Genomic DNA, 230,686 nt, shown 5'->3' on the forward strand with positions numbered 1-230,686 from the left:
GCGATTTTACGTGCCGAAGGGGATAAACAGTCACAGATCCTGAAAGCCGAAGGTGAACGTCAATCAGCCTTCTTGCAAGCCGAAGCCCGCGAACGTGCGGCTGAAGCGGAAGCGCGCGCGACTCAACTGGTTTCTGACGCTATCGCCAACGGTAATATTCAGGCAGTGAACTACTTTGTGGCGCAAAAATACACCGACGCCCTGCAAAACATCGGCTCAGCCAGCAACAGTAAAGTGATCATGATGCCGCTGGATGCCAGCAACTTGATCGGCTCAATTGGCGGCATCGCCGAACTACTGAAAGATAACAAAGGCCAATAATATGCTGGCGCTGATTGCAGCAAATTCACACTGGTTCTGGCTATCACTCGGTGGGTTGTTGCTAGCGGCTGAGATGCTCGGCGCTAGCGGCTATTTGCTGTGGAGTGGCGTCGCCGCGTTAGTCGTGGGCGCTATCGTCTGGCTGTTACCGCAGATCGGTTGGGAGTGGCAGGCGGTAATTTTTGCCGTACTGACTATTCTGGTGGCTTATCTGTGGTGGTATTGGTTACGTCAGCGCCCAGCAGCCACTAGCGGTGTAGAAGTGTTGAATCAGCGTAACCGCCAGCTAATCGGCACTCGCGCCACGTTAACCGAACCGATGCATAACGGTATGGGCCGCATCAACATTGGCGACAGCAGTTGGCGCGCGCAGGCCAACGAGGATCTCCCCGTCGGCACTGAGGTCGAAGTGGTTGCAGTGGAAGGCGTAACGTTAGTGATCCGCGCGATTCCTCGTTAATGCTTAGGGCAACATCCGGCTAAATCATTGATGATCGGGCACTCGGCCCCTTCATCACCGGGGCACTGCTCCGCCAACGTCATCAGGCGTTGGCGCATTTCACCCAGTTCAGTTATATGCTTTTCAATCTCCGACACCTTTTGCAAGGTACGCGCTTTCACATCGGCACTATGACGCGCGGGGTCGTTAAATAGCCCCACCAACTCTTTGCACTCATCAAGGTTAAAGCCAACCTGCCGCGCCTGTCGCAAAAAGGTCAGTTCCTCAATGTGCTTCTGGCTGTAGCTACGGTAACCGTTATCGGTACGGATCGGTGCCGTGACCAAACCTTTCTCTTCATAAAAGCGGATCGCTTTACTGGTTAAACCGGTTTTTTTGGCAACATCACTAATATTCATTTTTCCCCCTTGACCTTAACCTTGCTGGAAGGTTTAACCTTATTCTCAATGAAAAGAGTCACGGCGGTCAAGCCTTGAACAGTTCCCTTTTTCCCGAGGAGAAAACCATGTCACACACTACCGTATTAGAGTTGCAGGGGCTTTCCTGTGGGCATTGCGTCGGCAATACCCGCAAGGCTCTAGAAGCCGTTCCCGGCGTGACGTCGACCGAAGTCAGCGTCGATTCTGCCACTGTTTATGGTGATGCGCAGCCGCAAGCGCTGATAACTGCCGTGGAGAATGCCGGTTATCACGCTAAATTGGGCGAGGTTAACAGCCACCCAAAAACTGAGCCGTTGACTGATGCAACATCTTCGTTGCCGGAAACTCAGACAGCGGTACAGGTTTCCCCTCCGGCAACAAATAATAATGACGACAGCGTGCAGCTTTTGCTCAGCGGTATGAGCTGCGCCAGTTGCGTTAGTAAAGTACAAAACGCGCTGCAAGGCGTACCCGGCGTCGAACAGGCGCGAGTAAACCTGGCAGAACGCAGCGCATTAATTACCGGCTCCGCCGATTCCGCCCTGTTAATCGCCGCAGTAGAAAAAGTGGGTTACGGCGCGGAGATGATTCAGGACGAAACCGAACGCCGCGAACGTCAGCAGCAAACGGCGAAAGCTAATATGAAGCGCTTTAGCTGGCAAGCGGCACTAGGGCTGGCGTTAGGTGTCCCGCTGATGGCCTGGGGCGTATTCGGTGGCAGCATGTCATTGACGCCGGAAACTCAGCGTCCGTGGTTGATCGTCGGCATGATTACCTTGGCAATCATGGTGTTTGCCGGTGGGCATTTCTATCGCAACGCTTGGCGCGCCTTGATGAACGGCAGCGCGACAATGGATACCTTGGTGGCGCTAGGTACTGGCGCGGCGTGGCTGTATTCCATCAGCGTTAATATTTGGCCCGATTTTTTCCCGATGGAGGCACGACACCTGTATTACGAGGCCAGCGCGATGATTATCGGTTTAATTAACCTCGGCCATGCGCTAGAACAACGAGCACGGCAACGTTCCTCACAGGCATTAGAACGCCTGTTGGATCTCACTCCGCCAACCGCTCGCTTGGTGACAGACGACGGTGAAAGAAATATTCCGTTGGCTGAAGTCCAACTGGGTATGACACTGCGCCTCACCACTGGCGACCGCATCCCGGTCGATGGTGAAATCATTCAAGGGGAAGTCTGGCTCGACGAAGCCATGCTGACTGGCGAAGCGGTGCCACAGCAAAAAAGTATCGGTGATACGGTTCACGCCGGGACGGTGGTCGAAGACGGTAGCGTGCTGTTCCGCGCCGCCGCTATTGGTAGCCAAACCACGTTAGCGCGCATCATCAAACTGGTGCGTCAGGCGCAAAGCAGTAAACCAGAAATTGGTAAAATGGCTGACCGTATTTCGTCAGTATTTGTACCGGTGGTCGTCGTGATTGCGTTGTTCAGTGCCGCAATCTGGTACTTCTTCGGGCCACAACCGCAGTTGGTCTACACCTTGGTGATCGCTACCACCGTGTTGATCATCGCCTGTCCTTGTGCGTTAGGGCTGGCAACACCGATGTCGATTATTTCCGGCGTCGGGCGTGCCGCTGAGTTTGGCGTATTGGTTCGCGATGCCGATGCATTGCAGCAGGCCAGTACCTTGGACACGCTGGTATTCGACAAAACCGGTACTTTGACCGAAGGCCAACCACGGGTGGTGGAGATCGTCACCTTTAACCAGACCAGCGAACAGCAGGCATTGAGTTGGGCCGCCGCGCTGGAACAAGGTGCCAACCATCCACTAGCACGTGCGATTGTCAGCCATGCCGAAGGGCAAACTCTGCCGCAGGTGGAACAATTCCGCACCCTGCGTGGTGCTGGCGTCAGCGGTGAAATCGAAGGCGTAAAACTGCTGTTGGGTAACGCCAAACTGTTGCAAGAAAACCAAATCGATACCTCCGGGCTGGAAACTCAAATGCAACAACAGGCTGAACGCGGCATTACGCCGGTATTATTGGCCGCCGACGGTAAACCTGCTGCTTTGATCGCCATCCGAGATCCACTGCGCAGCGATAGCGTGGCCGCTTTGCAACGTTTGCATCAGCAAGGCTATCAGTTGGTGATGTTGACTGGCGATAACCCGGTCACGGCTAATGCTATCGCTAAAGAAGCCGGTATCGACAAAGTGATTGCTGGCGTGTTGCCAGACGGCAAAGCAGAAGCGATCAAGCAACTGCAAGCCCAAGGGCACCGCGTGGCGATGGTGGGTGATGGTATCAACGATGCCCCGGCCTTAGCTCAAGCGGATGTGGGTATCGCGATGGGCAGCGGTAGTGATATTGCTATCGAAACTGCTGCTATCACATTAATGCGCCACAGCCTGAACGGCGTTGCCGATGCGCTGGCCTTGTCTAAAGCAACGTTGAGTAATATGAAGCAAAACCTGTTAGGGGCATTTATTTACAACGCCTTGGGCATCCCGATCGCCGCCGGTGTATTGTATCCGCTAACCGGTACGCTACTCAGCCCAGTAGTGGCTGGGGCGGCAATGGCACTGTCTTCCATTACCGTGGTCAGCAACGCTAACCGTCTGTTACGCTTCAAACCTAAACAATAACCGCAAGGGCCGATTCTTCGGCCCTTTTCCTTTGCTATTAAATGATTAGCGTTTAGCATGAGGGGTCACCAATAGGAGCCACTCATGGGTCAACTGTTACGCCGCATCGCTGTTTTCCTTGGCATTATTTCCCCCATTGCTCACGCCTACCCGGCGTTTGATGTCACGTTACCGGGAGATCGCCAGCTCCATCTGGTAGGCAGCATTCATATGGGCACCGCTAACATGTCACCACTACCCAGTAAACTGATCGCACGTTTGCAGCAGGCCGACGCTTTGATTGTCGAGGCCGATATTACGGGTTCCTCTTCCCCCTTCGATCACAGCGATGACTCACCCGATTTAGAGCAACGCCTCTGTGCCGAAGAATATCAACGTTTACAAACGCTATGTCATGAGCTTGGCACCGATCCTGCCGATTTCTCTACCCTACCCGGTTGGCAAGTGGCGTTGATGATGCAAGCACGTCAGGCACAGCGCTTAGGATTACGCGCAGAGTACGGGGTCGATTATCAATTATTACAATCCGCCAAAAGTCAGCATAAACCGGTGATCGAGCTGGAAGGCGCTGAAGAGCAGTTAACTATGTTGAAGCAGTTGCCGGAAGGAGGGATGTCATTATTGCGCGATACATTGACGCATTGGCACACCAATGCACGCCTACTGCAAACGATGATGAGTTGGTGGCTCGATACTCAACCTAGCAGCACCTTGGAACCACTCCCGCCAACCTTTAGCACTGAGCTGTACGATGTCTTGATGCATCAGCGCAACCGTAGTTGGTTAGAGAAGTTACAACAGTTACCTCCAGGGAACTACGTCGTCGCAGTCGGTGCATTGCATCTGTACGGCGAGGGTAACCTGCCCGAGATGCTGCAAGCACGATAAAAAAATGGCCAATATCGCTATTGGCCAGTCAAAGAGGAATTTCTTATATTTTAGTTATACGCATTGTAACCGTGTTAACGGTTACAATTGAATAGGGTAGCAACCCAGCGAACAACTTGGCAACCTGCTTTACGTATTCCTATTCTGCTTGCCATCTTTAGCGCACCTTTGTTACCACAATATGACACTTTCCGACGAGGAACATTCTGGGAACCACATTATGACGCCCGCAGTCGTTTTACTTGAAAAACAAAAAGTTAGCTTTACCCTGCACCCTTATCACCACGACAGTGATGAGACTAACTTCGGCGACGAAGCGGTCAAGAAGCTAGGGTTAAATGCCGATCAGGTCTACAAAACCTTGCTGGTTGCTTTAAATGGCGATGCTAAACATCTGGCTGTTGCCGTCACTCCGGTCGCTACTCAACTTGATTTGAAAAAAGTCGCTAAAGCTTTGGGCGCCAAAAAAGCCGAAATGGCCGATCCACAATTGGCACAACGCATCACTGGTTATCTGGTCGGTGGCATCAGCCCTTTAGGGCAGAAAAAACGCCTGCCTACGGTCATTGACAGCCCAGCGCAGCAGTTCACGACAATTTTTGTTTCGGGTGGTAAACGTGGGTTAGATATCGAACTCGCGGCCAACGATTTATGCCGTTTGCTGTCGGGGACTTTTGCCGATATTGCTAAACATGATTAATTTTTATTTAAGGATGCCATGATGCTGAAAGTGATCGCTCAAGATTTTATGCGGTTAGATTGCCTCGATATTGTCATGCCTCTGTATCGAGAACTGGTTGAAAAAACCAAGCAGGAAGAACTGTGCATTGCCTATGATTTGTATGTCGATCAAAAAGATCCGGGGCATTTTACCTTTATTGAAGAATGGCCAGATCAGGCGGCGTTAGACGCTCATTGCCAAAGTGAACATTTTAGAAGGCTGGTACCACAGATTAACCAGTATCAACGACAAGACTGCATGGTGTTGCTTATGGAGCCGTTTGAAAAAACAGCCTCTTGAGTTATCTCGGCGGTTTTTATTTTATTAGCAAATAGAAACCGCATTTTGGTGTAGATATTATATCTTATGATAGCATCAATTTTTCATGCAATAAATTCCATCATCAATAACACCCCATCTCCTGTGACAATGCGCCTTTCTGTGATTTAACCACATTGGCAATATCTGCTGGTAATGTCGGCCAGATGGTGAGATGTGGATGAGTTCTTTTTTCAATACTTTCTATCGTGACTTGATAATCACAAATATTAGCGGATTTAGGCGTCTCCTGATCCATCAAGAAAGCAGCATACTGTTGTTTAGCTGGATTCTCACCAATAAATATTATTTTCCAGTAGCCACTTGGAATCTGCACGGTGGGTGCATTAGGTAATACCGCCACATTACGTTCAAATAAGGGGCCGGTCACTACATAAATCGTCGATATCTCTGGACGATTTGCCAAATCCCGTTCTTTGTCCTCCAACCTGGCCCATGCACCTTGGTTCAACGCAGCTTTTTGCGGTGTAATATTGGAAAGATAGTTTAATGCAGACCAATCTGACGCCGCGCCAAGGCTTGCCAGCGGAGCCTGATGACCACGATCTACGGCTAATGCTGCACTGGCGCTAGAATATGCAGCAGGAGTCAACGTATCAGAGTCAGGTAATTCAGGATCCTGCTTCCAGTTTCTCTGACGACCACTCGCTTGACTGTCTTTGGTTATTCTATACGCAACCCAATTAGCAAACTTGGTAGTACTGTTATTATTTAATGTATAAACATCTCGAATCACTATTTGCGAACTTCCACCGGCAGGACAACCCATACCACAGTTATCATCGGTAATATTAACGCCTGTTTTTATTGGCGGTGTTTGCTCTACTGGCTGACGAGATGAGTCAATAATAGAACAGGCACTTAACAATAATATAGGAATAAGCTTGATGAAATTAAGCTTCATACTTCTCTCATTTTTAGCCATAGTACATCCTAAATCACTCGAGTATATATGGCTGGGACGACTCATCGTAGTCAAAAAAACACACAACCTAAATGATGATGAAAATATCATCTGTTAATAATTTGGTAGCAGTCAGCGGTTTTTCTGGTCACAGGTTTAGAAAAACCGCCGCGATATTACGTTATTTATAAACAATCTCACCTTTCGGCTCATAGGCCGCCGCATCTAGCGGTGAGTGTTTTTCGATGTACTGTTTTAGCACTTCGGCATCAACAAAACCGGTATTAACGTAGCTCGGTAAGGTATCGATCTTCGGATAGCCATCACCGCCTAAGGCGTTGAAGCTCAGCGTGGCGATACGATAAGTTTTATCTTCCTGTAACGGCTGACCTTTGATCTTCACATCGCTGACACCCTTACCATCCACCACCAAGCTTACGTTGCTAAACTGCGCGTAAGCACCGGAATCTGGTTTCATATTGGCCACTACCGCCAGATATTTTTCGACTTCGCTGCCTTTCATATCGGCATACACCAGCGTGTTACCAAACGGCTGTACTTTCAGCACGTTTTTATAGGTGATATCACCCGCTTCAATTGAATCACGTACTCCGCCACCGCTCATGACCGCAAAGTCCGCACCCGCACGTTCCATCTGAGCGGCCAGTAACACGCGCGCCAGATTGGTTTGTACGAAGCGAACTTTGCTGCGATCACCCTCTAATTTGCCGTTAACGCTACCAACCTTCACTTCTAGCTGCGCTTTGCCTTTATCTTGGAATGGCGTCAACAATTTCATCATGCCCGGATCTTCTGAGATCTGCTGGGTATAGTAGACACGCTCGCTGGTACCGTCTGCCTTCTCAACCTTCTTCTTCAGGTTGACCGGGATCAGTTGGTAATGCACTAATTTCAGTTCGCCATTGCGGAAGGTGAAATCAGCACGACCGACATATTTCCCCCACTCATGCGCCTGGACTATCCAAGTCCCATTCTGACGATCTGGCGCGCAAGGCGTACCCGGCACGTAATCCACCTGTTTGTGGTTTTCGCTCGCCATACATACCGGATCTTGCGAGTGACCACCCACAATCATGTCCAGATAGCCTGCAGGTAGGCTACGTGCCATTTCTACATCACCCGGCGCGTTTGAGCCGTGCTCACCATTGTCATAATGCCCCATATGGGTTGCGGCAATAATGACGTCGGGTTTTTCTTCTTTACGCAGTTGTTCTACAACTTGTTTGGCTTCTTGCGCCGGTACGCGAAATTCAATATCGGTGAAGAACTCTGGATTGCCGATTTTGGCGGTATCATCGGTCGTCAGGCCAATAACTGCGATCTTGACGCCTTGCTTATCAAACAGCGCATAGGGTTTGAACAGACGCTGTTGGGTGCTTTTCTGATAGATATTGGCGGAAAGCAGCGGGAAAGTGGCCCACTTTTCCTGCTGACGCAGCACGGTAAGCGGGTTGTCGAATTCGTGATTGCCGATCGCCATGGCGTCGTAACCAATCAGGTTCATACCGCGAAAATCAGGCTCCGCATCCTGTAGGTCAGATTCTGGTACGCCGGTATTAATGTCACCCCCAGAGAGCAATAACACGCTGCCACCTTTCGCCGCTACTTCCTGACGAATACTGTCCACCAGCGTTTTTTGCGCGCCCAAACCGTACTCACCGTAATCATTTTGCCAGAAGTGGCCGTGGTGATCGTTAGTGTGCAGGATGGTGATGTCGTAGGTTTTATCCTTTTCCCAAGCGTTGGCTAGCCCTGATGCAAAAGTCAGGGAAACGGCCAATGCACATGCGGTGGCCTTTAGCGAAAAACTCATGGCAGCTCTCCGTGTGATAAATATTGACGAGAGCAAGATTGTAGCGCGGAATTACTACAAGAGATTTCAAATTTTTGCAATTTGGATCACAGTTGAGTTAAGGACACTGAAACTGAGTTCAGCGCCCTTGCTGAAGGAGATTAAAATTGCAGGGTTAAACTCAACTGCGCAGCATTACCTTCAGGCCGATTGGCAACATCGAATTCATTAACCCAGCGTAACGATGTTGAAATTCTTGATTTACCAATGACTTTCTCATAAGTCACTACTGGCCCGATGCCAAGCGAACGGCCTCGATAGCCATCGAGTTTGTCCGCCAATTCGCCTTTGTCATCACTGAGTTGTTGGATCCAGCCAGCATTTAACCCAACCCCCCAATCATTATGAAAACGTTTCAACGCTAAGCCGTCAAAACGCACCAATGTTCCGTTGGTATAATTAGTATCAGGATTACGAGTATAAAATTCCAGACCAGTAACACCAGTAAACTCAATATTATAAGCAGGCCAAATAGTGGTGTAAGTTACGCTAGGAATAAATGTCCAGGTATTTTGCCCGGCGTTAGCCAAGCGATCTTTATCGTAACTGCCCGTAGGAGCAAATACCTGCATACTGAACAGCATGTGTGAGACTTCACTAAAATGGTAATCCGCCATCAAGGGAACAAACATTATGTCAGCGAACTGAGTGGAGGTGTCCTGATCAACGATAGAGTGCGTTTTACCTTGTAGCGATGCTTTCACATCCGTGTATTGCACGGGAATACTCACACTAGAACCAAATGTCCAACGATTATCATTCCCCCAGACATACAGTGAGCTCAATAAGTTGTACGAAATGTGGTAATCCAGCCCAGAGCGAAGTTGCCCAGCAACAGGAACCGATTTCGAACGGCTAATATTACCTTCGTAATAAATACTGGAGAACGACACGATAGGACCCGTTTGGGTAGGCAAAATACCGGCCAAAGGCAAAACCTGCATCCCGGTAATAGGTCGCCCGACACCGCCTTCAGTGGCATGAGCGGTAGTGACCGTCCCTATAGCCAAGAGTGCGAGAGCAACGCGGGAGAAACGACTTGCAGCAAAAAGTTGCTGCATGATAAAAGGGTTATTCTTCACTGAATCAATCCTTAATTCCATTAAGTTTCTAGGTCGAGTCTCATTATACCTAAGAAAGCAGAGTGGCAAGCTCCCGGCTTCCCTTTCGGAATATTCTTTTAATGAGTGCATCGACGAACCAAGTAACAAGCGTAGCCAACACAGATGCAGCTTGAAATATGACTAGTATAGTCAAAATCAAACAATCTGATTAATATATCGGTTCTTCACCTGAAACTTACCGGGCTAATAATAACATGACTAATCGAAGTGAAGCCGCCATGCCACCTGCAAAGGGCAGCGCGGTTAAAGGTACTGCTTTCTCTATCCTCGGTGCCATCAGCGTTTCTCACCTGCTTAATGACATGATTCAATCGCTGATTCTGGCGATTTATCCCATGCTACAAGCCGATTTCAATCTGAGTTTTGTGCAGATCGGGTTGATTACTCTGACTTATCAATTGACGGCATCGCTGCTGCAACCGTTGATCGGCGCTTATACCGACAAACACCCGCAACCCTACTCGCTGCCAATCGGCATGGGCTTTACCCTGTGCGGTCTGTTGCTATTGTCGGTCGCGAATACTTTCCCGATGGTTTTAGTGGCAGCAGCCTTGGTCGGTACTGGTTCTTCGGTGTTCCACCCAGAATCCTCCCGCGTGGCACGCATGGCCTCTGGCGGACGCCATGGGTTGGCGCAATCGCTGTTCCAGGTCGGTGGTAACTTTGGTAGCTCGCTGGGCCCTTTGTTGGCCGCTTTACTGATCGCCCCTTATGGCAAGGGCAACGTCGCTTGGTTCTCTTTGGCGGCTCTGCTGGCAATCGTAGTGTTGTTGCAAGTCAGTAAATGGTATCAACATCAGCACCGTGCCACACAAGGTAAGCCAAAAGCCGTTTCGACGGTCACACCGCTGCCGAAACGCACCGTTTACTTCTCTTTGGGGATCTTGCTAATACTGATTTTCTCCAAATACTTCTATCTCACCAGCATCAGCAGCTATTACACCTTTTATTTGATACATAAGTTCGGTCTTTCGGTACAAAATGCGCAGTTCCATCTGTTCGCCTTCTTGTTCGCCGTTGCCGCCGGTACCATTATTGGTGGACCTCTTGGGGATAAGTTCGGGCGAAAATATGTTATTTGGGGCTCCATCCTCGGTGCTGCGCCGTTTACCTTACTTTTACCTTACGCCTCGCTAGAATGGACGGGTATTCTGACGGTGATCATTGGTTTGATCCTCGCCTCTGCTTTCTCTGCCATTTTGGTTTATGCGCAAGAGTTGATTCCGGGGAAAGTCGGTATGGTTTCGGGCTTATTCTTCGGTTTTGCTTTTGGTATGGGTGGTTTAGGCGCGGCAATACTCGGTTATGTGGCTGATTTAACCAGTATTGAGTTGGTCTACCAAATCTGTGCTTTCCTGCCATTAATTGGCATTGTGACCGCATTCCTACCGAATATGGAACAAAACCGCCACTAAGCGCGTCAAAACCCGGTTGACAACCTTTTATCAACCGGGTTATTTTCTATATAAATCAACAAGATTTAGTTTAACTCCTGATAAATCCCACTCTTTATCTATTTTCCACAGCATAGACTACTTTTTCACACAACCATGCCACTTAGCCAAGCAAGACGCTGATAAATGCAATAAACTTAAGAGAATTCCCCGCTGTGGCGCACAACAAGAAGGAGTCTGGATGCACCATTCAACACCGCTGATCACCACTATTGTCGGAGGGCTAGTCCTCGCCTTCCTCCTTGGCATGCTGGCCAATCGCCTGCGCATTTCCCCATTAGTGGGATACCTTGCCGCAGGGGTTCTCGCCGGCCCGTTTACTCCCGGTTTTGTCGCCGATACCTCATTGGCACCGGAACTGGCGGAAATCGGTGTGATTTTGTTGATGTTCGGTGTTGGTCTCCACTTCTCACTTAAAGATCTGCTCGCCGTCAAAGCCATTGCTATTCCCGGTGCCATCGTGCAAATCGCCTTCGCTACCCTGTTGGGGATGGGTCTGTCGCACCTGATGGGTTGGGATTGGGTTACCGGTATGGTGTTCGGTCTGTGCCTCTCTACCGCCAGTACCGTGGTGCTATTACGCGCCTTAGAAGAACGGCAACTGATTGATAGCCAACGTGGGCAGATCGCCATCGGTTGGCTGATTGTCGAAGACTTGGCGATGGTGTTAACGCTAGTACTGTTACCGGCCTTCGCCAATATGCTTGGCAGCGGGCACACCAGCAGCAGTCAACTGCTCGGTGAGTTGGCACTCACCATCGGTAAAGTCATCGCCTTTATTGCGTTGATGGTGGTGGTTGGACGTCGCGCCGTGCCGTGGCTGTTGGCAAAAACTGCCAGCACCGGTTCACGTGAACTGTTCACATTGGCGGTTTTAGCGTTGGCGCTGGGTATCGCCTATGGTGCGGTCAAGCTATTCGACGTTTCCTTTGCTTTAGGCGCGTTCTTCGCCGGTATGGTGCTGAATGAGTCAGAATTGAGCCATCGTGCTGCTCACGACACTCTGCCCTTACGCGATGCCTTTGCGGTGCTGTTCTTCGTTTCCGTCGGCATGTTGTTTGATCCGATGGTTGTGCTGCATGAGCCACTGGCGGTATTAGCCACCTTAGCGATTATCGTGTTTGGTAAATCGGTGATCGCTTTCTTGTTGGTGAAGATGTTTGGTCACTCAAAGCGTACTGCGTTGACCATTTCCGTCAGTTTGGCGCAGATTGGTGAGTTTGCCTTTATCCTCGCGGGCTTAGCTATCACCCTCGGCATGATGACCGGGCCGGGTCGTAATCTGGTATTAGCCGGGGCGATTTTGTCGATTATGCTCAACCCATTGCTGTTTAGTCTGCTGGAACGCTATCTGGCCAAGACTGAAACCATCGAAGAACAGAGTCTGGAAGAAGCGGTAGAAGAAGAGAAGCAGATCCCGGTCGATATGTGTAACCATGCGTTGGTGGTCGGCTATGGGCGTGTAGGCAGCCTGCTGGGCGGTAAATTGGCCGAAGCGGGCGTGCCGTTGGTGGTGATCGAAAGTTCTCGCACACGGGTAGAGGCTCTTCGTGAACAAGGTATCCGCACCGTGCTCGGTAACGCCGCCAATCCAGAAGTGATGGAACTCGCTCGCCTCGATTGCGCGCGCTGGCTGTTAGTCACCATTCCTAACGGCTACGAAGCCGGTGAGATAGTCGCTTTCGCCCGCAGTAAACGACCGAATATCGAGATTATTGCCCGCGCACATTATGACGATGAAGTGACTTATATTACCGAGCGCGGAGCCAATCAGGTGGTGATGGGGGAACGTGAGATTGCCAATACCATGCTGACTAGTTTGCGTTTAGAGACACTGAGCGAAGAAGAAAAAGCCGGTGGTTGCCCGATTTAAGTCCAATCAAAACAAAAATGGCGCTCAATTCGAATTGAGCGCCATTTTTTTATCTTTCCCAGTACGACTCTTCCAAACTGTCTTCCCGCTCCGGTAGGCCGCGAGTTAAGCGAGGTGAATGCTGATTCAGCACCTGATAGCTCACGCGGTTAGCGTATTTGCACACCTGCGCCAATGAGGAATAAGTCAGGTAGCTGCGCACGTGTTTGCTGGAATTCGGCACGTTGTTACGGTGGAAACCGTTAGCCGCAATGTCATGCAACATAGCGGACAGCGCGCCATCACCGGCTCCGTTGGTGTTCATGATTTTCTCTGGCCCGCCCATATAAGGCGCGATATGCGAGTAAACACGGAACGGGTTTTCGCAGCTGTTACGGCGCATCGCACGACTGAATTCATAACGGTTGAATTCGGCGATATGCCCCGGCAGCAGCGGATGTTGGGTTTCGCGCTTGTTGGCTTCTTCGGTGTAACCCGCCATATACAAACCACTTGGCCCGGCGGTGCATAGTACTAAATCCACCCACTCCAGCGCCATATCGGAAGCCATCAGCGGGTCACTTATACCCGTCAGTTCCAGCGCTTCGTCTTCATTCATTGCCAGAATCGACACGTTCTCTTTTAGGAAATCACGCCACCACTGCGGGTTGTCGGCAATCACGTATTTCGTACCTAGCGTCAGTACCACCGGCACGTCATGCTTTTTAGCATATTCAATCGCCTTCATGGTGGCGGCTGGCATCGGCTCGCCCGGTTTACAACGCACCAGATAAGAAGTGAGTACTAACGCCGATGCGCCAGCGATCACTTCTTCCGGGATGCTTTCTGGACGCAGTTGATTCATCTGACCTGGGCTGATAGCAAAGGTACGCTCACCACTTTCGCTAATCAGCGTAAAGCAGCGACCAATGGCGCCATCAACGGCTTGCAGATAGTTGAGATCGGTACGGCTAGAGGTGTTACACAGATAGCGGTAGGCATAGCTACCGATTTTGATATTGCTGCACATCACACCGAGCAGGATAGAACGGTCATCCGCCAACACAGAATAGTTGTGCATGGTATTGCCGATGGTACCACCCGCAAATTGGTGAGTGATCAGATTTTTGTCGGTGAGTTCCTGATACAGCGCCTCGGCGACGTCGTCTTCAATCACCAGAGAGTGCCCCAAACTCAGGCCGTAACGCTGGACAAACGTGTCATCCACTTTTGCTTCAATATCTACCAGCGTCTGATCGATACCGACCACATAAGAAGTGCTGATTTCGCTCTCTGGCTGTGCCTGCTGCAATAAGGGATCGCGGGCGTTCACCGGAAAATAGTGTTTGGATTTACGTTTACCAGGAAATTTCATGTTATTGGCGGAAGTGACAGTTAACAGGCGAAGAATGTTACCACATTCTCGCCTGTTCCGCTTCACCAGCTCTGCGCGACCAGTTGTTGCATCATGTCAATATGCTCAGCGTCGTCATTAAGTGCAGAGATATACTCAAATTTCTCGCCGCCCGCTTTGAGGAAAATTTCACGGTTCTGTTCTTTAATTTCTTCCAGCGTTTCCAAACAATCTGCCGAGAAACCGGGGCAAGCCACCTGAATATGTTTCACGCCCTGCGCTGGCAGATTTTTAAGCGTTTCATCGGTATAAGGCGTCAACCAGGGTTCACGGCCAAAGCGCGATTGATAGGTCAGCATGATACGTTCAGGAGCCAGCGGTAATACGGCACTCAGAGCACGGGTGGTATCTTCGCAGCGTTGAGGATAATCATCCCCCAAACGGGCGTAACGTTTCGGGATGCCGTGATACGACAACAGCAATCGATCCGGCTTGCCGTGTTCGGCAAACGCGCGCTCAATGCTGGTTTGCAGCGCTGAAATATAAGCCGGATGCTCGGCATAGTCGCGAATAAAATGCAGCGATGGCAAGCGGCGATACCCTTTGAGGGTACGCGCTACGGCATCCCACACAGCAGCACTGGTCGAACAGGAATACTGTGGATACAACGGCAACACTACCAAATTGGTGACGCCCTGCGCCAGCAAGTTGTCGATCGCTTGCGCTAATGGCGGAGTACCGTAAGTCATCCCTAGCTCTACCGGGATATTCGGCATCCGCTGCGCTAAAGCACGTTGCTGACGACGGCTGTAAACCAACAGCGGCGAGCCTTCGTCCATCCATACCGCCTGATACAGCTTCGCCACTCGCGGCGAACGGATCGGCAGGATCGCACCATTAAGCAACGGCCACCATAGCAATGGAGAAGTATCTACTACGCGGTCATCACTGAGGAATTCTTTCAGATAGCGTTTTACCGCCGATGAGGTCGGGGCGTCTGGTGTACCTAAGTTCACCAGCAACACCCCGTATTTTTCTTGCGTCATCTCGTCGGTTCCTTGCCGTTACAACGATTAATGCCGGTTATTGTAACGGAAAAGTCCTGAGCAGAAACCGATATAAGCGATAGCTTATTCCTGTGCCATCTTCCAGACAGCGGCAACATTACGTGCGGTAACTTCCAGATTACGCGCCGCACCGGCTAACGCTTCATCCAACGGTACGATGCGATCCAGTACCGAGAACGCGGCGTCAATACCGTGCTGATGCACCACTTGATAATCCGCAGACAGACAACCCGCAATACCAATCACCGGCAGTTGATGGCGCTTGGCAACCCGCGCCACGCCGATCGGCGTTTTGCCGTGGATACTTTGGCTATCAAGACGCCCTTCGCCGGTAATGACTAAATCAGCATCACGCAGCGCGTCTTCCAGTTTCAAGCTTTCGATGACGATCTCGATCCCCGGTCGCAGTTGAGCATTGAGCATACCGAGCAGTGCCGCGCCCATTCCCCCCGCAGCCCCTGCCCCCGGAGCATGGAGCACATCTTTTCCGGTCACTTGCGCTAGCAGTGTACCGTAATGCAGTAAAGCGGCATCCAATTGCTGCACCATCTCAGGCGTTGCGCCTTTTTGTGGACCAAATACCGCAGAAGCGCCCTTCTCACCGCAAAGTGGGTTATCAACGTCGCAAGCGGCAGTGAAACTCACCTGCTGCAAACGCGAGTCTAGGGTTGAAAGGTCGATCCAGGAAAGTTGCGCCAATGCCGCGCCGCCCGGTGACAACGGCTGCTGTTGCTTATCTAATAACTTAGCACCCAACGCCTGCATCATGCCTGCGCCACCGTCGTTAGTCGCGCTACCGCCGATGCCAAGGATAATGGCCTTCACGCCATGCTCTAACGCCGCCAAGATCAGCTCACCGGTGCCGTAAGTGGTAGTGATGCGTGGGTCTCGCTGCCCGATCGGCGCTAAATGCAGCCCTGATGCGGCAGCCATTTCGATCACCGCCGTTTCGCCATCCCCCAACAGGCCGTAAAACGCCTGTACCGGTTGCCCTAATGGGCCTGTGACTTCAACTTTGACGATCTTGCCTTGGGTCGCGGCCACCATGGAATCCACCGTGCCTTCACCACCGTCTGCCATTGGCAGTTTGACGTACTCCACATCGGGGAAAATCTGCGAGAAACCACGTTCGATGGCCTCCGCCACGCCCAATGCACTGAGGCTTTCTTTAAACGAATCTGGCGCAATAACGACTTTCTTGAGTGTTTTCATGATGATTTCTTAACCTGCCAGATTGAATACGCCGAACATCAGCGCGGATACTGCCGCAATGGTGAAACCGACTAAGGTTTCGTAAGGCAACAACTTCAAACGCTCATGCACCGCCATGTTGACGCTGCCGCCAGTCGCATGGAAGAAGCTGCCATGTGGCAGGTGATCCAGCACAGTCGCACCGGCGTGAATCATCGCCGCACCGGCCAAGCCACTCACGCCCAACTCCAGCAAGGTGCTGCTGAATACGCCAGAAGCCACTGCCGTACCCGCGGTGGTGGATGCGGTCGCCATCGACATCAAAGCACCAGACATGGGAGCCAGCAGCCAAGCCGGCATCCCGGTATGAGTCAGACCGTTGATCAGCACATCTTTCAGTTCAGAGTTAGCAATAATCCCCGCCAACGTACCGGTACCGAGTAACATAATTGCCACCGGTGCCATACGGCTCAGGCCAGAGACCATGAATTTGTTGCACTCACGAATGCGCCCCATCAGTAACGCACCGACCAAACCACCCACCGGCAAGGCGATCAACGGATCGACGGCGATACCCGCAATGGGACGGAGTGAAAGCAGCAGAATCGCCACCAATGGCGCACTGATCGCCGCGGCGAAGCCCGGACGGGAGCCGCTCGCTTGTACGGTCAGCTCATCGGCGGTCACCATGCTACCTTTATTGCTCAGGCGTTTAGCCAACAGATAAGCCACCACCAGACCACACAGGCCGGGGACGATACCCGCCATCATGACGGAGGTGAGTGGGACATGGAAATTATCGGCTGCGGCAATGGTGTTCGGGTTCGGCGACATCACGTTACCCGCTTTACCGCCGCCAATCATTGCCAACAAAATCGCAGTGCGCGAAATCCCGGCTTTCTGAGCGATAGATAAAGCGATTGGCGCGACGGTGATGACGGCAACGTCGATAAATACCCCAACTGCGGTCAGGATCAACGTGGCTACCGCTAACGCCAACAGTGCGCGGGTTTCACCCACTTTACGCACGATGGTTTCAGCGATGCTGTGTGCGGCACCGGATTCAATCAGAACCCCGGCCAATACACCCGCCGCCAGAATTCGCATTACCGCATTGGTAATGCCCTGTGCGCCGGTAATCATTAACGTGACGGTTTGCACTAAATCGGCACCGCCCACTAACCCACCAGCCAATGCACCGGCAATCATGCCGTAAGCGGGTGGAACCTTGCGTAAAATTAGGACGATAGCAACAACCAGTGCTACCAGAGCGCCCAGTGTGGATACAGTTATCATTATTGTTTTCCCTGTTGTTGGTGTGTGGAAAACATATCCTTGTGGATAAAAAAGCGCCTGAGAGGAAAGCACAAAAATATCAGCGCTGGCAGACGGGAAAATTGTGGGTAGTGACAAATCAGTCGTTGAGCAACATACCGATATACAGTTGCAAAGTATCGTTTAACTGATTGATTTTAAAACCAGTAATACTCTCTACTCGCTGTAGCCGATAACGTAGGGTATTAACATGAATATGAAGCTCAGAGGCGGTCTGCGTTTGATCACAGTTCCGATAAAAATATTGCCGTAGGGTATGGCGCAACACGCCTTTATCATCGTTTTCGCTTAAAAGCTGCCACGGTCGGGAAAGCTCTTGTGTACGCCAACCTTCGCCGAGATCGCATAACAATGAAGGTAATGGGTAATCTTTATAGAACAACGTTTTATGGCGTAATTTAAGCCGCTTCGCCATTGATTGAGTGGCGCGTGCGGTCAGACTGGAGTGATAAACCCCACCTTCACCATCGAAAAAACTACCGATAATCAGACGGATATTAAAACGTTGCTGAAGTTGGCTCTGGAGCTGCTGCGCCTGTTTTCGCTCTTGCTTCAGGTTCCATTCCCCTTGCACCAAACAAGCTGGGCGTAACAGCACCATCTCGTTCAAGCCCGTCATGGCGATCAGAGCCTCGCGCTGGGTGCCTTCCAACTCAGCCAATAGCTCACGCAGCAGATGGGGTTGCTGTTCGTGCAATTCCACAATCCAAACAATACGCGGTTGCTGTAGATCCAACCCTAAATAGGCTGCCATCGGCTCTAACGAACCGGACTCGTGCTGTGGTTGCAGCAGTTGATTGGCAAGCTCTTCGCGGTAACGCTTTTCCCACTGATGCTGTTCCAACAGCGCGGCCTGCTCCACCATCAATTCAGCCGCCATTTTCACCAATTCGGCATAGGCGCGAACTTCAGCGGGATCGCCTGAGATCCCAATCACACCAACACGTTGATTGCGAAAACTGAACGGCAGGTTGATTCCCGGACGAACACCTTTCAAATGAGCGGCAGTGGCTACATCAATTTCCACCACGCGGTTTTCCGCTAGAGCCAATACCGCCCCTTCGTGGCGTTGAAACAAGCGCTCAGGATTACCCGAAGCAATAATCACACCGTTGTTGTCCATCACGTTAACTGAGTGATGAATAATACCCATCGCGCGCTGCACAATCTGACGCGCGGTGGCTTCTGCCAGAAGATTTGTCTGCCTGATCATCGGCGTTATCCCAGTGGTCGTGAATGGCGGCAGTTATACGCGATTCCCATCAGAACATTAAATGTTGGAGGCGTAACACGCTAAAGAGATCACAAATTTAATCAGGTCGATGCGGTTTAATCCCCCCCTTCAGAAAAGAGATAACGTATTGGGTAACTTCAGAAATTTTCTGGCATTTTTGACAAGCTCAATAAATAACCATCGTGCATCTCAATATATCCACCTTTGCGTAACTCAGACAGTACACGAAGGATAGAACTCCGTGACAAGGAGGTATTTTCGAGCAAATATTGCAGCACTGTATTACGTGATTTATACCCCTCACTCATATGACTTTCAAAATAAAGAAGAGAATCCCGAATAATATGATAAACCCGATGGTGAGACAGTAATGCCACGCGTCTTGCCAATAATTGCATACGATGACTCAACAACACGTTGACATCCGAAAACAAATTATTACTGAGTACCGTTTGGGAAAACTGCGCTCCATCAACACGATGGTATTGGCTACGCGTCAATGCCTTGACGCTACCGACAAACGGTGCTTGGAATGCATTGGAAATGCCAATAACATTGGGTGCATCAACAATAAAGGCGTTATTCGCCCCTAGTTTATCAGTGCAACACTTCACTTTTCCGCTTAACAAAAATATAACCCCCATACTTTGTTCAACGGCAATAACCTGATTCTCTCGCAGTCGTTCAAGATGATTACAGGGAAAAGCAGCATGTAGACGACGTACCGCCATAATCTCTTTATTTATCAACAAAAACAAATTCTCAATATCGTTAATCACAGTCTAATTTTATCTTATTTTTATTTGTCGTCACAAGATGACTTTTGTTAAGGCAATGACAAAATATCCCCAGCGAGAAATTTTACGAGTAAAATTAAAACATAAAAACACAAACAGAAATATACAGTAAAAATATCTTAATACAGTGTCATTTTGCACTCGTGTTTTGATGACAAAATCTAACATCCCTCATAGGCTTGCAAAAAATACACTGTGCCACTTCCATCTATCGTTTCAAACAAATAAAGGTTATTCTATGAAGTTAAATAAAATCGCCGCTGTTATCTCCTCACTTTTAGCACTGAATTGTGGAATGACCTACGCCGCAACTGATCCTTATACCTATGCATGGTCTGCAGCTGGGGATAATATTTCAGGATCCGGACGCACCATCTCAGGTTCTGGTAACGCAGGTACTGCTGGATTTGTTGTTTTTGAGTCAGGGAAATTAACCATTAGCAACTCATCCTTTAATCAAACCGCCGATGGTAATAACTATAATATTGATCTATCGAATACCGATACTTTGATAGGCAACCAAACCGTCGATATCACGACTTCAACGTTTAACTCTGCTTCCAATAGCTTTAACATAGGGGGATTCGGTAAGTTAGGCACCCCTAGTACTTTTAACCTAACTGATTCACAAGTCAGTGCAGTAGGTTCAGTATTTACTTCCGGTGATACTGCCTTAACAGCAGCTAATGCCAATATCAATGTCACAGACTCTACTCTCTCCGGTACGGCAATACTCGATAACCAATCTGGTATTATGAATCTTAATGCGCAATCTTCCGTACTGAGTGGCGATATCATCAGTCAAGGTACCGAACAAGAGACTGCAACATCTAGCCTGAGCTTGAATAATAGCAGTCAATGGAGCGGCAATGCGCAAACTAACACCTACGGGAATACAGCGATCAGTTTAGCCAGTGATTCTAGCTGGAATGTCACTGGGGATTCCGTCGTCAATACGCTGAACGTCAACGACAGTAGTGTGGATCTGAGTGGTGGTAGTATTGCCAGTGATACCTTGACGGGAACCAATGGCACACTGATTTCCAGCTATAACAGCACCACGGGTAGTTACAATAAACTCACCGCCGGTTCCGCCAGCGGCAGCTTTACCGTGGGTATCCACTCTTCCGGTACTGACACTGGTTTGAATGGTAGCGACATTGTTAACGTCACCGATAACAGCGCCACCTTCACTGGGCTGACTTCCGACAACGGTGCTTGGAAATACGATGCCGTCACACAAAATAACAGCGATGGCAGCACCAGCGTGGTGATGCAAAAAACCAGTCAGCTCTCAACAGGGGCGAACGCCGCATTAAGCGCAGCGTCTGCGGGGGTCAATGTATGGAATCTCGAGTCGGATACCTTAAACCAGCGTCTGAACGCTTCACGCCGTAATCCTGATGATCAAGGTGGGGTTTGGGCGTCCTACTTCGGAGGGGAGAACCATACTACAACCGACGCCAATGCGAGCTATCAACAAAACACTAACGGTGTGATGGTCGGGACTGACAGCCTATTCAATGCCAATAATGGCCATTGGTTGGTCGGTGCGGCGATGTCACAAGGGCGATCTGATTTGTCGATGACGGGTGCCAGCGGCGATCTCGACAGCACAGGTGCACAGGTTTATCTCTCCCGTCGCTACAATAACGGTGTCTTCGTCGATACCACGGCAAAATTCGAACACTTCTCTAATTCACAGAATGTGACGTCATCAGATGGTGATCGCTCCGATAGTAGTTACAGCAACAATGGTTATGGGGTGAGCCTTAAAGGTGGCTATACCTATGATGGCGGCAGTTACTTTATTGAGCCATATATCAAAGGCTCAGCGATGACATTAACTGGGGTAGATTACACCACCAGTAATGGTATGCAGGTAAATAACAATGATTATAACTCCCTTCAATTAGAAGCTGGTTCTGACTTTGGTACTAGCTACAACTTTAGTCATGGAGCGATGGTCAAACCCTATCTACATTTAGCAGTAGTGAACGAACTCAGTAATGGAAACAGCGTCAATATTAACGGCGAACAATTCAGCGACAGCATTGATGGTTCGGCGATACAAACCGGTGCCGGAGCCCAAGTGCAATTAAGCGGCGCACTGGGAGCCTACGCCAACATTAATTACACCCAAGGCCACGCTGTGGATAACCCATGGCAGACTAACGTCGGTATTTCTTATTCCTGGTAATCTCCAACCGCCCCTAATGATCATTGGGGGTGATATTTTAAAATAGAGGATATCTATGCAATTAGCGCAAATATTATTCTTAACGACTCTGCTGGTTATTTTTCCCGGGTTAACGTTTATTTCGTTAACCCTCTCGCTGATTAATAAAACAACACAGCGAAAATAAAAAGTGCCCCTCAGCTCATCCTCATCGTGCATCTCACACCCCTATTTCTGACGTTTCCCCATCATAATTAACTCACTGCCACTCCAAATTTTGGGTATGCCAGTTCTGAAGTAAACAGACCTCCAGTACTTTATTCGTTGCAAAAAAACGCCGAGCATCTGGCTCTAATGCCGTTCACTTAAGCCTCACGTGACTTATAGCTGAACGGATATTTAGGTGGAATATAAAGCACTGAACGAGAATATCGTCGGTGCTTTCTTTTTTCCGGAAGAATAAACGCTTTTACATTTTCCCTCATTCCTTTCAGATGATTAGGGATATTCCCTGCGGCACCTTTACCACTCACCCGAGCCTGTGACACCAGAATGTTTAACGCAGCGACAAAGCTTATTCGTGTCGGTATGACCCCGCCTTCCCCGGCAATATCTACCATTTCTTTTCTCAGCAGATTGTAGGAGATCAGTATCCCCCATAATTCTTGCTTTACGCCCTCTGGAAAGCGGCTCCTCAGGGTGACTTCCCCTTTCAGTTGTCGCCGTTTCAGTTCGCCATAACCCAGTTCAATTTCCCAGCGCTCCCAATAAATACGCAATAAATCTTCTACCGGATAGGCCGCAGGATCGGTCATGGACGTGAGAAATCCGGTGATCTTTCCTTTACCGCCGCCGCTGACATAGCTCACCATTCTTGCCCGCCAGACAGCCGGTAGATGCGGAGCCGCCTTACGTGCCTGTGGAGAAACCGGCATCTCAATTAGCATGTCGTAATCGCTGTATCGTTCGATGACCTGATAGCGAAGCTTGCTTTTTACGGGCGTCAGCCAGTGAGTACAGCGTCCCGCCTGTTGCCATTCGATGAAAAAAGCGGCGCTGAAATAGCACCGGTCAAACAGTGTCAGAGTATGGTCTGGAGCAGAAGAAATCAGACGATGAGCCAGCGTTAACTCGCCTTCGGCTACGCCTCCGAACGCGGCATCCAGCAACATATGAGAGTGGGTTGCCATCAGTGCGACCATACGTACTTGAGGGAATGTGCCCGCGGAGGGGTCAATAAAACCAAAAGCCGCTGCGTTATCCGGTGAGTCCGGTGTGCGAAAAAGCGTCCCATCAACACTCAACACACGGAGTCCATGGAAAGTAGCCGGTCCGAGAGCAGCAGGCTGCCATGCTTCATTGCAGGCATGAAAAAGATAGCGAAGCGGTGCTTCCCCCAGTCGTTGGCGTGCAGCGGTTAACACACTGGGTGCGAGGCTTTGGTAGGTGTCATCGGGTTGAAGAACGATATCCAGATGGTGACAGACGTCCTTGATGGATAAGTCTCGCAACAACCCCATCATAAGGATGAGCCATACGGCCTGTTCAGCAGGCAGGCGACGTCTGCGAATACTGGCTTTCTGGCAGGCGGTCAGCGCTTGGTGTATCCAAGCGGGGTCAAGCGAGCGTGAAAAAGCATCCAGCTCAGAAGAAAAAGCATCGACGACAAAATCCATATCATGTTCAGACATAAAAAATCCGGGAGCAGAGGGCTGATCCCGGATTGTCTCTTACTGGTAGGATCGTTCAAGTACTCTTAAACGATCGGCATTAGAGCATCTGGCTCGGCGTTCATTAGATACTGCGTTAAAAACTCGATTAGCCGAGAATGGTTGCCAGTTCAGCGCTCACTTCGGCCACTTTACGGGTACCGTCGATCTTACTATATTTAGTATTACCCGCTGCAGCTTCTTTGCTGTAGTAAGCGATCAACGGTGCAGTCAGTTGATGGTACTCCACCAAGCGCTTACGCACGGTTTCTTCTTGATCGTCTTTACGTGTGGTCAGTTCTTCACCGGTCACATCGTCTTTACCTTCAACCTTCGGCGGATTGAATTTGATGTGATACACACGACCAGATGGCGCATGTACGCGACGACCCACGATACGATCGACGATCAATTCGTCTGGTACGGCGAATTCCAGTACGTTGTCAACTTTGATACCAGCTTCTTTCATCGCATCAGCTTGTGGGATGGTGCGTGGGAAACCGTCTAACAGGAAGCCGTTACGGCAATCTTCCTGAGTGATGCGTTCTTTGACCAGTGCAATAACCAGCTCATCGGTTACCAGCTTACCGGCGTCCATGATTTCTTTCGCCTGCTTGCCCAACTCACTGCCGGCCTTCACGGCTGCGCGCAACATATCACCAGTGGAAATTTGCGGAATACCGTATTTCTCCATGATGAATTGAGCCTGAGTCCCCTTACCAGCGCCCGGAGCGCCCAGCAGAATGATACGCATTGCGTAAATCCCCTTGCTATGTAGTTTTTATAAAATTGCGAAAACGCTCAACCATACCATTTCAGAGGGGGGTGGCTCAAGGTTCCAGAGGAAAACGATTGCGGGAAAACGAAAAGAAATGAGGGGTAAAAATGTGTAATTGGGTAGCGAAAAGAAGAGAAAACGCCTCTAACCTGTCAGTTAAAGGCGTTTTATTTGAGATTATGCGGACAACAACTTATTCATTCTGCGGATAAACAAGTTTGGATCTTCCAGCGTGCCGCGTTCCGCCAGCAGCGCCTGATCCAGCAACAAATCGATCCATTCAGCGAATTGTTCGTTATCACCCACGTCAGATGCGCGTTTAACCAGTGCATGCTCCGGGTTCAGCTCGAAAATGTACTTCACTTCCGGTGCTTGTTGGCCCGCCGCCGCAAACAGTTTTGCCATCTGGGTGCTCATTTCATCGGCATCGGTAGTGACGATCGCTGGCGTATCGGTCAGACGATGCGTCAGGCGCACATCTTTCACTCGCTCACCCAACAGCGTTTTCACGCGATCGATAAACGGCTCAAGCTGCTTCTCGGCTTCTTTCTGCTCTTCGGTTTCGTCTGCCAATTTGTCCAGCGCTTCGTCCGCTTTGCTGACAGATTGGAACGGCTTACCGTCGAACTCGGTCAGGTAGCTCATCATCCACTCGTCGATACGCTCGGACAACAACAGCACCTCAATGCCTTTCTTGCGGAACAGTTCCAGATGCGGGCTGCTCTTCGCCGCGGCATAGCTGTCGGCGGTGATGTAATAGATCTTCTCCTGCCCTTCGCTCATGCGGCTGACGTAATCTTCCAGCGAAACGGTCTGTGCAGAACTGTCGCCATGGGTAGAAGCGAAGCGCAACAGTTTGGCAATCGCTTCTTTATTAGTGCCATCTTCCGCAGGGCCTTCTTTCAGCACCAGACCGAATTGCTGCCAGAATTTCTGATAGCCTTCCGCATCGTCTTTTGCCAGTTTATCCAGCATCTGCAATACGCGTTTGGTCAGCGCACCACGCAGGTTCTGAGTGACACGGCTGTCTTGCAAGATCTCACGCGAAACGTTGAGCGGTAGATCGTTGGAATCTATCAGGCCACGCACAAAGCGCAGGTAGTTCGGCATGAACTGCTCGGCGTCGTCCATGATGAATACGCGCTGCACGTACAGTTTCAGGCCGTGTTTGTGATCGCGGTTCCACATATCCCAAGGTGCCTGCGCCGGGATATACAGCAGACTGGTGTATTCCTGCTTACCTTCCACACGGTTGTGGCTCCAGCTCAGCGGATCGGTAAAGTCGTGGGCGATGTGCTTATAAAACTCTTTGTATTCTTCGTCGGTAACATCAGCTTTGCCACGAGTCCACAGCGCTTGGGCTTTGTTGATCTTTTCCCACGTCGTCGCGCCGTCTTCTTCCTCGCTTTTGCTTTCAATTTCAACCGGAAGCGCGATGTGATCGGAATATTTACCAATCACCGAGCGCAGACGCCAAGCGTCCAGATACTCATCTTCGCCTTCGCGCAGATGCAGGGTAATTTCGGTACCACGATCTTCTTTGCTGATGTCGGCAATCGTGTAATCGCCTTCACCGACAGACTCCCAGAACACGCCAGCGTCAGCCGGTGCGCCAGCAGCACGGGTACGCACGGTCACTTTGTCTGCCACGATAAAAGCAGAATAGAAACCTACGCCAAATTGACCGATCAGTTGGCTATCTTTCGCCTGATCGGAACCGATGGATTCCAAGAATGCTTTGGTGCCCGATTTAGCAATAGTACCTAGGTTTTCAATCACTTCATCACGGCTCATACCGATGCCGTTATCAGAAATGGTCAGCGTGCGTTTGTCTTTATCGAATGCCAGACGCACACGCAGTTCACCATCACCTTCATACAGTTCTGGCGTAGACAGCGCACGAAAACGCAGCTTGTCGGCAGCATCCGAGGCGTTGGAGATCAGTTCGCGCAGGAAAATTTCTTTATTGGAATACAGGGAATGAATCATCAAATGCAGCAATTGCTTCACTTCAGACTGGAAGCCGCGGGTTTCTTGACCTTTCATACTCACTCATTACCTCAAAAAAGTTGTGACAATGAGGATCAAGTGGGGATAAGAGCGGGACTTTTCAAGCGACTGGCGAGGGATTTTTTATCTGATGGTAAAGAAAACGGGGTGTAGGTAACCCCGCTGACTTAGAATTTAATCACGTGACGCCCGGCTAATGAGTGCGACAGCGTAGTGCCATCGACCATTTCCAACTCGCCGCCCACCGGTACACCGTGGGCAATTCGGCTGGCAACCACGCCATACTGACCGCACATTTCAGCGATATAGTTAGCGGTGGCTTCACCTTCAACCGTCGGGTTGGTCGCCAAGATCACTTCACTGATCTTTTCCTGCTCCAACCGCTGTTCCAGACGATCGAGGCCAATATCACCCGGCCCAATACCATCCAGCGGCGACAGATGCCCCATCAACACAAAGTAGCGTCCGGCGAACTGCCCGGTCTGCTCAATGGCATGGATATCTGCCGGACTCTCCACCACGCAGATCTGGCCGTTTTGCTGACGGCGCGGATTGGTGCAAATGGTGCAAGTGTCCTGTTCGGTAAAGGTACGGCAATCGGCACAATGGCCGATCTCCGACATCGCACGCGTCAAAGCTTGCGCCAGACGCATTCCACCGCTGCGATCACGCTGCAGCAGGTGGAAGGCCATACGCTGCGCTGACTTCGGGCCAACGCCCGGCAGGCAGCGCAACGACTCCATTAATGTTTCAAGGAGTGGGCTGGTTTGCATCAGAACGGCATCTTGAAGCCAGGTGGTAACTGCATTCCGTTGGAAACAGAAGCCATTTTCTCTTTCTGGGTTTCTTCGATGCGACGCGCGGCGTCATTGAACGCAGCAGCGATCAGATCTTCCAGCATTTCTTTATCATCTTCCATCAGACTTGGATCGATTTCCACACGGCGACAGTTGTGCGCACCGTTGATGGTTACTTTCACCAGACCTGCACCCGATTCGCCGGTTACTTCTAATTTGGCGACTTCTTCCTGCATCTGCTGCATTTTTTCTTGCATTTGCTGGGCTTGCTTCATCAGGTTGCCCAGACCGCCTTTACCAAACATAGTCGTCTCTCGTCGCAATGGCTGCGCACTGTGCGCAGCGGTTAAATGGGGCGAATACTCTCTTCATCCAAATCCGCATCGAAGAAACGACGCAGCGTCTGAATGTTGGTATCCGCAACGATGGACTGACGCGCCTGCGCCAGTTTTTCTTCATAGATGGCTTGTCGCCATTCCAGCGGCGTTCGCTCCGCTGGATTATCATCTTCCACCACGCTGAGTTCAACCGGGCTGCCATGCAGTTCGCTAAGCGCGTCTGCCAAGGTTTTTTGCGCCGATGGCGAATTCAGGTGACGCTGCGAAGAACGCAGGTGGAGACAAATCTTTCCTGGTTCCAACTGCTCTTTAACCGCATTGAGTGCCAGTTGTTGAACCAACTTCGGGATCTTCAAACGGTCGATTTCTGCTGCCCAAGGATCACGTTCGATCGATTCAACCACCAGTTTAGCTGACAATTCCGGCGTTTTTTCATGCTCAAGCGCGGTACGCAAAGCTTTTGGCGTTGCCAGTGGTTCTGGTGCTTCTTCAGGTTCGGTTAGCGCACGCCAACGATAGGCTTCTGGCTTGGCAGGTTTCTCTGCGACCACTTTTTCCGCCTGGCGCTGGCTGCGCTCAGTCACGGAAGCCAACCGCTCCAGTGCTGAGTTTGCCGGCTTCGCTCTTACTGAGGTCGCCGGCTCACTCTTTTTTGGGGTGGATGCTCCCTGCTTAAGCAATTGACTGCGCGCTTTAAGTAACTGCGCGGTCGCATCCGGTAAATTTGTCGCTTGCTGATTTTGCGGCGCAGCCGGTTGCCCTAATGGCGGCGGAGCGTCCTGAAACTGAGGAGCTTGCGGTTGTGCTACCTGTGCCGGAGCAACGGGCGCTACCGGTTCAGGGATTGTCGCTTTGGGATGGAACGCCAAAGCACGCAGCAAGGTCATTTCAACGCCCATGCGGCGATCCGGAGCGTAAGCCAGTTCTTTACGACCAATCAACAAGGTTTGGTAATAGAGCTGCACGTCAGCTGGCGGTAAAGTTCGCGCCAGTTCACGCAGGCGTTGCTCAACGGCGGCATAGTGATTGTCCAACATCGTCGGCAGTAGTTGCACCATCGCGATGCGATGCAGCAATGCCAATGTTTCTACCAGCAGGTTTTCCCAATCCACGCCGCGTGACGCCGCTTGCGCGACCTGTGCCATGACTTTTTCACCATCGGCACTGACCAGCGCTTCAAGGATGGCGAGCGGTTGTTCGTCGTCCAAGGTGCCTAGCATTTGGCTAACAGTGGCGGCGGTGACTTGCCCTTGTCCCATCGCTATCGCTTGGTCGGTCAGGCTCAGCGCATCACGCATACTGCCATCAGCGGCACGCGCTAATAGTTGTAACGCTCGGGTATCGCTGGTGATTTGCTCGGCCTGCAACACCGTTTCCAATTGCGTGCGGATCTGTTCAACGTCCAGCGCTTTCAGATGGAATTGCAGACAGCGCGACAGGATAGTTACCGGCAGTTTTTGCGGATCGGTGGTCGCCAGCAAGAATTTAACGTGTGAAGGCGGCTCTTCCAGCGTTTTCAACAGCGCATTGAAGCTGTGGCGCGAGAGCATGTGCACTTCATCGATCAGGTAAACTTTAAAACGACCACGCGCCGGAGCGTATTGCACATTATCTAATAGATCACGGGTGTCTTCGACTTTGGTACGGGACGCGGCATCGATTTCGATCAGATCGACAAAGCGCCCTTGCTCGATCTCGCGGCAATTATCGCATTTACCACAAGGCGTCGCGGTGATCCCGGTTTCGCAGTTCAGCCCTTTGGCCAGCAAACGAGCAATGGTGGTTTTGCCTACGCCGCGCGTGCCGGAGAACAAATAGGCGTGATGGATCCGCCCCAGCGAGAGGCCGTTAGCCAGCGCGGTCAGGACGTGTTCTTGTCCGACAACATCTGCAAACGTTTGAGGGCGCCACTTACGGGCAAGAACCTGATAGCTCATTGATACCGGAGAAGTCGAGGAATCTGGAGGGGTATGCTAACACAGCCCCGCTATTCTCTGCGAGGCTGATGTCATTATGTGGTACTGACGATATATATCAATGACCTGCGAAATCGACCAAACTATAGCATTCGATGCCGAGTTTGTTCAGACGCGCCTCACCGCCAAGATCCGGCAGATTGATGATAAAGGTGGCGTCTTTTACTTCACCACCCAAGCGGCGGATCAGCTTGGTGGTCGCTTCGATAGTACCGCCGGTCGCCAGCAAATCGTCCACCATCAGCACTTTGTCGCCTGCAACAATAGCATCGCTATGGATTTCCAGTGTGTCGGTGCCGTATTCCAGCTCATAGCTTTCATTCAACGTCGCGCGCGGCAATTTACCGGGTTTACGCACTGGTACAAAGCCAACGCCCAGCGCCAATGCCACTGGCGCACCAAACAGGAAACCACGCGCTTCGGTACCAACCACTTTGGTGAAACCCGCTTCGCGGTAGCGCTCGACCAGCAATTCAATGCTGGCAGCATAGGCCAATGGATTCTCCATCAGGCTGGTCACGTCGCGGAACAGGATGCCCGGTTTTGGGTAATCCGGAATGGTTTTGATACTGTCTTTAATAAACTGAAGCTGCTGCGCAGTAGCGGTCATAATTTATTGCCTGATAAAACTGCTTGATACCATGAAACGCAAGTACCTGACTCCCCAAAAGGCTTAAGCTTGGGAGGAAATTAGAGTCAGCAGGAACCTACGCACGAAAACGCTCAAATTTATGCAAACTGACCAATAAAAGCAACTATCACGGCACAATCAACGCCGTTTTTGTTGCGGCAGGTCAATAACCGGTAAACGCAACATGAAGGTCAGTAAAATCGCCAGCATCACTAACAGTAGCACACGTACCCACCAGATTTTTACTAACCAAAGGGATACCGCGAACGTCGTTATAATCACCAAGACGGCTTTCCACTTCGCTCCCGGTGGTAACGCACGATGCTGTTGCCAATGACGTAGATAGGAGCCAAACCAAGAACGGTATAACAACCAGTGATGAAAACGCGGTGAAGAGCGGGCAAAGCACCAAGCTGCCAGTAGCAAAAACGGTGTCGTTGGCAATATGGGCAGTACTACGCCCAATGTTGCCAGCACGACGGCCAACCAGCCCAGAACAATCAATAACCAACGCGTCATGCCATTCCTTTCACTTCGTGATTTGCGTCGTTACTGTACCATTCTCTACAAAATAAAAAACCGGCGCAGAGCGCCGGAAAGAGTGTTCACATAGGTAAAATACAATGATGAAGGACGAACTAATGAATCTTTAGAAATAAACGCGTAGACCCAAACCCACCAAGTTGTCATCAATTTTGGCGTCAATATCAGATTTACTTTCTACATAGGCATATTCTGCCCAAGCGACAAAGTTACGCGTAAATGGATAATCAGTGCCAACAACGTATTTCTGTTCTTTCCAGTTAAGCGCATCAGCATTACCATCTTTCAAGTAATAGCCACCATAGATGTTGCCGTGCCCCCAATTCCATTTGGTACCAAAACCGAACAGATTTGCTTTTGGCGTCCCCTCCACTTTGGCATAGTTGCCCACAGACCCCAGATTGGCATCTTTTAACGTCAACTGACCAAAGTCGACAGCGAAGGACAGATCTGGCCCCGGAATAACGTATTCAATACCTACACCCCAAATATCTTCCTGAGCAGCATTAATTTTATCGGTAGTTCCGGCGTAATATTGTGTCGTACCCGTGTTCGCACCGTTACCTTCTGCATGACCGTAACCCGCAGAGAGGTTCAAACCGAAACCGGTGTCATAGAAAGTGGCTAGCGTATAAGCATTATCGATTTGGTTAACACCAGTGCCATTTTGCAAGGTATAAGTACCACCAGCGCTGAAACCATTAAAGTCAGCGGACATCACGCGGATGGTATTAGAAACACGGCCAATGAAGTTGTTTTTCCCTTCATCTGAGTTGCCAGTTGAACGGCCAATATATTTACTTCCAAAATCTAATACGCCGCCGTATTCATAGGTATAGTCAGAACGAGCCACATCATCGAATGGGGAAAGTACGCGGCCGAAAGAAATATCGCCAGCATCGTTCCATTTGATTCCCGCATAACCCAAACGGTTGTCCAGTTTGAACTTATCTTCCGCGGCCTGGGTGTCATTGCCATATTCAAGATAACCAAACCCACTGAAATCATTAGCAAAACTATGGGAGATAGCAAAACCAAAGCGAGAGCCTTGATCTTTTAATACCGTGTCATGCGTACCATCTTTACGATTACCATTTTCTAACATAATACGAATAGAGCCGGTAAAATCGAATTTAGTCCCCTCTTTATCGTAAAGATTAACCGCATTTGCTGAACCCGCAGCCAATAATACCGGCACGGCTATTGCTAGAATTTTTTTATTCATATTGTGTTCCACTGTTTTCAGTTAATTTTCCGGAAGACATTCCTTTCCCGGTTTTGGATGTGCACCCCGTCAAAGCAAGGTCGCTACTCCTTTATAGCCGTCGCCAAACTGACATAATTGAAATAATCAGTCAAATTTAGAAATTAATTGAAACAAAAATGATAAAATACTTATTTATCATTCGATTAAGATAAAAACATCACCACGATGAATTATTAATCACAATAAAAATTAAATATATATACGTACACTGGTGGATTAAAAAACTCATTACTGCATGAAAAACATGAATAAAACAGCGATAGCAGGAATTACAATGACAAATACTCATATTAATCTTAAAAAACGATAATGGGATCTCTATTCCAATTTAAAATACTGCATAAAAACATGTTAATAAAATAGAGATATGAATAACTAAGATATAAATATAGCCGTCTTAATATTTATCCTTTTGATACTTGTTTCGAACCTGATTCGCGGGCAAGCTTAGGGTTATTCGTTTTTGCAGGGATCACCGTGAGTACTCAACGTTTATTACACATTTTACAACAGCAGATCGCCGCCCTAGCTAGCGAGATCAGTCCAAACGGCGATACCCCAATCTCGCAGGCTCGCTTTGACGCTGTACTTTTTTCCAACCACGGCACACGCCTGCGTGACTACTTAGCAGAAGTACAAAAAAACTTCGCTCAATTACAAGGAGCTGTTACCGATAGCCGCACTGAACAAGTGGCTTTTCTGGCAGAAAAGTTAGTAACGCAAATCACAGCCTTACAACGCGAAATGGCAACACAGGCATTACGCCGTAAAAATCAGCCTAAAGCCGTGCTGGAAACGGATTTGTATCATAAGCTGGCAGAACATCAGGATTATGAACGCCGCTTAATCTCCATGATTCAAGACAGAGAGAGTTTGCTAGGCCGTCAGACAACACTGGCAGCACAACAAAAATTGCAGCAAGAACTCGCCGCGCTGGAAGGACGACTGGTGCGTTGCCGTCAGGCCCTCGCCCGAATTGAGAAGAGTATTGAACGAAAAGAAAACGGTTTTTGAATTGTTATCACATTATTTGAATGTTTATTCCCTTCCGACAACCTTGTTCACTATACTGAGCCAACGCATTAACTGATTAATCACAAACCGTTGGATTTATGTCCTTAGAAAATGCCTCTGCAGAACTGCAACTAGCAGTAGATCTGATTTACTTGCTGGAATGTAACGAGATTGATCCAGCGACGGCTCTGGCAGCGCTGGATATTGTCAAACGCGACTATCAGGAAAAATTGCAAAACAAAGGTGTCACTTCTCCTTACCCTCCGAGCAATTAGGCCGGATAATTCAAATCGATGGTGTTCCTTCACCGAGCTTAGGATCTATCGTCCGTTTGATTTCTTGCACCTCAGTTCCCTGTGGATTATGCAGGTAAACTTCCAACTGATTGAAAGCAATATTGATATCGTTTTCACGGCATAAGCGTTCGATCGAACGGTTTAGCTCATCAACGGTATAGCTGCGATCGCGCAATTCACGTACATAGAGACGTAATTCGTGATCCAATGTGCTGGCACCAAAATTGAGGAAGAACACCTGAGGTTCCGGATCGGCCATTACACGTGGGTTATCATGCGCCGCTTTCAACAGTACTTGCTTCACTTTGTCCAGATCGGAACCGTAAGCCACCCCGACTTTAATTAGCACGCGAGTAATGGTGTCAGACAGCGACCAGTTGATCAGCCTCTCAGTCACAAAAGCTTTATTTGGGATGATCACTTCTTTACGGTCAAAATCGGTGATCGTCGTCGCACGAATGCGGATCCTACTCACTGAGCCTGAGAAGTTACCAATAGTAATCGTATCGCCAATACGAACCGGTCGTTCGAACAGGATGATCAAACCAGAAACAAAGTTGGCGAAGATTTCCTGCAAACCAAACCCCAACCCGACAGAAAGTGCAGCCACCAGCCATTGCAACTTATCCCAAGAAACGCCCAATGAGCCAAGTGCCGTCACCGTCCCCACCGCAGTGATCAAGTAGGTAAGAACAGTAGTGATCGCATAGGAAGTTCCTTGCCGCAGTTGTAACTTAGACAGCACTAACACTTCCAGTAAACCCGGTAGGTTGCGCGTCAACACATAAGCAATGATCACCGTCAGCACCGCGACCAAAATATTGCCCAACGTGACCGCCTGGGGTACCGCGCTACCCGCTACTGTACTGCTGTAATGCCACAGGGAAACGCTATCCAGATAAGAGATCACCGTGACTAAGTCTGACCAAATAGCATAAAACGCAGTAGCAAAGATCAAAAACAACACCATAGTCGTCAAACGCAACGATTGTTGGTTGATTTGGTCGAGCGCTAACGGCGGTTCTTCTATCGGCTCACTGCCCTCCGCTCCTTCTTTAACTAAACTCTGACGACGGGCGACCGCACGGCGATAGGCCAATCGACGCGCGGCAACGCTCAAACCGCGCAACGCTGTTAGATAAACAATATTCCACAGGAAGAACAAATACAGGCTGTCGATCCAACGTCCAGCCAGTCGCAACGTGGTATAGAAATAGCCGGCAAACATCAACCCCAATAGAATCAACGGCGTCGCAGCAATAACGGTGACAACCACCAAACGAACCGCATGAGAACCTTTCTCGCGCCAGCTATCTCGGCAAATAGGGAATACCAGCACCGTCAATAGCGCCAAAGTCAGAATCACGACCACTTGACCGACCACATCTTCGACCAATCGCAACGGCGCTTTCTCGCCGAGTACCGACCAAAAAATCAAAGGTATTAATGCTAGCCCCAAACGCATGGTTTGGCGGCGATAGTGGGCAGCTTGCAATTCCGAGGCGGCAAAATGCCGTTCAGCGATCCCTCCCGGAGCCAGCAGGCGGAAGTTGAAATTAAACACTAGCCAGAAAAGAGCCAATTGCTGCGACAGCGACCATAGAAAATCACTAACGCCAACGTCTGCCCGATAGCACCAATACCCAACCACTAATAACAAGACCGATCCAGGCAAGACTTTCAGCAAAGTTAACAACAACGCTTTTGGCGTATGCAACTGGGTATCTCGGCGTAATTGACCGACATCACTGCCCAATTGTTGCAAATAGCGGTCAATTTGACGATAACGCCAGCGCAGCACCCCAAGCAAAATTAATATTGGCAACAGCACAACGATGGCGTGCCAGCCGCCCACCGCCAACTTGCTGACGTCAAGCTTGGTGTGCAACACGCTAATCTGATCTTTGATCGCCCCCGGCAAGGTTGCGAACCAATTCAGATCGATAGGTTTATTACTGTTGACCCAGAAAATTTGCTGGGTCAAGGTATCCTGCACCGAACTGTAAACGCTGGTCAGTTGTTGCTGATTGATTTGCAAATTAATGGCTAACGACAACTGATTACTGAGCTGCTTGTTCAGTTGATCGAGCAATTCACGTCGCATATCGACGATTTCACCCAACGCATCAACCACGTCATCATTCGCCTTTTCTTTGCCATCAGCCAACAGTGTGTCGACATACTCATCACCTTTAAACAGATCGTCGCGCTGCTGATTGATCTCAAACTGCTCCAAACGCAAGTCAGCAATTTTCGTTCCCACATCCGCAACTAACGTGCCTTGTGGCAGATTTTGTTGTTGTTGATACAGAATACGTGACAATACCAACGTCCCTTTTAGCACTTGGATCTGTTCTTTCAGGTTACGCTCCGATTGCAGGCCGCGATCAAGCCAGTTTTTCACCTGAATGTTCTGTTGGAATAGCGTGTTGCTGTCTTGCGTGGCCGCAATCAGCCGCTGGCTAATTTTTCGGTTGATATTCAGTTCCTTACTCACCAATGGGTTGTTCTGAATATCGCTACGATCTTCCGGGTTTTGCGCCTCTTTGGCGGTATTTTCCGACAGCGTTAGCCGTTTACTGTTGACCACTTCTTGCAACGCTTGCACCGTATGATCCAGTTGATCAATACGCCCACTGGTATAATCACGCTGTTTCTGCAATAAATCCTGCAAAGTGGTGTTGGCTTCCAACCCTTTACGTTGCAAATCGATCTGCGCATTCAACAACGCTTGCTCGGTGTTTAGCATCACCTGCTGGCTGCTACGCAGCGATTCTTGCCCTGGTGATTGATTGTTAAGTTGATTGCGGATCTCTTGCAGCCGTTGTGAAGTGGTATACATGCTGCTCTGCACCCTTTCAGGCTGGGTTTGCAGAGAAATTAACTGGCTGTTGTCGGCTGAAAGACTTTCCTGCGCGTTTTGTAGATCATCTAGAGTTTGATACAGACGATTTTCTAATTGGCGCAGCGAAAGTAATTGCAGGCTGGCGCGCAACGTCGTTTCATTGGCCGGATCCTGTAACGCCTCTAATTCCTGTGTCACTTGTCGTAATTTGCCCGGTGCCTGCTGTACCTGTTGCCTCAACTGCGCGGATTCTTGCTTAGTGCGTTCGATCGCATCCAACAGCTCAACCGTGCGAGTCAAATCTTGCTGTGAGAGCTTTTCTATCGGCGTCTGATTTTTTTGTTTGTTCAGCAGATCAAGTTGGCTTTGGATATCGCTACGCGCTGGAAGATCACCATTCAGCGCCGCATGAGCCGTGGATAACCAGCAGCCAATAAACAATAGCAGTAGAAAAGTGCGGAAAAAATTCACACTGGAACGGATTGAAAAGGCTTGAGAAAAGAACTTCGGTGACCTGCGAATCATAGCTCAACTTCGGCTCAACAGTGGAGTTCAAAGATTAGCACGTTCGCAGTCAGGCTATAAATAAGAAAAACGTTGCTGATAATGAACAAACTCGATCAGAAAGTCAGTACTTTATCCGCTTCTAACGTCCATTGCGCCAACTCAACCAGCGTACCAATCTCTACGCCATCAGCCAATGGCAAGCGGCTAACACCACGAGCATCGGCACAAGTTTTACACAATTTCACCGGCACCTGTTGCGCCGTCAGAATTTCCAGCATCTGTTGTAAATGGTAGCCTTCTTGTGGTTGCTGCCCGGCAATCCCCGCCACTACCGCGTCAGACATCAGGAATAACTTTAAATTGAGTGCACTATCTTGTTCTTTCAGCGCAATCGCTAGGCGTAATGCATTGAATAACGATTCTTGACCATAGGCCGCGCCATTAGCGACCATAACGATTGATGACGACATAATTCCTTCCTTCTATTTATAGGGGCGTTCTGACGTTAAGCGTAAGGTCGGGCAAAGCTGTACCATTTCAAGATAGGCATCCACCAATCCTGCAGCCTCCGCTTTCAAATCGAAACTATTGGGCATGAGCAACCAGTTTTCCATCAAGCCGGTCACATAAGCACGAAGAATAATTGCGGCACGCCGAGTGTGCAGATCTGCGGGTAATTGACCGAGATGAATGGCGTCGCATAACACCGATTCAATGCGTTCGTAGCTGGCAAGATAAAGGATTTTGCGCGCGTCATGTAACGGAAGCATTTCGCCGACAAATTCACACTTATGGAATACAATCTCCATCAACGCACGGCGACGTTCGTCATCAACCGTAGCTGTCAGAATATAAATCAGAATCTCGCGTAAAATCCGCAGTGGATTATCGGGATACTTTGTTTGATACTCTACTTCGAAATCACCAACTTTTGACTCTGATAACTGCCAAACTTCATTAAACAGGTCTACCTTGTTCTTAAAGTGCCAGTAAATTGCACCGCGAGTCACCCCGGCCGCTGTAGCAATATCTGTCAGTGACGTTGCAGCTACGCCATGTTCAGAGAACACTCGCACGGCAGCGTCTAAGATGTGCCGTCGTGTTTCTAGCGCTTGCTGTTTGGTTTTTCGTGCCATGACGTTGTTTTTTAGGGGGAGTGTGATTTACATACATTTGCGAATGTATGTACCATAGCACGCACATATAATTTACGCAGCAATGGGTTTTAAAGCTTGTGATCCATTGATCATTTTGAAATCGGACACTTGAGGTTTTTCTATGAACAAAAACAGAGGGTTAACGCCTCTGGCGGCAGTTCTGATGCTTTCAGGCAGCTTAGTGCTAACAGGATGTAATGAGAAAGAAGCCCAACAGGGTGCACATCCGGCCCCTGAAGTGGGCGTCGTAACATTGAAGGCCGAACCTCTCAATGTTACTACCGATCTTCCAGGGCGTACCGCTGCGTACCGGATTGCCGAAGTTCGTCCACAGGTGGGCGGGATCATCCTGAAGCGTAATTTCGTCGAAGGTGGTGACATCAAAGCAGGTGTTTCACTGTATCAAATCGATCCAGCTACTTATCAGGCTTCTTATGATAGTGCGAAAGGTGATTTGGCCAAAGCACAGGCAGCAGCAGAAATCGCTCGCCTGACGGTAAATCGCTATAAACCACTGGTGGGTACCAACTACATCAGTAAACAAGAATACGATACTGCGAACTCTACCTTGTCACAGGCTAACGCCTCCGTGGTTGCCGCAAAAGCAGCGGTAGAAGCTGCTCGTATCAATTTGGCTTATACCAAAGTGACTTCACCTATTACCGGGCGTATCGGTAAATCTTCTGTGACCGAAGGGGCTCTGGTGACTAGTGGGCAAGCGACTGCACTGGCCACCGTACAACAGCTTGATCCCATGTATGTCGACGTTACCCAATCCAGCAACGATTTCCTGCGTTTAAAAAATGAACTGGCTAACGGTTCTTTGAAGCAGGAAAACGGCAAAGCTAAAGTGAAGCTGATGCTGGAAAACGGCCAAGAATACACACAGGAAGGGACTTTAGAGTTCTCTGATGTCACCGTGGATGAAACCACCGGTTCTATCACCATCCGTGCCGTGTTCCCGAACCCGAATGACGTCCTGCTGCCAGGTATGTTTGTTCGAGCTCGCTTGGACGAAGGTATCCGTGACAATGCTCTGCTGGTGCCACAACAAGGCGTAACGCGTAACCCACGGGGTGAAGCCACTGCATTAGTGGTTGATGCTCAGAATAAAGTGGAAATGCGTACCTTGAAGGCCGATCAGGCTATTGGTGACAAATGGTTGGTTACCGATGGGTTGAAAGCTGGCGATCGCGTGATCGTTACCGGGCTGATGAAAGTTCGTCCTGGAGCCGAAGTAAAAGCACAAGAAGTTGACACTCAGGCGCAAAAACAGCCGCAGTCTGAAGCGCAGAAGTCATAAAAAGGAGCCGGTAATACATGGCTAAGTTCTTTATAGATCGCCCCATTTTTGCCTGGGTAATCGCCATCATCGTGATGTTGGCGGGGGTACTTGCGATTCTGAAACTGCCAGTGGCGCAGTATCCGACCATCGCACCACCCGCGGTAAGTATTACCGCTAACTACCCTGGCGCAGATGCCAAAACGGTGCAGGATACCGTGACACAGGTTATCGAACAGAATATGAACGGTATCGATGGCCTGATGTACATGTCCTCCACCAGTGATTCCTCTGGGAGTGTCACCATTACCCTGACGTTTGAATCCGGTACCGATCCTGACATCGCACAGGTTCAAGTACAGAACAAACTGTCATTGGCAACCCCGTTGCTGCCGCAAGAAGTACAGCAGCAAGGTTTGAGCGTAGAAAAATCCAGTAGTAGCTTCCTGTTAGTGGCCGGTTTCGTTTCTGACGATCCGAACATGACTCAGGATGATATTTCTGACTACGTGGCTTCCAACATCAAAGATCCGATCAGCCGTTCTTCTGGCGTCGGTGAGATCACCTTATTCGGTTCCCAGTATGCAATGCGTGTTTGGCTGGATCCTAACAAACTGAATAATTACTCACTGACTACCTCGGACGTCACTGCGGCCATCAATGAGCAAAATAGTCAGGTTGCTGCCGGGCAATTGGGTGGAATGCCTCCCGTTCCAGGTCAACAGCTTAACGCTTCTATCATTGCGCAGACACGTCTGACATCCCCGGAAGAGTTCGGCAAAATTCTGTTGAAAGTGAATAGCGATGGTTCACAGGTTCGCCTGAAAGACGTTGCGCGCATTGAGCGTGGGGCAGAAAGCTATGCCCAGACAGCTCGGTTTAACAATAAACCGGCTTCAGGTCTGGGTATCAAACTGGCAACCGGTGCCAACGCTTTAAACACGGCTGAAGGTGTTAAAGCCGAATTGGCAAAACTGGAACCTTTCTTCCCACAAGGAATGAAAATAGTTTACCCGTACGACACCACTCCATTCGTGAAGATTTCGATCCACGAAGTGGTGAAAACGCTGCTCGAAGCAATCGTGTTGGTATTCTTGGTAATGTACCTGTTCCTGCAAAACCTCCGTGCAACGCTGATCCCAACGATCGCGGTGCCGGTGGTACTGCTAGGGACGTTCGCCATACTGGCGGCGTTTGGCTTCTCGATAAACACCCTTACGATGTTCGGGATGGTGCTCGCGATAGGCCTGTTGGTGGATGATGCCATCGTGGTGGTGGAAAACGTCGAGCGTGTGATGTCCGAAGAGGGCTTGCCGCCGAAAGAAGCCACCCGAAAATCAATGGATCAAATCCAAGGCGCGTTGGTCGGTATCGCCATGGTGTTGTCGGCCGTATTTATCCCGATGGCATTCTTCGGTGGCTCGACCGGTGCGATTTACCGTCAGTTCTCGATCACTATCGTTTCTGCGATGGCGCTGTCGGTACTGGTCGCCTTGATCCTGACTCCAGCACTTTGTGCCACCATTCTGAAACCTGTTCCGAAAGGTGACCACGGGGCGAAAACTGGCTTCTTCGGCTGGTTTAACCGGATGTTCGAAAAGAGCACCGACCACTACACCAACAGTGTTGCTAACATCCTGCGCAGTACTGGCCGTTATCTGGTTATTTATCTGCTGATCGTCGTTGGCATGGGCGTGCTGTTCCTGCGCCTGCCTTCTTCATTCCTACCAGATGAAGATCAGGGCATCCTGTTGACCATGGTGCAATTGCCTGCCGGTGCTACCGAGGCAAGGACCGCTAAAGTGCTGGAAGGCATTACTGACTACTACCTCACCAAAGAAGAGAAGAACGTGGTGTCGGTATTTACCGTTGCGGGCTTCGGCTTTAACGGTAACGGCCAGAACAACGGTCTATCATTCGTCAGCCTGAAAGACTGGAGTCAACGCCCAGGCGAGGAAAACAAGGTTGAAGCGATTGCCGGTCGTGCAATGGCTGAGTTCTCCAAGATCAAAGAAGGTCTGGTATTCCCGTTCAACCTGCCAGCGATTATCGAATTGGGTACCGCGACCGGTTTCGACTTTGAATTGATCGACCAAGGCGGTTTGGGCCACGAAAAACTGACCGAAGCGCGTAACCAGTTGTTGGGTATGGTAGCAAAACATCCAGATACACTGGTCGGTGTGCGTCCTAACGGTTTGGAAGATACACCGCAATTCAAACTGATCGTCGATCAGGAGAAAGCTCGCGCATTAGGTGTTAGTCTCTCCACCATCAATGACACGTTGAAAACTGCGCTGGGTGGGACTTACGTTAACGACTTCATCGACCGTGGTCGTGTGAAAAAAGTCTACGTACAGTCCGATGCACCGTTCCGTATGTTGCCAGGTGATATCGACAAGTGGTACGTCCGTGGTGATAGTGGGCAAATGGTACCGTTCTCCGCCTTCTCTTCAGCGAAGTGGGAATATGGTTCACCGCGTCTAGAACGTTATAACGGCTTACCATCAATGGAAATTCTGGGTCAATCCGCTCCGGGTAAGAGTACCGGTGAGGCGATGAACCTGATGGAAGAACTGGCTTCTAAACTGCCTACAGGTATCGGTTACGACTGGACCGGGATGTCTTATCAGGAACGCTTGTCTGGTAACCAGGCGCCGTCACTGTATGCCATTTCGATTCTGGTAGTATTCCTGTGTTTGGCTGCACTGTATGAAAGCTGGTCGATTCCGTTCTCGGTTATGTTGGTTCTGCCGTTGGGTGTTATCGGTGCGTTGTTGGCTGCCACCCTACGCGGTATGAACAACGACGTGTACTTCCAGGTAGGCTTGCTGACAACCATTGGGCTATCGGCGAAGAATGCGATATTAATCGTAGAATTCGCCAAAGATCTGATGGAAAAAGAAGGCAAAGGCCTGATCGAAGCCACGTTGGAAGCAGTACGTATGCGTCTGCGCCCAATCTTGATGACCTCACTGGCGTTCATCCTCGGGGTTATGCCGCTGGTTATCAGTAGCGGTGCAGGCTCTGGTGCACAGAACGCAGTAGGTACTGGCGTTATGGGCGGGATGATTACCGCCACCGTGCTGGCCATTTTCTTCGTACCGGTGTTCTTTGTGGTGGTTCGCCGCCGCTTCGCCAAGAAGTCTGAAGACGTCGAACACAGCCATCCGGTTGAGCACCATCACTAAGCTCTAACCCGTTAAATATCAAGGCCACAGCAATGTGGCCTTTTTTTTGTCTGTTAATCAGACAATGATAACAACTCTCATTTAACTCCTGTGAAATACATTTAGTGGTTGATCCTTGCTCTCAAGTGGAACATAATAATTGTTATGTTATAACATAATATTCGAGGTCATTATGAGAGCAGGCATCCATCCAGACTATCGTACCGTGGTATTCCACGATTTAAGCGCCGACACCTATTTCAAAGTAGGGTCGACCATCAAAACCGATCGCACCATCGAGTTAGACGGGGCAAATTGGCCGTATGTCACTATCGATGTTTCTTCTGCATCACACCCGTATTACACCGGTAAGCAGAAAGAGTTCTCGAAAGAAGGCAGTACCGCGCGCTTCCAACAGCGTTTTGGCCGCTTTATTGGCAGTCGCAGTAAGTAAAAGGAAATCACCATGCAGGTTTTGAGTTCATTGCGTTCGGCGAAAAAACGCCATCCAGATTGCAAAGTAGTGCGTCGTAATGGTCGCATCTATGTGATTTGCAAGAGTAACCCACGCTTCAAAGCGGTACAGGGACGTAAGAAAAAACGTTAATCCAAATAGTGCTATCAGTAGACAAAGCCCCGTTGCTGCTCAACGGGGCTTTTTTTTTGTGGAGAAGTGCCATGAAACCCTGTGGTGAACTACTTCATGCTATTGAGCATAACCTCAACATTATGCTTAAACGCTTCTATGTAAGTCGGAGCCGGGCCATCGGCTTTCGATAGTGCCTCAGGATACAGTTCCCCACCGGCTTTCGCGTTGGTTGCAGCGGCAATCTGTTTGACCAAACGCGGATCGGTTTGGTTCTCGATGAAATAAGCATGTACCTGTTCTTGCTTGATCTGTTTGATCAAGTTAGCCACATCACTAGCGCTAGCTTCCGATTCAGTAGAAAAACCAACCGGTGCCAAAAAAGTCACCGCATATTGTTGGCCGAAATAGCCAAAAGCATCGTGACTGGTGAGCACTTTACGTTTTTGCACAGGAATAGCCGTAAACTCAGCCTTGGCCCAACTATCCAGCTTTTGTAACTGCTGAATATAATCCGAACCACGCTGGCGGAAGTAATTAGCATCTTCGGGATCCGCGGCAATCAAGGCATTCATCACGTTGGTCGCATACTGAATGCCATTTTGCATACTGTTCCAAGCATGAGGATCAGTGATTTTTTTACCCTCTTCCTCCATCTGACGCGTATTAATACCGTTAGAAGCAACGATCAACGGCCCACGATAGCCTGACGCCGTCACCAAACGATCGATCCATCCTTCCAGCCCTAATCCACTGACAAACACCACGTCAGCTTGCGAGAGCATCTTGCTGTCCAGTGGTGAGGGTTCGAAGCTGTGCGGATCGCCATCGGCTCCGACCAAGGTGTTGACGTTAACGTGTTCCCCGCCCACTTGTTTAACGATGTCGCCAAGAATAGAAAAACTGGCGACGGCATCGACGGTTTTTGCCATTGCCAATGGACTAGACAGCAGAGCAGCTACTGCTAGCGATAGAGGTACAAATTTCATGACTCATTTTCTCCTTACTGACTTCTCAACATCGCGCAGAGCTGTAAATACCACCACGCGTTCCAAACAAAATCGAAATGAAAAACACAACACTGGCGCTAAGTACAATCGCAGGCCCTGCTGGTAACGACGCATAATACGACCATTCCAAACCAATCAGGCTAGAGAGAATGCCTATCCCCATCGCCACGGCTAGCATCTGCGGCAAATTACGCGCCCAAAAGCGGGCACTGGCGGCAGGTAACATCATTAATCCCACCGACATCAAGGTGCCGAGGATCTGAAAACCGGCCACCAGATTGATTACGACCAAGGCTAAAAACAGCCCATGGACTAACGCCAACCAGCGCGGGGCGCTAACCCGTAGAAAAGTGGTATCGAAAGATTCAATCACTAATGCGCGATACAACACAGCCAACGCTAAGAGCGAGAAACTGGCAATGGTTCCAACCATCAATATCGCAGGACTATCCACCGCCAAAATCGAGCCGAACAGAACGTGCAGCAGATCAACGCTAGAACCCCGTAGCGAAACCAGCGTCACGCCCAATGCCAATGAGCCAAGATAAAAACCGGCAAAACTGGCATCCTCTTTCAGTAGCGTATGTCGGCTGACCAAGCCGGAAAGCATCGCCACCGCCAAGCCAGCGATAAATCCCCCCAAGCCCATCGCGACCAACGACATACCGGAAATCAAATAACCGATCGCCGCTCCAGGTAACACCGCATGGGACAAGGCATCACCGACCAAACTCATACGGCGTAATAACAAAAACACGCCTAACGGAGCTGCGCTCAGCGATAGCGCGAGGCAAGCCACCAATGCGCGGCGCATAAATCCAAACGAAACAAAAGGATCCAGAAAAAGATGTATCAACGTCATTACGCCACCGCTAGAGGGTTAACGGTATTAATCACAGGAAGATGTCGTAAAACTTGTTGCGCCTCTCCCCAATAACAAGAATCTGGCGTCAACAATAATGCCTGAGGGAAATGACTCGCCACCAACGACATATCATGCAGAACTGCTACCACCGTTCGTCCTTGTTGGTGTAGCTGTGCGATCACCTGTAGCAGAAGCTGGGTGGTTGCGCTGTCGATGCCAGTAAAGGGTTCGTCGAGCAAAATCAGCGGGGCTTGTTGCACCAACAAACGGGCAAACAAAACGCGCTGTAGTTGCCCTCCCGATAGCTCACCAATTAATGTGTTCGCTTTATGCTGCATTCCCACCGTATCCAGCGCGGCTGCCACCTGCCGTACCAAGTTGCGATTCAGGCCACCAAACATGCCGCTTCGTTGCCAACTCCCCATAGCCGTTAAATCGCTTACTACAATGGGAAATTGACGATCCAACTCTGCCTGCTGGGGTAGATAGGCCAAACGAGGACGTTTTCCTGAGCTAAAAATCAGATTTCCCGCTAGCAGCGGCTGCAATCCTGCCAGTGTTTTTAGCAACGTCGATTTACCAGCACCATTCATGCCAATCACTGCAGTCAGTGAACCTAGAGCAATCTGGCCATTTAACGATGGGCACAATGGAGTATTACCATAACCAATGGCGGCTTGCTGTAAAGTCATCATGGCAATGCGATCGCCCAGAGAATGGCCAGCCAGAGCAAGCTCAACAAGAGAGCAGCCATACCACAACGGAGCATTGCAGAGGCAGTAAACAATGAGTTCAGCGGTGACATAGTGCCTCCGTCCGATCAAAAGAGCTGTTCATGACAACAACCAATAAGATTAATGTAATAATATAACATCACACTTCGAGTTTAAGCTCAAGCCAGTTAATGCAACCGAGCGTAACAAGCACACATGTTGATAAGATCATTTTGTATCGTTGAACAACTGTTGTACTGACGGGATGATATACTGAGGAAAAATGAGGGTATAAATTTATGGCTTGAGTTCATTTACGCTAAAAACATTTAGTAAACGAAAAATGTACCGACGGCGTGTTAAAAAAGGGTATGATAACCCGTAATGATCGGGCTCGAGTCGGGGTTGTTATGCTTGTCACTCTCGCTAGCCATCAAAAATCAAGTTCACTTTCTATTATGCAATTAAAGAAAGTGATTAGTGAGCAAATGGCTGAGTTAGTTCCCACGCTCACTAGCGGTTTAAGTTTTTATTCAGAGAGTGCGCGTTACACTGAGGGTTCATTAGAAATACTTGAGATTGCTGATTTAGGTAATGCTAAGTATTCAATGAGTTATCGCTATCAGTGGTCGATTTTCAATGCCTGTTTGAATATCAATGCCGATGAGTTTATCACTGACAAGGTACCTTTCACGGTATGCCAAGAAGGCTTGGTATTTGATATAGTCGATAACACTCGGCCATCAACAGCAGATGAATTGTAAGTTTACGTAATAATGGCAGGCCAGATACGGGAAAATAGCTTATATTCATTATACGGAAAGCTTATTTAGCCATTGCTAAACCACCTCCGTGTATGATGTCATTAGTCTACTCACATTGTGTTATCAACACCGAATTAAGATTGACGGAGGGGATGATATGGATGAGTATTCACCGAAGCGGCACGATATTGCACAACTCAAATTCTTGTGTGAAAATTTGTATGATGAAGGCATAGCAACCTTGGGTGACAGCCACCATGGTTGGGTGAACGATCCCACCTCTGCCGTAAATCTTCAGCTTAATGAGTTGATTGAACATATTGCTTCGTTTGTGATGAGTTATAAAATTAAATATTCTGACGAAAGTGATTTGTCAGAATTAGTTGAAGAATATCTCGACGATACCTATACCTTGTTTAGCAGTTACGGTATTAACGATACTGATTTACGACGTTGGCAAAAAACTAAGACTCGATTATTCAGAATGTTCTCAGGTGAGGACATCTATACGACAATGAAAACTTAAGGGATAATTATCCCTGCATCATTCTAAAGTTTATAAAATTAAAGGTTATCATGACAAAAATTGACTATCTGATGCGTTTGCGTAAATGCACGACTCTCGAAACTCTCGAACGCGTTATTGAAAAAAACAAGTATGAGCTTTCAGATGATGAGTTGGAGTTATTTTACTCCGCTGCCGACCACCGTTTGGCCGAACTCACCATGAATAAGCTATACGACAAAATTCCGGTTGCCGTCTGGAAATATGTAAGATAATCAAAGCACCAACTTGCATTGAGCCGATGCTCTATCGGCCTCAATGGCCATTGATGTAGGCATTTATCTTATAAAAATGACACCCACACCCCGCCATATTTTCATGGTGTGGTTTTTCTTTGGTTCAAAAAAAATTTTCTTACATTAATTAATAGCGAAAGAAATAAAAGCACTGCACTTCAAGTATTCTTTATTAACTGTGCATTTTAAGAGCAAGAATAAAATGCCTCAAAGTACAGCGTGCAAAACTCCCTGAACAACAACGTTCGTTCAGAGTTTAAGCAACATTTCATATTGCATGGTGGGATCTTGCTGGTAGCCGCAGTTCAGATACAGCGACGCAGCTTGTTCAGGGACTGCGCATGTGGCCACTAGCCCAACAAAATGCTCGTGCAGCAATGTTAAAATCTTTTTCGCCTTGCCTTGACCACGCGCTTCGGGTTCAATATACAACATACGTAATTTAGACTCCGTTGCGTGTGGGATCACCATCGCGTAAGCCACATCATCAAGTCTATAAGCTTTGCCGGGCAATTTATAAAGCGTTTCAGGAGCACTCAGCCACGGCATTCGCAAACTGCTATCCATCATCATTTTCTTCGCCATCAGCAGCGGGTCAATTTCTACCAGTTCACCGGCAGAATGGAACGTTCGCATCCCCGTAGCATGGAACCCAAGCAACGTTTGCTGGCGCACAAAGCCCATGCGTTCATAAAGCGCGATACCGCTATCGTTGCCAACAATCACTTCCAACCATATTTGTCGGTCACCGCGCTCGCGTGCCGCGTCGATAAGTTGCTGCATAAACTGTTTACCGTAGCCCTGCCCACGCAGTTCTGGCCGGATAGCAAAAGCGCCCAAACGGCTGGTTTGTCCGCGACGGGTAATCACCGCAAGTGCCTTCGGTTCACCGTCTTGCGTCCAGACTAGGCTTTCATTGAGGCTAATATCCTCCGCACTAAATCGCGTAGCGAAGGTTTCACCATCGATGGTGAACGGCACTAGGTAACCCTCAAAACAGTGAGAGAGGATCTGGGCAAGCTGGTGACTACTCCAGTTTGCCGCCGCTTTAGTGATAACCGGACTGTGCATCATGCACCTCATCAAATTAAAAGATTGACCTTCAAAGAGATAAACATAGCGCGGAATAAGAAAGCCATGATTGTTTTTTCGAGCACAGCTCCAACATGACTACACGACTTAGGGCACGATTTACGTGCACGATTTATGGCACGACATCGGGTTCAGTTAGGGGCTTTTTACTATGATCGCTGATGCGAAACCACGGCAGACACAGTTGAATAAGCGGGCCGATAGCCAGTGCGTAAAGCACAGTGCCAACACCCAACGTACCACCCATCATCCAGCCAGCAAAAAGCACCGTCAGTTCAATCGCCGTTCGCACGCTCCTTACCGACCACCCCGTGCGGGCATTAATCCCGGTCATCAAACCATCTCTCGGGCCAGAGCCAAATCCGGCACCGATGTACATACCAGTGGCCATCGCATTCACGACCACGGCAGCGAGCAGCAAAGCGCTACGGGCAGTCAGCGATTCCAGCGGTGGCATTATCGCCAGTGCAGCATCCGCCGCCATCCCCAGCACGATAACATTGCTGACAGTGCCCAGACCTGGCCTCTGGCGCAAAGGTATCCACAGCAGCAACACCAGCGCACCAACTAGGATCATCACCATGCCAATATTGAGGGAGAAGATCTTCGCTACGCCAAGGTGAAAGACATTCCACGGATCGGCGCCCAAGTCTGCGCGCACAAACATTGCCGTAGAAACACCGTACAGCAACAACCCGATATAAAGCTGTAGTAATCGACGCACCATCATTTTCTTCACCTCACTCCATCTTCATGGCTATACTTTCGAGTAAAGCGGACTGAAAGTTAAGGTCCAGTTATAACTAAGTGGACTGATATGAACCCACGCAGAACCGGCCCAACCTCCCTGATCAAACTCCTGGGAAATTGGCATCAACCAACGCCCCGCACGCCGGTTTATCGTCAACTGGCTGATGGATTACGTTTGCTGATCCTTGATGGCAGGCTACCGCTAGACAGCCGCCTGCCCGGTGAACGTGAACTGGCCACAGCACTTGGCGTCAGCAGAACCACTGTGGTGGCAGCGCTTTCGCAATTGCGTGATGAGGGATATTTACTCAGTCGTCAAGGTTCAGGCTCTAAAACTATCCTCCCTGAAGGGGGGATTTCCGTTTCACCTTTACCAGGCGCAGCATCGATACTGGATCTTTCTATCGCCGCACTACCTGCAGGCCCGGAAATTCATCAAGCTTATTCAAACGCATTATTGGCATTACCCGAACATCTTGGCTCTAGTGGTTACAATCAACAGGGCCTACCCGAACTGCGCGAGGTTATTGCTCGCGGCTATGCCGCTCGAGGCTTGCCAACTACCGTAGACCAAATAATGGTGGTCAATGGTGCGGTAAGTGGCTTTGGCCTGATTTTGCGGCTGTTGACGGGCCCCGGTGACCGAGTCATTATCGACCATCCGACCTATCCGATGGCGCTGGATGCGATTAAAGGCGCATCCTGCCGCCCGGTTTCTGTGAGCCTGCCGCAGCAAGGATGGGACACGGATGGATTGGCTGCCACCATCGCCCAAACCTCTCCTCGACTGGCCTATTTAATTCCAGATTTTCACAATCCCACCGGGCGATGTATGGATGCCGCCACGCGGGCGACGGTAGCAGAGATTGCCGCACGGTCTCGTACAACGATGGTGGTGGATGAAACTATGGTTGATTTATGGTTCGATGCGCCGCCTCCACCGCCTCTCGCCGCGTTTGACGCAACGGATACGGTTATTACTTTGGGCTCTGCGGGGAAAAATTTTTGGGGTGGCTTACGCATCGGCTGGATCCGCGCATCAGCAAGAACCATCGCCTCTCTGATCCAAGTACGTCATTCTCTTGATTTAGGCTCGCCTATTCTTGAGCAACTGGCAACGATGTCACTGTTTAACGCGGCCGAGAATTTCTTACCTGAACGTCGAGAAATGTTGCGCCAAAATCGACGATTCTGCACCGATGTAGTAAACGAATTATTCCCAGATTGGCGGATAACGAGTGAACCACAAGGTGGGCTATCAATGTGGATTGAGCTACCCAAACCGCTGGCGACAATATTTGCCGCTCACTCTGAATCGATTGGGATACGCATAGGCGCAGGACCACGTTTTGGCACCGAAGGGGCTTTCGAAAGGTATTTAAGAATGCCGTTTACGCTTGAACCTACGCAATTGCGTAAAGCGCTTGAGCGACTGCAACCGGGTTGGCAATATTTGGCACAAACTCGGGTCTACGGCTCGCGGGGAATATTGGTCTAAGGTGATTTTTTGGGAAGGTAGAATTGGGTGGGGACCCTGCCAGCTACATCCCGGCACACACGTCACTCGCTGCGGCTGCTTCCTTCCGGATCTGACCGAGTTCACAAGTTAGTGTTGCGGGAGAACCAACAGGGCCCCCATTGATGTGCTTCTGTACTGCGAAGCGGTGGGCATTATCAGCGATGGGGGTTCAAATAGCAAGCCAGCCGGGGTTAACCGCTGTTTTCTTACCCACCCGGCCTGTGGCACACTCTTCCCTCTGACATAACTTCGCCCGGAAAACCGCTATGCAACCTGAAGATGCCAATTTTCGCCAACGTGTATTTCATGTAATAGCCGCTATCCCCTATGGCAAAGTGACTACCTACGGCGAAGTGGCTCGCCTGGCAGGCTCACCGCGGGCGGCACGTCAGGTTGGCGGCATCTTAAAGAAATTACCGGAAGGCAGTACGCTTCCTTGGCAGCGCGTAGTTAACCGCCACGGTCAGATATCGCTACAAGGTGAAGATTTTCAACGACAAAGACAGGCACTGCTGGCAGAAGGGATCATATTTGGTGCGCAAAGCACGATTGATTTAGCCGTTTACGGTTGGCGCTGGTAGAGAATAAACAGCCTTTGAACTCTAGGCACAAAGGCTGTGGAATATCATTGAGGTGCAGTTTGAATTGGAACGTTTTGTACCGGAACCAGCAACAGATCGGCATGTGTGCCGTTACGGTTGATCACTTCCTGAATGGTGTCAGTGATAAAGATAAGCTGGCCATTCACCGTAATCGCCGCGCTCAGGATAATACGCGCATTAGGCTGAATCTCTGCCGGATTATAGGGCAGAGTGAAACTGAACGGAGCTTGTTGACCTTCAGTGCGTACAGCGCTTTGTGCCAGCACTTTCGACGGCGCATCTGCCAATGAAGCATCAGAAAGCGTTACCGTCAGTACCGCATCGGGTGGCAGCGCGATGCGTTGACGTATATTCACCGAACCGGTCACCGTTGGGCCTTGGATCGGCATCTGAGCCGTTGCCGCCACTGGAGCAGCCGTTGCCGCCGAGGCAGGGACATCAGCACTCTTTTGGGTACAGCCAGCCAAAACAATCGCCAATGTGGCTGCTCCCCCTACGATTTTCCAGAGTTTCATGGGATCGGTCTCCTTATTATGATCAACATGTTGGTGGCTTTCACCACCCTTCCCATTAAACCTAGCATAAAACACCAAGCCAGCCCATAAGACTCATCCTTAACCACTTTGCGTTCTAACTCAAAAGCTAAATCGTCCGTCCCCGAATAGAATGTATTAATATCTCGTGGTGAGATTCAAAATAAGATAAATGAAGGGTTAACTTTATGAGCCAGGCACTGCAAAACCTTATCGATCTGCTCGATCTGGAAAAAATTGAAGAGGGGTTGTTCCGCGGTCAGAGTGAAGATTTGGGGCTACGGCAGGTCTTCGGTGGGCAAGTGGTCGGGCAGGCGCTGTACGCTGCCAAACAGACCGCGCCTATCGAACGTAGCGTGCACTCTTTCCACAGCTATTTCCTGCGTCCTGGCGATAGCAGCAAACCGATTATTTATGACGTAGAAAACCTGCGCGATGGTAACAGTTTCAGCGCTCGCCGTGTCAGTGCCATCCAAAATGGCAAACCAATCTTCTATATGACTGCGTCGTTCCAGAATCCAGAGCCGGGTTTCGAGCACCAAAACACCATGCCGGATGTGCCACCGCCAGAAGGTTTACCGTCTGAATCCGAGATTGCGCAGAAAGTGGCGCATATGCTGCCAGAGAAAGTCCGTGAGAAGTTTATCGGCCAAAAACCGATCGAAATGCGCCCGATTAAATTCCACAACCCGTTGAAAGGTGAAGTAGAAGAGCCAAGTCGCTACGTCTGGTTCCGCGCTAACGGTACTATGCCGAACGACCCACATATTCATCAATATCTGCTGGGTTACGCTTCAGACTTCAACTTCTTACCTACGGCGTTGCAGCCGCACGGCGTAGGCTTCTTGGAGCCGGGAATGCAGGTCGCTACCATTGATCACTCGATGTGGTTCCATCGCCCATTCCGCATGGACGACTGGTTGCTGTACGTGGTGGAAAGCACCTCAGCCTCCGGCGCTCGTGGTTTTGTTCGCGGTCAGTTCTATACCCGTGACGGCGTACTGGTCGCCAGCACGGTGCAAGAAGGCGTAATTCGCCAGCGAGAAGTGTAAAAACCAAAAGGGCGATGTCACCATCGCCCTCTCTACTTCAAGTATGAAGAGTATATTATTGGTTGTAAGCATTCTCGCCGTGACTATTCACATCCAGCCCTTCACGCTCTTGCTCTTCTGGCACACGCAGCCCGACGATCGCCCCCGCCACTTTAAAGGCGATGAACGCTGCCACACTGGACCAAACTAAAGTAATTACCACGCTCATCAACTGCACCCACACCTGATGCCCCATAGTGACGCCTTCCGCATAACCCGTGCCGCCCAGAGAAGAAGCCGTAAATACGCCAGTCAGTAAGCAACCCACGATGCCGCACACACCGTGCACACCAAATACGTCGCAAGTATCGTCTACTTTCAACCATTTCTTCAGCGTCACCACGCCCCATAACCCGGCGATACCGCCTACCAAGCCGATGATCAGCGCCCCGCCAACACCTACCGTACCTGCGGCAGGCGTAACGGCAACCAAACCAGCGATACAACCGGAGCAGGCACCTAGTAGTGAAGGTTTGCCACGGACAATCCATTCAGCAAAGGTCCAAGAAAGAATCGCACCAGCGGTCGCAATTACGGTATTCAAGAATGCCAAGGCGGCAATTCCGTTAGCGGCGCTGGCAGAACCGGCGTTAAAGCCGAACCAACCGATATACAGGATAGAGGCGCCGGTAAATACCATCGGCAAGTTGTGAGGTTTAAACGCTTCTTTCCCGAAACCGGCACGTTTGCCCAACAAATACGCCCCCACCAAACCCGCGCTGGCGGCGTTGATATGCACCACGGTACCGCCGGCGAAATCCAACGCGCCATCCTTCGCCAGTAAACCACCGCCCCACACCATATGGGCAATCGGCAAGTAAGAAATGGTGAACCAGATGGCCGCAAAAATCACCACCGCAGAGAAACGGATACGTTCGGCAAAACTACCGACGACCAATGCAACGGTGATGGTGGCAAACGAACACTGGAACGCGACGTGGATCATTTGGCTAAAAGTCCCGGTGACGCTATCAATCCCAATGCCTTTCAGCATTGCGGTTTGGAAACCACCGAAGAAGGCATTGCCTTCACTAAAGGCCAGACTGTAGCCGTACAACACCCACAGCACACAAACCAGCGCGAAGGTGACCGTCACCTGCGTCAGCATAGAAAGCACGTTTTTGGCGCGCAGCAGGCCACCATAGAACAAAGCAATACCCGGTAGAGTCATAAACAGCACCAATGCGGTGCAAATCATCATGAATGCGTTGTCAGCTTTATCAGCCACCGCCGGAGCGGCCAGCGCCAGAGAAGGAACCAAGGTTACCGTGCTCAGGCCCAACATGGATAAAAGTCTTTTCATTATCAATCCATCCCCATTTACTTAACCGAGCCTGTGATTACAGTGCTGCTTCGTCGGTTTCGCCGGTGCGAATACGAATAACTCGTTGCAATTCGGCAACGAAAATTTTGCCATCACCGATCTTGCCGGTGTAGGCCGCTTTACTAATGACATCAACCACTTCGTCTAGCTGGTCGTCGGCAATTGCGATATCGATTTTGACTTTAGGTAAAAAATTGACGCTGTATTCCGCTCCGCGATACAACTCCGCGTGCCCTTTCTGACGACCAAAACCTTTCACTTCGCTTACGGTCAGCCCCTGAATGCCCACAGAGGATAGGGCTTCGCGCACGTCCTCCAATTTGAACGGTTTAATCACCACGGTTACCAGCTTCATATTGCCTCTCCACGATTAAGCCAAAATTCACCCTGCTTCGATTCTTATAAAGCAAAGGCTATGCCATAAATGATTTCGGCGGTGGAATCCGTTAATGAGTGGTGACAATGGTGCAAAATAAGCACAGCTAGAATGATTGATTAAATATTGCGCACCACGACGGTGCATAGCGCGTCGAAAAAGTGCAATGGAAGGAATTACAGCGGAGGAAGTGCTTACTTGTGGTGCGAGGCACGACGTCAGCCGTGCCTCTGGAGATCAATTACGCGGGTTGGGTTTCTTCACGTGTGGCAGCAGCCAGTTCTTCACCCACTAGTTGCAGTTGGTACATTTGATAGTAACGCCCTTGTTGTGCCAACAATTGTTGATGATTGCCCTGCTCAACCGCGTGTCCACGGTGCAATACCAGAATCGAGTCGGCATCAACGATGGTTGAGAGTCGGTGAGCGATCACCACCAGCGTGGTGTGTTCACGGATCAAACGCAGCGCGCGTTGGATCGCCTGTTCGGTGCCAGAATCGATATTGGCCGTGGCTTCGTCGAGGATCAGGATCTGCGGCGCTTGCACCAAGACTCGCGCCAACGCCAGCAACTGTTTCTGCCCAACGGAAAGATTGTTACCCTGTTCACCCAAACGCGTATCAATGCTTTGTGGGAAACTGCGTACCAATTCAGCCAATTGCACCGTTTCCAGCGCCTGCCAGACAGCCTCTTCGCTGATATTGCGCCCTAGCGTCACGTTCGCCAGCACCGACTCCGCTAATACCACCGGATCTTGCTGCACCATCGCCACGCCCTGACGCAAGGTGTGATGCGACAAGTTAGACAACTCCCGGCTATCGAGACGAATTTTCCCTTCGCTAACCGGGTAATAGCCCATCAGCAAGTTTGCCAACGTACTTTTACCACTGCCGGTATGGCCGACCAGCGCCACGAAACCACGGGATGGCACCGTCAGCGAGATGTTCTGCAACACCTTTTTATCGGCGCGGTAGGCAAAACTGACATTTTCAATATCAATACGCCCACTCGCCAGCGGCTGATTATCGGTACCGTAGCTTTGCTGATTGCGATCCATCAGTTCGAAGATCCGCTCCCCGGCGACAACCGCCTGCTGCAAAACTGATTGCTGCGAAGTCAGTTCGATCAGCGGCTCGTTCAAACGACCGAGATAGCTGATAAAAGCATACAACACCCCAACGCCGATGGAGCCTTCACCGCTGAAACCAAACAGCATCAGCAAGCCACACATCACCATCGCTGAAAACAGGCTGAGCAACGGGCGCAGCAGAAAACCATCCAAACGCAGGGTTTGCATACGCGCGGTATAATGCGAACGGCTGGCGGCGCTCATGCGTTCACCAAAGCGGATCTGTTGGCGGAATTGTTGAATCACGCCCATACCGCTGATCACTTCGTTGAAACCGTCGTTGATATCCGCCAGATAGCTCCGCACCCGCCGCACAATCGGCGTGCTGTAATATTGGTAAATCCACATCACGACAATGACCGCCGGGAAGATGCAGATTGCCACCAGAGCCATACGCCAATCGAGGCTGAACATCGCCACCAGCATCGCACCGATCAACGCGGCACTTTTCAGCACCGTAGAAACCACCATCACATACAGATCGCGGATCACTTCGGTATCGTTGGTTACACGTGAGATCAACTGACCAACAGGTTGAGTGTCGAACGCGCTAAGCGGTTGACGCAGCGCCGCGTCCATCACATCGGTACGCAACCGTTGCACAACGCCCACCGCAGCCTGATTGAACAGGAGTGCCTGAAAATAGTGCAACGCTGCTGCCAACAACTCCAACAGCACATAAGCCGTTGCCAGCCCGGCAATAATTGCCAGTGGTAATTGACCTTTCGCGACATAGTTATCGATGAAATAACTGATCAGTATCGGCCCGGCGACTTCTGCCGCCGCCGCGACCCACAACATCAACACCGCCAGTCCCAACGGTTTGCGGTATGGCGAGCCATAGGACAGCAAGCGTTTTAACGTCGGCCACATTTTTTGCACTTTATTCATTGGCTAACGTCTCCTCGCCGATTTCCGGAGCTTCGTCCAACGCCGCTTCCAATTGCTGATAGCGATACATATCGCGATACCAGCCCGGTTGCGCCGCCAGCAACGCATGCTGACCTCGTTGCACCACAGTGCCATGCTGCATCACCAGAGTTTCACTGGCTTCGGTCAACGCCGAGAGTCGATGCGCGCTGATGATCACCGTGCGGTTCTGCCCCCAACTGCGCAGGTTATGCAGGATTTGGTGTTCGGTGCGACCATCCACCGCCGACAACGCATCATCGAGGATCAAGATTTCCGCATCCAACAACAACGCACGAGCGATCGAGATACGCTGTTTCTGCCCACCGGAGAGCATCACCCCGCGCTCACCCACTTCGGTATCGTAGCCTTGCGGCAACCGCAGAATGTCGTCGTGTACGCTAGCCAACCTCGCCGCCTGTTCGATCTGCTCTTGCGTCGCACCCGGTTGACCCAACGCGATGTTATTCGCCACGCTATCAGAGAACAGGAACGGCGTCTGACTAACGACCGAGAGTCGTGAACGCCACTCATCTAGTTTAATGTCGGTCAGCGGCAGGCCGTGATAACGAATCTGCCCTTCATCAATATCAAATTGACGCTGGATCAGCGCCAGTAAAGTCGATTTACCCGCGCCGGTTGGACCACACAGCCCTAACATCTGGCCGGGAGCCAGTTTCAGCGCCACATCATGCAGTGCGGTAGTTTTGTTTTCTGGATAGTGGAAGGCGTTGATATCGACCTGTAAATCACCACGCCCAGCAGGTAGCTCTTGCTCACCATCCACTACTGCTGGTGCTTCTTCTAACAGACTGCGGATACGACTATAAGCCGCGCTACCACGTTCGACGATATTGAACATCCATGCCAGCGCCAGCATCGGCCAAATCATCAATCCCAGGTACATCACGAAGCTGGTCAATTGACCGAGCGTTAAGGTGCCATTAACCACCATCCAGCTGCCGCCGCCGATTGCCAGCAAATTTGCGGTACCGATGGCGATATAAATGGTCGGATCGAATCGCGCATCCACACGCGCCACATGCATGTTTTTAGCACCGGCCTGCGCCGCCACTTCAGCAAATTGATTGGATTGATGATCTTCCAGGCCGAATGCCTTGATCATACGAATGCTGGTCATGCTTTCCTGCGCCTGATCATTGAGGCTGGAAAATGCCGCCTGCGCCGATTTAAAACGCTGGTGCAATTGATCACCGCAATACTTGATGACAATCGCCATGATCGGCATTGGGATCAACGACAGCAAAGTCAGCTGCCAACTGATCTGAGTACTCATCACGATCAGTACCACCAATCCCATCACCAGTGAATCCACTAGCGTCAGCACCCCTTCACCAGCAGCAAACACCACGCGATCGACGTCGTTAGTGGCGCGCGCCATCAAATCACCAGTGCGGTGACGCAGATAAAACGCTGGATTTTGACGACTCAGTTGGCGATAGAAATTTTCGCGCAGCTCGACGGCCAGTTGGTAGGAAGCCCCAAACAGCAACACTCGCCACACATAGCGCAGCAGATAGACCACCGCCGCAGTGCCCAGCATCAGCCCCAACCAAGCCAGCAAGACCGAAGTGGACATCTGTTTTTCCGTGATGCCATCAACAATGATGCCCACCAGCTTAGGGGGTAACAATTGCAGAATGGCAATGATAATCAGCAGCACCACAGCCCCGAGGTAGCGACGCCACTCTCGGCGAAAATACCAGCCGATTTGAGCAAATAATCTCACGCAGTTTGATTCCGAATAGAGTGTTTTTCTTGCTTTTGCTGTTAGTGGAGTACGATACCACCGTCAGCTTAGGAGTTTAGTGGATTTTTCTCTCTCTAGTCACTCTGGCACAGGCAATGCTGTGGTGTACTTGATTTTCTCCATCGCAAAACTAGAAGTGACGTCGACTAAACCAGGGATACCATTGACTAGGCGTTTGTAGAATCTGTCGAAGCTTTTCATATCCGCAACCTCAACCTGCATCAGATAATCGTATTCACCCGCCATACGGTAAAATGCCAATACTTCTGGCATATCCGCAGTTAACGAGACAAATTTTTGATACCACTCACTGTTGTGTTGTTGAGTCTTGATCAGCATGAAGGCTGTTAATCCCAAACCGAGTTTTTCGCTATCCAGTAATGCCACTCGCCCGCGGATATAGCCGTCGTCCTCCAACCTTTTAAGCCGTTTCCAACAAGGTGTGGAAGTCAGGTTGACGGCTTCAGCCAACACTTGCAGTGACAGCGTGCAGTCCTGTTGCAGCATACATAATAACTTACGGTCTGTTTTATCTAACATTGCATTCAACCGGAGAATAATTTTCTACTATTAAGCGATTAACAAGGAAAAATGGCAATCTTTTTTTCTTAGCAAAACGTTATTCTAAACCGAGTTAAGCCCCCTATTTTAAGGCCAAATTGATGACAAACTCATGGGTAAAATATGCTATCGGTGAAATAGAAGCGGATTTCCAGCGCTCTGCCGATACACACTTGATCCGTCTAAACCTGCCAGAATTCCCAGGTATCTATTTATATCTGAAAGACGAGAGCACTCACCCGACCGGTAGCCTGAAACACCGATTGGCGCGTTCATTGTTCCTGTACGGATTGTGTAACGGCTGGATCACCGAGAACACCCCGATTATCGAAGCCTCTTCCGGCAGTACCGCGGTTTCTGAAGCTTACTTCGCCCGCTTACTCGGTTTGCCATTTATTGCCGTAATGCCATCCTGCACCGCACGTCGCAAGGTGGAGCAAATCGCCTTCTACGGTGGCCGTTGCCATTTTGTCGATCACGCAGCGCAAATCTATGCCGCTTCAGAAGAATTGGCACAAGAACTGAACGGTCACTATATGGATCAGTTCACTTTTGCCGAACGCGCGACCGACTGGCGCGGTAACAACAATATCGCCGACAGTATTTATCGTCAGATGGAACGTGAGCCTTTCCCAGTACCGAAACATATCGTGATGAGCGCAGGCACCGGCGGGACTTCTGCCACGCTGGGGCGCTATATCCGCTATCAAGGTTATGACACTCAATTGACGGTGGTCGATCCAGAAAACTCGGTATTCTACGATTGCTTCCAACATGGCGACCGTACCGTCGTCGGCAGTTGTGGTAGCCGCATCGAAGGCATTGGCCGTCCGCGTGCCGAGCCGTCGTTTATCCCTAGCGTCATCGACAACATGTTGCGCGTGCCAGACGCCGCCAGTATCGCCACCATCCACTGGCTGGAAGGTATTTTGGGCCGTAAAGTGGGCGCATCCACCGGGACTAACGTTTGGGGCGCCTTGCAATTAGCCAAACAAATGCGCGAGAAAGGCGAACAAGGAGCAATCGTCACCCTATTGTGCGACAGCGGCGATCGTTATCTAGATACTTATTACAACCCTGAATGGGTAAATAAAAACATTGGTGACTTAACGCCATATCAGACGCATTTGCAAAATCTGTGACATTAGACCAGCCCCATCAAGGCTCGAATTTTGTATTCCACGAAATTTGAGCCTTTTAGGCCGTTTCAATATCCCAAAGTTATTTACCTACATCCGCAAAGGCTCGCAAGTCTCTATCCGCATCACAAATTTGACTTAAATGTTAATTAAATAAGTCAAAACAACTCACCAGTGCTAATTTTATCTATCACGCTGAGCCTATACTCCACGAATTCATCAGCGTACATCCAGAGGCTCATGCAATGCCTCAAATCTTGACTGTCGGATACGAATAACGTCCCGGGAGCACCATTTATGCACTTCGAACACATTTTGTTTTCTATTGAAACCAACGTGGCGCTACTCAGCCTCAACCGTCCTGAGCAGCTCAACAGTTTTAATGCTGCCATGCATTTGGAGGTGAAAGAGGCACTCAAACAGGTACGACAAATCCCCGAAGTTCGGGTGTTAGTGCTCACGGGTGAAGGCCGTGGTTTCTGCGCAGGACAAGATTTAAGCGATCCCGATGTCATACCGAGTAAGACAGTGCCAGATTTGGGTGAATCCATCGAAAAATTCTACAACCCATTGATTCGTCAGTTACGCAGCTTGCCCCTACCTGTTATCTGTGCAGTCAACGGCGTTGCTGCCGGTGCCGGGGCCAATATCCCATTAGCCTGCGATCTGGTGCTGGCTGCCCGTTCGGCAAGCTTTATTCAGGCGTTTTGTAAAATTGGTTTAATCCCTGACGCGGGAGGAACCTGGATGTTACCGCGCCTGATCGGCATGGCGCGAGCTAAAGCGCTGATGATGCTCGGTAACCGCTTAAGTGCAGAGCAAGCCGAACAATGGGGACTGATTTACCGTTGTGTTGATGATAGCCAATTACGCGACGAAGCACTGGCTCTGGCTCGTCATCTGGCAACACAACCCACCTATGCACTCGAGCTGACTAAACGCAGTCTCAATGCTAGCCTGAGTAACAGCTTAGATGAACAACTAGAACTAGAGCAAGATCTGCAACGCCTGGCCGGACGTAGCGAGGATTATCGCGAAGGTGTCAGCGCCTTTATGGAAAAACGCACACCGGTGTTCAAGGGGCGTTGAACATGAGCTCATGACCACATCAATGTTAACCGTGGATTATGATCCATCTAATCGACTGATTAAAAAATAAAAAAGCCGGGTAAGTCATACCCGGCTGGCTGAAGAAATAAAACCTCATAATTCGGGGGAATAGGTGAGGTGTGGTGAACGCAGCCAATGTTGCAAATAGTGAGCCACCGCCTGCTGTTGGCAATGACCGATAACCGGTAACTGTGGCAATAGAGATTTAAGCTGTGGTAGAGCATTTCCCATCACCACACCATGCCCGACGCCCGCCAGCATTTCCTTGTCATTCATCGCATCGCCAAAGGCCATGCAGTCCGCCAGCGTTAATCCCAGATGTTCGCTGAGAGCAGTCAACGCCACGCCTTTATTACATCCCTTCGGCAATACATCTAGACAATCAGTCGCCGATAAACAGATATCAACCTCGGCGCCAAAATACTCACGCAGTTGCACCTGCAATTCGACCAATTCCTCATGTGGCGCCACGAAACACACTTTACTGTTGCCGAACGCGGGTAATTCACGCGGATTACGTAACTGATAATGGAATCCGCTGAGATGGAAAGCTTGCAGCATCTCCGGTACGCCATGCTGGGTGATCCAGCCTTCATCACGAAATACATGCAGGCTGGCGCTAGTGCGCCAATGGGTGTGCAGCACTTCTTCAGCCAGTTCAGCGGGCAGGTCGGTGGCATGTAGTTGCTGCCCTTCCTTATCATGTATGCGAGTGCCATTGCCAGTGATCAGATACCCTTGTAAACCAAGCTGATCCATAATCGGTTTAGCATCTAGGTAATGGCGACCAGTGGCAAACGTGACAACCATTTCCCGATCGACCAATTGATTCAGTGTCGCTAAGGTTTCTGATCCAACGCGGTGGTCTGGCATTAGCAACGTGCCGTCCATATCAAAAGCGGCCAAGCGATACATAGAAACCCCGTGAATGTGAAGATACTGACAATCCCAGCAGTATGAAGTGGTATTTACGGAACTAATAGTGAACAATTAATGAAAACTGTTCCGGATTTTGATTATGCGCCTAGTCCACCGCCTCAGTCAGTACCAACGTTTGTATCAACAACTCGGTAGCGCTCCGGTCAATATTACCGTGAGTGAACTGGCAGCCATCTTCTATTGCAGCGAACGCCACGCACGTACGCTAGTGCAACAGTTGCAGGATCAAGGTTGGTTAAGTTGGCAATCCCAAGCCGGACGCGGTAAACGCGCCCAATTGCATTGCCTGAAAACGCCCGATGAACTGCGAGCCTCTTTATTACAGCGTCTACTACAACAAGGCGATCACCAAGGCGCGCTGGAAATGGCGCAACTCGATCCACAACATTTACAGCAATTGCTCAGTCCACACCTCGGGGGCCAATGGCAGGAAGGCAGCCCAACGTTGCGTATTCCTTATTACCGCCCACTGGAAACGCTGGACCCCTTGACGCTCACCGGCCGAGCCGAACAGCATCTGGTAACCACACTCCATGCGGGTTTGACGCGGTTTAATACTGGCAACCCAACACCGCAGCCTGATTTGGCGCACCACTGGCAAGTCAGTGAAGATGGTCTGCGTTGGCAGTTTTTCTTACGCAGCCAGTTACGTTGGCATAACGGCGATCCTCTCACCGGACTGCAACTGCTACAAACGCTACATAAATTACAACAACATCCACGCAGCCAGCCCAGCCTGAGTAATGTGGCCACCATCACCCTGCCTCACGCACTGTGCGTACAGTTTGATTTGTTGGTAGCAGATTATTGGTTGGCGCACCGTTTGGCAGGATTATCTTGCCTAATCACCCATCCAGAAATCCCACTGATCGGTGCCGGTCCGTTCAAACTAGCATTAGTAGAATCTCATCTGGTGCGCTTGGAACAACATTCGTTTTACCACCTGCAGCATCCGTATTTGGAAAGCATCGAATATTGGATCACACCCGATCGACTGTTTAGCGGCGATGATGTCAGTTGCCAACATCCGGTTCGGATAACCATCGGTCAGCAAGAAGAATTGTCATTAGCGCGACCCGTGCAGCGCAATATGAGTCTGGGCTGGTGCTATTTAGCCATCAACCTGAAACGCGGCGTGCTTAGTGAAGCACAGGGGCAGAAATTACTGATGCTGATCCAGCAATCCGGTTTGCTACCCAATTTGCCGATCCCCAATACCGTGATCACCCCAAGCCACGAGATGCTGCCCGGTTGGACAATCCCACTTCAACAGGTCGACGAGAATATTGCTTTACCGACCAAACTAACGTTGCTGTATCACCCACCGGTAGAGTTAAACACCGTGACTGAGGCCTTGCAAAAACTGTTGGCGCAGCACCATTGCGAATTGGACATCCGCTATGATTCCGGTAAGCGCTGGCAAAATGCAGAACAGGTGGAACAGGCGGATTTGTTATTGGGCGATAACCTGATTGGCGAAGCACCGGAAGCCACGTTGGAAAGTTGGTTACGGCAAGATGCTCTGTGGCGAGGGATCTTGTCAGATGACCGTTGGCAGGAACAACAAGAACAGCTATTGCAGATCCAACAGCAACCGGAACAGCAGTCACGTTATCAGCAATTACACGCCTATTATCAACAACTCATGACGGCGGCGATCATCACCCCGCTGTTCCACTATCAATATCAGGTCGATGCACCACCGCATATTCATGGTGTCATGTTAACCGCTCACGGCTGGTTTGATTTCTGCCAAGCATGGTTGCCACCGCCTGTGGGCAAGTGAAGCTGCCTCGCTGCGCGCTCTTCTGCTACCATACCGCCTGCAAGATATTTTCATCCGCCGCCCGAATGTGCATCGGGTTTGGCTCACACCATAAGGTTAATTCTATGAAACGCGCAGTCGTCGTTTTTAGCGGTGGACAAGACTCCACGACCTGCTTAATTCAGGCATTGCAACAGTATGACGAAGTTCACTGCATCACGTTCGATTACGGTCAGCGCCATCGCGCCGAGATCGAGGTGGCGCAAGAATTGGCGATCGCTTTAGGTGCTAAGGCTCACAAAGTATTGGACGTCGGTTTGCTCAACGAATTGGCCGTTAGCAGCCTGACTCGTGACAACATCCCCGTGCCCGTCTATGACAGTACGCAAAAAGATGCACTGCCGAGTACCTTTGTTCCGGGGAGGAATATTCTGTTCCTGACACTTGCCGCAATCTACGCCTATCAAGTGGAGGCTGAAGCGGTGATTACCGGCGTCTGTGAGACCGATTTCTCCGGTTACCCGGATTGCCGCGATGAGTTTGTCAAAGCGCTGAATAACGCGGTGGTGTTAGGCATTGCACGCGATATTCGCTTCGAGACGCCATTGATGTGGCTGAATAAGGCCGAAACCTGGGCGTTAGCGGATTATTATCAGCAACTAGACCGTATACGTCAGGAGACATTGACCTGTTACAATGGCATCAAGGGTGACGGTTGTGGCGAATGTGCCGCCTGCCATTTACGGGCTAACGGTTTGGAACAATATCAGATCAATAAAGCTATGGTGATGGCAAGCCTGAAGCAGAAAACGGGGCTGGTCTGAAAGGCACTAGTTAAAAAACCATAACTTAAAAGATAATGGGCGGTGAAAGCGCCCATTAGCACGAAAATTTATTGATCGTTTGGAATTAACGACTCCAACTGCCGACGCAATTCCCCTTCCAGAGGTAACGCCTTCTGCGTTTTCAGATCCACGCAAACAAATGTCAGTGCGGCATCAGCCACAGCAGAGCCATCAGACACCAGCGAGACAAGCTGTTCCATGACGCCGCTTTTACCATTCAGTTGCTTCATCCGGCTACCAATACGCAGCGTATCGCCCATCACCGCGGGTTTACGGTAATTGATGTTGATATTCACTACGATAAAAGCGATGTGGTTTTGGGTCATCCATTCGAAAGCTTCTTTGCCTTCCAGCAGATCCCACCGCGCCTCCTCCAGAAACTCCAGATAGCGGGCATTATTAACGTGTTGATAAACATCAAGATGATAACCACGAACTTTAATTTCAGTATGCATAATGAAACAACCGCTCCGACCTGATGGTGACAAAACCTAGGCTACCTGCCCGACTGGTACGACCTGTAAAATGTAGCAGAGGAACACGGCTGGCATGGCACTTTGCCACGCAGCCGTGAACAGGATCACATTTTCAGCCGAGCTCGGTTCCTTTCCACCAAGGCTGGCCCAATCCCTGGCACCTCCTGCAGTTGCTCAATGGCCGTAAACGGCCCATTTTGTTCGCGGTAACGCACAATGGCCTCTGCCTTTTTCAGCCCCACACCATTCAGCACATGGGCGAGTTGTTCAGCGTCTGCCTGATTGATGCTGACCGTCGTTTCGCCTTCGGAGGGCGCCACGCCGGCAACTTCAGCTTTTGCTTTCACTGCTGACGTCGGCAGTTCCTGCTGTGGTACCTCTTTCACTTTCTCTGCAGCCATCACCGATGTTCCTAATAGGCAAAACATCGCCGCAGCCAATAACGTCTGGCAGATAGATTTTCCACAGTTATTTATTCTTAGTTCATTGATTTTCATGCTGTATCCTCCTTGTGTTTGACAGCGAGGATACCTTGCCGCAGCGGCAATAATTCAGCAATCGGCAGATTTCAAATATGGAAAAGGCCGCGAAAGCGGCCTTTGAAAATTACATTGCGTTGCAAATAAATGCGGCGATGATTACGGTTGCTGCTGCTCCGCGGCACCCATTTTAATCTTGGCATCTTTACGCAGGTTACTCAGCAACGAGTCGAAAGTGATACCCGTTAAGCCTTCTTGCATTTTGCCGACGAAGGTTTTCATCTCATCAGCTGGCAAGGTACCCGGCTTCACTGCGTCCAAAGCGATCAACACCACGTTGTCCTGACGGTCCACCGACATACCGTAAACCGGTTTGCCCTCTTGTGGATGCGGCAAGGAGAACACGGTTTCTACCAATTGGCTGTCTTCCGGTGCACGAGCCATCTTCTGCACCGCTGCAAAGCTCAGACCCGCCGCTTTCAGCGCTTCATCGCCTTTGCCTTGCTTCAGCTCAACCAGCAGTTTCTCACCCTGCAATTTCGCTTCTTGCGCGGCCTTATTGCGTTTTACCACTTCGGCAACCTGATCTTTCACTTTGTCGAATGGCTCAATACCTTCTGGTTTATGCCCGCTAACGCGGATAACAAACGCACGGTCACCATCAACGGTAATGACGTCAGAGTTACTGCCTGGCGCGCCATTTTCACCGATCAATGAACCATCAAAGATGGATTGGATCACTGGCTTGAAGTTCAGCGCCGCAGGGATATTGTCACGAGTAAACCAATCGGTTTCTGCCGCTTTCACGCCCGCCGCTTCTTCCGCAGAAGCCAGAGATTCATTGTCACTGGTCGCCGCTTCGCTCACCTTCTGCTGTAAGGCATAGTAAGCATCAACCGCTTTCTCTTGCTTCACTTTGCTAGCAATGCTGTCACGCACTTCGCTCAATGGCTTCACTTTCTCCGGCTGAATATCATTCAGACGAATAATCAGATAACCCACAGAAGACTTCACTACAGCAGAAATCTGACCTTTGGTGGTCAGCTTAGCGTCTTTCACTTCGTCTGGCGTGGTTTCTGGCTCTAACCAACCCAGTTCGCCACCGTTGCGCTTGGAAATGATGTCAGTGGATTTTTCTTTCGCCACAGTGGCAAAGTCAGCGCCTTTGTTCAGCTCATCCAACGCCGCTTTGGCATCAGCTTCAGTTTTCAGCTGAATCACGCTGTAGTTTTTGCGCTCTGGTTGACCGTAGCTGCTTTTGTGCTGGTCGTAATAAGCACTGATTTCCGTATCAGTTACCGTCGCCTTGTCTTGCATGGCTGCGGCATCCATTGGGATGTAGCTGACCTTGACCTGCTCTGGCGCGATAAAGCTATTTTTGTTCTGGTCGTAATAAGCCTTCAGCTCGGCATCCGTTACGCTCTGCTTCGCTTGCAGCGCTTTCAGATCGATAGTCGCCAAACGTACATCGCGCTCCTGCAGCACCAGCGCAGACATCTCCTGAGACTCAGATGGCAATACAAAACCGGAGGTGCCGAAGCCTTCGATCACCTGCTGGTTGATCAACTGCTGACGCATGGATTGCGCGTAGTTGTCCGGGCTGTAGCCCATGCGGGTGATCAGATCAAGATACTTGGCGTTATCGAACTGGCCATCGGTCTGGAAATAAGGCGCTTTGCGAATAGCCTCTTTCACCTGATCGTCACTGACGCTCAGGCCTAATTTTTTAGCGTATTGATCCAGCAAAGTATTGTCGATCAACTGAGACAGCACCTGTTGGCGCATCTGCTTCATGTAGCCTTCGTTACCCGCCAATGCAGAGAATTGGTCGCCCAACTGTTGCTGCATACGGTTACGTTCGCCTTGGAAAGCTTGCTCCAGTTGGGCACGTTCGATCACCTGGCCATTAACTTTCGCTGCATAATCGCCAGAACCACCAATCAGGTAGTTACCCACCCCAGTCAGAACGAATGATAGGATGATCAGGGCCAGGATGATTTTGAGCACGACGTGGTTAGCAGCCGCGCGTAAATTGTCCATCATAGTGTGACAACACTCCGCTGTGATGTATTCCCTTCATACTTCAAGTTACAGGTGCGTTGGCTTTCCTCACTCACCATGGTCACGTACTGAAGGTACGCTCCCAAGGATTCGTTGCGTTGCCGCCTTCCTGTAACTCGAATTATTTTGGGGATAGATTAGAACCCTTGCGCAGGCGCGTTCCCTGCAACAAAAATAAAAAAAAGCGCATCAATCCGATGCGCCTTGTAGTTTACCCTACCAGCTCAATTGCGTCAGGTGATTCCTTAACGCAAAACTGGCAGACGCAGTAATCAGTTTACAGCATCTTTCAGGGCTTTACCTGCACGGAAGGCCGGAACTTTGGCTGCCGCAATTTTGATTTCTTTACCCGTTTGTGGGTTACGACCAGTACGTGCTGCACGCTCACGTACGACAAAGGAACCGAAACCAACCAGAGCGACGTCATCCCCTGCTTGCAGAGATTCAGTTACGGATGCAATGATTGCATCTAAAGCACGTCCAGCAGCCGCTTTAGAAATATCAGCACCAGCGGCAATCTTTTCGATCAATTGTGACTTATTCACTTATCATCCCCTCTAGAATTTTTTCGTCGTAACCGGAAAATCCCTACGGCCACGACAGCGCAGCAGTTATATCAATCTCGTCGAGCCTTGGCAAGCCACCAACAAAGCGGCAACACTTGAGCCTGACAGCGATCTAACTTAGCGGGACAAAAAAAGACTGGCAAGTCCGAAATGGCTTGCCAGCATAAGATTTATCAATGGATTTTGCTATCCGTCACTATTTTACCGCTACCGGCTGTGCACCGAAGGCGGGATTCTGCAACGCAATGTTCAAAACTTCATCAATTTTCTGCACCGGATGGATTTCCAGATCAGCAATCACATTGTCCGGGATCTCTTCCAGATCGCGCTTATTCTCATAAGGGATCAGGACGGTTTTGATCCCGCCACGGTGTGCCGCCAACAGTTTTTCTTTTAAACCCCCGATCGGCAATACTTGTCCACGTAGCGTGATTTCGCCAGTCATCGCCACATCAGCGCGTACTGGGTTACCGGTCAGGCAAGAAACCAGTGCGGTACACATGGCGATACCAGCGCTTGGACCATCCTTCGGCGTCGCACCTTCCGGTACGTGCACGTGGATATCGCGTTTTTCATAGAAATCCGCGTTGATACCCAGTTTTTCCGCACGCGCACGAACCACGGTCAACGCAGCTTGGATAGACTCTTGCATCACTTCACCCAATGAACCGGTGTAAGTCAGTTTACCTTTACCCGGTACGCAGGCGGTTTCAATGGTCAGCAGATCGCCACCCACTTCCGTCCACGCTAGACCAGTGACCTGACCCACACGGTTTTCGGTATCCGCACGGCCATAATCGACCTTCTGCACGCCCAGATAATCTTTCAGGTTGTCGCCGTTGATCTCAATATGCTTGATCTTCTTATCCATCAGCAGTGTTTTCACCGCTTTACGGCACAGTTTGGAGATTTCACGCTCCAGACCACGCACCCCAGCTTCACGGGTGTAATAACGAATAATGCCGATGATAGCGCTGTCGTCGACTGTCAATTCGCCTGTTTTCAGCGCGTTACGCTCCAGCTGTTTTGACAGCAGATGTTGTTTAGCGATGTTCAACTTCTCGTCTTCGGTATAACCGGACAGACGAATCACTTCCATACGATCCAGCAATGGAGCCGGGATATTCATCGAGTTAGAGGTCGCGACAAACATCACGTCGGACAGATCGTAATCCACTTCCAGATAGTGATCGTTAAACGCCACGTTCTGCTCTGGATCTAACACCTCCAGCAAAGCAGAAGCCGGATCGCCACGCATGTCGGAAGACATCTTGTCTATCTCATCCAGCAGGAACAGCGGATTTTTCACCCCAACTTTCGCCATTTTCTGGATCAGTTTACCCGGCATAGAACCGATATAGGTACGGCGGTGACCACGGATTTCCGCTTCGTCACGCACGCCACCCAACGCCATACGCACATACTGACGACCAGTCGCTTTGGCGATCGATTGCCCAAGCGAGGTTTTACCCACGCCTGGAGGCCCAACTAAACACAGGATCGGCCCTTTGATTTTGCTGACACGGCTTTGTACTGCGAGATACTCAAGGATGCGGTCTTTCACCCGTTCCAAACCATAGTGGTCGGTATCCAGGACTTCCTGCGCTTTGTTCAGATCTTTTTTCACTTTACTGCGCGCATTCCACGGCACCTGCAACATCCAATCGATGTAACCACGCACCACGGTCGCTTCCGCAGACATCGGGGACATCATTTTCAATTTTTGCAGTTCAGCTTCGGTTTTTTCACGCGCATCTTTCGGCATTTTGGCCGCATCAATTTTGCGTTTCAGCGCTTCATGTTCGTCTGGCGTATCGTCCATTTCGCCCAACTCTTTCTGAATGGCCTTCATCTGCTCATTCAGGTAATACTCGCGCTGGCTTTTTTCCATCTGTTTTTTGACGCGGTTACGGATACGTTTCTCAACCTGTAACAGATCAATTTCCGATTCCATCATCGCCATCAGATATTCGAGACGCTCGGTAATATCGAACATCTCCAATACCGATTGTTTATCGTTCAACTTCAGTGGCATATGCGCGGCGATGGTATCCGCCAAGCGTGCCGCATCGTCGATGCTGTTCAGTGAAGTCAGCACCTCCGGTGGAATTTTTTTGTTCAGTTTGATGTAGCCTTCAAACTGATTAATTGCGGTGCGCACCAGCACTTCTTGCTCACGCTCGTCAATCTCTGGGGAGTCCAGATATTCAGCATGGGCAGAGAAATGGTCACCATTATCGGACAATGCAGTAATGCGCGCACGTTGCAGGCCTTCTACCAGCACTTTTACCGTGCCGTCTGGCAATTTCAGCATTTGCAAGATCGACGCGACGGTACCGACAGAAAATAGGTCGTTAACACCCGGCTCATCCGTTGAAGCTTCTTTCTGTGCCACCAGCATGATCTTCTTATCATGATCCATTGCGGCTTCGAGGCACCGAATCGATTTTTCCCGACCAACAAACAGTGGGATCACCATGTGCGGATAAACCACCACATCGCGCAACGGCAGAACGGGGATTTCAATGCGTTCGGAACGCTCAGGGTTCATAGAGCTCTCTCTTAGTTTAATTTCCGCCAAACTGGGGGAATCTTATGAGACGCAAGCGCAGCCAACAAAGATGCAGCTTCAAGTATGACGAGTATAGCGTTTCACAAAATCGCGTTACCAGAGTATATGGGGATGAATCACAGACATTCAACGGTAACAATGCACGAAAAAAAGATGGGGGACAAAATCCCCCATCTTTCGGTTAACTTTCTGGTTTGACTGGCTAATTATTCGCCGGATGCCTGAGCTTCCGGTTTGCCATAGATCAGCAGCGGTTTGGATTCACCCACAATCACTGATTCATCAATCACCACTTTATCGACATCTTCCATAGAAGGCAGATCGTACATGGTATCCAGCAGCGCACCTTCAACGATAGAACGCAGGCCACGTGCCCCAGTTTTACGGGTCATGGCTTTTTTGGCAATCGCGTTCAACGCTTCGTCACGGAATTCCAGCTCCACGCCTTCCAGATTGAACAACGCCTGGTATTGCTTAGTCAGGGCATTTTTCGGTTCTTTCAGGATTTGGATCAGCGCGTCTTCGCTCAATTCACCCAAGGTGGCAACCACAGGTAGACGACCGATAAATTCAGGAATCAAACCGAATTTGATCAGATCTTCCGGCTCGGCTTGCAGCAGCAATTCACCTTCGGTGGCTTTTTCTGCTTCACCTTTTACCGTCGCGCCAAAGCCAATACCGGAACCGGTGTTCACTCGTTGGCCAATCACTTTATCTAGGCCAGCAAATGCGCCGCCACAGATAAACAGGATCTTAGAGGTATCAACCTGTAAGAACTCTTGTTGTGGATGCTTACGTCCGCCCTGCGGTGGTACCGCAGCAATGGTGCCTTCGATCAGTTTCAACAACGCTTGCTGCACACCTTCACCCGAAACGTCACGGGTAATGGACGGGTTATCAGACTTACGGGAAATCTTATCGATTTCATCGATGTAGACGATACCGCGCTGTGCTTTTTGCACGTCGTAGTCACATTTCTGCAACAGCTTCTGGATAATATTCTCTACGTCCTCACCCACATAACCAGCTTCGGTCAGCGTGGTGGCATCGGCCATAGTGAAAGGCACATCCAGGAAACGAGCCAGCGTTTCAGCCAACAGTGTTTTACCGCTACCGGTCGGGCCGATCAGCAGAATGTTGCTCTTGCCTAACTCGATACCATTGCTGCTATCGCCGTTACGCAGGCGTTTGTAGTGGTTGTATACCGCAACCGCCAACACTTTTTTCGCCTGTTCCTGCCCGATGACGTAATCATCCAGGTGGTGACGAATTTCATGTGGCGTTGGCAGCGCACTGCGCTCACGATGCGGAGCAACCTCTTTAATCTCTTCGCGAATAATGTCGTTACACAGATCAACACATTCATCGCAGATATACACTGACGGACCGGCAATCAGCTTACGCACTTCATGCTGGCTTTTGCCGCAGAAAGAGCAGTACAGCAGCTTTCCTGAACCGTCTTTGCGCTTATCTGTCATCAGTAAACCTCTTCTTAGTCTTTGTCCCGCAGGAAAATCACGGCGGCTGTGCGCCAGATTACTACTCGGTACACCGATCAATTAGCTCAGAGCAGGTTGCCCCACTCTGATTACTATAGCCTATCGGCTTCACTTATATTATGGCGACAGCCAGTTGTGTTTAGCTGCGGTGAGTCAGGATACTGTCAACCAGACCGTATTCTACCGCTTGTTCTGCGGTCATGAAGCGGTCACGTTCGGTATCACTCTCGATCTGCTCCAGCGACTGACCAGAATGGTGCGCCAACAGTTCGTTCATGCGTGCTTTCACTTTCAGGATTTCACGCGCGTGGATTTCGATATCCGTCGCCTGCCCTTGATAACCGCCCAGCGGCTGGTGAATCATCACACGAGAGTTCGGCAGGCAGAAACGCTTACCTTTGGTCCCTGCGGTCAGCAGGAACGAGCCCATCGAACAAGCCTGCCCCATACAGATGGTGCTGACATCCGGTTTGATGAACTGCATGGTGTCATAGATTGACATACCAGCAGTGATCACGCCACCTGGGGAGTTGATGTAAAGGAAAATGTCTTTCTCCGGGCTTTCCGCCTCAAGGAACAACATTTGTGCGACGATCAGGTTAGCCATATGGTCTTCGACCTGACCGGTCAGGAAAATAATGCGCTCTTTCAGCAAGCGGGAATAGATATCGTAAGAACGTTCCCCGCGTGATGTCTGCTCTACTACCATTGGCACCAGAGCCATGTTAGGTGCAAATTGATCTCGTTCGCCACTGTATGACATTACCGTCTCCTAATAGAAATTGCCTTGGCGTCATGGTTACCGATTCTACTTGAGAACGCCCACTATGACCACGTTCAAGCACCCGACGGTCGTTTATCAATACCAGTCTTAATTATCCATTTGGGGATCAATGGTTGAATTTCAAGCCCGGCTAGCTAATTACGCTTAACATAATGCCACCATCGCCCAAGCGGCAACAGGGTAAATATAGTGCATATTACTGTACTTAACCTGTGATTAATCAGTCAGGTGGCGAAAAAAAACCCGTAAACCAAAGGTCACGGGCTTTTTCAGATAAACAAGACAGACCGTTGCCGGTTATCTGTAACTCAAGCAATTAGGCTGGAGTCTGGTTCATCAGTTCGCTAAAGGTAGTAGCTTTTTCAGTCACTTTCGCTTTAGACAGCAGAGTTTCAACCGCTTGTTCTTCCAGAGCAACGTTGCGCATGTTGTTCATCAGCTCTTTGTTTTTGCTGTAGAACTCAACAACTTCACTTGGATCTTCGTAAGCAGAAGCCATCTCTTCGATCAGCGTTTTCACGCGATCTTCGTCAGCTTTCAGCTCGTTGGTGCTGATCACTTCGCCCAGCAGCAGGCCAACAACAACGCGACGTTTAGCTTGTTCTTCGAACAGTTCACGTGGCAGTTCCAGCGCTTGCTTCTCATTACCACCGAAACGCTGTGCAGCCTGACGGCGCAGAACATCGACTTCACCGTCGATCAGGGCAGCAGGAACGTCGATTTCGTTCGCGCTAACCAAGCCGTCGATAGCCTGAGTTTTGATGCGATTACGTACCGCACCTTTCAGTTCGCGCTCCATGTTTTTACGCACTTCAGCACGCAGACCCGCTACAGAACCATCAGCCACGCCGAAACGCTTGATGAATTCTTCAGTCAGTTCTGGCAGCTCGCGCTCTTCAACTTTCTTCAGCACGATGGCGAACTTAGCAGCTTTACCTTTCAGGTTTTCAGCGTGGTAGTCTTCTGGGAAGTTCACGTCGATAACGAATTCTTCACCGGTTTTGTGACCGACCAGACCGTCTTCGAAACCTGGGATCATACGACCTTGGCCCATGGCCAGTACGAAGTCAGACGCTTTGCCGCCTTCGAACTCTTCACCGTCGATAGAACCGCTGAAATCAACGGTCACACGATCTTCAGCAGTGACAGCGTTGGCAGTGTCTTTCCACGTTGCCTGCTGCTTACGCAGAGTTTCCAACATGGTGTCAACGTCAGCGTCATTAACTTCAACCACTGGTTTTTCAACTTCGATGTTTTCCAGGCCTTTCAGCTCAACTTCTGGATACACTTCGAACTCAACCGCGAAATTGAAATCTTCGCCTTCTTTATACTCGCCTGGCACGTAGTTAGGCGCGCCAGCCGGGTTGATCTTCTCTTTAATGATCGCGTCAACGAAGTTACGCTGCATCAGATCGCCCAGCACGTCTTGACGTACAGAGGCGCCATAACGCTGTTCAACGATGTTCATTGGCACGTGGCCTTTACGGAAACCGTCGATACGCACGCTTTTCGCTGCGTTGATCAGCTCTTTCTTCACCGCTTGATTGATAGTATCAGCAGGGACGGTAATAGAGAGACGGCGGCCGAGGCCTTGAGTGGTTTCAACTGAAACTTGCATCTTGTTACCTCAAAAAAATCACAGTGCTCGGTCAACTCCGTTCCAAGAACCAGGACGGCTACATTACAGAACCGAGTTCCCTGATGTCAGAAGCGTCCCGAAACCATTCCGGAAAAATAAGACGCGACATTATAGCGGCGCATGCGTAGCGAGTCGAGGAAGCAAGCTTGTGGAGACGCGCTAAAATTCACATTTTTGCCGTTTTGTGGTCAAAAATGTCTCCACACTCAACCTGATTTGGGTGCACTCCGCATCGGCGATGTCGTCGTCAAAAGCAGAAACGGCCCGCAGGCCGTTTCAAAAGTTCGCAGTAGTAATACCCTAAATGCAGGCTAAAGTTCCACTGATACCGCAAATTTTCACCATTAGGCGGTGGTACCAGCGCCACGACAAGGTGGCGATGCTGGCACGGTATCTTGCAATCCTGCCCATTCTTTTTGGGTATAAGTGTGCAGCGCCAAGGCATGTAAACCATCAGCCATTTCTTCTGACAGCACACCATAAATGGAACGATGACGGTTCAGGAAACGTTCACCGACAAAGCGATCGCTCACCATCACGATCTTAAAATGGCTCTCAGAACCCGCAGGAACGTTATGACGATAGCTCTCATCAATCACTTCCAAGTGCGTGGGCTCAAATTCCTTTTTTAACTTTTCTTCTATTTGTTCGCGAATCATAGGCGCTCCTTACTACACCGTCATGAGCACACCATCAGAGGTCGGTGCCATCTCTTTCAATCTTAGTCGGTTTTGCCCATCCTAGACTATCGCTATGACAAATATATTTATAGCCGATGAAAAAACAGACAATTCCAGAACCGGTTGGGGTTTATCTGATTGAGTAGCACAAAAAAGCATGTTTTCATTAACGACAGGTAAAAATTTGTCACTCGACGACGTTCAACGCTTCCCCCAGCCAACGGCGATGCTATGATGTCGGCAATTTGTTGTTGACCCTATGATATTGATTAACCAGCGCCTGAAAAAGTGCGCGATAACACTAAATGAGACAGTGATATGTTAAAGAAACTTTGCCTTCCACTGCTGGCGGCTTTGATGCTTGCTGGCTGTGCTACCAGCAGTAACACGCTGAACGTCACGCCAAAAATCGCTCTGCCGCAGCAAGATCCGACACTGCAAGGTGTGACCATCAGTATTAACGGTGCCGATCAACGTCAGGATCAAGCACTGGCTAAAGTTAACCGCGATGGTCAACTGGTAACGCTGACTCCATCCCGCGATCTACGCTACCTGTTGCAAGAAACGCTGGAAAAACAGATGAGTGCCCGTGGTTATATGATCGGCCCGAACGGTCCGGTTGATCTGCAAATCGTAGTGAACAACCTGTTTGCCGACGTTTCTGAAGGTAACCTGCGTTACAACATCACCACCAAAGCGGATATTTCCATCATCGCGCAAGCCAAAAACGGCAATAAGCAGGTGAAGAACTACCGCTCTACCTATAATGTACAGGGCGCATTCACCGCCACTAACGATAAAATCACCAATGCGGTTAACACCGTACTGGGTGATGTGATTGCCGATATGGCGCAAGACACCAGCGTCAACGACTTTATCAAGCAAAACGCACGTTAATGGCTCACGCCGCCTGATTTTTCGGGCGGCGTAGACAAGGCACCCATGTCGAAACAGTATCTGAGCATCTTCACCCAACGTAACTCCCTCATTCTCCTGCTCTTAGGCTTTGCCTCTGGGCTGCCGTTGGCGTTGACCTCAGGTACGCTGCAAGCTTGGATGACCGTCGAAAACGTCGATCTAAAAACCATTGGTATTTTCTCATTGGTCGGTCAGGCGTATGTGTTCAAATTCCTCTGGTCACCTTTTATGGATCGCTACACACCGCCGTTTCTTGGGCGGCGACGTGGTTGGCTGTTAATCAGTCAATTGCTGTTAGTTGTCGCGATTGTGGCGATGGGTTTTATGAATCCGACGCAACATCTCTGGTGGTTGGCGGCATTGGCGGTGTTGGTGGCATTCTGTTCTGCCTCGCAAGATATTGTTTTTGATGCTTATAAAACTGACTTATTAACTGCCGAAGAGCGCGGTGCTGGTGCAGCGGTTTCGGTGTTGGGTTACCGACTAGCGATGTTGGTTTCCGGCGGCTTGGCGTTATGGCTGGCCGATCGTTACTTTGGTTGGCAATCGACCTATTGGTTGATGGCCGGATTGATGTTGATTGGTATCGCCGCCACCTTGTTGGCTCCCGAACCCGATAACAGCATTCCTGCGCCACGCACCATGGAAGAAGCGGTCGTTGCCCCATTACGTGATTTCTTCGCGCGTAACAACGCTTGGCTGATTCTGCTATTAATCGTGATGTACAAGATGGGCGATGCCTTTGCTGGCAGCTTGAGCACCACCTTCCTGATCCGCGGCGTGGGTTTCGATGCTGGTGAAGTCGGATTGGTGAACAAGACCCTTGGCCTATTTGCCACTATTATTGGAGCGTTGTTCGGCGGCGTGTTGATGCAACGCCTGAGCCTATTCCGCGCACTGATGCTGTTCGGCATTCTGCAAGCGGTGTCCAATGTCGGTTACTGGTTGCTGGCAATCACCGATAAAAATATCATGACGATGGGCAGCGCCATTTTCTTGGAGAACCTGTGTGGTGGTATGGGCACGGCAGCGTTTGTCGCATTGCTGATGACATTGTGTAATAAGTCGTTTTCCGCAACGCAATTCGCCCTACTATCGGCGTTATCTGCGGTGGGTCGAGTCTATGTCGGGCCAATCGCAGGCTGGTTTGTTGAGGCCCATGGCTGGCCGTTGTTCTATCTATTCTCCATCATTGCCGCTATTCCAGGACTCATTTTATTAGCCGTTTGTCGCCAAACGCTGGAATACACCCAAAAAACCGATGACTTTATGCCACGCACAGAATTCCGCCAAGCCTATCGTTGGGCGCTGCGTCTGCTGACTGGGGGTTGCGGGTTATTAGCTATCTGGTTGATCTTGTTGATCACCAATGCGTTGGAATGGAGCCATATGCCGCAACTGGCCACGCAGATCTTACAGATCGGTGCCGCTTTGAGCTTGATAGGTATTGTGATGGGGAGCTTATTGGACTATTTGGCTTTGCGTCGAACTCAATTAGCCTGACATTTGTCGGACAATGTAAGAAGTGTCTGGCAAAAAAATACATTATTAGGAATAATTTTATTTCGCAACGAAAATACTTTTTGCGACTTGGCTTATTTTTCCCGACTATTTCGCTCAAGAATAGAAATTATTTCACCTTTAATAAACAAATATTTTACATTAAACAAACTCCCCCCTCGAATTTAAATTTTATCCCCCTCCCTGCATATCATTGGTTTTCCGTAACATACGCTCTGGACGTCACGATTCAGCGCGCCAACACTTTGTTGCAAATAGCAAAATGTCACGCCTAGTAACATCTGTGACACCCTTAACAGAAAGTGTCTACAGGACGCTGACACTCCCTTAAGTATGTTTACAGTGTTGCAACCTTCCCGTAAAATGCCCGGCACACATGAAACGACAATTGAGCCTTTGTTATTGAGGTCGTTAGATGAGACTTAAGAAATACAATAAAAGTATTGGGATGTTGGCATTAATTGCAGCCACTGTAATGCTCAGTGGTTGTGATATGGTTCTGATGGATCCCAAAGGAGCAATAGGTGTCGAACAACGGAGACTGATACTGACTGCGATCGGCTTGATGTTGATCGTCGTAGTTCCAGTTATCTTCATGGCATTCGCTTTTGCTTGGAAGTATCGTGCTTCCAACAAAGACGCCAAGTATAGTCCGAACTGGTCACACTCCAACAAAATCGAAGCGGTCGTCTGGACCATTCCTATCATCATCATCGCCATCCTTGGCACCATTACCTGGAAAACGACCCACGAGCTGGATCCATTTAAGCCGATTGTCACCGACAAAAAGCCAATGACCATCGAAGTGGTATCGCTGGACTGGAAATGGCTGTTCATTTACCCAGAGCAAGGTATCGCGACGGTGAATGAGTTGGCGTTCCCGAAAGATGTTCCTGTCGAATTTAAAATCACCTCTGACTCGGTAATGAACTCGTTCTTTATCCCTCAGTTAGGCGGACAGATTTATGCGATGGCCGGGATGCAAACCAAGCTGCACCTGATTGGTAACGAAGCCGGGGACTATAAAGGTATCTCCAGCAGTTACAGCGGCAAGGGCTTCTCCGGTATGAAATTCACCGCGATTGTGACCCCAACCGAAGGCGACTTCGATCAGTGGGTTGCCAAGGTGAAAGCATCGTCTAATAACCTGAATACCACCGATGCCTTTAACAAACTGGCGCAGCCGAGCGAAAACAACCCGGTTGAGTACTTCTCTAGTGTCAAACCGAATTTGTTCAAAGAAACCATTGCCAAATTCATGGGCGATATGAACATGCACAACGGCCACGCGAGCAAAGCGATGCCAGAAGGTATGGACATGAGCCAGAGTGACATGAGTGAACATGCTCACGCCGGAGCCGAGGAATAATCTGATGTTGGGAAAATTAACTCTTGATGCGGTTCCGTACCATGAACCGATCATCATGGTCACCGTTGCAGCAATCATTGTCGGCGGCCTCGCGCTGCTGGCGCTGATTACTTATTTCGGTAAATGGAAGTATCTTTGGACCGAATGGCTGACTTCCGTCGACCATAAGAAAATCGGTATCATGTACATCGTTGTGGCGATGGTCATGCTGTTGCGTGGCTTTGCCGATGCCATCATGATGCGTAGCCAGCAGGCACTGGCCTCGGCAGGTGAAGCGGGCTTCTTGCCGCCGCACCACTACGACCAGATCTTCACCGCGCACGGCGTTATCATGATCTTCTTCATGGCGATGCCTTTCGTTGTGGGTCTGATGAACGTGGTTGTACCGTTGCAAATCGGTGCGCGTGACGTTGCCTTCCCGTTCCTGAACTCCCTGAGCTTCTGGTTCTTCGTCGTCGGTGTCGTGCTGATCAACCTCTCTCTAGGGGTCGGTGAGTTTGCGCAGACGGGCTGGCTGGCGTATCCGCCGCTGTCAGGCAAAGAATACAGTCCGGGTGTCGGTGTTGATTACTGGATCTGGAGTCTACAGATTTCCGGTCTGGGTACCTTGCTGACCGGTGTGAACTTCTTCGCTACTATCATGAAGATGCGTGCCCCTGGTATGCCTCTGATGAAGATGCCAGTGTTCACTTGGGCCGCTCTTTGTACCAACATACTGATCATCGTTTCATTCCCAATTCTGACTGTCACCATCGCGTTGCTGACCCTGGATCGCTATCTGGGCACCCATTTCTTTACCAATGATATGGGCGGCAACATGATGATGTACATCAACCTGATTTGGGCCTGGGGTCACCCAGAGGTGTATATTCTGGTGCTGCCAGTGTTCGGGGTGTTCTCCGAAGTTACCGCCACCTTCTCGCGCAAACGTCTGTTCGGTTATACCTCGTTGGTATGGGCAACCATCGCCATCACCGTATTGTCGTTCATCGTTTGGTTGCACCACTTCTTTACCATGGGTTCCGGCGCGAACGTTAACGCCTTCTTTGGTATCGCCACCATGATCATTTCCATCCCGACCGGGGTGAAAATCTTCAACTGGCTGTTCACCATGTACCAAGGGCGTATCCAGTTCAACTCGGCCATGCTGTGGACCGTTGGCTTCATCATCACCTTCTCTGTGGGTGGGATGACCGGTGTTCTGTTGGCAGTTCCAGGTGCTAACTTCGTGTTGCACAACAGCCTGTTCCTGATCGCTCACTTCCATAACGTGATTATCGGTGGTGTGGTGTTCGGTTGCTTCGCTGGCCTGACCTACTGGTTCCCTAAATCCTTCGGCTTCACGCTGAACGAAACTTGGGGCAAACGCGCCTTCTGGTTCTGGATTATCGGTTTCTTCGTTGCCTTTATGCCGCTGTACGCGCTGGGCTTCATGGGGATGACCCGTCGCCTGAGCCAAGACATCAACCCAGAGTTCCACTCACTGCTGATGGTAGCAGCTGGCGGTGCGGCGCTGATTGCCTGCGGTATTCTGTGCCAACTGATTCAGATCTTCGTCAGTATCCGTGATCGTGAGCAGAACCGTGACCTGACCGGTGACCCGTGGGGCGCGCGTACTCTGGAGTGGTCAACCTCCTCTCCACCGCCGTTCTACAACTTCGCTGTAGTTCCTACTATTCATGACCGTGACGAGTTCTGGGACATGAAAGAGAAAGGCACTGCTTACAAGAAACCTGCGAAATATGAACCTATCCATATGCCGAAAAATACCGGCGCCGGTGTAATTATTGCTGGCTTCAGCTTGGTATTTGGTTTCGCGATGATCTGGGACATCTGGTGGATGGCGATCGCTGCCTTCGTTGGCATGATCGTCACCTGGATTGCCAAGAGCTTCGATCAGGATGTTGATTACTATGTGCAGGTTGACGAGATCGAGCGCATCGAAAACCAACATTATGAACAAATCAGCAAAGCAGGCGTGAAACATGTCAACTGAGACTCTGACTAAACACAATACAGCCCATGCGGAGCATGGGCACCACGACGCAGGTGAAACCAAGGTCTTCGGATTCTGGATTTACCTGATGAGCGACTGTATTTTGTTTGCGAGCTTGTTCGCGACTTATGCAGTACTGGTGAACGGAACCGCTGGCGGTCCCTCTGGCAAAGACATCTTCGATCTGAAGTTTGTTTTAGTTGAAACTTTCCTCCTGTTGTTCAGCTCCATCACCTACGGTATGGCGATGATCGGCATGAACAAAGGAAAAGTCGGCAGCGTTAACACTTGGTTGTTCCTGACCTTCCTGTTCGGTCTGGGCTTCGTGGCGATGGAGATCTATGAATTCCATCACCTGATTAACGAAGGCTTTGGCCCGGATCGCAGCGCGTTCCTGTCTAGCTTCTTCGCTCTGGTTGGTACCCACGGCCTGCACGTGACCTCGGGTCTGGTGTGGATCTTGGTAATGATGTTCCAGGTGAGCAAGCACGGCCTGACTTCAACTAACAAAACCCGTCTGATGTGTCTGAGCCTGTTCTGGCACTTCTTGGACGTGGTGTGGATCTGCGTATTTACCGTTGTCTATCTGCTGGGGGTTATGTAATGAGCCATTCATCCCATGAAACCTCTCACGGCGGCGCAAGCCACGGCAGCGTGAAGTCATACTTGATCGGCTTTATTCTGTCGATCATCCTGACGGTCATTCCCTTCGCGATGGTGATGGACGGCTCTGCCTCCCACTCCACTATCCTGATGGTAGTCGTGGCAATGGCAGTGATTCAGGTGGTTGTTCACCTGATTTACTTCCTGCACATGAACACCTCTTCGGAAGAGCGCTGGAACCTGGTGGCCTTGCTGTTCACCGCCATGATCATCGGTATCGTTGTTGTGGGTTCACTGTGGATTATGTACAACCTCAACATCAATATGATGGTCGATTAAGAGCCGAGCTGCGCGTAATGATTAAGCAATACCTGCAAGTCACTAAACCAGGAATTATTTTCGGCAATTTAATTTCTGTCGTCGGGGGGTTCCTCCTTGCTTCCAAAGGGAGCATCGACTATCCCCTGTTTCTCGCCACCCTATTTGGGGTCTCGTTGGTGGTTGCGTCCGGTTGTGTGTTTAACAACTACATCGACCGCGACATCGACAAGAAAATGGAGAGAACGAAGAACCGGGTGCTGGTTAGAGGCCTGATTGCGCCGAGCGTCACCCTGGTTTATGCGAGCATACTGGGTATTGCTGGTTTTGCGCTGTTGTATCTCGCGGCCAACCCGCTGGCCATGTGGCTAGCGGTGATGGGCTTCGTGGTTTACGTCGGCGTCTATAGCCTGTACATGAAGCGCCACTCGGTTTACGGCACGTTGATCGGCAGCCTGTCTGGTGCGGCTCCGCCAGTGATTGGTTACTGTGCGGTAACTAACGAATTCGATGCGGGTGCGTTGATTTTGTTGGCGATCTTTAGCCTGTGGCAGATGCCGCATTCCTATGCGATTGCCATCTTCCGCTTTAAAGATTACCAAGCCGCAAACATTCCGGTGTTGCCGGTAGTGAAAGGTATTTCTGTTGCTAAGAACCACATCACCGTCTACATCTTGGCGTTTATGATCGCTACGCTGATGCTGACGTTGGGTGGTTACGCAGGCTACAAATACCTGATCGTAGCCGCTGCAGTCAGCGTTTGGTGGTTGGGTATGGCACTGCGCGGTTACAAAACCGAGAATGACAGCATCTGGGCACGTAAACTGTTCGTGTTCTCGATTGTTGCCATCACCTCGCTGAGCGTCATGATGTCTATCGACTTCAGCTCGAGCCCTTCACCAGAAACGGTACTGACTTACGTCTGGTAAAACAGATTTGCAGTAAAAGGGCCGCGTTTTTTAACTAAAGCGCGGCTCTTTTTATTAGACATGTCAAAAATTGATTCAACCGTCATATCCAGTTAACAACTATTGATTTACCCCCCTGTCCTCGCCCCTTAGAATGTCGCTAGTTTAATTTTGGAGTTTCAATGAACGATAATTCGATGACCCCGCTTGAACGCAGGGCAACCTGGGGACTAGGGACTGTATTCTCTCTACGCATGCTTGGCATGTTTATGGTACTACCCGTTCTCACTACCTACGGCATGGCGCTGAACGGGGCCAGCGAGATGTTGATCGGTATCGCCATCGGTATTTATGGTTTGGCACAGGCTATCTTCCAGATCCCATTCGGATTGGTTTCCGACAGGATTGGTCGTAAGCCTTTGATCGTCGGTGGCTTGTTGATCTTCGCTCTCGGTAGTGTGATCGCCGCAACCAGTGATTCGATCTGGGGCATTATTATCGGTCGAGCCTTGCAAGGTTCCGGCGCGATTGCCGCCGCCGTTATGGCATTACTTTCCGATCTCACCCGCGAGCAAAACCGAACTAAAGCGATGGCATTTATTGGCGTCAGTTTCGGTATCACTTTTGCCATTGCGATGGTGCTCGGCCCGATCATTACCCATGAGCTCGGTTTACACGCGCTGTTTTGGATGATTGCCATTCTGGCGCTAGTCGGGATCGTCATTACTTTGGCGGTGGTGCCTTCTTCTAGCCATCACGTATTAAACCGTGAATCGAGCATTGTACGTGGCAGTTTCAGCAAGGTATTAAACAATCCACGGTTGCTGAAACTCAATTTCGGCATTATGTGCCTGCATATTCTGTTGATGTCCAGCTTCGTCGCCTTGCCGTTGGCGATGGAAAAAGCTGGGCTGGCACCAGCGCAGCATTGGATCGTTTATCTGGTCACCATGCTGGTTTCGTTCGTCGCGGTAGTCCCCTTCATTATCTATGCCGAGAAAAAACGCCGCATGAAGCAGGTGTTTATGGGCTGCGTCGCGGTACTGTTCTGTGCCGAAGTGTTGCTGTGGTTCTCAGGCCTCCATCTATGGGGCATCATCGCCGGAGTGCAATTGTTCTTTATGGCCTTCAACGTGATGGAAGCCATTCTGCCTTCGCTGATCAGTAAAGAGTCGCCAGCGGGCTACAAAGGTACCGCGATGGGGGTTTACTCCACCAGCCAGTTTATCGGCGTGGCGATTGGTGGTAGCTTAGGCGGTTGGCTGTACGGCCTGCACGGCGCTGGATTAGTGTTTATCGCTGGCGCAGTGATTGCCGCTATCTGGTTCATCGTCAGCAGCACCATGAAAGAGCCACCGTATGTCAGCAGCCTACGCATTACGCTGTCGGAGCTGGCAGTCAAAGATTCTGCATTGGAAAGCCGCTTGAAAGCCCAGCCGGGCGTGGCGGAAGCGATAGTGGTGCCAGAAGAATGCAGCGCCTACGTGAAGGTTGATACCAAACAGACCAACCGTGGCCAATTAGAAGCGCTGGTTAACGCGCTATAAGCAGAACGGCCAGCTAATCGCTGGCCGTTAAACTATCAATCGCGGAAGTTTTTGAACTGGAACGGTTGCCCCAGATCGCCACCGCGTACTAGCGCCATCACACCTTGCAAATCGTCACGTGACTTCCCGGTGACACGCAATTCTTCACCTTGAATCTGCGTTTGCACTTTCAGCTTGCTGTCTTTAATCAGCTTGACGATTTTCTTCGCCACAGTCGCTTCGATACCTTGCTTCAGCTTAGCTTCAACGCTATAGGTTTTGCCGCTGTGCTCAAACTCCTCCGGAACATCCAGTGAACTCCCTTCAATACTGCGCTTGAGCAACTTCTCACGCAGGATGTCCAACAGTTGCTGCACCTGGAAATCAGACTCGCTGGCAACTTTAATGCTTTGGTTTTTCTCGTTCAACTCGAAGCTGGCCGGGACGTTGCGAAAATCCCAACGGGTACTGAGATCGCGAGTGGCGTTTTCCACCGCATTACGAACTTCTTGCATATCAATTTCGGAAACAATGTCGAAAGATGGCATACTCCCTCCCCTCCTGATTTAGGCTAATGGCAAGCATAATAACCGCTTTAACGCCCAAGGCAAAATCAGACGATTGGCGGTAGGAAGCCTATAATAATTAAATTAAATCAAATTTGTTGCGTGACACTTTCGTCATTCCAAGGAGGCAGGATGAAAATAACAATTCTTGGCTGCGGAGCGCTCGGGCAACTGTGGCTCTCACACCTCTATTCACAGGGACATGATGTACAAGGCTGGCTGCGAGTTCCCCAACCGTTTTGTGCAGTGAATGTGATTTCGCCTGACGGCAGCACCTTTAACCGCAATCTGCCAACCAATGATCCAGAACATCTGGCACAGAGTGAATTGCTACTGGTGACGCTAAAAGCGTGGCAGGTTTCAGGCGCGGTCAACGCGTTACTCCCCAAACTCAATCCGCGTTGCGCGGTGCTGTTACTGCATAACGGCATGGGGACTCAGGATGAATTAATCACCGCCGAACAACCGATTTTGCAGGGCATCACCACGCATGCAGCGCGTCATGATGGTAACACCATTATCCATGTTGCTTACGGCACGACTCACATTGGCCCGACATCGTTCGCTGCCAATAATCTCAGCCATTTGGCTGAAGTGCTGCATCAGGCGTTACCGGATGTCGCATGGCACAACAATATCGCCTCAGCCAGTTGGAAGAAATTGGCGGTCAACTGCGTCATCAACCCACTGACCGCGCTGTACAACTGTCGTAATGGCGATCTGACGCAGCACATGGAGGAAGTCAAAACCATTTGCTGCGAAGTCGCGCAAGTGATGGAACTGGAAGGCCACCATACGTCCTTCGAAAGCCTGTTATTTTATGTAGAGCAGGTCATTCACAGTACCAAGGACAACATTTCCTCAATGCTGCAAGACATTCGCTCCCAACGACACACCGAGATCGATTACATCACCGGTTATCTGTTACGCCGAGCACGCAGCCACGGCATTACCCTCAGCAAGAATGCAGAGTTATTTGATTCAATTAAGAAAAAGGAAAGTGAATATGAGCGTATCAGCGCTGGTCTGTCTGGCACCTGGGAGTGAAGAAACCGAGGCCGTCACTGCTATTGATCTGCTGGTTCGCGCTGGCGTGACCGTCACTACTGCCAGCGTTGCCAGCGACGGCGCACTGACCATCACCTGTTCCCGTGGTGTAAAACTGCTGGCCGATGCCGCGCTCGTCAATATTGTCGATGAACCCTTCGACGCCATCGTGTTACCCGGTGGCCTGAAAGGTGCCGAATGCTTCCGCGATAGCCCGCTATTGGTAGAAAAAGTGCGTCAGATGCACCTGCAAGGCAAAATCGTTGCGGCCATCTGCGCAGCCCCTGCACTGGTATTACAGCACCACGATTTATTCCCCGTCGGCAATATGACCGGTTTCCCCGGCTTAAAAGATAAAATCCCACAGGATAAATGGATGGAACGCCGCGTGGTATTCGACGCTCGTGTCAACCTGCTGACCAGCCAAGGGCCGGGCACAGCGATGGAGTTCACACTGAAATTGATCGATCTGTTGCTCGGTAAGGAAAAAGCGGCAGAAGTAGCGGCACAGTTAGTGTTAATCCCCGGCATGTACGACTTTAGGGATTAAGTCCGTAACGGCAGGCCATTTGACCTGCCGTTTAAACCTTTTATTCACTAATAGTGAAAGTCAGCGTTGAGAGCAATACCGATTCATCGCAGGTTGCCGTGTTGGCATAAGGCAATTTGTGTTCCGTTTCTACCACCCAGTACCCCGCCTTCAACGGATAAACGTTCACTTTCCCCTTACTATCGGTCTGATTAAAAAAGGCTTTAGCATGACTATGGCTATGTCCATGATGCTCATGCTGATCGCCAAAACCAGCAAAAGTCGCCGTGATATTGGCTTTTTTCAACGGCTTTCCGTCATACAGCACCTGTATCGGCAATGGTTGCCCCGGTTTGATGGTAGCTGGGTTAGCTAACGGGACAATCTCCAACTTTAGTCCCTGAGGCTGACTAATCACCGCAGTATCAGTTGCACCAGCCACATTCAGAATGGTTTTACCGAACATTGATGCTTGCTCACAGTACGAAGCATCAGGCATTTCCGTTCTATTTTGCTGTTTCCAGCCCGCACTATTCTTCGACCAATAAGTGGGTTTATAGAGGGCAATGGCAGCATAACTCCCTTTTGTTACCGGCTTCTCGGTCACGAATTGATAGTTTTCCTTACCGGGCTTCAATGTTAAATCGCCATTTTCTCCCACCAAATGCGGCGCTTCGAAGATATGCAAACGATCGGCTGCAATAGGCTCTGCCGTAGGGAATTCATCACCATAGCCAATTTCTATTATTCGGTGGTCGTCGGTACCGGGAGCTGCATTAACCCACAAAGAGTGAGCCTGTGAATAGCCGGTAAATAACAGAGGCAACATAACGAACAGTGGTTTTAACGTCATAAACTCTTTCCCTTTCGAATTGAATTAAAGATACGTTATAACATAACAATTATTGGTGTAAAATTAAAACCAATCCAATCGAAATGAATTAAAAAGAGAGGGAAGATGAAGGAAGAACAACAATAGCAACGTCGTCGAGGAGACGGCGTTGCTATCTAATAAAGCAGATTATGGACGATAAACTTTAACGTTCGTGTAGCCCTGCTCCAGCAAATACAGCGCCTGTAAGCGACTCATCACACCGCGATCGCAATACAGCAAATAAGTTTTGCTCTGATCCAAAGCGCTAAACTGGCTGCTGAGTTTGTAGAACGGCAGCGGTTTCACTTCTGTCTGTTCCAATTGCAGCGGCTTGTCTTCTTGCTCATCCACCGAGCGAATATCCAGAATCACTTCGTCAGCGCCAAAGTCAGCAACGGTTTCAACTTCCGTGACCTGTTCTTGCGCTTCGGTGGCGATAGTGCGGATATCCACGTTCTTCGCTTCACGCACTACGCGGTCAAGGATATCGAAGTCAAAGTGCCCTTCTTCTTCTTCGATCTTGGCTTTGACTGCCTTCACCGTTGGGCTTTTCGAGATCACACCGCAATATTCCGGCATAGTTTTGGCAAAGTCTTCGGTGCCAATCTTCCGTGCAAGATCAATGATGTGTTCTTTGTCGTGCGAAATCAGCGGGCGTAGAATCAGCGTATCGGAAGCGTTATCAATCAAACGCAAATTGGTCAGTGTTTGGCTGGATACCTGCCCCAGCGCTTCACCCGTCACCAGCGCCTGCACGCCATAACGTTCGGCAACCTGAGAGGCGGCGCGCACCATCATGCGTTTCAGCACCACGCCCATCTGCCCATCCTCGACTTTCTCCAGGATCTCACCGACCACAGGCTCGAAATCGATAGCGATGAAACGCACCTTGTGCGAACTGCCAAAGCGGTTCCACAAGTAATGTGCCACCTGCTTCACACCAATCTCATGGGCAGAACCGCCCAAATTGAAGAAGCAGTAATGCACGCGGCAACCCCGGCGCATCAGCATGTAGCTAGAAACCCCTGAGTCGAAACCGCCGGAAATCAGTGACATCACATCTTCTTGCGTGCCAACCGGATAACCGCCGATACCTTCACGACGGGCAATAACCAACATCAGGCAATCGTCTTCAATCTCCAGATTGACCGTTACTTGCGGCTGATTCAGCTTCACGCGGGCGCTTTCAATATGTTGGTTCAAGCCACCACCAATGTAACGCTCCGCATCTATCGAACTGAAATCATGCTTACCACGACGCTTCACACGCACGCAGAAAGTTTTACCTTCCAATTGCTCGCGGTAGGTTGCCAGCGTTTGCTCAAAGATATCGTGAAGATCGGTATAAGCACGGTCTTCCACTTCCAAAATATGGTGGATACCGGGAATGCGCGTCAACGCATCGGCGATAACCGGACGCTGGTTTTCATCTTTAGCACGGACTTCGATAAAATCCCAGTGACGTACTACCGCCAGCGTTTCATCATACTGCTTCAGGACATTACGAATGTTGGTAGTCAGAATCTTAATGAAGCGCAAGCGCACAGATTGACTCTTGATGGTGATTTCCGGGAACAATTTAATGATAAACTTCATGGCGGTCTTTATAGTCAGATAAGAATTATGCGGCGCGCAGTATATCACTATCTATACTCACTCGGCGCGTAAAACCACACGGATTTGCCAATCAAGGATCACTAGGATAGGCTCTGACACCACTGCTCACATGATGATGTAAACAGACAATTATGGCTAAAAAACCTGCACAATCAGACAGTACAGAGCAAAACAGCAGTTTTGAAAGCTCTCTTAGCGAGTTGGAAACCATCGTCACGCGTCTGGAATCCGGCGAATTACCGCTGGAAGATGCCTTGAATGAATTCGAACGCGGTATCCAACTGGCACGACAAGGCCAACAGAAGTTGCAGCAGGCAGAACAACGCGTACAGATTTTGTTGAACGATAATGCCGATGATGCGGCACTGTCGCCTTTCACTCCGGATGCTGAGTAATCGTCATGCATAACCTTCAAGACCAGTTGAAAACCCTACATCAACGGGCCGATGACGCTCTACTGAAGTTTATCGAACCGCTACCCTTTAATGACAGCGGTCTAGTGCAAGCCATGCGCCACGGGGCGCTACTGGGTGGTAAGCGCCTACGTCCCTTCTTAGTCTACGTGACAGGGCAAATGTTTGGCGTTAGCCTGAACAATCTGGATGTGCCTGCGGCAGCCATCGAATGCATTCATGCTTACTCATTGATCCATGATGATTTACCGGCAATGGACGATGACGATTTACGCCGTGGTCAACCGACTTGCCATATTAAATATGGCGAAGCCAATGCGATTCTGGCCGGTGATGCTCTGCAAACCCTCGCATTCTCTATTTTGGCTGATGCCGAAATGTCTGACGTTACCCTGCGCGATCGGTTAGCGATGGTTTCTGAACTCGCAACCGCCAGTGGTGCAGTAGGCATGTGTGCAGGCCAAGCGCTCGATCTCGAGGCAGAAGACCATCAGATAACGCTGGAACAACTAGAACAGATCCACCGCCACAAAACTGGCGCATTGATCCGCGCAGCGGTACGTTTAGGCGCATTGGCCGCCGGAGAACAAGGTCGTGCAGCCCTACCACAACTCGACCAATACGCTGCCGCTATTGGCTTGGCATTCCAAGTGCAGGATGACATTTTGGATGTGGTAGGCGAAACTGAAAAACTTGGCAAGCGCCAAGGTGCCGATCAGCAACACGGCAAAAGCACCTACCCGGCATTACTTGGGCTTGACAGCGCGAAAACAAAAGCGTGGGATCTCTACCAAGAAGCCCTAGCCGCCCTAGATGTTCTGGCGGCACAATCTTATGACACAACGCCACTGCGAGCGTTAGCCAGCTTCGTTATTGAACGCGACAATTAACGTATAACGTTAGACCTCTGATATGAGCAACGAATGAGCCTTGAAATAGCCAAATATCCGATACTGGCACTGGCGGAGAACCCGGAAGAACTCCGCACCATACCAAAAGAGAGCCTGCCGCAGTTATGTGATGAACTGCGGCAATATCTGCTGGACAGCGTTAGCCGTTCCAGCGGGCACTTTGCTTCAGGGCTGGGTACGGTCGAACTGACGGTAGCACTGCACTACGTTTATAACACCCCGTTTGATCATCTGGTTTGGGATGTCGGCCATCAGGCTTACCCGCACAAGATCCTGACCGGACGCCGCGATCGTATTTCTACCATTCGCCAGAAAAATGGCCTACACCCGTTCCCTTGGCGCGCAGAGAGTGAATACGACGTGTTGTCCGTCGGCCACTCTTCGACTTCGATCAGCGCCGGATTAGGCATGGCTGTGGCCGCAGAACGTGAAGGCAAAGGCCGTCGTACCGTCTGCGTCATTGGCGATGGCGCGATTACCGCCGGTATGGCATTCGAAGCGATGAACCACGCCGGTGACATCCACCCAGATATGCTAGTGGTGCTGAACGACAATGAAATGTCGATCTCCGAAAATGTCGGCGCGCTGAACAACCATTTGGCGCAGTTGCTGTCTGGAAAACTCTATTCCACGCTGCGTGAAGGCGGCAAGAAAGTGCTTTCCGGCCTGCCGCCGATCAAAGAATTACTCAAACGTACCGAAGAACATCTGAAAGGCATGGTGGTGCCGGGTACACTGTTTGAAGAGCTGGGCTTTAACTATATTGGCCCGGTCGACGGTCATGATGTGCATGGTCTGGTCGCAACGCTGAAAAACATGCGCGATCTGAAAGGCCCGCAATTGCTGCATATCATGACCAAAAAAGGTCGTGGTTATGCACCAGCGGAAAAAGATCCCATCAGTTTCCATGCCGTACCGAAATTCGATCCTGCCAGTGGCACTTTGCCAAAAAGCGCAGGCGGACAACCGACCTACTCCAAGATCTTTGGTGACTGGTTGTGTGAAACTGCCGCTAAAGACAGTTCGCTGATGGCGGTAACGCCAGCGATGCGCGAAGGCTCCGGTATGGTGCAATTCTCGCGTGACTACCCGCAGCAATATTTCGATGTCGCGATCGCCGAACAGCATGCGGTCACTTTCGCCGCTGGCTTAGCCATTGGCGGCTATAAGCCGGTGGTAGCGATCTATTCCACCTTCCTGCAACGTGCGTACGATCAACTGATCCACGACGTGGCGATCCAGAATCTGCCAGTGTTGTTCGCTATCGATCGCGGTGGCATTGTCGGCGCGGACGGTCAAACGCACCAAGGTGCGTTCGATCTGTCGTTTATGCGCTGTATCCCGAATATGGTAATCATGACGCCAAGCGACGAGAACGAATGCCGCCAAATGCTGTATACCGGCTATCACCACGATGGTGGGCCAAGCGCGGTACGTTATCCCCGTGGCAACGGCATTGGCGTGCCTCTAGAGCCACTCAATGCGTTACCACTCGGCAAAGGTGTGGTACGTCGTGAAGGTGAAAAGATTGCCATCCTCAACTTCGGTACCTTGCTGCCAGAAGCCGCCGCCGCCGCCGAAGCGATGAACGCAACCTTAGTCGATATGCGTTTCGTTAAACCGCTAGATGAAGAATTGGTGCTGGAAATGGCGGCTAGCCATCAAGCGCTGGTGACATTGGAAGAAAACGCCATCATGGGTGGCGCAGGCAGCGGTGTGAACGAATTGCTGATGAGCAAACGCTGCATGGTACCAGTGCTGAACATCGGCCTACCGGATATCTTTGTGCCACAAGGCACTCAGGACGAAATCCGTAGCGATTTAGGTTTGGATGCCGCTGGTATTCAACGCCAGATCGAGAACTGGTTGGTATAAAGTCGCCTTCAGAAATAACAACGCCCACTTTCACGTGGGCGTTGTCTTTTAAATAGCCGTATCAGGAATAAAATAAACCTATTGGCCAGTGATGCCCCACCAGATAGATAAGCCCGGCGGAAATCACTCCGGCGACAATATCGTCAACCATAATCCCCATACCACCATGAACGTTGCGATCGAACCAACGAATCGGCCACGGCTTCCAAATATCTAGCACACGGAAAATCACGAAACCAGCCACCACCCATTGCCAGTCGTTAACCGGCAGTGCCATCAGGGTGATCCACATGCCGACAAATTCATCCCACACGATGCTGCCGTGGTCGTGAACCTTCATGTCTTTGGCGGTTCGATGGCAAATATAAACACCGATGCAAATGCTGAACATCACCAATAACGAATAAAGCTGCCACGGCAGTTGGATCAATAACAACCAGAATGGGATCGCCGCCAATGAGCCTGCGGTTCCGGGCATCCACGGCGACAGGCCACTACCAAAACCGGTCGCCAGCAAGTGCCACGGATTACTCATTCGTAAACGGCGTTTCGCTTCATCCATATTAATCCTGCTCCGTACTGAAATGATCGAAACCATGCCACGGCAACTCAACCACCTGATTCTGACGGAAGAATTTGATCCCTTCAGTCTGCGGTGCGATTTGCCCAATGCAAGTATAATCCGCGCCCAGATGACTTAACGCGACTTCCAGCGCACCGCGATTGATTTCCGGTACGGTGAAGCAAAGCTCGTAATCTTCACCACCAGTCAGCGCCCAACGTAACGTCTGCTCAGCATCGGCCTGTTTAGTTAAGACTTGCGACAGTGGCAACTCATCCAGATTGATGCGTGCGCCACAATCGCTGGCTTTCAGGATATGTTTCAGGTCGGAGATTAAACCGTCGGAGATATCGATCGCCGAACTGGCCAGATCGCGTAGCGCCTGCCCTTGTAGAACCCGCGGTTGTGGACGCAGATGACGGCGCACCAGATAGTCGCGCTCAGCCTGATCCGCGACCTGTAAACGGTCCTGTAAAATGGCAAAACCGGCCGCGCTATCACCCAGAGTACCCGTGACATAAATCCAATCACCGATACGCGCCCCACCACGCGTTAAAGCGCGACCAGCTGGAACCAGTCCTTGAATCGTCAACGTCATGCTCAGCGGACCACGCGTGGTATCGCCGCCAATCAGTTGCATGCCGTAGTAGTTGAGCAGCTCAAACAAGCTATCGCTAAAAGCTTCCAACCAAGGTTCGTTAACTTCAGGTAACGTCAGAGCCAGTGAAAGCCAAGCGGGATCGGCGCCCATCGCAGCCAGATCGCTCAAGTTAACCGCAAGCGCTTTATAGCCAAGATCCGCCGGATCGATTTCCGGTAGGAAGTGAACACCGGAGACCAAAGTGTCGGTGCTAATGGCCACAAGTTGTTTTTCTGCCACTGTCAGCAGTGCGCAGTCGTCTCCAATGCCCAACTGTACGTCCCGGCGCACACTTTTGAACCGGTCAAAATAGCGGGCAATCAGGTCAAATTCACCGCATGCCATAGATAATAGATTCCACTAGACGAAATTAAGGCCGGTAAACCGGCCTTAACTGTTTATTTTTTCTTGCGAATATGAGGGCCGGCTTTATCTAGCACCCCATTCACAAACTTGTGGCTATCCTCAGCACCGAAGGTTTTTGCCAATTCGATCGCTTCGTTGATTGCCACTTTGTAAGGGACATCTTCACGCATTTTCAGCTCAAACAACGCAATGCGCAGGATGGCTCTTTCCACCTGACCCAGTTCTTCGAGCTGACGTGACAGGTAGGGTGCCATCAGGCCATCCAACATACCCGCATTTACCGCAGCACCGGCCAACAGCTCGCGAAAATAGGCAACATCAACATCTTTGACATCCTGCTCCGATAGGAACTGGTGTTCAACGTCAGCAATGTCATTTTTAGACAACTGCCAAGAGTAAAGTGCCTGGACAGCGCACTCACGAGCGCGGCGACGAGCAGCAGGTTTCACGGAATTCCCCTTAACTAAATTCAGGCTTTAATAGTTTTGATAACATTAATCATTTCAAGTGCGGTCAAGGCAGCTTCAGCGCCTTTGTTACCCGCTTTGGTACCGGCACGTTCAATGGCTTGCTCGATGCTTTCGGTCGTCAACACGCCGAAGGTCACTGGGATCTCACTGGTCAACGCCACGTTGCCAATACCAGAGCTCGCTTCGCCAGCCACATACTCGAAGTGCGCAGTGCCCCCACGGATTACGGTACCTAAAGCGATAATCGCATCGTATTTACCGGTGTTAGCCAGTACACGTGCAGTCAGCGGCAGCTCGTAAGCACCCGGAACCCAGACAACAGTGATGTTGTCGTCAGCAACTTGACCAATACGCTTCAGTGCATCGATAGCACCGCTCAGCAGGCTGTCGTTGATGAAATTGTTAAAACGTGCAATTGCGATCGCCACACGGGCATTTGGAGTAGCAACAACACCTTCGATAACTTTCATGGGCTTTCCTTAAAAATGGGTTCATACCCCGCAGGGGGGCGGATTCTATCATATTCTTTATACCCGTCATACTTGAAGCTGCATCTGTGTTGGCTACGTTCACTTACCCGAATCACTTACTTGAGTAAGCTCATCGGGATAAGCTCTCTTGCCGCCTTGATGCAGCTCCAATTATTTAGGGTATACATTCATACGCGGCGCTTTTGTAAAAGCTCTCACAGATAACCAAATTCAGTATTTGGGCTTCAATTTCACGCGCAGATCGGGGCCGATTTGTCGGACTTCACTAAACATCCACTCGGGCGCATCTGCAAGATGTTCCAAGCCCGGTAGATGGCACAAACCACGGCCATTATCCCCTAACAGTTTTGGCGCGATGTACAGAACGAGCTCATCCACCAGTCCCGCTTGTAATAAGGCGCCGGCCAGTTGTGCGCCCGCTTCAACCCAGACTGAATTCACCTGACGCTTCGCCAATTGCATCATCATCACCACCAGATCGATGCCACCGCCGTAAGCAGGGAAGGTCAATTGCTCAACGCCAGTTGGCCACACTTGCTGATCCGGCTGCAAACGCGCCAACCAGGTATCACCCGGCTGATGGACAACGCGATGCTGCGGCGTAACGCGGTTTTGGCTGTCGAGAATAATACGCAGTGGTTGGCGCAAGTTTTCCTGCGGATAAACCCGCTGAGTATCTGCGTCCAGCTCATCCCAGCGGACCGTCAGCGAAGGATCGTCTGCTAACACGGTAGCGCTGGTACTCAGGATCGCAGCGCTTTCCGCTCGCAGACGCTGAACATCTTGCCGTGCCTGCGGTGAAGTGATCCACTGGCTTTCACCGGATGCCATCGCCGTGCGACCATCCAACGAAGCACCTAGTTTCAGTTGCACATAAGGGAAACCGGTACGCATGCGTTTCAAGAAGCCCAGATTGACCGCTTCGGCCTCGGCCAGCATCAAACCATGACGCACCTCAATACCCGCTTGTTGCAGCATGTATAAGCCACGCCCGGCGACTTGCGGATTCGGATCTTGCATTGCCGCTACGACGCGGCTCACCCCAGCGGCGATCAACGCCTCGGCGCAGGGTGGCGTGCGGCCATGATGACTACAAGGTTCTAACGTGACGTAAGCCGTCGCACCGCGAGCACGCCCACCCGCCATGCGCAGCGCATGAACTTCAGCATGCGGCTCACCCGCGCGTAAATGATAACCTTCGCCGACAATTTCACCCTCGCGCACGATCACACAGCCGACGTTCGGATTTGGTGCCGTGGTAAAACGCCCTAGCCGCGCCAATTCAAAGGCCCGCGCCAGATAGAGTTCATCGTTATGCATGGAGATCCTTGTTAATCCTGAAGTTTGGCGATCTCTTCGCCAAATTCACGAATATCTTCAAAACTGCGGTAAACCGAGGCAAAACGGATGTAAGCCACTTTATCCAGCTTTTTTAATGCATCCATCACCAAGTTACCCACCAATTTGGTTGGTACTTCGCGTTCACCGGTGGCACGCAGTTGAGATTTGATATGGTTGATGGCGTTTTCCACGTCATCAGAGCTGACTGGGCGCTTTTCCAACGCTTTCAACATGCCGCGACGCAGTTTGTCTTCGTTAAACGGCTCGCGCACTTCATCACTTTTCACTACCCGTGGCATCACCAGTTCTGCCACTTCGAAGGTGGTAAAACGTTCGTTACAATCCAGACATTGGCGACGACGGCGCACCTGCGAACCATCCCCGACCAGACGAGAGTCAATCACTTTGGTATCAACGGCAGCGCAGAAAGGGCAATGCATAACACGTCCTGATAAACGATCGTAGAATTAAGAACAGTTTAACCTGAACAGTCACTACAACTAAAGACTACAAGGCAATTGTTGCGAAATGCTGCTAAGAACTGAGCAAACTGTGGCACAAATCATGACTTTAGCCGCTGATCCAGCTAAGCTGAACCATACGCTACCGAAGAGGAAATCACCGCAATGGCAATCAGTTATCGCAAAGTCTGCTTGATCACATTTGTGACTTTATTGGCAGGCTGTGCCCAAAACCGCGCCGTCCCAGAGTTGCAAAATCAAGTGGCGGAAATGAACCAGATGATTACGTTACTGACCGATCAGGCCAGTGCGCTTGAACGTCAAAATCAGTTAAATAAAAACTCTACCAGCGGCGTCTATTTGCTGCCTGCGGCCAATAATGCCGCTAAGTTGCAAACCAGTATCGGTGAACTGAGCGTTTTCATCACCCATGTCAAAGCCGAAGCCAATGGTGCTCAAGCCATGTTGCACATCCGCACGCTTTCCAGCCAATATCTGGCACCGTTTACCGCCACAGTTGAATGGGGGCAAGTGGATCAAACCACCGGAATGCCACTGCCAGCAACCGCGTTGTCGCAATCGATCCAAAGTGCCGAATCTCTGCTGCCACAAACTGAACAAAGCTTCGAGCTACGTTTGAGTGGTGTGACGCCAGAACAATTGGGTTATCTGCGTTTGCATAGCGTGGCAGCGAAATAATAATGGGTTGTTTTGAAAGCAAAAAGGAGCACCAATTGGCGCTCCTTTTCTATTTGGCCGAACAGCCAGCAACTTAAGGCAGGATAGAAGGCTGATCTGCGCCCTCTTTCTCTACTTTCTGTTGCAGTATGTGTTCACGCTTCATACCCAGTTTCAACGCCAGCGCAGAGGCGACGTAAATAGAGGATATAGTACCGATCGAAACACCAATCAGCATCGCCAGCGAGAAGCCATGCAGCATCGCGCCACCAAAGATGTACAGCATCAGCACCACCATCAGGGTAGTACCGGAAGTCATCAAGGTACGGCTCAGCGTTTGAGTCAATGACACGTTAAAGATTTCGTAAGGTGTACCACGACGGATCTTGCGGAAGTTCTCACGAATACGGTCAGAGACCACGATACTATCGTTCAGCGAGTAACCGATAACCGACATCAATGAAGCGATGATGGTCAAATCAATCTCGATACGGAACAACGACAGCACGCCCAGAGTGATCACCACGTCGTGCGCCAGAGCGATAACCGCCCCCATCGCCAGACGCCATTCGAAGCGGAAGCCAACGTAAATCAGAATCGAAATCAACGCCACTAGCAGCGCCATGCCGCCGTTTTGCGCCAATTCGCTACCGACACTCGGCCCGACAAATTCAACACGTTTTACCGTAGCGTCTTTGTCCACCGAAGCGTTGATCACGCTGATCACTTTGTTACCCAGTTCCTGACCCGCAGGGCCAGTCACCGGAGGCATACGCACCATCACATCGCGGCTGCTACCAAAGTTTTGGATAATCGGATCGTCAAACCCGGCTTTCTCCAACGTATCGCGCATCAAGTCCAGATTAGCAGGCTGTGACAGGTTAACTTCGATCACCGTACCACCAGTGAAATCCAAGCCCCAGTTAAAGCCGCGAACCGACATAATAGAGATAGACGCGATCAACAGCACCAGCGAGATGCCGAAGGCCACGTAATCCCAGCGCATAAAGTCATAGACTTTACGGCCATAGTTGAGTTGCTCAACAGTATAATCCTGTGCCACAACACACTCCTCAGATAGACAGCTTGTTAATGCGCTTGCCGCCGTAAAGCAGGTTGACAATGGCACGGGTACCGACGATCGCGGTGAACATTGAAGTCACAACACCAATCGCGGTCGTAATCGCAAAGCCTTTGATCGAACCGGTACCCACTGCGTACAGAATGATCGCGGTAATCAAAGTGGTGATGTTGGCGTCAACAATACTGGAGAACGCGCCTTTATAGCCTTCATGGATCGCCTGCTGGATAGAACGTCCGTTCTTGATTTCTTCCTTGATACGTTCGTTTATCAGTACGTTGGCGTCAACCGCCACCGCCAGCGTCAGCACGATACCGGCAATACCCGGCATGGTCAGCGTCGCCCCCGGCAGCAAGGACATCACACCGACAATCAGCACCAAGTTAGCCACCAGCGCGGTGGTCGCGATCATGCCGAACTTACGATACCAAACCACCATGAACACGATCGAAGCCACCAAGCCCCACAGGCAAGCTTCCAGGCCTTGGGTGATGTTCTGTTGTCCCAGTGTTGGGCCGATTGTACGCTCTTCCACGATCTGGATTGGCGCAATCAGGGCACCGGCACGCAACAGCAGCGAGAGCTGACGCGCTTCGTTCGGGTTATTAATACCGGTAATACGGAAGCTGTTACCCAAGCGTGACTGAATATTCGCCACGTTGATCACTTCTTCCTGCTTCACCAGAATCCCACGACCTTTGGCATCTTTCTTACCGCTGTCTTTATACTCCACAAACAAGGTCGCCATCGGTTTACCGATGTTGTCCTTGGTGAAGTTAGACATGCTCGTGCCACCCGCGCTATCCAGCGAGATATTAACCTGGGGTTGGTTATATTCATCAGTGCTGGAAGTGGAATCGGTAATGTGGTCACCGGTTAAAATCACGCGCTTGTACAGCACAATCGGCTGGCCTTCACGAGTATATTTCACCTCGGAGTCGCCCGGTACACGGCCATTGGCCGCCGCCGTTGCGTCCACGTTGGTGTTAACCAAGCGGAATTCCAATGTGGCCGTCGCACCCAGAATCTCTTTGGCACGCGCGGTATCTTGGATACCCGGTAATTCAACCACGATACGGTCAGAACCCTGACGTTGTACCAACGGTTCGGCAACACCCAGTTGGTTTACACGGTTACGCAGGATGGTGATGTTCTGCTGCACCGCATATTCACGCGCTTCGCTCAGACGGGCGTCCGTCAGCGTCGCTTTCATGGTATTGGCACCATTGGCAGAAAGCACCAGATCACGTTGGCGTGGAGAAATGTAGCTGATCGCCTCATCGCGTGCGGCGTCATCACGGAAGCGCACTTCCACACCGTTGTTGTCCAACTTGCGGATAGTGGCGTAAGGAATGCCCTTTTCACGCAGTTCAGTGCGTAGGGTATCCATAGTTTGTTCTTGCAGTTTGCTCAGCGCGGTATCCATGTCAACTTCCATCAGGAAGTGCACACCACCACGTAAATCCAGACCCAATTTCATTGGCTCTGCGCCCAGCATAGCCAACCATTTTGGCGTCGCTGGAGCCAAGTTCAACGCAACGACAAATTTGTCGCCCAGCTCGTTCATCAACGCTTCACGGGCTTGCAGCTGAATATCAGGACTGTTGAAGCGAGCCAAGATAGCGCCATTTTCCAGCGCGATCGATTTGCTCGCAATTTTGTCTTTTTCTAATACGGTACGGACTTGGTCCAGTGTAGCTTCACTGGCGGCGACACCGCGCGCGCCAGTGATTTGTACAGCCGGATCCTCACCATAAATGTTGGGAAGCGCATAAAGCAGACCGACGAGGATCACAACGATCAACATCAGATACTTCCACAAAGGATAACGGTTTAGCACGGCAATTCCCTTAGGGAAAAAAAATTACAGGGCCTTCATGGTGCCTTTCGGCAGAACGGCCGCCACGAAGTCACGTTTAATCATCACTTCCGTGGTGTCATTCAACGCGATAGCGATAATGCCGGTTTCGCCGACTTTGGTCACACGGCCAATCAAACCACCGGTCGTCAACACTTCATCACCCTTATCGATAGAGTCCATCAATTTCTTGTGATCTTTAGCGCGTTTCTGCTGTGGGCGCAGGATCATGAAATAGAAGATCAGACCAAATACCACCAGCATGATGATCAGAGAGTACGGGCTTCCCTGAGCCGGAGCCCCAGCGGATGCAACGGCGTCAGAAATTAAAAAGCTCATTGAAAATCCCTCATTCAGTTATTAATTATTTAAAGTATTCAAAGGTGGAACCGGCTTACCGATCCGACCATAGAAATCTGTCACAAACTGCTCTAATTTACCTTCTTCAATAGCCTGACGTAAACCCGCCATCAAGCGTTGGTAATAGCGCAGGTTATGAATAGTGTTCAACCGGGCACCCAGTATTTCGTTGCAGCGATCGAGATGGTGCAAATAGGCGCGGCTGTAATGACGACAAGTGTAGCAGTCACATTCAGAGTCCAACGGGGAAGTATCATCCTTGTGCTTGGCATTGCGGATTTTTACTACACCATCGGTCACGAACAGATGGCCGTTACGGGCATTACGCGTTGGCATGACGCAGTCAAACATGTCGATGCCACGACGTACGCCTTCCACCAAATCTTCTGGCTTGCCGACGCCCATCAGATAGCGAGGCTTATCTTCTGGAATTTGTGGGCAAACATGTTCGAGAATGCGGTGCATGTCCTCTTTTGGCTCACCTACCGCCAAGCCGCCCACAGCGTAACCATCAAAGCCGATATCTACCAGTCCTTTTACTGATACATCTCGTAAATCTTCGTAAACACCGCCCTGAATAATGCCAAATAATGCATTTTTGTTATTCAGCTCATCAAAACGCGTCCGGCTGCGCTGCGCCCAACGTAAAGACATCTCCATCGAACGCTTGGCGTAATCCCAATCCGCCGGATAAGGCGTACATTCGTCAAAAATCATTACAATATCGGAACCCAAATCGTATTGAATTTCCATCGATTTTTCTGGGCTAAGGAAAACTTTATCGCCGTTGATCGGGTTACGGAAATAAACGCCTTCCTCTTTGATTTTACGCATCGCGCCCAAGCTGAACACCTGGAAGCCACCGGAATCGGTGAGGATCGGACCGTGCCACTGCATAAAGTCATGCAGATCGCCGTGCAGTTTCATGATCTCCTGCCCCGGACGCAGCCACAGATGGAAGGTGTTACCCAACAGGATCTGCGCGCCAGTTTCTTTCACTTCTTCCGGCGTCATGCCTTTAACCGTGCCGTAGGTACCGACCGGCATAAAGGCCGGCGTTTCCACCACGCCACGGTCAAAGACCAAGCGACCACGACGAGCACGGCCATCGGTAGTTTGTAATTCGTACTTCACAAAGCCTCCAGCGTCAGAGATACAGTCTGACGTCATTAACATAGAGCCACGCCAGTTGCGCAGCCCAAAAATTTATTCGCCGACGATTTCTTGTTCCGCCAACGGGTTACGGCTGATAAACATCGCATCACCATAACTAAAGAAACGATATTGTTCCGCCACCGCCTGTTGGTAGGCGTTCATGGTGTTCTTATAGCCGGCAAAAGCGGAAACCAGCATGATCAGTGTTGATTCAGGCAGGTGGAAATTGGTCACTAGCGCGTCGACCACTTGATAATGGTAGCCAGGGAAAATAAAAATGCTGGTGTCGCCAAAGAACGGGGCGATCAACGCGTCTTTGCTGGCATTAGCGGCGCTTTCTAACGAACGCACCGAGGTGGTTCCTACCGCGACAACTCGCTTACCGCGCGCCTTACAGGCCAACACGGCATCTACGACATCCTGCGGTACTTCGGCGTATTCCGCATGCATCACGTGCTCTTCAATGGTTTCGACCCGCACTGGCTGGAAAGTCCCCGCGCCGACGTGCAGAGTGACAAACGCCATTTCGATACCTTTTGCACGCAGTGCCGCCAACAAAGGCTCATCAAAGTGCAAACCCGCGGTCGGTGCCGCGACTGCGCCAAGCTTCTGACTATACACGGTTTGGTATAATTCACGGTCAGCATCTTCATCAGGGCGATCGATATACGGCGGTAATGGCATATGCCCTACGGCATTAAGAATGCTAAAGACATCACGCTCATCGTTGAAACGCAGTTCGAACAGCGTATCGTGGCGTGCCACCATCGTGGCTTGAATACTTTCATCATCGCCCAGCAGCAAGTCAGCGCCCGGCTTTGGTGCTTTCGAGGCACGCACATGTGCCAACACGCGTTTGTCGTCCAACACCCGCTCGACCAATACTTCAATTTTGCCGCCGCTGGCTTTACGACCAAACATGCGCGCCGGGATCACGCGGGTATTGTTGAATACCAGCAGATCGCCCGCTTCCAGTTTATCCAGCAGATCGGTGAATACCGCATGCGTCAACTCCCCACTCGGTCCATCCAGTTGCAACAGGCGACAGGCGCTGCGCTCCGGTTGTGGATAACGGGCAATCAAGGAATCAGGAAGCTCAAAAGAAAAATCGGCAACGCGCATGGACATTCACTTCAGGTAAAAAATAAGCGCTATAGTCTAAAGGTGCGAAGGATAAGCAGCAAGGGATCTATTGTATATGGATGCCCGCAAGTTTTCCGGTCATCCTTCAGACCACCTCTTTGTTGGGCTCAAATCGTCATGGGTAGAGCACCAACACTCCTCAGCAATGGGAGTGTTGGTAAGTTCAGAGTCAGTTGAGCGTAGTGAGTGGTTTTCTTACGCGGCTAAACGCCAGTTTGGTAACCCAATAAAGCAGGCTGGCGGCCAACAATGAGTTGATCGTAGGTACTCCCCATTCGATCGCCAGCCCAACGACACCACCGACAATGCTGGCGATGATCGCCGCCCAACCAATCGTCGGGGTTTCATCGGGTAATTTGCCTTCGCGGCGGCTGTCATCAAGGATCTTACGGTGACTGCGCAACAGATAATAATCCACCAGCATGATGCCAATAATCGGCGGGAACACCACACCGAGTAGGGTCAAGAAATCCACGAAGCGATCGAGTATCCCCAAAACTGACAGCGTGGTACCCAAAATACCAATTACCAGCGTGGTGTAAGTATATTTCAGCTTTTTGCCAGTGACACCTTCGACCGCGTTGACGATACCGAGTGAAGATGAATACAAGTTGAGATCGTTGACCCGCAGAGTAGAAAACACCACCACCAACAGGCCCACACCACCCGCGGCCTGCGACATAATAGTGACCACATCTGCAGTGCCGAGTGTTTTGGCAATCAGCAGTGCCAAGCCATTAACCACAAACTCACCGGCAACGATGGTGAAAATCGTCACGCCGAGCACGTGCTTGCTGTTTTTAGAATAACGAGTCAGATCAGGCGTCATCAAGCTAGCGACAATGGCGCCACCAACAACAATAGTAATGCCAGCGCTGATGGTCAACGGCTCACCGACAGGCATCAAATGAATGATTTCCTGCAAGTTATGGCCTGACAAAGCAGTGACAGAGATAAAAGCGACTAGCATGATGAACATTGGCACGGCAATACGCGCGGCGATACGGAGTGCTTTAAAGCCAAACGCCACCAGAATCGTCAATAGACCGCCGGACAAACCTGCGGCCAGGCCAAAACCCAGTTTATTACCCAAGGCGAAATCGAGCGACTTGGCAAAGATAGCGTTCTGGATGCCAAACCACCCCAGTAAACTGACCGCTACCACCACGCCTATCAATACCGATCCTAATCGACCAAAACCGCACCAACGTGCCAGCAAGCTGCCGGAAATCCCTTCGCGCATTCCCGCCAGCCCAAGGCCGTAGGTCACCACGCCAAAGATCAGGCTACCGATAAAAATGGCACTGAAAGCATCAATCAAGGTCATGGAATTACCGAGTACCGCGCCGAGCATAAACTGATCCAGAGCGGTCAACATGCCCATATGCACCAGAGCCACACTTAAAAATGAAACTCTTTTATCTTGCGGCACCCGGGTGAGCGGATAATCTTCAATCTTAATCACAGTGAGGTATTCCTTACGATTCAAATAAACTGGATGCCTTTGGTTATCAGGCGATCGGGAATATAATTATCCAGGCAGGCATCTTTGCAAAACTCTTCAAATTGCTGCTGCGTGTGGACGTTGGCTTTCTGATAAATGTTATATATTCTATTTTCTATGGTCTTATTACTGACGTTATATATTTTTGCCATTTCTTTAACCGCAAACCGCTGTAACATTAAAAATATAACGTCGAGTTCGGCACGAGTGAATAATTCATTATTCACTTCGGTAGTTAATACACTGGGTTTCTGTCGGTTAATATATTTTAACGGCGACAGACTGCTCATCGGTTTGGCGTTCCATATCACACCGATCACCTGTTTATCATCATTGTATATGGGTATTTTTTCGCTGATAAACGGCGCCAGAGTGTCTCTCCCGTACCAATAATGCGTTTCTATCACGCTGACCCGGTCGCGAGATTCCTCAGCCTTCTTATCGTGCTCGATAAAATCGGATGCACATTCAGCCCAATCAGCAGGAAATTCATGATCCCATTTACCAGCAACATCAAAGTTGAGTGGCGTATTGGTATAGAGGTAGGCAGCTTGGTTCATATAGATATGACAAGATTGATGGTCTTTAATACCCCAAGGTTCACTCAGATGCTCCATCATGAGAATGAGTCCTTTAAAATAATATTCATTATTTTTATAGGAAGAATTCATGCCTACCTCAGATCTGTTGCAGTCGCTTTAAAGGTCTTTCGCTAGATAGTGGCGGGTGTAACGGTGCGCATAACCGCTCAGATCGCCGTATACCCGATAACCGAGCTTTTCGTAAAAACCTCTGGCCTGGAAGTCAAACGTATCGACATAGGCCATATGACAACCGCGTTTGCGGGCTTCTTCTTCGGCCTTCAACATCAATTGAAGCCCATAGCCACTCTTGCGGTATTGATCGCCAACCCAGAGATATTGCACTTCTAACCCTCCCCACCATGTACGGGCGACCAGACCTGCAACAATTTGATTGTCATCATCGGTAACGGTCAAAAACAGTGGGTGAATGTCAACAGGTTGGGATTTATGGTTGTGAGCCCAGAGACTGGCGATAACGAAATCTTCATCTTGCGACTTGGGTTGGTCGGTAACATTGATATTCATTTTTAATATAACACCATGATTAAATGATTGAAATTTTAATAAATTCATTTCCCCTCAATGGCGTTTATTATCATTTTTACTAATGTATTACAAGAGTGGTTTTCACCCCTACCACAATACAGACAGAGGGCTATAGTCGTTACCGTAGGGTTAAAGACAGCAGTAAACCCTGACCATTCTGTCCTAAATTGTGCCTCACCAGGGACCTATTTGGGAATAATATTAGTGCCATTGGCTCCGCCGGACAGAGCAAGCTAACTTGCCAACGGGGAGCCTACATTAATAACACGCCTACTTTTCACTCCAAAACTCACTACTATTAACGATAAATACGCAGCCGAATCGCTACCGATTCCGGTTGTTAGTCAGTGTGGTTGAGATAAATCGCCCTTGCCATCAGCTCGCAGCCAATGTTTCAATGCAAACCGAATTAGTTAGGTAAAAAATAACTGCATGAATTTTCTCGCTCATCTCCATTTAGCCTCGCTGGCGCACAGTTCGCTGCTAGGCAACCTCATGGCTGACTTTGTGCGTGGCAACCCCGCAGGTCAATACGATCTCGAGGTTATCTCCGGTATCATGCTGCATCGCCGTGTCGATATGATGACCGATTCCTTACCGCAGGTAAAAGCCTGCCGTGACTATTTCAGCGATGAGTACCGCCGTGTCGCACCAATCACGCTAGACGTGGTGTGGGATCACTTTCTCGCTCGCCACTGGCAGCAATTAGAGCCATCGCAAAGCCTGCCTGACTTTATACAAAGTGCACGTCACCAGATCGAACCGCATCTATCACTGACGCCCGAACGCTTTCAAAACATGAATCATTATCTGTGGTCTGAGCGCTGGTTGGAGCGTTACGCCGACTTGTCATTCATCGCAAAAGTGTTACAGGGCATGGCGAGCCGCCGCCCGCGCTTGAGTGCGCTGGCCGGATCTTTCGCTGATATTGAGCGTAATTATCATCAACTTGAAACACATTTCTGGCAGTTTTACCCACAGATGATGCAGCAAGCGAAAGATAAGAATCTTTGAACTCATTGAAAATTCGAGCCTTTGCAAAGAATGCTCTTTTATCGCTTGCCCTTTGCTGAGAAAAGGTTATTTTTAAACCTCGCCAGATTTAATCGATGAGTTCGATAGGTAAAAACTATCTCACCGATTGGTTTTATGCCCTTTATTCACTGGAGCATGCCCCCTATACTGGCCCAAGTTTTTTACATCAACCCTTAATACCTATTACAGGAGTAATTATGGTCCTGGTAACTCGTCAAGCCCCTGACTTCACCGCAGCTGCCGTACTGGGCAGTGGCGAAATCGTTGAAAACTTCAACCTGAAAAAGCACCTGAACGGCAAACCAGCGGTACTGTTCTTCTGGCCGATGGACTTCACTTTTGTCTGCCCTTCTGAGCTGATCGCTTTCGATCACCGCTATGAAGAGTTCCAAAAGCGTGGTGTTGAAGTTGTTGGTGTTTCTTTCGACTCTGAATTTGTCCATAACGCATGGCGTAAAACCCCTGTCGAGAACGGCGGCATCGGCGAAGTGAAATACGCGATGGTTGCGGATATCAAACGCGAAATCCAGAAAGCTTACGGTATTGAACACCCAGAAGCAGGCGTTGCTCTGCGTGGTTCTTTCCTGATCGACAAAGATGGCATCGTGCGTGCTCAGGTTGTTAACGACCTGCCAATCGGCCGTAACATCGACGAAATGATCCGTACCGTTGACGCGCTGCAATTCCACGAAGAGCACGGCGAAGTGTGCCCAGCTCAGTGGGAAAAAGGCAAAGCAGGTATGGGCGCATCTCCAGACGGCGTAGCTAAATACCTGTCTGAAAACGCTGCCAAGCTGTAATTACAGCCTGAAGTGAATAAACCGGCCTGCTCTGCAGGCCGGTTTTTTATTAGCTCAATATCACCTCATTTCCTTGTTTACGTTCACAATTCATCATTTCAATCCGGCTAACACCCCATTTTACGACTACGCTGATCAGGCTGGCCTGTTCTTTGCACGCCAAGGAAGGGCAAGTCATCACAATAAAAACTGACAGGGTAGGAATAGCTATGTTTTTACAAAAAAGGGTTTTACAAAAATGGAGTCAACCGCTGACCCTCGCGGCATTGTTGGTCAGCAGCAGCCTGTACGCAGCATCAAATCCCGCAGTCGAGGCAAAAAATGGCATGGTAGTGACATCACAGCATCTGGCTTCGCAAGTTGGGGTCGACATTCTGAAGCTGGGCGGTAACGCGATAGATGCCGCCGTCGCCGTCGGCTATGCACAAGCGGTGGTCAACCCGTGTTGCGGCAATATCGGCGGCGGCGGCTTTATGACCGTCCATCTGGCTGATGGCACTGATACCTTTATCAACTTTCGCGAAACCGCACCGGCTAGTGCTAGCGCCAATATGTATCTGGATGCCGAAGGTAAAGTGAAGAAAGATGCCAGTCTATACGGTTATCTGGCAGCAGGCGTACCGGGCACAGTTTTAGGAATGGAAACTGCACGCGCTAAATACGGCAAACTGAGTCGTGAACAGGTGATGGCTCCGGCGATCAAACTGGCGCGTGAAGGTTTTGTACTAACCCGCGCCGATACCGATATCCTCGACACCACCGTGAAGCGCTTCAAGCAAGACCCCGAAGCGGCAAGAATCTTCCTGCGTCCTGATGGTTCTGCACTACAACCGGGCGACCGTTTGGTGCAAAGCGATCTGGCGAATACCTTAGAAGGAATAGCCGAACAGGGTACGGACGCTTTCTATAAAGGTAAAATTCCACAAGCAGTTGAAGCAGCGGCAAAGCAAGGCGGCGGCATTTTGACCGCAGCAGATTTTGCCAACTACAAAGTGACCGAGAATGCACCGATTACCTGTAGTTACCGTGGCTACAAATTTGTCTCTGCCCCACCACCTAGCTCTGGCGGTGTGACCTTGTGTGAGATCCTCAATATCGTTGAGGGTTACGATCTAAAAAGTATGGGCTTTAACTCGGCAGCAGCTATCCATACCATGACCGAAGCCATGCGCCATGCCTATATGGATCGCAACACCTATCTGGGTGACCCGGAATTTATCAAAAACCCGATCGACCGTTTGGTCAGTAAAAGCTACGCCGAGCAAATCCGTAAGAAAATCGTGGCAGATAAAGCCACACCGTCTGAAAACGTCCAACCGGGTATGGAACCGCATGAAAAACCGGAAACCACTCATTACTCGATTGTCGATCATGATGGTAATGCGGTTTCGACTACCTATACCGTCAACGGTCGCTTTGGCGCGGTAGTGATTGCTCCGGGTACTGGCTTCTTCCTTAATGATGAAATGGATGATTTCACGGTTAAAGTCGGTGAGAAAAACCTCTACGGATTAGTACAGGGAACGGCGAACTCCATCGCCCCCGGTAAGCGCCCACTATCGTCGATGAGCCCGACGCTAGTGACTAAAGACAACAAGATATTTATGGTTCTCGGTTCACCGGGCGGTTCGCGCATTATCACCATCACCCTGCAAACTGCCTTGAATGTGATCGACCACGGCATGGCACCACAAGAAGCGGTGGACGCCCCGCGTATTCATCACCAATGGTTGCCGGATGAGGTGTATTACGAACAGCGTGGCGTTTCTGCCGATACGCTAAAAATCCTCAACGAGATGGGCTACAAGATGGTTGAACAGACTCCTTGGGGAGCTGCGGAGCTGATTCTGGTTGGCTTACCGGGCGCGGCCGGTGTTTCACCTAAAGATTCAGGTAATGACTCAGCGGTATCGGGCAAAGTGCGTGAAGGCTACCTATACGGTGCTAACGACGTGCGACGCCCGGCAGGTTCGGCTATAGGTTATTGATCCTCATTGGCTCGGACTACCGAGCCAATCCTTTTGCCACATAACACATCCACCAGAAACATAATTACCAAAGATTACATTCGATATTTATATATATCAGCTAAGGCGACAAATTCTGAATTCACCAATAAATACCAACAATTTTTTAACAATTTTGACATTACTGCTAAAATTTTTGTCCATAAGAGACATACATTCTGGATAGACTTTCCAGCATGCAACAAAAAATGGAGGAATACAGAAAATAAACAACCAAAATTAATTAGCAATGTTAATTATACAATATAAAAGTAAATGTCTTATCACCCTACATTAGAAAATAAAAAAGGATTATATATTATGAGAAAAAACCCCATTGTCCTCTGCGCTATACTCCTATCTTTATCAGCATGTGACTCTAGCAATACTGAGTTCACACCGTCACCGTCTCCTTCACCGCCCCCACCAGAGAAAAACACTTGTTTCTGGATCGGCCCTTACGATAAAAATGCCAGCTTATTACCTGATGAGTTTGCTAATTATTGGTCAGCGCAATTTACCATCCCTGCGGGTAAAAAGGTGTTTTTACAGGCTCAGTATCCACATGCTCGTTATATCTCTTATGTCAGTTACAATGATGCAGGTAGTGGGATAGATATTATTAATGACCAGCATATCAATCCGGCACAAGATGGTTCGGTAAATCCTTTTATCGAAAACAATCAACGCAATACCAAAATACGTAATTATAGTATTGAACTGAAGGAAGGTTTAAAACCAACCTCTGGCGCAGAACCCAACACGCTATATGCCAATAGAGATGATGGGAAGATGATTGTTTTTTATCGTATCTATGCTGCAGATGACAAAACCGATATTTTAGGTGGCGTGGGCTTCCCTGAATTAGTGGTCGAAAATGAAGACAAAACCACGGTTACCGGTCAAGAGGCTTGTGACATATTGCAACCCGCACAGGACATACTCGTAGGCCCACCACCCAGTGAAGAGGTTTACCCTAAACTCCTCGCTGCCGCACCGCCGCAAGACCCTGCAGTCTGGCAGGTCAATCGGTTAGTGATGTATAGAACATTAATGAAGAATGCGTTATTCGGTAACCCAGATAACAAATATTTGGAAGCGACCTTAAGCCGTAATTTAGGTGAAGTGGCTGTGCTGAGAGGAAAATTACCGACAACGCCAAAAACATTCAAAGGTGACCCAATAATGGGCACTGGTGATATGCGTTATTGGTCAATCTGTTCGTATGAGTTCTACACCCAGAAATTCAGTGGTTGTGTCTACGATGAAAACTTACAAACCGATAGTGATAACAATTATGTTATCGCCGCTAGCCGTGAACAGGATAAACCCGTTAATGCCATTGATAAGTGTGGATATAACTGGATCAAACTATCCGATGCGGGTGATGGTGCTGACCGTCTTGACGATGGTATGTTGATGATGAGGAATATGTTGTCTAATACTAGTTTCACCCAAGCTATACAAAACATCCCGAATATTATGGACCCACAACAAGCGGTGACCACCATGGGTGATTATCTCCCTAGCGTCACTTATATGTCTAAGAGTGATTTTGAGGCTCAAGGTTGCAAGAAAAACTAACATAATCGATCTGCAATTTATATCGAAGAAATTAGGCTCATGGAAGAGCCTAATAATAAACTCAACGAAAAATGCAGTTTAAAGTATGACGGGTATATTTATATTATTTTAACCGCCATAATGTTGCCGACTCTGCTGTCAATAACAATTGCTCGCCATGGCGAATATGGCTCAACTCACCGTCCCCAACTAGCCTTTGCCATTCCCCCGCGACCAATAACGGACTATGCGGTAATGTTACCCAGCTATTACCCTCGCGCTGTAACGCCACTAATACCTGTTCTTGTTGGTACATACGTACAAATATCAACGTCTCCCCTTCGGCATACAGAACCTGACAACCGCCGTAACGCAGCGCTTCACTCTGTTTGCGTAGTGCGATCAATTGCTGGAATAGCGCCAACAACGGCTGATCCCACTGTTTTTCATCCCACGGGAACGGCTTACGGCATAACGGATCATTATCGCCATCTAAGCCGATTTCATCACCGTAATACAGGCAAGGCACACCGATCCAGCTCATCAGCCAGACCGCGGCCATCTGCATTCGCCGAGCGTTGTTATTCAATAGCGTGAAGAAACGTGCGGTGTCATGACTATCCAACTGATTAAACATAATTAATTGTCGATTATGCGGTAACCCGGCTCGATAACCGTCCATCCATTGCGCACAGTCGGTGGCATCAATTTGAGCAGGATGATGGGCCACGTCTACGCCTGCCAGAAATGCCCGCAGCGGCAGAGCAAACCCCATATAGTTCATCGCCGCATCTTCTACTCCAGCGTGCAACCAGCGACGCGCATCACCAAAGTGCTCGCCAAACACATAGGCCTGTGGATTTTCCTGTTTCGCCGCCTGATAAATCCCTGCCAAATGCCGCAAATTACCGCTGGCACTGCCGTTTTCACCCAGCATATGCACCACATCCAACCGCCAACCATCGATGCTATACGGCGGTCGTAACCAATGTCGTACCACGCTGTTTTCCCCGCGGTAGATCGCTTCAGCAACTTCTGACTCAGCGAAATTCAGCTTCGGTAGGCTGGCGTTGCCCTTCCAACTCATCGCCGTCCCGTCCGGGTAGAAATTGAACCAGCCACGGTACGGTGAATTTGGATGGTGACAGGCGCCATTATCCCCCTGTTGATGACGATCGAACCATGGATGTGAATCGCCGGTATGGTTAAACACGCCGTCCAGTACCAGCTTCATACCCACCTGGTGAGTACTCACTCGCAAACGTTGCAACGCCTCATTGCCACCAAAGTACGGATCAACCTGATAATAATCTTCAGTATCGTATTTATGGACGCTCGGCGCGGTGAATATCGGGTTGAGGTACAACGCGGTCACACCCAACTTTTGTAGATAGGGCAATTGTTGACTGATGCCATCCAAATCACCGCCATAAAACGTTGAGGCTGCGTGACTGCCATCCAATGGATGATGCCAATCATGGCGCACCACATCACAACCCGCCGCGTGATGGCGGTAACTCCCGCTCTGAATGCCGTGCTCTGCCCCGCTGCTGGCAAAACGATCGGGGAAAATCTGGTAGAACACCTGATCGGCGACCCAATCAGGGCCATTATCAGGCTGATCAAGCGCAAACTGTTCTAACTGCCCCAATGGCGTCTCTGACCAGCCCAACGGACCAAGCCAGCGTTGACGATCCGCCCACAGCATTTTGAAGCAGTAACGACGCGTAGCCTCCCCTTCGTTCAGAGTCAGATTGGCACGATAGCGCTGCCGTCCATCAACGGTTTGCCCCTTCATGGTCAATAACCACTCTTCGTTATCGGGCTCAGCACGCAGAAAAACTTGCTCCGGCAGCTCATCGGCCTGCAGCCAAAGCGTGATTTCCAGTTGTTGCCCTTTTTTCACCACGAAAGGAGGAACAGGTAGATGCCAAGCGTTAATCATAAAGTTCTCCGACAATATTGAATTACTGCGCACCATGCCACGAGAGTCATTACATCCCCTCATCTTTACAGTGTAATTTCAGGGAGGAGTCTGGGGGTGGAGAGGATAAGCAATGTAAAAAAGAGTAAACAGGAATACATCATGCGCCTCAGACCGTAGGCTATCCCTCTTTTGAACAATAGGATGTTTTTTATTGGCGAGGGGTTATGCAACAAAAAATAAGCTTGTGGCTGGCGCAGTTTGGTATTGAATTCAACGGCATGATGTCGCTGATTATGGTGTTGGGGTTGATCGTACTGGTTTCAGTGGTGATTCATCTGGTGCTGCACCGTTTGGTATTGACGCCACTATTGCGGCGTGGTCAGCAATCGCAACACACTTGGCAGCAAGCTATTACGCAGCACAAACTTTTTCAGCGCCTGGCGTTATTGTTGCAAGGGATCATCATCAATATCCAAGCCGTATTGTGGCTGCATAACGGCACACAAACACAAGCGGTTATTACTACCGCGGCGCAAGTCTGGATCCTGATATTCGCCCTGCTGTCCCTATTTTCCCTGCTCGATACATTGCTGGCGATGCTACGGCAAAACCCACTCGCCAACCAATTACCTCTGCGCGGCATTTTCCAAGGGGTAAAACTGGTTGCGGCGATCCTGATTGGCATCACTATTATTTCGTTGTTAATCGGTAAGTCCCCTCTACTGCTATTGAGTGGATTGGGCGCGATGACCGCAGTAGTGATGTTGGTGTTTAAAGATCCGATCCTCGGTCTGGTCGCCGGTATTCAACTTTCTGCCAACGATATGCTCAAACTTGGTGATTGGCTGGAAATGCCGAAATACGGCGCTGACGGTGCGGTCACCGATATCGGGCTGACCACCGTCAAGGTACGCAACTGGGACAACACCGTCACCACCATCCCAACTTATGCGCTGATTTCCGACTCGTTCAAGAACTGGCGTTCGATGTCTGAATCCGGTGGTCGCCGCATCAAACGCAGCCTCAATATTGACGGCACCAGCGTACACTTTCTGACGGAACAGGCGTTACAGCGTCTGGAGCGCAATCCGCTGTTACAACGCTATCTCAGTGATAAAAACCAAGAATTGGGTGAATATAACCGCCAAGTGCAACTCGATCTCAGTTCTCCACTCAATGGCCGCCGCCTAACCAATCTCGGTACCTTCCGCGCCTATTTACAAGCCTACTTACGTGCACATCCGGGTATTCATCAGCATATGACGTTAATGGTGCGCCAGTTAGCCCCAACGCCGGAAGGCCTACCGCTGGAAATTTATGCCTTCACCAATACCACCGTATGGGCAGAATATGAGGGAATTCAGTCGGATATTTTTGACCATATCTATTCTGTGATCGGCGAGTTTGATCTACGAATCCACCAAACACCAACCGGTAACGACATGCGCTGCATGCTGGCACCACAGCATATTGAAGACAACATTTCCTGACCTCAACTGACGAAATGATGTCTGCTGGTAATTATCTTCCGCCAATTGCCAGCAGATATCTCCATCCCCTTCTCTTTACGGGTTAAAACAGGGTTAATACCTGCACTGGCACCACTGATAAGGAGAACGATCATTGCTGAAGCAGTTCAAACACCGAATATTTACCACCTTAGCAACCCTGATGTTTATTGGTTGCCTGCACAGCGCCACGCTGGACGAAAGCCAGATGATCCGCAGCCTGCAACCTTCGCTGAGCGCGTTGAGTAGCAGTATGCAAGACATCCGCGAAGTACTGGCGCGCTGCGCACGCGAAAATGATGACGAACGACTTTGTGAAAACTACCCAGTGCTGGAAGTGCGAACTTCAGCCGATGAGGATATGGATGAAAAGTGATAAAAAAACACCGGCGCATGACCGGTGTTCTTATTTTTAGTCTTGTTGTTCAGCCAATTGCGCCAATTTTTTCTGGCGACTGACTTTCACATAATAACCCACCAGTAGTACCACCACCCACACTAATCCGGCGTACAGAGAAACGCGCGTGGTTGGGAAGTAACCAATTAAGCCAATGATGAATACCAAGAAGATAATACCAAGCACTGAGGTGAACACACCGCCACGCAGCGGGAACTCCAATTTTTTCACCTGATCTTTGCTCAGGCTACGGCGGAAGGCGATCTGCGAGCACAGGATCATGATCCATACCCACACGGTAGCGAAGGTCGCCAGCGAAGCAATCACCAAGAACACGTTTTCCGGCATGATGTAGTTGAGGTACACCGCAATCAGCAGTGCCGCCATCATCACCAAGACGGTGACCCACGGAATACCGCGCTTGGAAATCTTGCTAAACATTTTTGGCGCGTGGCCCTGCTCAGCCATACCGTGCAACATACGGCCAACGCCGAACACGTCGCTGTTAATTGCCGACAAAGAGGCGGTAATCACCACAAAGTTCAGGATGCCTGCAGCGACCGTGATACCCATGTGTTGGAAAGTCAGTACGAACGGGCTGCCGTTAGTACCTACTTGATTCCACGGGTAAATAGACATGATGACGAACAGTGTCCCCACGTAAAACACCAGAATACGCCAAGGTACAGAGTTAATCGCTTTCGGGATCGACTTCTTCGGATCTTTGGCTTCACCCGCGGTAATACCGATGATTTCGATACCGCCATAGGCAAACATCACTAGTTGCAGCGACAGGATCATGCCCATAAAACCGTTGCTAAAGAATCCGCCGTTAACCCACAGGTTATGAATGCCGGTCGGCTGGCCACCGTTGCCAATCCCCCACACGATAATGCCGATACCGGCAACAATCATGATGATAATGGTGGCAACTTTGAAGAACGAGAACCAGAACTCCAGCTCGCCGAACACCTTAACGCTCATTAGGTTGATCGCGCCGATAATCAGCACCACACTCAACACCCAGATCCAATGCGGCACTTCCGGGAACCAGACACCCATATAGATGCCGAATGCCGTAACATCAGCAATAGCCACGATCAGGATTTCAAAGCAGTAGGTCCAGCCAGTAATATAACCCGCCATTGGGCCGAGATAATCCTGCGCATAACGCGAAAACGAGCTGGCCTGCGGATTGTTGACCGACATCTCGCCCAGCGCACGCATGATGATGAAAGCGACGATACCGCCAATCAGATACGCCAGCAGTACGCTGGGACCCGCCATTTTAATCGCGTCTGCCGAACCGTAGAACAACCCGGTACCGATGGCAGAGCCAAGCGCCATAAAACGGATATGACGCGTGCTGAGGCCACGTTTTAGCTTATTGGCCGGTTGGGGAGAAGTAGATTCCTGTTGCATGAAAAGACCTGTCTCTAATACGCAAAAAAGCCACGGACTTGTCCGTGGCCCATAATTCAGACCGGATGATTATTGGTGCGCGGCAACTTGGCTGCGGCCACAAACTCGATCATAAATCGCTACCAGTACCAACATCAGCAAGGAAGGTGGCAACCAAGCCAAACCTTGTCCAGCCAGTGGCAGATGGGTGCTCCAGGATGGCAGCAAGTGCTCAAAACTGGAAGCTTTCACTGCATCAAGGATACCAAATAACAGACTAACCAGCATCACCGGGGCGATAATCCGCGATGCGCTGTTCCACCAACGCAGAGTGAAGCTCAATACCACCAGCACAATACACGGCGGATAAATCGCAGTCAGCACAGGAATAGAGATCTGAATCAAGTGGCTCAGACCCAAGTTGGACACCACCATCGAGAACAAGCCGAGGATAAACACCAGCGTCTTGTAAGAGAAAGGCAGGTACTGAGCAAAGAACTCGGCGCAGGCACAGGTCAGGCCAACCGCAGTCACCATACAGGCGATAAAGATCAAGGCTGCCAGGAAGAAGCTCCCCAAGCTGCCGAAGGTATTCTGCACGTAAGCATGCAGGATCACCGCACCGTTAGTCGCCCCCGGCACCAATACACCGCTGCCGGAACCCAGTTTGAACAAGCTCAGGTAGACCAGCGTCAGACCCACACCGGCAATCAAACCCGCCAAAATGGTGTAACGGGTTAGCAGACCCGCGTCTTTCACCCCTCTGGAACGTGCGGCGTTAACGATAACAATGCCGAACACCAGTGCGCCCAGCGTATCCATGGTCAGATAGCCGTTAACGAAACCGGAAGAGAAAGGTACGTTCTGGTAAACCTCGGTAGCCGGGATCGGCGCGCCCGCTGGCCACATCAGAGCGGCGATACCTAACGCGCCCAGAGCAACGATTTTCAGCGGAGCAAGGATATGGCCGACGGTATCCAGCAAACGCCCCGGATACAGAGAAATACCGATCACCAGCGCGAAATACACCAGGCTGTAAATAAACAGCGGCATCGCACCGTCACCCGTCAGCGGGGCGATCCCCACTTCAAAGGAAACGGTCGCGGTACGTGGCGTCGCGAACAGTGGCCCAACAGCCAGATAGCAGACGGTCGCCAGCAGTAAACCGGCTTTACGACCAATCGGCGAGCTCAGGGCATCGATACCACCACCCACGCGCGCCAGCGCGATAACGGTCATGACCGGCAAACCCACGGCAGTAATCAGAAAGCCGATAGCGGCAATCCATACGTGCTCACCTGACTGCAAACCTACCATCGGCGGGAAGATGATGTTCCCAGCCCCGACGAATAAGGCAAAGGTCATAAAACCTAATGCCAGAATATCTTTTGATGCTAAACGATGACTCATACGATGTCGTGTTGCCTGTTCAAAATGGAAAAAAATGGCCCGCGTTCGTGACGGAGGTAACTCCGTCCGGTTGTCAGTTTGTCCACTCAACGCTCGCCAATAAGAACCCAAAAACGCAGACACCTAGCGTTTTGATCTCTGACCAACGTGGAGATGAGCAAAAATTTAGAAGTTATAAAATGGAGGTTTAATCCGACAACGGGCGCCAATTTAACGTTTTATAGCGTCTAATGACAAGGTGCATTCTAAAAAGCAGAGTGATCGACCAGATAACTTTCACACTCCAGTTGATCATATGGATTATCAATAAATATACCGAACATGATTTGTATGTTTTTTGCACCACAAACTCACAAAGTGTGAAATTAACCGGCATAAAATGCACGAAAAAGCCGAACAGAACGGAGTTATTGCGTACGATATTCATTATCAGAAAAACATTGCCTACTCCAATCCCAAGGTTTTTCGGGTTTTAGCCAAAGTATCAGGCGGCAAAGGCAGATAGCCATCGTGGTTGACCAATCTCTGCCCTTCAGCAGAAAGCACTTGGTCGAGGAAGGCGGCAGTGAGAGGTTCTAACGGCTGATTCGGTGCTTTGTTGATGTAGATGTACAGATAGCGCGACAGCGGATAACTGCCGTTGCGCACATTGCTTTCATTAGGCGTGACATAGTGATTACCCGTCGCGGCTAATGGCAATAGCCGCACACCGCTGGCGCGAAAACCGATGCTGGCATAACCCATGCTATTGAGCGAGCCCGCTACCGCTTGAACGACTGAAGCGGACCCCGGCAACTCATTGACCTTAGAGATAAAATCACCACCACACAGTGCACGCAGTTTGAAATAACCGTAAGTGCCAGAGGCCGAATTACGACCGAAGCGCTGGATCGAGCGCTGTGCCCAGCTTCCCTGTAAGCCCAACGCGCCCCAATTATCCAATTGTTGATTCTCACCACAGCGACGAGTGGCTGAAAATATTTGATCGAGCTGATGCAGGTTCAATCCACGCAGCGGGTTGTCTTGATGCACTAAAACCACCAGCGCATCAACCGCTACCGGCACCGCCATCGGGGCATAGCCATAACGATGTTCGAAAGCTGACACTTCGGCAGCTTTCATTGGGCGGCTCATCGGCCCAAGTTGCGCAGCCCCCGCAGCCAATGCGGTTGGTGCCGTCGAGGAACCCGCAGCTTGAATTTGTAAGTTAACGTTGGGGTAATGCTGACTAAAATCCCTGCCCCACAACGCCATCAGGTTCGCCAAAGTGTCAGAACCGACACTCGACAGATTGCCCGACAGCATGCCATCCGGTTGCGCCAGCACGCCACGGCTCAATAGTAGCGCCAGACAAAGCAACAATCCTTGAGTCAATCGGGTCATACCAGCATCTCGCGTGTTAATTTTTCACCGCATTCTCTGACAAAGGTGCAGGAACAATCAACCGTGCAGGCAAGGTAAAGATAAAGCGAGTGCCGATCCCCGGTTCACTGAGGATTTCTAAGCGCGCATCATGATGGCTTAACGCATGTTTGACGATCGCCAGCCCCAATCCGCTGCCCCCCGTCTGGCGTGAGCGGGCTTTATCAACACGATAGAAACGCTCGGTCAAACGAGGAATATGTTCGGCGGCAATGCCCGGCCCATTATCACTGACCTGGAACTGCGCGCCCTGCAGCGTTTGTTGCCAACTCACTTCGATATTGGTGCCGTTTGGTGTGTGGTTGACGGCGTTATACACCAGATTGGAAACTGCGCTGCGCAACTGATCCTCATTACCAAATACCTTGAGGTTTTCATTCACGCGGAAAGTAATCTCGTGTTGACCATTGCTGAGTGATTGCGCCTCCGGCTGCAACAACCGCAGCATTAATGGAATATCCACCTGCTCGTGCATTTCGAGTAGCGGTGCAGCTTCAATGCGCGATAACGTAAGCAATTGTTTTACCAAACCATCCATGCGTTTGGTTTGTTCCTGCATGGTGCCCAGCGCCTTACCGCGTAACGAGCCGTCTATTTCTTCATCCAGCATCATTTCCAAATAACCTTGCAACACCGTTAACGGCGTGCGCAGCTCATGGCTCACGTTGGCAAAGAAATTACGCCGCGTCCCTTCCAGTTGGCGCATCTGCGTTACGTCACGCGCCACCATCAACAACTGCCCTTCGGAATACGGCATCACGCGAAATTCGACATAATGATCGTTATTCAGTTGTAAGTTCAATGGTTTGGAAAATTCGCGCTGTTGCAGATAATGACTGAATTCCGGGTAACGCAGTAGGTTAAGGATATGCTGACCATTATCCTCCGGCCACCGGAACCCCAACAGATGCTGCGCCAGCCCGTTACACCAGAAAATATTACCGTCCTCGGTGGTCATGATCACCGCATCGGGCAGTGATTCAGCGCCACTGCGGAACCGCTTGATCAACAACGCCAACTCACGCCGCCGCCGCCGATTACGTTGCTGCATCTGGTACAAACCGTAAAACAAGGGTTCCCAGCTCCAACGGCCGGGAGGTGGTGTCATGCTGCGATCGACCCACAACCAATAAGACAGTTTCATTTGGTTATAGAAATTCCACACCAACGCCGCCAGTGTAGAAACCAAGAGGAACCAAGGTAGATAACCAAAAATCAGCCCGAGCAGAATGGCGGGCAAACAGAAAAGGGCCAGCTCCAAGGCCAGCCTCTTCCAGGATAAGCGTTCTAGCACGGCATTTTCTCCAGCGCGTTGCTGCTATCAGTAACGCGTTGAGAACCGATAGCCGGTGCCTCGAACGGTTTGAACCATCTTGTCATGACCACTGGTCTCCAGCGCCTTACGCAACCGGCGAATGTGCACGTCAACGGTACGGTCTTCCACATAAACGTTAGTGCCCCAAACGTGATTAAGCAACTGCTCGCGGCTATATACACGCTCAGGATGGGTCATAAAGAAGTGCAACAGTTTGAACTCGGTCGGCCCCATATCTAGCGCCTGTTCATTCGCCATCACGCGATGCGAAGAAGGATCTAAGCTCAATCCTTGCATTTCAATCACTTCTTCTACTGCCATCGGTGAAATACGGCGCATCACCGCTTTAATACGCGCTACCAGCTCTTTGGGTGAGAAAGGCTTGGTAATGTAATCATCCGCCCCGACTTCCAACCCACGCACTCGGTCTTCTTCTTCACCGCGTGCGGTCAGCATCATCACCGGGATCTCGCGGGTCAGTGCTTCACGTTTCATGTGTTTAATAAACTGAATACCGGAGCCGCCGGGTAACATCCAGTCGAGTAACACTAAATCAGGGAACGGCTCAGACAGGCGCGTTACGGCACTGTCATAATCTTCGGCTTCCAACGGTTGGTAACCATTTTGTTCCAACACAAAACACACCATCTCACGGATAGGCGCTTCGTCTTCCACCACCAGTATGCGTCTTGCCATCGTCAATCCTGCCAATGTGTTAGCGATCTAGGTTGATTACGGGCGCCATTATGCGTCAGTTTTGTGACAGATTTATGAAGAAAATAGCTCGATCGTGACCGATGTTCCTAGCGAATATTACCCCAGTCTAAGAAAAATCATCCTACCGTCATCATCAATGCGCCACGACAGCAATGACTTACCGCTTTATAATCATCGGCATTCTGTGGTTGCCCGAGACTATCATGAAAGTCATCCATACTTCCGACTGGCACCTTGGCCAGTACTTTTTCACCAAAAGCCGCGCCGCCGAACATCAAGCTTTTATCAACTGGCTGATTGCGCAGGTGGAACAGCAACAGGTGGATGTGTTGATCATCGCAGGGGATCTGTTCGATACCGGTTCACCACCGAGCTACGCTCGCGAACTGTACAACCGCTTTGTGGTGGAGTTACAGCGCACCGGCTGCCAGTTAGTGGTGTTAGGCGGTAACCACGATTCCGTCGCCACCCTGAATGAATCGCGTGAATTACTCTCTTGTCTGAATACCACCGTGATTGCCAACGCGCAGGAACAGCTCGAAAAACAAATTCTGGTATTAAATCAGTTGGATGGAAAACCGGGGGCGGTACTGTGCGCCATTCCATTCCTGCGACCACGCGATCTACTGACTAGCCGCGCCGGGGAATCGGGCACGCAGAAACAGCAAGCACTACAAGAAGCCATCGCCGAGCATTATCAGATGTTGTATCAAGCCGCCTGCGCCCGTCGCGATGCGTTAGGGTTGCTGCTGCCGATCATTGCTACCGGGCATTTGACCACCGTTGGCGTCACCACTTCCGACTCGGTACGCGATATTTATATTGGCACCCTCGATGCCTTCCCGGCGCAGGCGTTCCCACCAGCCGATTACATCGCTCTTGGGCATATTCACCGCGCACAGAAAGTCGCTAAATCAGAACATATCCGCTACAGCGGCTCGCCGATCCCATTGAGTTTCGATGAGCTAGGCAGCGCTAAAAGCGTGTATTTGGTCGAGTTCTCACCAAGCGAGTTACAACGGGTCACGCCATTGGAGGTTCCTCAGTTTCAACCGATGCAGTTGATCAAAGGTGATTTACAGCAGATCGAGCAACAATTGCAGCAGTTCGCCGATTATCATGGCGAGTTGCCAGTGTGGCTGGATATTGAAGTCGCAACCCAAGACTACCTCAGCGATATCCAACGCCGCATTCAGCTATTGGCTGACGAGTTACCGGTGGAAGTGGTGCTACTGCGCCGCAGCAAAGAGCAACGCCGTCAGGTGATCGCCCAGCAAGATAAAGAAACGCTGAACGAACTCAGCGTGGAGGAAGTGTTCGAGCGTCGGTTGGCGCTGGAATCGGAGATCCCTCCTGAGCGCCAGCAACGGATGCGGCAAATGTTCCAACAAGTGGTAGAAAACGTACAGCAAAATGACGAGGAGCCAATGGCATGAAGATTTTGAGCCTACGGTTAAAAAACCTGAACTCCTTACAAGGTGAATGGAAAATAGACTTCACCGCTGAACCTTTCGCCAGCAATGGTTTATTCGCCATCACCGGCCCGACTGGTGCCGGAAAAACCACGCTGCTAGATGCTATCTGTCTCGCGTTGTATCACGAGACGCCGCGCTTGAACGTCACCCCAAGCCAAAACGAGTTAATGACGCGCCATACGGCGGAATCACTGGCTGAAGTTGAATTCGAAGTTAAAGGGGTGGGTTATCGCGCTTTTTGGAGCCAGCGCCGCGCCAAAGGTGATGCCGAAGGCAACCTGCAAGCGCCCAAAGTAGAACTAGCACTATTGGAAGACGGCAAAATCTTGGCGGATAAAGTGCGCGATAAGTTAGAAATAATCGCCACCATTACCGGGTTGGATTTCGGCCGTTTTACCAAATCGATGATGCTGTCGCAGGGACAGTTCGCCGCTTTTCTTAACGCCAACGCCAACGATCGTGCCGAACTGCTGGAAGAACTGACCGGTACCGAGATTTACGGTCTGTTGTCTGAGCGCGTTTTCGAACAGCATAAACAAGCCAAAATCGATCTGGATACCTTGCACAGTCGCGCCAGCGGTATTGAGTTATTGAATGACGAACAACGTCAGCAACTGACACAACAATTGGCCGAGATTGGCCTTCAAGAGCAAGAACTTAACCAACAAGTGCAACAACGTCAGCAAGACGTACAATGGTTGCAGCAATGGCAGATCGCACAACAAAAACAGCAGGAATATCAGCAACAGCAAACCGCCGTACTGCAAGAGCTCGCCCAAGCCGAACCTCAGTTACAACAACTGGCGCTTAGCGAACCGGCAGAAAAATTGCGCCCGCTACTTAACGAACGTCAACGCTGCCAGCAAGAAAATCAGGCGTTACAACAGCAGATTAGCCAACTCACGCAGCAACAAGAGCAACAACAGGCACAAGCTGTACCGTTACAACAGACGTTAGAACAAGCGCAGAAAGCACGGCTGGCTCAGATTGAATATCAACAGCAGCAACAAAAACTGATCGAGGAGCAGGTGCAACCGCTCGATCAACAAATCAATCAGTTGCAGCAAAAGCGGGCCGAAACGCAAAAGTCCCATGACGATAATCAGCGTAAATGGCAGGAAGAAACGCGTGTATTGCAGCAGATCGAAGCCGAACGCACCCAATTAACGACACAGACTGAACAACATCAAACACAAATAACGGCTCTGAATGCAGCGCTGGACCAACAGGTTCAGCAACAGACGGCATTAGAAACTCAACATCCGTTAACCACTTTGCGTGCTCGTCAGGCTGAACTGACGGCATTACGCCCGACTCGCCAACAGTTACTCACCCTTTCCACCTTGTTCCAACAGGGTCAGCAGCGTCTTGAACAACAACGTTTGGAGTTTAACGGGCGGCAAAAGCAACTGGCTGAAATGGATGTTCAGCTCGATAGCTTCCGCCAGCAGTTTAAACAGCAAAGTGCTCACCTAGCCGATGTTGAAAAACTGTTCCGCCAAGAACAGTTGATAGTCAAATTGGAAGCCGAACGTGCCCATTTACAACCCGGCGAACCTTGCCCGCTCTGTGGTTCAACGCAACATCCGGCGATCGAACAGTATCAAGCCGTACAGCTCTCTGACACCGAAAAACGCCTGAATGAAATGCGTGCGCAAAAGGATAAGTTACAGACTCAAGGCACCGAGTTACGTGCCCGTAGTGAGCACCTAAAAGAGCAACAACAACGCCAACAAGTCGCGCTGGAACAGGAAGAGTTGCAGCAAAACAAACAGCGGCAACAGTGGCAAACCCTCAGTGCCCCGCTAGCTTTCGATTTCCAACTGCAAGACAGTGAACGTCTACAACACTGGTTGGAAACTTGCGATAACGAAGAACAACAGAATCAACAACTTCTGCTGCAACATGAGCAAACCGCACAGGCCGTGCAAAGAGCTAAAGACGCACAGGTTGCACTGCAACAACAGCAACAAAAAGCCCAACAAGATCTGGCCTTGTTGAACGAGCGTTTCAGCCTGCTGCAAAAAAGCCATACCGAAACACAGGACCAACTTGAGCACCTGCAACAACAATTGCAAACGGCTGAAAAACAGCTCGCGGAATTACGCAATCAACGCTTGGCATTGTTTGGCGAACAGCAAGTGGCTCAGGTGCGAGAACAGCTACGACAACAACAGATCGCCAGCGAACAAGCATTGCAGCAAGCCAGCGAACTTTGGCAAAAAGCGCAAGAACAGCGCGAACGACTGGCTGGTCAACTCGCCAGTTTGCAACAGCAGCAGCAACAGTCCACCGAACGCGCGCAGCAGGCCGAAAACCAATGGCAACAGGCACTGGCAACCAGCGAGTTTGACGACGAAAACGCCTTCAGCACCGCATTACTGAGCGACGAACAACGGCAACAGTTGCGGCAACTGAAAGAACGACTACAACAACGTCAGGTTCAGGTAAATACTTTGCTGATGCAGTCTGAACAGACACTGGCACAACATCTACAAAATCGCCCCGCTCATTTAATAGAAAACGCAGATACCGAAGCGCTGACCAATGCCTTAGCGGAACTGACGCAAAACTTGAAAAACCTGCAATTGCGCCAAGGTGAACTCAATAACCAACTCACTAGCGACAGTGAACGTCGCCGCAACCAACAGACGTTATTCGAGCAAATCAGCCAAAGCCAGCAGCAATACGACGACTGGAGCACTCTCAATCAGTTAATCGGCTCTAAAGAAGGCGATAAATTCCGCAAATTCGCCCAAGGCCTGACGCTCGATCATTTGGTGTTTTTAGCCAACAACCAACTCGGCAAACTGCATGGCCGCTACCTGTTACAACGCAAAACCAGCGACGCATTGGAGTTACAAGTGGTAGATACCTGGCAAGCCGATGCCCTGCGCGATACCCGCACTTTGTCCGGCGGAGAGAGTTTCTTGGTGAGTTTGGCGCTGGCATTAGCGTTGTCTGATTTGGTTAGCCACAAAACCAGCATCGACTCCCTGTTCCTCGACGAAGGTTTCGGAACGCTAGACGCAGAAACGCTGGACACGGCGCTGGATGCACTTGATAGCCTGAATGCCTCGGGTAAAACCATCGGCGTGATTAGCCATGTGGAAGCGATGAAAGACCGTATCCCGGTGCAAATTAAGGTGAAAAAGGTTAATGGGCTGGGCGTGAGCCGGCTGGATGAGGGGTTTAGGGTTTGAGGCGTTCGGATTGGCACTTGCGCCAAGTACGACTAAAATTCCACACAACCATCTAGCAGACTAAAAATCTGACCAAAGGAACTGAAATTGAGAACGCAAAAAAGATGTATGGGATATGTGGCTATTGTCGTCGATGATTATGATCGCGCCATTGAGTATTACACACAGAAATTGGGATTTACCCTTGTGGAAGATACACCACAACCGGGGAAAAGATGGGTAGTTGTCACACCAAATACCGAAAGTGACTGCAACTTACTCCTTGCTAAGGCTTCAAACGAAAAACAAGAAACATTCATCGGTAATCAATGCGGTGGACGGGTTTTCCTTTTCCTGCAAACAGACGATTTCTGGCGCGATTACAATGCGATGAAAGGAGCTGGCGTACATTTCTGCGAAGAACCTCGTCAGGAGGAATATGGAATGGTTGTTGTGTTTGAAGATATTTATGGCAATCGCTGGGATTTATATCAGAACGTGTGATGGATGGATTGAATTTTGTCGAAGACCGGACTCGTATTTTACTGGAATGATACAGAATTTCTAACACTCCCGTAAAAAACACAAAAATGCGTTTTACTCCGCGAATAAACCGAGCACTCTTCATCGTTCCTCTTTCGTATGCCAGAGATCTACAATGTAGATGTCGTTGTCACGGAGTTCGTAGTGAACTTCATAGTCATCGAATAACACTTTTCGAACTTCCCGAGGTTCGTATCGAGTCTGTTGTACGCCAATTGCCGGGTGCGCCGTAAGGCCAGCGCTGCCGATTATCAATCGGTCTAAAACGTCATCGGCGTGTTGCTGGCTGTACTGAAGGGCAAAGCGGTAAATACGCTCTAGATCATCCTGAGCTTTAAGCGTCCAGTAAATTTCCATTTATCAGGTTTTCTTTAAACGATTAGCGAAATCTACCATGTCTGAGTGATTTACCACTCGGCCCGCATCTACATCGGCAAGACCAGCTAGGATACTCTGGTGACGCCGTTCTCTTTCAGCCAGCATACTGGTCAACGCTTCCTTAATAATCCAGCTTTTAGAACGATCCAACTCAATAGCAAGATTTTCAACGGCGGCGGCCAACTCAACTGGGATCTGTGCGCTGATGGTTTGTTTAGTAAGCGAACCCATAGGAATTACCTCGTTTAATAACATTTAATAACTCCTATTAAGCTTAACATGAAAGTGCTTATAAAAACATCACATCTCATTTCGCAGGTAACATTCCCGGATAGTGCTTCGCCACGATATCGTTCATCTTCTCGACCAGATCAAGCCGTTTAAACGTGATGTGTCCACTCCCCTTCTGGAAATAGCGAATGGTAAAGAAGTCGTCCTCAAACACCGGCTCACGCGGGTTATCGCGAATAAAATCCATAAACCGGATGGAAACATCGTGCCGGTTGTCGGGAATGGTTTTGCCATCCAGCAGACACAACATTCTTTCCAGATTTGTAGTGGATCACAAAAAAGACGTCAGTAGACGTCGATTTTGTACTATTTGGTGCGAAGGCCGGACTCGTCAAATAAACCTAACCATCTGAATTACATAAATATATAATCAGTAAATAATGCTTTGTATACTTACTTGTATACTCAATCAATTTCAATTAACAAACATTAAAAATCAACGAGTTAGCACTATTATTATATTCCTAGTTTTAAGCCATTCTTACCACCAAAGAGCCTATTTAAAATGGTCGCATCACCTGGGTTTAGCTAACATTCCTGGATAGTGTTTAGCGATGATATCGTTCATCATCTCAATCAACTCTTGGCGCTTAAAGGTCAAGTGCGCAGTGCCCTTTTGAAAATAACGAATGCTAAAGAACTCATCCTCGTAAACATCCTTAGCCGGGTTATCCCGAATATGCTCCATCAATCGAGTAGTAACATCGCCACGGTTGTCAGGTATCGGTTTACCATCAAGAAGAAATAGCATTCGCTCCAGATCCGCCAGTTGATCCCGGCGCCAGCCCCAGTTCAGACTAAATCCCCATCGATTATGACTCACCAAGTTATTGATAATGATTTTCTTACCGAAGCTACAGGGACTATTAGTTTTGTAATCCCACGACAGACCTTTGAACACGTTAATGATGCCACGTTCAAAGACATCCATTTTGTTCAGATGCAACTGCTCAAAGGTACTGAGAATATTCACCTCGCTGATAGCAGGAAGATCGCCCTCCTCCAGGTTCTTATGCCATTGGTCGCGAGCTTGTGCATCCATCAGGGCCATCATGCCGGATTTCAACATCAAATCGCGCCAAATACTGCGGTCAATATTGCGGGTGACGGCAGGGATCGCTTTATCCACCTTTTCAGTCAGCCAACTATCGTAGCGGTGCCCAGGTTTCATCGCCCAGTCTTGTGCAGTACCACCCCCAACTTCTGAGGTTAACCGTGAAATGGCATCAAGCTGCTGGATGAGCTGTTCAATCTGCTGCAGTGCTGCATCGCGGCCAAAGACTACTCGTTCGATACTGGTCGAACAGATGAGTTCATTGTGTTCCGTTAATACATCGGATTCTGTTTGCATCGTCAATCGTCCATAAAAGCAAACACGCCTGCCGGGAGTGGCAGGCGCATTATGCGATGAATAAAAAGGGTGGAAAGTGCTGAGGTAAAAATCAGGAATGAGGCTCGAAGAATTTACGTATTCATTAATCCGGTAGCTCGCCTTGCTCTGAGAATATCGGTAGCGGTCAGGAATGGCGTCTGCTCCTGCCAGGTGAATCCCTTGCGGTCGGTGCGTACCAGTTCATAGCGTTCCACCAGAAAATTCACCGCATCAGCCAGTGTTATTCCCGCTTCAATATGTTCCTGAATGGCCGCGTCCTCATGGAATGGCGTGTCGTTGAGTGTCAGGCTGTAATGGTGCTCCAGCAGATACGTTAAAAGTTGCTGCCAGATCTGCACGGGCGACAGGCGTGACGAAACCGGCAACGTGGCCGGTACAGTTGAGGTTTGCATGAGTGGAGTCTCTTAATAAAGGAGGAAAAGGTTTGAAGGATTACGATGCAGGGATAAAGCTAAAGATCAGTCTTTAACCTATTTTGAGGGATAAATTGCGATATATACATACCCATGACTGCCCAACGTATCGGCTTCACAGGTCAACCCATTACGGTACAGCGTGACGCAATGCGCGTACCGGGGGTTCAGTTCACAGGAGAGCAGCATCAGCTCCAGATGTGCGACAAAATGAGGGAAGGCTTCATCCAGTTGTAGGACCTGTACCTCACTGAACATACCGGTGAATCCTGCCCGGTCTGCCAGAAAATGCAGACGATTACCTTCCTGCACCAGCCGTGCTCCGAAGCATGACGTGATATCTCGTTTAAGACCCCAGGTTTGGGTAGTGTCTTTATTCATCATTTTATTCCTGTTAAAGAAGACCATGTTCGGCGAATGAGAATATTTGCCTGCAGCCGACAATCAGGTGGTCGGGTACCCGGATTTCCACCAGCATCAGCGCCTTTACCAGTCGTTGGGTAATGGTTTTGTCAGCCTGGCTAGGGTTTACCTCCCCGGAAGGGTGGTTATGGGCAAATATCACTGCCGCTGCGTTAAAGTACAGCGCGCGTTTCACCACCTCGCGAGGATGAACTTCAGTGTGACTGAGGGTGCCGGTAAAGAGTGTTTCGTGAGCCAGCAGCTGGTTCTGGTTATTGAGGTAAAGCACGATAAATTCCTCGCGCTCAAGGGGACCCATCTTCAGCATGAGCCAGTCGCGAGCCGCTTGTGTGGAGGTGAAGGCCACCCCCGGCTCACGCAGATGGTGGTCAAGCAGACTCAGGGCGCGTTTAATGGTGCGCTGTGAGGTCAACGGTAGTTCTGGCGTAAACAAGGTCAGTTGTTTCTCCATAGCAAAACTCCTTAATCGATGATGGCGAGAATGGTGTGGGATTCGGGATGGCTAAGGGCGTAATCCCTCAGTCGGTAGTAATGCTCTGTCATGGCGTCGCATTCGGTACGACAGGCGTGATGGCTGTACTCAATCAGGCAGATGGCAATGCCTGCGGCTTCCGCACTCATTTCTGCGCCATTGCCATTCATGTTGTTGAGCAGCCTCCATTTCTCGTCATCCACATCTTCGGGTGCCATAAATACACCACCGTTGCTGAGTGTATGGAAATGCCAGATGCCACCGCTATAGTCTTCACAGAAGCGGTCCATCCAGCCAAAGATACGGGTCTCGATAAAAATCCACTGAGGAATACGCCCGAAGTGCAGCGGCCAGAAATCCAGGCGCTGTTCATCGGGTACCTGGCTGGCAGTAATGGCACTGACCTTATGAGCATCAGCAATCGGTGTGTGGGTAGTATCAGTTTGTGTGGTCATGGTTTTGCTCCGTAATAAAAAAGCCAGCCGGTAAGGGCTGGCATGATGTAGTTGATAAGAAGCGGGATAAAGCGGGTGAGTCTAAAGACAGGAAACGGTGTGGGGATTGAATGCAAAAAGCCCCTGCGGTGAGAGCAACAGGGGCCTGAAGTGGTTATGTGATGCCCGTCACTGGGGCAGATGCGTTATCAGAAAGCGACTTTCAACGTTGCCTGGCCGTTGTAACCATCAGCACTGTTACCGTTGATGCTGCGGGTATAGCCACCCTGTACACCCAGCGTCACGTTCTGGCGGACCCGCGCCTCAATACCGGCCTGCAGGTCGGCGGAGGTACCATCCTGAGACGGGGTGAAGCTGACATTGCTGCCTGCTGTCGCGGTGCCCATGCTCATATCGCCCTCTGAGCTGAAGGTACGGATAACAGAAGGACGTACCCACCAGTTCACCGGCAACTCGCTGACGCTGTGCTTCATGCTGTCAGCAAAGCCTGCGACTGTAGAGGTCCCTTTACCGAAGTCCATTTCAGATGAACTGCCGAAACGAATACCAGCGCGGACATGCTGTGCACTGCCGTCGCCAAAGTTCACGTAGCCGCCGTTATCATGACCGTTATCCAGAGACAGCCCCTGCCAGACGTACTGCAGTTGTGGCTCCAGTACCAGCCCCTGACTGATGTCAAACGGCAGACCGGTTTCCAGTGAGGCGAGCCAGCCGGTGCCCCGGGTGTCGAAACGGTTGTCATGGGATCTGGCCTTCAGGCTGTGACGGGAGCCCTGTGCCACCACATCGCCCCACAGCCCGCTGGTATCATGAAACGCCGTCAGGTAACCCCCGAGACTGTACACCGTGTCGCGTACGGAGCCTGCCGCAGAGCGGTCATCGTTTTTCACATCCACCAGCGACTTGCCTGCTGCACCATACAGGCCACTGGTCAGGGAGAGTGAGCCGGTATCATGTTTCAGCAGGTCACCACCGAGCTGAATAAAGCCGTAGCTGCCGCTGCTTTCCGGCGTGTCGCCCTGTGCAATGCCGCCGTTACCGTCATGCCCGGTATGCCCGCCCTGAATACGTCCCCAGAGCCCCTGATCGCTCACCGCACTGCTGCGCTGGCTGTATGTCCCGGCCAGTGCCCGGTCGTAATCCATGCTCTGCGCAAACACAGAGGCGTAAAGTGCCACTTCGGCACGGTAGCCGGCTTCGCTGGAGAGATACCAGTTTTCATCGGCACTGCCGTGGTTCAGGGTGTAGTTATACGCCCCGGCCTGCAATTTACGGCCCAGTGCAAAAGCTCCGGCATCCGTGGTCGCCCCGTTAATTGCATCCACTACTTTGATACCGTTGCCGGTGGTCGCAAGGCCCAGCCCGGCATCACCGGTGTTGGTGAAGTTCAGCCAGGTTTTACCGGTTGCCGTACCGCCGTCAATCACCAGCATATCGGTCGGGAAAGTCGGGTCATCAAGGCGAATGGACAGGTTGATTGTGCCATTGCGGCCCGTCAGATTCGTCACCGTCAGCGTTTCAGGGACAAAGTGACTGCCTGTGGCTGGCGTAAAGCTGATGGTTCCGGCACTATCCAGGTTGTCGAGCACCGATTTCACCGCCGCACCACGCTGAATATTCCAGCTTGCTCCACTGTCGAGTGAGACATCAGTCGGGTCAATTGCCCCGTTCATGACCGAGTTACCAGAGAGACGTACCTGCGTGCCGGACTGTGCGATGATATCGCTGTTGATGATGGCATTATTCAGCACCAGCGTACCCTGATTCAGGGTCACCTGTGACTGGGACAACATGCCGTTACTGACCGTCAGGGTGCCCTCGCCCTCCTTGAGTAGCTGACCGTCACCGCTCACCGAACCACTGATGGCCGCGTTACCGTTGCTGAAGTGCAGTTGCCCGTTGTTGGTAGCATTCCCCGTCAGCGACGCACCGTCTTTAAAGGTGGTGGTGCCGGTAAGTGTGCCGCCCTGCGCCACATTCAGCGTACTGCCCGCCCCTACGGTGGTGTTATCCGCACTGCCGTTGCCCAGGACGGAAAACTGGCTGCCATTATCGAGACGCAGGTTGCTGGCTTTGCCGGTTGCCGCATCAATTCCGAATACGCCGGAAACGTTCGTGCCACTGACCGTTGCGCCAGTATCGGCAATCAGCACGCCGCCGCTATTCATGATGATATTCTCTGCCTTACCGCCGGAGGAGACAGCCAGAATACCGCCCTGATTGACCGTAGTGGTATCGGCACTGCCGTTGCCCAGTACATCAAGACGCCCGCCGTTTTCCAGCAACACGTTAGTGGCGCTCGCGGTCGCCGCATCCACGCTGAAGTTACTCAGACTGTTCGTCCCGGACACGGTGGCAGCGGTACTGGTGACAAGTTTCCCACCAGCATTCATGGTGACATCGGTGGCGGTGCCCCCGGCGTTAACCTGTAGCTTACCGCTGTTATTTACTGTGGTGTGGTCCGCTGTCGCGCCGTCTTTTACCACCTGCCAGCCGTTGGCATTAATCACCGTATCCGATGCCGTGGCACCGGAATGGACGTACTGATTCCCGCCATCCAGTCGGGTATGTTGTGCATGACCATGCACACTCTGGTCGCCCCCGGCTTTAATGACCGTACCGGTCGCAATACCGCCCGCCGCAATAATCTGCCGACCATTGATATTAATGGTGGTATCAGTTGCGGTACCGGCAACCCACTGACCATCATCGTTCTCCGCATCCGGGCCACCCTGTGCCCCGGTATTCACCACACTACCGGATGTCTGTGCCCCGGCTTTTACCAGCTGAGCCCCGTCTTTATTAATGATCGTGCCGGAGGTAATACCGCCGCTGTGTACCCACTGCGTACCGCCGTCAAGCGTGGTATCTGAGGCCTGACCATGCACACTCTGACCACCACCACTATTAACTGTGGTTTCTGTGGCGCTGCCGCCTGCCAGTATGCCCTGCAACCCGTTATCGTTAACGGTGGTCTGGTTTGCCACGCCACCTGGCTGTACAAACTGGCCCCCGATATTCGCTTCGTCATCCTCACCGTGTTCCAGACCGGTATTAATGATTGTGTTATTCGCTACACCAGAAACCAGCTGGGTGTCATGGTTACTGATAACGGCATTGTTCACCACGTCTCCGGCAGCGATAATGCTGGTATTGCCCGGAGGACCATCAGCCAGCACAGCAGGGCTTGCCAGCAACCCGGCGACAGCCAGTGCCAGCACCGCACCGCTGCGTTTTCCTTTTGCTTTCGCCAGCTCAGAGACCACAACAAATGCGCCCAGAACTTCATTCCATACCAGCCGGTAGCTGGTGTTCAGGTTTTGCTTCATCGTATTAACCTTATTAAATAAAGAATAAAAAAGACCCACATCCGCAAAACGGATGTGGGTCGGTGAAAAATCAGGGTAGAGACAGGGACTTCAGGGACTGTTGAATACAGCGAAAATGTGGCAGGGCCCGGATGAAACCCTCATCCTCCACCAGTCGGTAAAGTCGCCTATTACGGGTGAACGTTTCTTTCGTGGGCTGGATGGTATGAATTTCATCCAGGGTGAATACCGCCGGGTGCCCATGATGTTCCGCAACCAGGTACCATGTGCCATCTTTTGCAATCAGCCGATAAGGAGCCAGCCGTTCACAACGCAGTCCGTCAGCCAGCAGCGTCACGCGCTGGCAGGTGGTGATAGCTTTTATCAGGCGATAAAAAGACAGCGAGGCAGAAGTGGAAATGCCACTGGTACTGTCTCCGGTCAGGCAGGGTACGTCATCACAGGCCAGCAGCAGGCTCACCAGACGGCGATCGAGACCGGGAAATAAACCCGCCATTCCCGTGCGATGGGCAAAGGTCAGTACATCCAGCTCTGCCTGTCCGCCCCCGCTACCGGCTCGTAGACGGTAACAACCGTTGTGGCATTCGAGATCCAGATACATCAGCCGTTCGCGAAAATCCCGGTACAGGGTACGTGCGGATACACCAAACTCTGCGGTCAGTCTGCGCATATCTAACGTTTCACCCGCGACAAGGCGACTGATAATCAGCGACAGTCTGATCGCCAGCCTGTCGTGGCGGCGCTCTGTCTGTGTCATTATCATTTCTCCATACGAGCTAACTGTCTGAAAGGAATATGATTCTAGAGAGGGGGTCTGACAGGGTGTGTCAACGGAGGGGACTATTTCTTAATACACGGAAATTCAGTGTTAACAGGGGTTGCAGCCAGCTGTGGTTAATTAATGCTCACTGACGAGCCTGAAAAATGACAGGGTGTGTCATTCTTTAACGTTGCCTTAACGTTTTTCAGTGCAAACTGTGAGTTCACGCAGCCTGAAACTGCGACAGCATTGTCTCTGCCATCACCCACAGCGCACGATTGAGCTTCACGTCACCATCAATGCCGCGCACCGCCCGTGTATGTGTGCGACTCCCTTTCGCATTACGCCCACTCAGACCCCCTTTGATCAGGTTTTCCTGAACGCGCTGATAGGTGGTCCACAGGTCATCACTGTAGTCTTCGTAGCGGCGGGGAGTCAGGACCTGCGCTTCGGTTACCGGCTGGCGGTCCTCGCCAAAGCGGTACGTGATAGCGGCTTTTGCGAGTGCCAGACGCGCAGGTGGTGGCAACATAAGCGACTGCATGGCATCGCGCTTTTCCTCTACACGGTCAAAAATCCCCAGTACTTCATACGCCCCTTCAATCACCTGACTCACCACATCGCCTTTGTGTGGTACCCGTACTTCGCCAAAGGTCTCACCGCAAATCAGCCCATTCTGGCAAACCTGACGAAACAACCCCGGCAGCATCTGATACGAACTGGTGCCATCGTGCGAGTTAAGCAGAATGATTTCTGGCACCTGCTTACCGGTGATTTGCCCGGCACGACGCAGGCGCAGCATATGCTTGGTGTGCTCGCGACGCTCCGGGTCACGTACACGGGTCTGGCAGGCAAAGAATGGCTGAAAGCCTTCGCTGCGGAGGCTGTCCAGCAGGGTAATAGTCGGGATATAGGTATAACGCGCACTTCGTGATTCATGTTTTTCCTGACTGAACACGCTGGGCACAAAGCGCATGAGCTCATCATCAGTCAGTGGGCGGTCACGACGAACGAGGTTCGCCGCACCAAAGCGGGAAGCTAAACGGGACATGTAATACCTCAGATATCTGGATTAACGACAGGAAGTAAAAGAAGGAAACTCAGAAGAAAAAATCCCATATGGCGCGGGCCACAGAGACTACGGTGTCACGCACGGCACGTATCACCGTACGCACCGGGGCGGGGATCAGGGGAACATTGCAGACCATATCCAGCGCGGCACCGACCGTTTCACCAAAATCACTGCGCGCTTTCTCCTTTACCTGCTCAGTACGAAAGGGGCACTGCAGTTGCGCCACCACCGGGCTGCTGGCTTCACGCGGCAGGCTGCGGACCATACGCTCTGCCATAACCCTGAGTCCCCACTTCGTGCGCACCGATACCGCACAGACCGGATGAACAGGTTGGAACAGCTCATGAAGGGCAACGATTTTACGGCTGATGCTGCGCTTCTGAGCAGTTGATAATCCGCCACCGAGGGTATCTGTTGGTTCAATCTTGTCAGCCTGACTGATAACGAACAGCACTCTGTGCCGGTACTGCTCACCAATAACCTGATGGTAAAACTGCTCATCAACAGCCAGTGCGCGGTCATCAGCTTTAATCAGCCACAGCACCAGGTCAAGCTTCGGTAACTGCTGGTGGTAGAGTGCCGCATACTCTGCATCTCTCACCTTGCTTTCACCAACGCCCGGTAAATCCACCAGTAACATGCTCCGCTCACCGACCTTCAGACGGAAGCGCAAGGGCTCACGGGTACCGGCTGTCACATCACTGACGGGTGAAACTTCGCCCTGAAACAGGGCATTGCAGAGGGATGATTTACCGGCACCAGTTTTGCCCATAATGCCGATGACCGGCTCATAGTTTGTTAGCTGACGTATCTGCTGCATGACCCGCTCTGAGGCCCATTGCGGTAATCTCGTAAGTGAGTTCTGCAGGGGCTGCAGGCCTTCCTGATTTTTCATGACATCTCCTGAAAGAAGAAAACAAAAACGGCGAACCATTTTTAGGTTCGCCGTTATAGTGGTACGTTCAGGAAGATGATATATGTCTAAAATTATTTGAGATTCGCTACTAATGTGACCACAAATTTTTGTTTTTAAAATGAGAGAGCTCTTCATCGACAAGTCTGGATATGATATCACTTATCCCCTCACCTGTTTCCTGCTGTATTTGATTAAGTTTTTTCAATGTTGCATTATCCAGCTTAGAAACTTTTTCCTTCTTCTGACCACTTCTGCTTCTTTCTCGCCAGTTTTTTTGTGCCCAGGCATTCTTCATTTCCTTCAGGAATTTTGATTTATAATCAACATTCTCGTGATGCAACTGAAAATTGACAACTTCCAAATCCTGAGTATTATTTTCCTGTTGAGCCTTCTTGCTCATTCTCTTTTGATTACGGGTTCTGATTGAAATCAGTTCGGTAAGATCTCGCTTTGGTAAAGTATAAAATGATGCTTCGATGAATTGCCAGCGTTGGTAGCTATTAATAGGGCTCATTGGAAAGTGAACGAGATTTTTAACCATATAATCCCATGCCCACTGAATATCCTCTTCACTTTTTTTATTTAGCCAGTCAAAGGGTTGTGGATATGCGTTGTACTCTTTCCTCCAAAACTGTTGCATCTCTGACAAGTATTTTATTTTATCTGATAATGGCAATTGAATTTCGTCAATATACTGCATAATGGCATCCACATAATCATCCCGGGTGACCATATCTATACAACAATTTTTTATAGTAGACTTTTCTGCAACACCTGAAATAGTGCATCCATTACTTATTATACTTGATATGTTTTTAGCTGGATAAAACATAATGTAATACCAGGAAAAACACGCAATACGATCGCTGTCATGCAACCATTGAAAATGCGTCTCTGGTAACAAGTCATTATTAACAACTGATGCCAACTCAGTCTCAGCTTCCTTTATCTTTTTTTTGTCTTTAAAGGAGCTAACTATAGCTCTCACCAATTTATAATAGTCACCCCTGGATACCAGTTGTCTCCTCTCACTATCCGAAACAGCCATGCTCCATTTATAAACGATATGATCGAGGCATTTTTTATACTCTCTTATTTGTCTGTAGTTTTTAATCACATCCATATCTCAGCCCTCTCTAAGACACACATCAATCCCAAACGCACCCTCAAACTTTACCCTTTTTGCTTGTGGTTAAAATCAAAGGATACTACAAACCATGATAATTAAATAATTAATACATAAAATCAAGAAATTATCCAATCTAAAAACAGTGATTTTAAAGTAACCAAATAGTAATATTTTAGTAATTCATACTTTCTTAAATTTCGTGAAACCACAGTGTTTACACTCCTGAAACCAGAAATTACAGGGATAGGTGCTTTTGCGGCAAGGGTTGAAAGATTTTTTACATATGGTCACTATAGTATGCACGATATCAACTAAGGATAGTGCTTGAGTGTGACTGTGCGCTCTTGATCCATTTAGTCCATGTATTGAATCAGGTAACTAAAGCATGTCCACCTCTCAGGGCAAATTTCCATCACTAATATATGACTTTGGAAAAATGCCCATAAAAGAAAGGACAATAATTAAGGTTAATTAGTTTAATTAATACTATCTCAACACTCCAGTTATCAACTTCCATACAAAAAATACAACACATCCCCTTCCTTTGAACCCAAACTCAGAGGAAATAACATGGACTACAATTACCCCCATAACGAAAAATATACTATGGACTGGTTTCTGCTCAATCTCATTAACAACCATCTTAACGATGTTATTAATCGATACTCGAAAGCTATAGGTATCAGAGTAGATTTCTCATACGACAGTAAATTCACTGACAAAAATGATAGTAGCCATCACGAACTTGAGACAGATCTGCGCAAACTATTTAGCCGTGTTGAAGAGGAGAATGGTGTCATCGGCTTTTTCTGGGTAATAGAAAAGAACCAGAACAGTAATTTCCATGCTCATGCTGTTGTATACCTTGATGGGCAGAAACTGCGTAAACCATTTCCGACTGCAGTACGTATTGGTGAACTATGGAAAGAAGTTACTGAAGGCAAGGGGAAACACCATCGTTGCGAACGTAAAAGCAATTACAAAGAGAATATTAATAAGCTTATCGAATACAGCAATCCAGACGATATTAATGGGTTAAGGTATATCATAAGTTATTTAGCGAAGGAAGAGCAGAAAAATGGAACCCAAATTTATTGTGGCAGTGAAGTACCACCACCAAGTGGATTAGGAAGACCGAGAAGTAAATAGTTTTTAAAGTAAGTGAGGGGCTTCTTATTGAAGCCCTTGTGATTCACATAATCTTTTTTACATCAGAACCCATTGATGTGGAGGAGCTGGCGGTGATGGAAAATTGACTACCAGCTCCGATTATTTCCACTAATCGGAACACATCAAAATGAACATGAAACCATCCCTGCTTGAAGATCAATTTATTGATATGCACTTCATCACATCTCTTACAGGACTAACTAATAAATGGTTCTATAAACTTATACAGGATGGCGAGTTTCCAAAACCTATTAAATTTGGTAGAGCATCACGCTGGTTAAGAAGTGATTTGGAAGAATGGCTACAATATCGAATTAACGTTTCCCGTAAATAATAACTCCATAAGACCTGCTTTCGATATCCCCAAATTGTTCTTTCTAGGGGAACGTCATGTCATAAATGTCCAATGCGAACTACGTCCCGAACAATCACCATAATGGTGTTCCAGCCTTACTGTTTGCGACATGCGTATCGCAAACACAGGTACTCCTGGTTGCGTTTATCCAGAGGTAAAGTAACGTATACAATTACTTAAAGTTTAGTGGCTATTAAGGGAACCGCTGGGCCGTCTACTCATAAGTAGCTGCTATAGCCAGCAAGGCCCAGTTTATGTGCAGGAAACTCAGGCATTTGAAAATGCTGCCTTGTAGCATACATCTGGATCAAGACATATGACTGCAACTTGACGCAAGATAAGACTAAGTTAGGACGCATCCCCCTGGATAAAAATAAGCAATACCAGAGCAGAGGAAACATCACGATGGATCTTATGGATAGTGTCGAAGCAGGCAAGCTTACGCTCAGTGAATTGATTGATACCCTGGCGAAAGATAAAAATTACGCAGCTTCAAAGTGGGATCAGCGATACCGCGAATTTACGACTTTGCTACAGCAAACCTCAACTTTTACTGAGCCTGAAACGGATGGTTTGGTCAAACGGCTTTGGTATGAACGTGGTAACGGCATTGCCAGTATTCGCCAGGGTGTTCCATCTTTAGCGGAATATCAGCAAAGCCTGCCACTGCTCAGAGAATTAACCGAGCGTATTCGTCAGCAGCCGGATGAAGCAACCTACCAATATGTTGGCGATGCTCTAAAGCAGGCCAAAGAAACCGGACTTCTGAAACGTATGTATTGGAGTTTGAGAAATCGTGTCTTTGCCGCGTTTTCGCCAGAAACCTGCACCAGTACAGTGGATGAGAATGCGTTTACTAAAGCGGCAGATTTTCTGAATAAGAAATTCCACCTCGGTTTGGCACTGAACGGTAATTGGTTGCAGAAAAACAATCAATTGAAGCAAGCCATACACGCCCAATCTCCCAATGCAGATCCTTATTACGTGAATATGGCTATTTGGCATCTCTATGAATTATTACGCGAACGCGATAACGAACAGAGACAGGAGAAAACCTCCAGCAATATATCCATATCCAACACTGAGTTTGCGGATATTAAACCCCGTGCGCATTCCCCAACTAACGTGATCTACTTTGGTCCACCTGGTACTGGCAAGACTTTCACGTTGCAGCAAAAGATGAAAGAGTACACCTCTCATGCTGTACCCGCCGATCGTGATGCCTGGCTGGATTCTCGCCTTGAATCGTTGAACTGGATGCAAGTCATAACCTTGGTACTGCTCGATCTTGGTAAACGAGCAAAAGTTCGCCAAATTATTGAGCATACGTGGTTTCAACGTAAGGCATTATTAAATGGTCGTAATGGCAATTTATCGAATACTGCCTGGGCTGCTTTGCAATCCTATACTGTTCCCGAGTCGTTAACCGTTGATTATAAGAATCGTCGTGAACCTGCCGTATTTAACAAAACAGATAATAGCGAATGGTTGCTAGTTGATTCGCAGCTCGAGCAAGTGGAGGATTTGGTAGAGCTCTACGCCGAACTTAAACGCGGCCCTAAATCTGCCGAAGCCATCCAGCGTTTTGCAGTGGTTACGTTCCACCAATCTTACGGCTATGAAGAATTTATTGAAGGTATCCGCGCTCGCTCAGACGAAAGTGGCAATATCTCTTACCCTATTGAGCCGGGTATCTTTATGCGCCTGTGTCAGCGTGCCAATGCCGATCCAGCACATCGCTACGCCATTTTCATTGATGAGATCAATCGCGGCAACATCTCCAAGATCTTTGGCGAGCTGATTTCGCTCATTGAAGTAGACAAGCGTGCGGGTATGTCCAATGCAATGAGCCTGCAACTGTCTTATAGCGGTGATCACTTCAGTGTACCTGGCAATGTCGACATCATCGGAGCCATGAACACTGCGGATCGTTCTTTAGCTCTGATGGACACTGCTTTGCGACGTCGCTTTGACTTTGTCGAGATGATGCCTGATCTCTCTTTGCTGAGTGGAAGTAAGGTGAAAGGCATAGAACTCGAGTCGTTGTTAGAGAAACTCAACAGCCGCATCGAAGCACTTTACGATCGTGAACATACGTTAGGACATGCATTCTTTATGCCGGTAAAAAATGCACTCGATGTCGGTGATGAAGAAGCTGCGTTTAAACAATTGAAGATCGCATTCCAGAAAAAGATCATTCCGCTGTTGCAGGAATACTTTTTCGATGACTGGAACAAAATCAGACTGGTGCTGGCAGACAACCAAAAGCAAGACGACAGCCTGCAATTCGTGATTGAGAAAACCGACGATCTAGATACGCTTTTTGGTAACAACCATGATTTACGACGCCATGATCAGCAATCGACAACTTACGAGCTCGCAGCATTCGATCAAGAGATCTGGAACAGGCCACAGGCTTACCGTGCTATTTACCAACCCCAACAGACCACTCTTGATGAGCAGGCTGTAAACCATGGGTGAAGTGATCTCTGTTTTTGAATATGATTTGTTAGGAAGTAAAGGTTCAGCCCCAGCTGGAGCAAAGCACTTAAATCCAGAAGTCTTTGCCTACTTGGAGGAACTTAGCCTAACAAGCATTCAAGGAAGCCAGTTTCTCAAACTCACCTCACGCTCAGGTTTCAAATTGCTTCAGGTGCAAAACTACGCGGGGATACTTTCTACACCTCATGGTTTCCAACTTGAGATACTACCCAAGATTGGTAAAAACCTCACTGCTGCGAGTGCAAGAGAAACATTCATCACGATGCTAAGCCACCTGCCAGGGTTTCGACATATACAAACCCAGCAGGCAACTCTCCAGGCTCAGCGCATGCCTTTGCTCGAGATTTTTATCAGCCAGTTTTTGCATAGCGTCAGTCAATTGCTTAAACAAGGTTTACGCTCCGACTATGAGAGCGAGCAAGGTAATCTGTCTTTTATGAAGGGCAAACTGATGCTTTCCGCGCAATTGCGGCATAACGTGGTGAATCGTCATAAGTTTTGTGTCGATTATGATGACTACATGCCGGATTGTTCAGCCAATCGGCTCTTACATTCAGCGCTGGATAAGCTACTTAGCCTGAAGCTTTCATCTGAGAATCAACGCTGGCTTTACGAACTGCGCTTTGCTTTTGACGGTATTCCACTGAGTCGGGATATTGAAAGCGATATAAACAGCCTACGCATTGAGCGTGGTATGGCTCATTACAGCGAGCCAATGGCCTGGGCGCAGTTGATCCTGGCAGGAATGAGCCCGAGTGCCTTGCAGGGAAATACTAAAGCGATATCGCTCTTGTTCCCTATGGAAGCGGTATTTGAATCCTTTGTTACACAAACTCTCCCTGACGAACTCCCTCCCCATCTTAAAGTTAAACCACAGGCTGCCACTTATTTCCTTGTGAAGCATGGACTTAACGAATGCTTTAAACTTCGCCCAGATTTGTTGATTCAATCGCGGCAACCGATTAAAACCAAAATGGTGATGGATACAAAATGGAAGCTGGTGAATGGCAGCCAGCAAAAAAAACCATTGTATGGACTGGCACAATCCGACTTCTATCAAATGTTTGCCTACGGCCAAAAATACCTTGGTGGAAAAGGCGAGATGTATCTGATTTACCCTGCGCATGATGACTTTAGCCAACCGATACAGCAGCATTTTGCTTTTTCAGAGAACTTAAAATTATGGGTTGTGCCATACCAGATAACAGCAAAGCGCGGGGAGAGGATGATGTGGGCGGGTGATGCATCCAGTGTTTAAAGACATGCCTGAAACATACTGCGAGAATTTTTCTTCTCGAAAATCAAGAGCCCACTACCGATGCGGTGCCATGCTGTTGGTGTAACCTATGCAAATTTTTGGTTTCACTTTAATGGACTTTCCACGAACGATGTTCTTGGGAAAATACGAAGCTCAAGTTACTGTTGCATCACCGAGGCCAATCCTAGTGTTACACACAGTTTGCGATCTCATTCGAATTACAATTTTTGTAATCAAATTATTGTTTCTATCGCTACGACATATGCTAAAAAAGTTTTTGCAACTAGCAAATGCGACTAGAATGGGAATTCTCTGGATCAAAAGAGATGCAACTGCAACACTCATCTGATTCAATGTCATTTTAAGATAATGCAGGCCCAACACTAACGACTGGACCTGATGTTGAACATGTTTAAGAAAACACGAGATGAAAGACGAAAATAAGGATAGTTGGCCCGATTTCTTTCCTCCTGAACTGGAGCTACCTCCTGAAGATGCGATGGATGCTGAAGGAACTGTGTACCGGTTTGTAAAATCGATACCACCTACAGAAACCTGTTTCTTGGCAACGCATCAGGAACAACCTCACAGACATGAACGATGTGAGACGCTTGAAAAAAAACAAGCGGTATACGGAACTAGTGTATGGTCCAGCAAAGAATTATTACTGGAGGCGATAGCGTTCCTGCCACAAGGACTAGGGCAGCGCAAACTAGCATGTGGGACAGTGAGTTCCAGCATGGGGAAAATGCGAAAAACGCTTGAGGCTGGTCATTTAACTCTATGGCTCAAAAAAAACAGTAACATCCATCTGAATTTCAGCGAGGTGAAATAAATGGATATTTTCGCCCGTCACCCTTCTTTTGGTAAGCTTAGGATTATAAATGTTTACCTAGAATTTGATGGACCTAAAGTTTTCTATGCAGAAAATGAAACTGGTTCAACTTTTTTTGTTTACTGGATTGGTGATGATGCCACTTTTGATAATTGGTATGTAATTCCGTGTTCAAAAGCAAGGATCATTGCTTTTGAAAAAGAAAAAATCAGTTTACGTAGCATCCTTGAGCATCAAGAACAGGAATATTTTTACGATATTAAACTACCTTTTTCTGCTGATGATGAAATGGAAATTCATTTTAAGCACAAAAACAAAATAGCTGAAATCAGCCTTCCAAAGCCTGAAATTTATGTCAAACGAGTTGTGATATATGCGCCCAGCTTGCTTGAAAATAACCTCATACCGACACATGAGATTATCGTATCTAAAACAAATAAAAAATCAAAGAAAAACATCACATTAGAGGGAATGAGCCAAGTATGTGATCGGTTCAGCGAATTAGTACTTGGCTTCAATAAATCTCGAGGTGTGAAGGGAAATCTGCAAGCTTTAAATGCACGGTATGGCTCTTTTGCCATTTCACTGCATGCAGAAGAATTGACAAAATTTGAGAGTTTTTTGAACCAAGTATCAACACTTATGGTTCATAAGAAGGATATAATCCCTCTACTCACTCAAAGTGATATTGATATAAAAGTATTCCTCAACTTTCTGAAATCGATTGAGTTATCTAGTATTGATTTTGAATTACGTTCATCCGCTGATACAAGCAACACTATAAAAATATTCAAAATAGATGCTGAAATTTATTTATCACGACTTAAGCATCGTGCATTAACATATATTTCATCAATCAAAGTGCCGCAAGGAAATGATATAGACAAAGTTTTCTTGTATATTGAACTTAAATGGAATAACGAACCTATCACGGCAGAAACCTTAAAAGTTAATGCGCGACTTGTTGATTATTATAAGCATTCAGCACTTATTCTAGGATTACTTGAGTTCAATGGTGAGTTAACACCGCAGGGACAACGAGTTGCCCTCTCCGATATACCAACAAAATACAGGATTGCAGCAAATGCTTTTGAAGCAAGTGAGTGCGCTTGGGCATGGATGAATCATTGCGAAATTACTAGCCTTGCTGATATCGATCCGGGGACTGCAGAAGATTTTTTAACTAAGTGCTGCCCTTCGCTTACAGGAGATACTATCCCACGAAGAGCTAATACATTAGTGTCCTGGTGCAGGCAGTTAAAGGATCATTATGTTCATGGGAATGTTTCTCCCAAAGAAAATTAATGTATCTAATTAGCACTATCGAAATAAAGAGAGCTTAGCTCTCTTTATTCGTCTGATACGTGTTTTGATAGTTTCTGCAATTTCATAACGAACACATCCCAGTTATAAGAGCAGATTGCGCCAAGCGATAAATAACCAATTTTCACACTAGTTTGCCCTGCATTAATACTCGCCCCACCGTTTAAAACCATTAGTCCACTGTATAATAGGCAAAAAATTAGTATACCTATTACAATAGATAGCATCGGTGCCATCAAATATCCCCACAGGTGGTCAATATCCAATGTTTTCGTTACAGCAGAATATCTATGTAAAGAGGTTATACCTAATGTAGCCCCACCAAATAAAGCACCGATTATAGTAAAGATCGTGAGCTTTATTTCCTCATTAGCAACAAGACTGCCCGATGGATGAATTAAATTATTCAAAAATTCATAATCACCAGCCCATGACAAAAAGAGGTATTTTATTGCAAACAGTGTGTAGGTCATGATGTAAACAAATATAACAAACGATAAAAGAAGGCGCCATCCGCTAAATCCAATTTCTGCTGGTTCGTTATTCACGTTAATATTCCTTTATGATACAATCTGTTACGGTGTCGAATGCATAATAACCCGTTTAGTCTTTGTTGTCTCGAGCCGTCATGGACGCCAGCAGTATACACAACTGCCATCTGTCGCAATTACCTTGGTACGTTCCTTCCCCCAAAATATCGCATAGAGGATAATACTTTCACAGTTGCCCTACTTCCCCCCTAAATCCTCAACATATGCATTTAGGTGAATCTAACTATCTGAACTATAAGCACAGATTTACTGCTAAACCTTTTCTGCAGCTCACACTAATCACCTACAAACCTGTGATAAAATCAACTGATATCTAGTTGTATCCATTGCATAAGGCAACGATTTAATGGAGCAGTCTCGCAATTTTGAAATGCTACGCAGTAAGTGGCCTGATTTAGCAAGCCTTGCGACCACAGCAGAACAGTACGTCCATTCCGATCCAGAAAGTTGCTTAGTTAAGCTACGTAACTATGACGAGCAGATTGTCCGTTGGATCTACCGACAGGAACGTCTACCTGAAGGTTTCAAAGCTAGCTTGTATGATCTGATGAATGCTTCTGTATTTACCAGCATCATGCCTGAAGCAATTGTGATGAAAATGGACGCTCTGCGCATTCATGGTAATCGTGCAGCCCATGGAAGCACCATTAAAGCTCAGGATGCATACTGGTTATTAAAAGAAGCATTTCTGTTAGGACTATGGCTTTACGTTCGTTACGCTCAGGGGAATGTTGATGACTGCCAACCTTTTGCTCTACCACCATTGTCTGATGCACTAAATACTTCAGTTAATCTTACAGAACAGCAAAAACGTTTAGATACGGCGATCAAAGATCTTGATAGTGCTCGCGAGCGGGAAATTGCGCTTCAGCGTGCATTGCAAAAAGAGCAGGAAAAAACAGAAGTACTTGAACAACGCCTGCATGAAGTAAAAGATCGTAACCAGCAAGTTGCTGACATTCTATCACTGGATGAAGCTGAAACTCGCCGCCATCTGATTGACTCGCGCCTCATTGCTGCTGGCTGGGATGTAGCTCCTCACGCTGCCAATACTGAACAGGTGTCTCAGGAGCATCCTGTTAAAGAACAACCAACGACATCCGGAAACGGATTTGCAGATTATGTACTGTGGGATGATAGCCACAAACCGATTGCCGTAGTTGAAGCCAAAAAAACTAAAGTCAGTCCAGATAAAGGTCGTACACAAGCCAGACTATATGCTAATTGGCTAGAGAAAGAATACGGGCAACGTCCTGTTATTTTTTATACCAATGGCTACGATATTTATCTGTGGGATGACCATAAAACACAGGGCTACCCACCACGTAAAGTATTCGGTTTCTACAGTAAAGAAAGCCTGCAATATCTGATTCAACAACGCGAGACCCGCCTACCACTGAATGAGGTTCCCCACGCCAGAGACAGCAAAGGTGAGCTAGTCGCTGGCCGCTTGTATCAACAAGAGACCCTGGCGAGGGTGAGTGAACGTTTTACCCAGAAATATCGTCAGTCGCTCATTGTACAGGCTACTGGCACGGGGAAAACTCGAGTTGCCATCGCTTTGAGTAAACTGATGATTGATGCCCGCTGGGTAAAGCGCGTGTTATTCCTTTGCGACCGAAAAGAGCTGCGTAAGCAGGCAGGTAACGCGTTTAAACAATATATCAGCGACCCTATGTATGTGGTTGGCGTATCCCCAAAGAAAGATATGCTCAATGCCCGTGTCTACATCGCGACCTATCCGGGGATGATGAACATCATGGATCGTTTTGATGTTGGTTACTTCGATCTCATTATCGCTGATGAATCACATCGTTCCATCTATAACGTATACGGAGATTTGTTTAAATACTTTGATGCGTTACAGGTAGGCCTGACAGCAACCCCTATTGATATGGTCAGTAAAACCACCTTTGGGTTGTTTGGCTGCGAAGGACGCATTCCTACGGCAAACTACAGTCTCGAAGATGCAATAGCAGACAACAATCTGGTGCCCTATGAAGTGGTCACCCACACGACACAGTTTTTACGTGAGGGAATCAGGCGGGATAATTTAAGCAATGCTCAGATACGTGAACTAGAAGAACAGAATATAGATCCCAATACACTGGAATTTGATAGCAAAGCCATCGACGATCGGATCTATAACCGAGACACTAACAGGCTGATTTTACGTAATCTGATGGAAAATGGCCTGAAAGATAAAGACGGGCAGCTTCCTGGCAAATCGATCATTTTCGCTAGGGGGCACAACCACGCCATCTTGTTGAGAGATCTGTTTGATGAGATGTATCCGCAGTTTGCTGGTCGATTTTGCCAGGTTATTGATAATCAGGAAGTCAGAGCGGAGCAACTGATCGAGGATTTCAAAGGGTTGGATGAAAGTACCAACAAAGAGCTTATCATCGCTATTTCGGTTGATATGTTAGATACCGGTATTGATGTACCGGAAATCGTCAATCTAGTTTTCGCAAAACCGGTTAAATCAAAAGTGAAGTTCTGGCAGATGATTGGCCGTGGGACACGTCTCGCTAAAGGTCTATACGGTGTTGATGAGAATGGAAAATCACTGGATAAAGAGAAATTCCGCATATTTGATCACTGGGGCAATTTCGAGTATCACGAACTTAATACCGAAGAAGCCGAGGTTACAGCCAGCAAGCCCCTAGCACAGCAACGTTTTGAGGCATGGATTGAGCTAGGCCGGGCGGCATTACGAAAGTTTGATAAACAAGCAGTTAATCGCGTTGCGGCACAGCTATTGGTACAAATTAATGCTCTGGATGATAACTCCATATCAGTGCAAGAAAGATGGCAGCAAAAAGCACAATGCAGCGATGAAAAGCTTTTGCAGCAATTTGCCCCACAGACCCAACAGATATTACTGGATTTTATTGCACCACTGATGCAATGGGTTGATGTACGCGGCCAAAGTGACGCCATGCGTTTCGATATGGACATGCTAACTGCACAAACTGCCCGCTACACCAACGTAGAAGAGCTGGATGTGCTATGGCCTACCGTAGTTGAAAAGCTAGAAAGGCTCCCCCCTCATTTAGTGCAGGTACAGCAACAAGGGGCTCGCATAAACAATTTGCGAGAACTTTCCTGGTGGAAACAAGCTAGTTTTGATGATTTCGAAGATATGCGTATTCATTTGCGTGGCATCATGCATCTGATGGAAAAAGAAGTCATACCACCAGTTGGAACGCTTACGGTAGATATTACTGAGGATGTAACTCAGATAGAAACCGCCATCACGAAAACACAAGTTCGAACTGTAGATTTCAGACTTTGGCGTCAACAGGTTCAGGGGGCACTGGAACCATTATTCCAACAAAACCCCGTACTCAAGAAAATCAGACATGGTGAACCAGTCACACCTGAAGAACTGGACGAATTGGCAAAACTGGTGCTGATCCAAAATCCTAATGTCGATATTCGCGATCTGAAAAGCTTCTTTCCACAGACAACTGCCAGTCTGGATAATCTTTTACGCACTATTATCGGTATGGATGGGCAAGCTGTTGCAGAACGCTTCGCTATGTTTGCATCTGAAAATCACCTGAACAGCCAGCAGATTCGTTTCCTAGAGATGCTCAAAAACCATATCCGTGATTACGGTACTATTGAGATGAAACAACTCTTCGAGCAGCCGTTTACTCAGATACACGGTGAGGGTGTCACTGGTATCTTCCCGGATATGCAGCAGATTGTGACATTGCAAAAAATCGTAGAAGAGTTGGGTGTTGTCATTCCGTCCCCGGCGCTATAATGCTCCAATTCAAGCCTCGGACGCGTTCCGGGGCTTTCTCTTTTCAGAGCTGCCAACGGCAGCGATAAACGTGAATTAAAGAAGCCTTATGATCACAAGAGAACTAAAAAGCAGCATTGATAACTTATGGGAAGATTTTTGGGTTGGCGGTATCACTAATCCCCTGACGGTGATCGAGCAAATCACCTATCTGATGTACTCCCGGATGCTGGACAGCCTTGAGCTGAAGGACGAAAAGCGTAAACAACTGACAAAAATCGATTTCAAGCCACGCTTTGCCCCTGAACAGCAAGAGTTTCGTTTCAGCCAATACAGCAATTTAGGTGCCGATGAAATGATGGAAGTAGTGCGTGACGGCGTATTTCAGCATTTTCGGACATTAGGCAACAGTGATTCACTATTGGGCAACTTTATGAAAGATGCCCGTATGGAAATAGTGAAACCTTCACTATTGACCAAAGCTGTAGAGATGATTAAAAACTTACCTTTGGATCGTGGAGATACCAAGGGTGATTTATATGAATACCTACTCAGCAAACTCACAACCGCTGGCATTAATGGTCAGTTTCGTACACCCCGCCACATTATCCGCGCCATAGTAGAGATGATGGAGCCTAATCCTGCGCGCAATGAAACGGTCTGTGACCCAGCTTGCGGGACTGGTGGTTTTCTGGTAACTAGCTATGAGTATCTTCTGGAAAAATACAGCTCCTTAGAGTCAATTCATAGTGAATTAGGTGTGAACGAACATGGTGAGCTGGAAGAACAGAAAATATTTACCGGTGATCTTCTAACAGCATATCGTGTCCATGTGGATCAGAATATGTTCCATGGATACGACTTTGATACCACCATGCTACGCATCGCTGCAATGAATCTAATTATGCATGGTGTTGAACAGCCGGATATTCATTATCAAGACACCATGAGTCAAAGCTTCAGCGATAATTTCCCGCAGGCCAGTAAGAATGCGTTTAACTTGATACTGGCAAACCCACCGTTTACAGGTTCTTTGGACGAAGAAGACATTGATCCTTCTCTGCTAGCAACAGTGAAAACAAAAAAAACCGAACTATTATTTTTAGCGCGTATTCTGCAAATGCTGAAGGTTGGTGGTCGCAGCGCAACTATCGTGCCTCAAGGCGTACTTTTTGGTTCCAGTAAAGCCCACCAGTCTCTGCGTAAGACGCTAGTGGAAGATAACCAGCTAGAAGCTATTATCAACCTACCTTCAGGTGTGTTTAAACCTTACGCTGGAGTGGCAACAGCGATCTTGATATTCACTAAAGGTGGGCAAACGGACAAAGTCTGGTTCTATGATCTGCAAAACGATGGCTATAGTTTGGATGATAAACGTAATCCAATCAAAAATAATGACTTACCCCATCTTATTGCGAGCTGGAAACATTATCGCCAAACCCAAAGCCTACCTACGGATAACTTTATCGGGAATAGATTTTCAGCCCTACTAAAAGAACAGTATCCTAATGGCATTGATATTTCCAATGATTATCATGATCGAACAAAATCACCGTTTATAGTAAGAAAAGCAGATATTATCGCCGAAAAATACGACTTCTCAATAAATCGCTATAAGGAAGTCGTTCATGAAGCACAATTTATAGAAGATCCAAAAATAATTTTCCTACGACTAAAAAAATTAGAGGAAGATATTTTGTCTGATCTTGAGGCGTTGGAGAAATTGCTATGAGCTACGTTACATTTAAATTAGGCGATATAGCAGAAATCAATCCTCGCTTACCTAAAGGGATAAATGAAGAACAAGTTGTAAGCTTTATTTCAATGGCTTCCGTTAGTGAAGCAGGACAAATAATATCTCAAGAAAAGAAAACTATCAAAAGCCTCAAAAAAGGATTTACATATTTTGAGCGCGGTGATGTTTTATTAGCAAAAATAACACCATGCTTTGAAAATGGTAAAGCCACTTATGTAGAAAATATTGATTCTCAAATTGGTTTCGGCTCAACAGAATTTCATGTACTCCGGGCGAATACAGAGCTAGTGAACCCTAAATATCTATTCTACGTAGTTTGGAACGAGAAATTTAGATTTTTAGCAGAAAAAAAAATGACAGGCAGTGCGGGACAAAAAAGGGTTCCTGTAGATTATTTACGCAACTATGAAGTAAAACTTCCGACCCTTGAGCAGCAAGATTTAATAGTAAACACGCTGGATAAGTCTTATGAAATAAAAAGGAAACGCATTGAGGCAGTCAAAATTCAGCATGAGTTATTAAATTCTATTTTTTTCAAAATGTTTGGGGATCCAATCATCAATAATAAAAAATGGAATATCAAACCTCTAGGTAATGTAATAAAATTATCTAGCGGTACAGGCCTCATTGCTAAAGCAATGGATAAAGAAGGAATATACCCTGTATATGGAGGGAATGGAATTACAGGTTATCATTCAGAATACATGTTCAGCGATCCACAATTAACAATTGGACGTGTAGGAGTATATTGCGGAAAAATTCATATAACAAAACCTAATTCATGGGTTACTGATAATGCATTGTATGTTAAAAAATATTTATGTGATACGAATATTCATTATCTTTCACAATTGCTGGAAATATTAAATCTAAATCAATTTGCAGGAAGAGCTGCTCAACCCTTAGTTTCAGGAAGTAGAATTTATCCTATAGAAACTATTTTTCCGCCAATTGAGGAGCAAAATAAATTTGAATATATTAAGACGGAAATATTATCTGCTTATGATCTTATAAACTCCAGTCAAAACAGTATTGAAGAATTTATAGGCTCGTTATCTAGGTCAATAGCCTGAACATTTATTTAACACTACACATTCCGTGTAATATTTAATTAACGGAGAAAGTCATATGAAAATAAAAAAACTAGCTCTAACCAATTTTCGAACTTTTCAAGAATGTCAAACAATTGAATTTTCTCCAATAACACTTCTTTTTGGCCCTAATTCAGTGGGTAAAAGTACTGTACTAGTAGCATTATTTTATTTACAGCAAATAATTGAAAGTGGAAATTGTAATCCTGAAAGATTAGAAGCTCTCGGCGATAAATATATCGGTGGGTTTAAAAAATTAATACATAAAAATAACATTAAAGACTCGATTATAATAAAATTAACTTTTGATAAAGATAACAGAATTGGCAGTAGCTATGGGTTTATTGAAGATTTATTTGAAGATTATATTACAGGCATTACGAGTCCATCTGAATTATCTGAAGAAATGTCAATTGAGTTTGAAATAGCTTGGTCAACTGCAGAAAATACTGCTTACATTTCACGCTACACAATAGCTTTTGATGGCGAGAATATTGCTGAGGTTACAAGTGATTCAGGGCTAAAACAACCCATAATAAGCGCAATAAATTATTTACACCCCTTGCTAATCCCTGATAATCACAATGAGTGGCTACTCAATTGCATAGATGAAGGTTCCACTATTCATGAAGCCCTTAAAGTGAAAGCTCTTGATATAAAAAGAAATAAAAAACCTGACTATAGAGCTATATCAAAGGGCAATGATTATGAAGATGAAGATATATCCTTAAGTAACGATGCGTTTGTTAGTGAATTCCACCAATTACTCAATAAACCAAGAATAGCGGATAATGCCACTACAACCAGTACTGAAAGCGTGATTACTGATGAGTTCTCGTTTGCATCGCATAAAACAATTCATGTACCCATTGCTTTAGAATCTCATTCAGGTGCATTACCCTATATCGGAAAAAAACTAACAGTCTCTTTAATGCTTGAAGACACGCGATTAAATGAAAGGGCTATCGAAATATTAAGTGACTTAGTTGTTGCTCCTCTCGATAATTTATATGACCTTTTAAAAGATAGTTTATGTATTGGCCCACTACGAACAATTCCTGATGCTTTATTTCAATCGAACGCCAATATCAACCAAAAAGACTGGTACAATGGGTCAGCTTCATGGCACACTTTAGCTAAGATAGATATAAACTTATTACAATCAGTTAATTTTTGGTTATCTGATCATAGGAAGCTTAACCTTGGTTATGGAATTGTATTACACGCTGAAAAAACATTTTCCGAAATTAAGCGTATATCAAAAAACATATCAAAAGAAACTTTGAAAGCAAATTTAGATACAGAAATCATTTCATCTTACGAACATGACACTCCTACAACTCGCTATCAATTGGATTTGATAAACAATAAACTGAAATATTCACTATGGGATATTAATAATGATATTTCAGTAGAACCTAATGAGATTGGCGTTGGGATATCTCAACTTATGCCTTTGGTTGTAGCCTCTTTAAGCCGTAAACAAGGGCTAATAGCTTGCGAACAACCAGAGCTTCATGTGCATCCCAGAGTGCAAGTTGCTATTGGTGATTTATTACTGCAGTCGAATAATAAAATCAATTTTTTGATTGAAACTCATAGTGAGCACTTAATTTTACGATTACTAAGACGAATCAGAGAAATCAATGAGAAGAAGTTGCCAAGTGACTTTAATGAAATCTCGACTAAAGATCTCTCGGTGATATACATAGAACCTTCATCAAGTGGGGCTAAAGTAAGAAGAATTAATGTCACTGAAGATGGCGATTTCAATGAAACCTGGCCTGGTGGCTTCTTCGATGAGCGAGACGAGGAGCTATTCTGATGTACGAAGAAATAACATTGGACCCTCACTGTCTGAGTGAATATCACTATTACGGCTTGCTTAAAGAGAGATTTGGTTTTGATCGTGGAAGATATATTATCGCGCCAGTAAGAGAATGGGCAAGAGCAGCTTTTAATGCTGTAAAGGGGTCTACAGACCTTCAAGATGTAAAAAAACAATCCATAAAAAACTATCTTAATAAAATATATAAAGAAAAAGATCAATCTATTATTTTTCTACCTCAATATCGAAGCCATATATATTTTATCAATTGGTCAGACTGGGTACAAAAACAACAAACACATACTCCATTCCATCTTATTATATCTGAGACTTATGCTGGTGCTTTAAATTATGATGAAATCATTAATGGTGATGAAAGATGGAATATCCCTCCAACTAAATTAATAAATACTAATGCCGAATCAATTTATGCAGAAATATCACCCCTATTAAAAATCGGAAATGAAATAACAATTATCGATCCATATTTTGTACTGTCTGGAAACAAAGTTTTACATGCTATATTTAATTCATTAACGGAAAATACTGGGATTGTGAAAATAGTTTTAGTTACCGCTATCGACACAGCAAATGTAGAAACCATTTTCCAAAATGAGTTCAAGGGGAAATATAAAAACATACCAACCTTTGAGTATGTTTTAATCCCAGACAACTTTGTTCATGACCGCTATTTAATCGCTAATAAGGGAGCACTGAAATCTGGCCATGGTTTTTCTGAAAGAGTTGAAAAAGGTGTGCAAGCTGATAAATTAAGCATTAGCTTGTGTGGGATAGCAGAATGTTTTTCAACTAAAGAATGGATAGATAGATTCGTTTCAGAAAAGAAAGCTGTAGTAAAAAAACTATACCCGTAATTTATAATTATGATGGTGTTCTCAAAAGAGCCACCATCATACATTCTTCATTTAAACACTATTTTCTTCTTCCAAAATCAAACGGACTAATCCCCTTCTCTCGATTCACATCCAGATAATCAGCCCACCACTGCACCATCAGCCTGCGCTCCCCTAGGTGCTCGGCCTTATGGATATAAGCCGCACGCACAGAGTTACGCTCCTGATGACTCATCTGCCGTTCTACTGCATCCTTCGACCACAATCCCGATTCAATCAACGAACTACAAGCCATGGTTCTAAAACCATGCCCGCATACATCAACTTTGGTGTCATACCCCATTACCCGTAAAGCCTTATTGACCGTGTTCTCACTCATTGGTTTACGTGGATCGTGATCACCAACGAAAATCAGCTCTCGGTTTCCGCTAATGCTTTTGATTTTTTCCAGAATGATCAGAGCTTGACGCGATAAGGGAACAAGATGTGGAGTCTTCATCTTAGAGCCACGCTGGGAGTGTTTAACGCCTTCCAGTAGCTCACGCTCTCCCGGAATCGTCCACATTGCAGTTTCAAAATCGACTTCTGACCAGCGAGCAAAACGTAACTCACTAGATCGAATGAAGACTAACAACGTCAGCTCCACAGCTAAGCGTGTTAGTGGTCTGCCGGTATATGTGTCGATACGATGAAGTAGTTCAGGAATGCGATTAAGTTCTAGCGCAGCACGATGCTGTCGTTTAGCTGTGGCAACTGCTCCAGCGATCTCTTGTGCGGGGTTATAGTCGATTAAACCGCTTTGCACGGCAAATCGCATAATTGCTGTTGTTCGTTGCTGTAAACGCGCCGCCACCTCAAGACGTCCAGACATCTCTACGGCTTTAATGGGAATAAGTAAATCTCTGGTTTTTAACTCAGCGATATTCCGCTTACCAATCGCATCGAACAGATTATCTTCCAGACTTTTAAGAACACGGCCACTATGCGACTCCGACCACTTTTGATTGCTGGCGTGCCAGTCTCTGGCAACAGATTCAAAAGTGATGACCTCTTTAGCGTGTTCTTCTTTTATTGCACGCTTATGCTCACGAGGATCGACACCGGCAGCAACAAGCCTCCTGGCCTCTTCCCTCTTTTGACGAGCATCAGCCAGAGATGTCTCTGGGTAAACACCAAAAGCCATCAGATGTTGTTTACCGCCAAAACGGAAACGAAAGCGCCAGTATTTGGAGCCGTTAGGGTGTATCAACAAAAACATGCCATCGCCGTCTACTAGCGAGTATTCCTTTGCTTCTGGTTTTACCGAACGCACCTTGGTATCAGTCAGGGCCATGATGGTATTCCTTCCATATGCTGCCGTGAGTATATAAGCATTATCGAACCAGCATATATACTCGGTTCTATACTCACAAGCATGTTGATGTGGGGTAACTCAGATTGACGTCGGTTGACTGAAAAGCGGGGCAAAGCCTTGCGGGGACTGGATTTTAGATATAAAAAAAGACCTCAGTTGAGGTCTATTTACATACTAATGGTGCCGAAGGCCGGACTCGAACCAGCTCCCTCACCGCCTCGCATCAAACACCCTCACCCCATACTGTGGAAACACCCCATCCGCAGTAATTAGCGTAAGCCCCTCCGCTTGTGCCTGAGCGATCAATATCCTATCAAAAGGATCTCGGTGTAATTGTGGCAACTGCCCAGCCTGCATTCCATGGAACGCGGCGATCGGTAGAGAGAGGAAGTCTTCAGCTTCGATATCATCGTAGATATCGTCTGGAACAACGAGTTTCCCTAGGGATTGCTTGATTGAGATTTCCCAGATGCTGGCAGCACTAACGTAGATACTGTTGTTGGCATCGGCGATCAACTTTCTCGCCATCACACCTAGGTTAGGATCGTCCACCAGCCACCACAGTAACGTATGGGTGTCTAGCAGCAGCCGTCTCATATACCGTCCTCAAACAGAGCGGTAATGTCGTCGTCTCGATCGTTGAAATTGACTGGAATACTAAATTTGCCTTTGGCGGCACCGGGCACACGGGGTTCTCCTTTGATCGCCACCAGTTGCACGTATGGCTTCCCTGCTTTTGCAATAATCACAGTCTCTCCCTCCGCGGCTTTGTCCGCTAACTGACTCAAATTCGATTTCGCTTCATGCATATTGGCTTGAATAGACATGACAGCCTCCTTAGCTAAGTTAGCTAAAGCATAGCAATGAGTCTAGTTTTTGTACAGGCCTTGGGATGAAGCTCGCAATTTTTTACTGGTGTCCTATGAACACGATTAAAAACGCACTGGCAAGGTAGAAAGTGAGATCAAATATCCACCTTTCTTAACTTCTATATATTGACCATTTTTTAATTCGGCGACGACGTTTAAAATACTGCTGCGCGATAATAAGGTCCGTTTTTGGATATAATCTAGGATTGTTTCTCTCTCACGGTATTCATCCGATAAGGTACTCATTTCAATCAGATGATTACGAATAATGGTATAGGTACGCTGTTGAACTATTTGCGAGTCACGATAAAAAAGATAGCAAGCATAATAAGATAACAATGTTGTGATATCTCGCCATAGACCTGCGGAATCAAACAAAGCAAACGCCTGCTCAACATCTACACGCAGAATCTCCGATTCAGTTTCAATCCGTAAGGTATGATAAAAAGAAGGTTGTATCGCCTCACCAATGCCGAATATATTAGGATCGTAAACCGTAGCAATCAGGAGTTCATCAGTATTTCTAATAAATGAAAGCTCGCCACTTTTGAATAAATAGAGTTGTTGCTTTCCTTTGAATTCCCAAGGTAATTTCTTTCTCGGGATGGTTTTAACCTCAGTTGCGATAGATTCCAAGGCATGAGTTAATCGCTGAATGATCGCCTCTGGGCGGATCGGTTGCTGAACAATCATAAAACATCCTACATTAATAACTTACTGAAGTTGCGTAAAAATGAGTCTACTCAACAAGCATAGTTTCTTTACCAACCGTTCACCATATTTTTTATTCAAATGCTAGGTAGTTACGCACGTTCGGCCATTATTTACCTTTATTTACTTACATTTCCCCGTTATTTATTTTTGAATAAAATAGTCATCATTATATCTCGGGGATAGTTATATTATTCACGGTCTAAATTTTGAACCATACCTAAAATAATTGGAGTTACATCGCGGCGGCAAGTTCGTGAATCCCTAGGAGCATAGATAACTATGTGACTAGGGTGAACAGACGCAGCCAACAAAGATGTAGCTTCAAGTATGACGGGTATATAGCATTCTATTGTTAGCAGAGACCGAAAATATGTTTTTAGATTACTTCGCCCTGTGTGTGCTGATTTTTGTTGGGGTAACCCTTTTTTACGGCATCATTGCCGTACACGACATCCCTTACGAAATCGCGGTAAAACGTAATCATCCACATCAGGATGCCATCCATGCCGCAGGTTGGGTTAGCTTGTTTACCCTGCACGCTATTTGGCCTTTCTTATGGATTTGGGCCATGTTGTACCGGCCAGATCGAGGTTGGGGTTTTACCGAACAATCGCCGAACAGTCATGCGGAAATAGCCGAACTCAGAGTCAAACTGGCTCAATTAGAAAGCCAAATCTCTTCGCGTAAGCCATAAGTTAGCCAATTGAATTTCTCTGAACACCTGAGGTAAAAGTGGATTTATTACTCATCCTGACCTATGCCGCAATTTGCTACGGCATATTCAAATTTTTTAATATCCCACTCAACAAGTGGACCGTACCAACCGCTATTCTCGGCGGCATAATATTAATTGGTACGCTATTATTATTAATGAATTACAACCACCCTTATACCGAACGAGCACAAATGGTTTCCGTGACCGTGCCTATTATTCCCGAGGTAGAGGGTACGGTGGTTGAAGTCACCAGTAAAACTAACGAGATGCTCAAACAAGGTGATTTCTTGTTTAAGATCGATGCCACCGCTTATCAAGCGAAAGTGGATAAGATCAAGGCCGAGATCGTCAGCGCAGCCCAGAATGTTGAAACCTTAAAGGCTCGCTTGGCGGCAACCCATGCCGATGTGCAGCAATACCAAGCCACGCGCGATCTGGCCTTCAGCGATGCCCAGCGCTATAGCAAAGGCAGTCGTGACAAGTTCAAAAGCCCGTTTACTGAACAAGAAGTATTGACGGCTCGGCAAAACTATCTGGCGGCAGATGCCCAATTGAAAGCGGCAATCGCCAGAACCGAAGAAACCAAAGCACAGTTGGCAGCCAAAATTAACGGCGAGAACGCTGCAGTTTACAGTCTGAAAGCTAGTTTAAAAGAAGCGGAATATAACCTAGAGCGCACCGTGGTTCGAGCCCCGAGTAAAGGCTATATCACTCAGTCTTTACTGAGGCCGGGGATGTTTGTCCGCGATATTCCGCTGCGCCCGGTGATGATATTTGTTCCGCAACAACCTTCCAGCGTGTATGCAGTATTTCGGCAAAACTCCAGCTTGCGACTTACCGCTGGAGATAAAGCTGAGATCGTATTTAATGGCCTACCGGGTAAAGTATTTTCTGGCACAGTTAAGAAAATATTGCCATTAGTTCCCAATGGCAGTTATCAAGCCCAAGGTCAAATGCAAGGTCTCAGTTTTAAAAGCGATCTTGATGGTATTTATGCTGAAGTGGTTTTAGATAACAAAAGTGATCTTTTACAGCTACCAGGTGGAACTACGGCGCAGGTTGCTGTTTATTCAGAATACTTTAAGCATGTGTCGATTATAAGGAAAGTATTGTTGCGCATGACCAGTTGGATGCACTATTTGTATCTCGACCATTAATAACTTCGATTTATTATTGAATAATAAATTTATATCGTAAAGGAATGTCAAAATATATAATTCTTAACGCGTAAAGATGTGCAGAAGAAAAACCACTCTACCCAAAATAATTCGAGTTGCATTGGGGCGGCAACGCAGCGACAAATTGGTCGCCAGACCGATTTGAACAGCGCTTGCGCTGGCCCGAAGGGTGGCTTGCCATAATCCCTAGGAGCTTGGCCCACCAAGTGACTAGGGTGAGTAAAGGCAGCCAACAAAAATGCAGCTTGAAGTATGAAGGGTATAGATATTTTCCGATTTCGGCCCCGCTCACCCCGGGGCTTTTTTTAATTTATTTTTGCGGCCATAACCATGCCGCACCACGCACACCACTCGAATCACCGTGGGCAGCCTTGCGAATAGGCGTTTCACATTCCCCACCAAACACCCAGTTCTTCACCAGTGGCGGTACGTTCTGGTAGAGACGCTCAACGTTACTCATCCCCCCGCCTAGCACCACCACATCCGGATCGAAAATATTGATCACATGCGCCAGCGATTTTGCCAAGCGCAGTTCGTAACGCTGGATAGCCAGCTCTGCGGTTGGCTCTTGCTGTTCAACCAACGTCATAATCTGATGGCTTTGCAGCGGATTGCCGCTTAAACGCGCATAATCGGTGGCGAAACCGGTGCCGGAAATAAAGGTTTCGATACAACCTTGTTTGCCGCAATAGCAAGGAACCTCGGCCCGAAAGCGCAATTCGTCATCATCTAACCACGGCAACGGGTTATGTCCCCATTCACCTGAAATGCCATTGCCCCCCGAATGCGCCTGACCGTTAATCGCTACGCCAGCACCACAACCCGTGCCAATGATCACCGCAAACACCGTTTGTTTGCCCGCAGCGGCTCCGTCAGTTGCTTCTGATACGGCCAAGCAGTTAGCATCATTCGCCAATCGCACTTCACGTGCCAACAGGGCGGAGAGATCTTTGTCCAGCGGCTGACCGTTGAGCCAAGTAGAGTTGGCATTTTTGACCAGCCCAGTAAACGGCGACAACGTGCCGGGTATACCGACCCCCACCGAACCTTGTTGACTGGTTTTCTCTTCCGCTAACTTGACCAATCCACAGATTGCCGCCAGCGTTTGCTGATAATCATCACGCGGTGTGGCAATCCGATGGCGGAACAGCTCGCGTCCATCATCCGCTAAAGCAATCACCTCAACTTTTGTTCCACCTAGATCGATACCAATACGCACGGTTTTCTCCTCACAGCGCGACATCACAATCACCTGAATCCATCGAGTGTGCCGCAATACACGTACGCACGCAAATCAGAGGAATGAGGCGATTTTTCAACGTCAATTAGTTATCATGCCGGCCTGTTTTTGATGAATTTGCGTGCCCAAAGCACGCCAAGCCAGGGATAACACTATGCTGTGGTTTAAGAATTTGATGGTTTACCGTTTGAGCCGCGAAGTCACGCTGAATGCGGATGAAATGGAAAAACAACTCGGTGAATTTTCATTCACCCCTTGTGGTAGCCAAGACATGGCGAAGACCGGCTGGGTTTCCCCAATGGGCTCCCACAGCGATGCACTGACCCACGCGGTTAACGGTCAGATAGTGATCTGCGCGCGTAAAGAAGAGAAGATCCTGCCTTCTCCGGTGATCAAGCAAGCCCTGCAAGCCAAAATCGAAAAATTGGAAGGTGAGCAACACCGCAAGCTGAAAAAAACCGAAAAGGACTCGTTGAAAGATGAAGTGCTGCACAGCCTGTTGCCACGTGCGTTCAGCCGCTTCAACCAGACCTTTATGTGGATCGATACCGTCAACGGTCTGATTATGGTCGATGCCGCCAGCGCCAAACGTGCCGAAGATACCTTAGCTTTGCTACGTAAGAGCCTAGGTTCACTGCCAGTAGTGCCATTGACCATGGAAAGCCCGATCGAGCTAACGCTGACCGAATGGGTGCGTTCCGGCGAATTGCCTGCGGGCTTTATCATTCAGGACGAAGCAGAACTGAAAGCCATTCTAGAAGAAGGCGGAGTGATCCGTTGTAAGAAGCAGAATCTGATCAGCGATGAGATCGCGGTACATATCGAAGCAGGGAAATTAGTGACCAAGCTGGCGGTAGATTGGCAGGAGCGCATTCAATTGGTGTTCTCCGATGACGGCTCGCTGAAACGCTTGAAATTCGCCGATATGCTGCGCGATCAAAATGACGATATCGATCGTGACGATTTTGCCCAACGCTTTGATGCCGATTTTATTCTGATGACCAGCGAACTGGCCGCGTTGATCAAAAACGCCATCGAAGCTCTGGGTGGCGAAGCTCAGCGCTAGAAACATCAAGGGCGCCACTCGAGCGCCCTTTCATACTTGAATTCGTATCGCGTTATTTAGACAGGTAACGACACAGATAAGCGGTTGTATCACCTACCGACACGTTGAATTCGCTGCTCCCCGGAACAAAGAACTTCTCTCCCGCAGCGAAAGTCTGCCAATCAGGTGCTCCTGGTAACAACACTTTCAAACTCCCAGAAACCACGGTCATTTCCTCCGGATTCCCAGTAGGGAAAGTATATTCCCCTGCTTCCATCACCCCAACGCTGGTACGGCCAATGCTGTCACTTTCGAAACCAATGGACTTCACTTTCCCGGCAAAATATTCGTTAACTTTCAGCATAAAATGGCACCTGCGTAATCATCTTTGTGGAACAACCATATTGGGGGATATACGGCGTTCTGTCACTGGCTTTTCATGCGAAATGGGATCGCGGTACAGGTGAAAATTCTACTAACATGCCATGTTATAGTTAAGTACGCTGGAGCAGTGAAGAAAATAGAGCCATAGCCCCTGAAAGGGAGAGACGAGGGCTATTTTATAGTTATTTAAATCAAATGATTAGCGCTACTGCCAATAGTCGTCGCCAAGCTTTTCTGCCAACTTGTACGAAGCTGCTATTAACACATCTCGTACTGCGGGTAAAAACGGTCGTGATTCTGATTGACTCAGAAACGAACTGAAAAAGAAAACCGGCACATGGCCGGTTTCATCGTATCTATGTCAACTTCGAGTCTTCGTATCGATGCTTGGCATCCAATGCCTCTTGCTCGGTCTGATGTTCACTGAGCAATTCATTAGGTTCGGCATCATCACTACGGACTTCATAACGGTGTAAATGCCAACTCGGATCGCCCCTATCCACTTCCACAATGTAAGCCGTTCGAGCTGTTGTTGTTTGATCATGGTCGCGCATACCACTCTCCTTCTGGTTTCACACAGAAGTAAGTATAGCAGCGCGCTCAAATTACACTCGATGGTGAGTTAATACCGTTTCGCGCAACAACAGACTCAGGATCTGCTCCACCACCTGTTGCGGCTGATGGGTGCCGTCCATCACATAATGAGCGGTTTCTAGGTAGAGAGCTTCACGAGCGGCTAACACCTCCTGCATTTCTTCTGCGATTGGGCGACCGGTCAAAGTTGGGCGCTGGGTATCCTGAGGATACTCTTCCAAACGACTCGCCAATACGGCCGCCGGGGAACGCAAGTAAATCACCGTGCCATGCTCACGCATAAAGCGGCGGTTTTCTTCTGCTAAGATCATACCGCCACCCGTGGCAACTATTGTTGACGGCTTAGTAACTGTTTGCAAAGCAATCGTCTCGCGACGACGAAATCCCAACCAACCTTCTTTCTCCACCATTTCCGCCACACTCATCTGCGCGACCTGCTGCATAAACAGATCGGTGTCAGTGAATTGGTAACCCAACGCTTGCGCTAATGCACTACCAACGGTGGTTTTACCGGCTCCACGAGCGCCTACCATAAAAATGGTTTGTGTCATTAAGTTGTCCCTTATACGGTGACTTGATGGCTTATCCTGTACCTCGACAATTCATGGCACAGAATCAGCGATGGTGGCGTTGTTGCATCATACCGCCGCCAAGCCGTATTTCAATCTTTACGATAGTGTAAAATTCATGGCACAGCGACTTCCTACTGGAAAGCCTAGCGCCCTTTCATGCGCCAAAATCTGCTGCAATTCCGCTGTCAGTTGTGTCGCGGGGATCATTCTAAAACCAACTCGCTGATAATAAGGTGTATTCCATGGCACATCGACAAAAGTCGTTAGTGTTAATTGCCGCACATCTTGCTGACGCGCCCGTTCGACCACCGCATTTATCAGACTTTGCCCAATCCCCTGTCGTTGCCATTCGGCAGCAACCGACAATTCCGCAATATGCCAGCTATGCTCAAGAGGACGCACGGCGATAAATCCGGCCACTTCCCCCGTGGCACTCACCGCCAGCCATTCTTGCTGCTGTTGGATAAGCTCAGTGTGTTGCTGTGGCGACATCACCTCAGCATCAGCAATAAAACCCCAATCGGGATGTTGACGAAATAATTGTGCCGCCGAGCGTTCTGCTGCGACAAGCTGCATAATGTCTGGTGATTGCGCCAAACGAATTGTCAGGTTCATACGCGTACCTCGCTCTGAGGGCGGCTATTTAACCAGATTTCATCGGTAGCAGGAACCAAAGCGTGGGGAATAGTCAAAACAAGGAGAGGTAAATGAAGAGACACATCGTACCATTGGCAGAATGTCCGCAGTATGTCGACGTCTGCGCCGCTTGGGCATTCGGTCAATGGGGCTCACAGCACGGAGGCCATTGGCAACAAACTCATCAACGTTTTTCGCTATGTACGCAGCCGAGTAAAGATTTTATCACTTTGATGATGGTAGAAGATCAACGACCGTTAGCGATGGCTAGCCTGTGGCCCAGTGATGATCATCATCGCATGGAGCTTTCCCCTTGGCTGGCAGGCGTATTTGTACACCCGGATTATCGTGGGCAAGGCATCGCCAAACAGTTAGAGCAGGCGATTGTCGAACTGGCTCGTCAACTCCAACATCCGGTACTGCATTTGATTACCGATAAATCAGAAACGCTCTATCAAGCTTGGGGATGGCACACTATTGAGCGCCGTCAACAATACGGCGGCGAAGTGGTGGTGATGGAAAAACGGCTCTAACGCGGTGTGCAGACATACACCCATGCTGGCGGGAAGTTACGCACGACTAACTGTTTTTCCCAATGAAAATATCGTGATAACAGTTTTTCTGACAAATGACTGTACTGGAACAACACCAGCGTGCCATCGCGTTCACGTAAACGTTGTTGTGCCTGCTGCAAGATTCGAATGCTGATTTTCGTCGGAATCGACAACAATGGTAGGCACGAGAAAATCACATCGTAGTCACGCTGCAACCCTTCGGCAGAACAGGCCATGACTTGTAAGCGCGGATCGTCAATTTTTTGTAGCTGATGAACAAAGCTCGGCTGGATTTCATAAGCATCGACCACTGCATCGTTACGCATCCGCCCTAAAATTCGCTTAGTCAGTACGCCGTCTGCCGCGCCTAATTCAGCTATAGCCAACGTTTCGTGCCACTCGACATGATTGAGCATTGCCTGACACAACCAAGGGGAAGAAGGCATCAAGGTGCCAACAGTACGCGGGGATGCCATAAATTGCTGCAAGTAAGAGAGATGATTTTTCAGTTGCAGCCGTGTCGCATTTAACATTGGAACCTCCTTGGTTTGAGGTTCCTAATTTGAACCTAAGATCTTAAGGAATCATTAATAAGAATCTGAAAATTACCATTAATCTTCACAGCAATATCTGAAAATAAGAAACGGCCGCCATAACCCCTCATGGTTTCCCAGAGATATTATAACAGCCGCTGACTTTCAGGAGAGAATATTAGCGGTAGATTTCCGCATTACCTCTCCAGTTGCTGGAATCCCCTGGGGTGTCCAAACTGATAATACGGTAATGCAATGCACCGTCCGCCGAGGCTTTCTCTTTCAAAGCGTGGATGGCATCAGAGGGTGAACCACTCACACCCGATATCGATACGACGCCGATGCTTTCCAGGCTGCTCGCCTGTGCTTTGTCAACTTGTGTCGCTGACGGAGTCGCTGCAAGAGTAGAAAAAGAAACGGTCGCAATGAATAAAGCCGCAACAGCAGGTAATAGTTTCATAATTAGCTCCAAAAGGTAGATTTATTTATTCGTCTTCAGTGGAGTTAATTATTCACTAAGCAATGCAAGGTGACGTAATGCAACGTAAAGAAAATTAATCATTGTGAGAAGAATAAGGAGAAAACGAAAGCAGGGGTGTCAGTGCGATTGAATCGCACAGAATGATTAAACCATACGCCATATCACCCGAAAAGAAATAAGATTAATCAAAAAGTGAGAGGCATCGACAATTTTGACTATTCCCTGTAGGGCGGAAATCATATCCCTACAGGGAGCAGTTTTATTTTAACGGCTGCGGTAATGTCAGCACCCACAATTCGCTCAACGATTCTGGTTTCTGCAACGGTTGCAGCTCTATCTGCGTCGATACCGGCTTATCATCGAAAGTCAGACGCCCTTGTTTATCCAGCTGATAGTCGCCAATTTTTTTACCGTCTGGCTGTGCATCAACCAGCTTGGCCTGTAAGCCAAAATCATTGTCGTTAATGATTGCCAGCGTGCGTGAATCTATTAACGCTAGGCCTTCCACTTTCTCTTGCTGCCAGCCCAGCTTGCGTAGATCCGCCACTACGCGTTTCTCTGCCAGTTTTACACCACGCTTAGCCAGATCTTTCTCATCATCAAATTCCAGCGCTTTACCTTTACTATCAAACGGCGTCAGATCGCTGGCATGGCTCAAGTCCACCAAATAGATCTTGTTCATCATCTGCTTGTCTTTATCCGTTCCTTGTTCGACCAGCAAAATCCGTTGATTATCGACCGCTACGATATCGCCAACTTTGGCATCCTTCGCTTTTTTATAACTATTAATATCAATTGGATAACCATATTGTGTCGTTTTACCCGTTGCTGGGTCAAAACTGACTAAGCGAGTAAATAGCGCTTTGTTCTTACTTTTACTATCGACATCTAAGGTGCTTTGAACTGCCACTAAAATACGACCATCTGGTAAGCGAGTAATCCCCTCAAAGCCCCGATTAGGTTGACGCCATTTAATAATGTTGGGTAAACCACTCGCAACGCCCTGCTCACCTTTTTCCGGCGTTGGACCATATTTGGCGAGGATCTTGCCTTTATTATCGACATGCACCAAAAACGGCCCGTATTCGTCACACAACCAGTAACCGCCCTTACCGTCTGGCGTGATACCTTCGGTATCCAATCCGCGTTTATCGCTCGGTAAAGTTTTTAATTGATCGTCTAAAGCGACTTCGTTAGTCGAACCAATCAAATCACCCGGTAATGGTAAGCCGCTGATAGCGCCCTGTGCATCGTGTAATTTCCGTAGATTACTGGCAATAGCCTTGTCGCCACTGATGCGAATATCCATCAGCATCGGGGTAAATTGCGGTGTAGCAAATATTTTAGCTTCCTGCTTACCGACTTCCGGTGCGTCGGCATTTGGGCCGCGATCGGTAAGCGTGGTCAACAACAAGTCGTTTCCTTGTTTGCCATTAAAAACCAGGCCTGAACCTACCCCAACGGGCAATCCCTGTGGAAAGTTTTTGGCAAACGCACCCTGATAAGCCACGTGTTCACCAGCTGGAAAACTAACAACATAGCGGGCAATTTGTACATCAGCGGCATAAGTAAACAGAGGTAACACTGCAGCACTGAACAGCAAGCTTGATTTTATTCTCATGGTACAGGCTCGATTAAGGGGAGAAATGGTCGTCAGCCAGACTAATAACACGGCGTGACATTTTAATGACAATGCAAACTAATAGCATGAATCATAGTGGAAATTAAATTTAATCAAATAGAAATTAGCAATTAACCTTCAACCATTGAATGGGAAAAACTGTTGGAAATAGTAGCTAAAATTAAAAACATCACGAACTGAGCGGTTTTATTACAAAAACACCCAGTAAATTCTTACCCAGCGGGTAAGAAAAGCAGCAATATATCAATATATTCTGAAAACAGACGAGTCTCAGTAGACAGCATTAAAAGTTAAGGATTTAATAACCGGCGAAATCGAGGGCGTATGAAGAAAAGTCTATAGAAACCTGCAATAAACAAAAAAGGTGTTCTATAGTTTTAATGCTAACGCCCGTTAGTTTATCCCGATAGGACGGAATCTATGTCAAAGCGACTTTTTGCCGAATTTTTTGGCACATTTTGGTTGGTGTTCGGTGGTTGTGGTAGTGCGGTATTAGCGGCTGCATATCCACAGCTAGGTATTGGTTTTGCTGGTGTTGCTCTTGCATTCGGTCTTACCGTGGTCACTATGGCTTATGCCGTAGGTCATATTTCTGGCGGACACTTTAACCCGGCAGTGACTGTAGGTTTATTTGCTGGCGGTCGTTTCCCAGCAAAAGATGTTGTTCCTTATGTTATTGCTCAGGTCATTGGTGCCATTGCAGCCGCAGCGGTGCTTTATTTAATCGCCAGCGGTAAAAGCGGTTTCGATGCGACTGCTGGTGGGTTTGCTTCTAACGGTTACGGTGAACATTCACCTGACGGTTATTCTTTGCAAGCTGCCATTGTTATTGAACTGGTACTGACTGCATTCTTCTTGATTATTATTCACGGTGCTACCGATAAGCGCGCACCTGCAGGCTTTGGCCCTCTGGCAATTGGTCTGGCATTAACATTGATCCACTTGATCAGTATTCCTGTTACTAATACTTCAGTAAACCCGGCACGTAGTACCGGCGTTGCTATCTTCCAAGGCACTTGGGCGCTACAACAACTGTGGGTATTCTGGCTGGTTCCATTGATCGGCGGCGTTATCGGCGGGCTGATTTATCGTGGCTTGCTGGAAAAGAAAGACTAAGATTCGAATTAAATTAAGTAGGGCAGCCCAATGTGGCTGCCCTATTTTTTATTAGTTCTTCCGCGCTTCAAACATCATGATATCGCTGGTAAATGAGCCATCGGCTTGAATGGCAAAATGCCGCACCACCTCATCAGAAACGTCCTGCTGCAATGCGCGAATTGCCGTAACGAAATGCTCTGGCGTTCGCATACGTGCCACCCAACTGCTGAATTCGAGATACAACCGATCCGTCGTCACTTCCTGCACTAACAAACCCGCTTCGGTAAGCATCGCCAGCCATTCGCCCGGCGCATAGTTACGAACATGCGAAGTATCACGCAGTACCTCAACCGTTTGCAGATAGATATCCAGCAACGGATGCCCAGGCGACACCACATCCATCATAATCACTTTCCCGCCGGGCTTCAGCACACGCCATACTTCACGCAGTGCTTGCCCGACATCGTGCCAATGGTGGGCCGAATAACGGCTAATCACCACGTCAAAACTCGCATCTTCGAACGGTAATGATTCCGCAACACCTTGCTGAACCTGAATATTTTTAAGTCCCTTATCTGCTGCCGCGCCGCTAACCACGTCCAACATTTGGGCGGATAAATCATAAGCCACCACCAGCGCCACCTGAACTGCCGCAGTAAAGCTGGCGTGTCCGGCACCACACCCCAGATCGAGCAATTTAGCTTCGCCATCGGCAGACAACAGGCGCGCTAAACGCTGTAAATCTTTCCCTTGTGCATGAACCGCGCTAGTCAAATACGCATTAGCCTGTTCACCAAACTGACGATTGACTGCATTCTTGTGGCTGTTACTGATGCTCATGTTTGCTCCTTTTTTATTGGCCGGTGTTGCTTTTCAACCACTATAATCAGCTTGATATACGGGTACAATATGAGCAGTTATCCTAGTATAAGAAGGTACTACCCTATGACATCTGAAGCGCTCTCTGGCCCGAAAGCTCTTGGTGCCTTCCTGCGAGCACATCGCGAACGCATAACGCCAGAAATGCTGGGATTGCCCAGTGCGCCACGCCGCCGTACCAATGGGCTGCGCCGTGAAGAATTGGCACAAATCAGCGGCATCAGCGCCACTTGGTATACCTGGATCGAACAAGGGCGTGAGGTTTCTATTTCTCCGTTTACGTTAGCGCGCATTGCCAAAGCGTTACGACTAGGGCAAGCCGAGCGGCACTATCTCTTCACGCTAGCACGAGTGACCGATCCCGATCAGGAACAACAACAGGAAACGGTGAACAGCGCCGTGTTACAGAGCGTGCACCAAATAACCGTACCTTGTTATCTGCTAGATAATCTGTGGAATATTGTCGCTTGGAACCCGCAGGCAGAAGCATTGTTTAATGGTTGGCTTGGGCAAGCTAATACGCCCAATCTGCTGCACTTTATGTTCTTTCACCCACTCGCGAAAACGTTGGTCTGTGATTGGGAAGAACGCGCGCGGCGCGTGGTGGCTGAATTCCGCGCGGAAACCAGCCATCATCAAGGTACGGAGGAAATGCGTGCCTTTGTACGCAACATGACGCACAACTGCCCAGCATTTAACCATTTTTGGCAACAGCATGATGTGATGGCACGTGAAGGTGGAGAACGGACTTTTGAACATGCGCAACAAGGAACGCTGTGTTATCAGCAACTCACATTCCGCCCTGCGGAAAACAGCGGATTGAAGTTAGTGATGTTGATTCCATTGACGTAAACGCCAGTGGATTGGAGAGGGTTAGGGTTCTTCGCTAATTTTTGCCAGTGCTTGGCGGTAAGAACGCACTTTCTGCCGTTTTCTCACCCAGATTGTGGTGGAGACAATAAAGATCACCCCGGACATCGTTAGCACACCGATCGGATGACCATAAAACACCATCAAAATAAAATAGATAGCGGAGACAATCGCCACCCATTTGGCCGCATTGCCTATAGCATCCTTTTCTTCGCTCAAGCGACGAATGTGCTCTTCTTCACTGATTCCCATTATGTCGCTCCTTATCTCCAGACCTTCCATTATATGGAGTCATGGCGCTGATATTTCAAGCGTTTTCATGGTAAAGAAGCGTAAAGAACTCAGGCATATAGATATGCCCCAGCTTGAACCATTCAAACTGGGGCGAGAAAATTCTGATTACTTTTTGCCGGCCAGTGTACTGTAACTGGTCATCAAATTACGGTAATCCGGAATATGGTTGGAGAACAAAGCGCCCAACCCTTCAACATCATTACGCCAGTCGCGATGCAGTTCACAGGCCACACCGAACCAAGTCATCAGTTGTGCACCTTCAGCTTCCATACGGCTCCAGGCCGATTGGCGAGTCAGTTCGTTGAACGTGCCAGAAGCATCGGTCACCACGAACACTTCAAAGTCTTCTGCCAGTGCCGACAATGCTGGGAATGCCACACAAACCTCAGTCACTACACCAGCAATAATCAGCTGTTTACGACCGGTCGCCTTGACTGCTTTCACAAAATCTTCATTGTCCCAAGCATTGATTTGCCCTGGGCGTGGGATAAAGGGAGCGTCTGGGAATTGAGCCTTCAGCTCTGGAACCAACGGACCATTTGGACCATCTTCAAAACTGGTGGTCAAAATGGTTGGTAGGTTGAAATATTTGGCTAAATCAGCCAGCGCTAATACGTTGTTTTTGAAACGATCGGGATCAATATCGCGTACCAAGGAAAGCAGACCGGCCTGATGATCTACCAACAATACCGCAGCTTGATCTTTATCGAGACGTTTGTAACTTTTAGCCATGATTTGACTCCTGTTGGACTCGTTTGTTTCCGTTAGCAGCATCACTAACGGCATAGAGGTTGTCTTGAAGTATCGTTCTCACCCGATGCATACCGGGTGAGAACCGTTATTTACTGGTTAACATTTTCCGGGATCATTTCACCAAACTTGCCGCTATTGAAATCGCGGAACGCCTGCTGAATTTCAGCTTCGCTATTCATCACGAATGGGCCATAACCAACGACGGGCTCATTGATCGGCTCACCGCTCAGTACCAACAAACTCACATCATTGTTGGCTTCGATAGTGATCGACTCACCAGTACGATCCAGCACCACCATCTGAGTTTCACGGACCAGTTGCTCGCCGTTGACTTCAATAGCACCGTGCAACATCACCAGCGCCAATGTATGGCCTTCTTTCACCGTCAACGTCGTGGTGTGACCCGTGTTCAGCTTCATATCCCACAGGTTGATCGGGCTGAAAGTTCGCGCAGGACCATCATGGTCGCCGAAGTGACCCGCAATAACCCGAACCTGCCCAGCGTTATCCGCCAGAGGAACCACTGGGATATCTTTATTCAATAGCGTCTGGTAACCCGGCGCGGCCATTTTGTCTTTGGCTGGCAAGTTGACCCACAGTTGCACCATTTCCATCGTGCCGCCGGTACGCGAAAACTCTTTAGAGTGAAACTCTTCGTGCAAAATGCCCGACGCTGCGGTCATCCACTGCACATCACCAGGGCCAATCACCCCACCACTACCGGTGGAATCACGGTGCTCGACTTCACCTTGATAAACTATAGTCACCGTTTCAAAACCCCGGTGTGGATGCTGACCCACTCCGCGTGAACCGGTCGTTTCGCGATATTTGGTTGGCGCTGCATGATCCAGCAGCAAGAACGGACTCAGTTCTTTACCTAGATCGTTGTAAGAAAACAGCGAATTCACCAGAAAACCGTTACCTACCCAGTGAGCTTCAGGGCTGTTGTAAACACCAAGGATCTTTTTCATCTGTTATCTCCAGTTTCAGGCCTCGCGGCCTTAAGTTGATGTCAGAAGTTTAATCCTGTGGCATTTGCTGCGGTAGTAAGCAAGATGTACACTCAGTGTTCTACTGATAGAACGATAAGGGCAGCGATGTTCACCGACCTGAATGACTTATTTTTCTTCTCCAGCGTGGTGGATCACCAAGGATTCGCCCCAGCCGGACGCGCGTTGGGCATTCCGAAATCCAAACTCAGCCGCCGCGTGGCGCTGTTGGAAGAACGGCTAGGCGCACGTCTGATTCAGCGTTCCACCCGCCGTTTTTCCGTGACCGATATTGGCCAAACCTACTACATGCACTGCAAGGCAATGCTGGTTGAAGCGGAAGCGGCGCAGCAGGCGATCGAACAGACTCGCGCGGAGCCTTGCGGTACGGTGCGCATGTCCTGCCCGGTGGCGATGTTGCACACCCGCATCGGTAGTATGTTGGCGACGTTTATGGCGGACTATCCCAAGGTGACGGTGCATCTGGAGGCCACTAACCGTCGGGTTGATGTGGTAGGCGAAGGGTTGGATCTGGCGATCCGTGTGCGGCCACCGCCGCTGGAAGACAGCGACTTGGTGCTGAAGATTTTAGCCAAACGGACTTGGTGCATAGCAGCTAGCCCGTCGTTAGTCCGTTCACTCGGTTCAGTAGAAACGCCGGAGGATTTGCGTCGCTATCCCACGCTCGATCTCGGCCCTGCACGTTCACACCATCATTGGCACCTGACCTCCGCCAACGGTGAGCAATTCCAATGGGAACACCTGCCGCGATTAGTCACTGACGATATGTTGATGCTACGCACCGCCGCGATTGCCGGCGCGGGTATCGTACAGTTACCGGTGATGATGATGCGCGATGACATACTGCGTGGCGATTTGGTGTCATTATTACCCGGCTGGCAACCACAAGGTGGCGTGATTCATGCGGTTTATCCATCACGCCGTGGGCAGTTACCCGCCGTACGCTTATTGCTTGATTATTTGGGACAGCAATTCGCGTTGTTGGAAGAAGAGTGATCAAATAATCACGGCTATACTCTGGTAACGGTTTGAATGTGACGGGGAAAAAATGCCATTAAAAATCGCCAAATGGCTGTTTCAATTACCCAGCAGGCTATTCGGCGCGTTCTTTAAGAACCGCCTAACAATTTTTATTTTTTTCATGTTAATCGCCGTGGGCGTGTTTAGCACCAAGCGTTATTTACGACAGCATCAGCAGCAAGACGAGTTTATTGGAGCCGCACCGGTGAACGGTTATAGCATCAAGCGTGAGCTACCACATCGTGAGGCACGCGAACCGGCACAGAATACGTTGGAATCGTTCAGGTCAAAAAAATGAGTTCTGACCGTAATGATCAGAACTCATCTCTATTATTTTTTCACCGGATGATCGCGGCGGAACAGTTCCCAGCTATCGATTTCCTCACCGCTCGGTAAGGTGCAGGTTGAATATTGCCCTTGCGCGTTTTGCTTCGAATTCAGTTTCCCACCTATCTTAGTGCAGTAAACATCCGCCGGATTTGCCAGACCGACCGGTTTAACCTGCGGTGGCGGTGGTGCGTCATTAGATTTCGTATTACACCCCTGTAGCAGCGCAACGCCTGCCAACATCGATAACATCAGAATTTTTTTCATTTATACACCAAGGAAGGATTTACCCTGTTTCAATACTAAATCACAGGCTTTTTGTTTGACTTGTTCAGTCAGTTTCGACGTCCCCAAACTGTTCAGATCCAAGCTCTTACCTTCCCCCGTCTGCAACAAACCACCCAACCCTTGTTGGTAATCTGGTTTTGCGGCTTTTGTCGGATCGCTCATACCCAGTTTGTTCAGCAGTTTGTCTTGAACTCCGGCGACGCCATCAGCCGACAGCACATTGTTTTTCACGCAATATTGCATAATACCTGCGGCATTCGTCATGCTACTGGAACTGAGCGCCTTGTCACCGCCATCCAACAGACTGGTCAACGAAGATAAAGACGAAGCACTCCCCGTCGTTCCTGACTTACTCAGTTCACCGGCGGCACTGTTGATTGAATCCATCAGCCCGGCGGCTTGTGCTGCTCCACCCGCCATGACGCCAGCCAGCGTTAATGCTACCAGTAAACGATTCTTGGTCTTCATTGGAAACTCCTGTTTATCTTCACTATAACGGCTTGTTGCCGAATCATAGCTTCGAGCATAGTTAATCACGACAAGTTCCCAAGAACTTGCCGGATAACGATTTTTAAGAATCTTTGAAGGGGGAAATTAAAACTGCCAGCGCAGCCAAGCGAAGAATACGTTGCCGTTATTATAAGTTCCGGGAATATACGTGGCCTGAAAAGTCAGGCGCTTATAACCCACAGAGGCTAACGGTAGCAACACCGGGATCGGAATATAGTTCCAGTTATCGCGCGCAGTGGCTCCAGCAGTGAAGCCTAGCCCCAGCCGGAAATCTTTATCTTCCAGCGGACGCCAGATTTTTTCATAACCGTAACCGCCGATCGGCTCCCACTTATTGAACGAATCTTTGAACGCCATCAGGTACAGACCGTGCCAATCGCCATCCTGATCATAACGAGAAATACCGTAACCCAATCCCCAAGGCCGCTCGTTGTACGAATCAATTTTCTCTTGATCGTACATCCAACGGTTGTGCCAAGTGATGGCAGGAATATAGAGATCCTTGTTCGGCGAATGCTGCCATGTCTCAACAACATTATCGCTAAAACGTTGCCACCATCCCGGTTTCTCTGCCTGAGAGGAAGTGCTATTTTCTGCACTGACTTCAGCATAAGAAGACTGTGTAGAAAATATCAACGCCATTGAACAGGCCAAAAACGTCCTTTTAAAACACATCATAAAACTCCAATAAAAAACTGGCCGAAATTCTTACTGATCATATCAGCATTATCAAGCTGTATCTTATTTGTTCGATTGGTTAAATACATCACGTTGAGGGTTTATTGAGATTAGCCCTTCAAGGCACACGCGTCAGGCAACGCTGACGTCGCTCGTCCACCCGTTTGGCGAACCATGCGGTGGTCAACTTACGCGTGATTTTCGGGCTTTCCAACTGGATGCCGGGTAACATTTCACGCGGTAATTTCTTACCGGCTGACTTTTCCGCTAATGCATAAACACGCGAATACAGCGATGTTTGCTCAAAATCAAGGCTGTCTCCCTTTTCCAATGCGCGCCGGATGGCCGAATCACTCAAATCTAACCGTTTCCCCAAGCTGCGTACCGCTAACTCGGTTGAGCCCGGTTTGCTCGTGCCGTAGTTGATCAGATCGCCATCCAACGCCAATTTGATACCACTAGCACGGCTGACAACACTCTGGAATGCCGCATTACGGCTGGCATACCAACCGGCATTAAAGTCAGCAAAGCGATACAGCGACTGACTGTAATTCGCCGGATACCCCAGTAAATGCATGATGCCAAAGTACATTCCTCCACGACGGCTAAATACTTCGCGGCGGATGGTGCCGTCAACTGAATACGGATAGCCTTTGGCATGGGCTTCGGCAAAAGCGATACTGACTTGCATCGGCCCGCCAGTACGCACTGGGTTGAGATTACCGAACAGCTTCTGCCCCATCGGCACCATATCGATAAAATCATCGAAGATCGCACTCAACTCCTGCTCGTTACGCACCTGATCGAGCCGTTCACTGTAACTTTTACCGTTCGGAGATTTGATCAGCAGCGCAGTGCGCACCAGAAAGTGAGGGATATGCAGTTGATCTGCCCGACGATCGATCTCTTTCCAAGCGATTTTAGACAACCCCGGCACCGACGGATTAGCTTGGAAAGTGGATTCCTGCTCAGTGACCGCCAATACGGCGCACAGATTCTCATTACTAGGGTTAAGGTCCTGCGCAGAAAATGCCGCAGCAATATCGCTCGCCCAACCTTCACGATCGCGCGTATTAGCTGGCATTAGTTTAATCAACTGAGCTTTCACATCAACTGAGCGTAGTCTTGATTTTTCCGTGGTTGTCTTACTGCTACAACCTGCCAACACCAATAGTGCTAGCAGACTCACAATGCGGTAATTTGGCATTTTTCCCTGATTATCATGGCATAAGCTGAAATAAACTTATCCCATAGCTAGGTTATTAGCTAGAGTACCGCTCTGAAATATAGTCAAAACACCAATAAACATGTATTTTACATGCATCATTAAATTATCTGGATTAAGAAAAACACACTATGCCTACTTTATCTGACACACATTCATCCCCTGAAGATTATTACCACCATAAATATGGTTTAACCCGTACTCACTCAGAAGTGATCGAAGCCGCTAGCATTATCGCACCCGGCAAAGCGTTGGATCTCGGCTGCGGCGGCGGACGCAACTCGCTCTACCTCAACCTGAAAGGCTTTGACGTGACCAGTTGGGATAAAAACGCCCCCGGCATCGCTGAATTGAACCGAATTATCGATGTAGAACAATGTCAAAAAATCAGCGCCAACGTGCAGGATCTCAATAGCCACCGTTTTAGCGGCGAGTACGATTTCATTCTCTCCACCGTAGTTCTGATGTTCCTAGAGCGTAACGCCATCCCGCATATTATTCAGGATATGCAGGCCGCAACCGTTAAAGGCGGCTATAACCTGATCGTCGCCGCGATGGATACCCCAGATTATCCGTGCCCAATGCCGTTCCCATTCACCTTTAAACCCGATGAACTGAAGAATTACTACCAAGGCTGGGAACTGGTGAAATACAACGAAGACGTCGGTGCGCTACATAAAACTGATGCGGAAGGGAACCGGATTAAGTTGCGGTTTGCGACGATGCTAGCGCGGAAGTTAAGGTAACTGAATGTTTTGTTGGGAGAATGTTCAGAATTCTGAACATTCTCTTTTTTGCTAGCGAGTCAGCCTTTCATCAAACGAGAAACTCAACGATTTAATGGTGTGGCGATATTTATCGAAGGAAGGATGCTCAGGGTTAATAATGGCATTTTTTTCATAAGGAACAATAGAAGAAGGAACGACCAATGCGACAGAATCACCCGCTTGGAGCCAACCACTACCGATGTCCATCGTACTGATGGGGGCTGGATTCTGACGCCAGCCAGCCGGTAAGACGTCACTATCAAGGTACTGAATATCTTCATCAGCAATTTCTATGCTAAAAAGGGAATAACTCTCAAGCAACGATTCCTTGTTGGTATGCACTAACAATTCAAGTGAAGCAAGAGCAATAGAACCAGCCACATAGACTACGGGATAGCCTTTATGGTTCCAGCGACCACCAAACTCACTTGCACCATACCCATTCCACGCAGTTGATGCATAAAGTGCCTTGGTTAACCGGTATAGGATCATGAAAAGACACCGTGCTCCAGTCGGCCAATAAGGTCTAACACTTCTATAGCACCGCTCTCAGTCGGCAGAAGGGATGCTGGTGACACATCACCTAACCCCCGAACAGGCTGACGCATCCAGGCATTTGCATCCCTTTTACTACCGTTAAAAAGCTGTACCGCAGCATCTATTACCCGAACAAATCGGGCAATACGCTCACTTTCATCCGAGGAAAGTGTACCGTCAGAACTTTTGCGTCTGGTGATATTACGTTCATTGATGCCCGTAAAACGCAAAATGTCAGCTTTTGATATATCTTCAGACCATTGATGAATGTTGTCTAACACACCGACCGGCAAACCCGCCTGCAAGGCTAAAGTCAGCTCTCGTCCTCTATTGGCAGGAAAACCAACATAACGCCATAACGCATTATCTACCGGTTTTGGTGATGGGCTGTAGATTCTCATTGCGGCCTCCTAACTAACACCTCGCCATTTGTCTGCATTTATTATAGACAAATACCCAAACCAAGCAAGAGAGGATTTTGTAGGCAATCAACCTGTTGAACACACAGTCTTATTTTTCAAGATGTCCGATTTTATTTGATAACGCGTACTACGCCCCCCGCCCGGTAGTTTTTCGATACATCCTTTTTCTACCAAATCGGTTAAATGCCGCGTTGCTGTTGCTTTACTCACTTTTGCCACCCTCTGATACTGACTGGCGCTGATCCCCTGTTCAAAACCTTGCTCTCCACCGTCTAATAGACGATTAAGTACCTTAACTTGCTCTGGGTTCAAATTATCCAAGCGATGCAGTTGCCAGAAGTGAGTTTTGGCTAAGGTTCGAGTGATGACCTGCAATGCCTGATCCAGAGTGGCATCTAGCGTATCTAGGAACCAATTCAACCAAAGGGTGATATCTAACGTTCCTTTCTGGCTCAGTTCCAGTACCCGATAGTAATCAGCTCGTTTTTCCAAGATGGCGACCGACATCGCGTATAAGCGAATGCTTTGGCTATCAGCCTGTGAAAGTGCTAGATCAGTCAAAGCACGTGTGATGCGTCCGTTACCATCATCAAATGGATGGAGGGTAACAAACCAAAGATGGCTGATGGCCGCCCGTAAAAGTGGCTCCAAAGTGGGTTCATTAACGCTCTGATTAAACCACGTGATGAAATGGTCTAACTGCTGCTCAAGACCTTTTCGCGGTGGAGCCTCAAAATGCACGACTGGACGATCGATGCGTCCCGACACCACTTGCATAGGCTCATCACTTCGCAATTGCCCTACATTTACTCGCTGCATCACCCACTCGCCCGTTGGAAATAACCAACGGTGCCATTGGCATAGGCGTTCAAAAGTCAAAGGCTGCCCACGGTTATCGATCGCATCGATCATCATGGCCGCCAACCCTTCCGAACGATCCGATACTGGGTAAGGTTGTACCTGTGATATTCCCAATCGCCGCGCCAAAGAAGAACGCACAGATTGAACATTAAGACGTTCATCTTCGATAGCGGAAGAAGCTAAGATGTTCGCCAGCAACGTATCCAAAGCCAGTTCTGGTTGCTCGGTTTGGTAATGACTCCCCAGCAAGATGCCTAACTTACGTTGCAACAGCCGTAGCCTCGGCAAGACCTCTTGATCCTGCCAATGAAAGTGTGGCCAATCGCCGTGTTGCCAGATCCAAGTGGGAGTCATCAGTCGCTCGCTGAAAGCTGGTGTTTATACCCGTCATACTTGAAGCTACATCTTTGTTGGCTGCCCTTGCTCACCCGAATCACTTACTGGCGTAAGCTCATCGGGATTATGAGTTTCGTTCCTCAACTCACCCTTCGGGCCAGCGCAAGCGCTGTTCAAATCGGTCTGACGACCAATTTGTCGCTGCGTTGCCGCCTTGATGTAACTCCAATTATTTTGGGTATATACTGGTGTGAGCCGAATGAGCAAGCTAATCGGCTCATCTAATGAGCTGAATATAGCATATCATTGGCTCATTTGAAGAGCTGATTGTGAGGAGTGTTTGGCTCACGAAATGACCGTTGTAATGATAGATCCACTATAAAAACAAAAACGCAGCCTTTGCAGACTGCATCTCATTTAATTCCAAACTACCTCACTCAACTCCTTACCAAATCATCCCCATAACCAATCCATTTATAGGTGGTCAGTGCATCCAGCCCCATAGGGCCGCGGGCGTGGAGTTTTTGGGTGCTGACGGCGACTTCTGCACCCAAACCAAACTGGCCGCCGTCGGTGAAGCGGGTGCTAGCGTTGACGTACACCGCCGCGGAATCCACTGCGCGCACGAAGTATTCTGCGTTGCTCAGTGAACGCGTCAAAATAGCGTCCGAGTGGCTGGTGCCGTGGGTGCGGATGTGGTCAATCGCCTGATCGATATCGTCCACCAGCGTGACGTTCAGATCTAGCGACAGCCATTCGTCGTCATAATCTTCTGCTGCGACTGCAACGACCTGCGCCGGACCGCCTTGCAGTAACGGCATTGCGTTGTCGCTAGCGTGCAGAGTGACGCCAACTGCCGCCATACGCGCACTCAAGGCGGGCAAGAAGCTGTTAGCGATGGTGCGATTGACCAACAAGGTTTCCAGCGAGTTGCAGGCGCTCGGACGTTGGATTTTGGCATTTTCGATCACCGTCAGTGCCTTGTCATAATCCACGTTGTCGTCAACGTAGGTGTGGCAAACGCCGATACCCCCCGTGATCACCGGAATGGTCGATTGTTCGCGACACAGTTTGTGTAGGCCAGCGCCACCACGTGGGATCAGCATATCGACATAACGATCGAGACGCAGCAGTTCAGCCACCAATTCGCGCTCAGGGCTTTCAATCGCTTGCACCGCTGCCGCAGGCAGACCACACCGTTCCAGTGCTTGCTGGATCACCTTCACCGTCGCCTGATTGGTATGGTGTGTTTCTTTACCACCGCGCAGGATCACCGCGTTACCGGTCTTCAAGCACAGGCTGGCGACGTCGATGGTGACATTGGGGCGAGCTTCATAAATCACGCCGATGACGCCAAGTGGCACTCGGCGGCGCTCTAACTTCAGGCCACTGTCTAGCAAATTGCCATCCAATACGTGACCGACCGGATCGTTCAGGCGGCATACCTGGCGCACGTCGTTAGCAATGGCCGCCAGTCGTGCTGGCGTCAACAACAGACGATCCAACAGCGCTTCACTCATACCGGTCGCGCGCGCCTGTTCCATATCTTGTTCATTGGCTTGCAGGATCGTTTCGCTGTTGGCTTCTAACATGTCCGCCATCACCGACAACACCTGATTTTTCTTCGCCGTGCTCAGCACCGCCAGTTGCCAAGAGGCTTGTTTGGCGGCCTTGCCCATTTGTTCAAGCATGATAACTCCTTAACTTAATACTCGTCATACTTGAAGCTGCATCTACGTTGGCTGCGTTCACTCACCCGAATCACTTACTGGAGTAAGCTCATCGGGACTCACTCACTGGCCGCCTTGATGCAACTCCAATTATTTAGAGTATGCAATCATATCGTCGCGGTGAACGGCAACAGGGCCGTATTCATAACCGAGGATTTCACTGATTTCTTGTGAGTGATGCCCGGCGATCATGCGCATCGCGTCACTGTTATAACGGCTGACACCATGCGCCAGATCGCGCCCCGCCAGATTGCGGATGCGGATCACTTCACCACGAGAGAAATCACCTTTGACTTCGCGAATGCCTTTTGGCAACAACGAACTGCCGCGCGCCATCATCGCCTCTACCGCACCATCATCAACGGTGATTTCACCGGCAGGTGGTGCGCCGAAGATCCAGCGCTTACGGTTTTCCAGTGGGGTTTCCAAGGCATGGAAACGGGTGCCGACTGGCGTCCCTTCGATCACATCCGCCACCACGCCCGCTTTGCTCCCGGCGGCGATAATCACGTCGATACCCGCACGGCAGGCAACATCGGCAGCCTGAAGTTTGGTACCCATACCGCCAGTGCCAAGGCCAGAAACGCTGTCGCCAGCAATCGCACGTAATGCATCGTCAATGCCATGCACTTCGCGGATCAATTCCGCCTGTGGGTTATTACGTGGGTCGGCAGTGTATAAGCCTTGTTGATCAGTCAGCAGCAACAGTTTATCGGCTCCGGCAAGGATCGCTGCCAGTGCCGACAGATTATCGTTATCGCCAACTTTAATTTCTGCGGTTGCCACCGCGTCATTTTCGTTAATCACCGGGACGATACGGTTATCCAGCAAAGCATTCATGGTGTCACGCGCGTTGAGGAAGCGCTCGCGATCTTCCAGATCAGCGCGCGTCAGCAGCATTTGCCCGACGTGGATACCGTAAATTGAGAACAGTTGTTCCCACAGTTGGATCAAGCGGCTCTGCCCTACCGCGGCCAGCAGTTGCTTGGAAGCAATAGTAGCAGGGAGTTCAGGGTAGCCCAAATGCTCACGCCCGGCGGCAATCGCACCAGAAGTGACGATAACAATGCGGTGGCCCGCTGCATGTTGCTGCGCGCATTGACGCACCAATTCAACAATATGAGCACGGTTCAGACGCAGCGATCCGCCGGTCAACACGCTGGTGCCCAATTTCACAACCAATGTTTGGCTGCCGTTCATAGAATATCTGCCGTTTAAAATGAGGGAAGTGCAATGAACTTTGTAACAGGAGAGACGCGTCATGCCAACAGGCACGACGCAAATTCAACGATCAGATTGATCTAAGCGGATGGTTTGATCTAGGCAGACAGTTTGACAGGCTGTTCGTTGAAATCGTCGGCAGGTTCTAATGACAATTCCATGGTGGTTAAAAGCTCCCCTAGGCGCTTATGGAAACCGCGCAATGTGGTCTCCAACTTTTCCTGTACTTCAGGATCTTTAATTTTTTCCGCTTTCCACTGTCCTTCTTTATTGAACAAGCCAAATTGGTAAGCATAGGTAAAGCGTTTTTCTTCCGCCAACAACTCTATCCACCATCCCCAGAACTCACGTTTTTCTGGCGCAGGTTTGACGTTGACGCACACGGCTAAGCAATCAAAGAAAAAACGGTCGTTTTCACATTGCCCTTCACGCAGATACGGTCCCAAGCTAGCGAAACGTTTCATTAGTCGGCTTTTAGGGTGACCACTGGGTAACGTCATTATAACCTCCTCAAGGTAGACCCCTCTTTTTAACAAACTGTTAAAAATTAGCAACTAATTAACGCATTTTCTCCCGCAGCCAATCACAACTTTGCAGTAATGCTTTATGGAAACTTTGGTATACCGGAGCACGTGGAATGGCGATTAATTTGCCGTCTAATGAAGAAGAGGCGATCAACTGAGCTTCTTCTTTCGGGCTAAGAAGATCTTTTTCCCAATAAGCAGCCAACATCGGTGTTGGACAACGACGCCCTAGTAACCCCTGCATTTTTAGCGAGTAGCGATTCAGCTCGACTTTCAGCACGTTATCGGAAGCATTCTGCATTCCCATACGGCTAGCGAGCACATCCATATACATATCGGGCACTTGCTGCTGGAACTGGGTATCACATAACAACGTATGCACCACCGGGCCTAAGCAAGCCACACCACGCAGGCGATGGGATTCCAAATAAGCCAAACGAACTGCCACATTAGCGCCAAAGCGCAAACCGAAAGCGGTGACGCGCTGATGATCGACCCACGGCACCGAGGGCAACTGCGCCAATACCTGTTGATGCAGGTAACTGGAATCCTGTGTGAGTTTCCATTTGCTGGAGGAACCGATCGACGGCATATCGATAGTCAGCATCGCAATACCATGCGGCGCCAGATATTCACGGAACAGGCGGTGGTAATCGGTTTGCAAGGTATCCAGACTGCCGCACATCAGTACTGTCGGATAAGGCGCTTTACCGCTATCTGGCATATGTAAGAAGCCAGTGATATCGCTGCCGCCTGGGATTTTAAAGGTTAATTCTTTCAGTTGATAAGGCAGTAATAACGCCGCTTCTTCATAAGCACGATTCGCCAGCGCTTCTGCCTGTTCGGCCAGTTCATCACCTTTCAGATGTGGATAACCAGCGATGCTGTAGAAATTGGCGGCATTTAACCAATATTGCCCACCGATCAGCGAGTCTTGCTGCTCCAGCGCCCGCTGCTGCCATTCCATTCCTTGATGCACCCACTCGTAGATCCAGTTGCCATTTCGGTAACCGACCACGGTATCCAGCAATTTATCGTTGCTGTGTTCTGCGCACGAAACCGCAATCCGTGACAGCACTTCATTGGTTTCTACCGGGCTGACGCCACGCCAAGTCCACAGCAGATTATTAAGCAGGCGATACCAATTGTTAGTGGTATTCCCTTCTAAAGCGGAATGCAGATGGGTGTTCACAGGGTTACGCGCACGCGTGACCAACGTTGAGGTTTCACGATGCTTGAAAGAGGGTTTGAACAGTACTTCAGAAAGGTTGGCTTGTGCCATGGTGATTATGGCCTCCATAAATCTGGCGACAGGCCGCAAACAGCCTGATTATCTGTTGTTAGTGTACCTAACTCTGGTGAGATAAACCAAAACAAGCCGGGAATTTACAGAAGATGACAAGAGAAAGGCTAAAAACGCAAACGCCCGGCATTGCCAGGCGCTTGAACGTCGTTCAGAACCGAATTAACGATTACTGATCGGTGGAACGAAAGTCACGGCCATATCCCACGGCTGCTCGATCCAAGTATCTTGTGGGATATCAACAACGTAATCGTCAACCAATGGACGACCAGCAGGTTTAGCGAAAATAGTCACGAAATGGGCTTTCGGATACATATCGCGGATCGCTTTAGCCGTGCCGCCGGTATCAACCAAATCGTCGATGACGATAAAGCCTTCACCATCACCTTCAGCACGCTTGAGGATCTTCATCTCACGTTGATTATCATGGTCATAGCTGGAGATGCAGACGGTATCTACATGGCGAATACCCAGTTCACGCGCCAACAGTGCTGCTGGAACCAAACCGCCACGGCTGACGGCAATGATGCCGGTCCATTGCTCAGAAGGCATTAGGCGAGTTGCCAGTTTGCGTGCGTGCATTTGCAACATATCCCAGGTAACAACGTATTTTTCGCTCATAAGAATGGTGTCCCAGCCAGTAGATGATTGGCTTATATGGTGATTCGGGGAAAAAAGGTTGCGCGAGATTATAGAGATTGACTACTACGAATACCAGTGGCTGTGATCAATTCATTCAGATTTTATCTGCTAGGCGCGCTGACGACGGCTGTTGAAAAAGTAAACTGAAGCCTAGTCACCCCGGCTATTCACCCGATAAAGGTTGGTAATACTGCACGCGCACACCCTGAGATAAAGTGGTATTCTCTGAAAATCGTGCCAAATAGCACCGATTCAACTCAACCCTAACCGCACAGCCTTCTCGCCATGCCGGGGATGCTGTTTATAGGAGTCTTAATAGTGTCTGAATTGTCTCAACTTTCACCACAGCCGCTGTGGGATATTTTTGCCAAAATCTGCTCGATTCCACACCCTTCTTATCATGAAGAAGCGCTGGCGGAGCACATCATGGCGTGGGCTAAAGAGAAAAACTTGCACGCCGAACGCGATCAGGTTGGCAATATCTTACTGCGCAAACCGGCAACCCAAGGGATGGAGAACCGCAAGCCGGTCGCTCTGCAAGCCCATTTGGATATGGTGCCGCAAAAGAACAACGACACGGTGCACGATTTCGCCAAAGACCCAATCCAACCGTACATTGATGGTGAGTGGATCAAAGCCCGTGGTACCACGCTGGGTGCCGATAACGGCATCGGTATGGCATCTGCATTGGCCGTGTTGGCGGACGATAGCGTAGAGCACGGTCCGCTGGAAGTATTACTGACCATGACCGAAGAAGCTGGCATGGATGGTGCCTTCGGCCTGCAACCGAACTGGCTGCAAGCGGATATTCTGATCAACACCGATTCAGAAGAAGAAGGCGAAATCTATATGGGTTGCGCCGGTGGTATTGATTTCATCACTACCCTGCCATTGCAGCGCGAAGCAGTTCCTGCCGGTTACCAAACACTGAAGCTGACCATCAAAGGGTTGAAAGGTGGTCACTCCGGTGCTGATATTCACCACGGTCTGGGTAACGCCAACAAGCTGCTGGCGCGTTTCCTGTTTGGTCATGCCGAAGAGCTCAGCCTTCGCCTGCTGGAGTTAAACGGCGGTACGCTGCGTAACGCCATTCCACGTGAAGCCTTCGCCACCGTGGCGGTACCTGCCGCTAAGGTTGATGCACTGAAAGCGCTATGCACAAGATATCTCGGTATTTTGCAAAACGAGCTGGCGGCCAAAGAGAAAAACATCACCGTATTGCTGGAAGAAACTACCAGCAGTGCTCAGGCAATGACAGCCACTAGCCAACATGCTTTCATCGCGCTGCTCAACAGTACACCAAACGGCGTTATTCGCATGAGTGACGCGGTAAAAGGCGTGGTTGAAACTTCATTGAACGTCGGTGTTGTCACAACCACCGAAGGCGAAGCACAAATCATCAGCCTGATCCGTTCATTGATCGACAGCGGTAAGAATTACGTGGTGGGTACGCTGACCGCATTGGGTCAACTGGCTAAAGCGAATGTCGAAGCCAAAGGCAGTTACCCAGGCTGGCAGCCAGACGCCAATTCACCAGTGATGCATTTAGTTCGTGAGATCTATCAAGATCTGTTCAATAAAACGCCGAACATCATGGTGATCCACGCGGGTCTGGAATGTGGTTTGTTCAAAAAACCGTATCCGAACATGGATATGGTATCGATTGGGCCAACCATCACCGGGCCACACTCACCGGATGAACAGGTTCATATCGCAAGCGTTGGGCAATATTGGACGTTGCTGACCGCCTTGCTGAAAGCGATTCCTGAACGCGCTTAATGCATCGAATCGGGGATCTCAATGGTCCCCGTTTTTACCAAGGCAATAGCAACTGCCGCTCTATTTGCGGATCGAGCAAAGTGACATGCAACCCCACCAACCGTACCCCGCGCCCTTCCCGCCGCTCTTGCCACGCCTGTTTAGCGACCTTCAATAAATCGTCTTTATTCAGTACTGGCCAAACGTGTTCTTGTGTCGTCTGTTGGAAATCCTGAAATTTCAGTTTCACGCCCTGACGAGCGATATGCAGATCCGGTTTGACCTTACGTAAACGCACTTCCAATTCTGGATACAGTTTTTCTACAATCAGCGTTTCGCATTCCTCCCAACTGTGGATATCCTGCGCCAAGGTACGCTCGACACCGACCGATTTACGCAGCCGCTCCGACGACACCCCTCGCTCATCAATCCCCTGACAACGTTCCCAAAGCACACGACCAAACTTGCCAAAGCGTTTCAATAGCATCGCCAGATCGCAAGTTTGAACATCCGCACAGGTATATAATCCCATCTCTTCCAGTCGTTTGGCGGTTACTTTGCCAACCCCGGGGATTTTACCCAGCGGTAATTGCTGTAAGAATTCAGGGACCAGCGCTGGCGTTATCACATATTGCCCATTGGGCTTATTGATATCGGAGGCAATTTTGGCAAGGAATTTTATCGGAGCTACTCCCGCCGAGGCGGTAAGTTGTAACTCGTTAAAGATAGTCTGGCGAATTTCCTGAGCAATTAATGTTGCCGAGCCGTTACACAGCGAGCTTTCGCTCACATCCAAGTAGGCTTCATCCAAGGAAAGTGGTTCGATTAAAGCAGTGTAGCGAGCAAAAATCTGACGAATATGTTGCGAGGCCTCTTTATAGGCATCCATTCGTCCCGGCAATAACTTCAACTGCGGACAAAGTTTTAACGCCATCGCCGTCGACATCGCACTGTGCACACCATAGCGACGAGCCGGATAATTAGCGGTGCTGATCACCCCACGTCGCTCGGCACTACCGCCAATCGCCAATGGAATATCGCGCAGACTGGGATTGTCACGCATTTCCACCGCTGCGAAGAAGCAGTCCATATCGACATGAATGATTTTACGCATCGTCCCCTCCAATATTACTGTATAAGTATACAGTTGAATATTGAGAATTCAAGTTCTCCTATAGGCCTAACAAATGCGAATAATTCTCACTTATTGACAGCAATAATCGAGTTGTTAGAAAAGCTTAATTTTTCAATAGTATGATGTCAGAAAATCCTGACTACACACGACCAATAATCTTACGCACAAGAAGGTGCTCGCTATGCATAAACTGTCCAACTATCTGTTCGCTTGCGTCCTGACGTTACTCTCCGCCGCCGCTAACGCAGCAACCATGCATGCTCCAGCCATTATTGCCCACCGGGGTGGCACCGCAGATGCCCCGGAAAATACCATCGTCGCCATACAGACCGCATTGAAAAATCGTGCGGATGCCATCTGGATAACTCTACAACAGTCCAAAGATGGCGTGATCGTGTTATATCGTCCATCCGATCTAAAGGCGCTGACCGATAAAACGGGCCCAGTTTCCGCTTATACCGCGGCTGAACTCGCTAAAGTGGATGCCGGCTATTCGTTTGGCAAAGAAGAAAATTATCCTTTCCGCGGTAAAGAGATAGGTATTCCCACGCTGGAACAGGTACTAAAAACCTTCCCGAAAGTGACTTTCTATCTGGATATTAAATCCCCAGATGCCGATCCCACTGAGTTTGGGAAAATATTACTGACGACTCTGAAACAAACCGACAGTTTGCAACGCACCCGTGTTTATTCTACGGATACCCAATATCTGACCGCGCTACCGAAAGAAATCCAGCGTTTTGAAAGCCGTGATGAAACGCGCACTCTGCTGGCTAATATCACCATGGCGCATCAGTGTGATATCAAACCGGATGCTAACAAGCCACGCTGGTATGGCCTGGAATTAAAGCGTGAAGTGGAAGTGGTAGAGAAATACACCTTGGGTGAAGGACGTTCTAAGGCATTTCTGACTTGGGATAAAGAATCGTTCGACTGTTTCCGTTCTAAAGGCCCCGCGCACATCATTCTGTTCGGTATTAATACACCACAGGATTACCAGCAAGCACTGGCTTTAGGTGCTGATGGCGTGATGGTTAACTCGCCAAAAGATGCGCAACAATTCCGTAGTCTGAAGTAATTCTTAAGAAAACAACCCGGTGGAAATGAACCCCCGGGTTATCATCACATCAAATAATGCGGTGCTTTTCCAATTGCTGCTGACGCTGCGCTTCTTTCGCCATGCGTTTTTTACGAGCGTCGCAAGGTTCAGGGCAGTCGCAAACTTTATCCATCCCCAATGCGGTAATGCCGCCGCAGCTTCCCTGTAAGGTTTTGCGTTTAAACACGTAGCCCAGAGACATCCCGCCAACAATCAGCAAAAACAGAACGAAACTCGCTATAAATACCGTTAGCATAATCGCCTCACTAACCCTTTTTATTCAGATAAGGTTTGAACGCTTCTGAATAACGCTCCTCAAACCCCTGATCGGTTTTCACGATCATAAACACCGGGATGCCCAACAGGTTAGCCAATGCCATACCGCGCTCTGGCCCCATCACATTGAAACCGGTCGATAAGCCATCTGCGGCCATACATTCTGGGCTAAGTACCGTAACAGACACCAAACGATGATGGATAGGTTTGCCAGTAATCGGGTCGATAGTATGAGAATAGCGCACCCCATCCTGTTCGAAATAATTCCGATAGTCACCGGAGGTGGCAATCGACATATCCCCCGGCTGGATCACCAATTGTGCCTGCTGTTCCGCCCCTGCCGTTGGGCGTTCGATAGCAATACGCCAAGGTTGTTGCTCACCGTTACTCCCTTTGGTTCGCACCTCGCCGCCAACATCAACCATATAATTTTCAACGTGTTGCGATTGCAAGTAATGCGCTACCACATCCACGCCATAACCCTTGGCGATGGAGGAAAGATCGACATACAGTTCAGGAATACGTTTGATCAACATATCTCCTTCAACCGCTAATTTGTCGATCCCCGTCCAAGCACGGCGCTGCTCCAGTTCCACAGCACTGGGCACTTTATCCGGCCGACCTTCTGGGCCGAATCCCCATAGGTTGACCAATGGCCCAACGGTGACATCAAGCGCACCGTCGGTAACACGGTTGATGCGCATCGCTTCACGCACCACCGTCGCCGTCGCGGCAGAAACAGCGAATGGCTTATCGACTTCACGGCTGGCATTGAAGCGGCTCAGTTCGGAATCAGGCCGATAGGTGGACATCTGATCGTTCACCAGCTCCAAACGTTCATCAATCGCCGCCTGGAGTTTTTCAGCCGATGGCGTACCTTCACCCGTCACATAGCGGATCGAATAATAAGTCCCCATCGTTTTACCTTCGAGGTTGACTTGTTCCGGTCCACAACCGACCAGCAACAGGGCGATCCACATCGCCCCGAATCCCTTCATTGCCATTACACGCATTTAGCCACCAAAGTCATCAAGCATGATGTTTTCGTCTTCAACACCCAGATCTTTCAGCATTTTGATTACGGCGGCGTTCATCATCGGTGGCCCACACATGTAGAACTCACAGTCTTCCGGTGCCGGATGGTTCTTCAGGTAGTTTTCCAACAGAACGTTATGGATAAAGCCGGTATAGCCAGTCCAGTTATCCTCTGGTTGCGGATCGGAAAGTGCCACATGCCAGGTGAAGTTTTCGTTCTCGGCCTGCAACTGGTTGAAATCCTCTTCATAGAACATTTCACGCGATGATCGCGCACCGTACCAGAAGGTAATTTTACGTTTAGAATTCAAACGGTTTAGTTGATCGAAGATATGCGAACGCATCGGTGCCATACCCGCACCACCACCGACGAACACCATTTCAGCTTCGGTTTCTTTGGCAAAGAACTCACCAAACGGCCCGGAAATCGTCACTTTATCGCCTTCTTTCAGCGACCAAATATACGAAGACATAATGCCCGGTGGCACATCAGGATTGTTCGGCGGCGGTGTAGCAATACGCACGTTGAGCATGATGATGCCTTTCTCTTCCGGGTAGTTCGCCATCGAGTAAGCACGCACCGTTTCTTCTTTTACTACGGAGCGGTAACGGAACAGATTGAAGCGATCCCAGTCACCACGATATTCCTGCGGTACATCGAAATCGGCATAGCTGATGTCGTGAGCTGGCGCTTCTATCTGGATAAAGCCCCCAGCACGGAAAGGAACATCTTCACCGTCTGGAATTCTCAGCTTCAGTTCTTTGATGAAGGTGGCTTTGTTATCGTTGGAGATAACTTCACATTCCCACTTCTTCACGCCGAAGATCTCTTCTGGCAGTTCGATCTTCATGTTCTGTTTAACGTTGACCTGACAAGCCAGACGGCAGCCTTCTTTGGCTTCACGCTTGGTGATGTGAGAAAGCTCTGTCGGCAGAATATCGCCACCGCCTTCAGTGATCACCACCCGGCACTGACCGCAAGAGCCACCGCCGCCACAGGCTGAGGAAACGAAAATCCCCTGTCCAGACAGTACGTTCAGCAGTTTGTCACCCGCCGGAGCGGTGAAGCTTTTGTCATGATCGCCGTTCACTTCCACGGCCACATCGCCGGTATTCACCAGCTTCGATTTGGCGAATAAAATCAGCAATGCCAACACCATAACGATGCAGGTGAACATTGCGACGCCTAAAATAATTTCCATAAATACGTCCTGCCTTTATTACAACTGAACACCGGAAAATGACATAAAGCCCAATGCCATCAATCCGGTGGTGATAAAGGTAATGCCCAAGCCGCGTAACCCGGCAGGAACATTGGCATACTTCATTTTTTCACGCAGGCCAGCCATCGCGACGATCGCCAGCATCCAGCCAACGCCAGAGCCCACGCCATACACCACGGATTCCGCGAAGTTATAGTCACGCTGCACCATAAAGGACACGCCGCCGAAGATGGCGCAGTTTACGGTGATAAGCGGCAGGAAGATGCCAAGAGCGTTGTACAGCGCCGGGAAGAAGCGATCGAGGATCATCTCGAGGATCTGCACCAACGCTGCAATCACACCAATGAAGGTGATGAAGTTTAAGAAACTCAGATCAACCCCTTCCACCAGCGCACCGTCGCGCAGGATCAGGTTGTACACCAGATTGTTGACCGGTACCGCGATACCCAATACCACAGTAACCGCAATCCCCAGACCGAAAGAGGTGGAAACCTTCTTCGATACCGCTAGGAAAGTACACATCCCGAGGAAGAACGCCAACGCCATGTTCTCAACAAACACTGCGCGTACAAACAAGCTAATATAATGTTCCATCGGCGATTACTCCTTCTCAATCTGCGCTGGTTTCAGAGTGCGTAGACCCCAAATCAGCAGACCGATGATAAAGAACGCGCTGGGTGCCAGCAGGAACAAGCCGTTTGGCTGATACCAGCCGCCATTTTGTACCGTTTCCAGCACCGGGATGCCAAACAGCTTGCCGGAACCGAACAGCTCACGCAGGAAGCCGACCACCACCAAAATCACGCCATAACCCAGACCGTTACCGATACCGTCCATAAAGCTTTCAATCGGCGGTGATTTCATCGCATAAGCTTCGGCGCGCCCCATCACAATACAGTTGGTGATAATCAGACCAACGAATACCGACAGTTGTTTGGAGATTTCGAACGCATAAGCACGCAGCAACTGATCGACCACGATCACCAACGAAGCGATAATCGCCATCTGTACGATAATGCGCACGCTGTTAGGAATGTGGTGACGGATCAGTGAAATAAAGAAGCTGGAGAACGCCGTCACTAGCGTTACCGCGATGGTCATGACCACTGCAGTTTCCAGTTTGGTGGTGACCGCCAACGCGGAACAGACGCCCAGTATTTGCAGAGCGATCGGGTTGTTGTCGAACAATGGTCCGAGCAATACCCGTTTAATCTCTTTGGAATCAGCCATTTTTCAGCGCTCCTTCACGAACTTTTTTCAGGAACGGGCCAAAACCTTGTTCGCCCAACCAGAAATCGAAAGTGTGTTGCACACCGTTGGAGGTCAACGTGGCACCGGACAAACCATCCACCCCGTGCTCATCCCCCGAGCGCGCACTACCTTTAACGACGCGGATCGCCGGTTCACCGTTGTCATCAAACAACTTCTTGCCAACCCACTGCGCGCGCCAACTTGGATTTTCCACTTCACCACCTAACCCCGGAGTTTCACCCTGGTCGTAATAAGTGATGCCTTTCACTGTGTTGCCATCGGTATCCAGAGCGACGAAGGCGTACATCATTGACCACAAACCGGTGCCGTAAACGGGCAACACGATCTTGCTGGTCGCACCGCTTTCATCGCGCACCAGATAAATCTCTGCACGATTACTGCGGCGCTTGATGCCCGCTTTATCTTCTTCCGCTGGCAGCGCGATACTCTTACTGTCATCACGTAGTGCCGACGCCAGATCGAATGCCGCAGCGTTGCCTTGCACAAAGTCACCGCTATTCAAATCCAACAAACGGGGTTCGATACGTTGATCAAAAGTGGCTTTAACTTGCGCGCCATCCATTTTTGGTTGCAGCAGTCCGGCAACGTCCAAGATATTGCGCTGTTTATCCAACAGTTTCTGTTCCTGCTGTTTGGATTTCAGGCCGACGGCGGAACCCGCCACCACCACTGAACACACCAGACACAGCAGTAATACCACCAGCAGCGTTTTACCGATGCTGTCATTTTTTGCTTCATTCGCCACGGGCTTTTCTCCGCTTGATGTTGGCCTGCACCACCAGATAATCGAACAGTGGCGCGAACAGGTTGGCGAACAGGATCGCCAGCATCATGCCTTCCGGATAGGCCGGGTTGACCACACGGATCAACACACACATCACACCAATCAGGATGCCGTACCACCATTTCCCTTTATTGGTAAATGCGGCGGAGACCGGATCGGTAGCCATGAAGATCATACCGAAAGCAAAACCGCCTAATACCAAGTGCCAATACCAAGGCATGGCAAACATGGGGTTGGTTGTGGAGCCAATGCTGTTGAACAGGAAGGCGGTGGCGATCATGCCGATCATCACACCAGCCACAATGCGCCAAGAGGCGATACGGCCGAACAGGATGATGGCACCACCGAGCAAGATCATCAGGGTAGAGACTTCACCGATCGAACCCGGAATGTTACCGATGAAAGCATCCATCCAACTGATCGATTGACCGGTTGCCACGTTGGTCAGGTTGTGCGCGCCACCCACGCTCCACTGCGCCAAAGGCGTCGCACCGGAGAAACCATCGGCTGATGTCCACACCAGATCGCCAGAGATCTGCGCCGGATAAGCAAAGAATAGGAAAGCACGACCAGCGAGTGCCGGGTTAAGGAAGTTGCGACCAGTACCACCGAAGATCTCTTTAGCCACCACCACACCGAAGCTGATGCCCAGCGCCGCCTGCCACAGAGGCAGAGTTGGCGGCACGATCAACGCAAATAGGATCGAGGTTACAAAGAAGCCTTCGTTGATCTCATGTTTGCGGATGATGGCAAACAGCACTTCCCAGAAACCGCCGACCAAGAACACTACCGCGTAAATCGGTAAGAAGTAGGTCGCGCCGAGCACCATCTTACTGACCCAACCAGCATCGGCGGCTAATGAAGCCCCTAGCCATTGAGCCAGACGGTAATGCCAGTCACCGGCCAACACCTGTTGCAGTTGATCGCCACTATATAAATGATGCAGTGCAGGGATCGCCTGTTGGCCAACGTTGAACATGCCCCAGAACATGGCTGGGAACACCGCCAGCCACACCAGGATCATCATACGTTTTAGATCGATCGCATCACGCACGTGCGAAGCACCGTGGGTTACCGTTCCCGGTGTGTAAAATACCGTGACGGTGGCTTCATACAGCGGGTACCACTTTTCCAGCTTGCCGCCGGGCGTAAAGTGATGCTCGATTTTCTCAAAATAATTCTTCAGGCCCATCGGTTATCCTTCCTGCTCAATCTTGGTCAGCACGTCACGCAGCACCGGGGCATATTCATACTTGCCGGGGCAGACGAAGGTGCACAACGCCAGATCTTCTTCATCCAGCTCTAGGCAACCCAACGACTGCGCGCCATCGGTATCCCCTGCCAGCAAATCACGTAGTAGCAGTGTCGGCAGGATATCCAGCGGCATCACCCGCTCGTAATTGCCGATCGGCACCATTGCGCGTTCTCCACCATTATTGGTGGTGGTGAAAGCAAACAACTTGTTTTTCAGGAAGTGACCGAGGGTAGTACGAGTGATGGTGAATTTATCAGCAGAAGGCAGAACCCAACCCAGCAGTTCTTTCTCACGCCCTTCCAACAGTACGGACACCAACGAATGGAAACGACCGAGGTAAGCATTCGGCGCTTGGGCGGTAGTCCCGCTGAGTACCGAACCTGAAATTACGCGATTTTCACCCGCTTGCAGACGATCTGCGGTCAGTTCATCCAGGTTAGCACCTAAGTGAGTGCGCAACAGTCCAGGTTGTTTCACCTGCGGCCCGGCCAACGCCACAACGCGGCGAGTATCCAATTGACCCGTGGTGAACAGAGTGCCGATAGCGATCACATCCTGGTAGCCGATGTGCCAAACGGTTTTCTTCAGGCTAACCGGTTCTAGGAAGTGGATGTGAGTACCCACTAAACCGGCTGGGTGCGGCCCGGCAAATGCGTTATAGGTTATTTGCGCAGATGATTGCTCAGCCAATTTGGCACCCGCCGCTTGGCAAACGTGCACTTTACCTTCAGTCAGGCGCGTCAGCACCGTTAACCCAGCGTTAAACGCGGCTTGTTGCTGCGCAATAATCACTTGTGGATCAGCAGCCAATGGCTGGGTATCCATCGCGGTAACGAAAATAGCACGCGGCTGAGTCCCCGGCGTCGGGGTTTTACTGAACGGGCGAGTGCGCAGTGCGGTCCACAGACCGCTGGCCAACAGATCGCTTTCAACCTGTTCGCGCAATAATTGCGGCAGATCTTCCTGACGGTAATAAGCAAATTCAACCTGCTCATCACCACCGTTTTCGATCTCGATGACCACCGATTGCAACACGCGACGCTCACCACGGTTGATAGCGATAATACGGCCGCTAGCGGGAGCCGTGAAGAAAACGCCAGGGAGCTTTTTGTCTTCGAACAACGCCTGACCTTTCTTAACGGTATCGCCTTCCTGCACCAGCATGGATGGCCGCATTCCGACATACTCTTCCCCGAGCAGGGCGACATGCTTAATGTCAGGGCCGTCTTGAATCACCTGGGCTGGCGCCCCGGCTATCGGCAGATCTAACCCTTTTCTGATTTTAATCATAGGATTTATACGATGTTTTATGGTTTCACACGCCTAGCCAACCTCAAAAGGTCGCATTGGCGATGCAGGATGATAAGGCTGCCCAGGCAACCTCTGGGTTGAGCATTGAGCCCAACATGAATTCTCTCGCACCGACTCAATATGTTAACAAACATGTCTATCCGTTAACTTTGATGTCCAATGTTCTGACAGGCAATACTCACATTCAATACTTTATTGCTGCCAGTAACCCTGTTAACAACTCGGTTTTACTTATCAATAACCCAATGGCTATAAAATAAGCAGGGTTTTACGGAAGGCCGAATTCTAACATTTTCGAGGCTATTTTTCCTCATTTGGCAGTGACCTGAGTCAAGCAAACACAATTAATTTTTTGCTGTATTTGATAAGTAATCGTTAAAATCTGTAGGAAGATTCATTTTTTCCGATGATTGTCGCTTTTTTATACACCCAACATATTGCTAAAAAAATAGACACTGGTAATCTGACGGTGTTTTCATAAAGTAAAACCAATCAGTGGCACGCTGGTCGTGTTGATTCCGCCAGCGGATAAATATAAGCAGGAATAATTAAATAATGAGCAAGATCGCGCTGTTGTTTGCGATGCTATTTTGTATGCCGATGATCACGGCTTGCGCCAGCGAGCAGGTTCCTGAGTCGCCGGTAGTTAAACAGCAATTATTGGGTTCGCCCGTCTATATCCAGATATTCAAAGAAGAACGTAAGTTGGAATTGTACGCCAAAATGGGTAATGAATTCCGCTTGGTGAATAGCTTCCCTATCTGCAATTTCTCTGGTGGCTTGGGGCCTAAACGCACTACAGGTGACTTTAAAAGCCCCGAAGGTTTTTATAGCGTCGACATGCGTAATTTGAAGCCTGACAGCAAATATTACCGAGCCATTAATATCGGATTCCCGAATGAATACGATAAATCGCAGGGTTATTCCGGTGCCTATTTGATGATCCACGGCGAATGTAAATCGATCGGTTGTTACGCCATGACCAACCAGTATATGGACGAGATTTACCGTTATGTGGAGGCGGCCTTTGTTCACGGTCAGAGCCAAGTGGAAATCAGTATTTACCCATTCCGTATGACTGAAAAGAACCTGCAACGCCACCGCAACTCAAGCAATATCGCGTTCTGGCAGCAGTTGAAGCCGGGTTATGAGTATTTCGCCAAGAATCATCAACCGCCAATGGTGACAGTTTCCAACGGCCAATATGTGCTGGCACGTCCAGTCATGGGCAGTGGTCAGCCAACGCAATATGCATCGGCCACTCCGGTTAACGATAATGTGGTTAACAATAGTCTAACCAACTCTGGCTTCCTCAATCCGGCTTTGGTTAACTCAAGCCCGGCGAATCCGTTCACCCAGAACAAGCCGCTCACCGAAGTGAAATAACGCAAACTCACCTGGCGCAATTTTGTGCCAGGTTTCATTGCCCGTCAGCGGTTGAGTCGCGATCACCGTGACCACATCATTCGGTGTGGTCTGCCGCTGAAAATCAATCTCTACATCCTGATCAAGCAACGTGGCTTTGCCAAACGGTGCACGTCGTGTGATCCAATACAGATTGGTGGAGCAATAGGCCATCACGAAACGGCCATCCGACAACAACATATTGAATACCCCTTTCTGCCGCAATTGATCCGCCAGCGAAGCGATATAACGGAACACCGCTGGCCAGTTGCCCGGCGTGCGTGGGTATTTCAACGTGAGTTGATGCAGTAACCAACAAAAGGCGTATTCACTGTCGGTCTGCCCTACCGGACGGAAATTGCCGGTTTCCAAACCTCGATAGCCTTTTAGCTGACCATTATGCGCGTAAGTCCAATTGCGCCCCCACAGTTCGCGGGTAAACGGATGGGTATTTTCCAGTGCCACTTCGCCCCGATTAGCTTGACGAATATGTGACACCACGGCGCAGGACTTGATCGGATATTCCTGCACCAAGCGAGCGACTGGCGAGTTGAAGCTGGGCTGAGGATCTTTAAACGTGCGGCAACCGTTACCTTCGTAAAAAGTGATCCCCCAACCATCCTTATGTGGCCCGGTACGGCCACCGCGCTGTACCAATCCGGTGAAACTAAAGCAGATATCGGTAGGTACGTTTGCGCTCATCCCGAGCAGTTCACACATCGCCAGCACTCCTTAACATCACTGACCGTTCCCACCCTTATCGAGTGGGAGTTTTAACATTTACTTTACCATCTCTTTTTCGATCAACTGAATCAAGATGTGAATCGCTTTTATATGGATTTCCTGAATACGATCGGCATAACCAAAGTGCGGTACACGGATTTCCACATCGGCAGAACCGGCCATTTTGCCGCCATCCTTGCCAGTCAGAGTGATCACTTTCATCCCTTTAGCACGAGCCGCTTCAATCGCCTTGATCACGTTGCCGGAATTGCCAGAGGTTGAAATCCCCAGCAACACGTCACCTTTACTACCGACCGCCTCCACATAACGAGAGAATACATAGTCGTAGCCAAAATCGTTACTGACGCAAGACAGGTGACTAACGTCAGAAATCGCAATCGCCGGATAACCCGGACGGTTTTCACGGTAGCGGCCAGTCAGCTCTTCGGCGAAATGCATCGCATCACAATGAGAACCACCGTTACCGCAAGAAATCACTTTGCCGCCGGCTTTAAAAGAATCGGCCAGCAATACCGCGGCGCGCTGGATGGCATCAATATTGGCATCGTCTTTAATGAAGTTTGCTAGGGTATCTGCCGCTTCATTTAATTCACTACGAATCAGATCGTGGTACATGAGGAACCTCTTGTTATCGTCAATCTTCCGCTCCGCAGTGTAACGGATTGCAGAAAAACCGAGAAGCCCTGTGAATACAACATCAGGCAGCTTAAGGATACGTTCAGGTTTTGATTATTGATGCTACCAGTTTGTGACTTGAGTTGTAATTAAGATGTAAATGCATTGATAAAAAGATCGACATAGACTAAAACCAATACATACATCAACAGGTCAGACCTCTTACGACTTCGGAGCTTCATTATGATGGTTCTTAGTATTGTTGTTTTACTGGCGCTTATTAGCGTGGTGTTCTATCACCGCGTGAACCTCGCCCTAAGCAGTCTGCTGCTCTTGGCCTTCACCGCGGCAATGGGCGCTATCGGTTTGTGGAGTTATTGGGTGTTGCTGCCGCTGGCCATCATCCTGTTGCCGTTGAACCTGACTTCCATGCGCCGTTCCCTGCTGTCCGCACCGGCTTTACGCGCTTTTCGCAAAGTAATGCCGCCGATATCCACCACTGAAAAAGAAGCAATCGAGGCGGGGACAACTTGGTGGGAAGGCGATTTGTTCCGTGGGCAGCCAGACTGGAACAAACTGCACAATTATCCAAAACCACAGTTAAGCGCTGAAGAACAAGCGTTTATTGCCGGCCCAGTGGAAGAAGCTTGCCGCATGGCAAATGATTTCCAGATAACGCATGAACTGGCCGATCTGCCGCCAGAACTGTGGGCGTATCTGAAAGAACACCGCTTTTTCGCCATGATCATCAAGAAAGAATACGGCGGTTTGGAGTTCTCTCCTTATGCTCAGGCGTTGGTATTGCAAAAACTGGCAGGTGTTTCCGGTATTCTGGCGATTACCGTCGGTGTACCTAACTCCCTCGGTCCAGGCGAATTGCTGCAACACTACGGTACCGATGAGCAAAAAGATCACTATTTGCCCGGTTTAGCACGTGGCGACGAGATCCCTTGTTTCGCACTGACCAGCCCAGAAGCGGGTTCCGATGCAGGTGCCATCCCAGACGTCGGCACCGTTTGCATGGGCGAATGGCAAGGTAAGCAGGTTCTCGGCATGCGCCTGACCTGGAACAAACGTTACATCACACTGGCACCGGTCGCGACCGTATTGGGTTTGGCGTTCAAACTGTACGACCCAAATCACCTGTTGAGTGATAACGAATCCCCCGGCATTACCTGTGCGTTGATCCCAACCAGCACACCGGGAGTGGAAATCGGCAACCGTCACTTCCCACTGAACATTCCATTCCAGAACGGCCCAACCCGTGGGACAGACGTCTTCGTTCCAATCGACTACATCATTGGCGGGCCAAAAATGGCCGGTCAAGGTTGGCGGATGCTGGTTGAATGTCTGTCGGTTGGCCGTGGCATCACCTTGCCTTCCAACTCTACCGGCAGCTTGAAAGCGGTTGCGCTGGCGACCGGGGCTTATGCCCATATCCGCCGTCAGTTCAAAGTCTCTATCGGCAAGATGGAAGGTATCGAAGAGCCATTGGCGCGCATCGCAGGTAATACCTATGTGATGGATGCTGCCGCTTCGCTGATCACCTACGCCTTGGTTCAAGGTGAAAAACCTGCGGTGCTGTCTGCCATCGTGAAATACCACTGTACCCACAGAGCCCAGCAGTCGATCGTCGATGCCATGGATATTGCCGGTGGTAAAGGCATCATGCTTGGTGAGTCTAACTTCTTGGCAAGAGCCTATCAGGGCGCACCAATCGCCGTCACGGTAGAAGGTGCCAACATTCTGACTCGTACCATGATGATCTTTGGTCAAGGTGCGATCCGTTGCCATCCTTACGTACTGGAGGAAATGGGTGCAGCGCAAAACAACAATTTGGCCGCTTTTGATAAAGCCCTGTTTAGCCACTTGGGCCACGTAGGTAGCAGCAAAGTGCGTAGCTTCTGGCTCGGTCTGACTAATGGCCGCACCAGCAGTACACCAACCAAAGATGCGACTCGCCGTTACTATCAGCAGCTGAATCGCTTGAGTGCTAACTTAGCGCTACTGTCAGATGTTTCTATGGGCGTGCTGGGCGGTAGCCTGAAGCGTCGCGAGCGGATCTCTGCCCGCTTAGGGGACATCCTGAGCCAAATGTATCTGGCCTCTGCCACTTTGAAGCGCTTTGAAGATGAAGGCCGTCAAAAAGAAGATCTGCCGCTGGTACATTGGGGTGTGCAAGACAGCCTGCATCAAGCAGAACAAGCGCTGGATGATTTGTTGCGTAACTTCCCGAACCGTTTTATCGCCGGCGCAATGCGGTTTGTCGTCTTCCCGTTTGGTCGTGTGCATAACGCACCTTCCGATCGTCTGGATCATCAAGTCGCGAAGATCCTGCAACAACCGTCCGCTACCCGCAGCCGTTTAGGCCGTGGTCAGTACCTGACACCTAGTGAGCATAATCCTTATGGTCTGCTGGAAGCGGCGCTGGCCGATATTATCGCCGCCGAGCCAATCCACGAACGCCTGAGCAAAGAAAGTGGTAAAAACCTGCCATTTACTCGTTTGGACCGTCTGGCAAAACGCGCTCTGGATGAAGGCAAGATCAGCGCCGATGAAGCGAAGATCCTGATCAAAGCGGAAGAAAGCCGTCTTCGTTCTATCAACGTTGATGACTTCGAACCAGACGCATTGGCAGCCAATAAATCGGAAAAGTCAGCTACACCAACGCAGCGGCATACTGAAGCCGCATAACACTAAAAACAGAGTTAATTTCCGAGGGGCGACGCAAGTTGCCCCTTTCTTTTTGCAACGCGGACAGAAAAATTGCGAGGCGTTTCCATGGTTGGAGAAGTGATGGGTTTCAGCGGTAAAACATTCGATTAGAGTGCGCGTGGGTGCCCTGGATCTTTTTGTCCCGGGCATGAAAATGTGAGGGATAGAAATGAAAAAGGCCCCGGTTCGATTTACATCAACCCGAGGCCACCTTCACTACCAGAACAGTAGTAAGGTAGCCTCTTCACTGCCGCAAGGCAATAGAAAAGGAGGTCAAAAATGCCGCAAAAATGGATACTACTGAGCCTATTGGTTCTCTGCATAACGTTGTTAATGTTTATGTTAATTACTAGAGGTTCGCTGTGTGAGTTACGGTTAAAACGTGGTTCCCCTTCATCTTTCAAGCCGCAGGGGTGTTGGCTGCCTTCGTTCACCCCAATCACTTGGTGAACCAAGCTCATGGGGATTCGCTCAGTTGCCGCCTACCTGCAACTTGAAATCTATCGGGGATTGCACAGAGTTTGCGGTCGTTCTGGCTTACGAATCTAGAAGATAAGGCAACTTACCCCAACGGCAAAGGATCGCCGTTGGGTGTTGGGTAGCGATCTCTGGGCACCCTTCTTTACCCATGCTGGCGGATACGCGCCAACAACGCATCGATGTGTTCGATTTGCGGTGTGTTGACGATCAGTGCTCGTCCCAAGCTCAGCGCATGGCGCTGGCACTCAAGGCGCATCCCGACATCGGTAATGCTGTCCAGATCGGCGACATGCGCCAGACCAATAGTTCGACGGATCAGTTCAGTGCCGCAGAACCCCACTGCATCAGCCCAGACCTGCTGCAAGAACTGCTCGGCATAACCCGGCGTAGCAAGAGCAACATCGCGGCTGTGTTGATGGCATAACGCCAAAAAGCGATCGGCAAAGATCAGCCAAAGTTCACGCACGTCTTGCAAGCGTTGTTCGCGCCCGGCAGCAGCATCTCGCGGGCCGAATAACCCCGGCAATCCACAGTAATTCAACAACAAATTACCCATCGCGGTACCAATATCAAATCCTATTGGACCGTAGAAACCAAACTCTGCATCGATGGTTTTCAACTTACCCGCAGCAACAAAAATCGAACCACTATGAATATCGCCATGCAATAAGGCTTCGGCTTTGGTCAGGAAGTGGTGCTTCAACTTCGCCACCGCCAGTTTCAGCACCGCATCTTCACGCAGCTCATGTACCTGCTGCAGTAATGCCTCATCAAACTGATTGCGCTCGTGCTCGATATAAGGGTCAGTAAAGAACAAATCTTCAGTGATCTGGCACAGTTCTGGGTTAGTAAATTTCCCTACCTGCGCTTTCTTTTGCTGCGGCGATTGATGAAAATCTGAAGTGTGGAACAGCGTTTGCGCCAGATATTCGGCCAACTGCCCAGCAGCCAAGGGATAATAATTGCCAGCGATCAACTCATGACGCCAAATTTGATGGTCGGAAAGATCTTCCTGCACCATCACCGCCAATTCAGGATCGTGATGCAGGATCTTCACCGTATGTCGTGGACACAATTTGCCGTGTTCCAGCAAGGTTTCCGCTTCAATACGTGCACGATCCAGCGTCAATGGCCAAGATTCGCCAACACAGCGCACATAAGGCAACGCCTGTTTGACGATCACTCGGCTAACCCCTTGGTTATCGCGGATCTTGAATACGAGATTCAGGTTGCCATCACCAATTTCATCGGCACTGACCAGCGCCTGCGGATCAGCCAATTGTCCATATTGACGGGCATATTCGACAGCATCAGCAGCCGTAAACGTATGATAAAGCGACATCCCAACCCCTCTAAAATCTCTAGCACTCACATTAAATTTTTAGATGTTAAAGCGTTTAGACGTCTATACATCCATGATTCATGTTGGCAGAATAGCGTTACAGATGCAATAACAACGCAACAAGGATTTAACTGCTAATGCAATCGATTAACACCACCAGCTTAAACTTGCAGGACAACCGACTCTGGATCCTCGATCAACAAGCCTTGCCGCAGGAAAAACGGTGGTGTCCTTGCGACAGCGTTGAAGAGTTGGTTGCGCACATACACACCCTACGCGTGCGCGGTGCGCCACTGATTGGTCTGTCTGCCAGTCTATTACTGGCATTATTGGCTGAGCGCGGGTTATCACGTGAAGAACTGCAACAGGCACTCAATACTCTGCGTGCAGCGCGCCCAACGGCAGTGAACCTGATGAATAATTTAGATCGTATGAAGTTGGCCTTGGCACAGGCGGAATGGGTTCCTGCCATGGTGGCAGAAGCCTTGCGTTTGATAGAGGAAGACCGTGCGCTGTGCGATCGCATTGCCGATCATGGAGCTACGCTGGTTAAACCGGGGAGCCGTCTACTAACTCACTGTAATACCGGTGGATTAGCAACCGCCGGGGTTGGTACCGCCATTGGCGTATTGTTGCGCGCACATCAACAAGGCAACGTTGAGCAAGTTTGGGTCGATGAAACGCGACCATTGCTACAAGGTGGGCGTCTAACCGCCTGGGAACTGGGCGAATTGGGCATTCCTTACCAACTGATTTGTGATTCGATGGCAGCCAGTTTAATGGCTCAAGGAAAAGTCGACGCCATTTGGGTCGGAGCCGATCGTATTGCCGCCAACGGCGATATCGCCAATAAAATCGGCACCTACAGTCTGGCGGTATTAGCCCATTACCACCGAATTCCTTTTTATGTGGCGGCACCGCACACCACTCACGATCCGCATTGCCCCAATGGCGCGGCAATCCCCATCGAACAGCGAGCGGCGGCAGAAGTTACCGGCGTAGCGGGAAGTTTCGGTAGCTGCCAGTGGGCGCCGGTAGAGGCTTCAGTCTATAACCCGGCTTTTGATGTCACTCCTGCCGAGCTAATTAGCGGTTGGGTGTTGGATAGCGGGATCATCACCCCAGAGCAGGTGAAAAACGGCATCTTCCAACACCCATTCGATCAGGCCAATCGTGGATAAGCATCGGCAATCTTATCGCCAGTAAATTGTGCCACCCAACCTTCCGGGTTATCAAAGACCCGGATGGCGGTGAAATTAGGTGCTGAGCCCATATCAAACCAATGGCGAGTGTTAGCAGGGACGGAAATCAGATCGTTTTTCTCGCACAGGATCTGGTAAATCTTCCCGTCTAAGTGCAAGCAAAACAGCCCGCTACCTTCAACAAAGAAACGCACTTCGTCTTCACCGTGGGTATGTTCAGACAGAAACTTCTCACGCAGTACCGCACGCTGGGCGTTGTCTGGGCGCATGCTAATCACATCCCAACTCTGATAGCCTTTTTCCGCCACTAAGCGGTCGATCTCATGTTGATAGGCGGCGATCACGGTTTCCGACTGTGGATTATCACCTAATGCACGATCCGCCTGCCAGCGTTCAAAACGCACACCAATCAGCGCAAGCTGTTGCTTGATCTCCACCGCATCCTGACTTTTCCACAGTGGCTGCTGCGCATCTTGATCGCTGAAAATCGTCAATCCACTCATTGGGCAAACTCCTTTAAATCAATCTGATCGAAACGACTTACCTGCGGATGCTGGCTTTGGTTACCGGCATCATCACGAATTAATTGGCAAGTGCGCCATCCCGCTTCGCGAGCAGCGTCCAGTTCCTGATGAATGTCGGACAAAAACAGCAATTCATCCGCAGGCAAACCGACCTCTCGGGCGATATTGTGATAAGACGCCACTTCACGCTTAGCACCGACATGGGTATCAAAATAACCATTGAACAGCGGCTGTAAATCCCCGGCGTCGCTGTAACCAAACAGCAGTTTTTGCGCCGCCACCGAGCCAGAAGAATAGACGTAGAGTTTCAGCCCTTGTTGCTGCCACGCAGCCAATTGCCCCGCCACTTCAGGATAAAGATGGCCGCAAAAATCGCCGTTCAAATAACCATTGCGCCAAATCATGCCTTGCAGCGCTTTTAATGCGGTGGATTTACGATCTTCATCCATAAAACGGTGCAGCACGGTGCTAAGAGTGGCCATGTCCGCTTGCGGTTGTTCTATCTCACCGCGTAAAGACGTCAACGCAGTGGCCACCTCGGGTTCATTGGCATGTTCATCAATAAACTGCGTCAACCGCTCACGCGCATAAGGAAATAATACTTGATGAACAAAGCGAATATCGCTGGTGGTACCTTCAATATCGGTCACAACGGCGCGGATCATTTTGCCTCCAGTAAACGGCGTTGTAATTCACACTGGAACAAGAACTCCAGCCCTTCGAGATGACGTCGCGCTTCCACCACTTGGTTGCCCCAGCAGTACAAACCATGTCCGCGAACCAAAAAGCCATAAGGTAGTGAATGGGTCTCTGCGTGAACCGCTACGCGCGCGGCCAATGCAGGGATATCCTGATTGTTAGCAAAAATCGGGATGCTGACGCTATCGAGATGGCTTTTTTGTCCGCTGAGTGACTTTTGCATCTCGTATTCCTGCAATACCAACGCATCACTTTTTTCCACTCGCGACAGCACCGTGGCGTTGACCGAATGGGTATGTAGAATCGCCCCCACTTGCGGATACATACGATAAATCAGGGTATGCAACCCAGTTTCCGCCGATGGTGTACGTCCGCTTGGCACATGATTGTTAGCAATATCCACCAGCAATAAATCCTGTTCGGTCAAACTGCCTTTATCCTTACCTGACTCCGTGACTAAGCAACGTTCACCATCCAAACGCAATGACATATTGCCGCCAGTGGCGGGACACCAGCCTTTTTCACCGATCCAGTGGCAAGTTGCCAACAGTGCATTGAGTTGCAAATTTCCCATCATTTAGCCATCCAAACGTCTTGATTGCCGAAAATCTTAACATCGTGTTATATTTTCAGCAACATAAGTACTACGGAGTATCCACCGGTTATGAGCACATCAGCACTGATCCCAGACAGTAAGTTACCCAACCTCGGCACCACTATCTTTACCCAGATGAGTGCATTGGCACAGCAGCATCAAGCAATCAACCTGTCGCAAGGTTTCCCTGATTTCGACGGCCCGGATTATCTACAACAACAGTTGGCATGGCATGTTAGCCAAGGCGCCAACCAATATGCCCCCATGACCGGCGTTGCGCCGTTGCGTGAAGCGATCGCCGAGAAAACTGCACAATTGTACGGCTGGCAACCTGATGCCAATAGCGAAGTGACCATCACCGCGGGTGCCACAGAAGCTTTATTCGCCGCAATCAGTGCATTGGTACACCCCGGTGATGAAGTAATCTGTTTTGATCCCAGCTACGACAGCTACGCTCCTGCGGTGACGCTTTCTGGTGGGATTTTGAAACGGATCGCTCTGCAACCACCGACATTCCAGGTTGATTGGCAACAATTTAGCGAGCTGTTATCACCCCGCACCCGATTAGTGATCGTCAATACACCGCATAACCCTTCTGCCAGCGCGTGGCAGGCTGAGGAGTTGCAACAGCTCTGGCGAGCCATTGCAGAACGTGAAATCTATGTGCTGAGTGATGAAGTTTACGAGCATATCTGTTTTGCCAAAGGCGGCCACACCAGCGTGCTGGCACATCCACAGTTACGTCAACGTTCCATTGCCGTGTCTTCTTTTGGTAAGACCTTCCATATGACTGGTTGGAAAGTCGGCTATTGCGTCGCCCCTGCGGCGATCAGTGCAGAAATACGCAAGGTTCACCAATATCTGACATTCTCCGTCAATACCCCGGCGCAGTTGGCCATCGCCGATATCCTACGCAACGAACCTCAACACTGGCAGCAATTGCCGGCGTTTTACCGTGCCAAACGCGATCGTTTTGTACAGGCATTAACCCCCAGTCGGCTGGAAATATTACCGTGCGAGGGTACATACTTCTTATTGGCGGATTACAGCGCGATTTCCGATTTGGATGATGTCGCCTTCTGTCATTGGTTAACCGAGCACGCAGGCGTGGCGGCGATCCCGCTTTCCGTCTTCTGTGCCGATCCTTTTCCTCATAAATTGATCCGGCTGTGCTTCGCTAAACAGGATGCCACGCTGGATACGGCTACGGAGCGGTTATGTCGACTTTAAAAATTACCCTGTTGCAACAACCTTTAGTCTGGCGCGACGGGCAAGAAAACCTGCATCAGTTCGATAACCTGCTCCCGACCGTGACAGGCCGCGATCTGATCGTGTTGCCAGAGATGTTTACCACCGGGTTTGCTATGGATGCGGGTGAAAGCACGTTACCGGAGCAACAAGTGATCGATTGGCTGCACAGTTGGGCTAATAAAAACAATGCGTTAGTCGGTGGAAGTGTGGCACTCAGAACCGATAAAGGCGCTATCAATCGTTTCTTGTTGGTTGAACCCAGTGGGAAAGTACACGCTTACGATAAACGCCATCTATTCCGTATGGCGGGTGAACATCTGCATTATCAAGCGGGTACACGTCGTGAGATTTTCGAATGGCGCGGTTGGCGCATCCTGCCGCAAATCTGTTACGACCTGCGTTTCCCGGTGTGGTCACGCTACCAGCAGGATTACGATCTGGCGTTGTACGTCGCTAACTGGCCAGAGGCACGCCGCCATCACTGGCAAACGCTGCTAACCGCGCGAGCCATTGAAAACCAAGTGTATGTGGCGGGCTGCAACCGTGTCGGTGAAGATGGTAATAACCTGAAGTACAGCGGTGACAGTCTGGTTATCAGTCCACAAGGGGAAACGTTGGCCTCGGTAGAACCGCACCAAGCCGCTCGGCTAGATGCCGAGTTATCGTTGGAAAATCTGCAAAGTTATCGCAGTACTTTCCCGGCTTGGCAAGATGCGGACAGCTTCCTACGTCACGATTGAAACAGACTTAACGGTTACAATAATTTTCGAGTGGCTACGCAAAGTAGCCATTTTAATTCACTGATTTAAATAAAATTATTTATTCCTATTGCGTATCGCCTTAGCATCTTGCCAACTTATTACGTTGAAAGGAGGCTCCTATGCTGGATACACAACAAGCGGCACAGTTAACGCGTGATACGCTGCAATTACTGTTCGATCAGCACCAAATCCCTTTAGATGCATTAGTCATCAGCCAAGCTGATCTTGAAGTGGTTAAACGGGGTTACGGCAATCAACAACTGCGTTGGGATCAGTTCACTGAGCGTTATCTGCATGATCCGCAACGTTTTGAACTTTGCTTGAAACTAAACCAAGCATTGCCCGGCCGCTATCAACCTCCTTCGGGTTTGGTACTGTGCTACTACGAGGCTCAAACTCAGTTATTGCAGATCGATATGCTGCAAAACTTTGTATGTCATGATCTTTTTCACCCTCTAAGCCGTAAGATGAGTCTCTATACGGTATTAGCCGCCTATTTATTCATGTCTGCCGTCGGCGGTAAAAAACTACGACTGCTCGATCCACGTAACAAAAAACTCACGAATTATTATGTTGAGTATTTTCCATTTCGCCACGACGAGTACGGTTTAAGTCTGGAAGCCAATTATTCAGCGCTCACTCGCTGGTTACAGCGCCGTATGTTCTTAATTCTGAATAAACCCAACATTATCCCACGAGGAATAAAATGAAACAGAATGCCAAAACAAAACCCGATATGAGTCAACATGAAGTATTAAAACGATTGAAGAAGGCGTTTGGTCTAATTGATGCGGCATTCCCAGCTCTGATGGCTCTCCCATCGACACCTTGCGACGAAATTATCGGCCCGCAATATCATTAGTAACCACTTTATATAAATGGTTATTTGTTTTTTATAATGGATAATTGATTAACTTTTAATCTTGCATAGCAAGAATAACTCATCACTCCACCAGATTATTCTTAATAAATTAATCATTTTTATTGTGATAAAAATCACGAAATACGAATAATCCGAATAATTTTTTTTGACAGAGTGTAACCATAAATTAGTTTTAACAAATAGCCAATAAAAGAAGTCTCTGGGAAGCCTGCAATGCAAAACCAAAAATATAAGACCCCGCGTACTGTGCTCACGACCATATCATTATCCATACTCGCTGCTACCAACGCCTACGCGGCCTGTGACAATCACACCCCCACCAACGGTTCTTCTGTGCAATGTACCGCAGGAGTTACCGATACTGTCCCGATTACCGCCAGCGCTGGCAATAATAACATTACCATTAATAATGATACTGGTTCAGTACTTTCCACTACCGGCACTAATGCCATTACGTTACAAAGTGGAAATGTGATTAATAACAATGGGACAATTTCTGCCAGCGGGAGTGGTGTTAATGCGATTAAGACCGGAACTGGCTCAGTAATAAATAACAATGCAACCGGAATAATCAGCAGCACCAATGGCATAGCCATTTCTGCCACGGGTGATAACTCGTTATTCAATAGTGGCATTATTTCCGGGCAAGGCACGGCTATCCAATTTTCCAGTGGTAATGATCGGATAGAAATAAACGGTGGCACTATTACCGGCAAAGTTAATCTTGGCGATGGTCGTAATAGTTTCACTATCAATCAAGGTACGGTAGCGGGAGATGTTCAACAAGGTAGTGGCATTGATGATTTCGTGATGAATGGCGGTAAGATTTCGAATTTATATCAAGGCGATAGCCTCGATACTTTTACCATGACTGGTGGTGAAATCACCGGAGCTTTTGAAGACGGTGATAAAGCTTGGATGACTGGCGGCAAGATTGGCCGCGTCAATATGAAGTTGGACAACAACCTTTTCGATATGTCCGGCGGTGAGATCGTCACCAATCTGGTTACCGGGTTTGGTAATGACACTATTATCCTCAGCGCAGGTCGCATCGGCGGCAATATCAGCGTCAGCGGTGGGAAAGACAGCGTCACTATCACTGGGGGCTCCGTCGGCGGTGAGATCCGCATGAGTAATGGCCAAGATACGTTGCTGTGGAAAGATGGCGGCACGGTAGCAGGTAATATTCTGATGGGTGAAGACAATGACGTCGCGACACTGCAAAACCTGAATGCCGCCACTATTGCCTCTACACCCCTGCTGGACGGTGGCTTAGGCAACGATAACCTGACTTTGGATGCCAGTAACGCCAGCAACCCGCAACGTTTCATCAATTGGGAAACCGTCTCTTTAAGCAACGCAAGTTCGCTAGAAATGAACGGGCCACTCGTTTTAGGTGATGCGACATCGCTGACCGGCGTACTTAACATCGACAGCAGCAGCCAGGTGTTAGCAGGAGGGCAAAGCGATGCCAATATCCGCGCTCAGGGTAGCGATTCGTTAGCCACCGTTAATAACGCCGGCACCATCGATTTAACCAACGGTTCAGACAGCACCAGCGATCAACTCACCATCAACGGCAATTATCATGGGCAAAATGGTCAATTGAAGCTGCAAACGGTACTGATGGATGATAGCTCTGCCAGTGACCGTTTAATGATTTCAGGTGGCGTTGCCGACGGCAGCACCATGATTAATGTCACCAATATCAACGGTTCAGGTCAGGCAACGCTCAACAACGGCATCATGCTCGTGGGTACCAATAATGGCGGCACCACCAGCGGCAGCGCTTTCAGCCTGAATGGAGGTTCTATTTCCGTCGGTTCCTATGAATATGTGTTATTCCGCGGCGGCGTTACAGCAGGAACCGAAAATAACTGGTATCTACGTAATCAGCTGATTGCGCCACCCGTCGTGGTTGAACCAACCCCACCGGTAGATCCCGGCACTCCACCTGTAGATCCCGGTACGCCTCCTGTGGACCCAGGCACTCCGCCGGTAAAACCAACACCTGAAGTCGCAGTTCCGACAGCGGCACCGGGTAGCCCGGTATTACCGGTGGTCAAAGCGGGTGATGCGCCAGTAACGCTCTATCGTCAAGAAACGCCACTGTATTCAGCGGCACAATCCGTAGCCTTCAATCTGGGGTTATTAACACTATCCACCTTCCATGAACGCCAAGGTAATCAGCTACTGCTGCAAGGTGATGGTGGAGATTTCCCATCCAGTTGGGGGCGCATCTACGGTCATCATTATGAGCAAAGCTGGTCTGGTTCAGCAGCCCCTTCTTTTGATGGTTCCATTGATGGTTTCGAAATCGGACAGGATCTGATCGCCAACCGCTACGATAACGGTCAACGCGATCACGCTGGGATGTTCTTTGGCTACACCCGCGCTGATGGTGATGTGAACGGTTCGGTGCGCGGCTTCCAAGACAGTTACGCCGGTAAGCTAAAAATTAACGGTTACACACTGGGTACCTATTGGACGCATCTGTGGGCCAATGACGCCTATATTGACGGCGTATTGTCTTACACCTGGCTCGATGGAACCCAAGAGTCCGGGCGCGGAATGGAGGCCAAAGCAGACGGCGGCTTGATTACCGGTTCACTGGAAACCGGCTATCCACTGAACTTTGCCGAAAATTGGTCATTCGAACCACAGGCACAGATTATCGTGCAACGCCTGTCGCTGGATGACACTAACGATGCAATTTCCACCGTGCAATATGATGACGAAACGCTGGCGACCGGACGCGTTGGTTTCCGCCTACAAGCTAATTACTCGCAAATTCAGCCGTACCTGAAAGTGAATCTGTGGCACAACTTCGACAGCACCAGTACCGTGCGGATTGGCGGCGATGCCATTAATACCAATAACGAAAGCACCGCGCTGGAGTTCGGGCTGGGGCTGAGTGCCAAAGTCAGCAGTAATGTGGATCTGTATGCTGCAGCAAGTCAGGTGAGCGATGTAGATAGCAACCACCGTAAGGATTACACCGGGAATTTGGGGGTGAGAGTTAACTGGTAACTCTCCGAAGAGGTTTGCTCTTTATTAGATAGTTTTTTAGTTTCGGTCGCTAATCATGGGTTGTTTCATGTAACGCAGGTAACCGCGACCGAGTCGGGGGCTCAAGAGCCAGCCCCCGACGCCCCGGCCCTTGCCAAATCAGGCGGTTGCTGACGTAACGACCCTCACTGCGGCACTACGCATAACGGCCGGCTACGATATACGTCCCTGTATAACTCGCCTAAAACCGCCATCCATGGCGGTTTTGCCTATGCTTCGTTTCTCCGTTCGGCGCCTTCAATGGCGTCAACACCAGTGATCAATTCAGCATCTTCATCGCTTTTTATCATGTTTAACGTCAACACCAATACGCCATAAAATTCACCGCTGCGCGGTCTAGCTCTCGTTCACCGATCAAATAGCGTCGCAGCGCCTTCACCGTCGAAGATTCCGCCGCCACCCAAGCATAAAAACTATTCGCCCCTTGCGCGCGCTCCCACAGCACATCACCCGCTAGGCTATTCTCCGTCAGGGATTGTTCTGCGCTACGTGCTGCATCAGGGATCTTCACGCGTTGACGCACTGATTCCACCAGCAAAGTGCCGTGCAGGTGCTGATGCCCAACATCACGCGGCAACCAATAAATCTCAGCAAACGGGAAGTGCGCCACATCAACACAATCGCCCGCTACGGGTACTTCGAAAAATGCCTGCACCTTGGGTGGATTGCTCTGCTGCGCAAGCTGTTCGAGAATCCCCATCGCCGCGGGTAACGCGGTTTCATCGGCAATCAGCAACGCCTGTTGCATCTGCGTTGGTGGTATCCATTCATATCCACCGCTGTCCCCCTCGAACGCTCCATCTGGAGCAACAATCTGAATCGCATCACCGGGCTGCGCATGAGTCGCCCAAGCTGAAGCCGGGCCATTCACGCCATGCAACACAAATTCCACATCCATTTCGTTCGATTCGGTACGTAACGCACGTAAGGTGTAAGTACGCATCACCGGACGTTGTTCTTTGGGCAGCGCCATATAATTGCGATACCAATCGTCGCCATTAACACATTGAGGAGACTGACCATTTTCTGCTGCAAACAGCAATTTTATCCGTTGATCCGGCGCTTCCAGCTTCATTAAATGCACGTCTGAACCTTCAAAAACACAGCGCATTAACGAAGGGGAAATCAACTGTTTAGCTTTTAGTCTGACATCAAAAATACGATAACCTGCGGACATCTCAATTCGTCTCCCGCACTCGGTACTGGCACCACAGCCAGCCACTCAAACCGCCCAGCAGGACGGCCATCAACAGTGCCGCCGCAACTAACTGCGACTCACCATAAAATTTGGCAACGATCGGCACCATCAACGCACTCAAGCCATAGCCCAAGGTATGACTCGTGGCGATAACACCCGATCCCTTGCCGGTAGAAAGCTTATCGTTCAGCAACAGTTGGTAGCCCGGCGTTGCCATCGCTGCACCAAAGGAGGCTAAACCACAGCCGATATACAGCAGTACCAACGATTGGAGACACATCAGTGCCAAACCGATCACCATCAACGTCGCCGCTAACAGCAATAATTGCGACGGATTAAACCGCTGCGGTCGCACCACCAAAAACTGAGCGAGCAACGTACAACCCGCTGCCACACTCAACAACGCCGCGACATGATGGCTAAGGCTAGTGGTTGAAAGTTGGGATAATTGCGCCAAATGCGGAGCCAACCCTAATTGCATCAAACTCACTGCCGCGGCCAGTAACAGAGCACACAATAAGTACGGCAACATATTCAGTTGCAGGCTGTTTTGTTGCTGCGCCGAAGTCAGTGAAGGGGGATCATTATGCTGACGACAAATCACCAACAACGCGATCAACGGCGCGATCGCCATCAACCACAGCGGTGCCATCGGGTGTAGCGACAATGCTAGCGCGGCACATAATGGCCCCAACAGGCGACCGCAACTCAGGCCAGAACTGATGGTCGCCAGCGCCGACATCCGTTGCTCATACCCCGCCCGTTGCAACGCCCAAGTCTGGCTGGCAGGCACCATACCGGATACCGTTAGGCCATAAATCACGCGCGCCACCACTAAGCCAGCCAATCCGATGCTATCCGGCAGCCAACCTGCCGCCAGCCCCCATACAGCCAGCGCCAGCAGGACAAAACTGAGCAGATAACCGCTCAGCGCCATCAGCACCACATATTTACAACCGCGCAGTTCTGATTGACGCCCCCAGTAAGGCGAGCCGACCAGAAACAACATCGATCCCAGCGTCAACAAACCAGCCCATACGGAAAGGGATAAATGGGTCATGCTGACTAACACCGGTAATGCCACCAGTAAACCATTTTGCCCAATACCTAATAGCCCAGCACAGAATGCCAGAGGCCAGCTGGAAGAAGAAGCATTACTGTTTGTGATGATTTCAGCTTGAGGGGATTGGCTCATTAAAAGTAGGTTTTATGTTAATAAATTATATGGTTATGTGTATCTAATGAAAAAATTGTATCATAAGATTATTGATAATAGTAACGGTTATTGATATAAGAATCATTCTCAATTGTTTCGAAGTGAATCAGAGATCATGACCATCCAGTTTGCAACAGCGGCAACCGATGTGGCTGCACAGTGTTTTCTCAACGCATTAATGCGTGAAACTCGGGATTGGCAAGTTATTCCGGCAGCTGACAACCAGCACCCGCAGTTACATATTCCCCTTTCATCGACTCAGGCCATCCGCATCGCGTTACGCCATATCTCCCCGACTCAGCACCATCAATATCTTTTCCCGGCTTATCTGCATCAGCAGGACGATGGCGTGGGTGAAGCGCTAACAGTGGAACAACTGATGAGGCTGTTACTGGAAAAGCCAGCGGTGAGAGGCAATCTGTCCGATGATGTCGTTGCGCGCTTCCTGCAACGAGCACTGGAAAGTCATGACAATACGCAACAGGCGATTGGCATCCGTTTAGACTGGCCATCTTTGCGTGATAAACCACTGAATTTTGCTCAAGCGGAACAAGGGTTATTGGTCGGCCACGCCTTCCACCCCGCGCCAAAATCCCATCAACCTTTTAATGAACAACAAGCTCACCGTTATCTGCCTGACTTTGCCGCCAGCTTCCCACTGCGTTGGTTTGCGGTAGATAAAGGTTATCTCTGCGGCGATAGCCTAAAGCTGACGTTGCAGCAACGACTGCAACGTTTCACCGCCGAGAATGCGCCACAGTTGCTGGCGCATTTTTGTGATGACGTCTGGCTGCTGCCGATGCATCCGTGGCAAGCCGATCATCTACTGACGCAAGATTGGTGCCGTGAGCTGGAGCAACAAGGGTTGCTGCGCGATCTGGGCGAAGCTGGTGAACGCTGGTTGCCAACCAGCTCTTCACGTTCGCTGTACTGCGCCACCAGCCGCGACATGATCAAATTCTCACTCAGCGTGCGCTTGACCAACTCGGTACGCACGCTGTCGGTGAAAGAAGTAAAACGAGGTATTCGTCTGGCTCGTTTGGCACAAACCGATCGCTGGCAGGAACTTCAGGCACGCTATCCCACTATGCGCGTAATGCAAGAGGACGGTTGGGCTGGCCTGCGTTCATTGGACGGCACCATTCAGGAAGAAAGCCTGATGGCGCTGCGCGATAACCTGCTATTTGAACAACCTAATACTCAGACTAACGTACTGGTCACGCTGACTCAGGCCGCTCCCGATGGTGGCGACAGCCTGTTAGCGGCGGCAGTACGCCGTTTAGCCACTCGCCTCAACCTGCCAGAAACTCAAGCCGCTCACTGCTGGTTAGATGCCTACTGCAACCATGTGTTGTTGCCGCTGTTCAGTACCGAAGCCGATTACGGTTTGGTACTGCTGGCGCATCAGCAAAACATTTTAGTGGAAATGCAGCAGGATCTGCCGATCGGCATGTTATACCGCGATTGCCAAGGCAGTGGTTTCACCCAAAGCGCCACCGCATGGTTGGAACAAATTGGTGAGGCCGACGCTGAAAACCGTTTCAATGAACAGCAACTGTTGCGTTACTTCCCTTATTACCTGCTGGTCAACTCAACGCTGGCAGTGACCGCTGCACTGGCCGCCGTGGGCTTCGATAGCGAAGAAAACCTGATGGTTCGTGTGCGCGATGCACTCAGCCGCCTGCACGCCACCGCGAAAAATACCCGGTGCCTGGACTACGTGCTCGACAGCACTCACTGGAACTGCAAAGGCAACTTCTTCTGCTACCTGCACGATCACAACGAAAACACCATTGTCGATCCAGCGGTGATCTACTTTGATTTCGTCAACCCACTGCGCGTAGGAGCTGCTCAATGATGCCGCAAGCAAAATTGATGCACGCCTTAGGCGGCTTTCGCTGTGAGGTATTGGAGAAAAACCTGCCGCTGAGCCTAGGTTTGGACGGTAGCGCGGTGTTGCACCATCCGAGCACACTTCCGGCAGGTTGGTTGGTCGCGGCGTTGGATCAATTACTGGGAGCCGCACCACAAATCAGTGGTATCGCCCTGCCTTACGCCGAATGGCGCGAAGAGCCACAGGCTCAAGCACTGTTTTCCTTGGCGAGCAGTGATTATCTGGCGCGCGAAACCTTCTATCAGTTGCCGTTATGGCTGGTCGGTGAGCGCCCTACCGCTTCCGGCCAGATGCAATACGATGCAGAGCGGGAACTGTGGTTCCCACAGCGTCCAGTACGACCAAACGGCGAGGTTTATCGTCGTTTCGATCCACAAATTAAACGCACGCTGAGTTTCCGTTTGCCGGAAGTGGCTCGCGACGCCGAGCAATTCACCCGTTGGATGAATTCACCACGCGTTGACGCCTTCTGGGAAATGAGCGGCCCGCTGGAAATCCAAGCCGCCTATCTGCAACGTCAGTTGGATTCCAGCTACTGCTATCCACTGCTGGGTTGCTTTGACGATCAACCGTTTGGTTACTTCGAAGTGTATTGGGCTCCAGAAGATCGTATTGGTCGCCACTACCGTTGGCAGCCGTTCGATCGTGGCCTACATATGTTGGTCGGCGAAGAAAACTGGCGCGGTGCGCAGTACATCCGTAGTTGGCTGCGCGGCCTGACCCACTATCTGTATCTGGACGAACCGCGTACCACACGCGTGGTCGCTGAACCACGTGCCGATAATCAGCGTTTGTTCCGCCATCTGCCAACCGCCGGTTATCAGACCCTCAAAGAGTTCGATTTCTCGCATAAACGTTCGCGCTTGATCATCAACCAACGCGCCGAGTTCTTCCGGGAGGCCGCACTATGATCGCCCACGATTATGCTCATTGGCAGCGCGTTAACCGCCAGATGATCGCCAAGATCCTCGCCGAATTGGAATACGAACGCACATTGCGCGCTGAACCACAAGGCGAGCAATGGAGCATCCAACTGGCGAATGCCCATTATCGTTTCCACGCCAAACGCGGTATTTGGGGCTGGTTACATATCGATCCCGCTTCGCTGCAATGCGATCAACCGTTAGCAGCAGATCAAACATTACGTCAATTGGCTCAGGTGCTGGAGATGGACGACGCGCAGACTGCCGAACATCTGGAAGATCTGTACGCCACGCTGCGTGGTGATATGCAACTGTTGGCGGCGCGTCACGGTATGAGCGCGGGCGATTTGATCGCTCAGGATGCCGATGCCCTGCAATGTCTGCTGGCCGGGCACCCGAAGTTTATTTTCAACAAAGGCCGCCGTGGTTGGGGGCTCACTGCATTGCAACAATATGCGCCGGAGTATCAAGGCCAATTCCGTTTGCATTGGGTGGCGGCTAAACGCGGCAGCTTCGTCTGGTGCGCTGATGAAGAGTATCCGCTGGATAACCTGCTCGACAGCGCCATGGATGCGGCTGAACGCCAACGCTTTGCCCACCGCTGGCGTGAGCTGAAGCTCAATGACGACTGGCTGCCGGTACCGTTGCATCCGTGGCAATGGCAGCAAAAAATCGCCCTGCACTTTCTGCCACAGCTAGCGAGCGGTGAGTTGGTTGAACTAGGTGAGTTTGGCGATCACTATCTGGCACAGCAGTCGTTGCGTACCCTGACCAATATCAGCCGCAGTTCAGCATTCGATATCAAATTACCGCTGACTATCTACAACACCTCGTGCTATCGCGGTATTCCGGGTAAATACATCAGCGCCGGGCCAGCGGCTTCGCGTTGGTTACAACAGGTGTTTAGCCAAGACGCTACATTGCAGGCCAGCGGCGCGCAGATCCTCGGTGAACCCGCTGCAGGTTACATGGCGCATTCAACCTATGCTGCTTTGCCGCAAGCCCCATACCGCTATCAAGAAATGCTCGGTGTGATTTGGCGCGAGAATCCGTCTTGTTACCTGAAAGAAGGCGAACAAGCTGTCTTGATGGCGACGTTGATGGAAACCGACAACCAAGGTGAACCGCTGATTGCTGCCTATATCGCTCGCTCCGGTTTGAGCGCCGAAGCCTGGCTGGAACAAATGTTCCAAGCGGTAGTGATCCCGATGTATCACCTGATGTGTTGCTATGGCGTCGCGTTAATCGCCCACGGTCAAAACATCACGCTGGTGATGAAAAACCATGTGCCGCAACGAATCCTGTTAAAAGACTTCCAAGGCGATATGCGTCTGGTGGATCAAGATTTCCCACAGGCGGCTTCGCTGCCAAAAGTGGTGAAAGACGTCACCGTGCGCTTGTCCGCCGATTATCTGATTCACGATCTGCAAACCGGCCACTTTGTGACCGTATTGCGCTTCATTTCACCCCTGATGGCAAGTTGCGGTGTGAGCGAAAACCAATTCTACCAACGACTGGCGCAGGTGTTGCAACGTTATATGGCGCAACACCCGCAGTTGGCCGATCGCTTTGATCTGTTCTCTCTGTTTAAGCCACAAATTATTCGAGTGGTACTCAACCCAGTGAAGCTCACCTATTCAGAACACGATGGCGGCAGCCGTATGTTGCCGAACTATTTGATGGATCTGGATAACCCTCTTTATTTGGTCTCGCAGGAGTCTGCTCAATGAGTCAACCACTCGATTTTATCGGCATCGGTATCGGTCCATTTAACCTCAGTATCGCTGCATTAGGCAGCGAGGTTACGGACTTTAACGGCAAGTTCTTCGAACGCAAACCACACCTCTCATGGCATCCCGGCATGATGGTGCCGGACTGCCATATGCAGACCAGCTTCCTGAAAGATCTGGTTAGCGCAGTGGCACCAACCAACAGCTACAGTTTCCTGAACTATTTGGTGCAGCGTAAAAAATTCTACCGCTTCCTGACGACCGAGCAACGCACGGTGTCACGTGAAGAGTTCGCCGATTACCTCGATTGGGCAGCAAATGGCATGGAGTCGTTGGAATTCAGCCACGACATCCGCAGCGTCGAGTTTGACGATCAACAACGCCAGTTCATCGTCACTAGCCAGCGTGGTGTTTACCGAGCGCGCAATATCTGCTTGGGGATCGGTAAAAAACCGATGCTGCCAGAATGCGTGACCGAGCAGAACGATCGTTGCTTCCACGCCAGCGAGATGGCGCTGCGTAACCCGGATTTAGCCGGTAAACGCGTCACCGTGGTCGGCGGCGGCCAGAGCGGTGCCGATCTGTTCCTCAATATTTTCCGGGGTGAATGGGGTCAACCGCAGCAACTGAACTGGGTTTCGCGTCGCAACAATTACAACGCATTGGATGAAGCCGCGTTCGCCAATGAATATTTCACACCGGAATACGTTGATAGCTTCTACACCCTGAACGACAACGCCAAGCAGCGCATGTTGGCGGAACAGAAGATGACCTCCGACGGCATCACCACCGAATCACTGCTAACAATTTACCGCGCGATGTATCACCAGTTTGAAGTGCTGCGTGAAAAACCCTGGGCGCGTTTGCTACCGAGCCGCTCTGTGGCCGGATTACACACCTCAGGCAATGGTTATCAGTTGGTCACTCACCATCATCTCGATCAGGGCAAAGAAACCTTCGATTGCGACGTGGTGATCTTCGCTACTGGCTATCAACAGGACAGCCCTGCGTTCCTCGAACCGTTAGCAAACCGTCTGCAAACCACCGCCGATGGGCAATATCGCATCACGCCTGACTTTACGCTGGCATGGAATGGCCCACAGGAAAACAACCTGTTTGCCGTGAACGCCGGTATGCACAGTCACGGCATCGCCGAACCCCAACTGAGCCTAATGGCTTGGCGTTCGGCACGCATTCTCAACCGGACATTAGGACGCGATCAGTTCGATTTAACGTCCACTCCGGCTGTGATCCAATGGCGCAGCCAACCAACGGGTACCACTACCCGCGCTGAACGCGCCATGGTGAATGACACTGAGTTTTGACATATCCCCTAAATAATTGGAGTTGCATCAAGGCGGCAAGTGAAGGAGTCCCGAATCACTTACTGAAGTAAGTGATTCGGGTGAGTGAATGTAGCCAACGCAGAGGCAGCTTCAAGTATGACGGGGAACACACCAATTGGGAAAATGATGAAAAGCAACAAGAACCTCTGGATATTAAATCCTTGCCTGCTGGCAATGCTCGCGCCAGCAGCCGCTTGGGCAGAAGAACAAAAAACAGAAGATCAAATGGTGGTTTCCGCTAGCCGTGCTCACCGCACGGTGGCGGAAATGGCCCAAACGACTTGGGTGATTGAAAGCCAGGAGATAGAACAGCAAGTTCAAGGTGGTAAAGAGATCAAAGAGATCTTGGCGCAACTGATCCCAGGCATGGACGTAAGCAGCCAAGGCCGTACCAACTACGGCATGAACCTGCGTGGACGTTCAATGATGGTGATGATCGATGGCGTGCGCCAGAACTCCTCGCGCAGCGACAGTCGCCAGTTGGATTCTATCGATCCTTTCAACATCGATCGTATTGAAGTGATCTCCGGTGCAACCTCGCTGTACGGCGGCGGCAGTACCGGCGGTTTGATCAACGTCGTCACCAAGAAAGGCCAAGAAGAGAAACAGGTTGAGTTGCAATTGGGTGGCAAAACGGGTTTCAACAGTCATAACGATCACGACGAAAACGTGGCTGCTGCGATAAGTGGCGGTACTGAACACGCGTCTGGTCGCCTGTCTGTATCCTATCAGCGCTACGGTGGCTGGTACGACGGCAAGGGTAACGAAGTATTGATAGACAACACGCAAACCGGTCTACAATATTCTGATCGTATCGACGTGATGGGTACAGGTACCATCAACATCGACGATCATCAGCAGTTGCAACTGACTACGCAATATTACAACAGTGAATCAGATGGCAAACACGGCCTGTATTTGGGTGAGAATTTCTCCGCCGTCACTGGCGCAGGGCAGGCATCGAATAGCGGCAGTCTGGATTCTGATCGTATCCCCGGCACCGAACGTCATCTGATCAATCTGCAATACTCCAACACCGATTTCTGGGGGCAGGATTTGGTGGCGCAGATTTATTATCGCGATGAATCTCTGACCTTCTATCCATTCCCTACCTTGAGCAAAGGCCAAGTCACCAGCATTGGTGCTTCACAGCAGAAAACCGATTTTTATGGTGGCAAACTGACGCTGAACAGCAAACCCATTGAAGCGCTGACGCTGACTTACGGTATCGATGCCGAGCATGAGAGCTTCAACGCCAACCAGCAGTTCTTCAATCTGGCTAAAGCGCAACAATCTGGCGGTATGACACTGGAAAACGCCTACAACGTTGGTCGTTATCCAGGTTACACCACCACCAACTTTGCACCGTTCCTGCAAACAGCCTATGACATCAACCAAACCTTCACCCTGAGCGGTGGTGTGCGCTATCAATACACCGAGAACAAGGTAGAAGATTTCGTTGGTTATGCGCAGCAACAAGGGATCGCAAATGGCTTGGCAAACTCTGCTGATGCGGTTCCGGGCGGTAAAACCGACTATAACAACGTCCTATTCAACGCCGGTTTGCTGGCGCACCTGACTGAACGTCAACAGGCGTGGTTTAACTTCTCGCAAGGTTTCGAGATCCCGGATCTGGCGAAGTACTACGGTGCAGGCACTTATAAGTTAGTGAACGGCCATTACCAGTTGCAGAACAGTGTGAACGTTAATGACTCCAAGCTGGAAGGCATCAAGGTTAACGCCTATGAGCTCGGCTGGCGTTATACTGGTGATAACCTGCGCACGCAGGTGGCGGCTTACTATTCGCTATCTGACAAAACCATCACTATCAACAAGACCGACATGACCATCAACCTAGAATCGGATAAACGCCGAATCTACGGGGTAGAAGGCGCAGCCGATTACTTCTTCGATGACAACGAGTGGAGCACTGGTGCTAGCTTTAACCTGATCAAGTCAGAAACTCAATCCGATGGTAAATGGCAGAAGCTGACGATCGATACCGCTAGCCCATCAAAAGCCACTGCTTACGTCGGTTGGGCTCCGAACGACTGGAACCTGCGCCTGCAAACTCAGCAGACCTTCGATGTGTCAGATTCGCAAGGCCGTAAGATTGACGGTTATAACACCATCGATTTCCTCAGCAGCTATAGCCTGCCAGTGGGTAAAGTCAGTTTCAGCATCGAAAACTTGCTGGATACAGACTACACCACCGTTTGGGGTCAACGCGCGCCCATCCTGTATAGCCCAACTTATGGTTCACCAGAACTGTACAGTTATAAAGGCCGTGGTCGTACGTTTGGTTTGAATTACTCGGTATTGTTCTAAGTTAAAATAGGGGCAGAGTGATGAACTTTGCCCCTTGCCTTATTTATTTCTGGCAGCTCGATTTTCCGGTTTTATTATTAATGGCACCCTGCTGTATCAGCAACTGCGCCACATCATAGAAACCCTTTTCACAAGCGACACTCAGCGCACTGGACTCATCGCCAGTTTGCTCATTTTTCACAACCACGTTCAAATTTGGTTTGAACTGTAGTGCATACTTCACAAAGTCATAGCGACCATCTACCGCACCCACGATGAACAGCGTCTCGCCATCAGACTCGAGCGCGTTCCAGTCAGTCTCTTTTTTCAACAGCTCATAGAGATAGCTAATCACCTTCACGTTACCGCCCATCACTGCCGATTTCAGCGCGTTGTAGACATCCGCTTTGTCGGTAGCACGGATATCTGCCCCTTTGTCGACCAAATAATGCACGATATCTTCATAACCAATAAAGGCTGCCCAACCCAACGCCGTTTGTCCCATCGATGCGTTGTCTTTAGCCTCAAGGTTCTGGCCACCTTCAACCATCCGCTTCACCAGCGCCAGATTCCCCTGCTTAACCGCATCAAACCAAGCCGCATCCGGCCCCGTAGAAGGTTTGTCGTAGAAAGTGCGATGCCCCAACAGATTGGGGTTAGCGATGAGATACATCTCACTAAAGCTCAAGCGGAATTTACTGTAATCGACTTGCATTAGTGGATCGGTGCTAGGCGTATTCGCCTGAGCGACAGCGGTAAGTGCACCCGCGAAGGTGAGCGCGACGAGTTTTTTTAACATGAGACTTCCCTGCGATACATTAAAAGATATTGTAACAAAATCCGTTTTTAACATTTAGCCATGTATAAGGCGAGAGTTACGGACAACAATTTACACCGTTGTCAGAAATGCGCTTTTATTGACTGATTGATGTAAGTTGGTGGGGGAGTATCTGAACTTTTAACGCGGGGGAATGGGCTCTCAAAGCGGATATTTTACGGGATGAGCACCTTATTGAATTGATATCAACACAGCCCAGTACACTAAAAATAAAACGACGAAGCCCTGAGTTATTGCTAACTCAGGGCTTCTGAATAGTGGCGGAACGGACGGGGCTCGAACCCGCGACCCCCTGCGTGACAGGCAGGTATTCTAACCAACTGAACTACCGCTCCGCGCCATTCCCTCTTGCGGGGAACGAGGCGCATAATACGGATGCAGTTTGATTCCGTCAACGGCTTTTTATCAGGAACAGAATCGTTTGCACAGTTTTTCAACTAACTATTCAACCAAGTGATTAATCAGCCATTTTTTTAGGTTGTGTTCGGATTATTCCCCACGCCACAGGCAGCTACCGCCCTTCTTTGCCACTAAATCCAGACGCGTCTCATGGGCGGTAATTTCGGCTTCGTTGGCGTACACCACTTTCATCGCCGTTGCCGGGCGCACGATGCGCTGAATTTCTTGTGAGGAATTCGCTTGCTGAGTATCCCCTTCCATCTGGAATGCCATCGCCGTCTGACCACCGGTCATTGCCAGATAGACTTCTGCCAAAATCTCGGCATCGAGCAAAGCGCCGTGCAGCGTTCGCTTGCTGTTATCTATCTCATAACGGTTACACAACGCATCAAGGTTGTTACGTTTACCTGGGAACAGGCGACGCGCCATCAACAAGCTATCGGTGATGGTACAGAAGGTATCCGTCTTCGGAATATCCCTCCGCAACATACGGAATTCGTGATCCATAAAGCCGATGTCGAACGCCGCGTTATGAATGACGAGTTCACCACCGCGAATAAACTCAAGGAATTCATCAGCGACTTGGTCGAAGGTCGGTTTATCCGCCAAAAATTCGTCGCTGATGCCGTGTACGCCATAAGCTTCAGGATCAACCAATCGATCCGGCTTGACGTAAACATGGTAATGGCGGCCAGTCAGGCGACGGTTGATCACCTCTACCGCACCAATTTCAATGATGCGGTGACCTTCGTAATGCACGCCTAACTTGTTCATACCGGTGGTTTCGGTATCGAGAACGATCTGTCTGGTCGGAGTTGGGATCGGGGTTGAGATCATAGTGTAGTGCTCATCACGCTGGTTTATGTCAGACTTGGCTTTTATAAAATTAACAGGAAGAGTCTACCAGAGATGCTTAAACAGGTAGAAATTTTCACCGACGGTTCTTGTTTGGGTAATCCCGGCCCCGGCGGTTATGGCGCGATCCTGCGTTATAAGCAACACGAAAAAACCTTCAGTGAAGGCTATCGCTTAACCACCAACAACCGCATGGAGATGATGGCAGCGATTGTGGCACTTGAAGCACTATCAAGTCCTTGCGAAGTGGTACTCAGTACCGACAGCCAATATGTGCGCCAAGGCATCACCACCTGGATACACAACTGGAAAAAACGCGGCTGGAAAACGGCCGATAAAAAGCCGGTCAAAAATGTCGATTTATGGCAACGACTGGATCAAGCTATTCAACGTCATACCGTTCGTTGGGAATGGGTAAAAGGTCACGCCGGGCACCCAGAAAACGAACGCTGTGACGTATTGGCGCGTGATGCCGCCGGTAATCCAACACAGGACGACGTCGGCTATCAGCCAGAAAGTTAAGGGGTTTTACGGTAGCTTTTGGTCGCGCCGACTGCGCGGCCAAGGGCGGGTTGACGCGTACCAAATCTTAATGCGGTTGGCGTCAATGGTAAGGTTCGTTTTCGCGCGACGATCACACTCATACAACCCAATGCGGGCAAATGTGTGCTAAGAAACTTGCCACCTTGACGGTGCCACGGCAACACATGAAAACGCGCCTGATGCATCACCTCATAATTCAACAGGCTCAACCAATCCAACTGACGCATCTGGGTAAACATCCGGCTGTTATAAGGTTGGCGACGGCGTAAACCTGGGATCAACTTCCCCAAACCCAACAAACTGAATGGGTTAAAACCACTGATAATCAACCAGCCATCGTCGATCAATACCCGGTCGACCTCACGCAGCATACGGTGTGGGTCTTCGGCATAAGGGAGCGTATGTGCCAGTAAACATGCATCGACCGATTTAGCAGTGAAGGGTAATTGGTAAGGATCGGCAATCACCTGCAAGTTATCTCCGCTCAAGCCAACATTGACCTGATGAGAGATAGCGCATTTATCCGTCGCCAAACAGGTACTCAAACTCCCCATTTTCAGCAGGTGGAAACCAAACAACTTTGGCCACCAAGGTTGTAACTGCTGTTCCAGCGCTTCACGATAGTATTCCCCCCACGGCAATTCTCCCCACGATTGTGGATTGGTGAGCTTTTGTAGAGTATGGGCTGGTTTCATGATTTATTATCTTCTTTCAAGCCGTTGCCAATGAGAGGTATCACGTGAATCTTATCAGCATTCCCGCTTTCCAGGATAACTACATTTGGTTGTTGGATGACCAGCAGGGCCACTGCATCATTGTCGATCCCGGCGAAGCGCAGCCGGTACTGGATCAGTTACAGCGTTTGCAGCTCACACCTGACGCTATCTTATTGACTCACCATCATCACGATCACGTCGGTGGCGTAGCAGAATTGGTGGCGAAATATCCCGGTTTAACGGTTTACGGCCCCGAAGAAACGGCCAATAAAGGCGCTAATCATCAGGTTCATGATGGTGACATAATCAAAATTCGTGACAGAAAATATGTCACTATCGCCGTACCGGGGCATACTCTCGGGCATGTGGCATTCTACAGTGAACCTTATTTGTTCTGTGGCGATACGTTATTTTCAGCAGGTTGCGGCAGGTTATTTGAGGGGACAGCGGAGCAAATGTACGATTCATTTCAACGGCTCGCACAACTTCCCGATAATACGCTGATTTGTTGCGCCCATGAATATACTCTTTCAAATCTTAAGTTTGCGCGAGCTATTTTGCCGCAAGATCGAGACATTGAAACATATCAGCAACAAGCGGATGAATTACGGGCAAAAAACCACTCAACCTTGCCTACAACGCTGCAATTAGAGCGTAAAATAAACCTATTTTTACGCTGCCATGACACTGATTTACAAAAAGAATTAGGATTTAACTCGTCACCAAAACAGCTTCATTCGGTTTTTTCCGAATTACGCCGTCGTAAGGACACCTTTTAAAGCTTTTAGTTGTGTTATTTAGCGAAGCAAAGTATAGTTGCTCGTCTTTTAAGCAACTATATTGACACACACATGAAGGCTAAAGCGATATTACTCGCCTCAGTCTTGCTAGTGGGTTGCCAGTCGTCCAAGCAGGACGCACCAGCACCAGAGCAGCATGCACAGAGTTTGTCTTCGGCAGGTCAAGAAGGTGAAGCAGGAGAGTACACAGCGAATGGTCGAGCGAGCTCGGCACGGTGGCTAGATAATAATAGTGCTGCCGCGCAACAAGACCTGTGGAACTTCATTAGCGACGAGCTGAAGATGAAGGTTCCGGAAAATTCCCGGATCCGTGAACAAAGAAATAAATATTTAAAAAGTAAGAGCTATCTCCACGATGTAACATTACGGGCAGAGCCGTACATGTACTGGATAGTCGGGCAGATTAAAAAACGTAATATGCCGATGGAACTAGTACTGCTACCCATAGTGGAGAGCGCTTTTGACCCCCACGCCACGTCAAGTGCCAACGCCGCAGGGCTATGGCAGATAGTGCCGCAAACGGGTCGAAATTATGGTTTGAAGAATAATCAGTGGTATGACGGGCGCCGTGATGTTGTGGCCTCGACGACTGCTGCGCTGAACATCTTGCAGCGCTTGAACCGCATGTTTGATGGCGATTGGTTATTGACCGTTGCTGCCTATAACAGTGGTGAAGGCCGAGTGATGCAGGCAATCAAGGCAAATAAACGCCAAGGTAAGCCGACCAATTTCTGGGCACTGTCGCTTCCACGTGAAACGTCAGTTTATGTACCGAAAATGTTGGCGCTGGGTGAGATTATCAAGAACAGCAAGAAGTACGGTGTCCGTCTACCTAAGTCGGATGAAGATCGTGCCCTTGCCCGTATTGATGTCGGACAACAAATCCAGTTAACCCAGGCGGCCGAGATGTCTGGTCTGTCACTGACCAAGATTAAGGCTTATAACCCAGGTTATAAAAAAGGCGTTACAGCACCGAACGGACCTCATTACATCATGGTTCCTAAAGGTAATGCCGAACAACTGAAAGACTCACTGGCCGATGGTCAGATTGCCGCAGTTCAACCCCAAGCTTCTCAGTTGGTGAAGAACAGCAGCCAGTCTTCTGGTCGTAGTGCGAATAAAAGTACCTATAAAGTGCGCTCTGGCGACACGATATCGGGTATAGCCAAACGGCTGAATGTGAAGTCCAGAGATTTACAGAGTTGGAACAACTTAAGTGCCAAACGCACCTTGAAAGTTGGGCAAACTCTGCAAGTGGCCAGCAATACCGGCAGCAACAGCAGTATCACCTATCAAGTTCGTAAAGGTGATTCTCTTGCCAGTATCGCACGTCGTCATGGCGTTGATATCAACGACGTGAAGCGTTGGAACTCCGCACTCGGTAAGGCTAACAGCCTACAACCAGGTCTGAAGTTGACCTTGTTTGTCGACAATAAAACGTCGCCAGACACCTAAACTTTCAGTACAAAAAAAGCACCTTCACGGTGCTTTTTTTATTGGCTAAAAATCAAAAAGTTACCAGAGTGGTTTATCACTCTCAGGATGAAACTCCACCAGCAACGGGTTGTGATCGGAAGCCTGCGTCACTAGTACCGAAGCCTCCGCAACCCCCAAATCACGATAGAAGACAAAATCCAAAGGTCGGCCAAAAGCCCGGCGTCGGTGATCATCGGTAAAACTCACCTCACGTAACGCCATATCGCGGGCAAAATCATACAGCGCATTAATACGTTTACGACTCCAGGCGTTAAAATCCCCCGCCATAATCACCGGCCCATTATGACTGGCGATCTGCTCGCCAATCGGTCCCAATTGCTTGCTATATACATCAACACCCAAGCTAAAATTCACTGCATGGATGTTCACCACCATCAGTAACTGGCCATTAAATAACGGATACACGGTAATCAACGCTGACTTAGCCAAGCGTAACAACGGTTCACGTTCACGCAACGGACAGCAATATACCGGATGTGCCGCGGACAATGTCATCACCCCCGAAGGGTGCTGCGGCAACACAAAAGCCGGTACCTGATCGGCGGCTAAATAGTTTGAAGTGGCAAACTTAACCAACTCTGGCGTCGTTTGCGCTTCTTGCAGCAATACCAATTGTGCATCTTTGCCATAGTCTTTCAGCACCGAAAGCCAGTCAGCTCGTTGCTGTTTAAAGATATTCCACACCATAACCCGCAATGCACCAGTCGTCGGCAAGGCCGCCCCCAGTGGTAATGGCTGATCGAGTGCGCCAGGGAAAATCCGCTCAGCGGGTTGGCCTGCAACATACCTCATTGCGTAAGTTCTTTTTGGCACGCTATTTCCCATTGGATGAATATGGCAGGATCATTCCCACCAATAATGAATTCAGTATACGCCCAGCGTTATCTACCAGTTTGGCTTTTCTGCGGCATAGTTTTTCTGTTATAGGGTGGCGAAGCGTGGAATTCAATCCGTAGACTGTATAGCTAAGTAAAGCTTGGTGAGAAATGCGAAAAAGCCCGCAAAAAGCGCGGGCTAATAACGTTATCGAGAGGACATTAGACCGTTTGTAGTCGATTCCGTTTATCGAGACGCCCACTCAACCCCACCAGCAGTAACGCCAGCACGACGATCACCGCGCCGATCCACGGAGTTTGCGCCAACCCTAATGAAGTTACGGTTTGCCCACCGATCACCGAACCTAAAGCGATCCCGATGTTAAAGGCGGCGATATTCAACCCTGAGGCCACATCAACCGCATTCGGTGTGTATTGTTCAGCCTTCTGAACGACGTATACCTGCAACCCCGGCACGTTACCAAAGGCGAACACGCCCATTACCACTACCGTCAGTAACGCTGCAATGCTATGACTCGCAGTGAACTGGAATACAAACAACAGAGCCGCCAATGCTGCAAAGATAAACGTCAGCGCACGTACTGCACCATGACGATCGGCCAGTTTTCCGCCCCAGATATTGCCAATCGCTACCGCAACACCATAAGCCAATAGTATCCAGCTTACCGTTGAGGCAGAAAAACCCGCCAGATCCTGCATCATCGGAGCCAAGAAGGTAAAGGTGGTAAACACGCCGCCATATCCCAACGCCGTAATGGCATAAATCAGTAGCAAACGCGGTTGAGTCAATACCTTCAATTGCTCGCGAATACTCGCGCTCGCCTGATGAGTAATATTTTTCGGCACCAAAATCAGACTGGCGACGATCGCCACCACACCAATCAATGAAACTGCCAAGAAGGTTTCCCGCCAGCCAAAGTGTTGCCCGATGAAAGTCCCCAACGGAACACCAGTCACCAATGCGACGGTCAAGCCACCAAACATAATGGCAATTGCCGAGGCGGCTTTTTCTTTCGGCACTAAGCTAGTCGCAATGGTTGAACCAATAGAGAAGAACACGCCGTGTGCCAAACCGGTCAGCAAACGGGCGAACACCAGTGACTCATAACCCGGCGATAACCACGCTAATAAATTACCAATGGTGAATAACACCATCAGCCCTACCAGCAACGCTTTACGCGGTATGCGCCCCGTCAGAGCGGTCAATACCGGAGCACCGATAGCAACACCGATGGCATAGATGGTTACGAGCAAACCCGCAGAAGGCACGGTGACATTCAATTGTTCCGCGATAGTCGGGATCAGCCCGACGATCACGAATTCTGTTGTGCCTATAGCAAAGGCACTGATGGTTAAGGCTAATAATGCAAGTGGCATTTTAATTTTGCTCCAGAAAGCATTCAACTTGATGACGGCGATTATCTGCTTATGCTTAAATGATAAAAATGCTCAAAATCTCAAATTAATTTTACCCATGGAGCAACAATGAAGGCGAACTCGGATGAACTCATTACTTTCGTTACCGTGGTGGAAAGCGGCAGCTTCAGCCGGGCTGCGGAACGTTTAGAACAAGCCAATTCAGTCGTCAGCCGCACGGTAAAAAAGTTGGAAGGCAAACTTGGCGTCACCTTGCTTAATCGCACAACGCGTCAGATCAGCCTGACGCAGGAAGGGGAAAATTACTTTCGGCAGGTACAGAAAGTCCTCAGCGATATGGCTGCGGCTGAA

At 49.4% G+C, this 230,686-nt stretch carries 217 protein-coding genes, 1 tRNA gene, 1 other RNA gene, 1 pseudogene and 1 other annotated feature (2 of these 221 only partly in view); of the genes and pseudogenes, 88 read left to right on the forward strand and 132 right to left on the reverse strand.

The annotated features are described in order from the left end of the window. Positions 1-321, forward strand: the end of a protein-coding gene (locus tag AC3ISQ_RS16525; RefSeq protein WP_489348241.1) for an SPFH domain-containing protein. It extends 585 nt beyond the left edge of the window; the window shows 321 of its 906 coding nt (coding positions 586-906); its start codon lies beyond the left edge, outside the window; the stop codon is at positions 319-321. A 1-nt stretch (position 322) separates the two neighbouring features. Further along, the gene (locus AC3ISQ_RS16530) at positions 323-781 is read left to right on the forward strand and encodes an NfeD family protein (protein WP_489348243.1); all 459 of its coding nucleotides are present in this window, start codon (positions 323-325) and stop codon (positions 779-781) included. Here the strand turns inward: AC3ISQ_RS16530 and cueR are convergent. Beyond that, positions 778-1,179, reverse strand: coding sequence for a Cu(I)-responsive transcriptional regulator (gene cueR / locus AC3ISQ_RS16535; RefSeq protein WP_489348245.1), 402 nt, complete (start codon positions 1,177-1,179; stop codon positions 778-780). The two genes, AC3ISQ_RS16530 and cueR, sit on opposite strands and share 4 nt — an antisense overlap. A 107-nt stretch (positions 1,180-1,286) precedes the next feature. Here cueR and copA point away from each other — a divergent pair, with 107 nt between their 5' ends. The 4 genes from copA to AC3ISQ_RS16555 all read left to right on the forward strand — a co-directional run bounded on the left by copA (position 1,287) and on the right by AC3ISQ_RS16555 (position 5,712). Then, the gene (copA, locus tag AC3ISQ_RS16540) at positions 1,287-3,803 is read left to right on the forward strand and encodes a copper-exporting P-type ATPase CopA (protein ID WP_489348246.1); all 2,517 of its coding nucleotides are present in this window, start codon (positions 1,287-1,289) and stop codon (positions 3,801-3,803) included. Positions 3,804-3,887: 84 nt separating this feature from the next. Next, complete coding sequence (locus AC3ISQ_RS16545; protein WP_489348248.1) at positions 3,888-4,691, forward strand: TraB/GumN family protein; 804 nt, start codon at positions 3,888-3,890, stop codon at positions 4,689-4,691. 220 nt (positions 4,692-4,911) lie between these two features. After that, complete coding sequence (gene ybaK, locus AC3ISQ_RS16550; protein ID WP_489348250.1) at positions 4,912-5,391, forward strand: Cys-tRNA(Pro)/Cys-tRNA(Cys) deacylase YbaK; 480 nt, start codon at positions 4,912-4,914, stop codon at positions 5,389-5,391. 21 nt (positions 5,392-5,412) lie between these two features. Continuing rightward, positions 5,413-5,712, forward strand: a complete 300-nt coding sequence (locus AC3ISQ_RS16555) for a putative quinol monooxygenase (RefSeq protein WP_489353343.1) — start codon at positions 5,413-5,415, stop codon at positions 5,710-5,712. Positions 5,713-5,815: 103 nt separating this feature from the next. Here AC3ISQ_RS16555 and AC3ISQ_RS16560 read toward each other — a convergent pair whose 3' ends face one another. The 3 genes from AC3ISQ_RS16560 to AC3ISQ_RS16570 all read right to left on the reverse strand — a co-directional run bounded on the left by AC3ISQ_RS16560 (position 5,816) and on the right by AC3ISQ_RS16570 (position 9,610). Then, positions 5,816-6,655 (reverse strand): DNA/RNA non-specific endonuclease, encoded by an 840-nt coding sequence (locus AC3ISQ_RS16560; protein ID WP_489353345.1) that lies wholly within the window; start codon positions 6,653-6,655, stop codon positions 5,816-5,818. A 181-nt stretch (positions 6,656-6,836) separates the two neighbouring features. Then, positions 6,837-8,489, reverse strand: coding sequence for a bifunctional UDP-sugar hydrolase/5'-nucleotidase UshA (gene ushA, locus AC3ISQ_RS16565; RefSeq protein ID WP_489348252.1), 1,653 nt, complete (start codon positions 8,487-8,489; stop codon positions 6,837-6,839). A gap of 140 nt (positions 8,490-8,629) precedes the next feature. After that, entirely contained in the window at positions 8,630-9,610 is a 981-nt protein-coding gene (locus AC3ISQ_RS16570; RefSeq protein ID WP_489348254.1) for a SphA family protein, read from the reverse strand. Positions 9,611-9,846: 236 nt separating this feature from the next. Between AC3ISQ_RS16570 and AC3ISQ_RS16575 the strand changes: the two genes are divergently transcribed. Both AC3ISQ_RS16575 and ybaL read left to right on the forward strand, forming a co-directional pair. After that, positions 9,847-11,067: an MFS transporter gene (locus AC3ISQ_RS16575; protein ID WP_489348255.1), complete on the forward strand. Its 1,221-nt coding sequence runs from the start codon at positions 9,847-9,849 to the stop codon at positions 11,065-11,067. A 220-nt stretch (positions 11,068-11,287) separates the two neighbouring features. Next, a complete protein-coding gene (gene ybaL / locus AC3ISQ_RS16580) occupies positions 11,288-12,979 on the forward strand; it encodes a YbaL family putative K(+) efflux transporter (protein ID WP_489348257.1) in 1,692 nt (563 codons plus the stop codon). A 49-nt stretch (positions 12,980-13,028) separates the two neighbouring features. Here the strand turns inward: ybaL and AC3ISQ_RS16585 are convergent, their stop codons facing one another. The 6 genes from AC3ISQ_RS16585 to AC3ISQ_RS16610 all read right to left on the reverse strand — a co-directional run bounded on the left by AC3ISQ_RS16585 (position 13,029) and on the right by AC3ISQ_RS16610 (position 19,918). After that, entirely contained in the window at positions 13,029-14,333 is a 1,305-nt protein-coding gene (locus AC3ISQ_RS16585; protein WP_489348259.1) for an inosine/guanosine kinase, read from the reverse strand. 62 nt (positions 14,334-14,395) lie between these two features. Further along, positions 14,396-15,358, reverse strand: a complete 963-nt coding sequence (hemH, locus tag AC3ISQ_RS16590; RefSeq protein WP_489348260.1) for a ferrochelatase — start codon at positions 15,356-15,358, stop codon at positions 14,396-14,398. Between the two features lie 84 nt (positions 15,359-15,442). Continuing rightward, positions 15,443-16,591: a glycerate kinase gene (locus AC3ISQ_RS16595; protein ID WP_489348261.1), complete on the reverse strand. Its 1,149-nt coding sequence runs from the start codon at positions 16,589-16,591 to the stop codon at positions 15,443-15,445. Positions 16,592-16,600: 9 nt separating this feature from the next. After that, complete coding sequence (locus AC3ISQ_RS16600) at positions 16,601-17,866, reverse strand: GntP family permease (protein ID WP_489348262.1); 1,266 nt, start codon at positions 17,864-17,866, stop codon at positions 16,601-16,603. A gap of 118 nt (positions 17,867-17,984) precedes the next feature. Next, positions 17,985-19,118 carry a sugar diacid recognition domain-containing protein gene (locus AC3ISQ_RS16605; protein ID WP_489348264.1) on the reverse strand — a complete coding sequence of 378 codons (1,134 nt, stop codon included), beginning with the start codon at positions 19,116-19,118 and terminating at the stop codon, positions 17,985-17,987. Between the two features lie 158 nt (positions 19,119-19,276). Then, entirely contained in the window at positions 19,277-19,918 is a 642-nt protein-coding gene (locus AC3ISQ_RS16610; protein WP_489348266.1) for a helix-turn-helix domain-containing protein, read from the reverse strand. 256 nt (positions 19,919-20,174) lie between these two features. Between AC3ISQ_RS16610 and AC3ISQ_RS16615 the strand changes: the two genes are divergently transcribed. Beyond that, complete coding sequence (locus AC3ISQ_RS16615) at positions 20,175-22,136, forward strand: autotransporter outer membrane beta-barrel domain-containing protein (protein ID WP_489348268.1); 1,962 nt, start codon at positions 20,175-20,177, stop codon at positions 22,134-22,136. Positions 22,137-22,480: 344 nt separating this feature from the next. On the opposite strand, the gene AC3ISQ_RS16620 is transcribed toward AC3ISQ_RS16615, so the two are convergent. The 9 genes from AC3ISQ_RS16620 to AC3ISQ_RS16660 form a co-directional block, all read right to left on the reverse strand. Then, positions 22,481-23,806 (reverse strand): IS4 family transposase, encoded by a 1,326-nt coding sequence (locus tag AC3ISQ_RS16620; RefSeq protein ID WP_489348269.1) that lies wholly within the window; start codon positions 23,804-23,806, stop codon positions 22,481-22,483. A 127-nt stretch (positions 23,807-23,933) separates the two neighbouring features. Continuing rightward, positions 23,934-24,578, reverse strand: coding sequence for an adenylate kinase (gene adk, locus AC3ISQ_RS16625; RefSeq protein WP_489348271.1), 645 nt, complete (start codon positions 24,576-24,578; stop codon positions 23,934-23,936). A 201-nt stretch (positions 24,579-24,779) separates the two neighbouring features. Continuing rightward, positions 24,780-26,648, reverse strand: coding sequence for a molecular chaperone HtpG (gene htpG, locus AC3ISQ_RS16630; RefSeq protein ID WP_489348273.1), 1,869 nt, complete (start codon positions 26,646-26,648; stop codon positions 24,780-24,782). A 131-nt stretch (positions 26,649-26,779) separates the two neighbouring features. Beyond that, entirely contained in the window at positions 26,780-27,385 is a 606-nt protein-coding gene (recR, locus tag AC3ISQ_RS16635) for a recombination mediator RecR (protein WP_489348274.1), read from the reverse strand. Then, entirely contained in the window at positions 27,385-27,714 is a 330-nt protein-coding gene (locus AC3ISQ_RS16640; protein WP_024913912.1) for a YbaB/EbfC family nucleoid-associated protein, read from the reverse strand. Before AC3ISQ_RS16640 ends, recR begins: the two co-directional genes overlap by 1 nt. A 41-nt stretch (positions 27,715-27,755) precedes the next feature. Continuing rightward, the gene (gene dnaX, locus AC3ISQ_RS16645) at positions 27,756-29,684 is read right to left on the reverse strand and encodes a DNA polymerase III subunit gamma/tau (RefSeq protein WP_489348276.1); all 1,929 of its coding nucleotides are present in this window, start codon (positions 29,682-29,684) and stop codon (positions 27,756-27,758) included. Next, positions 28,356-28,420 (reverse strand) — a sequence feature (DnaX frameshifting element). (Overlaps the previous gene by 65 nt.) 97 nt (positions 29,685-29,781) lie before the next feature. Beyond that, positions 29,782-30,333: an adenine phosphoribosyltransferase gene (apt, locus tag AC3ISQ_RS16650; protein ID WP_489348278.1), complete on the reverse strand. Its 552-nt coding sequence runs from the start codon at positions 30,331-30,333 to the stop codon at positions 29,782-29,784. 159 nt (positions 30,334-30,492) lie between these two features. Then, positions 30,493-30,873, reverse strand: a complete 381-nt coding sequence (locus tag AC3ISQ_RS16655) for a DUF454 family protein (RefSeq protein ID WP_489348280.1) — start codon at positions 30,871-30,873, stop codon at positions 30,493-30,495. A 130-nt stretch (positions 30,874-31,003) separates the two neighbouring features. Then, positions 31,004-32,122: a porin gene (locus tag AC3ISQ_RS16660; RefSeq protein WP_489348281.1), complete on the reverse strand. Its 1,119-nt coding sequence runs from the start codon at positions 32,120-32,122 to the stop codon at positions 31,004-31,006. A gap of 519 nt (positions 32,123-32,641) precedes the next feature. Between AC3ISQ_RS16660 and priC the strand changes: the two genes are divergently transcribed. Next, a complete protein-coding gene (priC, locus tag AC3ISQ_RS16665) occupies positions 32,642-33,178 on the forward strand; it encodes a primosomal replication protein PriC (RefSeq protein WP_489348283.1) in 537 nt (178 codons plus the stop codon). Between the two features lie 98 nt (positions 33,179-33,276). Further along, positions 33,277-33,453, forward strand: a complete 177-nt coding sequence (rsmS, locus tag AC3ISQ_RS16670) for a pleiotropic regulatory protein RsmS (protein WP_489348285.1) — start codon at positions 33,277-33,279, stop codon at positions 33,451-33,453. Between the two features lie 10 nt (positions 33,454-33,463). Here the strand turns inward: rsmS and mscK are convergent, their stop codons facing one another. The 3 genes from mscK to acrR all read right to left on the reverse strand — a co-directional run bounded on the left by mscK (position 33,464) and on the right by acrR (position 37,962). Next, on the reverse strand, positions 33,464-36,844 hold the full coding sequence (mscK, locus tag AC3ISQ_RS16675) for a mechanosensitive channel MscK (protein ID WP_489348287.1): 3,381 nt from the start codon (positions 36,842-36,844) through the stop codon (positions 33,464-33,466). Between the two features lie 95 nt (positions 36,845-36,939). Beyond that, a complete protein-coding gene (locus AC3ISQ_RS16680) occupies positions 36,940-37,296 on the reverse strand; it encodes a DsrE/DsrF/TusD sulfur relay family protein (RefSeq protein ID WP_489348289.1) in 357 nt (118 codons plus the stop codon). A 12-nt stretch (positions 37,297-37,308) separates the two neighbouring features. Next, positions 37,309-37,962 carry a multidrug efflux transporter transcriptional repressor AcrR gene (gene acrR / locus AC3ISQ_RS16685; RefSeq protein ID WP_489348291.1) on the reverse strand — a complete coding sequence of 218 codons (654 nt, stop codon included), beginning with the start codon at positions 37,960-37,962 and terminating at the stop codon, positions 37,309-37,311. 142 nt (positions 37,963-38,104) lie between these two features. Here acrR and sdeX point away from each other — a divergent pair, with 142 nt between their 5' ends. From sdeX to ykgO, 4 genes are all read left to right on the forward strand, one after another. After that, positions 38,105-39,286 (forward strand): multidrug efflux RND transporter periplasmic adaptor subunit SdeX, encoded by a 1,182-nt coding sequence (gene sdeX, locus AC3ISQ_RS16690; RefSeq protein ID WP_489348293.1) that lies wholly within the window; start codon positions 38,105-38,107, stop codon positions 39,284-39,286. A gap of 17 nt (positions 39,287-39,303) precedes the next feature. Further along, a complete protein-coding gene (locus AC3ISQ_RS16695; protein ID WP_489348295.1) occupies positions 39,304-42,453 on the forward strand; it encodes an efflux RND transporter permease subunit in 3,150 nt (1,049 codons plus the stop codon). A 172-nt stretch (positions 42,454-42,625) separates the two neighbouring features. Then, positions 42,626-42,886: a type B 50S ribosomal protein L31 gene (locus AC3ISQ_RS16700; protein ID WP_489348296.1), complete on the forward strand. Its 261-nt coding sequence runs from the start codon at positions 42,626-42,628 to the stop codon at positions 42,884-42,886. A gap of 12 nt (positions 42,887-42,898) precedes the next feature. Next, complete coding sequence (ykgO, locus tag AC3ISQ_RS16705; protein ID WP_004949353.1) at positions 42,899-43,039, forward strand: type B 50S ribosomal protein L36; 141 nt, start codon at positions 42,899-42,901, stop codon at positions 43,037-43,039. A gap of 89 nt (positions 43,040-43,128) precedes the next feature. On the opposite strand, the gene AC3ISQ_RS16710 is transcribed toward ykgO, so the two are convergent. The 3 genes from AC3ISQ_RS16710 to AC3ISQ_RS16720 are packed head-to-tail and all read right to left on the reverse strand — an operon-like array spanning position 43,129 to position 45,588. Beyond that, the gene (locus tag AC3ISQ_RS16710) at positions 43,129-44,007 is read right to left on the reverse strand and encodes a metal ABC transporter substrate-binding protein (protein ID WP_489348298.1); all 879 of its coding nucleotides are present in this window, start codon (positions 44,005-44,007) and stop codon (positions 43,129-43,131) included. Between the two features lie 25 nt (positions 44,008-44,032). Next, entirely contained in the window at positions 44,033-44,890 is an 858-nt protein-coding gene (locus AC3ISQ_RS16715; RefSeq protein WP_489348300.1) for a metal ABC transporter permease, read from the reverse strand. After that, a complete protein-coding gene (locus tag AC3ISQ_RS16720) occupies positions 44,890-45,588 on the reverse strand; it encodes a metal ABC transporter ATP-binding protein (RefSeq protein WP_489348302.1) in 699 nt (232 codons plus the stop codon). Before AC3ISQ_RS16720 ends, AC3ISQ_RS16715 begins: the two co-directional genes overlap by 1 nt. A gap of 428 nt (positions 45,589-46,016) precedes the next feature. Here AC3ISQ_RS16720 and AC3ISQ_RS16725 point away from each other — a divergent pair, with 428 nt between their 5' ends. The 3 genes from AC3ISQ_RS16725 (at position 46,017) to AC3ISQ_RS16735 (ending at position 47,150) form a co-directional block, all read left to right on the forward strand. Then, positions 46,017-46,370: a hypothetical protein gene (locus tag AC3ISQ_RS16725; RefSeq protein ID WP_489348304.1), complete on the forward strand. Its 354-nt coding sequence runs from the start codon at positions 46,017-46,019 to the stop codon at positions 46,368-46,370. A 157-nt stretch (positions 46,371-46,527) separates the two neighbouring features. Further along, positions 46,528-46,896 (forward strand): Hha toxicity modulator TomB, encoded by a 369-nt coding sequence (gene tomB / locus AC3ISQ_RS16730; RefSeq protein WP_489348306.1) that lies wholly within the window; start codon positions 46,528-46,530, stop codon positions 46,894-46,896. Between the two features lie 50 nt (positions 46,897-46,946). Further along, entirely contained in the window at positions 46,947-47,150 is a 204-nt protein-coding gene (locus AC3ISQ_RS16735; RefSeq protein WP_489348308.1) for an HHA domain-containing protein, read from the forward strand. Positions 47,151-47,420: 270 nt separating this feature from the next. On the opposite strand, the gene AC3ISQ_RS16740 is transcribed toward AC3ISQ_RS16735, so the two are convergent. Next, on the reverse strand, positions 47,421-48,245 hold the full coding sequence (locus AC3ISQ_RS16740; protein ID WP_489348309.1) for a GNAT family N-acetyltransferase: 825 nt from the start codon (positions 48,243-48,245) through the stop codon (positions 47,421-47,423). A gap of 130 nt (positions 48,246-48,375) precedes the next feature. Continuing rightward, the gene (gene yczE / locus AC3ISQ_RS16745; RefSeq protein ID WP_489353347.1) at positions 48,376-48,990 is read right to left on the reverse strand and encodes a membrane protein YczE; all 615 of its coding nucleotides are present in this window, start codon (positions 48,988-48,990) and stop codon (positions 48,376-48,378) included. Positions 48,991-49,080: 90 nt separating this feature from the next. Here yczE and yczR point away from each other — a divergent pair, with 90 nt between their 5' ends. Further along, positions 49,081-50,511 carry a MocR-like transcription factor YczR gene (gene yczR / locus AC3ISQ_RS16750; protein ID WP_489348311.1) on the forward strand — a complete coding sequence of 477 codons (1,431 nt, stop codon included), beginning with the start codon at positions 49,081-49,083 and terminating at the stop codon, positions 50,509-50,511. Positions 50,512-50,545: 34 nt separating this feature from the next. On the opposite strand, the gene ffs is transcribed toward yczR, so the two are convergent. Further along, an RNA gene (ffs, locus tag AC3ISQ_RS16755) (signal recognition particle sRNA small type) lies at positions 50,546-50,642 on the reverse strand. A gap of 156 nt (positions 50,643-50,798) precedes the next feature. Between ffs and AC3ISQ_RS16760 the strand changes: the two genes are divergently transcribed. Further along, the gene (locus tag AC3ISQ_RS16760) at positions 50,799-51,113 is read left to right on the forward strand and encodes an MGMT family protein (RefSeq protein ID WP_489348313.1); all 315 of its coding nucleotides are present in this window, start codon (positions 50,799-50,801) and stop codon (positions 51,111-51,113) included. 44 nt (positions 51,114-51,157) lie between these two features. Here the strand turns inward: AC3ISQ_RS16760 and AC3ISQ_RS16765 are convergent, their stop codons facing one another. Next, entirely contained in the window at positions 51,158-51,649 is a 492-nt protein-coding gene (locus AC3ISQ_RS16765; RefSeq protein WP_489348315.1) for a YbaY family lipoprotein, read from the reverse strand. Between the two features lie 206 nt (positions 51,650-51,855). Here AC3ISQ_RS16765 and tesB point away from each other — a divergent pair, with 206 nt between their 5' ends. Then, positions 51,856-52,719 (forward strand): acyl-CoA thioesterase II, encoded by an 864-nt coding sequence (tesB, locus tag AC3ISQ_RS16770; protein WP_489348317.1) that lies wholly within the window; start codon positions 51,856-51,858, stop codon positions 52,717-52,719. Positions 52,720-52,774: 55 nt separating this feature from the next. Here tesB and amtB read toward each other — a convergent pair whose 3' ends face one another. The 5 genes from amtB to AC3ISQ_RS16795 all read right to left on the reverse strand — a co-directional run bounded on the left by amtB (position 52,775) and on the right by AC3ISQ_RS16795 (position 58,807). After that, complete coding sequence (gene amtB, locus AC3ISQ_RS16775; protein ID WP_489348319.1) at positions 52,775-54,061, reverse strand: ammonium transporter AmtB; 1,287 nt, start codon at positions 54,059-54,061, stop codon at positions 52,775-52,777. Positions 54,062-54,098: 37 nt separating this feature from the next. Beyond that, positions 54,099-54,437, reverse strand: coding sequence for a P-II family nitrogen regulator (gene glnK / locus AC3ISQ_RS16780; protein ID WP_012005549.1), 339 nt, complete (start codon positions 54,435-54,437; stop codon positions 54,099-54,101). Positions 54,438-54,699: 262 nt separating this feature from the next. Further along, positions 54,700-56,478, reverse strand: a complete 1,779-nt coding sequence (locus tag AC3ISQ_RS16785) for a SmdB family multidrug efflux ABC transporter permease/ATP-binding protein (RefSeq protein WP_489348321.1) — start codon at positions 56,476-56,478, stop codon at positions 54,700-54,702. Further along, positions 56,471-58,246, reverse strand: coding sequence for a SmdA family multidrug ABC transporter permease/ATP-binding protein (locus AC3ISQ_RS16790; RefSeq protein ID WP_489348323.1), 1,776 nt, complete (start codon positions 58,244-58,246; stop codon positions 56,471-56,473). Before AC3ISQ_RS16790 ends, AC3ISQ_RS16785 begins: the two co-directional genes overlap by 8 nt. Before the next feature lie 99 nt (positions 58,247-58,345). Further along, positions 58,346-58,807 (reverse strand): Lrp/AsnC family transcriptional regulator, encoded by a 462-nt coding sequence (locus AC3ISQ_RS16795; RefSeq protein ID WP_489348325.1) that lies wholly within the window; start codon positions 58,805-58,807, stop codon positions 58,346-58,348. A gap of 122 nt (positions 58,808-58,929) precedes the next feature. Here AC3ISQ_RS16795 and AC3ISQ_RS16800 point away from each other — a divergent pair, with 122 nt between their 5' ends. Further along, positions 58,930-59,970: a PLP-dependent cysteine synthase family protein gene (locus tag AC3ISQ_RS16800; protein ID WP_489348327.1), complete on the forward strand. Its 1,041-nt coding sequence runs from the start codon at positions 58,930-58,932 to the stop codon at positions 59,968-59,970. Positions 59,971-60,264: 294 nt separating this feature from the next. Next, positions 60,265-61,056 carry a 2-(1,2-epoxy-1,2-dihydrophenyl)acetyl-CoA isomerase PaaG gene (gene paaG, locus AC3ISQ_RS16805; RefSeq protein WP_489348329.1) on the forward strand — a complete coding sequence of 264 codons (792 nt, stop codon included), beginning with the start codon at positions 60,265-60,267 and terminating at the stop codon, positions 61,054-61,056. 114 nt (positions 61,057-61,170) lie between these two features. Here the strand turns inward: paaG and cof are convergent, their stop codons facing one another. After that, positions 61,171-61,992, reverse strand: a complete 822-nt coding sequence (cof, locus tag AC3ISQ_RS16810) for an HMP-PP phosphatase (RefSeq protein ID WP_489348331.1) — start codon at positions 61,990-61,992, stop codon at positions 61,171-61,173. Positions 61,993-62,095: 103 nt separating this feature from the next. Between cof and AC3ISQ_RS16815 the strand changes: the two genes are divergently transcribed. Then, a complete protein-coding gene (locus AC3ISQ_RS16815; RefSeq protein WP_489348333.1) occupies positions 62,096-63,802 on the forward strand; it encodes an SgrR family transcriptional regulator in 1,707 nt (568 codons plus the stop codon). A gap of 104 nt (positions 63,803-63,906) precedes the next feature. After that, a complete protein-coding gene (gene queC / locus AC3ISQ_RS16820; protein ID WP_489348335.1) occupies positions 63,907-64,605 on the forward strand; it encodes a 7-cyano-7-deazaguanine synthase QueC in 699 nt (232 codons plus the stop codon). Between the two features lie 68 nt (positions 64,606-64,673). Here queC and AC3ISQ_RS16825 read toward each other — a convergent pair whose 3' ends face one another. From AC3ISQ_RS16825 to bolA, 9 genes are all read right to left on the reverse strand, one after another. Beyond that, a complete protein-coding gene (locus AC3ISQ_RS16825) occupies positions 64,674-65,081 on the reverse strand; it encodes a YbgC/FadM family acyl-CoA thioesterase (protein WP_489348337.1) in 408 nt (135 codons plus the stop codon). 125 nt (positions 65,082-65,206) lie between these two features. Continuing rightward, positions 65,207-65,599, reverse strand: coding sequence for a ComEA family DNA-binding protein (locus AC3ISQ_RS16830; protein ID WP_489348338.1), 393 nt, complete (start codon positions 65,597-65,599; stop codon positions 65,207-65,209). Positions 65,600-65,740: 141 nt separating this feature from the next. Next, positions 65,741-67,624, reverse strand: a complete 1,884-nt coding sequence (ppiD, locus tag AC3ISQ_RS16835; RefSeq protein ID WP_489348339.1) for a peptidylprolyl isomerase — start codon at positions 67,622-67,624, stop codon at positions 65,741-65,743. Positions 67,625-67,914: 290 nt separating this feature from the next. Further along, a complete protein-coding gene (gene hupB / locus AC3ISQ_RS16840; protein WP_489348341.1) occupies positions 67,915-68,187 on the reverse strand; it encodes a nucleoid-associated protein HU-beta in 273 nt (90 codons plus the stop codon). A 217-nt stretch (positions 68,188-68,404) separates the two neighbouring features. Further along, the gene (gene lon / locus AC3ISQ_RS16845; RefSeq protein ID WP_489348343.1) at positions 68,405-70,759 is read right to left on the reverse strand and encodes an endopeptidase La; all 2,355 of its coding nucleotides are present in this window, start codon (positions 70,757-70,759) and stop codon (positions 68,405-68,407) included. 227 nt (positions 70,760-70,986) lie between these two features. After that, on the reverse strand, positions 70,987-72,258 hold the full coding sequence (gene clpX / locus AC3ISQ_RS16850) for an ATP-dependent protease ATP-binding subunit ClpX (RefSeq protein ID WP_489348344.1): 1,272 nt from the start codon (positions 72,256-72,258) through the stop codon (positions 70,987-70,989). A gap of 160 nt (positions 72,259-72,418) precedes the next feature. Beyond that, entirely contained in the window at positions 72,419-73,042 is a 624-nt protein-coding gene (gene clpP, locus AC3ISQ_RS16855) for an ATP-dependent Clp endopeptidase proteolytic subunit ClpP (RefSeq protein ID WP_489348346.1), read from the reverse strand. 337 nt (positions 73,043-73,379) lie between these two features. Beyond that, on the reverse strand, positions 73,380-74,681 hold the full coding sequence (gene tig / locus AC3ISQ_RS16860) for a trigger factor (RefSeq protein ID WP_489348347.1): 1,302 nt from the start codon (positions 74,679-74,681) through the stop codon (positions 73,380-73,382). Between the two features lie 365 nt (positions 74,682-75,046). Beyond that, on the reverse strand, positions 75,047-75,361 hold the full coding sequence (gene bolA, locus AC3ISQ_RS16865; protein WP_489348349.1) for a transcriptional regulator BolA: 315 nt from the start codon (positions 75,359-75,361) through the stop codon (positions 75,047-75,049). Between the two features lie 339 nt (positions 75,362-75,700). Here bolA and AC3ISQ_RS16870 point away from each other — a divergent pair, with 339 nt between their 5' ends. The 8 genes from AC3ISQ_RS16870 to AC3ISQ_RS16905 all read left to right on the forward strand — a co-directional run bounded on the left by AC3ISQ_RS16870 (position 75,701) and on the right by AC3ISQ_RS16905 (position 84,562). Next, positions 75,701-76,279 (forward strand): lipoprotein, encoded by a 579-nt coding sequence (locus AC3ISQ_RS16870; RefSeq protein WP_489348351.1) that lies wholly within the window; start codon positions 75,701-75,703, stop codon positions 76,277-76,279. A gap of 45 nt (positions 76,280-76,324) precedes the next feature. After that, positions 76,325-77,803: a muropeptide MFS transporter AmpG gene (gene ampG, locus AC3ISQ_RS16875; RefSeq protein WP_489348352.1), complete on the forward strand. Its 1,479-nt coding sequence runs from the start codon at positions 76,325-76,327 to the stop codon at positions 77,801-77,803. Between the two features lie 433 nt (positions 77,804-78,236). Further along, positions 78,237-79,190, forward strand: coding sequence for a cytochrome o ubiquinol oxidase subunit II (gene cyoA, locus AC3ISQ_RS16880; RefSeq protein ID WP_489348353.1), 954 nt, complete (start codon positions 78,237-78,239; stop codon positions 79,188-79,190). 4 nt (positions 79,191-79,194) lie between these two features. After that, the gene (gene cyoB, locus AC3ISQ_RS16885; RefSeq protein WP_489348355.1) at positions 79,195-81,186 is read left to right on the forward strand and encodes a cytochrome o ubiquinol oxidase subunit I; all 1,992 of its coding nucleotides are present in this window, start codon (positions 79,195-79,197) and stop codon (positions 81,184-81,186) included. Further along, the gene (locus tag AC3ISQ_RS16890; protein ID WP_489348356.1) at positions 81,176-81,790 is read left to right on the forward strand and encodes a cytochrome o ubiquinol oxidase subunit III; all 615 of its coding nucleotides are present in this window, start codon (positions 81,176-81,178) and stop codon (positions 81,788-81,790) included. The genes cyoB and AC3ISQ_RS16890 overlap by 11 nt, the downstream gene beginning before the upstream one ends. After that, entirely contained in the window at positions 81,790-82,128 is a 339-nt protein-coding gene (locus AC3ISQ_RS16895; protein ID WP_489348358.1) for a cytochrome o ubiquinol oxidase subunit IV, read from the forward strand. The genes AC3ISQ_RS16890 and AC3ISQ_RS16895 overlap by 1 nt, the downstream gene beginning before the upstream one ends. A gap of 17 nt (positions 82,129-82,145) precedes the next feature. Beyond that, positions 82,146-83,036, forward strand: coding sequence for a heme o synthase (gene cyoE, locus AC3ISQ_RS16900; RefSeq protein WP_489348360.1), 891 nt, complete (start codon positions 82,146-82,148; stop codon positions 83,034-83,036). A 161-nt stretch (positions 83,037-83,197) separates the two neighbouring features. After that, positions 83,198-84,562 (forward strand): MFS transporter, encoded by a 1,365-nt coding sequence (locus tag AC3ISQ_RS16905; protein ID WP_489348362.1) that lies wholly within the window; start codon positions 83,198-83,200, stop codon positions 84,560-84,562. 35 nt (positions 84,563-84,597) lie between these two features. Here the strand turns inward: AC3ISQ_RS16905 and AC3ISQ_RS16910 are convergent, their stop codons facing one another. Then, on the reverse strand, positions 84,598-85,089 hold the full coding sequence (locus AC3ISQ_RS16910) for a YajQ family cyclic di-GMP-binding protein (RefSeq protein ID WP_489348363.1): 492 nt from the start codon (positions 85,087-85,089) through the stop codon (positions 84,598-84,600). Between the two features lie 150 nt (positions 85,090-85,239). Here AC3ISQ_RS16910 and panE point away from each other — a divergent pair, with 150 nt between their 5' ends. After that, positions 85,240-86,154, forward strand: a complete 915-nt coding sequence (panE, locus tag AC3ISQ_RS16915; protein WP_489348365.1) for a 2-dehydropantoate 2-reductase — start codon at positions 85,240-85,242, stop codon at positions 86,152-86,154. Then, entirely contained in the window at positions 86,114-86,704 is a 591-nt protein-coding gene (gene yajL / locus AC3ISQ_RS16920) for a protein deglycase YajL (RefSeq protein WP_489348367.1), read from the forward strand. The genes panE and yajL overlap by 41 nt, the downstream gene beginning before the upstream one ends. 40 nt (positions 86,705-86,744) lie before the next feature. Here yajL and AC3ISQ_RS16925 read toward each other — a convergent pair whose 3' ends face one another. Further along, positions 86,745-87,536 carry a DUF4198 domain-containing protein gene (locus tag AC3ISQ_RS16925; RefSeq protein ID WP_489348369.1) on the reverse strand — a complete coding sequence of 264 codons (792 nt, stop codon included), beginning with the start codon at positions 87,534-87,536 and terminating at the stop codon, positions 86,745-86,747. A 168-nt stretch (positions 87,537-87,704) separates the two neighbouring features. Next, positions 87,705-89,153, reverse strand: a complete 1,449-nt coding sequence (gene thiI / locus AC3ISQ_RS16930; protein ID WP_489348371.1) for a tRNA uracil 4-sulfurtransferase ThiI — start codon at positions 89,151-89,153, stop codon at positions 87,705-87,707. Between the two features lie 152 nt (positions 89,154-89,305). Between thiI and xseB the strand changes: the two genes are divergently transcribed. From xseB to dxs, 3 genes are read left to right on the forward strand one after another with little or no spacing between them, the layout of a single operon-like run. Next, a complete protein-coding gene (gene xseB / locus AC3ISQ_RS16935) occupies positions 89,306-89,569 on the forward strand; it encodes an exodeoxyribonuclease VII small subunit (protein WP_489348372.1) in 264 nt (87 codons plus the stop codon). 5 nt (positions 89,570-89,574) lie between these two features. Beyond that, on the forward strand, positions 89,575-90,477 hold the full coding sequence (gene ispA, locus AC3ISQ_RS16940) for a (2E,6E)-farnesyl diphosphate synthase (RefSeq protein ID WP_489348374.1): 903 nt from the start codon (positions 89,575-89,577) through the stop codon (positions 90,475-90,477). Between the two features lie 33 nt (positions 90,478-90,510). Then, positions 90,511-92,373 (forward strand): 1-deoxy-D-xylulose-5-phosphate synthase, encoded by a 1,863-nt coding sequence (gene dxs, locus AC3ISQ_RS16945; protein ID WP_489348375.1) that lies wholly within the window; start codon positions 90,511-90,513, stop codon positions 92,371-92,373. Between the two features lie 61 nt (positions 92,374-92,434). Here dxs and pgpA read toward each other — a convergent pair whose 3' ends face one another. The 6 genes from pgpA to nrdR form a co-directional block, all read right to left on the reverse strand. After that, positions 92,435-92,935: a phosphatidylglycerophosphatase A gene (pgpA, locus tag AC3ISQ_RS16950; protein ID WP_489348376.1), complete on the reverse strand. Its 501-nt coding sequence runs from the start codon at positions 92,933-92,935 to the stop codon at positions 92,435-92,437. A gap of 1 nt (position 92,936) precedes the next feature. Next, positions 92,937-93,920, reverse strand: a complete 984-nt coding sequence (gene thiL, locus AC3ISQ_RS16955) for a thiamine-phosphate kinase (RefSeq protein ID WP_489348377.1) — start codon at positions 93,918-93,920, stop codon at positions 92,937-92,939. A 53-nt stretch (positions 93,921-93,973) separates the two neighbouring features. Continuing rightward, on the reverse strand, positions 93,974-94,390 hold the full coding sequence (nusB, locus tag AC3ISQ_RS16960; RefSeq protein WP_489348379.1) for a transcription antitermination factor NusB: 417 nt from the start codon (positions 94,388-94,390) through the stop codon (positions 93,974-93,976). Positions 94,391-94,410: 20 nt separating this feature from the next. Further along, a complete protein-coding gene (gene ribH / locus AC3ISQ_RS16965; RefSeq protein ID WP_489348381.1) occupies positions 94,411-94,881 on the reverse strand; it encodes a 6,7-dimethyl-8-ribityllumazine synthase in 471 nt (156 codons plus the stop codon). Positions 94,882-95,112: 231 nt separating this feature from the next. Next, complete coding sequence (gene ribD / locus AC3ISQ_RS16970) at positions 95,113-96,222, reverse strand: bifunctional diaminohydroxyphosphoribosylaminopyrimidine deaminase/5-amino-6-(5-phosphoribosylamino)uracil reductase RibD (protein WP_489348382.1); 1,110 nt, start codon at positions 96,220-96,222, stop codon at positions 95,113-95,115. Between the two features lie 11 nt (positions 96,223-96,233). Further along, entirely contained in the window at positions 96,234-96,683 is a 450-nt protein-coding gene (nrdR, locus tag AC3ISQ_RS16975; protein ID WP_489348384.1) for a transcriptional regulator NrdR, read from the reverse strand. Positions 96,684-96,869: 186 nt separating this feature from the next. On the opposite strand from nrdR, the gene AC3ISQ_RS16980 reads away from it, so the two are divergent. Then, on the forward strand, positions 96,870-97,403 hold the full coding sequence (locus AC3ISQ_RS16980; protein WP_489348386.1) for a SadB/YajI family lipoprotein: 534 nt from the start codon (positions 96,870-96,872) through the stop codon (positions 97,401-97,403). A gap of 73 nt (positions 97,404-97,476) precedes the next feature. Here AC3ISQ_RS16980 and secF read toward each other — a convergent pair whose 3' ends face one another. The 8 genes from secF to AC3ISQ_RS17020 form a co-directional block, all read right to left on the reverse strand. Then, positions 97,477-98,445: a protein translocase subunit SecF gene (secF, locus tag AC3ISQ_RS16985; RefSeq protein WP_489348388.1), complete on the reverse strand. Its 969-nt coding sequence runs from the start codon at positions 98,443-98,445 to the stop codon at positions 97,477-97,479. A 10-nt stretch (positions 98,446-98,455) separates the two neighbouring features. Then, entirely contained in the window at positions 98,456-100,303 is a 1,848-nt protein-coding gene (gene secD / locus AC3ISQ_RS16990) for a protein translocase subunit SecD (RefSeq protein ID WP_489348389.1), read from the reverse strand. Positions 100,304-100,327: 24 nt separating this feature from the next. Then, positions 100,328-100,660, reverse strand: coding sequence for a preprotein translocase subunit YajC (gene yajC, locus AC3ISQ_RS16995; RefSeq protein WP_489348391.1), 333 nt, complete (start codon positions 100,658-100,660; stop codon positions 100,328-100,330). Positions 100,661-100,681: 21 nt separating this feature from the next. After that, entirely contained in the window at positions 100,682-101,815 is a 1,134-nt protein-coding gene (gene tgt / locus AC3ISQ_RS17000; RefSeq protein ID WP_489348393.1) for a tRNA guanosine(34) transglycosylase Tgt, read from the reverse strand. Between the two features lie 72 nt (positions 101,816-101,887). Further along, the gene (gene queA / locus AC3ISQ_RS17005; RefSeq protein WP_489353349.1) at positions 101,888-102,958 is read right to left on the reverse strand and encodes a tRNA preQ1(34) S-adenosylmethionine ribosyltransferase-isomerase QueA; all 1,071 of its coding nucleotides are present in this window, start codon (positions 102,956-102,958) and stop codon (positions 101,888-101,890) included. A gap of 190 nt (positions 102,959-103,148) precedes the next feature. Beyond that, a complete protein-coding gene (locus AC3ISQ_RS17010) occupies positions 103,149-104,444 on the reverse strand; it encodes a cytosine permease (RefSeq protein ID WP_489348394.1) in 1,296 nt (431 codons plus the stop codon). 20 nt (positions 104,445-104,464) lie between these two features. Beyond that, entirely contained in the window at positions 104,465-105,154 is a 690-nt protein-coding gene (locus tag AC3ISQ_RS17015; protein ID WP_489348396.1) for a helix-turn-helix transcriptional regulator, read from the reverse strand. Between the two features lie 27 nt (positions 105,155-105,181). Continuing rightward, positions 105,182-105,592 (reverse strand): GNAT family N-acetyltransferase, encoded by a 411-nt coding sequence (locus AC3ISQ_RS17020; RefSeq protein WP_489353351.1) that lies wholly within the window; start codon positions 105,590-105,592, stop codon positions 105,182-105,184. 453 nt (positions 105,593-106,045) lie between these two features. Between AC3ISQ_RS17020 and AC3ISQ_RS17025 the strand changes: the two genes are divergently transcribed. The 4 genes from AC3ISQ_RS17025 (at position 106,046) to AC3ISQ_RS17040 (ending at position 111,038) form a co-directional block, all read left to right on the forward strand. After that, positions 106,046-106,627 (forward strand): acyl carrier protein phosphodiesterase, encoded by a 582-nt coding sequence (locus AC3ISQ_RS17025; protein ID WP_489348398.1) that lies wholly within the window; start codon positions 106,046-106,048, stop codon positions 106,625-106,627. Between the two features lie 218 nt (positions 106,628-106,845). Beyond that, positions 106,846-107,448, forward strand: coding sequence for a peroxiredoxin C (locus tag AC3ISQ_RS17030; protein ID WP_489348399.1), 603 nt, complete (start codon positions 106,846-106,848; stop codon positions 107,446-107,448). Positions 107,449-107,657: 209 nt separating this feature from the next. Then, the gene (gene ggt, locus AC3ISQ_RS17035) at positions 107,658-109,436 is read left to right on the forward strand and encodes a gamma-glutamyltransferase (protein ID WP_489348401.1); all 1,779 of its coding nucleotides are present in this window, start codon (positions 107,658-107,660) and stop codon (positions 109,434-109,436) included. A gap of 339 nt (positions 109,437-109,775) precedes the next feature. Then, positions 109,776-111,038, forward strand: a complete 1,263-nt coding sequence (locus AC3ISQ_RS17040; protein ID WP_489348403.1) for a hypothetical protein — start codon at positions 109,776-109,778, stop codon at positions 111,036-111,038. Positions 111,039-111,141: 103 nt separating this feature from the next. Here AC3ISQ_RS17040 and malZ read toward each other — a convergent pair whose 3' ends face one another. Further along, a complete protein-coding gene (gene malZ, locus AC3ISQ_RS17045; RefSeq protein WP_489348404.1) occupies positions 111,142-112,962 on the reverse strand; it encodes a maltodextrin glucosidase in 1,821 nt (606 codons plus the stop codon). 206 nt (positions 112,963-113,168) lie between these two features. On the opposite strand from malZ, the gene AC3ISQ_RS17050 reads away from it, so the two are divergent. Together AC3ISQ_RS17050 and AC3ISQ_RS17055 are read left to right on the forward strand one after the other, a co-directional pair. Continuing rightward, positions 113,169-114,434, forward strand: coding sequence for a mechanosensitive ion channel family protein (locus AC3ISQ_RS17050; RefSeq protein ID WP_489348406.1), 1,266 nt, complete (start codon positions 113,169-113,171; stop codon positions 114,432-114,434). 133 nt (positions 114,435-114,567) lie between these two features. Then, positions 114,568-114,828 (forward strand): hypothetical protein, encoded by a 261-nt coding sequence (locus AC3ISQ_RS17055; RefSeq protein ID WP_489348408.1) that lies wholly within the window; start codon positions 114,568-114,570, stop codon positions 114,826-114,828. Positions 114,829-114,864: 36 nt separating this feature from the next. Here AC3ISQ_RS17055 and proY read toward each other — a convergent pair whose 3' ends face one another. From proY to phoB, 5 genes are all read right to left on the reverse strand, one after another. Beyond that, complete coding sequence (proY, locus tag AC3ISQ_RS17060; RefSeq protein WP_489348410.1) at positions 114,865-116,271, reverse strand: proline-specific permease ProY; 1,407 nt, start codon at positions 116,269-116,271, stop codon at positions 114,865-114,867. Between the two features lie 69 nt (positions 116,272-116,340). Beyond that, positions 116,341-117,660, reverse strand: coding sequence for a branched-chain amino acid transport system II carrier protein (gene brnQ, locus AC3ISQ_RS17065; protein ID WP_489348412.1), 1,320 nt, complete (start codon positions 117,658-117,660; stop codon positions 116,341-116,343). Positions 117,661-118,104: 444 nt separating this feature from the next. After that, entirely contained in the window at positions 118,105-119,043 is a 939-nt protein-coding gene (locus tag AC3ISQ_RS17070) for a PstS family phosphate ABC transporter substrate-binding protein (RefSeq protein ID WP_489348414.1), read from the reverse strand. A 16-nt stretch (positions 119,044-119,059) separates the two neighbouring features. Continuing rightward, positions 119,060-120,376 (reverse strand): phosphate regulon sensor histidine kinase PhoR, encoded by a 1,317-nt coding sequence (phoR, locus tag AC3ISQ_RS17075; protein WP_489348416.1) that lies wholly within the window; start codon positions 120,374-120,376, stop codon positions 119,060-119,062. A gap of 27 nt (positions 120,377-120,403) precedes the next feature. Continuing rightward, on the reverse strand, positions 120,404-121,093 hold the full coding sequence (gene phoB, locus AC3ISQ_RS17080; protein ID WP_489348417.1) for a phosphate response regulator transcription factor PhoB: 690 nt from the start codon (positions 121,091-121,093) through the stop codon (positions 120,404-120,406). 224 nt (positions 121,094-121,317) lie between these two features. On the opposite strand from phoB, the gene sbcD reads away from it, so the two are divergent. The 3 genes from sbcD to AC3ISQ_RS17095 all read left to right on the forward strand — a co-directional run bounded on the left by sbcD (position 121,318) and on the right by AC3ISQ_RS17095 (position 126,275). Next, a complete protein-coding gene (gene sbcD / locus AC3ISQ_RS17085; protein WP_489348419.1) occupies positions 121,318-122,550 on the forward strand; it encodes an exonuclease subunit SbcD in 1,233 nt (410 codons plus the stop codon). Then, complete coding sequence (gene sbcC, locus AC3ISQ_RS17090) at positions 122,547-125,792, forward strand: exonuclease subunit SbcC (protein ID WP_489348421.1); 3,246 nt, start codon at positions 122,547-122,549, stop codon at positions 125,790-125,792. The genes sbcD and sbcC overlap by 4 nt, the downstream gene beginning before the upstream one ends. An 87-nt stretch (positions 125,793-125,879) precedes the next feature. Next, a complete protein-coding gene (locus tag AC3ISQ_RS17095) occupies positions 125,880-126,275 on the forward strand; it encodes a VOC family protein (protein WP_489348423.1) in 396 nt (131 codons plus the stop codon). A 120-nt stretch (positions 126,276-126,395) separates the two neighbouring features. On the opposite strand, the gene AC3ISQ_RS17100 is transcribed toward AC3ISQ_RS17095, so the two are convergent. The 13 genes and pseudogenes from AC3ISQ_RS17100 to AC3ISQ_RS17160 form a co-directional block, all read right to left on the reverse strand. Continuing rightward, positions 126,396-126,671: a type II toxin-antitoxin system RelE/ParE family toxin gene (locus AC3ISQ_RS17100; RefSeq protein ID WP_489348425.1), complete on the reverse strand. Its 276-nt coding sequence runs from the start codon at positions 126,669-126,671 to the stop codon at positions 126,396-126,398. A gap of 3 nt (positions 126,672-126,674) precedes the next feature. Beyond that, positions 126,675-126,923: a CopG family ribbon-helix-helix protein gene (locus tag AC3ISQ_RS17105; protein ID WP_489353353.1), complete on the reverse strand. Its 249-nt coding sequence runs from the start codon at positions 126,921-126,923 to the stop codon at positions 126,675-126,677. A gap of 76 nt (positions 126,924-126,999) precedes the next feature. Further along, positions 127,000-127,245, reverse strand: a pseudogene (locus AC3ISQ_RS17110) (DUF4942 domain-containing protein); the annotation flags it as partial. A gap of 252 nt (positions 127,246-127,497) precedes the next feature. Further along, the gene (locus tag AC3ISQ_RS17115; RefSeq protein WP_489348427.1) at positions 127,498-128,334 is read right to left on the reverse strand and encodes a DUF4942 domain-containing protein; all 837 of its coding nucleotides are present in this window, start codon (positions 128,332-128,334) and stop codon (positions 127,498-127,500) included. Between the two features lie 113 nt (positions 128,335-128,447). Continuing rightward, positions 128,448-128,768: a TA system toxin CbtA family protein gene (locus AC3ISQ_RS17120; RefSeq protein ID WP_489348428.1), complete on the reverse strand. Its 321-nt coding sequence runs from the start codon at positions 128,766-128,768 to the stop codon at positions 128,448-128,450. 78 nt (positions 128,769-128,846) lie between these two features. Further along, positions 128,847-129,170 carry a type IV toxin-antitoxin system YeeU family antitoxin gene (locus AC3ISQ_RS17125; RefSeq protein WP_489353355.1) on the reverse strand — a complete coding sequence of 108 codons (324 nt, stop codon included), beginning with the start codon at positions 129,168-129,170 and terminating at the stop codon, positions 128,847-128,849. A 13-nt stretch (positions 129,171-129,183) separates the two neighbouring features. Continuing rightward, a complete protein-coding gene (locus AC3ISQ_RS17130; RefSeq protein WP_489348430.1) occupies positions 129,184-129,663 on the reverse strand; it encodes a JAB domain-containing protein in 480 nt (159 codons plus the stop codon). 11 nt (positions 129,664-129,674) lie between these two features. Then, positions 129,675-130,139: an antirestriction protein gene (locus tag AC3ISQ_RS17135; RefSeq protein ID WP_489348432.1), complete on the reverse strand. Its 465-nt coding sequence runs from the start codon at positions 130,137-130,139 to the stop codon at positions 129,675-129,677. Between the two features lie 188 nt (positions 130,140-130,327). Then, positions 130,328-133,468, reverse strand: coding sequence for an AIDA repeat-containing protein (locus AC3ISQ_RS17140; protein WP_489348434.1), 3,141 nt, complete (start codon positions 133,466-133,468; stop codon positions 130,328-130,330). Between the two features lie 70 nt (positions 133,469-133,538). Beyond that, complete coding sequence (locus AC3ISQ_RS17145) at positions 133,539-134,225, reverse strand: helix-turn-helix transcriptional regulator (protein WP_489348436.1); 687 nt, start codon at positions 134,223-134,225, stop codon at positions 133,539-133,541. Positions 134,226-134,451: 226 nt separating this feature from the next. Next, positions 134,452-135,279: a DUF932 domain-containing protein gene (locus AC3ISQ_RS17150; RefSeq protein ID WP_489348438.1), complete on the reverse strand. Its 828-nt coding sequence runs from the start codon at positions 135,277-135,279 to the stop codon at positions 134,452-134,454. Positions 135,280-135,328: 49 nt separating this feature from the next. Next, positions 135,329-136,195 carry a GTPase family protein gene (locus tag AC3ISQ_RS17155; RefSeq protein ID WP_489348440.1) on the reverse strand — a complete coding sequence of 289 codons (867 nt, stop codon included), beginning with the start codon at positions 136,193-136,195 and terminating at the stop codon, positions 135,329-135,331. Between the two features lie 109 nt (positions 136,196-136,304). Next, complete coding sequence (locus tag AC3ISQ_RS17160) at positions 136,305-137,339, reverse strand: hypothetical protein (RefSeq protein WP_489348441.1); 1,035 nt, start codon at positions 137,337-137,339, stop codon at positions 136,305-136,307. A 576-nt stretch (positions 137,340-137,915) separates the two neighbouring features. Between AC3ISQ_RS17160 and AC3ISQ_RS17165 the strand changes: the two genes are divergently transcribed. The 6 genes from AC3ISQ_RS17165 to AC3ISQ_RS17190 all read left to right on the forward strand — a co-directional run bounded on the left by AC3ISQ_RS17165 (position 137,916) and on the right by AC3ISQ_RS17190 (position 144,770). Next, positions 137,916-138,494 (forward strand): YagK/YfjJ domain-containing protein, encoded by a 579-nt coding sequence (locus AC3ISQ_RS17165; RefSeq protein WP_489348443.1) that lies wholly within the window; start codon positions 137,916-137,918, stop codon positions 138,492-138,494. Positions 138,495-138,642: 148 nt separating this feature from the next. Then, entirely contained in the window at positions 138,643-138,849 is a 207-nt protein-coding gene (locus tag AC3ISQ_RS17170; RefSeq protein ID WP_489348445.1) for a helix-turn-helix transcriptional regulator, read from the forward strand. A 426-nt stretch (positions 138,850-139,275) separates the two neighbouring features. Beyond that, positions 139,276-141,351 (forward strand): McrB family protein, encoded by a 2,076-nt coding sequence (locus AC3ISQ_RS17175; RefSeq protein WP_489348447.1) that lies wholly within the window; start codon positions 139,276-139,278, stop codon positions 141,349-141,351. Next, positions 141,344-142,630 carry an McrC family protein gene (locus tag AC3ISQ_RS17180; protein WP_489348448.1) on the forward strand — a complete coding sequence of 429 codons (1,287 nt, stop codon included), beginning with the start codon at positions 141,344-141,346 and terminating at the stop codon, positions 142,628-142,630. The genes AC3ISQ_RS17175 and AC3ISQ_RS17180 overlap by 8 nt, the downstream gene beginning before the upstream one ends. 427 nt (positions 142,631-143,057) lie before the next feature. Continuing rightward, entirely contained in the window at positions 143,058-143,465 is a 408-nt protein-coding gene (locus AC3ISQ_RS17185; RefSeq protein ID WP_489348450.1) for a hypothetical protein, read from the forward strand. Beyond that, positions 143,466-144,770 (forward strand): DUF6575 domain-containing protein, encoded by a 1,305-nt coding sequence (locus tag AC3ISQ_RS17190; protein ID WP_489348452.1) that lies wholly within the window; start codon positions 143,466-143,468, stop codon positions 144,768-144,770. Between the two features lie 44 nt (positions 144,771-144,814). Here the strand turns inward: AC3ISQ_RS17190 and AC3ISQ_RS17195 are convergent, their stop codons facing one another. Further along, complete coding sequence (locus tag AC3ISQ_RS17195) at positions 144,815-145,336, reverse strand: hypothetical protein (protein ID WP_489348454.1); 522 nt, start codon at positions 145,334-145,336, stop codon at positions 144,815-144,817. A 349-nt stretch (positions 145,337-145,685) separates the two neighbouring features. Between AC3ISQ_RS17195 and AC3ISQ_RS17200 the strand changes: the two genes are divergently transcribed. The 5 genes from AC3ISQ_RS17200 (at position 145,686) to AC3ISQ_RS17220 (ending at position 154,643) form a co-directional block, all read left to right on the forward strand. Next, positions 145,686-149,114: a DEAD/DEAH box helicase family protein gene (locus AC3ISQ_RS17200; RefSeq protein WP_489348456.1), complete on the forward strand. Its 3,429-nt coding sequence runs from the start codon at positions 145,686-145,688 to the stop codon at positions 149,112-149,114. 88 nt (positions 149,115-149,202) lie between these two features. Continuing rightward, positions 149,203-150,825: a type I restriction-modification system subunit M gene (locus AC3ISQ_RS17205; RefSeq protein WP_489348457.1), complete on the forward strand. Its 1,623-nt coding sequence runs from the start codon at positions 149,203-149,205 to the stop codon at positions 150,823-150,825. Further along, entirely contained in the window at positions 150,822-151,922 is a 1,101-nt protein-coding gene (locus AC3ISQ_RS17210) for a restriction endonuclease subunit S (RefSeq protein ID WP_489348459.1), read from the forward strand. Before AC3ISQ_RS17205 ends, AC3ISQ_RS17210 begins: the two co-directional genes overlap by 4 nt. A gap of 55 nt (positions 151,923-151,977) precedes the next feature. Then, positions 151,978-153,765: an AAA family ATPase gene (locus AC3ISQ_RS17215; RefSeq protein ID WP_489348461.1), complete on the forward strand. Its 1,788-nt coding sequence runs from the start codon at positions 151,978-151,980 to the stop codon at positions 153,763-153,765. Continuing rightward, positions 153,765-154,643 carry a hypothetical protein gene (locus AC3ISQ_RS17220; RefSeq protein WP_489348462.1) on the forward strand — a complete coding sequence of 293 codons (879 nt, stop codon included), beginning with the start codon at positions 153,765-153,767 and terminating at the stop codon, positions 154,641-154,643. The genes AC3ISQ_RS17215 and AC3ISQ_RS17220 overlap by 1 nt, the downstream gene beginning before the upstream one ends. Positions 154,644-154,701: 58 nt before the next feature. Here the strand turns inward: AC3ISQ_RS17220 and AC3ISQ_RS17225 are convergent, their stop codons facing one another. The 4 genes from AC3ISQ_RS17225 to AC3ISQ_RS17240 all read right to left on the reverse strand — a co-directional run bounded on the left by AC3ISQ_RS17225 (position 154,702) and on the right by AC3ISQ_RS17240 (position 157,538). Further along, entirely contained in the window at positions 154,702-155,955 is a 1,254-nt protein-coding gene (locus AC3ISQ_RS17225; RefSeq protein ID WP_489348464.1) for a tyrosine-type recombinase/integrase, read from the reverse strand. A gap of 231 nt (positions 155,956-156,186) precedes the next feature. Next, on the reverse strand, positions 156,187-156,573 hold the full coding sequence (locus AC3ISQ_RS17230) for a type II toxin-antitoxin system VapC family toxin (protein WP_489348466.1): 387 nt from the start codon (positions 156,571-156,573) through the stop codon (positions 156,187-156,189). Beyond that, complete coding sequence (locus AC3ISQ_RS17235; protein ID WP_489348468.1) at positions 156,570-156,803, reverse strand: type II toxin-antitoxin system Phd/YefM family antitoxin; 234 nt, start codon at positions 156,801-156,803, stop codon at positions 156,570-156,572. Before AC3ISQ_RS17235 ends, AC3ISQ_RS17230 begins: the two co-directional genes overlap by 4 nt. A gap of 105 nt (positions 156,804-156,908) precedes the next feature. Next, positions 156,909-157,538 (reverse strand): helix-turn-helix domain-containing protein, encoded by a 630-nt coding sequence (locus AC3ISQ_RS17240; RefSeq protein WP_489348469.1) that lies wholly within the window; start codon positions 157,536-157,538, stop codon positions 156,909-156,911. A gap of 391 nt (positions 157,539-157,929) precedes the next feature. Here AC3ISQ_RS17240 and AC3ISQ_RS17245 point away from each other — a divergent pair, with 391 nt between their 5' ends. Further along, the gene (locus tag AC3ISQ_RS17245; protein WP_489348471.1) at positions 157,930-158,253 is read left to right on the forward strand and encodes a DUF3302 domain-containing protein; all 324 of its coding nucleotides are present in this window, start codon (positions 157,930-157,932) and stop codon (positions 158,251-158,253) included. Positions 158,254-158,291: 38 nt separating this feature from the next. Continuing rightward, complete coding sequence (locus tag AC3ISQ_RS17250; RefSeq protein WP_489348473.1) at positions 158,292-159,431, forward strand: HlyD family secretion protein; 1,140 nt, start codon at positions 158,292-158,294, stop codon at positions 159,429-159,431. A 331-nt stretch (positions 159,432-159,762) separates the two neighbouring features. Here AC3ISQ_RS17250 and mak read toward each other — a convergent pair whose 3' ends face one another. Beyond that, positions 159,763-160,671: a fructokinase gene (mak, locus tag AC3ISQ_RS17255; RefSeq protein WP_489353357.1), complete on the reverse strand. Its 909-nt coding sequence runs from the start codon at positions 160,669-160,671 to the stop codon at positions 159,763-159,765. 175 nt (positions 160,672-160,846) lie between these two features. Between mak and rdgC the strand changes: the two genes are divergently transcribed. Then, complete coding sequence (rdgC, locus tag AC3ISQ_RS17260) at positions 160,847-161,758, forward strand: recombination-associated protein RdgC (protein WP_489348475.1); 912 nt, start codon at positions 160,847-160,849, stop codon at positions 161,756-161,758. A 52-nt stretch (positions 161,759-161,810) separates the two neighbouring features. Here rdgC and ppnP read toward each other — a convergent pair whose 3' ends face one another. The 4 genes from ppnP to AC3ISQ_RS17280 form a co-directional block, all read right to left on the reverse strand. Then, complete coding sequence (gene ppnP, locus AC3ISQ_RS17265; protein WP_489348477.1) at positions 161,811-162,101, reverse strand: pyrimidine/purine nucleoside phosphorylase; 291 nt, start codon at positions 162,099-162,101, stop codon at positions 161,811-161,813. A gap of 376 nt (positions 162,102-162,477) precedes the next feature. Beyond that, positions 162,478-162,675 (reverse strand): YaiA family protein, encoded by a 198-nt coding sequence (locus AC3ISQ_RS17270; protein ID WP_489348479.1) that lies wholly within the window; start codon positions 162,673-162,675, stop codon positions 162,478-162,480. Positions 162,676-162,726: 51 nt separating this feature from the next. Then, a complete protein-coding gene (gene aroL, locus AC3ISQ_RS17275) occupies positions 162,727-163,266 on the reverse strand; it encodes a shikimate kinase AroL (RefSeq protein WP_489348481.1) in 540 nt (179 codons plus the stop codon). Positions 163,267-163,383: 117 nt separating this feature from the next. Continuing rightward, on the reverse strand, positions 163,384-163,902 hold the full coding sequence (locus tag AC3ISQ_RS17280; RefSeq protein ID WP_489348483.1) for a GNAT family N-acetyltransferase: 519 nt from the start codon (positions 163,900-163,902) through the stop codon (positions 163,384-163,386). A 92-nt stretch (positions 163,903-163,994) separates the two neighbouring features. Here AC3ISQ_RS17280 and AC3ISQ_RS17285 point away from each other — a divergent pair, with 92 nt between their 5' ends. Further along, the gene (locus tag AC3ISQ_RS17285; RefSeq protein WP_489348485.1) at positions 163,995-164,456 is read left to right on the forward strand and encodes a GNAT family N-acetyltransferase; all 462 of its coding nucleotides are present in this window, start codon (positions 163,995-163,997) and stop codon (positions 164,454-164,456) included. Here AC3ISQ_RS17285 and AC3ISQ_RS17290 read toward each other — a convergent pair. From AC3ISQ_RS17290 to AC3ISQ_RS17300, 3 genes are all read right to left on the reverse strand, one after another. Further along, positions 164,453-165,010, reverse strand: a complete 558-nt coding sequence (locus AC3ISQ_RS17290; protein ID WP_489348486.1) for a class I SAM-dependent methyltransferase — start codon at positions 165,008-165,010, stop codon at positions 164,453-164,455. The genes AC3ISQ_RS17285 and AC3ISQ_RS17290 overlap by 4 nt on opposite strands. A 178-nt stretch (positions 165,011-165,188) precedes the next feature. Next, on the reverse strand, positions 165,189-165,470 hold the full coding sequence (locus AC3ISQ_RS17295) for a YdgH/BhsA/McbA family protein (RefSeq protein ID WP_489348488.1): 282 nt from the start codon (positions 165,468-165,470) through the stop codon (positions 165,189-165,191). Between the two features lie 280 nt (positions 165,471-165,750). Continuing rightward, positions 165,751-167,112, reverse strand: a complete 1,362-nt coding sequence (locus tag AC3ISQ_RS17300) for an esterase-like activity of phytase family protein (RefSeq protein WP_489348490.1) — start codon at positions 167,110-167,112, stop codon at positions 165,751-165,753. 441 nt (positions 167,113-167,553) lie between these two features. On the opposite strand from AC3ISQ_RS17300, the gene aqpZ reads away from it, so the two are divergent. Beyond that, positions 167,554-168,249, forward strand: coding sequence for an aquaporin Z (aqpZ, locus tag AC3ISQ_RS17305; RefSeq protein WP_489348491.1), 696 nt, complete (start codon positions 167,554-167,556; stop codon positions 168,247-168,249). Positions 168,250-168,300: 51 nt separating this feature from the next. Here the strand turns inward: aqpZ and AC3ISQ_RS17310 are convergent, their stop codons facing one another. Continuing rightward, the gene (locus AC3ISQ_RS17310; protein WP_489348493.1) at positions 168,301-169,071 is read right to left on the reverse strand and encodes a class I SAM-dependent methyltransferase; all 771 of its coding nucleotides are present in this window, start codon (positions 169,069-169,071) and stop codon (positions 168,301-168,303) included. 105 nt (positions 169,072-169,176) lie between these two features. Between AC3ISQ_RS17310 and AC3ISQ_RS17315 the strand changes: the two genes are divergently transcribed. After that, entirely contained in the window at positions 169,177-169,962 is a 786-nt protein-coding gene (locus tag AC3ISQ_RS17315; protein ID WP_489348494.1) for a helix-turn-helix transcriptional regulator, read from the forward strand. A gap of 21 nt (positions 169,963-169,983) precedes the next feature. On the opposite strand, the gene AC3ISQ_RS17320 is transcribed toward AC3ISQ_RS17315, so the two are convergent. The 3 genes from AC3ISQ_RS17320 to AC3ISQ_RS17330 form a co-directional block, all read right to left on the reverse strand. Then, a complete protein-coding gene (locus tag AC3ISQ_RS17320) occupies positions 169,984-170,232 on the reverse strand; it encodes an ABC transporter ATP-binding protein (protein ID WP_489348495.1) in 249 nt (82 codons plus the stop codon). Between the two features lie 147 nt (positions 170,233-170,379). Then, complete coding sequence (gene ycaC, locus AC3ISQ_RS17325) at positions 170,380-171,006, reverse strand: isochorismate family cysteine hydrolase YcaC (RefSeq protein WP_489348497.1); 627 nt, start codon at positions 171,004-171,006, stop codon at positions 170,380-170,382. Between the two features lie 110 nt (positions 171,007-171,116). Beyond that, positions 171,117-171,998, reverse strand: coding sequence for a pirin family protein (locus AC3ISQ_RS17330; protein ID WP_489348498.1), 882 nt, complete (start codon positions 171,996-171,998; stop codon positions 171,117-171,119). A 126-nt stretch (positions 171,999-172,124) separates the two neighbouring features. Here AC3ISQ_RS17330 and AC3ISQ_RS17335 point away from each other — a divergent pair, with 126 nt between their 5' ends. Further along, positions 172,125-173,033: a LysR family transcriptional regulator gene (locus AC3ISQ_RS17335; protein ID WP_489348501.1), complete on the forward strand. Its 909-nt coding sequence runs from the start codon at positions 172,125-172,127 to the stop codon at positions 173,031-173,033. 52 nt (positions 173,034-173,085) lie between these two features. Next, positions 173,086-173,355 (forward strand): hypothetical protein, encoded by a 270-nt coding sequence (locus AC3ISQ_RS17340; RefSeq protein WP_489348502.1) that lies wholly within the window; start codon positions 173,086-173,088, stop codon positions 173,353-173,355. A gap of 32 nt (positions 173,356-173,387) precedes the next feature. Here AC3ISQ_RS17340 and AC3ISQ_RS17345 read toward each other — a convergent pair whose 3' ends face one another. The 4 genes from AC3ISQ_RS17345 to AC3ISQ_RS17360 all read right to left on the reverse strand — a co-directional run bounded on the left by AC3ISQ_RS17345 (position 173,388) and on the right by AC3ISQ_RS17360 (position 176,067). After that, positions 173,388-173,651, reverse strand: coding sequence for a putative hemolysin (locus AC3ISQ_RS17345; protein WP_489348504.1), 264 nt, complete (start codon positions 173,649-173,651; stop codon positions 173,388-173,390). Next, positions 173,652-174,140 carry a YjjA family protein gene (locus AC3ISQ_RS17350; protein WP_489348506.1) on the reverse strand — a complete coding sequence of 163 codons (489 nt, stop codon included), beginning with the start codon at positions 174,138-174,140 and terminating at the stop codon, positions 173,652-173,654. Between the two features lie 126 nt (positions 174,141-174,266). Beyond that, a complete protein-coding gene (gene pagP / locus AC3ISQ_RS17355; protein ID WP_489348508.1) occupies positions 174,267-174,860 on the reverse strand; it encodes a lipid IV(A) palmitoyltransferase PagP in 594 nt (197 codons plus the stop codon). A 118-nt stretch (positions 174,861-174,978) separates the two neighbouring features. Beyond that, positions 174,979-176,067, reverse strand: a complete 1,089-nt coding sequence (locus tag AC3ISQ_RS17360; RefSeq protein ID WP_489348510.1) for a DUF1615 domain-containing protein — start codon at positions 176,065-176,067, stop codon at positions 174,979-174,981. A 149-nt stretch (positions 176,068-176,216) separates the two neighbouring features. Here AC3ISQ_RS17360 and tehB point away from each other — a divergent pair, with 149 nt between their 5' ends. Beyond that, the gene (gene tehB, locus AC3ISQ_RS17365) at positions 176,217-176,831 is read left to right on the forward strand and encodes a tellurite resistance methyltransferase TehB (protein ID WP_489348511.1); all 615 of its coding nucleotides are present in this window, start codon (positions 176,217-176,219) and stop codon (positions 176,829-176,831) included. A 51-nt stretch (positions 176,832-176,882) separates the two neighbouring features. Here the strand turns inward: tehB and AC3ISQ_RS17370 are convergent, their stop codons facing one another. The 8 genes from AC3ISQ_RS17370 to gpt all read right to left on the reverse strand — a co-directional run bounded on the left by AC3ISQ_RS17370 (position 176,883) and on the right by gpt (position 184,407). Then, on the reverse strand, positions 176,883-177,344 hold the full coding sequence (locus AC3ISQ_RS17370; RefSeq protein WP_489348513.1) for an RES family NAD+ phosphorylase: 462 nt from the start codon (positions 177,342-177,344) through the stop codon (positions 176,883-176,885). Further along, positions 177,341-177,790, reverse strand: coding sequence for an Xre family toxin-antitoxin system antitoxin (locus tag AC3ISQ_RS17375; protein WP_489348514.1), 450 nt, complete (start codon positions 177,788-177,790; stop codon positions 177,341-177,343). The genes AC3ISQ_RS17370 and AC3ISQ_RS17375 overlap by 4 nt, the downstream gene beginning before the upstream one ends. A gap of 87 nt (positions 177,791-177,877) precedes the next feature. Then, positions 177,878-179,026, reverse strand: coding sequence for a Fic family protein (locus AC3ISQ_RS17380; protein ID WP_489348516.1), 1,149 nt, complete (start codon positions 179,024-179,026; stop codon positions 177,878-177,880). Between the two features lie 419 nt (positions 179,027-179,445). After that, positions 179,446-180,699 (reverse strand): glutamate-5-semialdehyde dehydrogenase, encoded by a 1,254-nt coding sequence (gene proA, locus AC3ISQ_RS17385; RefSeq protein WP_489348518.1) that lies wholly within the window; start codon positions 180,697-180,699, stop codon positions 179,446-179,448. 129 nt (positions 180,700-180,828) lie between these two features. Then, positions 180,829-181,938: a glutamate 5-kinase gene (proB, locus tag AC3ISQ_RS17390; RefSeq protein WP_489348519.1), complete on the reverse strand. Its 1,110-nt coding sequence runs from the start codon at positions 181,936-181,938 to the stop codon at positions 180,829-180,831. 119 nt (positions 181,939-182,057) lie between these two features. Beyond that, positions 182,058-182,459, reverse strand: a complete 402-nt coding sequence (gene crl / locus AC3ISQ_RS17395) for a sigma factor-binding protein Crl (RefSeq protein WP_489348521.1) — start codon at positions 182,457-182,459, stop codon at positions 182,058-182,060. A 58-nt stretch (positions 182,460-182,517) separates the two neighbouring features. Beyond that, positions 182,518-183,765 (reverse strand): esterase FrsA, encoded by a 1,248-nt coding sequence (gene frsA, locus AC3ISQ_RS17400; RefSeq protein ID WP_489348523.1) that lies wholly within the window; start codon positions 183,763-183,765, stop codon positions 182,518-182,520. Positions 183,766-183,948: 183 nt separating this feature from the next. Beyond that, complete coding sequence (gene gpt / locus AC3ISQ_RS17405) at positions 183,949-184,407, reverse strand: xanthine phosphoribosyltransferase (RefSeq protein ID WP_489348525.1); 459 nt, start codon at positions 184,405-184,407, stop codon at positions 183,949-183,951. 339 nt (positions 184,408-184,746) lie between these two features. Between gpt and pepD the strand changes: the two genes are divergently transcribed. After that, positions 184,747-186,207: a beta-Ala-His dipeptidase gene (gene pepD / locus AC3ISQ_RS17410; protein ID WP_489348527.1), complete on the forward strand. Its 1,461-nt coding sequence runs from the start codon at positions 184,747-184,749 to the stop codon at positions 186,205-186,207. Positions 186,208-186,241: 34 nt separating this feature from the next. Here pepD and dinB read toward each other — a convergent pair whose 3' ends face one another. Further along, the gene (dinB, locus tag AC3ISQ_RS17415; RefSeq protein WP_489348529.1) at positions 186,242-187,300 is read right to left on the reverse strand and encodes a DNA polymerase IV; all 1,059 of its coding nucleotides are present in this window, start codon (positions 187,298-187,300) and stop codon (positions 186,242-186,244) included. Between the two features lie 202 nt (positions 187,301-187,502). On the opposite strand from dinB, the gene AC3ISQ_RS17420 reads away from it, so the two are divergent. Continuing rightward, entirely contained in the window at positions 187,503-188,399 is an 897-nt protein-coding gene (locus tag AC3ISQ_RS17420; RefSeq protein WP_489348530.1) for a glycerophosphodiester phosphodiesterase family protein, read from the forward strand. A gap of 49 nt (positions 188,400-188,448) precedes the next feature. Here AC3ISQ_RS17420 and nqrM read toward each other — a convergent pair whose 3' ends face one another. The 8 genes from nqrM to AC3ISQ_RS17460 are packed head-to-tail and all read right to left on the reverse strand — an operon-like array spanning position 188,449 to position 195,555. Next, the gene (nqrM, locus tag AC3ISQ_RS17425; protein ID WP_489348532.1) at positions 188,449-188,676 is read right to left on the reverse strand and encodes a (Na+)-NQR maturation NqrM; all 228 of its coding nucleotides are present in this window, start codon (positions 188,674-188,676) and stop codon (positions 188,449-188,451) included. A 10-nt stretch (positions 188,677-188,686) separates the two neighbouring features. After that, complete coding sequence (locus tag AC3ISQ_RS17430; protein WP_489348533.1) at positions 188,687-189,709, reverse strand: FAD:protein FMN transferase; 1,023 nt, start codon at positions 189,707-189,709, stop codon at positions 188,687-188,689. Continuing rightward, positions 189,710-190,933, reverse strand: coding sequence for an NADH:ubiquinone reductase (Na(+)-transporting) subunit F (gene nqrF / locus AC3ISQ_RS17435; RefSeq protein WP_489348535.1), 1,224 nt, complete (start codon positions 190,931-190,933; stop codon positions 189,710-189,712). It lies immediately after the preceding gene. Between the two features lie 18 nt (positions 190,934-190,951). After that, entirely contained in the window at positions 190,952-191,548 is a 597-nt protein-coding gene (gene nqrE, locus AC3ISQ_RS17440; RefSeq protein WP_489348536.1) for an NADH:ubiquinone reductase (Na(+)-transporting) subunit E, read from the reverse strand. 6 nt (positions 191,549-191,554) lie between these two features. After that, positions 191,555-192,184, reverse strand: a complete 630-nt coding sequence (locus AC3ISQ_RS17445; protein WP_489348538.1) for an NADH:ubiquinone reductase (Na(+)-transporting) subunit D — start codon at positions 192,182-192,184, stop codon at positions 191,555-191,557. Then, positions 192,177-192,971, reverse strand: coding sequence for a Na(+)-translocating NADH-quinone reductase subunit C (locus AC3ISQ_RS17450; protein WP_489348540.1), 795 nt, complete (start codon positions 192,969-192,971; stop codon positions 192,177-192,179). The genes AC3ISQ_RS17445 and AC3ISQ_RS17450 overlap by 8 nt, the downstream gene beginning before the upstream one ends. Next, a complete protein-coding gene (locus AC3ISQ_RS17455; RefSeq protein ID WP_489348542.1) occupies positions 192,961-194,202 on the reverse strand; it encodes an NADH:ubiquinone reductase (Na(+)-transporting) subunit B in 1,242 nt (413 codons plus the stop codon). The genes AC3ISQ_RS17450 and AC3ISQ_RS17455 overlap by 11 nt, the downstream gene beginning before the upstream one ends. Before the next feature lie 3 nt (positions 194,203-194,205). Further along, positions 194,206-195,555: a Na(+)-translocating NADH-quinone reductase subunit A gene (locus AC3ISQ_RS17460; protein ID WP_489348544.1), complete on the reverse strand. Its 1,350-nt coding sequence runs from the start codon at positions 195,553-195,555 to the stop codon at positions 194,206-194,208. Between the two features lie 576 nt (positions 195,556-196,131). On the opposite strand from AC3ISQ_RS17460, the gene dpaA reads away from it, so the two are divergent. Beyond that, a complete protein-coding gene (gene dpaA / locus AC3ISQ_RS17465) occupies positions 196,132-196,962 on the forward strand; it encodes a peptidoglycan meso-diaminopimelic acid protein amidase (RefSeq protein ID WP_489348546.1) in 831 nt (276 codons plus the stop codon). Here dpaA and AC3ISQ_RS17470 read toward each other — a convergent pair. Further along, on the reverse strand, positions 196,909-197,700 hold the full coding sequence (locus AC3ISQ_RS17470) for a class II glutamine amidotransferase (RefSeq protein ID WP_489348548.1): 792 nt from the start codon (positions 197,698-197,700) through the stop codon (positions 196,909-196,911). The genes dpaA and AC3ISQ_RS17470 overlap by 54 nt on opposite strands. Before the next feature lie 60 nt (positions 197,701-197,760). Further along, complete coding sequence (gene lpcA, locus AC3ISQ_RS17475; protein WP_489348550.1) at positions 197,761-198,339, reverse strand: D-sedoheptulose 7-phosphate isomerase; 579 nt, start codon at positions 198,337-198,339, stop codon at positions 197,761-197,763. 243 nt (positions 198,340-198,582) lie between these two features. On the opposite strand from lpcA, the gene fadE reads away from it, so the two are divergent. Both fadE and AC3ISQ_RS17485 read left to right on the forward strand, forming a co-directional pair. Continuing rightward, positions 198,583-201,033, forward strand: a complete 2,451-nt coding sequence (gene fadE, locus AC3ISQ_RS17480) for an acyl-CoA dehydrogenase FadE (RefSeq protein WP_489348552.1) — start codon at positions 198,583-198,585, stop codon at positions 201,031-201,033. A gap of 360 nt (positions 201,034-201,393) precedes the next feature. After that, complete coding sequence (locus AC3ISQ_RS17485; RefSeq protein WP_489353359.1) at positions 201,394-201,504, forward strand: hypothetical protein; 111 nt, start codon at positions 201,394-201,396, stop codon at positions 201,502-201,504. A gap of 172 nt (positions 201,505-201,676) precedes the next feature. Here AC3ISQ_RS17485 and mtnK read toward each other — a convergent pair whose 3' ends face one another. After that, complete coding sequence (gene mtnK, locus AC3ISQ_RS17490) at positions 201,677-202,876, reverse strand: S-methyl-5-thioribose kinase (RefSeq protein WP_489348553.1); 1,200 nt, start codon at positions 202,874-202,876, stop codon at positions 201,677-201,679. Positions 202,877-203,013: 137 nt separating this feature from the next. Here mtnK and mtnA point away from each other — a divergent pair, with 137 nt between their 5' ends. After that, positions 203,014-204,057 carry an S-methyl-5-thioribose-1-phosphate isomerase gene (gene mtnA, locus AC3ISQ_RS17495; protein ID WP_489348554.1) on the forward strand — a complete coding sequence of 348 codons (1,044 nt, stop codon included), beginning with the start codon at positions 203,014-203,016 and terminating at the stop codon, positions 204,055-204,057. Here mtnA and AC3ISQ_RS17500 read toward each other — a convergent pair. From AC3ISQ_RS17500 to AC3ISQ_RS17510, 3 genes are read right to left on the reverse strand one after another with little or no spacing between them, the layout of a single operon-like run. After that, entirely contained in the window at positions 204,039-204,581 is a 543-nt protein-coding gene (locus AC3ISQ_RS17500; RefSeq protein ID WP_489348555.1) for a 1,2-dihydroxy-3-keto-5-methylthiopentene dioxygenase, read from the reverse strand. The two genes, mtnA and AC3ISQ_RS17500, sit on opposite strands and share 19 nt — an antisense overlap. After that, entirely contained in the window at positions 204,578-205,267 is a 690-nt protein-coding gene (gene mtnC, locus AC3ISQ_RS17505) for an acireductone synthase (protein WP_489348557.1), read from the reverse strand. Before mtnC ends, AC3ISQ_RS17500 begins: the two co-directional genes overlap by 4 nt. Then, a complete protein-coding gene (locus tag AC3ISQ_RS17510) occupies positions 205,264-205,878 on the reverse strand; it encodes a methylthioribulose 1-phosphate dehydratase (protein ID WP_489348558.1) in 615 nt (204 codons plus the stop codon). Before AC3ISQ_RS17510 ends, mtnC begins: the two co-directional genes overlap by 4 nt. Before the next feature lie 87 nt (positions 205,879-205,965). Between AC3ISQ_RS17510 and AC3ISQ_RS17515 the strand changes: the two genes are divergently transcribed. From AC3ISQ_RS17515 to AC3ISQ_RS17535, 5 genes are all read left to right on the forward strand, one after another. Further along, complete coding sequence (locus AC3ISQ_RS17515; protein ID WP_489348560.1) at positions 205,966-207,126, forward strand: pyridoxal phosphate-dependent aminotransferase; 1,161 nt, start codon at positions 205,966-205,968, stop codon at positions 207,124-207,126. Beyond that, positions 207,114-207,887, forward strand: coding sequence for an amidohydrolase (locus AC3ISQ_RS17520; protein ID WP_489348561.1), 774 nt, complete (start codon positions 207,114-207,116; stop codon positions 207,885-207,887). Before AC3ISQ_RS17515 ends, AC3ISQ_RS17520 begins: the two co-directional genes overlap by 13 nt. Positions 207,888-208,027: 140 nt before the next feature. Next, positions 208,028-208,618, forward strand: a complete 591-nt coding sequence (locus AC3ISQ_RS17525; protein WP_489348563.1) for a hypothetical protein — start codon at positions 208,028-208,030, stop codon at positions 208,616-208,618. Beyond that, on the forward strand, positions 208,615-208,770 hold the full coding sequence (locus tag AC3ISQ_RS17530; RefSeq protein ID WP_489348565.1) for a hypothetical protein: 156 nt from the start codon (positions 208,615-208,617) through the stop codon (positions 208,768-208,770). Before AC3ISQ_RS17525 ends, AC3ISQ_RS17530 begins: the two co-directional genes overlap by 4 nt. 234 nt (positions 208,771-209,004) lie before the next feature. Further along, positions 209,005-211,821, forward strand: coding sequence for an autotransporter family protein (locus AC3ISQ_RS17535; RefSeq protein WP_489348567.1), 2,817 nt, complete (start codon positions 209,005-209,007; stop codon positions 211,819-211,821). 337 nt (positions 211,822-212,158) lie between these two features. Here the strand turns inward: AC3ISQ_RS17535 and AC3ISQ_RS17540 are convergent, their stop codons facing one another. After that, a complete protein-coding gene (locus AC3ISQ_RS17540; protein ID WP_489348569.1) occupies positions 212,159-213,037 on the reverse strand; it encodes a siderophore-interacting protein in 879 nt (292 codons plus the stop codon). Position 213,038: 1 nt separating this feature from the next. Then, positions 213,039-214,253, reverse strand: coding sequence for an MFS transporter (locus AC3ISQ_RS17545; protein WP_489348570.1), 1,215 nt, complete (start codon positions 214,251-214,253; stop codon positions 213,039-213,041). Between the two features lie 136 nt (positions 214,254-214,389). Here AC3ISQ_RS17545 and AC3ISQ_RS17550 point away from each other — a divergent pair, with 136 nt between their 5' ends. From AC3ISQ_RS17550 to AC3ISQ_RS17570, 5 genes are all read left to right on the forward strand, one after another. After that, positions 214,390-216,132, forward strand: a complete 1,743-nt coding sequence (locus AC3ISQ_RS17550) for an IucA/IucC family protein (RefSeq protein WP_489348572.1) — start codon at positions 214,390-214,392, stop codon at positions 216,130-216,132. Then, positions 216,129-217,079, forward strand: a complete 951-nt coding sequence (locus AC3ISQ_RS17555) for a GNAT family N-acetyltransferase (protein ID WP_489348574.1) — start codon at positions 216,129-216,131, stop codon at positions 217,077-217,079. Before AC3ISQ_RS17550 ends, AC3ISQ_RS17555 begins: the two co-directional genes overlap by 4 nt. Continuing rightward, positions 217,076-218,821, forward strand: a complete 1,746-nt coding sequence (iucC, locus tag AC3ISQ_RS17560) for an aerobactin synthase IucC (RefSeq protein WP_489348575.1) — start codon at positions 217,076-217,078, stop codon at positions 218,819-218,821. The genes AC3ISQ_RS17555 and iucC overlap by 4 nt, the downstream gene beginning before the upstream one ends. Beyond that, positions 218,818-220,146 (forward strand): lysine N(6)-hydroxylase/L-ornithine N(5)-oxygenase family protein, encoded by a 1,329-nt coding sequence (locus tag AC3ISQ_RS17565; RefSeq protein ID WP_489348577.1) that lies wholly within the window; start codon positions 218,818-218,820, stop codon positions 220,144-220,146. Before iucC ends, AC3ISQ_RS17565 begins: the two co-directional genes overlap by 4 nt. Positions 220,147-220,293: 147 nt before the next feature. Beyond that, a complete protein-coding gene (locus AC3ISQ_RS17570) occupies positions 220,294-222,495 on the forward strand; it encodes a TonB-dependent siderophore receptor (RefSeq protein WP_489353361.1) in 2,202 nt (733 codons plus the stop codon). A 43-nt stretch (positions 222,496-222,538) separates the two neighbouring features. Here AC3ISQ_RS17570 and AC3ISQ_RS17575 read toward each other — a convergent pair whose 3' ends face one another. From AC3ISQ_RS17575 to dnaQ, 3 genes are all read right to left on the reverse strand, one after another. After that, a complete protein-coding gene (locus tag AC3ISQ_RS17575; RefSeq protein ID WP_489348578.1) occupies positions 222,539-223,273 on the reverse strand; it encodes an ankyrin repeat domain-containing protein in 735 nt (244 codons plus the stop codon). A 297-nt stretch (positions 223,274-223,570) separates the two neighbouring features. Beyond that, positions 223,571-223,647: transfer RNA gene (locus AC3ISQ_RS17580), tRNA-Asp, on the reverse strand. Positions 223,648-223,801: 154 nt separating this feature from the next. Beyond that, the gene (gene dnaQ / locus AC3ISQ_RS17585) at positions 223,802-224,548 is read right to left on the reverse strand and encodes a DNA polymerase III subunit epsilon (protein WP_489348580.1); all 747 of its coding nucleotides are present in this window, start codon (positions 224,546-224,548) and stop codon (positions 223,802-223,804) included. Positions 224,549-224,620: 72 nt separating this feature from the next. On the opposite strand from dnaQ, the gene rnhA reads away from it, so the two are divergent. Then, the gene (rnhA, locus tag AC3ISQ_RS17590; RefSeq protein ID WP_489348582.1) at positions 224,621-225,088 is read left to right on the forward strand and encodes a ribonuclease HI; all 468 of its coding nucleotides are present in this window, start codon (positions 224,621-224,623) and stop codon (positions 225,086-225,088) included. Here the strand turns inward: rnhA and AC3ISQ_RS17595 are convergent. Further along, positions 225,085-225,804 (reverse strand): class I SAM-dependent methyltransferase, encoded by a 720-nt coding sequence (locus AC3ISQ_RS17595; RefSeq protein ID WP_489348584.1) that lies wholly within the window; start codon positions 225,802-225,804, stop codon positions 225,085-225,087. The two genes, rnhA and AC3ISQ_RS17595, sit on opposite strands and share 4 nt — an antisense overlap. A 44-nt stretch (positions 225,805-225,848) precedes the next feature. Between AC3ISQ_RS17595 and gloB the strand changes: the two genes are divergently transcribed. Beyond that, a complete protein-coding gene (gene gloB / locus AC3ISQ_RS17600; protein ID WP_489348585.1) occupies positions 225,849-226,604 on the forward strand; it encodes a hydroxyacylglutathione hydrolase in 756 nt (251 codons plus the stop codon). A gap of 72 nt (positions 226,605-226,676) precedes the next feature. Continuing rightward, positions 226,677-228,080, forward strand: coding sequence for a murein transglycosylase D (gene mltD / locus AC3ISQ_RS17605; protein ID WP_489348587.1), 1,404 nt, complete (start codon positions 226,677-226,679; stop codon positions 228,078-228,080). Positions 228,081-228,140: 60 nt separating this feature from the next. Here mltD and AC3ISQ_RS17610 read toward each other — a convergent pair whose 3' ends face one another. Both AC3ISQ_RS17610 and AC3ISQ_RS17615 read right to left on the reverse strand, forming a co-directional pair. Next, entirely contained in the window at positions 228,141-228,935 is a 795-nt protein-coding gene (locus AC3ISQ_RS17610; protein WP_489348589.1) for an endonuclease/exonuclease/phosphatase family protein, read from the reverse strand. A 224-nt stretch (positions 228,936-229,159) separates the two neighbouring features. After that, on the reverse strand, positions 229,160-230,335 hold the full coding sequence (locus AC3ISQ_RS17615; RefSeq protein ID WP_489348591.1) for an MFS transporter: 1,176 nt from the start codon (positions 230,333-230,335) through the stop codon (positions 229,160-229,162). A 108-nt stretch (positions 230,336-230,443) separates the two neighbouring features. On the opposite strand from AC3ISQ_RS17615, the gene yafC reads away from it, so the two are divergent. Continuing rightward, positions 230,444-230,686 carry the start of a DNA-binding transcriptional regulator YafC gene (gene yafC / locus AC3ISQ_RS17620; protein WP_489348593.1) on the forward strand. 648 nt of this gene lie beyond the right edge of the window, so 243 of the gene's 891 nt are visible here — the first part of the coding sequence; it begins with the start codon at positions 230,444-230,446; its stop codon lies beyond the right edge, outside the window.

The sequence above is a fragment of the Serratia sp. KH_031 genome, assembly GCF_057839655.1.

Coding starts and splice junctions, on each gene's coding strand:
- AC3ISQ_RS16530 (WP_489348243.1), top strand. CDS start 323: ATGCTGGCGCTGATTGCAGCAAATTCACACTGGTTCTGGCTATCACTC.
- cueR (WP_489348245.1), bottom strand. CDS start 1,179: ATGAATATTAGTGATGTTGCCAAAAAAACCGGTTTAACCAGTAAAGCG.
- copA (WP_489348246.1), top strand. CDS start 1,287: ATGTCACACACTACCGTATTAGAGTTGCAGGGGCTTTCCTGTGGGCAT.
- AC3ISQ_RS16545 (WP_489348248.1), top strand. CDS start 3,888: ATGGGTCAACTGTTACGCCGCATCGCTGTTTTCCTTGGCATTATTTCC.
- ybaK (WP_489348250.1), top strand. CDS start 4,912: ATGACGCCCGCAGTCGTTTTACTTGAAAAACAAAAAGTTAGCTTTACC.
- AC3ISQ_RS16555 (WP_489353343.1), top strand. CDS start 5,413: ATGCTGAAAGTGATCGCTCAAGATTTTATGCGGTTAGATTGCCTCGAT.
- AC3ISQ_RS16560 (WP_489353345.1), bottom strand. CDS start 6,655: ATGAAGCTTAATTTCATCAAGCTTATTCCTATATTATTGTTAAGTGCC.
- ushA (WP_489348252.1), bottom strand. CDS start 8,489: ATGAGTTTTTCGCTAAAGGCCACCGCATGTGCATTGGCCGTTTCCCTG.
- AC3ISQ_RS16575 (WP_489348255.1), top strand. CDS start 9,847: ATGACTAATCGAAGTGAAGCCGCCATGCCACCTGCAAAGGGCAGCGCG.
- ybaL (WP_489348257.1), top strand. CDS start 11,288: ATGCACCATTCAACACCGCTGATCACCACTATTGTCGGAGGGCTAGTC.
- AC3ISQ_RS16585 (WP_489348259.1), bottom strand. CDS start 14,333: ATGAAATTTCCTGGTAAACGTAAATCCAAACACTATTTTCCGGTGAAC.
- hemH (WP_489348260.1), bottom strand. CDS start 15,358: ATGACGCAAGAAAAATACGGGGTGTTGCTGGTGAACTTAGGTACACCA.
- AC3ISQ_RS16595 (WP_489348261.1), bottom strand. CDS start 16,591: ATGAAAACACTCAAGAAAGTCGTTATTGCGCCAGATTCGTTTAAAGAA.
- AC3ISQ_RS16600 (WP_489348262.1), bottom strand. CDS start 17,866: ATGATAACTGTATCCACACTGGGCGCTCTGGTAGCACTGGTTGTTGCT.
- AC3ISQ_RS16605 (WP_489348264.1), bottom strand. CDS start 19,118: ATGATCAGGCAGACAAATCTTCTGGCAGAAGCCACCGCGCGTCAGATT.
- AC3ISQ_RS16615 (WP_489348268.1), top strand. CDS start 20,175: ATGAAGTTAAATAAAATCGCCGCTGTTATCTCCTCACTTTTAGCACTG.
- AC3ISQ_RS16620 (WP_489348269.1), bottom strand. CDS start 23,806: ATGTCTGAACATGATATGGATTTTGTCGTCGATGCTTTTTCTTCTGAG.
- adk (WP_489348271.1), bottom strand. CDS start 24,578: ATGCGTATCATTCTGCTGGGCGCTCCGGGCGCTGGTAAGGGGACTCAG.
- htpG (WP_489348273.1), bottom strand. CDS start 26,648: ATGAAAGGTCAAGAAACCCGCGGCTTCCAGTCTGAAGTGAAGCAATTG.
- recR (WP_489348274.1), bottom strand. CDS start 27,385: ATGCAAACCAGCCCACTCCTTGAAACATTAATGGAGTCGTTGCGCTGC.
- AC3ISQ_RS16640 (WP_024913912.1), bottom strand. CDS start 27,714: ATGTTTGGTAAAGGCGGTCTGGGCAACCTGATGAAGCAAGCCCAGCAA.
- dnaX (WP_489348276.1), bottom strand. CDS start 29,684: ATGAGCTATCAGGTTCTTGCCCGTAAGTGGCGCCCTCAAACGTTTGCA.
- apt (WP_489348278.1), bottom strand. CDS start 30,333: ATGACCGCTACTGCGCAGCAGCTTCAGTTTATTAAAGACAGTATCAAA.
- AC3ISQ_RS16655 (WP_489348280.1), bottom strand. CDS start 30,873: ATGACGCGTTGGTTATTGATTGTTCTGGGCTGGTTGGCCGTCGTGCTG.
- AC3ISQ_RS16660 (WP_489348281.1), bottom strand. CDS start 32,122: ATGAATAAAAAAATTCTAGCAATAGCCGTGCCGGTATTATTGGCTGCG.
- rsmS (WP_489348285.1), top strand. CDS start 33,277: ATGTCCTTAGAAAATGCCTCTGCAGAACTGCAACTAGCAGTAGATCTG.
- mscK (WP_489348287.1), bottom strand. CDS start 36,844: ATGATTCGCAGGTCACCGAAGTTCTTTTCTCAAGCCTTTTCAATCCGT.
- AC3ISQ_RS16680 (WP_489348289.1), bottom strand. CDS start 37,296: ATGTCGTCATCAATCGTTATGGTCGCTAATGGCGCGGCCTATGGTCAA.
- acrR (WP_489348291.1), bottom strand. CDS start 37,962: ATGGCACGAAAAACCAAACAGCAAGCGCTAGAAACACGACGGCACATC.
- sdeX (WP_489348293.1), top strand. CDS start 38,105: ATGAACAAAAACAGAGGGTTAACGCCTCTGGCGGCAGTTCTGATGCTT.
- AC3ISQ_RS16695 (WP_489348295.1), top strand. CDS start 39,304: ATGGCTAAGTTCTTTATAGATCGCCCCATTTTTGCCTGGGTAATCGCC.
- AC3ISQ_RS16700 (WP_489348296.1), top strand. CDS start 42,626: ATGAGAGCAGGCATCCATCCAGACTATCGTACCGTGGTATTCCACGAT.
- ykgO (WP_004949353.1), top strand. CDS start 42,899: ATGCAGGTTTTGAGTTCATTGCGTTCGGCGAAAAAACGCCATCCAGAT.
- AC3ISQ_RS16710 (WP_489348298.1), bottom strand. CDS start 44,007: ATGAAATTTGTACCTCTATCGCTAGCAGTAGCTGCTCTGCTGTCTAGT.
- AC3ISQ_RS16715 (WP_489348300.1), bottom strand. CDS start 44,890: ATGACGTTGATACATCTTTTTCTGGATCCTTTTGTTTCGTTTGGATTT.
- AC3ISQ_RS16720 (WP_489348302.1), bottom strand. CDS start 45,588: ATGATGACTTTACAGCAAGCCGCCATTGGTTATGGTAATACTCCATTG.
- AC3ISQ_RS16725 (WP_489348304.1), top strand. CDS start 46,017: ATGCTTGTCACTCTCGCTAGCCATCAAAAATCAAGTTCACTTTCTATT.
- tomB (WP_489348306.1), top strand. CDS start 46,528: ATGGATGAGTATTCACCGAAGCGGCACGATATTGCACAACTCAAATTC.
- AC3ISQ_RS16735 (WP_489348308.1), top strand. CDS start 46,947: ATGACAAAAATTGACTATCTGATGCGTTTGCGTAAATGCACGACTCTC.
- AC3ISQ_RS16740 (WP_489348309.1), bottom strand. CDS start 48,245: ATGATGCACAGTCCGGTTATCACTAAAGCGGCGGCAAACTGGAGTAGT.
- yczE (WP_489353347.1), bottom strand. CDS start 48,990: ATGGTGCGTCGATTACTACAGCTTTATATCGGGTTGTTGCTGTACGGT.
- yczR (WP_489348311.1), top strand. CDS start 49,081: ATGAACCCACGCAGAACCGGCCCAACCTCCCTGATCAAACTCCTGGGA.
- AC3ISQ_RS16760 (WP_489348313.1), top strand. CDS start 50,799: ATGCAACCTGAAGATGCCAATTTTCGCCAACGTGTATTTCATGTAATA.
- AC3ISQ_RS16765 (WP_489348315.1), bottom strand. CDS start 51,649: ATGAAACTCTGGAAAATCGTAGGGGGAGCAGCCACATTGGCGATTGTT.
- tesB (WP_489348317.1), top strand. CDS start 51,856: ATGAGCCAGGCACTGCAAAACCTTATCGATCTGCTCGATCTGGAAAAA.
- amtB (WP_489348319.1), bottom strand. CDS start 54,061: ATGAAAAGACTTTTATCCATGTTGGGCCTGAGCACGGTAACCTTGGTT.
- glnK (WP_012005549.1), bottom strand. CDS start 54,437: ATGAAGCTGGTAACCGTGGTGATTAAACCGTTCAAATTGGAGGACGTG.
- AC3ISQ_RS16785 (WP_489348321.1), bottom strand. CDS start 56,478: ATGAATAAAGTGCAAAAAATGTGGCCGACGTTAAAACGCTTGCTGTCC.
- AC3ISQ_RS16795 (WP_489348325.1), bottom strand. CDS start 58,807: ATGTTAGATAAAACAGACCGTAAGTTATTATGTATGCTGCAACAGGAC.
- AC3ISQ_RS16800 (WP_489348327.1), top strand. CDS start 58,930: ATGACAAACTCATGGGTAAAATATGCTATCGGTGAAATAGAAGCGGAT.
- paaG (WP_489348329.1), top strand. CDS start 60,265: ATGCACTTCGAACACATTTTGTTTTCTATTGAAACCAACGTGGCGCTA.
- cof (WP_489348331.1), bottom strand. CDS start 61,992: ATGTATCGCTTGGCCGCTTTTGATATGGACGGCACGTTGCTAATGCCA.
- AC3ISQ_RS16815 (WP_489348333.1), top strand. CDS start 62,096: ATGCGCCTAGTCCACCGCCTCAGTCAGTACCAACGTTTGTATCAACAA.
- queC (WP_489348335.1), top strand. CDS start 63,907: ATGAAACGCGCAGTCGTCGTTTTTAGCGGTGGACAAGACTCCACGACC.
- AC3ISQ_RS16825 (WP_489348337.1), bottom strand. CDS start 65,081: ATGCATACTGAAATTAAAGTTCGTGGTTATCATCTTGATGTTTATCAA.
- AC3ISQ_RS16830 (WP_489348338.1), bottom strand. CDS start 65,599: ATGAAAATCAATGAACTAAGAATAAATAACTGTGGAAAATCTATCTGC.
- ppiD (WP_489348339.1), bottom strand. CDS start 67,624: ATGATGGACAATTTACGCGCGGCTGCTAACCACGTCGTGCTCAAAATC.
- lon (WP_489348343.1), bottom strand. CDS start 70,759: ATGAACCCTGAGCGTTCCGAACGCATTGAAATCCCCGTTCTGCCGTTG.
- clpX (WP_489348344.1), bottom strand. CDS start 72,258: ATGACAGATAAGCGCAAAGACGGTTCAGGAAAGCTGCTGTACTGCTCT.
- clpP (WP_489348346.1), bottom strand. CDS start 73,042: ATGTCATACAGTGGCGAACGAGATCAATTTGCACCTAACATGGCTCTG.
- tig (WP_489348347.1), bottom strand. CDS start 74,681: ATGCAAGTTTCAGTTGAAACCACTCAAGGCCTCGGCCGCCGTCTCTCT.
- bolA (WP_489348349.1), bottom strand. CDS start 75,361: ATGATTCGCGAACAAATAGAAGAAAAGTTAAAAAAGGAATTTGAGCCC.
- AC3ISQ_RS16870 (WP_489348351.1), top strand. CDS start 75,701: ATGTTAAAGAAACTTTGCCTTCCACTGCTGGCGGCTTTGATGCTTGCT.
- ampG (WP_489348352.1), top strand. CDS start 76,325: ATGTCGAAACAGTATCTGAGCATCTTCACCCAACGTAACTCCCTCATT.
- cyoA (WP_489348353.1), top strand. CDS start 78,237: ATGAGACTTAAGAAATACAATAAAAGTATTGGGATGTTGGCATTAATT.
- cyoB (WP_489348355.1), top strand. CDS start 79,195: ATGTTGGGAAAATTAACTCTTGATGCGGTTCCGTACCATGAACCGATC.
- AC3ISQ_RS16890 (WP_489348356.1), top strand. CDS start 81,176: ATGTCAACTGAGACTCTGACTAAACACAATACAGCCCATGCGGAGCAT.
- AC3ISQ_RS16895 (WP_489348358.1), top strand. CDS start 81,790: ATGAGCCATTCATCCCATGAAACCTCTCACGGCGGCGCAAGCCACGGC.
- cyoE (WP_489348360.1), top strand. CDS start 82,146: ATGATTAAGCAATACCTGCAAGTCACTAAACCAGGAATTATTTTCGGC.
- AC3ISQ_RS16905 (WP_489348362.1), top strand. CDS start 83,198: ATGAACGATAATTCGATGACCCCGCTTGAACGCAGGGCAACCTGGGGA.
- AC3ISQ_RS16910 (WP_489348363.1), bottom strand. CDS start 85,089: ATGCCATCTTTCGACATTGTTTCCGAAATTGATATGCAAGAAGTTCGT.
- panE (WP_489348365.1), top strand. CDS start 85,240: ATGAAAATAACAATTCTTGGCTGCGGAGCGCTCGGGCAACTGTGGCTC.
- yajL (WP_489348367.1), top strand. CDS start 86,114: ATGAGCGTATCAGCGCTGGTCTGTCTGGCACCTGGGAGTGAAGAAACC.
- AC3ISQ_RS16925 (WP_489348369.1), bottom strand. CDS start 87,536: ATGACGTTAAAACCACTGTTCGTTATGTTGCCTCTGTTATTTACCGGC.
- thiI (WP_489348371.1), bottom strand. CDS start 89,153: ATGAAGTTTATCATTAAATTGTTCCCGGAAATCACCATCAAGAGTCAA.
- xseB (WP_489348372.1), top strand. CDS start 89,306: ATGGCTAAAAAACCTGCACAATCAGACAGTACAGAGCAAAACAGCAGT.
- ispA (WP_489348374.1), top strand. CDS start 89,575: ATGCATAACCTTCAAGACCAGTTGAAAACCCTACATCAACGGGCCGAT.
- dxs (WP_489348375.1), top strand. CDS start 90,511: ATGAGCCTTGAAATAGCCAAATATCCGATACTGGCACTGGCGGAGAAC.
- pgpA (WP_489348376.1), bottom strand. CDS start 92,935: ATGGATGAAGCGAAACGCCGTTTACGAATGAGTAATCCGTGGCACTTG.
- thiL (WP_489348377.1), bottom strand. CDS start 93,920: ATGGCATGCGGTGAATTTGACCTGATTGCCCGCTATTTTGACCGGTTC.
- ribH (WP_489348381.1), bottom strand. CDS start 94,881: ATGAAAGTTATCGAAGGTGTTGTTGCTACTCCAAATGCCCGTGTGGCG.
- ribD (WP_489348382.1), bottom strand. CDS start 96,222: ATGCATAACGATGAACTCTATCTGGCGCGGGCCTTTGAATTGGCGCGG.
- nrdR (WP_489348384.1), bottom strand. CDS start 96,683: ATGCATTGCCCTTTCTGCGCTGCCGTTGATACCAAAGTGATTGACTCT.
- AC3ISQ_RS16980 (WP_489348386.1), top strand. CDS start 96,870: ATGGCAATCAGTTATCGCAAAGTCTGCTTGATCACATTTGTGACTTTA.
- yajC (WP_489348391.1), bottom strand. CDS start 100,660: ATGAGCTTTTTAATTTCTGACGCCGTTGCATCCGCTGGGGCTCCGGCT.
- queA (WP_489353349.1), bottom strand. CDS start 102,958: ATGCGCGTTGCCGATTTTTCTTTTGAGCTTCCTGATTCCTTGATTGCC.
- AC3ISQ_RS17015 (WP_489348396.1), bottom strand. CDS start 105,154: ATGAATTCTTCCTATAAAAATAATGAATATTATTTTAAAGGACTCATT.
- AC3ISQ_RS17020 (WP_489353351.1), bottom strand. CDS start 105,592: ATGAATATCAATGTTACCGACCAACCCAAGTCGCAAGATGAAGATTTC.
- AC3ISQ_RS17025 (WP_489348398.1), top strand. CDS start 106,046: ATGAATTTTCTCGCTCATCTCCATTTAGCCTCGCTGGCGCACAGTTCG.
- AC3ISQ_RS17030 (WP_489348399.1), top strand. CDS start 106,846: ATGGTCCTGGTAACTCGTCAAGCCCCTGACTTCACCGCAGCTGCCGTA.
- ggt (WP_489348401.1), top strand. CDS start 107,658: ATGTTTTTACAAAAAAGGGTTTTACAAAAATGGAGTCAACCGCTGACC.
- AC3ISQ_RS17040 (WP_489348403.1), top strand. CDS start 109,776: ATGAGAAAAAACCCCATTGTCCTCTGCGCTATACTCCTATCTTTATCA.
- malZ (WP_489348404.1), bottom strand. CDS start 112,962: ATGATTAACGCTTGGCATCTACCTGTTCCTCCTTTCGTGGTGAAAAAA.
- AC3ISQ_RS17050 (WP_489348406.1), top strand. CDS start 113,169: ATGCAACAAAAAATAAGCTTGTGGCTGGCGCAGTTTGGTATTGAATTC.
- proY (WP_489348410.1), bottom strand. CDS start 116,271: ATGCAACAGGAATCTACTTCTCCCCAACCGGCCAATAAGCTAAAACGT.
- brnQ (WP_489348412.1), bottom strand. CDS start 117,660: ATGAGTCATCGTTTAGCATCAAAAGATATTCTGGCATTAGGTTTTATG.
- AC3ISQ_RS17070 (WP_489348414.1), bottom strand. CDS start 119,043: ATGACCCGATTGACTCAAGGATTGTTGCTTTGTCTGGCGCTACTATTG.
- phoB (WP_489348417.1), bottom strand. CDS start 121,093: ATGGCAAGACGCATACTGGTGGTGGAAGACGAAGCGCCTATCCGTGAG.
- sbcD (WP_489348419.1), top strand. CDS start 121,318: ATGAAAGTCATCCATACTTCCGACTGGCACCTTGGCCAGTACTTTTTC.
- sbcC (WP_489348421.1), top strand. CDS start 122,547: ATGAAGATTTTGAGCCTACGGTTAAAAAACCTGAACTCCTTACAAGGT.
- AC3ISQ_RS17100 (WP_489348425.1), bottom strand. CDS start 126,671: ATGGAAATTTACTGGACGCTTAAAGCTCAGGATGATCTAGAGCGTATT.
- AC3ISQ_RS17105 (WP_489353353.1), bottom strand. CDS start 126,923: ATGGGTTCGCTTACTAAACAAACCATCAGCGCACAGATCCCAGTTGAG.
- AC3ISQ_RS17115 (WP_489348427.1), bottom strand. CDS start 128,334: ATGCAAACAGAATCCGATGTATTAACGGAACACAATGAACTCATCTGT.
- AC3ISQ_RS17120 (WP_489348428.1), bottom strand. CDS start 128,768: ATGCAAACCTCAACTGTACCGGCCACGTTGCCGGTTTCGTCACGCCTG.
- AC3ISQ_RS17125 (WP_489353355.1), bottom strand. CDS start 129,170: ATGAATAAAGACACTACCCAAACCTGGGGTCTTAAACGAGATATCACG.
- AC3ISQ_RS17130 (WP_489348430.1), bottom strand. CDS start 129,663: ATGGAGAAACAACTGACCTTGTTTACGCCAGAACTACCGTTGACCTCA.
- AC3ISQ_RS17135 (WP_489348432.1), bottom strand. CDS start 130,139: ATGACCACACAAACTGATACTACCCACACACCGATTGCTGATGCTCAT.
- AC3ISQ_RS17140 (WP_489348434.1), bottom strand. CDS start 133,468: ATGAAGCAAAACCTGAACACCAGCTACCGGCTGGTATGGAATGAAGTT.
- AC3ISQ_RS17145 (WP_489348436.1), bottom strand. CDS start 134,225: ATGACACAGACAGAGCGCCGCCACGACAGGCTGGCGATCAGACTGTCG.
- AC3ISQ_RS17150 (WP_489348438.1), bottom strand. CDS start 135,279: ATGTCCCGTTTAGCTTCCCGCTTTGGTGCGGCGAACCTCGTTCGTCGT.
- AC3ISQ_RS17155 (WP_489348440.1), bottom strand. CDS start 136,195: ATGAAAAATCAGGAAGGCCTGCAGCCCCTGCAGAACTCACTTACGAGA.
- AC3ISQ_RS17160 (WP_489348441.1), bottom strand. CDS start 137,339: ATGGATGTGATTAAAAACTACAGACAAATAAGAGAGTATAAAAAATGC.
- AC3ISQ_RS17165 (WP_489348443.1), top strand. CDS start 137,916: ATGGACTACAATTACCCCCATAACGAAAAATATACTATGGACTGGTTT.
- AC3ISQ_RS17170 (WP_489348445.1), top strand. CDS start 138,643: ATGAACATGAAACCATCCCTGCTTGAAGATCAATTTATTGATATGCAC.
- AC3ISQ_RS17175 (WP_489348447.1), top strand. CDS start 139,276: ATGGATCTTATGGATAGTGTCGAAGCAGGCAAGCTTACGCTCAGTGAA.
- AC3ISQ_RS17180 (WP_489348448.1), top strand. CDS start 141,344: ATGGGTGAAGTGATCTCTGTTTTTGAATATGATTTGTTAGGAAGTAAA.
- AC3ISQ_RS17185 (WP_489348450.1), top strand. CDS start 143,058: ATGAAAGACGAAAATAAGGATAGTTGGCCCGATTTCTTTCCTCCTGAA.
- AC3ISQ_RS17190 (WP_489348452.1), top strand. CDS start 143,466: ATGGATATTTTCGCCCGTCACCCTTCTTTTGGTAAGCTTAGGATTATA.
- AC3ISQ_RS17200 (WP_489348456.1), top strand. CDS start 145,686: ATGGAGCAGTCTCGCAATTTTGAAATGCTACGCAGTAAGTGGCCTGAT.
- AC3ISQ_RS17205 (WP_489348457.1), top strand. CDS start 149,203: ATGATCACAAGAGAACTAAAAAGCAGCATTGATAACTTATGGGAAGAT.
- AC3ISQ_RS17210 (WP_489348459.1), top strand. CDS start 150,822: ATGAGCTACGTTACATTTAAATTAGGCGATATAGCAGAAATCAATCCT.
- AC3ISQ_RS17215 (WP_489348461.1), top strand. CDS start 151,978: ATGAAAATAAAAAAACTAGCTCTAACCAATTTTCGAACTTTTCAAGAA.
- AC3ISQ_RS17220 (WP_489348462.1), top strand. CDS start 153,765: ATGTACGAAGAAATAACATTGGACCCTCACTGTCTGAGTGAATATCAC.
- AC3ISQ_RS17225 (WP_489348464.1), bottom strand. CDS start 155,955: ATGGCCCTGACTGATACCAAGGTGCGTTCGGTAAAACCAGAAGCAAAG.
- AC3ISQ_RS17230 (WP_489348466.1), bottom strand. CDS start 156,573: ATGAGACGGCTGCTGCTAGACACCCATACGTTACTGTGGTGGCTGGTG.
- AC3ISQ_RS17235 (WP_489348468.1), bottom strand. CDS start 156,803: ATGTCTATTCAAGCCAATATGCATGAAGCGAAATCGAATTTGAGTCAG.
- AC3ISQ_RS17240 (WP_489348469.1), bottom strand. CDS start 157,538: ATGATTGTTCAGCAACCGATCCGCCCAGAGGCGATCATTCAGCGATTA.
- AC3ISQ_RS17245 (WP_489348471.1), top strand. CDS start 157,930: ATGTTTTTAGATTACTTCGCCCTGTGTGTGCTGATTTTTGTTGGGGTA.
- rdgC (WP_489348475.1), top strand. CDS start 160,847: ATGCTGTGGTTTAAGAATTTGATGGTTTACCGTTTGAGCCGCGAAGTC.
- ppnP (WP_489348477.1), bottom strand. CDS start 162,101: ATGCTGAAAGTTAACGAATATTTTGCCGGGAAAGTGAAGTCCATTGGT.
- AC3ISQ_RS17270 (WP_489348479.1), bottom strand. CDS start 162,675: ATGCGCGACCATGATCAAACAACAACAGCTCGAACGGCTTACATTGTG.
- aroL (WP_489348481.1), bottom strand. CDS start 163,266: ATGACACAAACCATTTTTATGGTAGGCGCTCGTGGAGCCGGTAAAACC.
- AC3ISQ_RS17280 (WP_489348483.1), bottom strand. CDS start 163,902: ATGAACCTGACAATTCGTTTGGCGCAATCACCAGACATTATGCAGCTT.
- AC3ISQ_RS17285 (WP_489348485.1), top strand. CDS start 163,995: ATGAAGAGACACATCGTACCATTGGCAGAATGTCCGCAGTATGTCGAC.
- AC3ISQ_RS17290 (WP_489348486.1), bottom strand. CDS start 165,010: ATGTTAAATGCGACACGGCTGCAACTGAAAAATCATCTCTCTTACTTG.
- AC3ISQ_RS17295 (WP_489348488.1), bottom strand. CDS start 165,470: ATGAAACTATTACCTGCTGTTGCGGCTTTATTCATTGCGACCGTTTCT.
- AC3ISQ_RS17300 (WP_489348490.1), bottom strand. CDS start 167,112: ATGAGAATAAAATCAAGCTTGCTGTTCAGTGCTGCAGTGTTACCTCTG.
- aqpZ (WP_489348491.1), top strand. CDS start 167,554: ATGTCAAAGCGACTTTTTGCCGAATTTTTTGGCACATTTTGGTTGGTG.
- AC3ISQ_RS17310 (WP_489348493.1), bottom strand. CDS start 169,071: ATGAGCATCAGTAACAGCCACAAGAATGCAGTCAATCGTCAGTTTGGT.
- AC3ISQ_RS17315 (WP_489348494.1), top strand. CDS start 169,177: ATGACATCTGAAGCGCTCTCTGGCCCGAAAGCTCTTGGTGCCTTCCTG.
- AC3ISQ_RS17320 (WP_489348495.1), bottom strand. CDS start 170,232: ATGGGAATCAGTGAAGAAGAGCACATTCGTCGCTTGAGCGAAGAAAAG.
- ycaC (WP_489348497.1), bottom strand. CDS start 171,006: ATGGCTAAAAGTTACAAACGTCTCGATAAAGATCAAGCTGCGGTATTG.
- AC3ISQ_RS17330 (WP_489348498.1), bottom strand. CDS start 171,998: ATGAAAAAGATCCTTGGTGTTTACAACAGCCCTGAAGCTCACTGGGTA.
- AC3ISQ_RS17335 (WP_489348501.1), top strand. CDS start 172,125: ATGTTCACCGACCTGAATGACTTATTTTTCTTCTCCAGCGTGGTGGAT.
- AC3ISQ_RS17340 (WP_489348502.1), top strand. CDS start 173,086: ATGCCATTAAAAATCGCCAAATGGCTGTTTCAATTACCCAGCAGGCTA.
- AC3ISQ_RS17345 (WP_489348504.1), bottom strand. CDS start 173,651: ATGAAAAAAATTCTGATGTTATCGATGTTGGCAGGCGTTGCGCTGCTA.
- AC3ISQ_RS17350 (WP_489348506.1), bottom strand. CDS start 174,140: ATGAAGACCAAGAATCGTTTACTGGTAGCATTAACGCTGGCTGGCGTC.
- pagP (WP_489348508.1), bottom strand. CDS start 174,860: ATGATGTGTTTTAAAAGGACGTTTTTGGCCTGTTCAATGGCGTTGATA.
- AC3ISQ_RS17360 (WP_489348510.1), bottom strand. CDS start 176,067: ATGCCAAATTACCGCATTGTGAGTCTGCTAGCACTATTGGTGTTGGCA.
- tehB (WP_489348511.1), top strand. CDS start 176,217: ATGCCTACTTTATCTGACACACATTCATCCCCTGAAGATTATTACCAC.
- AC3ISQ_RS17370 (WP_489348513.1), bottom strand. CDS start 177,344: ATGATCCTATACCGGTTAACCAAGGCACTTTATGCATCAACTGCGTGG.
- AC3ISQ_RS17375 (WP_489348514.1), bottom strand. CDS start 177,790: ATGAGAATCTACAGCCCATCACCAAAACCGGTAGATAATGCGTTATGG.
- AC3ISQ_RS17380 (WP_489348516.1), bottom strand. CDS start 179,026: ATGACTCCCACTTGGATCTGGCAACACGGCGATTGGCCACACTTTCAT.
- proA (WP_489348518.1), bottom strand. CDS start 180,699: ATGCTTGAACAAATGGGCAAGGCCGCCAAACAAGCCTCTTGGCAACTG.
- proB (WP_489348519.1), bottom strand. CDS start 181,938: ATGAACGGCAGCCAAACATTGGTTGTGAAATTGGGCACCAGCGTGTTG.
- crl (WP_489348521.1), bottom strand. CDS start 182,459: ATGACGTTACCCAGTGGTCACCCTAAAAGCCGACTAATGAAACGTTTC.
- frsA (WP_489348523.1), bottom strand. CDS start 183,765: ATGGCACAAGCCAACCTTTCTGAAGTACTGTTCAAACCCTCTTTCAAG.
- gpt (WP_489348525.1), bottom strand. CDS start 184,407: ATGAGCGAAAAATACGTTGTTACCTGGGATATGTTGCAAATGCACGCA.
- dinB (WP_489348529.1), bottom strand. CDS start 187,300: ATGCGTAAAATCATTCATGTCGATATGGACTGCTTCTTCGCAGCGGTG.
- AC3ISQ_RS17420 (WP_489348530.1), top strand. CDS start 187,503: ATGCATAAACTGTCCAACTATCTGTTCGCTTGCGTCCTGACGTTACTC.
- nqrM (WP_489348532.1), bottom strand. CDS start 188,676: ATGCTAACGGTATTTATAGCGAGTTTCGTTCTGTTTTTGCTGATTGTT.
- AC3ISQ_RS17430 (WP_489348533.1), bottom strand. CDS start 189,709: ATGCGTGTAATGGCAATGAAGGGATTCGGGGCGATGTGGATCGCCCTG.
- nqrF (WP_489348535.1), bottom strand. CDS start 190,933: ATGGAAATTATTTTAGGCGTCGCAATGTTCACCTGCATCGTTATGGTG.
- nqrE (WP_489348536.1), bottom strand. CDS start 191,548: ATGGAACATTATATTAGCTTGTTTGTACGCGCAGTGTTTGTTGAGAAC.
- AC3ISQ_RS17445 (WP_489348538.1), bottom strand. CDS start 192,184: ATGGCTGATTCCAAAGAGATTAAACGGGTATTGCTCGGACCATTGTTC.
- AC3ISQ_RS17455 (WP_489348542.1), bottom strand. CDS start 194,202: ATGGGCCTGAAGAATTATTTTGAGAAAATCGAGCATCACTTTACGCCC.
- AC3ISQ_RS17460 (WP_489348544.1), bottom strand. CDS start 195,555: ATGATTAAAATCAGAAAAGGGTTAGATCTGCCGATAGCCGGGGCGCCA.
- dpaA (WP_489348546.1), top strand. CDS start 196,132: ATGAGCAAGATCGCGCTGTTGTTTGCGATGCTATTTTGTATGCCGATG.
- AC3ISQ_RS17470 (WP_489348548.1), bottom strand. CDS start 197,700: ATGTGTGAACTGCTCGGGATGAGCGCAAACGTACCTACCGATATCTGC.
- lpcA (WP_489348550.1), bottom strand. CDS start 198,339: ATGTACCACGATCTGATTCGTAGTGAATTAAATGAAGCGGCAGATACC.
- fadE (WP_489348552.1), top strand. CDS start 198,583: ATGATGGTTCTTAGTATTGTTGTTTTACTGGCGCTTATTAGCGTGGTG.
- AC3ISQ_RS17485 (WP_489353359.1), top strand. CDS start 201,394: ATGTTAATTACTAGAGGTTCGCTGTGTGAGTTACGGTTAAAACGTGGT.
- mtnK (WP_489348553.1), bottom strand. CDS start 202,876: ATGTCGCTTTATCATACGTTTACGGCTGCTGATGCTGTCGAATATGCC.
- mtnA (WP_489348554.1), top strand. CDS start 203,014: ATGCAATCGATTAACACCACCAGCTTAAACTTGCAGGACAACCGACTC.
- AC3ISQ_RS17500 (WP_489348555.1), bottom strand. CDS start 204,581: ATGAGTGGATTGACGATTTTCAGCGATCAAGATGCGCAGCAGCCACTG.
- mtnC (WP_489348557.1), bottom strand. CDS start 205,267: ATGATCCGCGCCGTTGTGACCGATATTGAAGGTACCACCAGCGATATT.
- AC3ISQ_RS17510 (WP_489348558.1), bottom strand. CDS start 205,878: ATGATGGGAAATTTGCAACTCAATGCACTGTTGGCAACTTGCCACTGG.
- AC3ISQ_RS17515 (WP_489348560.1), top strand. CDS start 205,966: ATGAGCACATCAGCACTGATCCCAGACAGTAAGTTACCCAACCTCGGC.
- AC3ISQ_RS17520 (WP_489348561.1), top strand. CDS start 207,114: ATGTCGACTTTAAAAATTACCCTGTTGCAACAACCTTTAGTCTGGCGC.
- AC3ISQ_RS17525 (WP_489348563.1), top strand. CDS start 208,028: ATGCTGGATACACAACAAGCGGCACAGTTAACGCGTGATACGCTGCAA.
- AC3ISQ_RS17530 (WP_489348565.1), top strand. CDS start 208,615: ATGAAACAGAATGCCAAAACAAAACCCGATATGAGTCAACATGAAGTA.
- AC3ISQ_RS17535 (WP_489348567.1), top strand. CDS start 209,005: ATGCAAAACCAAAAATATAAGACCCCGCGTACTGTGCTCACGACCATA.
- AC3ISQ_RS17540 (WP_489348569.1), bottom strand. CDS start 213,037: ATGTCCGCAGGTTATCGTATTTTTGATGTCAGACTAAAAGCTAAACAG.
- AC3ISQ_RS17545 (WP_489348570.1), bottom strand. CDS start 214,253: ATGAGCCAATCCCCTCAAGCTGAAATCATCACAAACAGTAATGCTTCT.
- AC3ISQ_RS17550 (WP_489348572.1), top strand. CDS start 214,390: ATGACCATCCAGTTTGCAACAGCGGCAACCGATGTGGCTGCACAGTGT.
- AC3ISQ_RS17555 (WP_489348574.1), top strand. CDS start 216,129: ATGATGCCGCAAGCAAAATTGATGCACGCCTTAGGCGGCTTTCGCTGT.
- iucC (WP_489348575.1), top strand. CDS start 217,076: ATGATCGCCCACGATTATGCTCATTGGCAGCGCGTTAACCGCCAGATG.
- AC3ISQ_RS17565 (WP_489348577.1), top strand. CDS start 218,818: ATGAGTCAACCACTCGATTTTATCGGCATCGGTATCGGTCCATTTAAC.
- AC3ISQ_RS17570 (WP_489353361.1), top strand. CDS start 220,294: ATGAAAAGCAACAAGAACCTCTGGATATTAAATCCTTGCCTGCTGGCA.
- AC3ISQ_RS17575 (WP_489348578.1), bottom strand. CDS start 223,273: ATGTTAAAAAAACTCGTCGCGCTCACCTTCGCGGGTGCACTTACCGCT.
- dnaQ (WP_489348580.1), bottom strand. CDS start 224,548: ATGATCTCAACCCCGATCCCAACTCCGACCAGACAGATCGTTCTCGAT.
- rnhA (WP_489348582.1), top strand. CDS start 224,621: ATGCTTAAACAGGTAGAAATTTTCACCGACGGTTCTTGTTTGGGTAAT.
- AC3ISQ_RS17595 (WP_489348584.1), bottom strand. CDS start 225,804: ATGAAACCAGCCCATACTCTACAAAAGCTCACCAATCCACAATCGTGG.
- mltD (WP_489348587.1), top strand. CDS start 226,677: ATGAAGGCTAAAGCGATATTACTCGCCTCAGTCTTGCTAGTGGGTTGC.
- AC3ISQ_RS17615 (WP_489348591.1), bottom strand. CDS start 230,335: ATGCCACTTGCATTATTAGCCTTAACCATCAGTGCCTTTGCTATAGGC.